Consider the following 211,712-nt stretch of genomic DNA (forward strand, 5'->3'; position numbering starts at 1 on the left):
CCAAGCGCGGCAAGCTCTTCGCGAAGCTGATCAAGAACATCGAGGTCGCGGCGCGTACCGGCGGCGCGGACCCCGAGGGCAACCCGACCCTCTTCGACGCCATCCAGAAGGCGAAGAAGTCCTCGGTCCCGAACAAGAACATCGACTCCGCGGTCAAGCGCGGCGGCGGCCTCGAGGCCGGCGGCGTGGACTACGAGACGATCATGTACGAAGGCTACGGCCCGAACGGTGTCGCGGTGCTCATCGAGTGCCTCACCGACAACCGCAACCGCGCCGCCTCCGACGTCCGCGTCGCCATGACCCGCAACGGCGGTTCCATGGCCGACCCGGGCTCGGTCTCGTACCTGTTCAACCGCAAGGGCGTCGTGGTCCTGCCCAAGGGCGAGCTGTCCGAGGACGACGTGCTCGGCGCCGTCCTGGACGCGGGCGCCGAGGAGGTCAACGACCTCGGCGAGAACTTCGAGGTGATCAGCGAGGCCACCGACCTGGTCGCGGTCCGCACCGCGCTCCAGGAGGCCGGCATCGACTACGACTCGGCCGACTCCAACTTCCTGCCGACCATGCAGGTCGAGCTGGACGAGGAGGGCGCGCGCAAGATCTTCAAGCTGATCGACGCGCTGGAGGACAGCGACGACGTGCAGAACGTCTTCGCCAACTTCGACGTCTCGGACGAGGTCATGGAGAAGGTCGACGCCTGAGCGACACGCCATCCGCGACGGGCCGACGGGGACACACCCCCCGCCGGCCCGTCGCGGTTTTGTCGGTGGCGGCGCGTAACCTGCCTCCCGGCACAAACAGGTGAACGAAGGAGGGGTGCGGTGCGCGTACTCGGGGTGGACCCCGGCCTGACCCGGTGCGGGGTCGGCGTGGTCGAGGGGGTGCCCGGGCGCCCGCTCACGATGCGCGGGGTCGGCGTCGTGCGCACCCCCGCCGAGGCCGAGATCGGCGACCGGCTGGTGGCCATCGAGGCCGGCCTGGAGCAGTGGCTGGACGAGCACCGCCCCGACCTGGTGGCCGTCGAGCGGGTCTTCGCCCAGCACAACGTGCGCACCGTCATGGGCACCGCCCAGGCCAGCGCCGTCGCCATGCTGTGCGCCGCCCGGCGCGGCCTGCCGGTGGCCCTGCACACCCCCAGCGAGGTCAAGGCCGCCGTCACCGGCTCCGGCCGGGCCGACAAGGCCCAGGTCGGCGCCATGGTCACCCGGCTGCTGCGGCTCGACGCGCCGCCCAAACCCGCCGACGCCGCCGACGCCCTCGCCCTGGCCATCTGCCACATCTGGCGCGCCCCCGCCCAGAACCGACTCCAGCAGGCCGTCGCCCTGCACACCGCGAAAGGCCGCGTCCGATGATCGCGTTCGTCAACGGGCCGGTGGCCGCCGTCACCGGTCAGGTCGCCGTCGTCGAGGTCGGGGGAGTGGGCATGGCCCTCCAGTGCGCCCCCCGCACCCTCGCCGCCCTCAGGGTGGGCGAGACCGCCCGCCTGTTCACCTCCCTCGTGGTCCGCGAGGACTCCCTGACCCTCTTCGGCTTCGCCGACGACGACGAGCGGCAGGTCTTCGAACTCCTCCAGGGCGCCAGCGGCGTCGGCCCCCGACTCGCCCAGGCCATGCTGGCCACCCACACCCCCGACGCCCTGCGCGCCGCGGTCGCCTCCGCCGACGAGAAGGCGCTCACCGCCGTCCCCGGCATCGGCAAGAAGGGCGCCCAGAAACTCCTGCTGGAACTCAAGGACAAGCTCGGCGCCCCGCTCGGCACCGGCGTCGTCGCCCCCCGCACCGCCCTCGCCCACGGCCCCGCCCCCTGGGCCGAACAGGTGGAATCCGCCCTCATCGGCCTGGGCTACCCGGCCCGCGAGGCCGAGGAGGCCGTGGCCGCCGTCGCCCCCCAGGCCGAGGCCGCCCTCGCCGAGACCGGCTCCGCCCCCGTGCCCCAGCTGCTGCGCGCGGCCCTTCAGACCCTCAACCGCGCCCGCTGACCCTCCGAACACAAGGACACCCACCCGTGAACCCCCTCCACGAGGAGAACGGCGAGGACCGGATCGTCGCCGCGGCGGCGGACGGCGAGGACACGGCCGTCGAGGCCGCGCTGCGCCCCAAGGACCTCGGCGAGTTCGTCGGCCAGGAGAAGGTCCGCCGACAGCTCGACCTCGTGCTCAAGGCGGCCCGCGCGCGCGGGGCCACCGCCGACCACGTGCTGCTCTCCGGCGCCCCCGGCCTCGGCAAGACCACCCTCTCCATGATCATCGCGGCCGAGATGGAAGCCCCCATCCGGATCACCTCCGGCCCCGCCATCCAGCACGCCGGGGACCTCGCCGCCATCCTGTCCTCGCTCCAGGAGGGCGAGGTGCTCTTCCTCGACGAGATCCACCGGATGTCCCGGCCGGCCGAGGAGATGCTCTACATGGCCATGGAGGACTTCCGCGTCGACGTGATCGTCGGCAAGGGCCCCGGGGCCACCGCGATCCCCCTCGAACTGCCGCCGTTCACCCTGGTCGGCGCCACCACCCGGGCCGGTCTGCTGCCGCCCCCGCTGCGCGACCGCTTCGGCTTCACCGGGCACATGGAGTTCTACACCCCCGAGGAACTCGGCCGGGTCGTGCACCGCTCCGCCCGCCTCCTCGACGTGGCCGTCGACACCGCCGGCGCCGCCGAGATCGCCGGCCGCTCCCGGGGCACCCCCCGGATCGCCAACCGGCTGCTGCGCCGGGTCCGCGACTACGCGCAGGTCAGGGCCGACGGGGCGATCACCCGCGAGATCGCCTGCGCCGCCCTGGAGGTCTACGAGGTCGACGCCCGGGGCCTGGACCGCCTGGACCGGGGGGTGCTGGAGGCCCTGCTGAAGCTCTTCGGCGGCGGCCCGGTGGGCCTGTCCACCCTCGCGGTCGCGGTGGGGGAGGAGCGCGAGACCGTCGAGGAGGTCGCCGAGCCCTTCCTCGTGCGCGAGGGACTCCTCGCCCGCACCCCGCGCGGCCGGATCGCCACCCCGGCCGCCTGGGCCCACCTCGGCCTGGTGCCCCCGCAGCAGGTCAGCGGCGGGGTTCGGGGGGTCGGAAGCGAATCCACGGGACAACAGGGGTTGTTCGGGGCGCCCGGTACCCCGCGGGAACCGTGATGACACGCCGGCCGTTGTTTCAACGGTGCGGACTCGCCTAGACTCCGCCGATGCTGACCATTGCACGGTCGGCAGCCCACCCCCGTAGAAGAAGGCCGCCCTCCCACGCGGTCGTGCGAAGGAACACCTTTCCGTGAACAGCATCGGTCTGTACCTCCCGTTCATCCTGATCATCGGTGTGATGTTCCTGATGACGCGGTCCGCGAAGAAGAAGCAGCAGCAGGCCGTGCAGATGCGCGACCAGATGACCCCCGGCACCGGCGTGCGCACCATCGGCGGCATGTACGCCACCGTCAAGGAGGTCGGTGACGACACCGTCACCCTCGAGATCGCGCCCGGCGTGCACGCCATCTACGCCAAGAACGCGATCGGCGCCGTGCTGGAGGACGACGAGTACAACCGCATCGTCCACGGCGCTCCCGCCGGCGACCTCGACATCGACACCCCCGTCGTCCCCGACGACGCCTCCTCGCTGATCGAGGCCGACGAGGCCCCCAAGCTCGACCTCGGCAAGAAGGACGCCCCGGCCGACACGACCAAGGCCGACGAGACCCCCGAGGCCAAGGACGCCAAGGACAAGGGCACCGACGGCGACACCGGCGCCAAGTAAGGCGCCGGCGGGGACCGCGCACGCGTCCGACCGACGCCCGCCGCGGTCCCCGCGCACACACTTCTGCGGGGGGCAGGGGTCCCCACACACATTTCGTGGCCGTCCGCGCGCCGACCGGGCGCGGGGCGGTTGGACAGGGAGTTACGACAGGTGGCAGCACCGAAGAAGGGCCGACGGCCCACGGGGGCTCAGGGGAGGCCGGGCCGCGCCCTGGCCTTCATCCTGATCGCACTGGTGGCGCTCACCGCCGGGATGTTCGCGTCCAAGCAGACCACACCACGGCTCGGCATCGACCTCGCCGGCGGTACGAGCATCACGCTCAAGGCGAAGAGCGAACCGGGCAAGCCCGACGCGATCAACGACACCAACATGGACACGGCGATCGGCATCATCGAGCGCCGCGTCAACGGTCTCGGCGTGTCCGAGGCCGAGGTCCAGCGTCAGGGCCGCGACCACATCATCGTGAACATCCCCAAGGGGACGAACGAGAAGCAGGCCCGGGACCAGGTCGGCACCACCGCCCAGCTGTACTTCCGCCCGGTCATCGCCTTCGCCCCCGCCGGTCCGGCCGTCCCCGAGCCGACCCCGAGCAGCTCCTCCTCCGGGTCCCCCTCGGCCAAGCCCTCCGCCTCCGGTTCGGGTGCCCCCAAGGCCGAGGGCTCGAACTCGCCCTCCGCCAAGCCGTCGTCCAGCGCCACTTCGCAGGGCCGTGCCGTCAGCGAGGCCCTCAAGGCCCCGTCGGCGTCCGGTTCCCCCTCGCCCCAGGCGAGCGAGTCGAAGAAGGCAGACGACCCCAAGGCCACCCCGAGCGCCTCGGCCCCCGCCCCGGACAAGGCCGCCGCCGACCTCCAGGCCCAGTTCGCGGCCCTGGACTGCTCCAAGGAGTCGGTCCGCGCCACCGCCGGCAAGTCGGCGAAGTCCAGCGAGCCCACCGTGGCCTGTGGCCCGAGCCAGGGCGGCTGGGGCAAGTGGCTGCTCGGCCCGGCCGCCGTGGACGGCCAGGACGTCTCCGACGCCAAGGGTCAGCTCGACCCGCAGCGCGGCGCCTGGATCGTGACCATGCAGTTCACCGACAAGGGCGCCGACAAGTTCGCCAAGATCACCGGTGAGCTGGCCGCCAAGCAGTCCCCGCAGAACCAGTTCGCGATCGTGCTCGACGGCGAGGTCGTCTCCGACCCGTACGTCACCTCCGCCCTGACCGGCGGCAACGCCGAGATCTCCGGCGGCTTCAACCAGCAGTCCGCCCAGGACCTCGGCAACATGCTGTCCTACGGCGCCCTGCCGCTCTCCTTCCAGGAGGACAGCGTCACGACCGTGACCGCCGCCCTCGGTGGCGAGCAGCTCAAGGCCGGTCTGATCGCGGGCGCCATCGGCCTCGTGCTCGTCGTGATCTACCTGCTGGTCTACTACCGGGGTCTGGCGATCATCGCGATCGTCTCCCTGCTGGTCTCGGCCGCGCTGACCTACACGATCATGGCGCTGCTCGGAAAGGGCATCGGCTTCGCCCTGAACCTGCCGGCCGTCTGCGGCGCGATCGTCGCGATCGGCATCACGGCGGACTCCTTCATCGTGTACTTCGAACGCATCCGCGACGAGGTCCGCGAGGGACGCACCCTGCTGCCGGCCGTGGAGCGCGCGTGGCCCCGGGCCCGCCGCACCATCCTCGTCTCGGACTTCGTCTCCTTCCTCGCCGCCGCGGTGCTCTTCATCGTCACCGTCGGCAAGGTGCAGGGCTTCGCCTTCACCCTGGGTCTGACCACCGTCCTCGACGTGGTCGTGGTCTGGTTCTTCACCAAGCCCGTCATGACCCTGCTGGCCCGCACGAAGTTCTTCGCGAGCGGTCACCCGTGGTCCGGCCTCGACCCCAAGCGCCTGGGCGCCAAGCCCCCGCTGCGCCGGTCCCGTCGCACCACCGCCCCCGTCGAAGCAAAGGAGGCGTGAGATGTCGAAGCTGGGAGATATCGGCGCCAAGCTCTACCGCGGCGAGGTCGGGTACGACTTCGTCGGCAAGCGATTCCTCTGGTACGGCGTCTCCGTACTGATCACGATCGTCGCCATCGCCGCCCTGGCCTTCAAGGGCCTCAACATGGGCATCGAGTTCAAGGGCGGCGCGGTCTTCACCACCCCGAGCGCCTCCGTCACGGTGGCCCAGGCCGAACGCGCCGCCGAGAAGGCATCCGGCCACCCGGCCATCGTGCAGGAGCTGGGCACCGGCTCGATGCGGATCCAGATCTCGGAGCTGGACACCAACGAGGCCGCGAACGTCAAGAAGGACCTGGCCCGCGACCTGAAGGTGGACGAGGGCCAGATCGGCGCCGACCTGGTCGGCCCGAGCTGGGGCTCGCAGATCGCCAACAAGGCGTGGACCGGCCTCGGGATCTTCATGATCCTCGTGGTGATCTACCTGGCCATCGCCTTCGAATGGCGGATGGCCGTCGCCGCCCTCATCGCCCTGATCCACGACCTCACCATCACCGTCGGCGTGTACGCGCTCGTCGGCTTCGAGGTCACCCCGGGCACCGTGATCGGTCTGCTGACCATCCTCGGCTACTCCCTCTACGACACCGTCGTCGTCTTCGACGGCCTCAAGGAGGCCACCAAGGACATCGGCAAGCAGACCCGCTTCACCTACAGCGAGCTGGCCAACCGTTCCATCAACGGCACCCTGGTCCGCTCCATCAACACCACCGTCGTGGCCCTCCTCCCGGTCGGCGCGCTGCTGTTCATCGGCGGCGGCTTCCTCGGCGCGGGCATGCTGAACGACATCTCGCTCTCCCTGTTCGTCGGCCTCGCCGCCGGTGCCTACTCCTCGATCTTCATCGCGACCCCGCTGGTCGTGGACCTCAAGGAGCGGGACCCGGCCATGAAGGCCCTGCGGCGCCGGGTGCTGGCCAAGCGCGCGAGCGGCGAGGAGACGGACGGCCTCGGCCCCGCCTCCGAGGTGCCCGCCCCCACCACCGGCCGCGCCGCCGGCAGGGCCTCGGGACGGCGCGGATGACCGACCTGCTGACCCCCGAGGCACGCGAACTGCTGGTCTCGCGGATCGTGGACGTCCCCGACTACCCCCAGCCGGGCGTGGTCTTCAAGGACATCACCCCGCTGCTCGCCGACCCGAAGGCGTTCACCGTCCTCACCGACGCCTTCGCCGACCTCGCCGCGCACCGCGGGATCACGAAGATCGTCGGGCTGGAGGCGCGCGGGTTCATCCTCGCCGCCCCCGTCGCGGTCCGCGCCGGCATCGGCTTCGTGCCCGTCCGCAAGGCCGGCAAGCTCCCCGGGGCCACCCTCTCCCAGTCCTACGACCTGGAGTACGGCAGCGCCGAGATCGAGATCCACGCCGAGGCCCTCACCCCCGAGGACCGCGTGCTGGTCATCGACGACGTGCTGGCCACCGGCGGCACCGCCGCGGCCTCCCTGGAGCTGATCCGTCGCGCCGGCGCCCGCCCGGCCGGCGTGGCCGTGCTCATGGAGCTGTCCTTCCTGCCCGGCCGCGAACGGCTCGCCCCGCTCCTGGCCGAGGCACCACTGGACGCCCTGCTCGTGGTCTGAGCCGGCACGCGCGTCGCACGCACGACCGAGGGCCCCGCGCTTCCCCCACCAGGAGGCACGGGGCCCTCGCCCGTTCCCCGAGGTCCCGCACGCCGGGGCCCGCGCCCGCGCACGCGCCGTGCGACGGCCGAAACCCGCCCTGTCGGGCCGCGCGCTCTCCTCGGGGAACGCGCCCGGCCCGACCTCGCTACCATGGTTTATCCGGACCTGACCGGGGCCCCGGATCCGCACGAGGAGCGCTCTTGCCAGACGAGGTCCAGCCACTGTCCGCCGCGCAGCCCGCGAACCCCGAGCCGGCCGGGTCCACGCCCGCCCCGCTCGCCCCGGTCGCCAAGGGCCCCGCGCCGGCCAAGCCCGCCCCGTCACGGACGGCGGGCTCCTCCAACCGCGTCCGGGCCCGTCTGGCCCGACTCGGCGGTCAGCGTTCCAACCCGTACAACCCGGTGCTGGAACCCCTGCTGCGGATAGTCCGGGGCAACGACCCCAAGACCGAGACCGGCACCCTGCGCCAGATCGAACAGGCGTACCAGGTCGCCGAACGCTGGCACCGGGGCCAGAAGCGCAAGAGCGGCGACCCGTACATCACCCACCCGCTCGCCGTCACCACCATCCTCGCCGAACTCGGCATGGACCCGGCCACCCTGATGGCCGGGCTGCTCCACGACACCGTCGAGGACACCGAGTACGGCCTGGAGGACCTGCGCCGCGACTTCGGCGACGCCGTCGCCCTCCTGGTGGACGGGGTCACCAAGCTCGACCGGGTCAAGTTCGGCGAGGCCGCCCAGGCCGAGACCGTGCGCAAGATGGTCGTGGCCATGGCCAAGGACCCCCGGGTGCTGGTCATCAAGCTCGCCGACCGCCTGCACAACATGCGCACCATGCGCTACCTCAAGCGGGAGAAGCAGGAGAAGAAGGCCCGCGAGACCCTGGAGATCTACGCCCCGCTCGCCCACCGGCTGGGCATGAACACCATCAAGTGGGAGCTGGAGGACCTCGCCTTCGCGATCCTCTACCCGAAGATGTACGACGAGATCGTCCGCCTCGTCGCCGAGCGCGCCCCCAAGCGGGACGAGTACCTGGCCATCGTCACCGACGAGGTCCAGACCGACCTGCGGGCCGCCCGCATCAAGGCCACCGTCACCGGTCGGCCCAAGCACTACTACAGCGTGTACCAGAAGATGATCGTGCGCGGTCGCGACTTCGCCGAGATCTACGACCTGGTCGGCATCCGGGTCCTGGTCGACACGGTCCGGGACTGCTACGCGGCCCTGGGCACCGTGCACGCGCGCTGGAACCCGGTCCCCGGCCGGTTCAAGGACTACATCGCGATGCCGAAGTTCAACATGTACCAGTCCTTGCACACGACGGTCATCGGACCCAACGGCAAGCCCGTCGAGCTCCAGATCCGCACCTTCGACATGCACCGCCGCGCCGAGTACGGCATCGCGGCGCACTGGAAGTACAAGCAGCAGACGGTCGCCGGGGCCTCCAAGGTCCGCACCGACGTGCCCCAGGCCGCCAAGGGCTCCGCCGGGCACGACACCGTCAACGACATGGCCTGGCTGCGCCAGCTGCTGGACTGGCAGAAGGAGACCGAGGACCCCGGCGAGTTCCTCGACTCGCTGCGCTTCGACCTCTCCCGCAACGAGGTCTTCGTCTTCACGCCCAAGGGCGACGTGATCGCCCTGCCCGCCGGCGCCACCCCGGTGGACTTCTCCTACGCCGTGCACACCGAGGTGGGCCACCGCACCATAGGGGCCCGGGTCAACGGCCGGCTGGTGCCGCTGGAGTCCACCCTCGACAACGGCGACCTGGTGGAGGTGTTCACCTCCAAGGCCGAGGGCGCGGGCCCGTCCCGCGACTGGCTGGGCTTCGTGAAGTCCCCGCGGGCCCGCAACAAGATCCGCGCCTGGTTCTCCAAGGAACGCCGCGACGAGGCCATCGAACAGGGCAAGGACGCGATCGCCCGCGCCATGCGCAAGCAGGGCCTGCCGATCCAGCGGATACTGACCGGCGACTCGCTGGTCACCCTCGCCCACGAGATGCGCTACCCCGACATCTCCTCCCTCTACGCCGCGATCGGCGAGGGGCACGTGGCCGCGCAGGGCGTCGTGCAGAAGCTCGTGCAGGCCCTCGGCGGGGAGGAGGCGGCCGGCGAGGACATCGAGGAGGTCGTGCCCCCGGCCCGGGGCCGCGCCAAGCGGCGCGGGAACAACGACCCCGGGGTCGTGGTCAAGGGCGTCGACGACGTGTGGGTCAAGCTGGCCCGCTGCTGCACCCCTGTGCCCGGGGACCCGATCATCGGCTTCGTCACGCGCGGCAGCGGGGTCTCGGTGCACCGGGCCGACTGCGTGAACGTGGACTCCCTCTCGCAGCAGCCGGAGCGGATCCTCGCCGTCGAATGGGCCCCCACCCAGTCCTCGGTGTTCCTCGTCGCCATCCAGGTGGAGGCGCTGGACCGGTCCCGACTGCTCTCGGACGTCACCCGGGTCCTGTCCGACCAGCACGTCAACATCCTGTCGGCGGCCGTGCAGACCTCCCGGGACCGGGTGGCCACCTCTCGGTTCACCTTCGAGATGGGCGACCCCAAGCACCTGGGACACGTGCTGAAGGCCGTACGGGGCGTGGAGGGCGTGTACGACGTGTACCGCGTGACCTCCGCCCGCCGCCCCTGACGGGCGGCCCGACGCGGCACATGTGAAAGGGCCCCGGCCCGGGAGGAGACTCCCGGGCCGGGGCCCTTTCACACGCGCTGGGCGGACGGCTCAGCCGCCGAACTCCTCCAGACCCTTCAGGGCCTGGTCGAGCAGGGCCTGGCGGCCCTCCAGCTCACGCGCCAGCTTGTCGGCCTTGGCGTTGTTGCCGGCCGCGCGCGCCACGTCGATCTGACCGCGCAGCTTGTCCACGGCGGCCTGGAGCTGACCGGTCAGACCGGCGGCGCGGGCCCGCGCCTCCGGGTTGGTCCGGCGCCACTCGGCCTCCTCCGACTCCTGGATGGCCCGCTCCACGGCGTGCATCCGGCCCTCGACCTTCGGCCGGGCGTCGCGCGGCACGTGGCCGATGGCCTCCCAGCGCTCGTTGAGCGAGCGGAACGCGGCCCGGGCCGCCTTCAGGTCGGTGACGGGAACGAGCTTCTCGGCCTCGTCCGCCAGCGCCTCCTTGAGCCCCAGGTTCTCCACCTGCTCGGCGTCGCGGACCGCGAACACCTCGGAGCGGGCCGCGAAGAACACGTCCTGGGCGCCCCGGAAGCGGTTCCACAGGTCGTCCTCGGACTCGCGCTGGGCGCGCCCGGCCGCCTTCCAGTCCGCCATCAGCTCGCGGTAGCGGGCCGCCGTCGGACCCCAGTCGGTGGACTTGGCCAGCGCCTCGGCCTCGGAGACCAGCTTCTCCTTGACCTTGCGGGCGTCCTCGCGCTGCGCGTCCAGGGACGCGAAGTGCGCCTTGCGACGCTTGGAGAACGCCGAGCGGGCGTGCGAGAAGCGGTGCCACAGCTCGTCGTCGGACTTGCGGTCCAGACGCGGCAGGCCCTTCCAGATGTCGACCAGGGCCCGCAGCCGCTCGCCGGCCGAACGCCACTGGTCGCTCTGCGCCAGCTGCTCGGCCTCGGCGACCAGGTCCTCCTTGGCCTTGCGGGACTCGTCGCTCTGCTTGGCCTTCTGCGCCTTGCGCTCCTCGCGCCGCGACTCGACCGTGCCCACCAGGGCGTCGAGCCGCTTGCGGAGCGCTTCGAGATCGCCCACGGCGTGGTGCTCGTCCACCTGCGTGCGCAGGTGGTCGATCGCGACCTGCGCGTCCTTCGAGGACAGGTCGGTGGTCCGCACCCGTCGTTCGAGGAGGCCGATCTCGACCACCAGGCCCTCGTACTTGCGCTCGAAGTAGGCCAGTGCCTCCTCGGGGGTCCCGGCCTGCCAGGAACCGACGACCTGCTCGCCCTCGGCCGTACGCACGTACACGGTGCCCGTCTCGTCGACGCGGCCCCACGGGTCGCTGCTCACAGCGCCTCCTCCACCTGATGCCTCCGTGGGGGATCACCCCCGGGCATCGTCCACAGTTTCCTGGGGCGGGCAGTGCCCGCCCTGCACAACGCCAACATAGGCGAACGCCGGCCCGGCTGTCCGCATCCGGCGGCACGCAATATCACCGACAGGACCCGGGCGGGACCTTCGGCCCTGATCGATCCCGGCCGCCGACGCGGGTCGGCGGCCGGGCCGGGGCCGGTCAGTTCTTGGCCACGGTCGCCTTCTCGATGGTCACGGGCTTCTTCGGCGCGGTGCCGTCGGCGGCGGTGCCGTCCTTGGCCACGTTCTCCACGACCTTCAGCCCGGCCGCGTCCAGGGTGCCGAACGGGGTGTAGGTCGGGGTCAGCGGGCTGTCCTTGTAGACCAGGAAGAACTGGCTGCCGCCGGAGTTCGGGGTGCTGGTGTTGGCCATCGCCACGGTGCCCGCCGGGTAGATCACCTGGCCGGACTTGTCGGCCTTGCCCAGGGCGCCGAGGTTCTCGTCCTTGATGGTGTAGCCGGGGCCGCCCATGCCGGTGCCCTGCGGGTCGCCGCACTGGAGCACGAAGATCCCGGCGGTGGTCAGCCGGTGGCACTTGGTCTTGTCGAAGTAGCCCTTGTCGGCCAACGCCTTGAAGGAGTTGACGGTCTCGGGGGTCTTCGACGCGTCCATCGTGATGCTCAGGTCGCCCTCGTTGGTCTTGAGGGTGAACGTGTACTTCGCGCCCTTGTCGATCGCCATCGCGGGCGAGGGGGACTTCTCCGGGGTGGGCTCGTTGCTGGGCGGGGTGGAGGACGAGGCCGATGCCTGCGGGTCCTTCTTCGTGTCGCCGCCGAAGACCCCGGACACGGCCAGGGCGATCACCCCGCCGACCACCACCACCGCGCCGGCCCCGATGGCCAGGTTGCGCCGTTTGGCCCGGCTCCGCGCCTGGGCCCGCCGCTGCTGCTGGCGCTCGAACTTCTCCCGGGCGAGCTGCCGCCGCCGCTGATCGCTGGTGACCACCGGATACTCCTTGCGTTCCTCGACTGCCTGTCCGAGTCGGTTAGCCACGTACCGTATATGGGTTCGCTGTGTGAGGAGAGGCGCCGGTAGGCTCTGACCTGCCGGGAACCCCTCCCGGCCCATCGCCCAGACGACGATCCGAGGACGAACGTGCTGATTGCCGGATTCCCCGCCGGGGCCTGGGGGACCAACTGCTACGTGGTCGCCCCCGCCGCCGGCGAGGAGTGCGTGATCATCGACCCCGGCCACCAGGCCGCCCAGGGCGTCGAGGAGACCCTCCGCAAGCACCGGCTCAAGCCCGTCGCGGTGGTCCTCACCCACGGCCACATCGACCACGTGGCCTCGGTGGTCCCGGTGTGCGGCGCGCACGACGTGCCCGCCTGGATCCACCCCGAGGACCGCTACATGATGAGCGATCCCGAGAAGGCCCTCGGCCGCTCCATCGGGATGCCGCTGATGGGCGAGCTGACCGTCGGCGAGCCCGACGACGTCCGCACCCTCTCCGACGGCGCCGCCCTGAAGCTGGCCGGTCTGGAGTTCTCCGTCGCGCACGCCCCCGGCCATACCAAGGGGTCGGTGACGTTCCGGCTGCCCGAGAACCCGGAGATCCCCCCGGTGCTGTTCTCCGGCGACCTGCTCTTCGCCGGCTCCATCGGCCGCACCGACCTGCCGGGGGGCTCCCACGCGGAGATCCTCCGCTCGCTGGGCCGGGTGTGCCTGCCGCTCGACGACTCGACCGTGGTCCTCTCCGGCCACGGCCCCCAGACCACCATCGGCCGTGAACGCGCGACCAACCCGTACCTGCGGGAAGTCGCCGCCGGCCTGGGGAACGGCACCGCCGCCCCCCGACGAGGAATGTGAAGAAAGACGACGTGAGCACCTTCCAGGCCCCCAAGGGCACGTACGACCTGCTCCCCCCGGACTCGGCCCGCTACCTCGCCGTCCGCGAGGCCATCGCCGCCCCGCTGCGGACCGCCGGCTACGGCTACGTGGAGACCCCCGGGTTCGAGGACGTGAACCTCTTCGCGCGCGGCGTCGGGGAGTCCACCGACATCGTCACCAAGGAGATGTACACCCTCACCACCAAGGGCGGCGACGAGCTGGCGCTGCGCCCCGAGGGCACCGCGTCGGTGCTCCGCGCCGCCCTGGAGGCCAACCTGCACAAGCGCGGCAACCTGCCCGTGAAGCTCTGGTACTCCGGCTCCTACTACCGCTACGAGCGCCCGCAGAAGGGCCGCTACCGGCACTTCTCCCAGGTCGGCGCCGAGGCCATCGGGGCCGAGGACCCGGCGCTGGACGCCGAGCTGATCATCCTCGCCGACCAGGCGTACCGCTCGCTGGGCCTGCGGAACTTCCGCATCCTGCTGAACTCGCTGGGCGACAAGGAGTGCCGCCCGGTCTACCGCGAGGCCCTCCAGACCTTCCTGCGCGGCCTCGACCTCGACGAGGAGACCGTCCGTCGGATCGAGATCAACCCGCTGCGCGTCCTGGACGACAAGCGCGACGCGGTCCAGAAGCAGCTCGTCGACGCCCCGCTGCTGCGCGACCACCTGTGCGAGGCGTGCCGGGCCTACCACGCTGAGGTCCGCGAGCTGATCACCGCCGCCGGCGTGGCCTTCGAGGACGACGACCGGCTCGTGCGCGGCCTGGACTACTACACCCGCACCACCTTCGAGTTCGTCCACGACGGCCTCGGCTCCCAGTCCGCGGTCGGCGGCGGCGGCCGCTACGACGGCCTGTCCGAGATGATCGGCGGCCCCGCGCTGCCCTCGGTGGGCTGGGCCCTGGGCGTGGACCGCACGGTGCTCGCGCTGGAGGCCGAGGGCGTGGTCCTCGACCTGCCCCGCGTCACCGACGTGTTCGCCGTGGCCCTCGGCGAGGAGGCCCGGCGCACCCTGTTCGGCCTGGTCACCGAGGCCCGCAAGGCCGGGATCGCCGCCGACTTCGGCTACGGCGGCAAGGGCCTCAAGGGCGCCATGAAGGACGCCAACCGCTCCGGCGCCCGGTTCGCCCTGATCGCCGGCGAACGCGACCTGGCCGAGGGCGTCGTGCAGCTCAAGGACCTGGAGAGCGGCGAGCAGGAGGCCCTGCCCGTGACCGAGGTCCTCGCCAAGCTGACCGCGCGCCTGGCCGGCTGAGACCGGCGGGAACGGCCGGGCCCCGGGGCCCGGTGAGGGCGGGCCGGGAGGAGACTCCCCGCCCGCCCTCGCGCACAGGCGGGTACGGCACAATGGCCCGAGCCGGAAGACCCCGGCGCGGCGAGAGGCCCCCCGCGGCCCGCCGAGAGAACGACGGAGCGGCGGTGCGGCCACGATGACCACGAGGACCCAGGGAGCCGGCCGGACCGGCGCCGAGCAGCCGCCCGCGGGCCGCGCCCTCGCCCCCGGACGCGGCCTGGCCTGGCTGTTCGTGATCACCGGGGCGGCCGGTCTGCTCGCCGCCTGGGTGATCACCCTCGACAAGTTCAAGCTGCTGGAGGACCCGAACTTCACCCCCGGGTGCAGCCTCAACCCGATCGTCTCCTGCGGCAACATCATGAAGAGCGAGCAGGCATCCGCGTTCGGCTTCCCCAACCCGATGCTGGGCCTGGTGGCCTACGGGATCGTGATCGGGGTCGGCGCGAGCGTGCTGGCCGGGGCCCGGGCCCGCCGCTGGTACTGGCTCACGTTCAACGCGGGCACCCTGTTCGGCGTGGTCTTCTGCGCCTGGCTGACCTACCAGTCGCTCTACAACATCAACTCGCTGTGCCTGTGGTGCTGCCTGGCCTGGGTCGCCACGATCACCCTGTTCTGGTACGTCACCGCCTTCAACGTCCGCGAGGGCCTGCTGCCCGCCCCGGCCTGGCTGCGGTCCTTCTTCGGCGAGTTCCCCTGGGTCGCCCCCGTGCTGCACATCGGGATCATCGGCATGCTGATCCTGACCCGCTGGTGGGAGTTCTGGACCTCCTGACCCGAGCCCGACCCGCGACCGGCTGTCGGACCCGGGCATTAGGCTGGCCGCGTGGAACCCGATCTCTTCACCGCAGCCGCCGAGGAACGCCAGGAGAAGGACCCGTCGAGCGCCCCGCTCGCGGTCCGGATGCGCCCGCGCACCCTGGACGAGGTGGTCGGCCAGCGGCACCTGCTGAAGACGGGCTCCCCGCTGCGCCGCCTCGTGGGCGAGGGCGCCGGCGGCCCCGCCGGGGCCTCCTCGGTGATCCTGTGGGGACCGCCCGGGATCGGCAAGACCACCCTGGCCCACGTGGTCAGCAAGGCCACCAACAAGCGCTTCGTGGAACTCTCGGCGATCACCGCGGGCGTCAAGGAGGTCCGGGCCGTCATCGAGGGCGCCCGCCGGGCGGTCGGCGGCTACGGCCGCGAGACCGTCCTCTTCCTCGACGAGATCCACCGCTTCAGCAAGGCCCAACAGGACTCCCTGCTGCCCGCCGTCGAGAACCGCTGGGTCACCCTGATCGCCGCGACCACCGAGAACCCCTACTTCTCGGTGATCTCCCCGCTGCTCTCCCGCTCCCTCCTGCTCACCCTGGAGGCCCTCACCGACGAGGACCTGCGCGGCCTGCTGCACCGCGCCCTCACCGAGGAGCGCGGCCTCGGCGGCGCCGTGACCCTGGACCGGGAGGCCGAGGAGCACCTGCTGCGGGTCGCCGGCGGCGACGCCCGGCGGGCCCTGACCGCGCTGGAGGCGGCGGCCGGCTCGGCCCTGGCCAAGCAGGAGGACACGATCACCCTGGCCACGGTCGAGGAGTCCGTGGACCGCGCCGCCGTCACCTACGACCGCGACGGCGACCAGCACTACGACGTGGCCAGCGCCCTGATCAAGTCCATCCGCGGCTCCGACGCGGACGCGGCCCTGCACTACCTGGCCCGCATGATCGACGCCGGCGAGGACCCCCGCTTCATCGCCCGCCGGCTGATGATCTCCGCCAGCGAGGACATCGGCCTCGCCGACCCCGGCGCGCTGCCGCTGGCCGTGGCCGCCGCCCAGGCCGTGGCCATGATCGGCTTTCCCGAGGCCGCCCTCACCCTCAGCCATGTGACCATCGCCCTGGCCCTGGCCCCCAAGTCCAACACCGCCACCACCGCCATCGGCGCGGCCCTGGCCGACGTGCGCGCCGGTCTGGCCGGCCCGGTCCCCGCGCACCTGCGCGACGGGCACTACAAGGGGGCCGAGAAACTCGGCCACGCCCAGGGCTACGTGTACCCGCACGACGTGCCCGGCGCGATCGCCGCCCAGCAGTACGCCCCCGACGCCCTGCACGGCAAGCGCTACTACCAACCCACCCGGTACGGGGCCGAGGCCCGCTACGCCGACGTGGTCGAGATGGTCCGCGAGCGCCTCGCCGGCTCCTGACGGCCGCGCCCCGGGTGCGGGCCGGCCGGCGTCGGGCCAGCATCGGGGCATGAGGCGAGGGACCGCGCGGGGGAGTGCGACCGCGATGGCGGGGGCGCTGCTCTGCGCCCTCGCGTTCGGCGGCTGCGCCCGCCCGGGACCGGAGCCCGGGGCCTCGGCGGCGCCCTTCGCGCGGGTGCCGCTCGCGAGCGAGGGCTTCCCGCCCGAGGCCGCGACGGCCCGCGCGTGGCTGGAGAAGCTGGTCGTGGGCTGGGGGCAGAACTGGCAGACCTACCGGCGCGCGGAGTTCGAGCCCCCCGGCGGGGCGCGCTGGTCGGACGAGACCGACGCGGTGGGCGGGCGCAACGGCTGCGACACCCGGGACGACGTGCTCCGGCGGGACCTGACCGGGGCGCGCGAGGGGGACCGCAACCCGTGCGTGGTCCTGTCGGGGGTGCTGCACGACCCCTACACCGGAACCGAGCTGCCGTACTCCTACCGCAGGGCCTCCGGGATCGAGACCGATCACGTGGTGGCCCTGGGCGCGGCCTGGCGGGGCGGGGCGTGGGCCTGGACCCCGGCCCGGCGCCTGGCCTACGCCAACGACCTGGACGGGCTGCTCGCGGTGGAGAAGCGGGCCAACCAGGAGAAGGGCAGCAAGACGGCGGACAAATGGCGCCCGCCGCGCCGCGCGTACTGGTGCGAGTACGGCCGCCGGTACGTGGGGGTCAAGCACAAGTACGCGCTGACCGTGACCCCGCCGGAGCGGGACGCGCTGCGCGAGCTGCTCACGACCTGTCGCTGACCGCCCCGCCGCCGACGGTCCGCCCGGCCGCGTGGTCGGCGGCCCCGAGCAGGCCGCGCAGGGCCCGCCGCAGGCAGCGCACGTCGGCCAGCGGGCGGGGGAAGTCGAAGCGGGCGTCGAAGGGGGCCGCGCCGTCCCGGGGCAGGAACCGGACCCGCAGCCCGTGCCGGTCCAGGGCCAGGGGGACCGGCCGCGGCCGGTCGGCGCCGCGCGGGCCGAGCAGCGCGGTCAGCCCGGCGAGCCGCTCGCCGTGGTCGGCGTACAGGTGCTGGAGGAGTTCGGCCTCGTGGTCCACGAGCGGGTCCGGCTCCGCGCCGGCGAGCAGGTCGGGGTCGACGCGTTCGACGCCCTCCGGCGTCTCCAGGGCGATCTCGCCGACCTCCAGCCGCAGCAGCACCCAGGCGGGGCGGCCGTACTGGCCGGGGGCGGGGTCGAGGGAGAGGGGTTCGGCCAGGCCGAGGAGTTCGGGGACGGGACGGCGTTCGGCGAGCAGCTCGGCGCAGGCGGCGCGGGCGGCCTCGCCGCGCACCGGGGTGAGCCAGCCCGACAGCCGGGCGCGGGCCCGGATACGATGGGGCACGGACACCGGCGCCACGTCCGTGATCTCGATCACGGCGGTGACGTCGTCGTCCTGGGCGTGAGCGGCCGCCCTGGCCGCCGAACTCTCCCCGGAGATCAGGAGAATCACGTCCCCGTCCGGGGTGACGGTCCGCGCGACCGGCATTCCCGTCCCGAAGGCTTCGGCGGGTGCCCGGTCACGAGCACCCGGCAGCGTGAGGGATACTGAGGCGTTGGAATCTACGAGGGTTCGTACGCGCTCGGCTCCGGTGAGCTGTCGAGCGCCTTCCCTGGGACGCGGCTGACCTTGCTTATCGTCGTCGTCAGCGGACGTGGATCGTTTCTCGTCCGTACTGCGATGCGCACTGGGCTTGGGGATCCCATGTGGTCGAGACATTACGTCCTCCTCGAATAAGGTAAGGCTCACCTAACTTACATGGAGGTAGGTTCCCCGTGAACCAGTCGCGACCCAAGGTCAAGAAGTCTCGTGCCCTCGGCATCGCCCTGACGCCGAAGGCCGTCAAGTACTTCGAGGCTCGCCCCTACCCGCCGGGTGAGCACGGCCGCGGCCGCAAGCAGACCTCGGACTACAAGGTCCGTCTGCTCGAGAAGCAGCGTCTGCGTGCCCAGTACGACATCAGCGAGAAGCAGCTGGCCCGCGCCTACGACCGCGCCAAGAAGGTCGAAGGCAAGACCGGCGAAGCCCTCGTGATCGAGCTCGAGCGCCGCCTCGACGCCCTGGTCCTGCGTTCGGGCATCGCCCGCACCATCTACCAGGCCCGTCAGATGGTCGTGCACGGCCACATCGAGGTCAACGGCGGCAAGGTCGACAAGCCGTCGTTCCGCGTGCGTCCCGACGACGTCGTGACCGTCCGCGAGCGCAGCCGCGAGAAGCACCCCTTCCAGGTCGCCCGTGAGGGTGGCTACGCGGGCGAGGGCGAGACCCCGCGCTACCTGCAGGTCAACCTGAAGGCCCTGGCGTTCCGCCTGGACCGCGACCCGCAGCGCAAGGAAGTCCCCGTGATCTGCGACGAGCAGCTCGTCGTCGAGTACTACGCCCGCTGACGCGGACGCGGTCTCTTCACGCTGTTCCACCGAGCCCGGTCCTCCCCCTTCGCGGGGGCGGCCGGGCTCGGCCCGTTCCCGGCCCCGATCCCGCCCGCGCGACCTGCCAATTCCGTTACGGCGGACGGGTCCCGGCGCGATAGGGTCGGGAGACGAGTTTTCCCTACGACGAGGAGCGGTGCGCGTGTCCGGTGGCGAGGTGGCGGGGATCCTGGTGGCCGTCTTCTGGGCGATCCTGGTCTCCTTCCTGGCCGTGGCACTGGCCCGGCTGGCGCAGACCCTCAAGGCGACCACCCGGCTGGTGGCCGAGGTCACCGACCAGGCCGTGCCGTTGCTGCGCGACGCCCAGGGCGCCGTCCGCGCCGCGCACACCCAGCTCGACCGCGTGGACGCCATCGCGGGCGACGTGCAGGAGGTCGCGGCCAACGCCTCCGCCCTCTCCTCCACCGTCGCCTCCACCTTCGGCGGTCCCCTCGTCAAGGTCGCGGCCTTCGGCTACGGCGTGCGCAAGGCCCTCGGCCGGGACCGCGAGGCCCCCGCGCCGGGCCCGGCGCCCGCGAAGGGCCGCCGCTCCACCGTGATCGTGGGCCGCACCGTGCCCGGCCGGCGCCGACAGCAGAAGGACTGAGCCCGTTGTTCCGTCGAGCCTTCTGGTTCACCGCCGGCGCCGCAGCCGGCGTGTGGGCCACCACCAAGGTCAATCGCAAGCTCCAGCAGCTCACCCCCGAGAGCCTGGCGGCCCGGGCCGCCGACAAGGCGGTCGACACCGGCCACCGGCTCAAGGGCTTCGCACTCGACGTCAAGGCGGGCATGACCCAGCGCGAGGGCGAACTGAACGACGCGTTGGGCCTGACCCAGGACCCCGACCGCCCGGACAACGTCCGCGTGCTCCCGGCCCCGCGCCGCCTGCACGCCATCGCCGGAGAGGCGGCCGACCGGCCCGCCGCCGGCACCACCCCGATCCACCGACCGAACACGTCGCACAACCGGAATGAGGACCACTGATGGAGTCGGCTGAAATTCGTCGCCGCTGGCTGAGCTTCTTCGAGGAGCGCGGTCACGCCGTTGTCCCTTCGGCGTCGCTCATCGCGGACGACCCGACTCTGCTGCTGGTCAACGCGGGCATGGTCCCGTTCAAGCCCTACTTCCTGGGTGAGACCAAGCCGCCGGCCCCGCGCGCCACCAGCGTCCAGAAGTGCGTGCGCACCCCGGACATCGAAGAGGTCGGCAAGACCACCCGCCACGGCACCTTCTTCCAGATGTGCGGCAACTTCTCCTTCGGCGACTACTTCAAGGAAGGCGCCATCAAGCTCGCCTGGGAGCTGCTCACCAGCCCCGTGGCGGACGGCGGCTTCGGCCTGGAGCCGGAGAAGCTCTGGATCACCGTCTACCTCGACGACGACGAGGCCGAGACGATCTGGCGCGACGTGGTGGGCGTGCCCGCCGAGCGGATCCAGCGCCTGGGCAAGAAGGACAACTTCTGGTCCATGGGCGTCCCCGGCCCCTGCGGCCCCTGCTCCGAGATCAACTACGACCGCGGCCCCGAGTTCGGCGTCGAGGGCGGCCCGGCCGTCAACGACGAGCGCTACGTCGAGATCTGGAACCTCGTCTTCATGCAGTTCGAGCGGGGCGCCGGCGACGGCAAGGAGGACTTCCCGATCCTGGGTGACCTCCCGTCCAAGAACATCGACACCGGTCTCGGCCTCGAACGCCTCGCGATGATCCTGCAGGGCGTGCAGAACATGTACGAGACCGACACCCTGCGCGTGGTCATGGACAAGGCCACCGAGCTGACCGGCGTCCGCTACGGCGCGGCCAAGGACTCCGACGTGTCCATGCGCGTCGTGGCCGACCACATGCGCACCTCCGTCATGCTCATCGGCGACGGGGTCACCCCCGGCAACGAGGGCCGCGGCTACGTGCTGCGCCGCATCATGCGCCGCGCCATCCGCAACATGCGCCTCATGGGCGCCACCGGCCCGGTGGTCCAGGACCTCATCGACGTGGTCATCGAGACGATGGGGCAGCAGTACCCCGAGCTGCTCACCGACCGCAAGCGCATCGAGACCGTGGCCCTCGCCGAGGAGGCCGCGTTCCTCAAGGCCCTCAAGGGCGGCACCAACATCCTCGACACCGCCGTCACCGAGACCAAGGCCGCCGGCGGCACCGTGCTCTCCGGCGACAAGGCGTTCCTGCTCCACGACACCTGGGGCTTCCCGATCGACCTCACCCTGGAGATGGCCTCCGAGCAGGGCCTCACCGTGGACGAGCCCGGCTTCCGCCGCCTGATGCAGGAGCAGCGCGACCGGGCCAAGGCCGACGCCAAGGCCAAGAAGACCGGCCACGCCGACCTCAGCTCCTACCGCGAGATCGCCGACGCGGCCGGCGCCACCGAGTTCACCGGCTACGCCACCACCCAGGGCGAGTCCACCGTGGTCGGCCTCCTGGTCAACGGCGTGCCCGCGCCCGCCGCCTCCGAGGGCGACGAGGTCGAGGTCGTCCTCGACCGCACCCCCTTCTACGCCGAGGGCGGCGGCCAGCTCGCCGACCAGGGCCGGATCAAGCTCGACACCGGTGCCGTCATCGAGGTCCGCGACGTGCAGCAGCCGGTCCCCGGCGTCTCCGTGCACAAGGGTTCGGTGCAGGTCGGCGAGGTCACCGTGGGCGCCGCCGCCTACGCCGCGATCGACGTCAAGCGCCGTCGGGCCATCGCCCGCGCGCACTCGGCCACCCACCTGACCCACCAGGCCCTGCGCGACGCGCTCGGCCCGACCGCCGCCCAGGCCGGTTCGGAGAACTCGCCCGGTCGCTTCCGCTTCGACTTCGGCTCGCCCAACGCCGTCCCCGGCTCGGTGCTGACCGACGTGGAGCAGAAGATCAACGACGTGCTCTCGCGCGAGCTGGACGTCACCGCCGAGATCATGAGCATCGACGAGGCGAAGAAGCAGGGCGCCATCGCCGAGTTCGGCGAGAAGTACGGCGAGCGGGTCCGCGTGGTCACCATCGGCGACTTCTCCAAGGAGCTGTGCGGCGGCACCCACGTGGGCAACACCGCACAGCTGGGTCTGGTCAAGCTGCTCGGCGAGTCCTCCATCGGCTCCGGCGTGCGCCGGGTCGAGGCCCTCGTGGGCGTGGACGCGTACAACTTCCTGGCCAAGGAGCACACGGTCGTCGCCCAGCTCCAGGAACTGGTCAAGGGCCGTCCCGAAGAGCTGCCCGAGAAGATCTCCTCGATGCTGTCCAAGCTGAAGGACGCGGAGAAGGAGATCGAGAAGTTCCGCGCGGAGAAGGTGCTCCAGGCCGCCGCCGGGCTGGTCGAGGGTGCCCGCGACGTGCGCGGCGTGGCCGTGGTGACCGGGCAGGTCCCGGACGGCACCGGCGCCGACGACCTGCGCAAGCTGGTCCTCGACGTGCGCGGCCGCATCCCCAGCGACCGGCCGGCCGTGGTGGCGCTGTTCGCCGTGGCAGGCGGCCGTCCGCTCACCGTGATCGCCACCAACGAGGCCGCCCGCGAGCGCGGCCTCAAGGCCGGTGACCTGGTGCGCACCGCCGCCAAGACCCTCGGCGGCGGTGGCGGCGGCAAGCCGGACGTGGCCCAGGGCGGTGGCCAGAACCCGGCCGCCGTCGGCGAGGCCATCGCCGCGGTCGAGCGCCTCGTCACCGAGACGGCCTGAGCATGACCGTGCGCCGCGGCCGACGCCTCGCGATCGACGTGGGCGACGCCCGGATCGGGGTCGCGTCCTGCGACCCCGATGGGATGTTGGCCACACCGGTCGAAACCGTACCGGGTCGGGACATCCCGGCCGCCCACCGGCGGCTGCGGAAGCTCGTCGAGGAGTACGAACCGCTCGAAGTGGTGGTCGGCCTCCCCCGTTCGCTCAGCGGGCGGGAGGGGCCGGCCGCGGCCAAGGTCCGGGTCTTCGCCCGGGAACTCGCCAAGGGCATCCAACCGGTGACGGTGCGTCTGGTGGACGAGCGGATGACCACGGTCACCGCCGCCCAGGGTCTGCGGGCCGCCGGCCGGAACGCGAAGAAGGGCCGATCGGTCATCGACCAGGCCGCCGCCGTGATCATCCTTCAGAACGCTCTTGAGACCGAACGGGTATCGGGTAATCCGCCCGGCGAGTGCGTCGAAGTGGTCATGTGATCGCGATACGGTAACGTTCCGCGCGACGTGGCGGCATTCGAACAGCCGTCGCCCGGCTTTCGTTTCGCGGCTTCAGGAGACCCGATGACCGACTATGGCCAGGGCCGTGGGCCTGCTCCGTGGCACCCCGAGGATCCGTACCAGGGGGTCCAGGGACAGCAGGCGGGGCAGGTGCCGTACGCCGTCGATCCGCAACAACAGGCCCAGGCGCACTACGGGCAGTACCCGCAGCAACCGGGCGGGTACCCCGGCACCGACGGGGCCGGTCAGGCATATCCGCAGGACGCCTACCAGCAGCAACTGGCCTACGAGGAGTACGCCCGGGCCCAGGCCGTGCAGGCGCACGCCCACGCGCAGGCCCAGGCCCAGGGCGGGCCCGGGTGGGAGCCGCAGCCCCAGGGCTGGGATCCCGGCACCGGGCAGGTCCCCGACTCCTACGGGCAGGTGCCACCCGCCGGTCCGCCCGGCGAGGGCCCCGACCTGTACGGCACCGAGGGCTCCTATCCGCCGCCGCAGGCCCCGGACCGCCGGCACCTCGTGCCCGAACAGGCGTCCGACGAGGACGGGGCCGCCGGCGCCGAGGGGATCCTGCCCCCGGCCGGCGGCGCCACCCCGCCCCCCGGCGGCCGGCGGGCCGGCCGGGACAAGGGCAAGGGCCGCGGCGGCAAGAGCAGCAAGGCCGGCTGTCTGGTCATCTCCCTGGTGCTCGCGGTGGGCGTCGGCGGGGCCGGGTGGTACGGCTACGACTGGCTCAAGGGCCGGTTCGGCACCGCCGAGGACTACAGCGGCAAGGGCGAGGGCGAGATCGAGATCGAGATCCCGCAGAACGCGACCCTGGCCGCGATGGGTCGGATCCTCAAGGAACACGGGGTCGTCGCCAGCGTCGAGGCATTCACCCGGGCCGCGAGCGTCGGCCGGGGCACCTCGATCCAACCCGGTGTCTACACGTTGCGCAAGAAGATGTCCGCGATCTCGGCCGTGGCCCTGATGACGGACCCCTCCGCGCTGAACACCATCATCGTCCGCGAGGGCGTGCGCAACGTCGAGGTCTACAAGGACATCGACAAACGGCTCAAACTCTCCGAGGGCACCACCGCCGGCGTGGCCAAGAAGGAGTCCAAGAACCTCGGACTGCCCTCGTGGGCCGGTCAGGACCCGCAGATCAAGGACCCGCTGGAGGGCTTCCTCTATCCCTCGCGCTACGACCTCTCCAAGACCTCGACCCCCGAGTCCGTGCTCAAGAGCATGGTCGCGCGGGCGAAGGAGAAGTACGACGCGGCCGGGATCGTGACCAAGGCCAAGGAGCTCAAGCTCGACAACCCGCTCCAGGTCGTCTCCATCGCCAGCCTCGTGCAGGCGGAGGGCATGAGCCACGACGACTTCCGCAAGATGGCGGAGGTGGTCTACAACCGCCTCAAGCCCGACAACCAGGTCACCTTCCGTCTGCTCCAGATGGACTCCACCATCAACTACATCAAGGGCACCAGCGACATCAACGTCAGCGTCGCCGAGACCCGGAAGATCGACGACCCGTACAACACCTACAATCGGCGTGGCCTGATGCCGGGACCGATCGGCAACCCGGGTGACGAGGCGCTGAGCGCGACCCTCAACCCGGACGGCGGCGGGTGGATGTTCTTCGTCTCCGTCGACGGGAAGAAGACGGTCTTCACCAAGACCCTCTCCGAGCACGACGAGCTCGTGCGCGAGTTCAACGCCCGGCAGGCCGAGAAGAAGCAGAACTCCGGCGGATAGGCCGGACCGGACGAACGAACGGGCGGCAAGGCAGTGGCCATACGACGTGCGGCGGTGCTCGGATCACCCATCGAGCACTCCCTCTCCCCGGTCCTGCACCGGGCCGCCCACCGGGAGCTCGGCCTCGTCGACTGGTCCTACGACCGGTTCGAGGTGGACGAGGCCGCGCTCGCGGGGTTCGTCGGCGGACTCGGCCCCGAGTGGGCCGGGCTCTCGCTCACCATGCCGCTCAAGCGGGCGATCCTGCCGATGCTCGACGAGATCGGCGCGGCCGCCCGCTCGGTGGAGGCCGTCAACACGGTGGTGTTCACCGGGGACGGCCGCCGGATCGGCGAGAACACCGACATCCCCGGCATGGTCGCCGCCCTCGCCGAACGCGGGGTGACGAAGGTGTCCCACGCCGCCGTGCTCGGCGCCGGGGCCACCGCCTCCTCGGCCCTGGCGGCGCTGGCCGGGATCTGCGCCGGCGAGGTCACCGTCCACGTGCGCTCCGAGGCCCGGGCCGCCGAGATGCGCGGCTGGGGCGAACGCCTCGGGGTGCCCGTGCGCATCGCCGACTGGGCCCGGGCCGCCGAGGCCCTGAACGCCCCGCTGGTCGTCGCCACCACCCCCGCCGGCTCCCTCGACGCCCTCGCGGGCGCCGTTCCCGAGGCCCCCGGCACCCTCTTCGACGTGCTCTACGACCCCTGGCCCACCCCCCTCGCCGCCGCCTGGGCGGCCCGGGGCGGGGCCGTGGTGGGCGGGCTGGACCTGCTCGTGCACCAGGCCGTGCTCCAGGTGGAGCTCATGACCGGCCGACCCGGACCGCTCGCCGTGATGCGCGAGGCGGGGGAACGGGCGCTGGCCGCCCGCTGAGCCCCCGGGCCCCGCCGGGGTCCACCTTCTGGACCGCGCGACGGCCGAACCCCCCGGGCATGGGAGGATCGGAGGCGGCGGGAGCGGTCCGCGCAACCGACTCGCGCCGGCAGCACCAGGCGCGAGCATGAGGAGCATCGTTGAGCAGGTTGCGTTGGCTGACGGCCGGGGAATCCCACGGACCGGCACTGGTCGCGACGCTGGAGGGCCTTCCCGCCGGCGTCCCGGTCACCACCGAGCTGGTGGCCGATCACCTGGCCCGCCGGCGGCTCGGCTACGGGCGCGGTGCCCGGATGAAGTTCGAGCAGGACGAGGTCACCTTCCTCGGCGGCGTCCGGCACGGCCTCTCGCAGGGCTCCCCGGTGGCCGTCATGGTCGGCAACACCGAATGGCCCAAGTGGGAGAAGGTCATGTCGGCCGACCCGGTCGACCCCTCGGAGCTGAAGGAGACCGGCCGCAACGCGCCGCTCACACGGCCCCGACCCGGCCACGCCGACCTCGCCGGCATGCAGAAGTACGGCTTCGACGAGGCCCGCCCGATCCTGGAGCGCGCCTCCGCCCGCGAGACCGCGGCCCGCGTGGCCCTCGGCGCCGTCGCCCGCTCCTTCCTCAAGGAGGCCGCCGGCATCGAGATCGTCTCCCACGTGGTGGAGCTGGCCTCGGCCAAGGCCCCCTACGGGGTCTACCCGACCCCCGCCGACGTGGAGAGGCTCGACGCCGACCCGGTGCGCTGCCTCGACGCCGACGCGAGCAAGGCCATGGTCGCCGAGATCGACCAGGCCCACAAGGACGGCGACACCCTCGGCGGGGTCGTCGAGGTGCTCGCCTACGGGGTCCCCGTGGGCCTCGGCTCCCACGTGCACTGGGACCGCCGGCTCGACGCGCGCCTGGCCGCCGCCCTGATGGGCATCCAGGCCATCAAGGGCGTCGAGGTCGGCGACGGCTTCGACCTCGCCCGGGTGCCCGGCTCCAAGGCGCACGACGAGATCGTCACCACCCCCGAGGGCATCAAGCGGACCTCCGGCCGCGCCGGCGGCACCGAGGGCGGCCTGACCACCGGCGAGCTGCTGCGGGTGCGCGCCGCGATGAAGCCCATCGCCACCGTGCCGCGCGCCCTGGCCACCGTGGACGTGGCCACCGGCGAAGCGGCCGTCGCCCACCACCAGCGCTCCGACGTGTGCGCCGTCCCGGCCGCCGGCATCGTCGCCGAGGCCATGGTCGCGCTCGTCCTCGCCGACGCGGTGCTGGAGAAGTTCGGCGGGGACTCGGTCCCCGAGACCCGTCGCAACGTGCGCGGCTACCTCGACAACCTGCAGATCCGGTGAGCGCGGCCACCGCACCCGCCGTCGTCCTGGTCGGCCCCATGGGCGCCGGCAAGTCCACGGTGGGCGCCCTCCTCGCCGACCGCCTCGGGGTCTCCTACCGGGACACCGACGAGGACATCGTGCGCGCCGAGGGCCGCCCGATCTCCGACCTCTTCGTGGACGAGGGCGAACCGTACTTCCGCGAGCTGGAGCGGGCCGCCGTGGCCCGCGCGGTCGCCGAGCACGCGGGGGTCCTCGCGCTCGGCGGCGGCGCCGTCCTCGACGCCGACACCCGCGCCCTGCTGGCCGGCCTGCCCGTGGTCTACCTGTCGATGGACGTGGACGAGGCGGTGCGCCGGGTCGGCCTCGGCGCGGCCCGTCCGCTGCTCGCCGTCAACCCGCGCCGGCAGTGGCGCGAGCTGATGGAGGCCCGCCGGCACCTGTACACCGAGGTGGCCCGGGTGGTCGTGGCCACCGACGACCGCACCCCCGACGAGGTGGCCGAGGCCGTCCTCGACGCACTGGAGCTGAAGCACTCATGACCGACCCGCACGCCGCCGACGGCGCCGTCACCCGGATCCACGTGCCCGGCAGCGCCGGCACGGACCCGTACGAGGTGCTCGTCGGCCGGCACCTGCTCGGCGAACTCGGCGGCCTGATCGGCACCGCCGCCCGCCGCGTGGCCGTGATCCACCCCGAGGCCCTGGCCGAGACCGGCGAGGCGCTGCGCGACGACCTCGCCGGACAGGGCTACGAGGCCGTCGCCATCCAGGTCCCCAACGCCGAGGAGGCCAAGACCGTCGAGGTCGCGGCCTACTGCTGGAAGGCGCTGGGCCAGTCCGGCTTCACCCGCACCGACGTGATCGTCGGCGTGGGCGGCGGCGCCACCACCGACCTCGCCGGGTTCGTCGCGGCGAGCTGGCTGCGCGGGGTCCGCTGGATCGCCGTGCCCACCACCGTGCTGGCCATGGTGGACGCGGCGGTCGGCGGCAAGACCGGCATCAACACCGCCGAGGGCAAGAACCTCGTCGGCGCCTTCCACCCGCCCGCCGGGGTGCTCTGCGACCTGGTGGCCCTCGAATCCCTCGGGGTCCACGACTACGTCAGCGGACTGGCCGAGATCATCAAGGCCGGTTTCATCGTGGACCCGGTGATCCTCGACCTGATCGAGGCCGACCCGGAGGCCGCCCGCACCCCCGCCGGCCCGCACACCGCCGAGCTGATCACGCGCTCCATCCGGGTCAAGGCCGACGTGGTCGGCAGCGACCTCAAGGAGTCGGGGCTGCGCGAGATCCTCAACTACGGGCACACCCTCGCGCACGCCATCGAGAAGAACGAGCGCTACAAGTGGCGCCACGGCGCCGCCGTCTCCGTCGGCATGGTCTTCGCCGCCGAACTGGGCCGGCTGGCCGGCCGGCTCGACGACGCCACCGCCGACCGGCACCGCGCCGTCCTGGCCTCCGTGGGCCTGCCGCTCACCTACCGCGGCGACCAGTGGCCCAAGTTGCTGGAGACCATGAAGGTGGACAAGAAGTCCCGCGGCGACCGACTGCGCTTCATCGTGCTCGACGCCCTCGGCAAGCCGACCGTGCTGGAGGGCCCCGACCCGGCCCTGCTGGTCGCCGCCTACGGCGAGGTGTCCGCGTGAGCCGCCCGGTCTGGGTCCTCAACGGGCCCAACCTGGGCCGGCTCGGCTCCCGCGAACCCGATGTGTACGGGGCCACCAGCTACGCCGGCCTGGTCGAGGCGTGCGGCAAGCTGGGCGCCGAACTCGGCTTCGCCGTGGAGGTCCGCGAGACCAACGACGAGGGCGAACTCGTCCGCTGGCTGCACACCGCGGCCGACGAGCGGATCCCCGTGGTCATCAACCCGGGCGCCTTCACGCACTACTCGTACGCGATGCGGGACGCGGCGGCCCAGCGCACCGCCCCGCTGATCGAGGTGCACATCTCCAACCCGTACGCCCGCGAGGCGTTCCGGCACACCTCGGTGATCGCCGCCGTGGCCACCGGCACGGTCGCCGGCTTCGGCATCGGCTCCTACCGGCTGGCCCTGCGCGCCCTGGCCGAGGAGATCGCGGCCGAGGACTGAGCCGCGGGGCGGGGCCCGGGGAGCACGCGCTCCCCGGGCCCCGGACCCCGTCGGTGCGCCGGCCGGGCCGCGCGGCGTATAACGTTCTCGCATCGGTCCGCAGGGCCGCGGGAGCGAACGGAAACGGAGACGCGGGACATGCACCAGGCAGCGGGCGGCGGGCGCGGCCCCCTCTCACACCCGGGCGCGCCGATCGGGGCCCGGACGCCCCACGCGCACCCCGGTCCCGGCCGGGGCGAGACGGATCCGCAGACCCTGCCACTGGCCCCCGTGCCGCCCGGCCCGCCCAGCGGAACCGTCACCGGGCAGGTGCCGCTGCCCGCGCCGGTGCCCGCCGGTTTCGCCACCGGGGCCACCACCCTGGCCGTGCTGCTGATCGGCCCGGCCGGCGCCGGCAAGACCACCGTGGCGCGGCACTGGGCCGAACGCCGGCCGGTGGCCACCGCCCACGTCAGCCTCGACGACGTGCGCGAATGGGTGCGCAGCGGGTTCGCCGACCCGCAGGCGGGCTGGAACGACCACTCCGAGGCCCAGTACCGGCTGGCCCGGCGCACCTGCGGGTTCGCGGCCCGCAACTACCTCGCCAACGGCATCTCCTGCATCCTCGACGACGCCGTCTTCCCCGACCGCCCGGTGATCGGGCTCGGCGGTTGGAAGCGACACGTGGGACCGGCCCTGCTGCCCGTGGTGCTGCTGCCCGGCCTCGACGTGGTGCTGGAGCGCAACGCGGCCCGCAAGGGCAACCGGCGGCTCTCCGACGAGGAGGTGGCCCGGATCCACGGCCGGATGGCCGGCTGGTACGGATCGGGGCTGCCGATCATCGACAACTCCCGCCTGACCGTGCCGGAGACGGCGCGGGCCCTGGACGAGGCCCTGGCCCGGTCCCTGGCGGCCGGCCCGTCGGCCTTCTGACCGGGCCCCCGCGCACCCCGCACGGACCCGCCCGACGCGCCGGACCGGCGCCCCGCTCGTAGGCTCGGTCACATGTCAGACGTGTACGCGGCCCGTCGGGCCCTGCTCCGTGACCGCTGCGCCGCCGCGGGCTCCTCGGCCGCGTTGATCACGCGTCCGGCCAACGTCCGCTACCTCGCGGGCGCCGCGCCGGCCCACGCCGTCCTGCTGCTCGGCCCGGACACCGACGACGTGCTGTTCCGCACGCCCGGCCGGCCCGTGACCCCCGAACCCGACCAGGCCCGGCCCGACGAGCGGCTCCGGATCGTCGAGGCCGGCGGACCGGCCGCGGACCCGGCGGTGGCCGCCGTCGCCGAACTCGCCGGCCGCTCGGGCACCGACTGCCTGGCCGTGGAGGAACACCACCTGACCGTGGCCCGGCACCGGGCGCTGCGCTCGGTGGCCCCGGGGCTGCGCCTGGCCGACCTCGCGTCGGCCGTGGAACAACAGCGGCTGATCAAGGACGAGGAGGAGATCTCCTGCCTGCGGATCGCCGCCGAGATCGCCGACCAGGCCCTGGGCGAACTGCTGGAGTCGATCCTGGTCGGCCGCACCGAACGGCACCTGGCCCTGGAGCTGGAGCGACGGCTGGTGGACCACGGGGCCGACGGCCGGGCCTTCCCCACCTCGGTGGGCACCGGCCCGAACTCCGGTCGCTCCCGGCACCGGCCCTCGGACCGGCGGGTGGAGGAGGGGGACTTCCTCACGGTCTGCCTGGGCGCCGACTACCGGGGCTACCGGTGCGAGATCGGCCGGACCTTCGTCATCGGCACCACCCCGGCGGACTGGCAGATCGAGCTGTACGACCTGGTCTTCGCCGCCCAACGGGCGGGACGTCAGGCCCTGCTGCCCGGGACCCCGTACCGCGACGTGGACCACGCGGCCCGCTCCCTGCTGGACGCGGCGGGGTACGGGGAGGCCCTCGCACCGTGGACCGGGCACGGCGTCGGCCTCGAAATCGACGAGGACCCGCAGCTTGCACCCGCCGCCATGGGTAAACTGGACGCTTGCGTGCCGGTCACCGTCGAACCGGGGGTTCACCTCCCGGGCCGGGGAGGTGTCCGGATCGATGACACGCTCGTCGTGCGCCCCGAGGCGGACGGCGGTCCCGAGCTACTCACCATTACGACCAAGGAGCTGCTCGCGCTCTAGCCTCGCTGTGCGCGCGTGCCCGGCCCGTGGTCTTCGAAGTGCAGGAGAATCCGCAACCGTGGCTTCCACGAACGACCTCAAGAACGGCATGGTGCTCAAGCTCGACGGTGGCCAGCTCTGGTCCGTCGTCGAGTTCCAGCACGTCAAGCCCGGCAAGGGCCCGGCCTTCGTGCGCACCAAGCTGAAGAGCGTGATGTCCGGCAAGGTCGTCGACAAGACCTTCAACGCCGGCACGAAGGTCGAGACGGCCACCATCGACCGCCGTGACATGCAGTTCTCGTACATGGACGGCGAGTACTTCGTCTTCATGGACATGCAGACCTTCGACCAGCTGATGGTCGACCGCAAGGCCGTCGGCGACGCCGCCAACTTCCTCATCGAGGGCTTCACCGCCTCCGTGGCCCAGCACGAGGGCGAGGTGCTCTACGTGGAGCTGCCGGCCGCCGTCGAGCTGGTCATCGAGCACACCGACCCGGGCGTCCAGGGCGACCGCTCCACCGGCGGCACCAAGCCGGCGAAGCTGGAGACCGGTCACGAGATCCAGGTCCCGCTCTTCGTCACCACCGGCGAGAAGGTCAAGGTCGACACCCGCACCAGCGACTACCTCGGCCGGGTGAACAGCTAACCGTGGCCGCCCGCAGCAAGGCGCGCAAGCGCGCTTTCCAGATCCTCTTCGAGGCCGACCAGCGCGGGGTCCCCGTGCGCGAGGTCCTCGCGGACTGGGTCCGCCACTCCCGGTCGGACGAGCGGCAGCCGCCGGTCAACGCCTTCACGATGGACCTCGTCGAGGGGTACGCCGACAAGGTGCACCGCATCGACGACCTGATCGCGACCTACGCCGTGGACTGGGACCTCGACCGGATGCCGGTCGCGGACCGGAACATCGTGCGGATCGCGGCCTACGAGCTGATCTGGGTCGACGAGACCCCGGACGCCGTGGCGATCGACGAGGCCGTCGAGATGGCCAAGGAGTTCTCCACCGACGACTCCCCGTCCTTCGTGAACGGCCTGCTCGGCCGTTTCAAGGACCTCAAGCCGAGCCTGCGGCGCGGTGAGGGCGAGGACGAGCGGGGCTGAGGCTCCCTTCCGCGCCCCCGGCCGCGGGGTACGGCGAGACACGTGTGAGGGGCCCGTGACGCACACCGCGTCACGGGCCCTTCGCGTGCCCGCGTGCGGGCCGGGCGGGACGGGAGCGGTGGAGGGGGGCCCGGAAACGCCGAAGGGCGGCGGAACACAGGGTTCCACCGCCCGACGGGACGTTTCTGCTCCACCGGGGACCGCGCCGCGGCCCCCGGTGACGGATCAGAGCTCCTCGTGCGCCACCGCGCGACGCGCGTCCGCGTCGAGCACGCCCCAGCTGATCAGCTGCTCGGTGAGGACCGAGGGGGACTGGTCGTAGATCACGGCGAGGGTGCGCAGGTCGTCCTGACGGATCGAGAGCACCTTGCCGTTGTAGTCGCCGCGCTGGCTCTGGATGGTGGCGGCGTAACGCTGCAGGGGACCGGCCTTCTCGGCGGGCACGTGGGCCAGCCGCTCCAGGTCCAGACGCAGCTTCGGCGGCGGCTCGGCGGCCCCGCCCGGGGTGGTGCCCGGCAGGAGCTCCTGCACCGGCACCCCGTAGAAGTCCGCCAGTTCGGCGAGGCGCTGCACGGTCACGGCGCGGTCGCCGCGCTCGTACGAGCCCACCACCACGGCCTTCCACCGGCCCTGGGACTTCTCCTCGACACCATGAAGGGAAAGGCCCTGCTGGGTGCGGATGGCGCGGAGCTTGGCCCCGAGCTGTTTGGCGTATTCGCTGGACATAACGCTCCCGGACGCTGTGACGACATGCGGCTCCGCCGCGCGGCTGGTAACTCACTGTGAGGTTACGCAGAGTCACGTGACCGCGTCAAGCCGAATGGCCCTCGCACAGCGCCCCGCGCGCCCCGCGCGCACGCCCCCGGCGCCGCCCGCCCGACCCGATTCCGGAGCCGCCCGAACCCCCTGGTACCGTTGCAGTCGCACAACCAACCGGTCTTCGGGGCCGGCCGTACAGACGTCCTTTAAGGTCCGTCCCGTGAGGCGGAGAAGGAGGTCCTTTTCATGGACACGCAGCACACCACCGATGCGTCTCGCTCCGTTCTGGAGTCGCAGGACATCGCGCGGGTACTCACCCGCATCGCCCACGAGATCGTCGAACGCGCCAAGGGCGCCGACGACGTGGTGCTCCTCGGCATCCCGACCCGCGGCGTCTTCCTCGCCCGGCGGCTGGCCGACAAGCTCGAAGAGATCACCGGCGGCAAGATCCCGGTCGGCTCGCTGGACATCACCATGTACCGCGACGACCTGCGGATGAAGCCCGCCCGCGCCATCGGCCGCACCGAGATCCCCGGCGACGACATCGACGGACGCCTCGTCGTCCTCGTCGACGACGTCCTCTTCTCCGGCCGCACCATCCGCGCCGCCCTCGACGCCCTCGGCGACCTCGGCCGCCCGCGCGCCGTGCAGCTCGCCGTCCTCGTCGACCGGGGCCACCGCGAACTGCCGATCCGCGCCGACTACGTCGGCAAGAACCTCCCCACCTCCCTGCGGGAGACCGTGAAGGTCCAGCTCCTGGAGGAGGACGGCCGCGACGCCGTACTGCTCGGCCAGCGGACCGACGCCGCCGCGTCCCGCTAGTCGCCCCCGGCCGCCCCACGGCGCCGCAGCCCCCGCCCAGAGCCCACCGCGGACCCACCGTGCCCGCAGCACGGCGGTGCCCGCCCACCGGCCTGCCCTCTCCCAGCGCCCACGACTTCCCACGGAGCACCAGATGAAGCGCCACCTCATCTCGGCCGCCGACCTCACGCGCGACGACGCCGTCCTCATCCTCGACACCGCCGAGGAGATGGCCCGGATCGCCGACCGGCCGATCAAGAAGCTGCCGACGCTGCGCGGCCGGACCGTCTGCAACCTCTTCTTCGAGGACTCCACCCGCACCCGGATCTCCTTCGAGGCCGCCGAGAAGCGCCTCTCCGCCGACGTCATCAACTTCGCGGCCAAGGGCTCCAGCGTCTCCAAGGGCGAATCCCTCAAGGACACCGCCCAGACCCTGGAGGCCATGGGCGTCGACGCGGTCGTCATCCGCCACGGCGCCTCCGGGGCCCCCTACCGGCTCGCGAACTCCGGCTGGATCGACGCCCCCGTCATCAACGCGGGCGACGGCACCCACCAGCACCCCACCCAGGCCCTCCTCGACGCCTTCACCATGCGCCGCCGCCTGATCGGCAAGGACGCCCTCGGCGAGGACCTCGGCGGCAAGCGCATCACCGTCGTCGGCGACGTGCTGCACAGCCGCGTGGCCCGCTCCAACGTGGACCTGCTCACCACCCTCGGCGCCGAGGTCACCCTCGTGGCCCCGCCGACCCTGGTGCCCGTCGGCGTGGAGACCTGGCCCTGCGAGGTCTCCTACAGCCTCGACGCCGTCCTCCCCAAGTCCGACGCCGTCATGATGCTCCGCGTCCAGCGCGAGCGCATGAACGCCGCGTTCTTCCCCACCGAGCGCGAGTACTCCCGCCGCTACGGCCTCGACGGCGCCCGGATGGCCGCGATGCCCGAGCACGCGATCGTCATGCACCCCGGCCCGATGGTCCGCGGCATGGAGATCACCGCCGAGGTCGCCGACTCCCCGCGCTGCACCGTCATCGAACAGGTCACCAACGGCGTGTCCATCCGCATGGCCGTCCTCTACCTCCTGCTCGGCGGCTCCGAATCCGCCCTGAGCACCCCCGCCGAGACCCCCGCCACCGCCGAGGAGACCAAGTGAGCACCACCAAGACCCTGATCCGCGGCGCCCGCGTCCTCGGCGGCGAGCCGCAGGACGTCCTCATCGAGGGCGAGACCATCACCGCCGTCGGCACCGACCTCGACCCGGCCGCCACCGCCGGCGCCACCGTGATCGAGGCCGCCGGCCAGGTCCTCCTCCCCGGCCTCGTCGACCTCCACACCCACCTGCGCGAGCCCGGCCGCGAGGACTCCGAGACCGTCCTCACCGGCACCCGGGCCGCCGCCTCCGGCGGCTACACCGCCGTCTTCGCCATGGCGAACACCTTCCCCGTCGCCGACACCGCCGGCGTGGTCGAGCAGGTCTGGCGCCTGGGCCGCGAGTCCGGCTACTGCGACGTACAGCCCATCGGCGCCGTCACCGTCGGCCTGGAGGGCAAGAAGCTCGCCGAACTCGGCGCCATGCACGAATCCGCCGCCGCCGTCACCGTCTTCTCCGACGACGGCAAGTGCGTGGACGACGCCGTGATCATGCGCCGCGCCCTGGAGTACGTGAAGGCGTTCGGCGGCGTCGTCGCCCAGCACGCCCAGGAGCCCCGCCTCACCGAGGGCGCCCAGATGAACGAGGGCATCGTCTCCGCCGAGCTCGGCCTCGGCGGCTGGCCCGCCGTCGCCGAGGAGTCGATCATCGCCCGCGACGTGCTCCTCGCCGAGCACGTCGGCTCCCGCGTGCACATCTGCCACCTCTCCACCGCCGGCTCCGTCGAGATCGTCCGCTGGGCCAAGTCCCGCGGCATCGACGTGACCGCCGAGGTCACCCCGCACCACCTCCTCCTCACCGACGAGCTGGTCCGGTCCTACAACCCGGTCTACAAGGTCAACCCGCCGCTGCGCACCGAGAAGGACGTGCTCGCGCTGCGCGAGGCGCTCGCCGATGGCACGATCGACATCGTGGCCACCGACCACGCCCCGCACCCCCACGAGGACAAGGACTGCGAGTGGGCCGCCGCCGCCATGGGCATGGTGGGGCTCGAAACCGCGCTGTCCGTGGTCCAGCAGACCATGGTCGAGACCGGCCTGCTGGACTGGGCCGGCGTGGCCGAGCGCATGTCCGCGGCCCCGGCCCGCATCGGCGGCGTCGCCGACCGCCACGGCCGACCCGTCTCGGCAGGTGAACCCGCCAACCTCGTCCTCGTCGACACCTCGTACCGTGGAGCCGTGGACCCCGCATCCTTCGCCTCCCGCAGCCGCAACACGCCTTACGAGGGCCGCGAGCTGCCGGGGCGCGTCACCCACACGTTCCTGCGGGGCCGCACGACGGTCTTGGACGGGAAACTCGCGTGACACCAGCATTGATCCACCTTGCCGCGTCGGCGACGCAGGAGGCCGAACGCAAATCGGCCGAGGTGACCGACTGGGGCCCGCGCATCGCGTGGGTGATCGGTCTGCTCGTCCTCATCGCCTTCGTCTACTGGCTGATGCGGCAAGGCTGGAAGTGGCGGGGAACCCTGCAGAGCGATCTGCCGGAGCTCCCCGCCGCGCCCGACGGACTGCCCGAGCACCGGCTCGCCCTCGCGGGCCGGTACCACGGGTCCACGACCGCCGGGAACTGGCTCGACCGGATCGTCGCGCACGGACTGGGTGTGCGCAGCCGCGTCGAGCTGACCCTCACGGACACCGGCCTCGACGTGGTCCGACCGGGGGCGACGGACTTCTTCGTCCCCGCCGCGAACCTGCGCGGCGCCCGCCTCGACAAGGGGATCGCGGGCAAGGTACTGACCGAGGGCGGTCTGCTCGTCGTCACCTGGGCGCACGGCGACAAGCTGATCGACTCGGGCTTCCGGTCCGACCGAGCCGCCGAACACCCCGCGTGGGTCGAGGCCATCAACGCGATGAGCGCGGAGAACCCGAACACCATGAACGTGAACACCACCGACACCATCAGCACGGAAGGCGCCGCACGATGACGACCTCCACCAGGGGAGCCGCAGCCGCTCCCGCCGTACTCGTCCTGGAGGACGGGCGCGTGTTCCGCGGCCGCGCCTACGGCGCCGTGGGGGAGACCTTCGGCGAGGCCGTGTTCTCCACCGGCATGACCGGCTACCAGGAGACACTGACCGACCCCTCGTACCACCGCCAGGTCGTCGTGATGACGGCCCCGCACGTGGGCAACACCGGCGTCAACGACGAGGACCCCGAGTCCTCGCGCATCTGGGTCTCCGGCTACGTGGTCCGCGACCCCGCCCGCAAGCCCTCCAACTGGCGCTCCCGGCGCTCGCTGGACGAGGAGCTGGAGCGGCAGGGCGTCGTGGGCATCAGCGGGATCGACACCCGCGCCCTCACCCGCCACCTGCGCGAGCGCGGCGCCATGCGCGTCGGCATCTTCTCCGGCTCGGCCCTCGCCGAGGACGCCGCCCTGCTGGCCCGCGTCCACCAGGCCCCGCAGATGAAGGGCGCCGACCTGTCCGCCGAGGTCGCCACCAAGGAGACCTACGTGGTCCCCGCGATCGGTGAGAAGCGGTTCACCGTGGCCGCGATCGACCTCGGCATCAAGGGCATGACCCCGCACCGGATGGCCGAGCGCGGCATCGAGGTGCACGTGCTGCCCGCCACGTCCACCGTGGAGGACGTGTACGCGGTAGCCCCCGACGGCGTGTTCTTCTCCAACGGCCCCGGCGACCCGGCCACCGCCGACCACGCCGTCTCCGTGATGCGCGGGGTGCTGGAGCGCAAGACCCCGCTGTTCGGCATCTGCTTCGGCAACCAGATCCTCGGCCGCGCCCTCGGCTTCGGCACCTACAAGCTGAAGTACGGCCACCGCGGCATCAACCAGCCGGTGCAGGACCGCACCACCGGCAAGGTCGAGGTCACCGCCCACAACCACGGCTTCGCCGTGGACGCGCCGCTGGACAAGGTCTCCGAGACCCCCTTCGGCCGCGCCGAGGTCTCCCACGTCTGCCTCAACGACGACGTGGTCGAGGGCCTGCACCTGCTCGACCAGCCCGCGTTCAGTGTCCAGTACCACCCCGAGGCCGCCGCCGGCCCGCACGACGCCGCGTACCTCTTCGACCGTTTCGTCAGCCTGATGGAGGCCGAGCGTGCCTAAGCGCACCGATATCCAGTCCGTCCTGGTCATCGGCTCCGGCCCGATCGTCATCGGCCAGGCCGCGGAGTTCGACTACTCCGGCACCCAGGCGTGCCGCATCCTCAAGGCCGAGGGCCTGCGGGTGATCCTGGTCAACTCCAACCCCGCGACGATCATGACCGACCCGGAGATCGCCGACGCCACCTACGTCGAGCCGATCACCCCCGAGTTCGTCGAGAAGATCATCGCCAAGGAGCGCCCCGACGCCCTCCTGCCCACCCTCGGCGGTCAGACGGCCCTCAACACGGCCATCTCGATGCACGAGCAGGGCGTCCTGGAGAAGTACGACGTCGAGCTGATCGGCGCGAACGTCGAGGCCATCAACAAGGGCGAGGACCGCGAACTCTTCAAGGAGGTCGTGGAGCGCGTCCGCGAGAAGATCGGGCACGGCGAGTCCGCCCGCTCGGTCATCTGCCACTCCATGGAGGACGTCCTCGCCGGCGTCGACACCCTCGGCGGCTACCCCGTCGTCGTGCGCCCCTCCTTCACCATGGGCGGCGCCGGCTCCGGCTTCGCCCACGACGAGGACGAACTGCGCCGCATCGCCGGCCAGGGCCTCACGCTCTCCCCGACCACCGAGGTGCTCCTGGAGGAGTCCATCCTCGGCTGGAAGGAGTACGAGCTGGAGCTGATGCGCGACAAGGCCGACAACGTCGTGGTCGTCTGCTCCATCGAGAACTTCGACCCGATGGGCGTCCACACCGGCGACTCCATCACCGTCGCCCCCTCGATGACCCTCACCGACCGCGAGTACCAGCGGCTGCGCGACATCGGCATCGCGATCATCCGCGAGGTCGGCGTCGACACCGGCGGCTGCAACATCCAGTTCGCGATCAACCCCGACGACGGCCGCGTCATCGTCATCGAGATGAACCCCCGGGTCTCGCGCTCCTCCGCCCTCGCCTCCAAGGCCACCGGCTTCCCGATCGCCAAGATCGCCGCGAAGCTCGCGATCGGCTACACCCTGGACGAGGTGCCCAACGACATCACCGAGAAGACCCCGGCCTCCTTCGAGCCGACCCTCGACTACGTGGTCGTCAAGGCCCCCCGGTTCGCCTTCGAGAAGTTCCCGGCCGCCGACAACACCCTCACCACCACCATGAAGTCGGTGGGCGAGGCCATGGCGATCGGCCGCAACTTCACCGAGGCCCTCCAGAAGGCCCTGCGCTCCCTGGAGAAGAAGGGCTCGCAGTTCTCCTTCACCGGCCCGGTCGGCGACAAGGCCGAACTCCTGGCCGCCTCCGCGCGCCCCACCGACGGCCGGATCAACACCGTCATGGAGTCCATCCGCGCCGGCGCCACCCAGGAGGAGGTGTTCGAGGCCACGAAGATCGACCCGTGGTTCGTCGACCAGCTCTTCCTGATCAAGGAGATCGCCGACGAGCTGGCCGCCGCCGACAAGCTCCACCCCGAGCTGCTCGCCGAGGCCAAGCGGCACGGCTTCTCCGACGCCCAGATCGCCGAGATCCGCGGCCTGCGCGAGGACGTGGTCCGCGAGGTGCGGCACGCCCTCGGCGTCCGCCCCGTCTACAAGACGGTCGACACCTGCGCCGCCGAGTTCGCCGCCAAGACCCCGTACTTCTACTCCTCCTACGACGAGGAGTCCGAGGTCGCCCCGCGCGAGAAGCCGGCCGTCATCATCCTGGGCTCCGGCCCGAACCGGATCGGCCAGGGCATCGAGTTCGACTACTCCTGCGTCCACGCCTCCTTCGCGCTCAGCGAGGCCGGCTACGAGACCGTGATGGTCAACTGCAACCCCGAGACCGTCTCCACCGACTACGACACCTCCGACCGGCTCTACTTCGAGCCGCTCACCCTGGAGGACGTGCTGGAGATCGTGCACGCCGAGTCCCTCGCGGGCCCGATCGCCGGCGTGGTCGTCCAGCTCGGCGGCCAGACCCCGCTCGGCCTCGCGCAGGCCCTCAAGGACAACGGCGTGCCCGTGGTCGGCACCTCCCCGGAGGCCATCCACGCCGCCGAGGACCGCGGCGCCTTCGGCCGCGTCCTGGCCGAGGCCGGCCTGCCCGCCCCCAAGCACGGCACCGCCACCACCTTCGCCGAGGCCAAGGCCATCGCCGACGAGATCGGCTACCCGGTCCTGGTGCGCCCGTCCTACGTGCTCGGCGGCCGCGGCATGGAGATCGTGTACGAGGAGGCCCGCCTGCGGTCCTACATCGCCGAATCCACCGAGATCTCCCCGACCCGCCCCGTCCTCGTCGACCGCTTCCTCGACGACGCCATCGAGATCGACGTGGACGCCCTCTACGACGGCACCGAGCTCTACCTCGGCGGCGTCATGGAGCACATCGAGGAAGCCGGCATCCACTCCGGCGACTCCGCCTGCGCGCTGCCCCCGATCACCCTCGGCGGGCACGACATCAAGCGCCTGCGCGCCTCCACCGAGGCCATCGCCAAGGGCGTCGGCGTGCGCGGCCTGATCAACATCCAGTTCGCCATGGCCGGGGACATCCTGTACGTACTGGAGGCCAACCCGCGCGCCTCCCGCACGGTCCCCTTCACCTCCAAGGCCACCGCCGTGCCGCTGGCCAAGGCCGCCGCGCGCATCTCGCTCGGCGCGACCGTCGCCGAACTGCGCGCCGAGGGCCTGCTGCCGAAGACCGGCGACGGCGGCACCCTGCCGCTGGACGCGCCGATCTCCGTCAAGGAGGCCGTGATGCCCTGGAGCCGCTTCCGCGACATCCACGGCCGCGGCGTCGACACCGTCCTCGGCCCGGAGATGCGCTCCACCGGCGAGGTCATGGGCATCGACTCGGTCTTCGGCACCGCCTACGCCAAGTCCCAGGCCGGCGCCTACGGCCCGCTGCCCACCAGCGGCACCGCGTTCATCTCGGTCGCCAACCGCGACAAGCGCTCGCTGATCTTCCCGGCCCGCGAGCTGGTCAGCCACGGCTTCGAGCTGCTGGCCACCTCCGGCACCGCCGAGGTCCTCAAGCGCAACGGCATCAACGCCACCGTCGTGCGCAAGCTGTCCGAGGGCGAGGGCCCGAACGGCGAGAAGACGATCGTCCAGCTCATCCACGACGGCCAGGTCGACCTCATCGTCAACACCCCGTTCGGCACCGGCGGGCGCCTGGACGGCTACGAGATCCGCACCGCCGCCGTGGCCCGCGGCGTCCCGTGCCTGACCACGGTCCAGGCCCTGGCCGCCGCCGTGCAGGGCATCGACGCCCTCAACGCGGGCGGGGTGGGCGTCCGCTCGCTCCAGGAACACGCCGAGCGACTGACCGCAGCGCGCGACTGACCCGTCCGCGAAGCATCGTCATCAGGGGAGGGGGACACCGGCCGGCCGGTGTCCCCCTCGCCATGACCGGCGCCCGCCCCCGCGCCGCCCGCCCCGCCGTCCGCCCCCGGCCCCAAGGACCGCCCGCGATGTACAAACTCTTCTTCGACCTGGTCTTCAAGCGCATGGACCCCGAGAAGGCGCATTACATGGCCTTCCGCTGGATCCGCCTCGCCGCCCGGATCCCCGTCCTGCGCACCTTCGTGGCCGCCTGCCTCGCGCCCCGCCACGCCTCCCTGCGCACCGAGGCCCTCGGCCTGCGCTTCCACAGCCCCTTCGGCCTCGCCGCCGGCTTCGACAAGAACGCCGTCGCCGTGGACGGCATGGCCATGCTCGGCTTCGACCACGTCGAGATCGGCACCGTCACCGCCGAGGCCCAGCCCGGCAACCCGAAGAAGCGCCTGTTCCGGCTCGTCCCGGACCGCGCCCTGATCAACCGCATGGGCTTCAACAACGAGGGCTCCGCCGCCGTCGCCGAACGCCTCGCCGCCCGCCGCCCCGTCTTCAAGACGGTGCTCGGCGTCAACATCGGCAAGACCAAGGTGGTCCCCGAGGCCGAGGCCACCGGCGACTACGTCGCCTCCACCGAGCGTCTGGCCCGGCACGCCGACTACCTCGTGGTCAACGTCTCCTCGCCCAACACCCCCGGCCTGCGCAACCTCCAGGCCACCGAGTCGCTGCGCCCGCTGCTGACCGCCGTCCGCGAGGCCGCCGACCGCACCGCCGGCGACCGCCGGGTCCCGCTCCTGGTCAAGATCGCCCCCGACCTCGCCGACGAGGACGTGGACGCCGTCGCCGACCTCGCCCTCGAACTCGGCCTCGACGGGATCATCGCCACCAACACCACCATCGCCCGCGAGGGCCTCGGGCTCACCTCCGACCCGGCCCTGGTCAAGGAGACCGGCGGACTGTCCGGCGCGCCCGTCAAGGACCGCTCCCTGGCCGTGCTGCGCCGCCTGTACGCCCGTGTGGGCGACCGGATCACGCTGGTGGGCGTCGGGGGCATCGAGAACGCCGAGGACGCCTGGCAGCGGATCCTCGCCGGCGCCACCCTGATCCAGGGCTACAGCGCCTTCATCTACGAGGGCCCCTGCTACGCCCGCGCCATCCACAAGGGGCTCGCCGCGCGCCTCGCGACCAGTCCGTACGCCACCCTCGCCGAGGCCGTCGGCGCCGAGACCCGGAAGGCCACCGCATGACCACCGCCCCCACCCCCTTCGGCACCCGCCTGCGCGCCGCGATGGACGCGCGCGGACCGCTGTGCGTCGGCATCGACCCGCACGCCGAACTGCTCGCCTCCTGGGGACTGAACGACGACATCGCGGGCCTGGAGACCTTCTCGCGGACCGTGGTCGAGGCCCTCGCCGACGAGGTCGCCGTGTTCAAGCCGCAGGCCGCGTTCTTCGAGCGCTTCGGCTCCCGGGGCGTGGCCGTGCTGGAGCGGACCGTGGCCGACGCCCGCGCCGCCGGCACCCTGGTGGTCATGGACGCCAAGCGCGGGGACATCGGCTCCACCATGGCCGCCTACGCCGCCGCCTTCCTCGACCCGGCCTCCCCGCTGTTCTCCGACGCCCTGACCGTCTCGCCCTACCTCGGCTACGGCTCACTGCGCCCGGCCGTGGACCTGGCCCGGGCCTCCGGCGCCGGCCTGTTCGTGCTCGCCCTCACCTCCAACCCCGAGGGCGCCGAGGTGCAGCGCGCGGTGCGCGCTGACGGGCGCGGGGTCGGCGCGACCATGCTGGCCCACCTGGCGGAGGAGAACGCGGGCGCCGAGCCGCTCGGCTCCTTCGGCGCGGTGGTCGGCGCCACCCTGGGCGACCTGTCCGCCTTCGACCTCGACATCAACGGCCCCCTGCTGGCCCCCGGCATCGGGGCCCAGGGCGCCACCGCCGCCGACCTGCCGGCCGTGTTCGGCAAGGCCGTGCGCAACGTGGTCCCGAACGTCTCGCGCGGCGTGCTCAAGCACGGTCCGGACCGGGCCGCGCTGCGGGCCTCGGCCGCCGCGTTCGCCGAGGAGATCCGCACGGCCGTCGCGGGCTGAACCGCCCCGCACCGCGTGACCCGCGCCCGTTCCCGTCCCCCGGGAGCGGGCGCGGCCGCGTTCCGGGACCGGGGCCCGGTTGTCCACAGGGGGGCCGGTCGGCGGGGGCCTTCGGCCCGGCGGGGCGGGACCTCGGCCGGGGCCGTCGGCGGGCCCGGCGCGCGAGCATGGGGGAGGGGGGAAGCGCCGGTCCGGCGCGCCCGGCCCGCCGCGCCGCGGGCGGGCCCGACGGCCGCCGGCCACTGCCGCCGTCCCCGAACGAAAGCGCCGCGTCGTGTCAGCCTCCCCGCCCACCAGCCCGTCCGTCGAGACCGAAGGGCCGGTGCAGGCCACGGCCGTGATCACCCGGCTGGAGCCGGTCGGCGCCTACCACCGGCTCACCCTGCTGGCCCCCGGTCCGGCCCGCGCGGGCCTGCGTCCCGGGCACTTCGCGGCCCTGGGCATCGGGGGCCGGGACACCGCGACCCCGCTGCGCCGGGCCTTCTCCGTGCACCGGGCCGATCCGGCCGCCGGCACCCTCGACCTCGTGTTCGCCGAGGCCGGGCGCGGCACGAGGGCGCTGGCCCGGCACCGTCCCGGGGACACCGTGGACCTGATCGCGCCCCTGGGCCGCCCCTTCCCGCAGCCGGCCGGCGAGCGCGGCGGGGCGGTGCTGGTGGCCGGGGGCTACGGCAGCGCGCCGATGTTCGCGCTGGCCGAGGAGCTGCTCGCGGCGGGTCGTGCGGTGGCCTTCGTGCTGGGCGCGGCCACCGCCGACCGGCTGTTCGGCACGGACCTGGCCCGGGAGCTGACCCCGTACGCGCACGTGCTCACCGACGACGGCTCGGCCGGGTCGCGGGGCCGGGTCACCGACGCGCTGCCGGCCGCGGTGGCCGAGGTCGGGGCGCGGGACGTGTACTCCTGCGGGCCGATGCCCATGCTGAAGGCCGTCACCGAGGTGGCGGTCGCGGCCGGGGCGCGCAGCCACACGGCCGTGGAGGAGGCCATGGCCTGCGGGATCGGGATCTGCATGAGCTGCGTGCTGCCGGTGGTGGACGCCGACGGCACCTCCCGGTTCCTGCGCTCGTGCGTCTCCGGGCCGGTGTTCGACGGGACCCGGGTGCGCTGGGACGAGGTCGGCACCCTGCCGGCCGATCTGGAGGGCGCCGACGCCATGACCCCCAAGGAGCACCGCCCGTGAACGCGATCGATCCCGCCGCCGTGGACCTGTCCGCCCCCCTGGGTGCCCGGGGCCGGCTGCCCAACCCGCTCTCCACCGCCTCCGGCTGCGCCGGGTACGGCCGGGAGCTGCACCGGTTCACCCCGCTGGACCGGCTCGGGACCCTCACCACCAAGACCGTCATGCCGTACCCGCGCTCCGGGCGGGCCACGCCCCGGATGGCCGAGACCCCCTCGGGGATGCTGAACTCCATCGGCCTCCAGGGCTCGGGGGTGGCCCACCTGGTGGAGCGGGAGCTGCCGTGGCTGGCCGAACGCGGGGCCCGGGTGCTGGTCTCGGTGGCCGGCGAGCGGACCGAGGAGTTCGCGGAGGTCGCGGCCCGGGTCGCGGGGGCGCCGGGGGTGGTGGGGATCGAGGTGAACATCTCCTGCCCCAACGTCGCGAACCGGGGCCTGGTCTTCGGCTGCGACCCGGGGGCCTCGCATGAGGTGGTGGCGGCCGTGCGCGCGGCGGTGGACCCGGCGCTGCCGGTCTACGCCAAGCTCACCCCGGACGTCACGCGGATCACGGACATCGCGGCGGCCTGCGTGGAGGCGGGGGCCGACGGCCTGTCGATGATCAACACGGTGCTCGGCATGAGCATCGACCCGGTGACCCTGCGCCCGGCCCTGGCCGGGGTGACGGGCGGGCTGTCCGGCCCGGCCGTGCGGCCGATCGCGCTGCGCTGTGTGTACCAGGTGTACGCGGCGATGACGGCCGGCTCGGTGGGGCGGGTGCCGATCCTGGGCATGGGCGGGGTGGGCTCGGGCGCGGACGCCTTCGCGCTGACCCTGGCCGGGGCCTCGGGGGTGGCGGTGGGCACGGCCCTGTTCGGGGACCCGGGCGCGCCGATCCGGATCCTGGCCGAACTGCGGGAGCTGCTGGCCGGGGCCGGATTCGCGTCGTACGAGGAAGCCGTGGGCCGGGCGCATCGCACGATCTGACGAATTCGCTCGAGGCGCGGTCGGGATCCGGGGGGCTTCTCCGGACAAAACCCGGGTACTTTGTCCGTGATGTACGGTTCAGTAGAGGCTGACCAGGACTTTTCGTCCGTTCTCGCTGACTGGAGCGGCCCAGGCCGCTAGTCTCCGACCAGAGCGAACGCACGGGATCGTGGTTCGTCCGCTCGCCTGGTGGGGTGCCCTTCGTGTGCCCCGCCGGTCCGTATCCGACAGTTCGACATCCGAGGTGACGTAGGCGTGGCTCTTCCGCCCCTTACCCCTGAACAGCGCGCAGCCGCGCTCGAAAAGGCCGCCGCGGCTCGCCGGGAGCGGGCCGAGGTGAAGAATCGACTCAAGAATTCCGGCTTGTCCCTGCACGACGTGATCGAGCACGGCCAGAAGAACGAGGTCATCGGCAAGATGAAGGTCTCGGCCCTTCTGGAGTCCCTGCCCGGAGTGGGCAAGGTCCGCGCGAAGCAGATCATGGAACGCCTGGGCATCTCCGAGTCCCGGCGTGTCCGAGGTCTCGGATCCAACCAGATCGCGTCCCTGGAGCGCGAGTTCGGCGGCAAGGCCGCCTGAGTCCTCGGTCGACTCGGCCCGGCGCGCCCGAGGGCGTCACCGGGCAGTCTCCGGAACCTGGATAATCGGTCCATGGCAGCAGAGGTTCGTCCGCGGCTGACCGTGCTCTCCGGCCCCTCGGGGGTCGGCAAGAGCACGGTCGTCGCGCATATGCGCAAGGTCCACCCCGAGGTCTGGCTCTCGGTGTCGGCCACCACCCGTAAGCCCCGTCCCGGAGAGAAGCACGGCGTCCAGTACTTCTTCGTCAGCGACGACGAGTTCGACAAGCTCGTCGCCAACGGCGATCTGCTGGAATGGGCCGAGTTCGCGGGCAACCGCTACGGCACCCCGCGTGGCGCGGTGCTGGAGCGGCTGGAGAACGGCGAGCCCGTGCTGCTGGAGATCGACCTCCAGGGCGCGCGTCTGGTCAAGGACTCCATGTCCGACGCCCAGCTGGTCTTCCTGGCCCCGCCGAGCTGGGAGGAGCTGGTCCGCCGGCTCACCGGCCGGGGCACGGAGTCGGCCGAGGTCATCGCCCGCCGGCTGGACGCGGCCAAGATCGAACTGGCCGCCGAGGCCGAGTTCGACACCACCCTGGTCAACACCTCCGTCGAGGACGTGGCGCGTGAGCTGCTAACGTTGATGGAAGTTGTCTGATCTTTATCCCCCTTTCGGAAGGTAGAGCGTGTCCTCTTCCATCACCGCGCCCGAGGGCATCATCAACCCGCCGATCGACGAGTTGCTTGAGGCCACCGACTCGAAGTACAGCCTCGTGATCTACGCGGCCAAGCGCGCGCGTCAGATCAACGCGTACTACTCGCAGCTCGGTGAGGGCCTGCTGGAGTACGTCGGCCCCCTGGTGGACACCCACGTCCACGAGAAGCCGCTCTCGATCGCCCTGCGCGAGATCAACGCGGGTCTGCTGACCTCCGAGGCCATCGAGGCCCCGGCGCAGTAAGCGACCGTTCGTCATTCCCTCCTCGGGCCCGGCAGTCTTCCTGCCGGGCCCGAGGTGTGTCCGGAGTTCGAAGTGAGGAGTCCAAGCGTGTCGAAGCCGAAGGTCGTGCTGGGGGTCAGCGGGGGGATCGCCGCCTACAAGGCGTGCGAACTGTTGCGCCGACTGACGGAATCCGGCCACGACGTCCGCGTGGTGCCCACCGCCGCCGCCCTGAACTTCGTGGGCGAGGCCACCTGGGCCGCGCTCTCGGGCCACCCGGCCGGCTCGGAGGTCTGGGAGGGGGTGCACGAGGTGCCGCACGTGCGCATCGGACAGGCCGCCGACCTGGTCGTGGTGGCCCCCGCCACCGCCGACACGCTGGCCCGGGCCGCGCACGGACTGGCCGACGACCTGTTGACGAACACCCTGCTCACGGCCCGCTGCCCGGTGGTCTTCGCGCCCGCGATGCACACCGAGATGTGGGAGAACCCGGCCACCCGCGAGAACGTGGCCACGCTCCGCCGGCGCGGCGCGATCGTGATCGAGCCCGCCGTGGGCCGGCTGACCGGCAAGGACACCGGCAAGGGCCGGCTGCCCGACCCGGGCGAGATCTTCGAGGTCTGCCGCCGGGTGCTGGCCCGGGGCGCCGAGGCCGGCGCCCGCACCGACCTGGCCGGCCGGCACGTGGTGATCAGCGCCGGCGGCACCCGTGAGCCGCTGGACCCGGTCCGCTTCCTCGGCAACCGCTCCTCGGGCAAGCAGGGCTACGCGCTGGCCCGCACGGCCGTGGCGCGCGGGGCCCGGGTCACGCTGATCGCCGCGAACACCGCCCTGCCCGACCCGGCGGGCGCGGACGTGGTGCGGGTGGGCACCGCCGTGCAGCTGCGCGAGGCCGTCCTGAAGGCCGCGGCCGAGGCCGACGTGGTGGTCATGGCCGCCGCCGTGGCCGATTTCCGGCCGGCCGTCTACGTGGACGGGAAGATCAAGAAGACCGAGGACGGCGGCGCCCCCACCGTGGAACTGGTCCGCAACCCGGACATCCTGGCCGAGATCTCGGCGGACCGCGCCCGACCTGATCAACTCGTGGTCGGATTCGCGGCGGAGACCGACGAGGTTCTGGCCAACGGGCGCGCGAAACTGCGCCGCAAGGGATGTGATCTTCTCGTCCTGAACGAGGTGGGAGCCGAAAAGACCTTCGGATCGGAGGAGAACGAGGCGGTGATCCTTGGCTCCGATGGCGAGGAAACCCCCGTGCCCCACGGCCCCAAGGAAGCCTTGTCGGACGCGGTATGGGATCGTGTCGTGAGCCGGTTCGCGCTCCGACGCGCCTGATCGTCGCCCCTTGTTGGGCCCCGATCGGTGCGCTTAGATGGAGTGTCGCAGGTCACAAGCCTCCCGCAGGGTGAGACAAGTGGACCCGCGACCACCGGCGACCGATAAACTGACCCCGGAACGTGACCGGGCGCAGCCTCCGGTCAGTACCGCCAAACAATTTCAGCCAGCAGCCGCTGCAACCCCAGGGAGCGATGTGTCCCGCCGCCTGTTCACCTCGGAGTCCGTGACCGAGGGTCACCCCGACAAGATCGCTGACCAGATCAGCGACACGATCCTCGACGCCCTGCTGCGCGAGGACCCCACGTCCCGCGTCGCCGTGGAGACCCTCATCACCACGGGTCTGGTCCACATCGCGGGTGAGGTCACCACCAAGGCATACGCCCCGATCGCCCAGCTCGTGCGCGAGAAGATCCTGGAGATCGGCTACGACTCCTCGAAGAAGGGCTTCGACGGCGCCTCCTGCGGCGTCTCGGTGTCCATCGGCGCGCAGTCCCCGGACATCGCCCAGGGCGTCGACACCGCTTACGAGACCCGCGTCGAGGGCGATGAGGACGAGCTGGACAAGCAGGGCGCGGGCGATCAGGGCCTGATGTTCGGCTACGCCTGCGACGAGACCCCGAACCTGATGCCGCTCCCGATCGAGCTGGCCCACCGCCTCTCGCGTCGGCTGACCGAGGTCCGCAAGAACGGGACCATCCCGTACCTGCGCCCCGACGGCAAGACCCAGGTCACCATCGAGTACGACGGCGACAAGGCCGTCCGCCTCGACACCGTGGTGGTCTCCTCGCAGCACGCCTCCGACATCGACCTGGAGTCGCTGCTCGCGCCCGACATCCGCGAGTTCGTCGTCGAGCAGGTGCTCGCCGGTCTCGTCGAGGACGGCATCAAGCTGGAGACCGAGGGCTACCGCCTGCTGGTCAACCCGACCGGCCGCTTCGAGATCGGCGGCCCGATGGGCGACGCCGGCCTCACCGGCCGCAAGATCATCATCGACACCTACGGCGGCTACGCCCGGCACGGCGGCGGCGCCTTCTCGGGCAAGGACCCGTCCAAGGTCGACCGCTCGGCCGCGTACGCGATGCGCTGGGTCGCCAAGAACGTCGTCGCCGCGGGCCTCGCCTCCCGCTGCGAGGTCCAGGTCGCGTACGCGATCGGCAAGGCCGAGCCCGTGGGCCTCTTCGTCGAGACCTTCGGCACCGCGACCACCGAGGTCGCCAAGATCGAGCAGGCCATCTCCGAGGTCTTCGACCTCCGTCCGGCCGCGATCATCCGCGACCTCGACCTGCTCCGCCCGATCTACGCCCAGACCGCCGCCTACGGCCACTTCGGCCGCGAGCTGCCGGACTTCACCTGGGAGCGCACCGACCGCGTCGACGCCCTGCGCGCCGCCGCCGGTCTGTAACCACCCCGCCCGCCAGGGCGCGTCCGCGTGGCCCCGACCCCACCTCGCGTGGGGCCGGGGCCACGCGGCGTTTCCCGCGCTGTCCGACCGCTTTGGCAGGATGGACCCGTGACCGCCGCGCCCCCACCCCCCGAACCCCCGGCGGACCCCGCCGCCGGCGGACCCGAACAGCTCGCCCTGCTCCGCGAGTTGGTCGCCGAGGGCAAGGCCGACGCGCCCAAGGCCCGCCCCCGCACCTGGCGCGGGGTGCCCGCCGCCGCCGTGAACCCCGTGGCCCGGGTCCTGGTCAACAAGGGCGCCCTGCACCTGGACCAGACCTTCGACTACGAGGTCCCCGCCCACCTCGACGAGGAGGCCCGCCCCGGGGTCCGGGTCCGGGTCCGCTTCGGCGCGGGCGCGCACCGGGTCCGCGAGGGCCGGCGCGAGGGCGGCGGCCTCATCGACGGCTGGCTGCTCGAACGGGTCGCGGAATCCGACTACCACGGGCCGCTGGCCGCCCTGGCCCAGGTGGTCTCGCCCGAGCCCGTGCTCGCCCCCGACACCCTCGCCCTGGCCCGCGCCGTCGCCGACCGCTACGCCGGCAGCCTCGCCGACGTGCTCCAGCTCGCCGTCCCACCCCGCAACGCCCGCGCCGAGGGCCGCGCCTCGCCCGCGCCCGCCCCGCTCCCGCCCGCCCCCGAACCCGGCCCCTGGCAGCGCTACCCGCAGGGCCCCGGCTTCCTCGCCGACCTCGCCGCCGGCCGCGCCCCGCGCCGGGTCTGGACCGCCCTGCCCGGGCCGCACTGGCCCGAGGAGCTGGCCCGGGCCCTGGCCGCGTGCCTGGCCGGCGGGCGCGGCGCCCTCGCCGTGCTGCCCGACGGGCGCAGTGCCGAACGCCTGGACCGGGCCCTGATCGAACTCCTCGGCAAGGACCGGCACGTGCTGCTGACCGCCGAGGCCGGACCCGAGCGCCGCTACGCCCGCTGGCTGGCCGTGCACCGCGGCGCGGTCCGCTGCGTGATCGGCACCCGCGCCGCCATGTTCGCGCCCGTCCACGACCTCGGGCTCGTGGCGCTCTGGGACGACGGGGACACCTCGCACAGCGAGGACCGGGCCCCCTTCCCGCACGTGCGGGAGGTGCTGGAACTGCGGGCCGTCACCTCCGGGTGCGCCTTCCTGCTCGGCTCCACGAGCTGCACCGTCGAGGCCGCGCAACTCGTCGAGTCCGGGTGGGCCGGGCCGCTGGTCGCCGACCGCGAGACCGTGCGCCGCGCGGCCCCCGTCATCCGGACCGTCGACGAACACCTGCTGGCCCGCGACGAGGCCGCCCGCGTCGCCCGCCTGCCCAGCCTGGCCTGGGAGACCGCCCGGGACGCGCTGGCGACCGGTCCGGTGCTCGTGCAGGTGCCCCGGCGCGGCTACGCGCCCCGACTGGCCTGCGCCCGCTGCCGGGAACCCGCCCGCTGCCGGGCCTGCCACGGGCCGCTGGAGGCCCTGGACGCCGTGGCCCTGGCCTGCGCCTGGTGCGGCCGGCCCGAGACGGGCTGGCACTGCGAGGAGTGCGGCGGGGTGCGGCTGCGGGCCAACGTGGTCGGCGCCAAGCGGACCGCCGAGGAACTGGGCCGGGCCTTCCCGGCCGTGCCCGTGCGCACCTCGGGCCGCGACCACGTGCTGGACCGGGTGCCCGGGGCCCCCGCCCTGGTGGTCTCCACCCCCGGCGCCGAACCCGTGGCCGAGGGCGCCGGCTACAGCGCCGCCCTGCTGCTCGACGGCTGGGCCATGGTCGGCCGCCCCGACCTGCGCTCCGACGAGGAGGCGCTGCGCCGGTGGCTGGCGGCGGCCACCCTGGTGCGCCCGGAGGGACGGGTGGTGATCGTGGCCGAACCCACCCTGCGGCCGGTGCAGGCCCTCGTGCGCTGGGACCCGGTCGGGCACGCGCTGCGCGAACTCGCCGACCGGGCCGAGCTGCGCTTCCCGCCGGTGGCGCGGATGGCCTCGGCCACGGGCCGGCCCGAGGCCCTGGCCGAATTCCTCGCCGCCGTCGAACTGCCGCCGGAGGCCGAGGTGTTGGGGCCGGTGCCGGTCCGGGCCCGACGCGGGTCGCCGGCCGACGAGGAACGCGCCCTGGTGCGGGTGCCCCCGGGCCGGGGCGCGGCCCTGGCGCGGGCCCTGAAGCAGGCGAGCGCCGCGCGCACGGCCCGGGGCATCGGCGGTCGCGCCGGGATCGGGGCCGAGGGCCAGGTCCGCATCCGCGTGGACCCGCCCGACCTGGGCTGACCCGTGACCGGCCCCGGACATGCGACCGCCCGGCCCCCTCGTGCGGGACCGGGCGGATCGGGTGGGTCGGGGAGCGGGCCGGTCGGCGGCGGCACGCTCCGGGGCGTCAGCCGCCGCGCGGGGCCGGGAAGGCCGGCGGGCGGACCTGGGCGGCGGTGGGGGCCGCCGGGACGGCCTCCTCGCGCTGCGGCTGGCTGGGGACCCCGCGCGCGGCTGGCACGCTCGGCAGCGCGCCGCCCATCGGCCGGGCGGCGCCGTCGACGACGGGCCGCTCCGCCTCGGGGGCCGCGAGCTCGCCGGCCGGGGTGCGCCGGGCCCCGTAACGCCGGTGCACGGCCTGCTTGGTGACCCCGAGCGCGGACCCCACCGCGTCCCACGAGAACCCGAGGGAACGGTCGAAGTCCACGGCGGCGGTGACCAGGGTCTCGACGCTGTCGCGCAGTTCCTGCGCGAGCCGCACGGTGGGCGCGGGGGCCCGGCCGTAGACGACGAAACCGGTGGAGGGGCCGGACCGGCGGGGGCGGTACACGTTGCCGAGCTGTGCGGTCAGCGTGCGCAGGGCGTCCACCTGCCGGCGTACCCGCTCGATGTCCCGCACCAACAGGTGCAGGCTGGCCCGCGCTTGGGCGTCATGGGTGGCGTGGTCGGCCATGAAGAAGCCTCTCGAACCGGTGCTGAGGAGCGGATCGGGCCGCGAACACCGTTCACACGCGGCCCGTTTCGGTCAATCTGTCTTGACAACGCGCAGGCGGGCGGGGAGGTCACGCACCGGGGGCGTGTCGGCATATGCGACGGGGCGCGCGACGGCCCGCACGCCCCGCCTTCCGGGGCGGCCCCCCGCGCGGCTCCGACATAGACTGGGACGCTGCTGACCGTCGAGACAACAGGCAGGACCCATCACGTGAAGCTCGTCTTCGCCGGCACCCCCGAGGTCGCCGTCCCCGCCCTGGACGCCCTGATCGCCTCCGGGCGACACGAGGTCGCCGCCGTGGTGACCCGCCCCGACGCCCCCGCCGGGCGCGGGCGCCGGCTCGTGGCGAGCCCGGTGGCGGAACGGGCCGCCGAGGCGGGCATCGAGGTCCTCAAGCCCGTCCGTCCCCGGGACCCCGAGTTCCAGGAGCGGCTGCGCGAGATCGCCCCGGACTGCTGCCCCGTCGTCGCCTACGGCGCGCTGCTCCCGCCGAGCGCCCTGGAGATCCCCCGGCACGGCTGGGTCAACCTGCACTTCTCGCTGCTGCCCGCCTGGCGCGGGGCGGCGCCCGTGCAGCACTCGCTGATGGCCGGGGACGAGGTGACCGGCGCGTCGACCTTCCGGATCGAGCAGGGCCTGGACACCGGACCGGTGTTCGGCGTGATCACCGAGGACGTGCGCCCCACGGACACCAGCGGTGACCTGCTGACCCGGCTCGCGTTCGCGGGCGCCGGACTGCTGAGCGCCACCATGGACGGCATCGAGGACGGCAGCCTGCAGGCCGTGCCCCAGCCCGGCGAGGGCGTCTCGCTGGCCCCGAAGATCACGGTGGAGGACGCCCGGGTGGACTGGCGGGCGCCCGCGCTGCGCGTGGACCGGATCGTGCGCGGCTGCACCCCGGCCCCCGGCGCGTGGACCGAGTTCCGCGGCGAGCGGCTCAAGCTGATCTCGGTGACCGGGGCCGGCGACCTCGCGGACCTCGCGGGCCTGACCCCGGGGCTGCTCGTGGCCGGCAAGAACAACGTGTACGTCGGCACCGGCTCGCACCCGGTGGAGCTGCTGTGGGTGCAGCCCCAGGGCAAGAAGCCGATGAAGGCCGCCGACTGGGCCCGCGGCGTGCGCATCACCGCCGGTGAGCGCCTGGGCGGCCCCGCCGCCTGACCACCGGCCGGGCGGCCGCCCGCCCGCGCGCGCCGTAGGCTGGGCGCGGGGCCCGCCGGTCCGCCCGGCCCGGCCGGTCCCCGCCCGGCCCGCGCGCCCCCGCGCGCGAAGTCCCCCGGGGCGCGCCCCCACGCGCCTCGCACCCCGTACCCCCCGGAGCACCTTTCCCGTGAGCGAACAGCCCCGTCGTCAGAACAAGCCCGCCAAGCAGGGCCGCCCCTACCGGCGGCCGCAGAAGGACCCCGTGCGGTTCCTGGCCTTCGAGGCCCTGCGGGCGGTGGACGAACGGGACGCGTACGCCAACCTCGTGCTCCCGCCGCTGCTGCGCAAGGCCCGCCAGAACCCCGAGTTCGACGGGCGGGACGCGGCGCTGGCCACCGAGCTGGTCTACGGCACCCTGCGTCGCCAGGGCACCTACGACGCGATCATCGCGGCCTGCGTGGACCGCCCGCTGCGCGAGGTCGATCCGCCGGTCCTCGACGTGCTCTCGCTGGGCGCGCACCAGCTGCTCGGCACCCGGATCCCGCCGCACGCGGCGGTCTCGGCCAGCGTGGAGCTGGCCCGGGTGGTGCTCGGCGACGGCCGGGCCAAGTTCGTGAACGCCGTGCTCCGCAAGATCACCGCGCACGATCTGGACGGCTGGCTGGAGAAGGTCGCGCCGCCCTACGAGAAGGACGCCGAGGAGCACCTGGCCGTCGTGCACTCGCACCCGCGCTGGGTGGTCTCGGCCCTGTGGGACTCGCTGGGCGGCGGGCGCGCCGGCATCGAGGACCTGCTGGAGGCCGACAACGAGCGGCCCGAGGTCACCCTGGTGGCCCGGCCGGGCCGGATCGGCACCGAGGAGCTGACGGCGGAGGTCGGCGCCGATTCGAGCCTGCCGGGCCGCTGGTCCCCGTACGCGGTGCGGCTCTCCGAGGGCGGCGAGCCCGGCGCCCTGGAGTCGGTGCGCGACGGGCGCGCCGGTGTGCAGGACGAGGGCAGCCAGCTGGTGGCCGTGGCCCTGGCCAACGCCCCGCTGGAGGGCCCCGACGCACGGTGGCTGGACGGCTGCGCGGGCCCCGGCGGCAAGGCGGCACTGCTGGCGGCGCTGGCCGCCGAGCGCGGCGCGAGCCTGCTGGCCTCGGAGAAGCAGCCGCACCGGGCCGCGCTGGTGGCCCGCTCGCTGGCCGGCAACCCCGGCCCCTACCAGGTGATCACCGCCGACGGCACCCGCCCGGCCTGGCGGCCCGGCAGCTTCGACCGCGTGCTGATGGACGTGCCCTGCACCGGCCTGGGCGCGCTGCGGCGCCGGCCCGAGGCCCGCTGGCGCCGGCGCCCCGAGGACCTCGACGGCTTCGCCCCGCTCCAGCGGGCCCTGCTGCGCGAGGCCCTGTCGGCGGTCCGGGTGGGCGGCGTGGTCGGCTACGCGACCTGCTCCCCGCACCTGGCCGAGACCCGGGTGGTCGTGGACGACGTGCTGCGCGGCCGGGGCGGACAGACCCCGGCGCAGGCCGAACTCATCGACGCCCGCCCGCTGTTCCCGGGGGTCCCGGCCCTCGGCGACGGCCCCGACGTCCAGCTGTGGCCGCACCTGCACGGCACCGACGCCATGTACCTGGCCCTGCTCCGCCGCACCGCCTGATCCCGCGGGCCCTCCCGCCCGGGCGGGAGGGCTTCGGGGGCATGGCAGGCTTGGGGGCATGGCCCTTCAGATCGCCCCCAGCATCCTCTCCGCCGACTTCGCGCGCCTCGCCGACGAGGCCAAGGCGGTGGACGGCGCCGACTGGCTGCACGTCGACGTCATGGACAACCACTTCGTGCCCAACCTGACCCTGGGCGTGCCCGTGGTGGAGTCCCTCGCGCGCGCCACCGACATCCCCCTCGACCTGCACCTGATGATCGAGGACCCGGACCGGTGGGCCCCCGGGTACGTGGAGGCCGGGGCCTCCTCGGTGACCTTCCACGCCGAGGCCGCCGCCGCCCCTGTGCGGCTGGCGCGCGAGATCCGGGCCAAGGGGGCGCGGGCCTCGATGGCGCTCAAGCCGGGCACCCCGATCGAGCAGTACGAGGACCTGCTGCCCGAACTCGACATGGTGCTGATCATGACGGTGGAGCCCGGCTTCGGCGGGCAGGCGTTCCTCGACATCATGCTGCCCAAGATCCGCCGCACCCGGGCCCTGATCGCCAAGCACGGGCTCGACGTGTGGCTCCAGGTCGACGGCGGTGTGTCGGACTCCACGATCGAGCGCTGCGCCGAGGCCGGCGCCGACGTGTTCGTGGCCGGCAGCGCCGTCTACGGGGCCCAGGACCCGGCCGCCGCCGTGCGGGGGCTGCGGGACAAGGCCGCCGGGGCCTGCGCGCACTGAACGAGGAGGGCCCGGGGGCGGGGTTCGGGCGGGGTCCCGCCCGGCTCCCGGGCGAAGCCTGGGTGAACAGCTCGGTGCGGGCACGTCGTCCGGGCCGAACGCCGGCCGTCGGATCTGACAGGATGAACGACGAGTCGAGAGTGTGAACAGCAGTGAGGAGAACGCGGTGTCGGCTATGTCGGCGGGACGGTCAGCCCTGCGGATGGGACCCGCGGAGCTGGTGCAGGCGGCGGCGATGGCCCGCCGCTTCTACCTGGAGGGCAAGTCCAAGATCCAGATCGCCGAGGAGTTCGGCGTGAGCCGCTTCAAGGTGGCCCGGGTCCTGGAGACGGCCCTGGAACGCGACCTGGTCCGGATCGAGATCCGGGTCCCGGCCGAACTCGACGCGGAACGCTCCGACGCGCTGCGCGCCCGCTACGGGCTGCGGCACGCGGTGGTCGTGGAGTCCCCGGCGGACGCCTCCGAGGACGCGGCCGACCCCGAGAACCTCGGTTCGGTCGCCGCCGACCTGCTCGGCGAGCTGGTCGACGAGGGCGACGTGCTCGGCCTGGCCTGGGGCCGCTCCACCATCCACATGGCCGCCGCCCTGCACCGGCTGCCCCCGTGCACGGTGGTGCAGCTCACGGGCGTGTACGACGCCGGCACCGCCGAACGCGGCTCGGTGGAGGCCGTGCGCCGGGCCGCCCAGGTCTCCGGCGGCGACGCCCACCCCATCTACGCGCCGATGCTGCTGCCCGACCCGGCCACCGCGCGCGCCCTGCGCAACCAGACCGGGATCGCGCGGGCCTTCGAGTACTTCGACAAGGTCACCGTCGCGGCCGTGTCCATCGGCTCCTGGGAGCCGGGCATCTCCACCGTGCACGACATGCTCACCGACGAGGAGCGCGGCCACTACGCCTCCCTCGGCGTGGCCGCCGAGATGTCCGCGCACCTCTTCGACGCCGAGGGCCGCCGGGTCGGCCGGGACCTGGGCGAACGCTGCATCACGGTGGAGGCCGACCGGCTGCGCCGGATCCCCGAGGTGGTCGCCATCGCCGGCGGCGCCCGCAAGGCCGCCGCGATCGGCGCCGTGCTCCGCTCGGGCCTGGTCACCAGCCTGGTCACCGACACGGCCGCCGCCGACCACCTGCTCACCGAGTCCGAGCCGGGCCTGCGCCCCGCCCTGGAGCGGGCGGACCCGGACGAGCGGCCCGAGGAGGACTGACCTCCCGGAGACGGGACGGGGCTCGCGGGCGCGGGCGATTCGCGGATGAACGTCGGGTTTGACACGATTCCGGCATGATCCACCAGTCATTCGCCCGCACCCTGCCGCGCGTCCTCGGAGCGCTGTTCCTCTGCGTGGCCCTCGCCCTCGGCCTCGCCGGCTGTGGGGGAAAACAGGACGAACCCGGGAAGTCCCCGGCCACCTCCGCGGGCTCCGCCGGCACGCCGAGCGCCCGGCCCCCGTCCGCCGCCGCCACCCCCGGCTGGGCCCGGGGCATGAAGACCGTCCGCGCCGCCGACCTGCCGCGCGAGGCCCGCGACACCCTCGCCCTGATCGACAAGGGCGGGCCGTACCCGCACCGCCAGGACGGCACCGTCTTCGGCAACTTCGAACGCCTCCTGCCGAAGAAGCAGCGCGGCTACTACCACGAGTTCACCGTCCGCACCCCCGGCAGCCGCGACCGCGGCGCCCGCCGCATCGTGACCGGCGGCGGCGGGGAGTTCTACTGGACGGCCGACCACTACAAGAGCTTCGAGGCGGTACTGCGATGACCCTGCGCCGACGCCCCCTGGGCCCCGCCCTCACCGAGGCGGCCGCGCACGGCCGCACCGTCCTGCGCCTCGACCTCGACGGGGTCCACGACCGCGCCGGGCTCTTCGAACGCTGCGCCGGCGCCCTCACCCTCCCGGCCTGGTTCGGCGCCAACTGGGACGCCCTCGCCGACGCCCTCCACGACCTGTCCTGGCTGCCGGCCGCCCCCGGCCGGCTGCTCGCCGTCGAGTCCTGGCGCCCCTTCGCGCAGGACCGGCCGCAGGAGTGGGAGGTGTTCACCGAGATCCTCGCCGAGGCCGAGGAATTCTGGCGGGACGGCGACCAGGGCCCCCTCGACGTCCTCCTCGTCGACCCCGCCCCGCGCCCCGGACCGCCGCCCTCGGCCCGCCGCTGAGCCGGTTACCGGCAGGTTCGCGGGGGAGGCCGAAAACCACGGGCGCGCACGGGAGGCACCCCGCGCGCGGGGGTAGCGTGCGGGCAGGACGCGCCGGCGCCCGATCCGGCCCGTGCGGGGGTCCGGCGCGGGCCCGGGACACGAGAGCGTGCCGTGCGGCGACCGCCGACCGGCCCGCGCGCCCGGGCCGCTCGGCCGGTCGCGCGCGGGCCCGGCCCGGGCGACGCCGGCCTGAGGAAGGACCGCAGTGGTGACCGAGATCCCCCCGTCCCGGGTGTTCGCCTCCTTACCCCGCCGGGACCAACGCCACTGGGCCGAGGTCTACCTCGCGGGCCTGGCCCGCGCCGAGGGCCGCAAGAGCGTCCGCACCATCGCCGGGGCCGCCACCCCGCGCGGAGCGGGCTCGGTGGAGCAGAGCCTGCACCAGTTCATCGGCAACTCCCCGTGGGACTGGGGCCCCGTGCGCCGGGCCCTGGCCCGCCGCCTGCACGCCGTCCTCAGCCCGCCGCCCGCCGCCTGGGTGGTGCGCCCGCTGGTCATCGAGAAGACCGGGGACCGCTCGGTGGGCGTGGGCCGGCAGTTCGTGCCGGGCCTGGGCCGCACCCTCAACTGTCAGCAGGCGAACACGGTGTGGCTGGCGGCCCCGCAGGGCGCGTTCCCCGTCGAGTGGAGCCTCGTGCTGCCGCCGGCCTGGACCGAGGAGGCCGCCCGGCGCAGCGTCGGGCTCCCCGACACGGCCCGCGCCCTGACCCCCACCGCCGACGCGCTGCGCGTGGTGCGCCGGATGGCGCTGGGCTGGGGGCTGCCGCCGCTGCCGGTGCTGTGGGAACCGGCGGCGGCCGAACTCGCCGGGGCCGTGAGCACCCTGCTGCGCCACGGGCCGCGGTTCGTGCTGCGGATCGCCCCCGGCACCGCCCTGCTGCCGGAACCCCCGGACCGGGGCCGGGACCGCGACCGGGGCCCCGCCGACGCGGCCGCGCTGCTGGCCGCCGCCCGGGTCCGCCGGGGCTCGGACGGCACTCATCCGGTGGTCAGCGTGCGGGTCCGGGGTCCGTTCGGGGAACGGGACGGGTCGCGGGGGCCCGTGCTCACCCTGTTCGGGCCGGCGGACGCGGCGGGCGGTCACTGGCTGACAGACCTGCACCGGGCCGGGCCCGGGGAACTGGCCCGGCTCACGGCGCTGGAGGACCGGGCCGCGCGGGACGCGGCGGAGGTCTGCGAGGGACTCGGACTGCGGGACTACGAGGGCCGCTCCCACCGGGGCTGGCACCACCACCTCACCCTCGTCGGGGTGGCCCACGCCAACGCGCTGCTGGCCCGAATCGGCCCCGACGGGCCAGCGAGCGGACGCCCGTCCGGCCCGGTCGAGGAGACGCGCGGGGAACAGCGCGAGCGGGCCCGGACCGGACCCACCGGACCGCCGGGCCGCGCCCCGCGCGGCACCCGGCCGCCGGCCCGCACGGAGGGCGGCGCGGCGCCCGCGAGCGGCGCCCGCACCGGCCCCTGCGTGCCGGGCACGCCCTGCGGGGGAGACCCGGGGGAGCGGTGAACCGGCCGTCAGCCGACCGTCTCCGGGACCGGCAGACGGTCGGTGGCCTCCAGGGCCGGGGGACGGACCACGCGCCAGCCGGCAGCGACCCAGCGCGCCCCGTCCAGGGCGCCGCCCGGGTCCACGACCACCCGCTCGCGCACCCACCCGGCCAGCGCCGCGGGATCGGCCCGTCGGGCCTCGGCGCAGCCCGCGACCAGGACCGTCAGATCGCACTGGGTCAGCGCGGACCACAGGCTGTCGGCGAACCCGAGCTCGGGATAGCGGTGGTGGTCCGCGACCAGCGGCGCGTGCACGGTGACCTCCGCGCCCATCCGGGCCAGGCTGGCGGCGATGGCCAGGGCGGTGCCCCGGTCCCGGTCGGGACCGGCGTCGTCGGGCGTGTCGGGCGTGTCGGGCGCGTCGGATGCGGGGGCGGGCGGAGGGTGGACGCCGAGGACGCCGACGCGGCGGCCGTGCAGCCGGCCGCCGGAGGCGGCGGCCACCAAGGCGAGGACCCGGGAAGCGGAATCGAGGCTCATCTGGGGGAATGGCGCCCATCTGCTACGAGGTGTCGGATTGTCCTCTCACGATGCCCGAAACCCACCGGTCCCGTCCGCTCGCCGGTCCCTCCTGCACGATTCCGACCCCCCGGCACGGTGGAGTGCGGGATTCCGCCGGGTCGAAGGTCCCGGTCTCAGTCCGCGTGATTCACCGATCCCCACGCGTTCAGCGGGACCGCGCCCACCGCCCGTCCGCCCGGCCCCAGCAGCCGGCCCATCCGCTTGATCTGCCGCATCGCGATGGCCCGGTCCACCAGCACCACCTCCGGCAGCCGCTCCGCGAGCTGCGTCTCCAGCCGCTGCACGTCCGCGACCGACCGCAGCCAGACGCTGATCAGCAGGTTGCTCGTGCCGGTCACCGCCACGCACATGCGCACCTCCGGCAGCGACAGCAGCCCGCGCGCCGTCGCCTCCAGCCGGGCCGCGGGCACCCGCGCCCACAGGGTGGCCGACACCGGCCACTCGGTCAGCTCCCGGGCCACGTCGCAGCGGAGCATCACCGGGCACTCGGTCAGCAGCCGGTTGACCCGGCGGCGCGTCGCGTCCGTGCCCAGGCCCGTGATCGGCCGCAGGTCCGAGGCCGACTGGCGGCCGTCCACGGACAGCGCCCCGAGCAGCCGCTGCTCGGTGAGGTCCGGGACCCGGGCGCCCTCGCCCGAGACCCTGGCCGGCTCGGCCCGCGCCAGCTGCCGCTCCTGCGCCGGGCTCAGCCGCCGCATCCGCCACCGGCTGCCGTCCCCGTACACCCGGGTCACCAGCCGGGTGCGGGTGTCGGTCACCCCCGGCAGCCGGGCGATCCGCTCCAGCACCAGCTCCGACAGCGACTCCATGTCGGCGGCGAACGTGGTCACCAGCAGGTCGCAGCCGCCCGCCAGGTGCTCCACCGAGGCCACCTGCGGCAGCTCGGCCAGGGCGCGGGCGGCGGCCGGACCGGCGCTCGCGTCGCAGTCGATCTCCAGGAACGCGATCTCGAAGTGCGACTGGGTCCACGGGTTCGGGTACGCCGTCACCCAGGCCCGGCCCGAGGACCGCAGCCGCTCCCAGCGGCGCGAGACCGTCGCCGGGTCCACCGCCAGCACCTCCCCGAGCAACTGCCAGGAGGCGCGCGGCGCGATCTGAAGGGCGTGGATCAGTCCGCTGTCCAGGGGGTCGAGCCGCACGCGGGCACTCCTTCGGATCGGATCGGGGCGGATGGGTCGCGGCGGGGATCGGGATCCCGCGAGACCGCACCATTTTCGCGCAGATCGGGCGAATGGTGGTCTTTCGGGACGGGATGTCGGATCGCGCGGGTGCGTCGCGCCCGCGCGGGGGCGGGGGAGCGGGCCAGGATGGGCCCGCGGGCGGCGGCCACGAGCGGGACGGAGGGGCGGGTGCCACGGGAGTCACGGACGGGACGGGCGGGGCGGCGCGAACTCCTCGCGGCCGGGGCCGGGGGAGTGGTCGAGTCCTTCGACTGGACGGTGTACGCCGTCCTCGCCCCCTACTTCGCCGCCCGGATCTTCCCCGCCGAGAACGCGGACCTGGCCCTGATCGGGGCCTACGCGGGCTTCGCCGTCGGCTTCGCGGCCCGACCCCTGGGCGGCTGGGCGCTGGGCCGGATCGCCGACCGGGCGGGCCGTCGGCACGCCCTGGTGGTCGCCGTGCTGATCGCCTCCGCCGCCTCCCTCGCGCTCGCGCTCTGCCCCACCCACGCGGCCGCCGGCCTCCTCGCGCCGGCCGTCGCCGTGACCGCGCGGGCCGCGCAAGGCTTCTCGCTGGGCGGGGAGACGCCGAGCGCCGCCGCGTACCTGGTCGAGACCGCCCCGCCCGACCGGCGCTACCGGTACGGGGCCCTGGGCTACGCGGGGGTGGTGCTCGGCACCCTGCTGTCCTTCGGGGTGCTCGCCGCCCTGCTGGCCGTGCTGGGCCGGGCCGGGGTGGAGGCGGGGGGCTGGCGCCTCGGCTTCGCGGCCGCCGCGCTGCTGGGGCTCGCGGCCCTGTGGATCCGACGGGGCGCGCCCGAGGCCCCGGGCTTCGAGGCGCCGGGCTTCGACGGGCGCGTGCCGGTGGCGGCGAGGTCCGGGGCGCGGGGCGCGCTGCGGCCGGCCGTGCCCCGGATGGGCGTCGTGCTCCTGCTCGTCCTCGGCGTCACCGTGGGCTACTACCTCGGGGCCCTCTACCTGCCCCGGCACGCGGCGGCCGGGGGCGGGGCCGATCCCGGGGACCCGCGCACCGCCCTGGTGATGCTGCCCGCCCTGCTCGCGCTGGCGGCGACGATGGTCGGGGCCGGGTGGGCGGCCGACCGGTGGGGGCCGGTGCCGGTGCTGCGGATCGGGCTCGGGGCGCTCGCCCTGGTGACCGTGCCGGTCGCCCTCGGGGCCGCCGACGGACGGCTGCCGCTGGGCCCGGCCGCCGCCCTCCACCTGGCCGTGCTCGGACTCTCCTTCGGGCCGATCACCGTGTACTGCGCCCGGCTGTTCCCGCCGGCGATCCGGGGCGTCGCCGTCGGCGTGCCCTTCGCGGTGGCCACCGGGGCCTTCGGCGGCACCTTCCCGCTGCTCGCCGAGGCGCTGCGTGCGGCGGGCGCGGCCGGCGCGGTGCCCTGGGCGGCGGCCGGGGCGGCCCTGCTCTCGCTGGCCGCGACCGCGCTGCCGGGCGCGGTCCCCGACGACGGCGCCGGCATCATCGAGCGGGTCGAGCGGCCCGGGACCTCCGGCCCGGTCGCGGGCGGGACGGAAGTCTCGTAGAAAGAGACCAGGCCGCCCGATATGTCCTGGACGATCTGCCCGGCCCGGGTGTGTGCCCGGTCGTGGGAGAATGAAGTACGTGCGTTTCCTCGGCTGCCCTGCCGGGGCATACGGGATTCTCCGATTTGACTTGGATGTTCAGCACGTGCGTTTCCTCAATGACCTGAAGCCGCCGTACGACCTCACGTACGACGACGTGTTCATGGTGCCGAGCCGCTCCGCGGTCGGTTCCCGCCAGGGCGTCGACCTGTCCGCGCCCGACGGCACCGGCACCACCATCCCGCTCGTGGTCGCCAACATGACCGCCATCGCCGGTCGGCGCATGGCCGAGACGGTCGCCCGTCGCGGCGGCATCGTCGTGATCCCCCAGGACATCCCGATCGACGTCATCACCGACGTCATCTCCTGGGTCAAGACCCGCCACCACGTGCTCGACACCCCGATCACCCTGGCCCCGACGCAGACGGTCGCCGACGCCCTGTCGCTGCTGCCCAAGCGCGCCCACGGCGCCGGCGTGGTCGTCGACGCGGACAACCGTCCGATCGGCGTCGTCACCGAGCACGACCTGAGCGGCGTGGACCGGTTCACCCAGCTCTCCGAGGTCATGTCGAAGGAGCTGCTGCTCCTCGACGCCGACATCGACCCGCGCGAAGCCTTCAACAAGCTCGACGCCGGGCACCGCAAGCTCGCCCCCGCCGTGGACGAGGACGGCCGCCTCGTCGGCATCCTGACCCGCAAGGGCGCCCTGCGCGCGACCCTCTACACCCCCGCCCTCGACGCCCAGGGCCGGCTGCGCATCGCCGCCGCCGTCGGCATCAACGGCGACGTCGCCGGCAAGGCCAAGCAGCTCCTCGACGCCGGGGTCGACACCCTGGTCATCGACACCGCGCACGGCCACCAGGAATCCATGATCAACGCGGTCAAGGTCGTGCGCGCCCTCGACCCGCAGGTCCCGATCGTGGCCGGCAACATCGTCGCCGCCGAGGGCGTCAGGGACCTCATCGAGGCCGGCGCCGACATCATCAAGGTCGGCGTGGGCCCCGGCGCCATGTGCACCACCCGCATGATGACCGGCGTCGGCCGGCCGCAGTTCTCCGCCGTCCTCGAATGCGCCGCCGAGGCCAAGAAGCACGGCAAGCACGTGTGGGCCGACGGTGGCGTCCGCCACCCGCGCGACGTGGCGATGGCGCTGGCCGCCGGCGCCTCCAACGTCATGATCGGCTCCTGGTTCGCGGGCACCTACGAGTCGCCCGGCGACCTCCAGCAGTCCGCCGACGGCCGCCTGTACAAGGAGTCCTTCGGCATGGCCTCGGCCCGCGCCGTCCGCAACCGCACCTCCGAGGAGTCCGCCTACGACCGTGCCCGCAAGGCGCTGTTCGAAGAGGGCATCTCCACCTCGCGGATGTTCCTCGACCCGACCCGTCCGGGCGTCGAGGACCTGATCGACTCGATCATCGCGGGCGTCCGCTCCTCCTGCACCTACGCCGGTGCCGGCTCGCTCGCCGAGTTCGAGGAGAAGGCCGTCGTGGGCATCCAGTCCGCCGCCGGCTACGCCGAGGGCAAGCCGCTGCACGCCAGCTGGAGCTGACCCCTCCCCGCACCACCCCGAGGGCCCCGGCCGCCCGTCCCCCGCGAGGAGGACGGCGCCGGGGCCCTCGGCGTAGCGGACCCTCCCGTGGCGCGGGCCCGGGTTCAGGCGCGGACGTCCGGGTGGTACTTCGGGACCCGCACCGTGACCTTCGTGCCCGCCCCCGGGCCGGTCTCGATCACCAGCCCGTGCTCGTCCCCGAAGGTCTGCCGCAGCCGCTCGTCCACGTTCGGCAGGCCCACCCCCGAGCCCGAGCCCCGCTCCTCGCCCGCCAGGATCCGCCGCAACCGGGCCGGGTCCATGCCCACCCCGTCGTCCTCGATCGTGAACACCGCCTCCGTGCCCGCGTCCCGCGCCTCGATCACGATCCGACAGCCGCCCGCAGAGTCCTCCAACCCGTGCTTCACCGCGTTCTCCACCAACGGTTGCAGGCACAGGAACGGCACCGCCACCGGCAACACCTCCGGAGCCACCCGCAGGGTCACCGTCAACCGGTCCCCGAACCGGGCCCCCGCCAGCGCCAGGTACTGCTCGATGGCCCGCAACTCCTCGGCCAGCGTGGCGAACTCGCCCCGCCGCCGGAACGAGTAGCGGGTGAAGTCCGCGAACTCCAACAACAGCTCCCGCGCGTGCTCCGGATCGGTCCGGGTGAACGAGGCGATCGCGGCCAGCGAGTTGAAGATGAAGTGCGGCGAGATCTGCGCCCGCAACGCCCGTATCTCCGCCTCCATCAACCGGGTCCGCGACCGGTCCAGCTCCGACAGCTCCAACTGCACCGACACCCAGCGCGCCACCTCCACCGCCGCCCGCGCCAACACCGCCGACTCCCGCGACCCGAACGCCACCAGCGCCCCCGCCGGCCCGTCCTCCCCCGTCAACGGCGCCCACACCGCCCACCGCAACGGACACCCGGGCCGCTCGCACACCACCCGCGCGCCCCGCCCGCGCCCCGAGGCCACCGACTCCGCCACCCCCGCCAGGGCCTGCGCCCCGTGGTGGTCCGCGCCCGGCCCGTCCCAGGCCAGCAGCTCCGTGCGGTCCGCCAGCGCCAGGGCCTCCGTGCCGAGCAGCCCGCGCAGCCCCCGCACCGCGCGCCGCGCCGCGTCCCGGGTCAGCCCCGCGCGCAGCGGCGGCGCCGCCAACGAGGCCGCGTGCAGGGTCTCGAACGTGGCCAGCTCCACCGGGGTCCCCAGCCCCGACCCGGCCCCCGCACCGGCCCCGCCCGGCCGGCGCGGACGCGACCGGGTTACCCGCAGCCCCAGCCCGAAACCCGCCGCCCCGCAGGCGCCCAGGGCCCCCAGCACCGGCACCAGCGCCCACCCGTCCCCGCTCACCGGACCGCCCCCGGGGCCCCCGGCTCGCGCCGGGACGCCTCCTCCCGCGCGTACGCCGTCACCGACCGCACCTCCATCCCCTCCGGCAGGTGCAGCCGCGCCAACAGCGCCGGAGTGCCCTCCGGCACCCGGCCCCGGGTCGCCCACGACACCGCCGCCATCGTCACGAAACCCAAGGGCACCGACCACACCGCCGGCCACGCCGCCAAGGTGTGCGCCCACCCGCCCGGCACCACCCCCGCCCGGGTCGCCAACACCGCGCCCAGCGCCGCCCCGCCCCCCGTCAACAACCCGGCCACCGCCCCCGGCGCCGTCAACCCCCGCCACCAGATGCCCAACACCAGCAGCGGACAGAACGAGGAGGCCGACACCGCGAACGCCAGGCCCACCGCGTCGGCCACCGGCACGTCCCGGGTGCCCAGCGCCGCCGCCAACGGCACCACCATCGCCGCCGGCGCCGCCCACCGGAAACCGCCCACCCCGCGCCGCCGCCGGGGCAGCACGTCCTGGTGCAGCACCCCGGCCACCGCCATCGTCAGCCCCGAGGCCGTGGACAGGAACGCCGCGAACGCGCCCCCCGCCAGCAGCGCCCCCAACAACTCGCCCGCCAGGCCCCCCACCACCCGCGCCGGCAGCACCAGCACCGCCGCGTCCGCGTTCCCGGTGAGCGCCAGCTCCGGCGCGTAGATCCGCCCCAGCGCCCCGTACACGGGCGGCAGCAGGTAGAACACGCCGATCAACCCCAGCACCACGAGGGTGGTGCGGCGGGCCGCCCGCCCGTCCGGACTGGTGTAGAAGCGGACCGCCACGTGCGGCAGCCCCATCGTGCCCAGGAACGTCGCCAGGATCAGCCCGTACACCGCGTACAGGCGCCGGGCCCGGTGCCCCGGGTCCTCGGCCGCCGCCGGCGCCGGACCGCCCAGACCCGCCCCCGGCGACCCCTCCCCGGCCGCGGCCGGCTCCGCCGTCCGGGGCACCCGGGCGCCCGCCGGGAAGGCCAACTCGGTGCCGGAACCGATCCGGTGGGTGCCGGCCGGCAGGGTCAGGGGCGTCCCCGGATGCGATCGGCCGTCCACCCGCCCGGAGACCGTCAGCGTCAACGGCTCGTCCAGCACGATCCGGGTCTCCTGCGCCATCCGCACCACCCGGTGCTCACGGAACACCGCCGGCGCGTCGAACCGGGCCCGCGGCGCCCCGTCCCCCGCCCAGGCCGCCAGCAGGAAGAACACCGGCACCAGCAGGGCCGTCAACTTCAGCCAGTACTGGAATGCCTGCACGAGGGTCACGGACTTCATGCCGCCCGCCGCCACCGCCCCCGTCACCACGAGGGCCACCACCACCGCGCCCACCCAGTGCGGGGCCCCCGTCAACACCTCCAGGGTCAGCCCCGCGCCCTGCAACTGCGGGATCAGGTACAGCCATCCCACCCCCAGCACGAAGAGCACCGAGATCCGGCGCACCGCCCGCGAACGCAACCGTCCCTCGGCGAAGTCCGGCAGGGTGTACGCCCCCGACCGCCGCAGCGGCGCGGCCACCAGCACGAGCAGCACCAGATACCCGGCCGTGTAGCCCACCGGATACCAGAGCATCTCCGGCCCCTGGAGCATCACCAGCCCCGCGATGCCGAGGAAGGAGGCCGCCGACAGGTACTCCCCGCTGATCGCCGCCGCGTTCAGCCCCGGCCCCACCGTCCGCGAGGCCACGTAGAAGTCCGAGGTGGTCCGCGAGAGCCGCAGTCCCCAGCCCCCGATCAACACCGTGGCCAGCACGACCACCGTGACGGCGACGAGCGCGTGGGTCTGGTTCACCGGGTCGGTCCTCGGACGGCGGGTCGGGGCGGGCGGACCGGAAGTCTACGCAGCGCCCGCCGGGCCTCAGGGACGGGGCCGGCCCGCCGGCCCGCGCGCCACGTGACGGGTCAACAGCTCGCGCAACTCCCGCGTGTGCCGCCGACTCACCGGCAGGTCCACCGCGCCGACCCGGACCGTGGTCGCCCCCGAGTCCATCCGCAACTCCTCGATCCGCGACAGCGCCACCAGGTGCCGCCGGTGGATCCGCACGAACCCGCGCGCCGCCCACCGCTCCTCCAACGTGGACACCGGGATCCGCACCAGATGGCTGCCCTCGTCGGTGAACAGCCGCGCGTAGTCCCCCTGCGCCTCCACGTAGGCGATGTCGGAGACGGCCACGAACCGGGTGACCCCCGCGAGTTCCACCGCGATCTGCTCCGGTCCCCGCTCCGGCCGCCGTTCCGAGAGGCCCGCGGGGCCCGCGGGTTCCGGCGGGCGCGGGGCCGCGGGCCGACCGGCCGGGAGCGCGGGGCGGGGCCCGTGCAGCAGATCGCAGACCCGGCGCACCGCCTCCGCCAACCGCTCCGGACGCACCGGCTTCAGCAGGTAGTCCACGGCCCGCAGATCGAACGCGGTCAGCGCGAAACCCTCGTCGGCGGTGACGAACACGATCAGCGGCGGGCGCGCGAACCCCGCCAACAACCGGGCGATGTCCAGCCCGGTCAGCCCGGCCATGTGGATGTCGAGGAAGACCACGTCCAGGGCCTGCGCCCCGTCCGGCCCCGCCTCCACCGCCCGGGTGATCCGCCGCAGGGCCTCGGTGGCGTCCGCGGCCCCCTCCGCCGTCGAGACCCGCGGGTCCCGGTGCAGGAGGTGCAGCAACTCGTCCAGGAGCGGCCGTTCGTCGTCCACCGCCAGTACGCGCAACATGCCTCCCAACCTAGTGCGTGACCCTCCCGTCCCGATCGGCCGGCCGGGAGACGGGGACGGGGTCGGGGGCCGGGTCGGGGGCGAAGCCCGCTCGGCGCAGGGCCCCGACCACCGCGCCGCCCAGCCTGAGGTGCCCGGCGTCGTCCGGGTGCAGCCCGTCGGGGAGGTGCCCGACCCCGAGCAGGCCCCGCCCCGGCAGCAGGGCCAGCCGGTCGTCCCCGGCCGCGATCCGCGCCAGCACCGCCCGTTCCATCGCCTCCCGCAGCGCCCCCAGGGTGGCCCCGACCCGGTTCGGGGTGCGCTCGGCCTCCGGGCGCAGCACGGGGGAGACCATCAGCAGGGGGGTGCGCGGATGGCCTTGGCGGACCAGCTCCAGGAAGGTCCGGGCCGTCGCCTCCAACAGCGGCGCGGTGTGCGGGACGGCGTGCCAGCAGTTCGTGCCGAAGGCCAGGGTCAGCACGTCGGCCGGGAGCGCGGCCAACTGCTCGGCCACCGCGAGCTCCCCGCGCGCCCCGCCCGCGTACCCCAGGTTCACGGTGTCCCAGCCCAGGGCCCGGCCGGCGACCGCCGCCCAGCCGTGCGCGGGCCGGGTCGCGGACCAGCCCTCGGTGATGGAGTCCCCGTGCACCACCCAGCGCGGGCCGGCGGGCGCGGGCAGCAGGGGCCCGCCGATCCCGCGCACGGCCACGTGACGCGGGGCCCGGCCCTCGGGCGGGTACAGCAGCAGGGTGCCCGTGGGCGCGCGGGCCGGCAGCTCCAGGCGGACCACCCCCTCGGGGGCCGGGGGCGCGAAGACCTCGGCCAGCGGCCCGGTCCGGTCCCAGAGCGCGAAGCCGTGCGCGAACTCCCACAGCGGGGTGCCGGCGGGCGGCACCTCGGCCCGGTAGCGCAGTTCGACCGCGCGGGCCGGCCGCTCCGCGTCGAGCCGGAACTCCAGGCGGACCCCGATCGGCAGCGTCGCCCGCTCGCCCATGTCCCAGGGCAGCCGGCCGGTGTCCTCGGGGCGGGCGCGCACGGGTCGGTCGGCGCGCGGGTCCCACCAGGCCACCCCGCGCAGCAGCGGCCGCGGGTCCTGCCACGGGTCGGCCCCGACCGGGCCCGGATCGGGCGTGCGCGCGGCCGCTCGCGCTGGCTCGGACTTCGACACGGTCCCTCCCCGGGGGTCGGGCGGCGGGCGCCGCCGGAGGGCGACCTACCCCCGGAGAACCCCCGCGCACCGTCGGCGGCGGGTTCCCGCCCGTTCACCATGACACGCAGTGATCGATCGTCCGCGCGCAACAAAGACCCATTCGGGACAGATCCGCGCAACGATCGTTCGCCATTGTGCAAGGAAGGTGCATTACGGGCGGTAGCCCTCAGCTCATAGGCTCACCCCCTGTACGTGGAGTGGCGCGCACCGCCCTGCTCGGCGGTCCCCCCTGCCCCAAGCGCCCGGCCCCCTGCCGGCCCGCGCCCTCCCGGCCCCGGACCGTCGCGGTCGCCCGTTCCCCTCCCGGACCTCCCGACCCGCAGTCCGCAGTGCCGCAAAAGGAGTCCCCTCGTGCTCGACCACGGCCCGGCGTCCCCGCCGCTCGCCCCCGCACGCCCCGCCCACCCCCTGCTCCGCCGCAAGCCCGTCGAACGGCTCGTCGCCGAGGCCGGGCAGGGCGAGGGCGGCGCCCTGCGGCGCTCCCTGTCCATGTGGCAACTGACCATGATCAGCATCGGCGCCACCCTGGGCACCGGCATCTTCGTGGTCCTCGGCGAGGCCACCCCGCTCGCCGGGCCCGCCGTCTGGATCGCGTTCGTGGTCGCGGGCCTGACCGCCCTGTTCTCCGCCCTCTCCTACGCGGAGCTGGCCGGCACCATCCCCGTCTCGGGCTCCTCGTACTCCTACGCCTACGCCACCATGGGCGAGCTGGTCGCGTGGGTCTGCGGCTGGTGCCTGGTGCTGGAGTACGGGGTCTCCGTGGCGGCCGTGGCCGTCGGCTGGGGCCAGTACCTCAACGAACTGCTCGACGGCCTGTTCGGCGTCACCATCCCGCAGTCGGTGTCCGCGCCGCTGGGCGAGGGCGGGTTCGTCAACCTGCCGGCCCTCGTGGTCGTCCTCCTCGCCATGGTCTTCCTGCTGCGCGGCGCCAAGGAGAGCGCCCGGGTCAACTCGATCATGGTCGCGGTGAAGATCGTCACCCTCGTGCTCTTCTGTGCCATCGGCTTCCTCGGCATCAAGTCCGGCAACTACGCCCCGCTCGCCCCGCTCGGCGTCGCGGGCATCACCACCGCCGCCTCCATGCTCTTCTTCTCCTACATCGGCTTCGACGCCGCCTCCACCGCCGGCGAGGAGGCCAAGGACCCCAAGCGGGACCTGCCGCGCGCCATCATGCTCTCGCTGCTGATCGTCACCGTGCTCTACTGCCTGGTCGCCGTGGTGGCCGTGGGCGCGATGCCCTGGCAGGAGTTCGAGGGCAGCGAGGCGGCCCTCGCCAAGATCATGGAGGACGTCACCGGGCACCCCTTCTGGAGCGTGGTGCTGGCCGCCGGCGCCGTCGTCGCCATCGCCTCGGTGGTCTTCGCCGTGCTCTACGGCCAGACCCGCGTGCTCTTCGCGATGGCCCGCGACGGCCTGATCCCCAAGACCTTCGCCACCGTCGACCCGAAGACCGGCACCCCGCGCGCCAACACGATCATCGTCTGCCTGTTCTGCGGGCTGCTGGCCGCGACCATCCCGCTCGGCGAACTGGCCAACGCCACCAGCATCGGCACCCTCTTCGCGTTCGCGCTGGTCAACGTGGCCGTCGTGATCCTGCGCTACACCCGCCCCACCATGAACCGCACCTTCCGCGTGGGCCTCTTCCCGGTCACCCCGATCCTGGGCTTCGGCTTCTGCGCCTACCTCATGTTCGAGCTGCCCGGCGTGACCTGGGCGGTCTTCGGTGCCTGGATGGCGGTCGGACTCGTGATCTACTTCCTGTACGGCATGCGCCGGTCCGGCCTCTCGGTCGACGCGGCCACCGCAGACCCCGCCATCCCAGAGAAGTGATTCACCCCCCGTGCGACTGAACGATCTCGACGAACGCATCGTGCACGCCCTCGCCGAGGACGCCCGGCGCTCCTACGCGGACATCGGCTCCGAGGTGGGCCTGTCCGCCCCCGCCGTCAAACGGCGGGTGGACCGGCTCCGGGCCGAGGGAGCCATCACCGGCTTCACCGTCCGCGTGGACCCCGCCGCCATGGGCTGGGAGACCGAGGGCTTCATCGAGATCTACTGTCGCCACAACACCTCGCCGGACGACATCCGGCGGGGCCTGGAGCGCTACCCCGAGGTGGTGTCCGCGTCCACCGTCACCGGGGACGCGGACGCCCTCGTGCAGGTCTTCGCCTCCGACATGCGCCACTTCGAACGGGTGCTGGAACGGATCGCCGGCGAGCCCTTCGTGGAGCGCACCAAGTCCGTCCTCGTGCTCTCCCCGCTGCTGCGCCGGTTCACCTCCGGCGCCCCCGCCGGGGCCTGAGACCGGGGCCGGGGAACGGGCCCGAGGCCGGGCCCCGGGAACGGGCTCGGCGGGGCTTCGGACCGCCCCCTCCCGCGTCCGCGCAACGAATCGCCGTGCGGGGCGTCGAACACGCAACGAACCGACGCTCCGCGCGCAATGTTCGCGCCTTGTCCGGGTCGAACGTCCGAACGTACCGTTGCCGAAGGCCCCCTCCCACCAGCCCCAGAGGTCCCCATGCCCGCGTTGCGCACCGCACTCCTCCAGAGCTCCGGACGGCTCGGCTCCCCCGCCGAGAACCTCAAGGCGCTCGACGAGGCCGCCGCGCGCGCCGCCGCCGGCGGGGCCGGCCTGCTGGTGACCACCGAGCTGTTCCTCACCGGCTACGCCCTCGACCCCGCCGAGATGCGCGCCCTGGCCCAGCCCGCCGACGGCCCCGCCGCCGAGGCCGTGGCCGAGATCGCCCGCCGGCACGGGATCGCCGTCCTCTACGGCCACCCCGAGGCCGCCGACGGCGTCCTGTACAACGCCGCCCAGCTCGTCGACCACGAGGGCCGCAGGCTCGCGAACTACCGCAAGACCCACCTCTTCGGCGAGTTCGAACAGGACCTGTTCACCCCCGGGGACCGGGCGGTGGTCCAGGTCGAGCTCGCGGGACTCACCCTCGGCCTGCTGATCTGCTACGACGTCGAGTTCCCCGAGGCCGTCCGGGCCCACGCGCTGGCCGGCACCGACCTGCTCCTCGTGCCGACCGCGCTCATGCACCCCGCGCAGTTCGTGGCCGAGCAGCTCGTCCCGGTCCGCGCCTTCGAGAACCAGATGTACATCGCGTACGTCAACCGCGTCGGCCCCGAGGGAGCGTTCGAGTTCGTCGGCGCCAGCTGCCTCGCGAGCCCCGACGGCGCCACCCGCGCCCGCGCCGGCCGCACCGAGGAACTGATCCTCGCCGAGGTGGACCCGGCCCTCCTCGCGGCCTCCCGGGAGAACAACCCCTACCTGCGCGACCGCCGCCCCGGCCTGTACGCCTCCCTGGTCTGACCCCCGGGCCCCGGCCCCCCTCCCGCACCACCCGACCGCCGCACCGGACCGGCGCGGCCCGCCCCGTCCGGCGGGCCCCGCCCCGGCGCGCCCGGCACCGCGCCGCCCCAGCCCCGCCCCGCAGCCCCCCCGTACCACCCCGCAAGGAGTCCGTCCCATGACCTCCACGGTGCCCACCACCGCCGTCCCGCACAGCGAGGGTCAGCCCCCGATCACCATGTTCGGGCCGGACTTCCCGTACGCCTACGACGACTTCCTGGCCCACCCCGCCGGCCTCGGCCAGATACCGGCCGGCGAGCACGGCACCGAGGTCGCCGTGATCGGCGGCGGGCTCTCCGGGATCATCGCCGCCTACGAGCTGATGAAGATGGGCCTGCGCCCCGTGGTCTACGAGGCCGACCGGATCGGCGGCCGGCTGCGGACCGCGACCTTCGACGGGCCCAACACCGAGGGCCTCACCGCCGAGATGGGCGCCATGCGGTTCCCGCCCTCCTCCACCGCCCTCCAGCACTACATCGACCTCGTGGGCCTGGAGACCCGGCCCTTCCCCAACCCGCTCTCCGAGGCCACTCCCTCCACCGTCGTGGACCTCAAGGGCGAGAGCCACTACGCGGAGACCATCGCCGACCTCCCGCAGGTCTACCGCGACGTGGCCGCCGCCTGGAACGCCTGCCTGGAGGAGGGCGCCGACTTCTCCGACATGAACCAGGCCATGCGCGAACGCGACGTGCCCCGGATCCGCGAGATCTGGGCCCGCCTGGTGGAGAAGCTCGACAACCAGACCTTCTACGGCTTCCTCTGCGAGTCCGAGTCCTTCAAGTCCTTCCGACACCGCGAGATCTTCGGCCAGGTCGGCTTCGGCACCGGCGGCTGGGACACCGACTTCCCCAACTCCATCCTGGAGATCCTGCGGGTGGTCTACACCGAGGCCGACGACCACCACCGCGGCATCGTCGGCGGCTCCGAGCAGCTGCCGCTGCGGCTGTGGGAGCGCGAGCCCGGCAAGCTCGTGCACTGGGCCCAGGGCACCTCCCTGTCCTCCCTGCACGAGGGCGCCCCCCGCCCCGCCGTCACCCGCCTGCACCGCACCGCCGGCAACCGCATCACCGTCACCGACGCCACCGGGGACATCCGCACCTACCGGGCCGCGATCTTCACCGCCCAGTCCTGGATGCTGCTCTCCAAGATCGACTGCGACGACTCGCTGTTCCCGATCGACCACTGGACGGCGATCGAGCGCACCCACTACATGGAGTCCAGCAAGCTCTTCGTCCCCGTGGACCGGCCGTTCTGGCTGGACAAGGACGAGGAGACCGGGCGCGACGTCATGTCGATGACCCTCACCGACCGCATGACCCGCGGCACCTACCTCCTCGACGACGGCCCCGACAAGCCCGCCGTCATCTGCCTCTCGTACACCTGGTGCGACGACAGCCTCAAGTGGCTGCCGCTCTCGGCCAACGAGCGGATGGAGGTCATGCTGAAGTCCCTCGGCGAGATCTACCCCAAGGTCGACATCCGCCGGCACGTCATCGGCAACCCGGTCACCGTCTCCTGGGAGAACGAGCCCTACTTCATGGGCGCGTTCAAGGCCAACCTGCCCGGCCACTACCGCTACCAGCGGCGCCTGTTCACCCACTTCATGCAGGAGGAACTGCCCGCCGACAAGCGCGGCATCTTCCTCGCCGGCGACGACATCTCCTGGACCGCCGGCTGGGCGGAGGGCGCCGTGCAGACCGCCCTGAACGCGGTCTGGGGCGTCATGCACCAGTTCGGCGGCGCCACCGACCCGACCAACCCGGGCCCCGGCGACCGCTACGAGGAGATCGCCCCGGTCGAGCTGCCGGAGGACTGACCTCCCGGGGCCCGCTGCGGCGGCGCCCCCACCGAACCCGCGGTCCGGCGTGCGACCTGTCGCGCGCGCCGGACCGCGCACCAACGCGGCTCACGCGTGCGCCCGGGCCCCCGGGCGTTCGAGACGCGTCGAGGGCTGGACCGGCACCTGCTCGGGCCCGGAGTCGAACAGCGGCGGCCGGGCCGCCCCCGGGCCGGGCTGCCGGGCGCGGCGCGGGTCCGTCGAGCTTCGGGGCGCGCCGACGGGGACCAGCAGGCAGCGTCCGACCAGACCCACCCCCGAGTCCAGGGCCTCCGTGAACTCCGCCGCCGAGCCCGGGCTGCGCCGCAGCGCCCACAGCAGCCGTGCGGCGCCCCAGGCGGCGTCCCGGGCCCGTTGCAGACTCCACGAACCCACCAGGTGGGTCAGCGGATCGGCCACCTCCAGCAGGTCCGGCCCCGGCATCAGCTCCTCCCGGATCGCCTCCTCCAGGGCCACCAGGGTTTCCCCGACCCGGTCGAAATCCCCCTCCAGCGCCTTCGGCTCGCAGCCCAGCTCGCGGCACGCGGCCACCACCGCCAGCGGCAGGTCGTGCCCGACGTGCGCGTTGATCCCGGCCAGCGCGAACTGCAGGGGCCGGATCCCCGGATGGTGCCGGGACCGGAACAGGGGGCGCCAGCAGGCCGGGCCGCCCCCCGTGGCGGCCTCCTCGGCCACCGCGTCCAGCCAGAACCCGGCGAACCGCGCGCTCAGCGTCGCGGCCCGGTGCGGCACGGGGAACGAACCGTCGTCGACGCGGGCGTGCAGGGTTTCGGTCACCCGCAGGTAGACCCGGTTGAAGAGGGCGACGCCGTCCTGCGGGGGCAGTCGTCGATCGAGGGCGCGCATGTGCGCGAGCACCGCTTCCATGGGACGCAGGGTCCCAGGGCGCGGTGCTCGCGGGGGAGTGGTTTCGCCGATGCTTCGCCGGTTCGGACGAACGGGCCGGGAAGCGGGTGCGCGACGGCGCCCGGTGGGGCCGGTCGCCGTCGCGCGTGCGGGATCAGGCGCCGGGGCGCCCCTGCGCGCCGGTCGCGTCCGCCCCGTCGGCCTTCCCCTCGGCCTTCTCGTCGTAGGCGGAGGTGCCGGAGTCCAGCAGCGGCTCCTGCTCCTTCAGGTGCGCCGGGGCGAAGTACCGCAGCGCGTGGTAGCCGGTGATCACCACGATGGTGCCGAGCGCGATGCCGCCCAGCTCGAAGGAGTCGGTGATCTGCAGCTTGACCCCGCCGACACCGATGATGATGCCCGCGGCGGCCGGCACCAGGTTCAGCGGATTGCGCAGGTCCACCCGGCCGTTGATCCAGATCTGGGCGCCGAGCAGGCCGATCATGCCGTACAGGATCACCGTGATCCCGCCCAGCACCCCGCCCGGGATGGCCGCGACGACCGCGCCGAACTTGGGGCACAGGCCGAACAGCAGGGCGAAGCCGGCGGCGGCCCAGTAGGCGGCGGTGGAGTACACCCGGGTCGCCGCCATCACGCCGATGTTCTCGGAGTAGGTGGTGTTCGGCGGGCCGCCCACGGCGGTGGAGAGCATGGACGCGGCGCCGTCGGCGGCGATCGCGGTGCCCAGCTTGTCGTCCAGCGGGTCGCCGGTCATCTCGCCGACCGCCTTCACGTGCCCGGCGTTCTCCGCGATCAGCGCGATGACCACCGGCAGCGCGATCAGGATCGCCGACCACTCGAAGGCGGGGGCGTGGAACGACGGCAGCCCGATCCAGTCGGCCTTCGCCACCCCGGACAGGTCCAGCCGCCAGTGGTCCACGGCCTCGGGCCCGCCCATCGGCGAGTGGATCATGCCGAAGATCCGGTCGAACAGCCAGGAGATCCCGTACCCGAAGATCAGGCCGAGGAAGATCGCGATCCGCGACCAGAACCCGCGCAGGCAGACCACGGCCAGACCGGTGAACAGCATCACCAGCAGCGCCGTCCACTGGTCCTGCGGCCAGTAGGTGGAGGCGGTGACCGGGGCCAGGTTGAAGCCGATCAGCATCACCACCGCGCCCGTCACCACCGGCGGCATCGCCGCGTGGATGATCCGCGCGCCGAACCGCTGCACCGCGAGGCCCGAGAGGAACAGGGCCGCGCCGACCACGAAGACCGCGCCCGTCACCACCGCGCTGTCCCCGCCGCTCGCCCGGATGGCGGCGGCCACGCCCACGAAGGACAGCGAACAGCCCAGGTAGGAGGGGATCCGGCCGCGGGTGGCCAGCAGGAAGATGACGGTGGCGACACCGGACATCATGATCGCGAGGTTGGGGTCCAGACCCATGAGGACCGGAGCGACGAATGTGGCTCAGACTGTACATCACCACCTTCCAGAAGCGGCCTGGCAACCCACTCACCTGCGGAAACATCCCCGACACGCTCTTGCGAGGCGTCAGCGAGGGCATCCAGGATCTCCACGGAACGTCGCGAGCCGTCCTCGGCGAGTAGCCGGGCTATGTGCTCGAACTCGCGGGGGGTCAGACGGACAGCGACCTCTTCCGAGGCGTCCGGAGCGGCCTTCGAGGCTCCCTCGGACGCCCTCCAGACCGCGATGTTGGCCAAGGTGTTGTGCAGGAAGATGTCAGCGGCCGTGGGCCGCTCCGGAGGGGGCTCGGGGGGCTTCCTGCGGCCTCCCCCGACCGTTCTGACCGTGCCAATTTCCATGATCGAAGAGTACGGAACCCGCCGTTCCAGGGGAATACCCGTCTCAGAGGCGTAAGACCCCGCCAAAGGGCCCCTCCGACATCATCAGGACAGTTAGTTCATTCGATGCACAGTTGCGCCGGTTTGGTCCCTGGCCTCCCATCGACTTTCATTGCCGAGGCCCCGCGATTCGCTGGGCGGAGCACAACTGGATGGTGAGCATGACGACCGGCTTCGGATGGAAGCTGCACGGCGACGGTAAGCACCTGGCACCCGGGGAGATCGTCAAACCCGACGAGCGCCTGAGCTGGGGCCGCACGGCGGGCCTCGGTGCTCAGCACGTCGTTTCCATGATCGGCGCGTGCTTTGTAGCGCCGGTCCTTATGGGCCTCGACCCCAATTTGGCCCTGATGGCGTCCGGTGTGGCGACCATGCTCTTCCTGGTCCTGACGAAGGGCCGCATTCCGAGCTACCTCGGGTCCTCGCTTTCCTTCGTCGGCGTCGCCGCCGTCATCGCGGGACAAGGCGGAGATGCCGGAACGTTGACCGGCGCGCTCCTGGTTGTCGGCGCCGCCCTGGCGGCCTGCGGCATCCTGATTCAGATCATCGGCGGGAAGGTCATCCACGCGGTTCTTCCGCCGGCCGTGACCGGCGCTGTGGTCATGCTGATCGGCTTCAACCTGGCCCCCGTCACCGCCGGAACCTACTGGCCGCAGGACCAGTGGGTTGCCCTGGCGACCATGGCCTTCACCGGCCTCGCCCTGGTCGTCCTCCGAGGCTTCTGGGGACGCATCGCCATCTTCCTGGGCCTCCTCTTCGGGTACGTCCTCTCCTGGGTCCTCGACGTGACCATGGGGAAGATCCACTCCGCTGACGGCTCCGGCAAGATCGTGGACCACTGGCGCATCGACTTCACCCCCGTCAAGAACGCCGACTGGATCGGCCTGCCCACCTTCCACTCGCCCTCCTTCAGCGCATCCGCGATCCTCGTGGCCCTCCCCGTCCTGGTGGCGCTCATCGCCGAGAACGCCGGCCACGTGAAGGCCGTCGGCGAGATGACCGGAGACCCCCTGGACGACCAGATGGGCAAGGCCATCGCCGCTGACGGCGCCGCGACGATGCTCTCCACGGCCGTGGGCGGCCCGGCCACCACCACCTACGCCGAGAACATCGGCGTCATGGCCGCGACCCGCGTCTACTCGACCGCGGCCTACTGGGCTGCGGCCTGCTTCGCGCTCCTCTTCGGCTTCTGCCCGAAGATCGGTGCCCTCGTCGCCGCGATCCCCGGCGGCGTCCTGGGCGGCATCACCGTGATCTTGTACGGCATGATCGGGCTCCTCGGTGCCCAAATCTGGGTCCGCAACAAGGTGGACTTCACGCAGCCCCTCAACCTGGTCCCGGCTGCGGCCGGCGTCATTATCGGAATCGGGGGTGTCTCGCTCAAGTTTTCCGAGAACTTCGAGTTGTCCGGCATCGCCCTCGGTACGCTGATCTGCCTGACCGGGTACCACGCGCTTCGCTGGCTCTCCAAGGCAGCCGGGACCCCCCAACCCCAGCTCCTCGACGGCGGAACCACGAAGTACGACGACGCGCACTGAGCGCACGTCACCAGGGAGCCCCGGCCACACGGCCGGGGCTCTTTTGTACCATCTGATGTACCACGGTTAGTTCATTCATTCGCGCCCAAGGGGGAAACCCCACTTCCGAAGGAGCAGCATGGCCTACACCGGGACACCGAAAATGCAGTCGTTCATCCTCGACCTCTTGAACGCGGCCGAGAAGAGCGGCTGGAACCCGGAGTTGGAACCCGGGCTGGTCGACGCGCTGACCGGGTTCGCCATCCGCATCCAGGAGCAGGCCCACGTCGTCACCGACGCCGAGTTCGAGCACGTTGCAGACCGCCTCGACCTGAGCGTGGAAGACCTCCTCGCGCTGTGCAGCACCGTCGTGGACGAGACCCGGGCGCACCAGATCGAGGCATTCGACTACGTGAACTCCTACGCGAACTGGTCCACCGTGGACTACCGGGGAGAGAACAGTCTGAAGCACGCGCGGACCCTGTAGAAGGCTCCGCGGTCTTACCCGAACCACCAGAAGGGCCCCCTTGGAGGGGCCCTTCTGGCTGTGCCGGCCAGTTCATCCATGAGTGAGGGAGAGGCATGTACGACTTCGACGCCGAGGCGGGCAGCCGCCAGGGCATCCACACGTTCAGCGTCAAGTACACGGTGGAAGGAGAAGAGGAGCACGGCCACGATCAGCTCACCGCGGCCTTCCGGAAGTCCTTCCCGTACCGCCAGGACCTCATCCTGTTCGTGGACGGGGCCCTGGCCGTCTACGAGCTGGTGACGCTGGTCGCTCCGCCGAAGTGGTCAGCTCCTCTGCGGGGGTCGAAGAGCCTCTGGGCTGTCGAGCTGTTCGCCAAGCACAAGCAGGGCAGCGAAATCACCTCGCGGGACCTGATCATGACCCTTTACGCGGACGAGACGTGGCACGCGAGGCCGCTGGAAGGCGTTCCCGGGGCCGTAGCCCACGAATCCCGGCACGCAGGACTACTGAACGAGACCCTGGACGACGAGGACCCCTCCGACCCGCTCAAGGAGGACGCGGGACAGGTCAGCGAATCATGCCGGGGCCTGTACCGATGTGCCCCGTGCACCTACCAGGCCCAGTACGACGAGAAGCCTGACTTCTCGCACCGGCGACACCCTTGAGTCGCCGGCCTGCACACAGTTAGTTCCTTCAATCTCGACACTGCCCGCACCCCACCTTTGGGGGTGGGCTGCCAACACCTGAAGAAGGTCTGGCCTGGCCTCCTGTTCGGGGGTCTATAAACCCCCTCACAAAGTAAATGTCGATGTCCTAGCACTGGCAGGTGGACGTTTCCGCGGAAAGAGTGGCCCAGATCACTTGAGCAGGACACCCCGCGGAAGGCGAAGAACCGCACGTCAAGTACGCTGGAACAGCCCTGAACGGCCCGCAGTGCACGGGCAGAGCGCTCAACCCCCTCCTGGACTCCAAGAGGGGGTTTTTGCGTTCCCGCGGCCTCTACGGCTCATCTGAGCGGCGGTTAGTTCATACGCGTACACGCTCGAAGGAAGGCATCCTGATGGGTCTGCTTGAATGATTGAACAGGTATTACCCCCGTGTGCGTATGTATTAGGCGTTGTAGCAGGGTTAGTTCATTCGAGGGTGCGCTATTGCGATAACCCATTCCGGGGATACCTTTCGGGGTGTCCGGGTTCCTGCCTTAGGGGCTGATTGAATGAACTGACTACGGGGAATGAGAGACCCGTTACGGGTGAATGCGGAATATCTATTCCGGGCGAATTCGGGTGCCTTATTCCGGCACTCCCAGGTGTGTGATCTCCACCACTTCTAACTGCGCGTCAGGCCCGACATTCACGTTACTCGGTAACGAATTGCAGGGGTGTGTACTCATGGGTGCGACCCTATTTCGTGTGATCCATGCCACGCCATCTGCGCACTGTGGGGCTATTGACAAATCGGGGTGCGTATGCAGGGCGGGCCTATTTAGCACCTTAGGATGAGACACAGGTCACGCATATGCCTATTGACGTGGTGATCATGGTGTGTCATCACGCGCGCTTCCTTTGATATCAGGGGTGCGTGTATGGGTAGTGGTACATATCGTGGTACATAGTGGGTGGGTGTGGGGACTTGAGGATGAGACACATCTGTGAGAGTGTTTGGGCATCGGAAAGCACGGCCCGCAGAACAGCGGGAACGGGATCCGATAAGGGTCCGGAAGCGCCCCTAAAGGGCGTCCAAGGAAGCCTAGGAACATTGACAACAGAACAGGGCCAGCACTGAGCCCAAGGACGTAAAAAGGGTGCACAGAGACCTTCACACCACCATGGGGGCTGTACCCATGGACCATGACCCTCAAGCCAGCATCGGGGCATCCGGTGCACACCATGAGCGCGTATAGCGGATTACCTACGGGGTCCGTGTCCCTAAGCTAGTAGGTGGGGTAAGAGCCCACCTAGGCCACGAAGGGTGTCCCACACGGAATAGACCGTGTCCCTCAGTAATGGGGACTGCTAGAGATAGCGGGACCGGCGCACATCTTGCCCACGTGGAAGCGACCACAACCCCGGCAAACCAGGGTGGCCAAACAGGCGGGCAAGGCACTTTCTCCCAAGCATCTTCACTCGATGCGTGGCAAGCGCGTAGGCCACTGCGGAACTGATACTTCCTGCGGGCCTGACAGCGTCTCTAAGCGCACAACCGAAGGTGCTTGGGGGTGAGTGTCGGAATGAGTTCGACACGCACTCAGAAAGGCCCACGACATGTGGTGCACCATCTGTGAAATGTGGGGCCTGAAGCGCCCGGCCGTTTGGTCCGGGCCTTGGTCGGATACCGGCAAACTGCACACCCGATGCAATGGGTGCATGGTCGGCATCAATGCGGAGCGCCACGGCTTCAAGCGCATAAGCGAGATTGGTCGTGCGTAGCTTTGGCTACGTGCTCACCCTCGTAATCGGCATGGCGCTCCTGGTGAGTTCCTGCCAACCCGTATCACCTCAACCGCACGCACAACGCGTGTCGGTCCACCTGTACAAGCCTTAGGAGGCACAGTGAGTACGATCACCCGCATGATGCTGGTGTTGGGCATCGTGGCTGCAATTGCGGCCGGATTCGTCGGGGGCATGGTCTACAGCGAGCACGGGGCGGAGTCTGAGCGTGACCGTGTGTCTGTTAGTTCATTCAATGACGGCTTCAAGGACGGGCAGTGCGCCCCGTTCAAGGAAGAAGACGGGAGCGTTAGCTACATCGATGGCGCGGGCATGGTCTGCATCAAGCACTAGCGCCTTTTGCCGGTCCTCACTTTAGGATGAGACATTCCGAGTGGGGGCGGGCATGAGGTTCTAGCGCAAGAGCTAGGCCACAAGTGAAAGGCGCACACCATGAGCGTCATTATCGACATCAAGTTCAGCGAGTTCGCCCGGGAATACGCGGAACGTCAGCGCTGGTCTGACGACATCCTTGAGGACTTCGCTCAAGCGGCCCGGGAAGCGTGCTTCGGAGGGTTCGGCATCGTGTCCGGGGACGGTATGGGCACGCCCCTTGAGGCGTACAACTGCCGTGGCTACTACGGGTGTGACTGCACGGAAAATCTGGCCAAGGTCAACGCGGAGGAGACGCTGGCCGCGTTCAAGCGGGCGGGTGTGGACACGTACGAATATGACGGCTGGATCATGTGGGACGCGTCCAATGCGAAGGGTCACGCTATCGCTGAGAGCATCGGCAACACGCTTTCGGACTACCCGGTCCTGAATGACGAGATGCTGTCCGACCTCGAATGGGAGAACGCGTGCAAGGTGGTGGAAGACCTCTACACCCTGCCCGATGGCGTGGAAGTCGGGGACGTAATCAACGCCATGCCGGAAGTGCCCTTCTGCTCGAACTGCGCTAGCTGTGACGTGCCCGATGCGCTCGAATCCCTGGGCTACGTCCAGTGCAGCGGGGACAACTGTGAAGAGTGGTTCAAGGCGGACGACAACACGACCGAACGTCTCTGCTACGAATGCGCGGACTATGAGCAGGAGGGTGAATGCGAATGCGTGCCGGTCTACGTCGACACGCTTAAGCACATGAGCCTGTACCCGACCCCCGCCGACATTCGGGAAATCAAGCGCGGTTGCGAAACCTGCTACCCGGTCCTTTGGATCGGCGTGTCCCTCATCTCCTCCTAATCAACCCCAAAGGAAAGGTCTAAGGAAATGGCAAGCTACGACTACGCGGACGTGTCGAAGGCCGTGAACGCGGGTGCTGACCTTGTGTTGGATGAGCTGGACGGAAGCGAGCACAACGACGATCTTGTGAGTCTAGTCGTCAACGCGATCATGGCCCGGTTGGACAACCCCGAAATCTCCTTTGACGAGATGATCCGACAGAACTACGGGGAGGAGCCCGAAGAGGTTCGCGGTTGGTGGGGCTGGTGACGGTAGAGGTAGTGACGCTGCACTGATCATCTTTGGTCGGCCCTCACTTGAGAATGAGACACAAGTGGGGGCCGGTCATGGGTTCTCAGAACGGCTGAGAGCGCGCGAGAAGGGCGTGAACGTGCTTACTGACCTGTCCGCTGAAGAGCAGAACGAAACGCGCGCCTACTGGGCTGCGCAAGCGTGCGAGGCAATGGGGGAACTCACCGGGCAGACCGGCTATTTCGACGGGCCCACACTCATTCACGCAGAGCTGTTGACCGAATTGGCGGGGGACCTTATCGGCAACCTGTTCCACCTTGCCCGCATGAACGGGGTTGAGCCTGAAACGCTCATTGACTTCGGCATGGACCACTTCAAGGCGGAAGTCCGGGAGGAGGAAGAGGAGGCAGAGAGCGGCGAGTAGCGGATAGGCGCGCTGAGCGGCTTTAGTCATGCGCACGGCGTAGGCCGTGTGGGTGGCTATGGGTTCTCAGACCAGACGAGAACGCGAGAGTAAGGCACCACCATGATTCAGATTTACGTAGCTGACCTGTCCGCCTACAACGCGGGCATCCTGCACGGCGAATGGATTGACGCCACGGAAGACCCGGACAGCATCCGTGACGCCATCACGGTCATGCTTGAAGAGTCCCCGATTCCGGGCGCCGAGGAATACGCGATCCACGACACGGACGGTTTCGGCGGGGTGCGCGTCGGAGAGTACGACGACATTGACGACGTGCACGAGATTGCCCGCACGCTCGATGACTTCCCGGCCGCCGTGGTCGCACACATCTACATCGACAACCCGGACGTGAGCACGCTCTACGACCTGTGCGAAGAGATGTTCATGGGCACGGTCACGGAAGAACTCGACGGGGAACAGGCGTTGGCCGCTTTCATCGTGGAAGAGGAACCCGACTTCTTTGACGGGCTCCCTAAGCACCTTGAGACGCACGGCGGTGCGATCGCCCGGAGCGAAGCGCGTGACCGTATCTGCGGGGGCGCAGTGCACCCGGTTTACGAGGGTGCTGGCGTGTGGCACATGGTGCGCTCCGTCTGATTCCAGCGATTGAGTATCGGGCCCCTTCGGGGGTCCGGTGCCGAGTCTCTGGGAATGGCCTAGGACGCGACGAAAGGTGAGGGCATGAGCCTCACGAAGGAATACGCAGAGCTGGAAGAGTTGGTCATCGAGACGGCGGAAGATCACGCGCACTACCCGGACACGTCGGAGCGCATGACCGCAATGACGCATCTGTTCCGTGAGATCGGTTGGACGGTCGGACGGTCGCGCTTTCACGACCGCCCGATGGTGACGCGCCAGCTCGTTCAGGTGGCCAGCGAAACGTACGTGGCGACGCGCCGCGCGATTGCGGCTGAGCGTCGGGCGGTTGCGGCATGACGTTCGAAGAGCTGAGTGACCGGGTGTCCGCAACGGCCCGTAGTGCGGCCCATGGGCCTGACAAGCGACTCCGCCTTACGGCTATGGGGATGCTGCAACGCGTGATCCTCCTGGAGGTTCGAGAATCGGATTTCCGAAACAAGAACGAGGCCCGGGAAGAGTTGCTGTTCCTGGCAACCAACGAATTTGCCGACGAACGGCGTCGGCTCATCAATGAAGGAAAGGCGTAGGCGTGATTGATCACCCGCCCAAGAAGTGTGGGGTGTGCGGAATCCCGCTCAACCCGAAGGAAGACGTGTTCACCGGTCACGTGACATACGTGCACCCGGAACGAGCCGAAGGAGAGTACGACCATGCTGCGGTTGCTGTGCACCGTGATCCGACTGAGCTTGTGGGCGTGTGCGACTTTTGCTCGCACCCTGTTCCGGTTGCTCGTTTCGCTACTCGGAAAGCGATAGTGATGATCGACCCGGACGGGTATACCCGGATATTCTCGGAACCGTGGTTGGCGTGCTCCAGGTGCGCCGTCATGGTCCGCAACCGGACGCCTCATCTCCTCCTTGACCGGGCCGCGTTCGTGCTGCCCGGTGAGGTGACCAACCGGGAACGTTCGGCCCGTCGGAGCGCGCTCAAGCAGGTGCACATGAAGTTCTTCGCGGCTGAGCCGTACGAAATCTGACCCGTGAGTTTTGGTGGCACCCCCGTAAGCTCGGGGGTGTTGCCATGGCCTACCGGTCAACTGGTAACGCAAGCAATAGGAGAGTTCGGAATGGCGCAAAAGGTGAAGATCGTCTACGTGGACGACTTCGACGGGTCGACCACTGACGACGCGGCAAAGGTCGAGCTGGTCTCGTTCGGCATCGACGGTAAGGAGTATGAAGCCGACTTGATGGACACCAACGCGGCTGTGCTCCGCGAGCTTCTGGCGCCGTACATCAAGGCCGGCCGGAAGGTCGGCGGCCGGGCGGTTCGCCGCGCATCGGCGGTCGCAGAGTTCGACGCTCGGGTAGTTCGCAAGTGGGCGAACGAGAACGGCTATGAGCTGTCCGGATATGGCCGTCTCCCGTACGAGGTGACGGAGGCTTACCGAGTCGCAACTCAGCGATAACCCATGCGCTTTGGTCGGTGCCACGGGGTGACTCCCGTGGCACTGGCCATGGTTCATCGGTTGAAAGGGAAACCTGATGGCTCGAAAGATGATCGAACACGTGACCTGTGACGCATGTAACGCGAAAGGCCAAGAAGGTTTGGGCGTAACCACTTTGGAGATCGCTGGCACCCGCTATGATCTGTGCGATACGCACGGCGCGCGGTTTGCCGACTACTTCGCCGACCTGTTCGACACCACCACCACAACGACCGCCAATGCGGCTTAGGGGAATGCTCGTGACCACCTTCAGGGAAATGCAGTACGGCCCGCTTGGTAAGGCCGTGGCGGACGCGATGCCGCACAGCGAGGCCGACCCGATCGGCGTGTACGCCGCAACGCTCACGCTTTGGTCGTCCGCCATCAACGGGCGCATCCTTCAGCCCAACGGGCGCCCCACCGTGTTTTGGTCCGGTCTCGTCGGTCGGTCGAAGATCGGCCGGAAGGGCTTCGCGCTGGCCACGGCCCGCGCCATTCTCGACCCGAGCATTGGCAACTTCCTGAATGCCCGCAGGCGCAAGGGTCTTACCAGTGGCGCGGCCCTGGTGAACGCGCTCTTTGAGGTCGAGCAGGAATCCGGTAGCTCGGAAGACGGAGGTGACGGGCGCCTGATCATCATGGAAGACGAGTGGGCATCGACGCTCCAGCGCGCCAACCGTGATGTCTCGTACCACGACGTTCTCATTGGCGCGTGGGACGGTTCCCCGGTTGCCAACACGACGAAGGGTAAGGCGGGCAAGCGCGAAGAACAGTTCATCGAAGAGCCGTTGCTCGGTTACCACGCTCACATTCAGCCCGGCCGTTGGGCCCCGCTCGTGAAGCCTGACGTGGCGTTGGGCGGTGTGTTCAACCGTATTCCCCTTTTCCTGGTGGAGAAGTCGAAGAACATTTCCTCTGTGACGCGTCGACCGCTCGACAGTGTCAGCGAGTCCAAGGCTCTGACCTCGGCTTACCAGTGGACGGCTCAGAAGACGCGGGAAATGGAGCTGTCGCCGGAAGCGGCGCACGCTCACGACCTGTACCGGATTGCGTTCGATGACCGGATGGCCTCCCTGCCCGAAGAATTCTCATGCTTCATCGAGCGCGGTGACGAGAACATCTTGCGCGTGGCCTGTCTCCTGACTGCCGCTAGCAAGAAGACGGTTGTGCCGCTCAAAGCGTGGGAGGCGGCTAAGGCGCTTATTGAGTACTCGATGGAATGCACCGAGAAGCTTGTGAACGAGGCCCGTACGGGCGGCGGTCGGCAGATGAAGACGAACGAACAGGTCGTGCGGGAAGTCCTGGTGCGGTACGCGGGGGAGTGCACGCGATCCGTGATGCTCCGTGCCATGGGCACCCGCACCAACGCTGACGGCCTGGCCGCGCTGATCGAGAAGATGCCCGACGTGGTGATGGAGACACGTCCGGGGAGCGCCAAGGGCGGACCTAAGCCGACGATCATCAAGTTCGCCGACGTGGACCAGGAGCCGGAGGAGAAGGCCCCGGAGCCCGCCCCCAAGCCGGTCAAGAAGGTGGCCTCGAAGAAGGCGGCGGCGCCGGCCGGGAAGCCGACACTGACGGTCGTCCCTGCCCAGGGTGGGGAGAAGAAGCCGCCCGCCAAGAAGACCCCCGCCAAGCGCGCGGCCAAGAAGGAGGCCCCCGCTCGGACGGATGAGGCGGTCACGAAGCAAGAGGTCGTGGCCGACCAGGACCAGCCGGTCAACCCGATGGCTGGCCTTCTGTGAGCCCGGGGCAGATGCCGCTCCAGAAGCCCGTCAGGGCGATTCAGGGGCGGTACTCCGAGCTGGCTCGCAAGTGGATTGATGGCACATGGAAAGAGGAACGGTGACCAGCGTCGAAGAAGTCCGGGCCATGCTGGAGGAGGCCGGACCGGGCGGCCTGTCGGTCGGTCAGATCATGGCGTTGAACCTGGGCAACAGGAAGGCCCGGAACATGACGGTCGCGGAGATCACCGCGGCTCTTCGATCGATCGGAGCCGAAGAGTTCCACATCAAGGAGAACGGTCGGGTGCGCTGGGAATTCCCGGTGTTCCGACTTCAGGAACAGGAGTACGTGTAATGGCTGCTACGGCACGAGAGACGATGGCGAACACAATGGCGGAGCTGAAGAAGATCACCGACAAGGCTGAGATCATCGACCGGCACTCGGGGCTGATCCTCGAAGCCTTGGGGCGCCTGGTGGAGCGCTTCGAGGAGAACGCGGCGGAGTTCGACCGGATCGCCCACGACGGAGAGCACGGGCTGATCACCCCGGACGCTGCCGAGGGAATGGCGCTCAATCAGCGCCAGCGGGCCGCCGAAGTGCGGCGCGTGATCACTGCGATTGGTTCGGTAGCTGACGATCAGTAGTCGAATGGATCATGACCAGGACGAAGGGCCCCCCGAAAGTGGGGCCCTTCGTCGTGTCCCGGCGGGTCAATCGACGTTCGGGTGTACCGAAAACATAAGTAAGAGTAGGCATCGGCCGACCGGCCGATCTGAAAGGAAACGAGAATGCGCAAGATAGCTAAGGCTGGCCTCATCTCGGGAATGGCTGCGGCCATGCTCGCATTCAGCCCGGCCGCGTTCGCCGACGACACCGCGCCGGCAAGCCTCGGGCAGGGTGACGCACCGCAGACGAAGGGCAAGAGCGGGGCCACGGCCCACGAGAAGACCCCCGTCCGGCCGGAAGTGTTCAAGCTCCCCGAAGGGAAGACCCGCAAGGCTGCCGAGGCCGACCGGCACCACAACACCACGCCGGTGATCCGGCCCGGCATCGATGACGTGGCGCGGGACGCCCCGGTCATACCCATGGCCGTCATCTCCGACAGCACGGTCACCACCACGACCACCACGACGGTCGTGCAGGAGCCGCAGGCCCCGACGAAGGTCCAGGGGGAGCCGGTGACGGTCGCCCACCACGTCATCCCCCGGCAGGTCGACCGCGGGGCGGCGGTCGAGACGATCACCACCACGACGACGACGAAGCACGTGGAGCCCACGAAGGGGAAGCCGCCGACAACTCCGGTCAAGATCAGCGTGGTTGCCAGCCACGCCAGTCACCCGGGGCAGACTCAGCCGGTCGCCACCGTGGCCGACGCTCAGCCTGTCCCCGTCAAGGTCAACGCGAACCAGCTCGCTGAAACCGGCCTCGATGTCCCCTTGACGGCCGGAGCGGCCGGCGGGTTCGCCCTGGTCGCCGGAGTCGCCTGCATGATCACCGGCGGTCGACGCCGGACGTGGGGGAACGGCAAGCTGTAGTACCCCCTGGACACGACGAAAGCCGGGCACCCTTTGCGGGGTGCCCGGCTTTTTTGTTGCCCACTTTGTGCCAACCATTGTTCAGCGGTTAGTTCATTCATTCACGGGTCAAGGCGCAAACCCTGGCCCCGAGTTGTGGGCCTCTCTACCCCTCCACGGTCCCCACCGTGGGAGTCTGAACGGTGTCCCCGTCCCGGGGCTCACCAGCGGCTACCTTGGCCGCTTCCTTCTGGGCAAGCTGGTTCTGTGCCAGCGCGGCAGCCTCCCAGGAAGAGGGCTCTTCGAGGGCCGCGCGCGTCTTCCCGTTCTCGACGCGCTGTGCGTACTCGGCTCCGCCGAGAAGGGCGATGGAGGCGGACGTGACGGCCTCCCACGGCACGTGGGGGAACTGCCCCACCAGCCACGGGGTCAGCGCCGCCAAGGCGCCGAGGATACGGACGATGTGGTTACGCATGGGCTTCCCCCTGGATGGTCTTGAGCTGGTCGGAGATGTGGGAGAGCTGCGTCTTGATCTCCTTCAGCTCCTCGTGCACCTGCCCCTGCTCCTGGTCCCGCTTCTCCTCGTACTTGTGCTTGATCGGCCGCTCGGGCTTCGAGTGGCGGCCCGGCCGCACCTTCACCGGCACGTGACCGTGCTCCTGGTGCTCGTGGTCGGCCAGGCCCGGGTTCCAGTGCGCGATCTGGCAAGGGCAGTGATCGGTCTGCCCGGCCACGTCGTGGATCGTGTCGCCCGGCTTCACCGGCACGACGACCGTGGACGGCTCCTGCTTCGGGGGGTCGACGCTCACCTGCTTCACGGGCTTCACCGAATCCGCGGGCGCCTTGACGTGGGTCACCGCGGGCACCTTCGACGGTCGGACGGTCGGGTGCTCCGGTTCGACGCTCGCGGGCTTCACGGGGGCCTTCGGCGTGGTCGAGGCCGGGGGCTTCGGAGGAGTCGACGGCTTCACGCTCGGGGCCTGCGTGGGCGGCTTCGAGGGCACGTTGATCTGCTGCCCGGGATGGATCAGGTCCGGGTTGCCGATCTGGCTGTTCACCGCCAGGAGGGCGGCCAGGGAGACGCCCAGGAGGGCCGCGATCCCGGAGAGGGTCTGGCCCGACTTCACGGTGTACTTCGAGGCCGTGCCTGCCGCGCCGGCGCCGGCCGCGGAGACGGCCCCCGCCGGCCCGTCCTTGTACTTGGGGCGGCAGTAGCCGTAGATGCGGGTCGAGGAGCGGTTGACGTACTTCACGTACACGCCGTTCCCGTTGGCGCTCCCGTCGTTGTTGGTGTTCCCGCCCACGGTCTTGATGCGCGAGGACTCGACGGCCACGACGAGTTCGACATGGGAGCCGCCGCCCGGCCCGTACATCACCAGGTCGCCCGGCTTGGGGGTCTGGTAGAGCTGGCCGCGCGACTCGAACCAGTCGGTACAGGTTGAGCACGAAGCGGTGAGCGGGATGATGTCCCGGTTGCCGGACTTGACGGCACCCCACGAGATGAAGACCTGGCACCATGCCTCGTTCTGAGCCCATTCCAGACCGGGCACCTGCGGCGCGTACTTCGTGTAGTTGTTGGCGCCCTCGCGATAACCGTTCTCGGCAACGAGGACGTTGATCATTGCTGCTGCGGTATTGGCCATAAGGCCCCCCTTTTCAGTTGGAGTTACAGACCCCGCTTCATCGCGAAAAGCTTCTGCGGGTCAAGATTTGAGAGGAGTTCCACCAACCTGGTGTTCTCCTCCTCGATGCGCTTCAGGCGCTCCTTGATCTCGGTAAGGTCGCCTTGGAGGCGGTCAGCGCGGGCCTTCTGTGCCTCCGCCTCCGCCTTCCAGACCTCCGCCGTCTTGGCCTCGCGGGAAGCCTTGATGACGACGAGGCCGCCCATGATGGTGGCGAGAATGCCGACCATGCCGAAGATGTCGAGAATCAGAGTTGTGTCACCCATAGGCGTTCTCCCTAAAAGACAGTGATGTCGGGGTAGATGAGTACCGCGGAAAGGTAGGAGAGGGCGTCCGTAGGGTTTCCGGTAACGGCCTTGACCCACGGGTCGCCGGCCGACATGCAGGAGGCCCACAGGCTGTACCCCTTCTTCAGGGGCATGAGGGAAGATGCCGTGCAGGTGTAATAGCTGCCCATGACACGCGAACCCACCTGGCACTTCATATAGTTCTCGTCACCGTTCTTTCCCCCGATTCCGTTGAAGCTCCGGCCCAGCATGAGGTAGAGGCCGCAATCGGAAGTGGCGGTCATCGAGGACGGGGTGTTGAGCGTGATAGCTGCCGTGACCCAATACAGCCCATCGGCGGGTGCGACGAATTCACTCGTCCCCTTCCGCGTGAAGGACTTGCTGTCGAAGTTCCCCCAGGAGACCGGAGCTTCACTGCCGAAGCTGGTGCCGGTTGCGGTCGAGGCCCGCATGTAGGGCGGGTTCTGAAGACGCGTCAGACTGTCCGTCATGGCGGTTAGTTCATTCTTCGAGACCTTCTGGCGGCTCGTCCAGGTCTGCTTACTGAGCGGCATCGTTGCCCCTACCCATGTAGTGAACGGTGATTGTCCAAAGACGCCCGTCGGCGGGGCCCATGGATTGCCAGGACGCGTCCTTGGAGTTGCCCCAGAAGCGAGCGTTCAGCACGTCACCGGCCTGTAGGCGGATCACGTCCTGTGAGAGGGCTCCAGAGTCCATACCGGTCCGCGGAGTTCCCGACTGGTTCAGGATGATCGGCGTGTTGCCCGAGTTCTTGTGAAGGAGTACCTGGAACGTCAACTGCTTGATCCCATTGGGAATGGTCGCGTTGGAGAGTTGCCCGTGACCTTGGAGGCTGACCAGGTAGACCCCATCCCACGGAATCTGGATACCGGTGTCGACCTTCGAACTCGGCGTCACCTTCACCGACTTGAACCACCCGTTGTGGTAAATCCCGTACCAGTCAAGGATGTTGGTTCCGTCAGCCGGGGCTCCGCCCATTGTCCAGTTCGGGCCACGGGCCTGAGCGCGGGCAGGGTCCGCCTTGCAGGCCAATGAACGAACCGTCTGGTCGTTGAGCTGATCCGCGGTGACCACCTGGCCGTCAGTCCACGTGGCCGGTGCGGCAGCCTGACCAGGCCCGGCCACATCCGACCAGCTACCGGCCGGGGCCACCATGAAGATGAACATGGACGTGTCGATCTGCCCGTCAGCGACAGCCCAAGCACCAGTCGCACCCTGGTCCAGGTAGACCTTCGCGGAGAGCCTGGTGCCCTTCCTGAAGAAGTCCGACCCCGAGGTCTGCAAGGTCTGGTACCACCCGTTCTTGACGAACTGGGAGCACTCGATCGCGATATCCTCTTCGGTCTCGCCACTGCCCGGAGCCGGAATCTTGTGCACGTACCCGTTGATGTTGTCGAGGTTCCGGGTGCCGGTCGCATAGATGGACGCCTGGAAATTGAAGTAGTAGATGCCGTCCTCGGGGATCACGAAGTCGGTGTACCCCGAGCTGTCCGTGGTGCCCTTGAAGCCGCCGCTGAGCGTGACACCGGAGGTCTTCCAGTTCATCCACGTCACGGTGCCCCGGTACATGGCCAGGCCCGTGCGAGGGCTCGTCGTGTTGCTGGTGAGACCCCGGGCAATCAGGTACGGCATGTTCGCCAAGTAGCCCTGGGGAGCGTTGATTCGGGCATTCATCAGGGCCGGGCTGGGAACGTCGCGATCTTGCCATTCGGCCGGCGTCGGGTAGGGCATGGTCACCTCACTGAAGGTAGGTAGTCGTCCCCAGCACCGAGCCGGTCTTGTCGCCCAGGACCCACACCGGCTTGCCGTCGTCGGCGCCGGGAATCTTGATGGTGATCAGGGCCGCGGAAGGGACAAGTGTGTCGAAGAGAATGTCGCCGAAGGAATCCCCGCCAGTACCGGGAGTGTCCCCGGCGTGAACCAGGATCTTGCTCTGACCGAACTGCCCGTTGAGAGCCTTCCGGAAATGGACTCCGGTCGGGAACTTGATGTCGGTCAAATTCTGGGCTTCGGTCATCACCAGGTAGAGCGTGGTATTACCGGCCGGGCTCGTCGCCGGAATCTGCCGGACGCTCGTGAACTCGGTGATCGTGTTGAAGGGGGTGATCGGGATGTCGCGGGTCTCGGCGAACCGGTAGACGTAGTTCGCCACGGTCGCCGTACCGCCGCCAGGGACGGCCCAGCGGACGGCGTTGACGCCCCCGAGGGGGCCTGGGCCGTCGTAGCGCCAGCACACCGCCGACAGCCACGTGCCCGAGCCCAGGCGCTTCGTCGCCGTGAGCTTCCCGGCTGGGGTCACCAGGGCGGGCATGGTGCCCTTCGAGGCACACACCGACACCACGAAGTCCCCGAGCCGGAGGCCGGCCGGCAGGGGGGACAGACGGTCCGTCCCGGAGTCGATCAGGCCGGAGCCGTCCACGTAGCCGGGGTAGAGCACTGGATCGGGGAAGTGGGTCATCCACTGGACGCCGTCCCAGAGCTTGATGGCGGGGTCGGGGACCCATCGCGTCCCGTCCCAGTGGTAGGTCGAGCCGTCCGCCCAGCCGTGGTCGGTCCACACCTTCGTCTTGATGGCGGTCGAGTTAGGCGCCATAGCTCACCCACACGTCCCCCACGTTGGGGGTGATTCCGGTCGTGGTCGGGTCCGCGGTGCCCGAGAAGACTCGGTTGGTGCCGATGTTCCCGGCGATGACCTGGCCCTGCACGTTCAAGTCTCCCTTGATCGTGGCCTTGCCCGACGTGTTGATGTCGCCGTTCTTGTAGATGCGGAGCGCCGGGTTACTGGCGTCGGCGCTGGACGGGTCGACGGTGAGCACCGGCTTGTCGTCGGCCAGGTTGGTCCCGTACACGACAAGGGGAGTGCTGTTGGTGAACGGGTCGAGGTACAAGGCGCCGTTCGACTTGAGCGAACTGCCCACGGCGCTAGACCGGTTGAGCCGGATCACGTCGTTGGTGCCGCTCGGGGACTCGACGTTCAGGAGCGCGTCCGTGGGCACGGTGTGCATGTCGTTGGAAGCCGTCTTCGACACGGCCTGGGAGAAGAGGTCGTGCGCGTAGGACCGGTCCCCGTGCGGGTCCAGGTTGGGCTTCAAGTGATTGGCGAACCGGGGCCCGACATCGTTGGCGAGGAGCATGACCCTGCCGTCGTTGAAGTCGAGCCACAGTTGCTCAGCCCCGTCAGGACCCTGGAACTGGGGGATCATGCCGCGGCTGTCGGAGAGGATGCCGCCGACGATCGGCTTGTTCGCCTCGTCCAGGAGGTCAGTCACCTCGTCGGGGGAGTCCTCGGAGGCGTACACGCGGCCCTTCATGTTCGGGAGCCGGCCACCCGCCGCATTCTCGGCAGCCGCATCAGTCGTCCCGCCAAAGAAGTTTCGTGCCATGAATCCTCCTACTTGAGATCCTGAGTTTCATAAACCCCGGAAAAGATGATGTACGACGAGCGGGGGAAGACGCGGGCATAGTCGTAGCCTTCGGCCAGGTACTTCGGGTTCTGATAGAGTATCCGGACGTAGTTCCCGGAAAAGCCCTTCCAGGTGTAGCCCTTCAAGTCCACAAAATTAGGCAGCTCCGCGGAGTACCCCCCGTTCACCATCAGGCCCGAGAAGGTTTGGCCGGTCTCGCCGTTGAGGGGGATTCCGTCCGGCAGGGTGAAGGCAAGGCAGTTGTCGTCGGCGTCGTTCCAGTAGTCGGTATTGGTCGGGTTCGAGATGTCGACGGAGAACCAAACCATGTTCGGAGCGATCCTGCGGTACCTGCCCTTGCACTGGAGACCCGGAGGATTGTCCTGACGGGTGTACAGGAGCTTCGGGGTATAGGTGCGGGTCAGGCCCAAGTCTCTGGTCACCACGTAGCCGTCAGCGCCGTTGTACGCCTCGTACTGGTCCTTGGGGGACACGCAGCGCATGAAGGTGCCCTCGGGCTGGAAAGGGCCCAGGTCGCGGCCGGAGGCGATCGAGGTCACGTCGGCCGGGGACGCGAAAGGCACCACACGCTGAAGAGTCGGAGCACCCTGGTTCTTCGGCACGGTGATGACGTACAGCGGCAGTTCCCAGCGGCCGGCGCGCTGACGAGAAGGCTGGGGTGCCTGCGGTGCCGAATTCGCCGCACCCTGCGAAATGGCGATCTTCGTGTACCCCTTGGAAAGGTCCGTCTGAATGACCAAAATGTCCTTGCGGTCGTTCGTCGTGTTCAGGTTCTTGTCGACCTGTACGGTGAGGGCCGCGTCGAGCTTGTAGTAGAAGCCACCCACTACGGCCTCGCCCGGCTGAATGGTAAGGGCCCCATCGGTGCCCACGCGCGTGTAGAACGGCATGGCGCTTTCCGTCATCGCGTTCTTCGTCGGCGTGTAGTTGATGCGGTCGGCAGACCACATGGTTGCCATGCTTTGCCAGTCGGCCTCGGTGACGGCCTGGCGGCCTCCGCCGTTGTTGGCGTCGGTGCCGATATTGGTGTCCTTCTCGTACGGAAAGCTGATCTCTGCCATTACATCCTCGCTTCCAGCTTGCGCAACTTCTCTCGCATCTCGGAGACCTGCTTGTACAAATTGAGCGGCTGTCCTGTTCCCTGGTCGCCGATCTTCGGAGTAACGGTGTCTGTGGTCCCGCCGTCGTCCACGGCAATGGTGACCTCGTGCACGGCATCGGTGATGGTCTGGTCGTCGGCCTGCACGGTCACCACGTCGCCCACGTAGTAGTCACGACCGAATTGGCACTGGGGAGTATTGATCGGATAGACCTGGAAATGCCCAGTCTTCTCGCCCTCTTTGAGAGCGGCCGTGGCCGCGTCTTGGACCACCTTCAGGTAGTAGTCCCGGGCCGCATCCTTCTGGGCCTGCGTGACCGTTTTCGGGTTCGCCGCATCGCCACCAGGCCACGGCTTCCCGTCCGGGCCCTGGCCGATCTCCTCGGTGCCGTCTGCCTGCTTCTTGACGACGATCACCGGCTTGCCCTGGGCGTCCGTGGTCAGTGGGATATCGCGACGGTCCACGAATACTTCCGTGATCGTGTGCCACAGCGCTTCGGCCTCGGTGTCCACCTTCTGAAAGATGTACCGCTCGGAGCCCTCGCCTTGGCAGGCCACTACGGCCCGTGTCACCGAGGGGCCGTGAAGCTGCCAGGTATATTCCCGAATGTTCCCCAACTCGGGGGAGAAGCGGATCGTCTTCCCCAAGTCCTTGCAGGTGTAGAGAGTTAGTTCAATCTTTCGGCTCTTCGGGGACCACAGGAATCGGAAGCCGTACTGCTTGTTCTCAAGCCACGACTGGAACTTCGTACCCAAGTTGTCGTAGCGCAACGAGTCGTTGATGTCCGGTCCGGTCGCCGGGTTGGCGCCGACGACGACACCCTTCAGCTTGCGGTCGGCGAGGGCACGGGCACCGAAGGCCATGTCCATCTCGACCCACATGGCCTGGCCCACGGAGTTGTAGGCGGGCCTGATCGAGGAGCCCTTCCACTGCTCGGTGATGGGACTGACCGTCATCACGTCCTTGCCGGTGCCGGTCGTCCCCGGGAACGCCAGGAAGCCGAAGGGAATCTGGTTGTCGCACGGGCCGCCGACGAACACGCTGCCGGGGCCGGTGTGCTGGTCGACGGTCCAGTACTTCTCGTACGAGTTGATGGGGCCCGAGAAGATCGGGTCCTTGATGTTGTCCTGGTAGACGACGATGCCCCGTCCGTTCTGGAGAAGCCTCTCCTGCGGGGTGCCAACCTTGATGAGCATCTGCCAGGACCCTGCCGCGTTGAAGCGGATCGTCAGGTTGAGTTGCATCCACGTGTCGACCTCACCGAGTAGCGGCATGGTGCCATCGGTTTGCGGCTTGTCCCGCACGAATACGCGGTATCCCATAGGGCCTCCTAATAGGACTCGTATCGGGGGGAGAAGGTCAGTTGAAGGTCGGCCTGGTCGGCGCCGGCGTCGATCACCACATCGAGCTTGGAAGGCCCCGAGGGAAGATCGAACAGGGCCGGACTGTCATCGAGTTGGGGCCACAGGTTCTTGCCGTCCGAGTCGGTCACGGTCTTGAAGCCGGGCCTGGTGTCGATGGTCAGCGTCTTGCCCGCGGCCACGACCGGCGTGGTCTTGTCGGCGGGGTTGATACCGAAGCTTCGGCCGTCCTGGGAGGTGATCGTGAACGAACTAACCGGGCCGGCGAGTTTCCAAATCGGCCAGGCTTCCACGTCGCCGGGATTGACCACGGTGACACCGATCGAGGAGATGATCCCCGAGTTCACGTCGAGGGGGATGAAGGGCTTCCCGGCCCCCTTCAGGAACGCCTTGCCGGCGCCGGTCTTCCACTCCGCGAAGGTGTCCGCGGTGCCGTAGAACCAGGGGTCGAAGCACGTGAGTTGGATGCCGTACCGGCACCAGGTGAACCCTGCCGAGTCAGTTCCTTCATTGCCTTCCATGCCGCCCTTGTAGTAGCCGGTCAGGTAGCGGCTCGTACCATCGCCCTCGGTGAAGACCAACCGGCACCAGCCGTTCTTCGGGTTCAAGGTCTTGGCCAGGCGCCGCTTCAGGTCGAGGATCGAGCGGCGGTCGATGCCGTACAGGTAGAGCGGAAGCAGGATTTCCCGCTGTGCGGCGCGGGTTGATCGGAACGAGCCCCCGTCGAGGTTCGGCGACACGTCGCTGTGGTTCTCCATCGGGGGCATGTCCAGTCCGGTAGCCCCGTCCTGAAGGAACATGGCGGGCCACTTTCGGCCCGCAAAGTCCGTGAGCGGGATTACCTCGCCGAGCCCATTCGAACCGGCGATGGTGACCTTCGTGTGCCCCCACACGTCGGGGGAAGGGGGATGCCCGACGATGGGAGCGTTGTCCTCCCATTCGGGCAGCCGGTATCCGGGAATCGGCATGGTGTCTCCTTCTTCCGGGCGTGACAAAGGGGCCCCAGCTCAATGCCAGGGCCCCTAAGTCGACTCCTACAGGCCGTACATGGTTTCGGTGTACTTGAGTGCGCGAATCACGGCCTGAGTCGTGTCCTCGCTCTTGGCCTCGTGGATGTGGATCTCGTACCGAGGGCCGAACATGCCCTGAGTCTCAGCGTTGTTGAACACGCGCTCACCGCCCCGGAAGTTGACCAGCTCGGGCCCACGCTCACCCACCAGGGCGAGGCCCTGGGAAGCGGAACGAGTACCTGTCCAGTAGCCCTTGGAGGGCCTATTCGGGTCGGCCTGCTGCACTCGGCTGATGTCTCCGTACCGGGCGCGAATGTAGTTGATCGCCGCAGCGATATTCGCAACCGGGTCGAAGATGTCCCACGACGTGCCGGCTTGGTGATAGGCGCTGAAGGTCGTCGGAACCACCTGCATGAGACCGCGCGAGGCGTTGCCGGCAGCCGCGTTGGAGTCCCAGTTGTTCACCGCGGACGCGTTACCGCCCGACTCCCGTCGGATGATCGTCGCGATTCCATCAGCCCAGCTCTGCCCCGAAACTCCGCTGAGACCCATGGCCTTGGCGATAGCCGTCCCGATAGCCGAGTCGACACCGCCGCCGAGGGTGCCGGTGAACTTCGGGATCGAGCCCGGCCACGCGTTCAGGATCAGATCCGAAAGCGACTCGCCGCCCGTGGGCCGGAGGGCCGCCGTAGCAGTCCTCCAATACCCTCGGGAGTGCTTCAACTGGTTGGACTCGTTACCGCCAACGGTGTCGTCGGGCCCGGTCTTGATGTTGATATGCCCGTCGCCCCGGTAGGTGAGAAGGTCACCAGGTCGAGACGAGGAAACGGGGACGTGCTGCATTGCACCGTTCCACGTGGCCACAGCGGGCCAACGATTACCGGGTGCACCGTGCGGGGAGTTCCCGTACTGGGCATTGGCCCCGGCCTTGTCCACGATGTAGCTGACGAAGTCCGCACACCAACTTTCGCCATTGCCCTGGTTGTACTTGGCACCGCCCACGCTCGGGGCGAACTTGGCGTACTCGTCCAGGGCGGCCTTCACGACCGCGCCGCCACCACCCACGTGCGAGTCGACCCACGAGGACCAGGCGGAGGCCCACGGCAGGGCCTTCGAGAAGCCCCCCGAGGCCAGCGAGCCCGCCAGGCCGTACACCTGCCGGACCGTCGACAGCATCGGGTCCACCACGGCCTTCCACCCGGCCTTCAGGGCGGACGTGTAGCCGTCGTAGTCGTCGTCCTGGTGCTTGTTCACCCAGTCCCCGCCGGCCTGCCCGGACCAGGACTGAGCACCCACCACACCACCGTTGGCGAAGACGTTCCCGCCCCGCCGTGCTGCGGCGTTCCAGGCGTGGATGGTCGAGGCCCCGAGGGCACGGACAACCTCCGGGCGGAGGACGCCTTCACCCTTCGAGAGCATCGCGGGGACCGTGTCGATCCCCGGCTGATACCCGGGCACGACGCCGCCCGTCGAGAAGCCCACCGTGGAGAGGGGAGCCCCTGTACCGGCCAGCTTCGCCATGTTCGCCATCATCGAGACGGCACCACGGTTGTACGGCCCTGAGACCGTGCTCCTGGTCGAGCTGTCCACGAAGGACATGGCCGACTGCCAGACCTGGCGGATTCGGTCTGCGGCAGCTCCGAAGAAGTCCCGCAGGCCCCCGAGGTTCGAGCGAAGCCGGTCGAAGGACGAAGTCACGTCCGTGACGGACGTGTTGACCTCCCCGCGGACGCCGGCCCACACCGAGGAATTCGCGGACTGGAAACCCTTCTCCGCCTGCGTCAGAGGGCCGGCAAGGTACTGCACCCACCTGGTCTGAGCAGGGGTGATCTCCCCATCGACGGAGGCCCTGACGGCCTCCCCGATCGCGGCCCAGTCGGACTGCGTGGTCGAGGTCAGATCGGCCAGCGCTGCCTTGATGGCGGCCACGGCCGCCTCGTACGCGTCGGCATCCGGCAGGGTCATCCCCGGAGCCTGGGCGTCGGCCTCGCCCTTGTTCAGCTTGGCCACGGTCGACAGGCCCAAGGCCCTCGCCGCCTCCGGTCGAAGCACGGCTTCACCAGGGGAGAGCATGGCGTGTACGGAGTCGACGCCGGGCCGGTAGCCGGGCACCACACCGCCGTTGGCGAAGTGGAACAAGCCCTCCGTGTTGGGCAGGTTCTCCTTCACCTGGTCCCAGACCGCCGAGCCGATCTCCTTCGCATACCCGAGCGGATCGGTGAAGATCGTCTTGAAGGTTTCGAACATGGACTTGAACTGGTCGATCAGATCCGTGATGGACTTCTTGAAGTAGGAGACAAGTCCCTTAATCGCACCAATGGGGTCCTTGATCGCTTCGACGGCACCCTTCGCCGTCGACTTCACCATTTCCCAGATGCCCTTGGCGGACTCCTTGTACGCCTGCAAGATGTTAGCCGGGCTAAACATGTCCTGCGAGAATTGGGCTCCTCGCTGGAGTATGTTTCCCTGCCCCTTCCACACGTCATCCCAGAAGAACTTTCCGGCGTTAGCAACCAGCGGGCCTGCCGCAACCGAAGCGATCTGACCGATGCCGGAAGGGATCTCCTTGAAGATGTCCGGCAGCTTGTTGAACACCCACTCCTTGGCCTGACCGATCCGGGTGTTGATACCCCGACCCATCATGTCGCCAGTAGCGGAGCCACCAAAGCGGCGCGTTCCCCCGCCGAGTGGATCTCCAATCTGATCGGAAGCCCCCATGAACCCGATGCCGGAATTGAAAGCGCGGGTCACGTCGATGAAATTCAAGGCTTCCCGAAGGTCGTCCAGAATCCGCATCGGGCCTATTCGGCCTACACCACCTGCGCTTGCGGTGCCGGAGGCGAAGCGGGATAGGCGCCCGCGGGCCGCCATCGCGTTCCAGTAGTTGATCCTGTCGGCCCCCAAGTGGTGGGCGACCTCCGGACGAAGGACAGCTTCACCCGGGCTCAGGATTGCCGGAATGTTGTCGACCCCAGGGGCATACCCCGGGAGGACGCCGCCCGTTGCGAGCTTCTTGCCCCCACGGCCCTTACCGATTCCGACCCATTCGGCGATCGAGGAGATGTGGCCCTTCAGGCCACCTGCCTTGTCGCCGGCATGAGAGAAGGCGTCCTTCAGTCGGCCTACGGCACCGGTCAGGATGTCCAGGCTGATCTTGCCGAGAGAACGGACCTTGTCGCCGACGCCCGAGGCCATGTCGCGGGCACCGGAGGCCCGCTCACGCAGACCGGCGAACTGACCTTTGATCGCCTCCAGGGAAGCAGAGCCGACTTCGCGGACCCGAGAGCCCACGTTGGCGGCTTCGTCGCGGGCGTTCGCCGCGTACGCGCGGAGCTGGTTGAAGCCTCCCGAGACCGCGTCCATGTTGAGCTGGGCGACTGCGGAGACCTTCGCCCTGACGCCCTCCGTCGCATCCCAGGCGTTGAGCGCTTCGGCCTTCAAGGTCCCCATGCCCTCGCGGACACCGGTGAGCGCCTGGGCGCCGAGATCCTTGGCCTTCGAGGCCATGTCGGCCAGCTTGGGCCCGGCCTCGCCGGCGCGATCCCGAAGCGACGACAGTCCGCCCTTCACGGCCTCAAGGGAGGTCGAGGCCGCCTCGCGCAGCCGGTCACGAACCGAGGAGACGGCGGAGGCCGCAGCGACCGCCTTGTCCCGTACCGCGTCCGTGGCCGCCGTCGCCTTGTCGGAGAGGAAGTCGCCCGTCATCGACCCGGCGACCCGGGCCCGGGTGCCCAGACTGGAGACGCCCTCACGGATCGTCGTACCCGCCCGTCGACCTGCACCAGGTCGTTCCCCCGGCAAGTCCGAGTCGGAGTCACCCTTACGGAAGAGACGTTTCGTCCCAGCCGCGAGGCCCTTGCCCGTGGCCTTCAGGACCTTGTCCAGACCAAGCTTCCCGAGCACCTTAGAGAGGGTGCCGAAGGCTGCGCTGATGCCGAGAATGTACGCCAGCGCCTTACCGCCGTCCGCCGCGTCGCCGCCGAATAGACGGGCCACGAAGGTGAACACCTTCTCAAGACCCTGGAACACCTTCTGGAAGATCGCCCAAGACGCCTTGTAAGAGCCCAGGAAAGTCTTCACGTACATCAACTTCGACGGGTCGCCAGCGGACTGAACGAACTGGTCGAGAAGCTTGATGATGATGGGTGCCTGCTTCTCCAAGATGGGCTGAACCCGGAACTGGAAGAGGTCGGCAACGTCCTTGATCAGAGCGTGAAGCTTCTTGCCGGTAGCGGTGAGTTGCGGCAATCCGTTCTTGTCGAGGATCGGTGTTCCGTCATTCCTCTGCTTCGTGAAGATGCCGCGAAGCCCAACTTCGGCCTTCTCCTTGCGGCCTTGGATGTCACCGGCGAAAGTTGCTTGCTGCAATTCCTTGGCACGACCAACGACGTTCGGGTCCTTGCCGTGCTTGATGATCTGATTGATCAGCTCCATGCCCGGAGGGGCCTTGCCGAGCTTCGTGTCCGCCAGGAGATATCCCGAGGCGTCCATCATCTTGCCGGTCTTCGGGTTCTTCTTGTCCTCGTATCCGAGCCACTTGGCAAGCTGTTCAGCCGAAACGCCGGTCGCCTTTTCGAACGGCTTGATATTCTGCTGCGTGATCTTGCCCGTGTCCATGACGTACGTGAGCTGCGTCATAGCCGTCTTCAGCTTCGTCGGATCGGTAATACCACCCTTGGCCGCAAGGTCAGTTACACCCTGAAGCAGGTCCGCTGCTGAAGTCGTAGCCTGATTCGAGTTCTTGCCGTGCGCCATGAAGACGTTCGACACCTGGGGCGCGAACTCCTGCATGTCCTTCAGTGAGAAGGTCGAGTTGATCGCAAGGTTCTGCACCTTACCCAAGAGCGTCGCGGAGTCCTTCGCAGTGACACCGATGCCGTGCAGGGCTGAAGCGGCCTGGGAGAAGCTGTCAGATGCCTTGGCGCCGAAACCGATGGCGGCTGCCGTCGCCAAGGCGAGTGGGGCGATGACATTCGAATGCAGCGACTTGCCGACACCGACGAACGCGGCAGTGCTGCTCTTGGCGGCACCAACCCACGCGGCGCGAGCCCTGGCGGCAGCCGCCTCCGCGGCCTTGGCCTGGGCTGCCGCTGCACTCTCCGCGGCCTTAGTCTTCTCCGCCTGCTCAGCCCGGTACGCCTCAAGGTCCGCCGTGTACAGGCGGATCATCTCGCGGGCCCGCTCCTTCGCGGCTGCCACGGCCTGACGCTCCTGGCGCTCCTGCTCCTGGGCCTTCTTCCGGGCCAGGGCGATGGCCTCCTGCGTGGCCATCTGGTTCGCCCGGAGCGTGTCCCTGATCGCGGCCCGGGTGACGGCCGACGTGCCCTCCTCCAGCTTCTCCCGCTGGAGGGCCAGGTCCCGGTACGTCATGAACTGCTTACCGGCCTGTTCGCCGTGGTACTTCGTCAGCGAGGCTTCGATCTCGCGGAGCTTGGCCGCCGAGTCCACGGCTTCCTTCTGTACGGCGGCCTGGGCCTTCTTCGCCTCCGCAGCCGCAGCCTGGGAAGCACCCTTCATGCCCGTGGCCATCGACCGCGAGAAGCCCTTGCCGGCCTCGTCGCCGGCCGCCTTCATCTCCGAAGTCAGAACCGACTTGATCTTCGTGAGGGCCGTCTTGTCGAGCTGCGGGTAAATATCCAGATAGCCTGCGCCGACCTTTACGGGCGCCGCATCAAGAGTTGCCATCTGACCTCCTAAAGGTCACCTATGGTCATAAACCAATCGGCCACCTCATCTCCCGAAGCGAACAGCTCCTCGGTGTGCTCCTCTTCGACCGGTTCACCCGGGCGAGGCAAAGCCATCGGAGGCGGCTCGTCGTAGTCTTCGGAATTAGCGCGGAGGAACAGGTAATTGCCCATCTCCATGGAGTCCGACAAGCGGGCCAGGAGATAGTCACCCTGCGACCAGAGAGCGGACTCGTCCACGGCCGCGAGGAATGCGGACCGCCCCATCTTCGTCCGGAGGGCCTTGATCAACACGCAAACGCGGCGGAGCGACAGTCGTCCACGCCACAAGTCCAAGAGGTCGACACCGAAGTGTGTGAGGAAATCCGCTTCCAGTTCCTCCGAGAATTCTTGGACGGCGTGGATCGTCGCGATTAGTTTCCCGCGTCACCCTGGCCGGAAGCCTCAGTCACCTTGTCGGCAAACTCGGAGAAGTCCCGGATCGTGGCACCGGACTTCTTGAACGCTTCCCACTGCTCAACACCCACCATGATCTTGATGGCCTGAATCTCGTCCTCGACCTCAAGAAGCTCAATCGGCATGTCAAGAGCACCCGGAACGGTGTACTCGACACCCCGAAACTCGAAGGTGTTCGGCTTCTCCAGGGCCTCGTTCTTGGCGGCCTTGGCAGCGGGCTTGTTCTTGGCGTGGTTGGACATGGCGACTCCAGGGGAAAGGGGAATGGGTGAGAGAGGGGTGGCGGGGATACGAGCCCTCCCCGCCACGGGGCTTACGGCTTAGGTCGTCGGGGTCGTAATGTCGACCACATCCGACTTCGGGGAGTCCTCGTAGTCGGCGGCCTTGGCGACAACCGTGAACTTGTAGTCCGTGCCGGCGGTCAAGCCAGTGAAGTCGGCCTGAACGGTGGGCTTCTGGACGGTCTTCGGCTGAACCTTCGCGTCCTTCTCGGTGACCACGTAGGACTCGGCGTGAGTCACGGAAGTCCACTTCACGGTGGCCGAGGTCTTCGTGACAGCGTCCTTGTCGGCACCGGTCGGCTTGGCCAGAACACCCTTCAGGGTGTGAGCCGCAACAGGGGCAGACTCGTCGGAGTCTGCGTAACCGGAGCCCTGAGCCTTCACCGTGAAGCTGTAGGCGGTGTCGACGGTGAGGCCGGTAACATCCGCGGAATTCGTGGTCACGTTCTTGTCCGTGGTGCCATCGGAGACGACGTAGGTGTCCGCGTTCGGGACGGCAGGCCAAGTCAGGTCGACCTCATCCGACTTGATGACGGGCGTCTTGTCGATGACCGGCTTCGCCAGCTTCGTCAGGGTCGAGGACTTCGCCGTGACGGTGAGCTTGTCGACCGCCGCAATCGGCGCGTCCGAGCCCTGAGTGACCGACACCGTGTAGGTGTCAACCGGGATAGTCGGGTCGGAGTCCACGTTGATGGTGAACTGCCCGTCCTTGTCGACCACAGAGGACGCCCGAGTGAACTTCGCGTCGTCCTTGTCGAAGGACGCCTTAACCTGCTCGCCGGTCTTGAAGCCAGCACCCGCAATGACGAAGTGCCCGCCCTGCACAATCGAAGCAGGCTGAAGCGTGACGGTCGCCGAGTTCGGGTTCGGGTTGTCCTTGATGGAGTCGTCGGTGAGGACGTAACCGAGCGAGCCCGAATTGTCGAGGGCGTCAATCGTCAGCTCGAACTTGCCGGACTCGGCGCGCTGAAGCTGAATGGCGCCACGGTCCGAAATCATGGCCCGACCCACGACACACCGGTAATGAATCTCCTTGCCGTTGGAGGTCTGCGACCAGTCCACGACAATCGCAATCTCGGTGAGATCCGGGGTCGACTTCAGGTCGAGACGCCACACGCCGTCGATGACCTGATCCTGATCGTCCTTGGCCTCAACCCACTTGGCGCCGAAGAACAGCTGAGTCGTAAGCTCGCTGGTCTCCATCAGGGTCGCCTTGATCTGGAAACTCGCCGACTTCACGTTGTAGAGAACCGGCACGGCGCTCTGCCACACGTTCACCGGGTCGGTCTGGATCGAGGGGGTGATGGTTACGCCGCCCTCGTCCACATAGCCCAGGGCCTTGAATTCGGAGTTCAGGGCGAGAGGCTGGCAGTCACGGGGGAGGGCGGAAACCGCGGAAGCATCAGCCACGTAAATCTGACCCTGGGGGGCGAAACGAATCTTCTTGGCGTTGCCGGTGTGGCCCTGCGTCGCCGAAGGAGTCGAGGGGGAAGAAGCCATAGGTGGGACCTCCAGTAAAAGGGCATGAAAAAAGGCCCCACCAGGGGGCCTAATGCGTTTGTCGCATCCTCAAATGAAGAGCAAAAAAAGGGGGCTATGCCTCCGTGATGAAGAGCGTCACTTCACCGAGATAGCTGTGTTCTCGGGACACGGGGTCGGGGTAGTAGCGGGGGCTGTACCCCTCCGCCACGTCGAGGACCAGGGCGTCACCGACCACCCGGCCGGGTAGCTGCTCAAGCAGGGCTTCCCGAACCTCATAGGCCAGGTCCGCGGCCTGGCCGCGCTCCTCGGCGTACACCTGGTAGGTCACGTCGGCACGGTCCATGCAGTCGCGGACGGCCCGGAAGCCCCCGGCGTGCTCCACGTACACGGCGGCCTCGCCGGCGCTGCGGCCGACAAGGTCACCGACCACGGGGACAGTTAGTTCGTTCAAGAAGTCGAAGGCGACTTCCACGGGGTCCAGCCTCATCGCATCCTCGCCTTCATCAGGGAGTTCTTCAGCGTGTGCCAGCCGGGGTGACGGCGGCCTGCCTTGTCCTTCCACCCGAACTCCACGAGGAGCGGGTGACGGTCGGCCTGGACGGCGGAGTGCACGACCCCGTTTTCCTCCCACGCGATCACGGAGAGGGAGAGGGCGTACATGTTCCAGGAGCCCTTCCGGTTCTTCGGGGCGTCCTCGCGCGCAATGGCCGCGATCTCGGCGGCCTTCTTGGCGCACATCTCGGCGACGACCGGCGATGAGACGGCCTTGTTGATCAGCGCGTCGTCCCACTTGATCTCGAACGAGGAGGCGGCCATCAGTGCTCCACTCGCCAGGCGCGAACCCTCACGTGCTGCTGCGACGTGTAGTTCCAGCGCATCGGAATCCCGTCGACCTCGTAGACGCGGACGGTCGAGGCCGCGGTGACCTCCTGGACCTCGATCCGGTCCGCCGAGTCCACGTCCGTGCCCGCCGGCAGGAAGACCAGAACCCGTTCCTGTGAGGTCTCACGCTCGGGGGACTGGACCTCGAAGGCCCGGTCGGGCTGCACGTTGGCGGCCAGCCAAGGACCCCTCGCCGCCGTCCCCCAGTCGCGCGATTTCGTGTACGGGCCGGACTGCACCACGGGGGCCTTGAGCACCCGAACCTTGTCCTTGGCCAGGATCACCACCAGTCACCCCGATTCCTCGGGTTGGGCGGCTGCTCCATCCCGTCGAAGCGGAGCAGGCTTACGGACGCGAACCGGCGCCGGTACCGCTTCAGGGCGGTGCGGGCGATCGGGGAAAGGGCCTGCGTCGAGGCCGACGAACCGAACGCGACCTCAACCTCCCCAACCCGCTCGCTCACGACGCCAGGAGCAACAGCGAGCCAGCGGATCACCTCCGCGCAGATCACGGCCTGGAGGCCCGGCGCGTCCTCGTCGTAGCCGCTGCCGCAGTAGTCGGCCACCAGCGCGGAGGCGTCCGTGATGAACGCCTCCACGCGGGGCTTCTCGGTGTCCTCGATCGGCCGCCCCAGCCGGACAGCTATGTCATCAACAGTGACAGCCATATCTCATCCTCAAATCAAGGGCGAATGAATGAACTAACCGACTTACGAGGTCTTCGGGTTGGTGGATGCAGCCGGGAGGTTCGGGCACACGACGAGCTGTTCGGGACGGATCAGCTTGGCGTCGTAGAACACGCGGCTCTTGATGGCGGAGGTGAACGACAGCTCCGGCTCGTACTGCTTCATCTCCGCGTACGGCACCAGGAGCGAAACCGCGTTGGTGGCGCCCATGATCATCTCAATGCCCTGGGCCTGATCGTGGGAGTCCTTGACCAGCCGCTTGTTCGGGCCGGTACCCTTCAGCGTCAGCGGCTTCTTCGGGTCCGGGTCGGACACGGCCATCTCGCCCTTGCGCACACCGTTGCCGAGGACGTTGGAGACGTACACCGGCACGCCGAGTACGGAGCCGATCTGGCCCGTGGGCATGACCGGAGTGCCACCCCAGCCGGCGGCGTTCATGAAGTTGTGGTCGTTGAGCATCGCCGCACGCATCTGCGGGCTGATCATCAGGAACCGGTCCTCGGGCGCGTGGTTCAGGTCCAGGGTCATGATCATCTCAACGACGGCCCGGTACACGCTGAAGCCCTCCGCCTGGTCCACGGTCAGCTTCTCGACCTGGCCGTGCAGCGGGGGAAGTGCGTTGATCTTCGCTTCCGTCGCAAGATCGGCGTCGGTGTGGAAGCCGTTGTAATCGCGGCCGTAGGTAGCCGCGGTGATGGTCTGTGCAACCAGACGGTCAATCGCAATCGCCGACCGGCGGGCGCGCTGCTGAATCAGGTTCTCCATCAGCGACAGGCCGTCCTTCGTCTGCCACTGGTGAACACCATCGATCTCGATGTTGAAGCTGGAGCCCTTGCCAACTCGGACATCCATGTACTCAAGCGTCGCGTGGTCCGGGCTCTCGATCTTCTCGTAAGCGTCGACACGGCCCTGATCCCGAACAGTGTCAACGAAGTGCGGGACGTGCAGCACGTCACCCTCACGCCGGAACTCGCCCTCATAGTCGCGATTCACGAAGAGGCTCGAACCGAGCACCAGATTCTCTTCGAGATTCTGAAGGTACTTTGCGGTGTACAGCTCGGGAATGAATACATCGCCGGAATGATCCTGAAAGCCGGACCCGGCAACCGAATTCATGGAACCGACAGGAGAGGAAGGTGTAACAAGTGCCATAAATACCTCACAGAGGGCATAAAAAAGGCCCCCATGAGAGGGGGCCGGTTAACGGAAGGCTCTTAGAGCGCGCCGGACTTAAGGGCGTCCAGTTGACCGGCCTTATCGGCCGCAAGGATCTGAGCGGGAGACATCGTCTTTACCTGTTCGTGCGTGAACTGGAGCACGCCGTTTCCGCCCTGGCGGCCGAGGCCGATATTCTGGGCGAACTCGGGCTTCACCGAGGGCTTCGGAAGAGACGAGATAAACGCCTCGATGCGGGCAGAATCCGGACCCCCGTCATCGCCCACAAACGAGGACAGGTTCAGGAACTCAGCACCGGGAAGGGTCACGCCGGCCGCAGAGGAAGCGGCGCGCAGTTCAGCGCTCACCAGCTTGTTGCCGACTTCGGCAAGAGCTGCATTCCGTGCCTCCACCTTGGCGGCCTCGATCGCCTTCTCCGTGTCAGTCATCTGAGACTGTCGGAAGCCGTCCAGCTCGGCGGACGCGGCCTTGTACTTGGCCTCGTTCTCGCGGCTGAAGTGCCGCCACTTGTCGATCTCCGCCTTAAGCGCGGTGATGTCCTCCTGGCCTTCGTTCACAGGGGCCTCGGAGGCGACAGTCTCGTTCTGAATCTCGTCCATGCTTCACATCCATTTCGGAAAGGGAGCCCGTTTCGGGCGGTACTACTTCGCGTTGGCCGGAGGCTTGGACTTCCGGGCCGCGTTCCCCGCATTGCCCTGCGGGGCCTTGGAGGCGGCCTTAGCCGCAGGATCGTTTCTGCCGGGCTTCTGGGCCTGGCCAGGAGCCGCAGGTGCCGTCATGAGCGCCTTCTCCTGGTTCGTCATGTACTTGTTGGCCATGTCCATTTCGGTCTTGGCCTGCTTCTCCAAAAGCCCCTGGAAGTTGGCGATCTGCGCCGACGTGTACCCGGCGTCAAGCCAGAGCTGTTGCTTGGGAACGTCGATCATCTTCAGCTTGAGCAAGGCGTCAATATGTTGGGCCTCGGTGCGGTTTTCCGGATCGCGCCACATCACTTCGGCGTCGAAGGCTTCCGCCTTCTCGGCATTCCCCTCGACCTGGAAGCAGAGCCGCATTACGCGCTCCCACGCTTCCCCGAAGTGCACCATGCGCTCACGCGTCTTCGAAATCAGGCCGGCCTCCGCAGATGTGATGGCCTCGCCGGAAGGAGCCTGACCACCGTTCAAAAGGAAGTAGTGGAACGGAATTCGGGAGACCGTGGCGAGATGCTGGACCAGCATGTTCACCAGGTCGCAGTAGTTGCTCAGGTCGGCGGCCTCGAACTGGCCGAAGCTGGCCTGTGGGTCTTCGGCCTGGAGGAGCTTGTCCACGGCCACCTTGAAGGGCTCGACCGGATTTCCCTGGTCGTCCTCCTGGATCTCCAGACCCGTCACGTAGCGCTGTGGCCAGGCCGCGTACTCGGACGCAATCAGCGCGTCGGCGACGGTCTTGTTGATGGCGTCGGCGATCGGAATCACGGTGTGCAGATCCGACAGCGGCTCACCAACGAGCCGTGCCCGGTTGTGGATCGGCACCACGGGCACGACGCCCAGTGGGTTCTCCTCGGCGCTGTCGAGCTGGTAGCCGCCCAGCTTGGGACTGCCCGTGTAGACGCCGTCCTCAAGCCACAAGGTCACCCAGCTCCGGCCCCAGTCGTCCAGGTAGAACTTGGCGGCGGCCTCGATGTCCCTGCGGCTACCAGGCTTGTACTGGACGACGACGCGTTCCGCGGACTCCACGGTGATGGTCGCCTTGCCCTTGTCGTCGGCCCAGACGATGGCGTACGACGAGCCGTTGATCATCGAGTCCAAGTGCGCGCTGTTCGCCTCGGAGTCCATGAAGTTCCGCTGCCATATCTCCTGGGCCTCGGTGTCGGCCACGGCCTCATCACCGAAACGGAAACCCTCGATGCTCAGGCGCTCGTTCACCGAGTCCACGATCAGCCCGCAGAAGTTGTCATTCCACGTCTTGAACAACTCGGCATAAGCAGACCTGTACTTGTCCTGAGCGAAAGCCATGTTCTTGTGCGAGCCGTCGTAGTAGTCGCCATACCTCTTGTACGTGAGGAGACGCGAACCGAGCTTCCCGTAAAGGAAGTCCATCCACTCGACGGGCGAGGCCGGCGGGGACCCGATGTTGTCGGTAGGTCCGGCACTCATGAGAGTGGCCTTGGAGAGTGCAGCCATATGGGCCCCTTTCAGCGGGGCCTAGAAGCCGACAACCCTCCTCCGTTTGATCTGGAGGCGTCCATCGGCAATAGCGTCCGCCCTCGCTTCAAGAGCGAGTACGGCAGCCACCGCGAGGTCAATTTTGCGTTTCGATCGTGGAGAGTCCTTCGTAATGAGTTCGCCTTGCGGCACTTCCCGCACCACGGCCTGAAGCACGTGACGGGTCAACTCGTAGTCGCCGACATGGGCGATATCCCCGACCAGCACCGCCGTCCGGAAACGCTCAACGGCCTGGCACATTCGGGTTGGCTTGTTGGTCCAGAATTCGAAGACATAGTCGTCTCCCCATTCGACAGCCCAACGGCCGATGTTCTCTTGCCACCACGGGGGGTCTGCGTACATCCACTCCACCCGGTACGTGTCGAAGGCGCGCTTCACCGCGGCCTCGACGGACAGCACATCGACTTCCCAGTCGTCCTTGGCGTTCTCAGGACGCAACCAGGCGCCGAGCGGGAACAGCCTGGCGTCACGCAGGCGAATTCCGATGAGACCTGTTCCGTCTCCTCGGACACTCCCATCGAAGCCAATGGCGATCTGGTCGCCGGCCTTGATCGGGTCAACGTCCGGGTTGGTCTCGCACTCGTCCCACTCCGCCTTGTTCATCCAACCGTCGCTGCTTTCGGCGATTTGATTGAAGAAGAAGCGACAGTACGTGCTATCCGGCGTCGTGCGGTCGTAGAGGATGGTGCGGGTCAAGCCCTCGATGTCGGCCCAGTGCGCGTCGCCGTACGCCTCGATGAGGGCCTTGCGGACTTCCGCCTCAACTCTGATGTCCTCGACGGCAATTGAGCCCTCAAGGCAGTCGTACAGCCAGTGCCCAAGCGGGATCATCTCCGACTCGAAGATGATCTGAGCCACGCTGTCCTCGTTGGGGTTGAAGGCGTTCGTGGTGGTCACCCAACGGGAGCCCATCTTCGTCGTCTTCTCCACATTGCGCTTCAACACCTGGAAGAAGTCGGGGCCGCCATTGCTGGACACCCAGTGGTGGACCTCGTCCATGACTACGAAGGTGGGCCTGTTGCCCTCGTTGGTGCGACCGCTGGTCGCCTTCGGTGAAATCGAGCCCGGCTTACCGGACTTGAATTGAACCTTGGCCTTGCTGATCTCCAGCCCGTATTCCTTCTCGGCAGGAGATTCCGAGAGCATTCCTCGAATCATGTCGAGCGTCTGTTGCGTCTGGTCGAGCGCCGTGGCGCCGAGCTGCACGACAGGCAGCGGAACGCGCTTACCGACCGGCAGGCCGGACTCATCGAAGTGCGAGAAGCGGGCCGGGCCGATGAACTCCACGATCGCCAACGTGGCGAGGAGAGGGGTCTAACTTGCCCCAGCCTTTTGCACGCCGAAGAGTGCCAGCCGAGTAACGCCACCCCCCGTCAGGGTTGATGGCGTAGAACCAGAGGACGAAACGAAGCTGTTCGCGGGTGAACTTCCAAGGCTCACCAGCGGTGTCGCCGTCCGGCTGCACGATGTACCGCGTGCACCAGCGGATGACCTCGTACCCGAGGGTTTCGTGAGGGGCTGGAACGCCGGAGGGGAGATTGCCGGTCTGTGCCACCCGGCATCACCTCTAACCCTCTGAGAGAAGCTTGTACAGCTCCTTGTCCATGGCCTCCGCGGAAAGCTCCTGTGTGCCTTCCGGGCCCTTCTTCTCGTCCTCGACAGCCTTGTCGAAGGACATGCGCAACCGAGCCCTGTCCTCCGTGGTCGCACCCCACTTGCCGACCCGCTGACGGATCTCCCCGGCGTGCTTCATCTCGCCCAAGAAGAAGGCGTCCACGAGCTTGCAGACGATCTCCAACTCAGCCCAGTCGGTTTCCATCCAGTCGTGCGTCTGGGGAGCCGTGGCCCACGTCTTCCAGAAGCGCTTCGCACCGCCAGTGGTGATGCCCAGGGCCTTCGGGAGTTCGCGGCCGGCGCCGGCCGCGCCGGAGAGCTGCTTCGAGCCCAGGGCGTGATCCTTGTTGCGCCGGACAGCACCCGGCTTCGGGGCCGGGCCTCGACGTGCGGGCATCAGATCACCCCCCGCAGCGCGGCCGGGTTGACCCCGTACAGGTCGGCCAGGTCATCCAGCTCCAGCACGGCCGACTTGTGCCAGCCGCGCTTCAGGGCGGCCTTCGAGGGCCGCTGTTCCTTGAGCCGGGCCTGCTCCTGGTCGTAGTCGTCAGCCCAGGTGTCCCAGGCGTCCGCGGGTGTCATCGCATCATCACTCCATGAATGAACTAACTGGGCCGTCGGTCTTCGTGATAGGTCTTCAGCGCGTGGCACTTCCCGCAGAGCACCCACAGGTTCTCCAGCCCCCAAGAGCCGCCCTTGGAGACGGGCTTGATGTGGTCGACCTGGAGGTTTTCCCGGATGCCGCAGCGCTGGCATGTGAACCGGTCCCGGGCCAGAACCCGGCCTCTGAGCGAGGACCAGTTCGACGGGCGGGACTTGTTGCGGGCGGACAGCTTCCAGCCCCCCTTGGGGGCGTGCTGCTCGCACCGCTCGGAACGAACGGACACCGAGGTACACCCTGCGATCCGGCATATCTGTTTGGCTCGGGGCATTGGTCCTCCTCGGTGTTCGTGGTGTGGTCCCCGGAATCGAACCGAGTTCAGGGCCCGGGAAGAGCCCCTACGTCCAACGTCAACCACCAGCGGGTAGCGACCCCGCCTTGACCTGCCTCCGGGGATCAGCCGTGACAGGGCGAATGGGATGGCCCGTTATCGGGCCGCAGTTGCGTCAGCGCACTGCTTGAAGAACCGGAAGATGTCGCCAGCGATCTTCCGGGCGGTGACTCGGGTGTCCGTGCCGGTTCCAGCGGGAGTTCCGGAAATCACCAGCTCCGTCGCAAGGGTCCCGGAGCCTTCGGTGTACGACACCGAGTACTTGGCCCCCGGGCGGGCGTCAGCGTCGACCTTCGCGGTAGCCGTGTACGTCGGGGAGGTCAGGGTGACGGTGGGGAATACGCCACTGTTTACCGTGACCGGGCCAGTGGCGCCGTGCGCGGTGAGGGTCACGTCCTGACCCGGAGATACCGGGTTAGGGCTGATGTCGAGGCGGAACGTAGGTGCTTCGGCCAAGGCGGCCTCCTAAGTGCTAGCAGGTCTGATGGCCCCGGCTGGTTTCTGATCTGGCAGCCGGGGCCAACTTCCCTTCTGGAACTCGAACTGGATTTGATCAACAGGAGTTCTAGACAGAAGGAAACTCAAAAGGAAGTCAGGAGAAGCTAGCCAGAAGAGCTTCTAGGTAGAAGCTTCTAGCTAGTAGTTTCTTTTTTCTCCTGCTTCTTCTACTATAAATGACGGTGTCCTGGGTCTGGCGAGTGGACACTCAAGTTAGGTGATCTGCATCACAGGGGTAGGGCTTAGGTTGAGGCACGCCGTCACCTTTGGATGTGCTAACAACCCCTTCACAAGATCAAGTGCTACCGTGGGACACGTCACCCCACCAGCACCACACAGGAAGGTCCGCCATGGAGAAGCGCCTGCCCGACTTCAACCATCTCGTCCGTCTCGCCGAGCAAGGTCTCTCGTACGAGGTCATCGGCGACCGATTCGGGGTCACCGCCACGGCCGTGAACATGGCCCTGACGGCAGGCGGCTACTACCGGCGGGCCGGGTCGCGCAAGGCCATCGAGGAGTACATCCCGTGGACCGTGAAGCGCGTGGTGGGCGCTGAGAGCCATCACCGCTCGTACCTGGCCCAGTCCTTGATGGGCTTCCTGCACGTGTCCATGGGGGACGAGAAGGCCACGAAGGCCCACTTCGACCGGCACCGGCGCCTGGCGGCCCGCCTGCGGCGTGAGGGTCTGGTCCTGGACTACGACACGGAGGCCGGCTTCGTCCTGGTGGCCAGGGAGCCCCGTGACGGGAACCTGGTGCTGCGCTGGCCCGAGGACGTTGACGGACCGTCCGACGAGGTTCGCGCGGTGCTGGAGCTGCCGGAGGAGTAGAACTTGATCAGTGCGGGACTTTGGTCCCGGTCAGAAAGGCCCTTGGGTGATCCAGGGGCCTTCTCCTTTATGTCAGGCTTACGTCTGTCCGGAGGGGGCAAGGCCCATACGTGACGAGCAGCACACTTAGAATGAGATAAACGCGGTCGAGTGTCCGATAAGCTGAGCGAAGCGGACAAAGGGACGAAAGGCTAAGAAGTGCTCGAAGTTTGCCAGAACCTTACGGTCAGCTCCGAAGCGGACAACATTCTTGCGGCGATCTCCCGTACGAAGACGAAGATTGTGAGCCGGGTCAAAACCGGGGCCTCCAGCATCGTCACCATGAGCGCGTACGGCCTCGGGCTTCTCACCTGCGTGACCATCGGCGACAACGCCGGTCTTATGGAAGTCGTGGTCATCCGGGAACTCGAAGACCGGATGGAGACCACCATCCAGGAAGCGACCGTGGTCTACGCCGAGCAGATCAACAACCCGCACCCCGGACTTCCGGGCTCCCGGAGCTTCTTCCAGTTCGAGATTTTCAAGGAGGACAAGTGACAGAGGTCAACGAGGCTGAGCAGTACGCGCGATGGGTCGAGATGCCCCGCAGCGTCAGCCAGATCACCGAGTTCGAGGAATGCCCGTACAAGAGCTTCATGAAGCGCGTGCAGCGGGTAGAGCCCCGGCCCGCAGCGTGGAGCACCCACGGCACGGCCTTCCACACGGCCGCTGAACGCTACGAGAAGTCGGGGCGGGAGATGACGGCCGACGAGGCCGTTGAGGTCTTCAGGGACGAGTACACGGCCGGCGTGAACCGCGACCTCGGGAAGGTCAACGACATCGACCTGTGGATGCGGGCCAACCGCGGGTCTGCCGCTGACGACCTGGAGGACCGGTTCGAGGCCGGGGCGGAGCAGGCCCGGCGCTACGTGGAGTACGTCCAGGACCAGGCCCCCGTCCTCTGGCACATCGAGGACAAGCCCGCCGTCGAGCTGTACTTCAAGGCCGACTTCGGCGGCGTCAAGGTGCGTGGGTATATCGACCAGGTGACCTTGAACAAGGACTACTCGAAGCGGGTCAGGGATCTGAAGACCGGCAGCACGAAGAGCAAGTTCCAGCTCTGGGTGTACGGCCTGGCGGTGAACCAGCTCTTCCCCGACGAGGAGCCCGTCAAGAACGGGGACTGGTACCTGGCCAAGAAGCACGGCCTCTCGCGGCCGGTCAAGTTGTCCGACGCTGACCCCGACGAGATCACCGAGCGCATCGTGACGATGGATCAGGGCGTCAAGGCCGGGGACTTTCCGGCGAAGCCGGGATTCGGATGCCGCTTCTGTGATGTGGGCTACGCCTGCTCTTTCAAGGGTCGAACTTGAGGATGAGACACCAATCCGCTAGCCTTTGACCATGCCCGCTGAGCGGGCCTCTTTTAACCATCAACTTTAGGATGAGATACGTGATCAACAAGATCTTCAAGCGGAACGACGGCAACGACTTCGCGGTTCGAGTGGTGGAGCAGGGTGGGGAGCCCTGGTTCGTTGCGGCGGACGTGGCGACCATCCTCGGGTACTCGCGCACTAACGATGCGGTGCGCAAGCACGTGGACGAGGAGGATCGAGGTACTACGTCGATTCGGCGTAGTACCTCCGGAGGCAACCCGAACGTGGCCACGGTGAACGAGTCGGGCCTGTACGCGCTGATCTTCGGGAGCAAGCTCCCCGCTGCGAAGGACTTCAAGCGCTGGGTTACCGGAGAGGTTCTTCCCAGTATCCGGAAGACCGGCGGCTATCAGGGCGGTGACGCCATTCAGGCCGCGATGGCTCAGCTCGTGGCCGATCCGGCCGGGGGCCTCCTCCGCATGGCGGAGCTGACGAAGCGGGCCGAAACCGCGGAGGCCGCCGTCGAGGAGCTGACCCCGCTGGCCGACGCCTTCCACCAGTTCACCGACACCGACGACACCGCCTCGCTCCGCGACGTGGCCCGCCTGGTCGACATGAAGGAGCGGGTGTTCGGCACCACCCTCCGCGAGTGGGGCTGGGTCGAGAAGTGGGGCACGGCCGCCACGTCCAAGGCCCGCGACAAGGGGTGGATGGTCAACAAGGTCATCCAGGCCCCGTACGGTCGTCGGCCCGTTCAGGGTCGGGTCACCGGCAAGGGCTTCGGGGCCATCGTGAAGAAGCTGGCCGCCTAGCCAGAGCAGTTCGTTACGGGGGCCGCCACCAGGGCGGCCCCCAGCGAAAGGAGACAGGTGTACTCGCTCACTCAGTCAGCCCTTGTCCGGGGCGCTGCCGGAGAGCCAATCCCAAACCCCTTCAAGGGATTGAAGGCCCTCGATGTCGAATTCCGGCGTGGTGACTTCAGCGTCTGGTGCGCCGGAGGAGGTACCGGCAAGAGCCTCCTGGCGCTGTGGCTTGCCGTCAGCTCCAACGTGCCCACGCTGTACTTCAGTGCTGACAGCACGGCGGCCACGCAGCTCAGTCGGGCCACGGCCATGGTCACGGGCGACCCCGTCAAGGAGGTCAAGCGTGCCCTGATCGCCGGCGATGGGTCCTTCGACAAGTACGAATCCGCCCTGGCGAAGCGCTGGTGGCTCCGGTTCTGCTACTCGGCGCGACCCACGCCGAAGGACATGGAAATGCACCTGGAGACGTACAAGGAGGTCTTCGGCTGCTACCCGCATCTCGTGGTGGTCGACAACATCACCAACGTGGACGGCGGGGGAGGGGGCACCGCGGAGGAGTACACCTTCGGCCTCGAAGGGCTCTGTGACTATTTCAACGAAATGGCCAGGCAGACCTACGCTCATGTGATGGCCATGCATCACGTGGTCGGCGAATTCTCGTCAGGTGATAAGCCCACGCCGCTTTCCGGGATGAAGGGGAAGATCGGGCGTGTGCCGTCGTTGGTTGGCACCCTCTTTGCTCAGGTCGACGGAATGGGCGGACGCACGCTCAATGTCTCCCCGGTAAAGAACCGTGAGGGTTTCGCCGACCCCTCGGGCGACACGTTCGCGTCCTTTGACGTGGACACTCAGAATTTGCGCATTACCGACGTGGGTGCAGAGGACGACGAATTCTCTGTGATGTAGTTCACGGCCTCTCAATTTGGCACCCAATTGAGGATGAGATACAGTGGAGACATCGAAAGGCGGGGACGGCAAACCTCCCCGCAAGGGCTTCCGGAAGTGCGCCACCTGCTCAAGAAACAGGGCAGAACGCTTCTTCACTAAGCAGGGCAAGACCTGCTCGACATGCCGGAAGCGCACCCGATCAGCCTCGACCCACGAAGCCCGAGTCCAAGCAACCTACGGACTCGAACCCGGTGAGTACGCACTCTTGGTCGACCGGCAAGGCGGGGTCTGCGCGATCTGCGAGCAGCCCCGCAGCTACCGACTCAACGTCGACCACTGCCACAAATCCGGATTGATTCGCGGGGCCCTGTGCCGCATGTGCAATGGGCGACTCCTCACCGCAGCGCGAGACAACGCACAGATTCTTCGACGCGCGGCTGACTACCTCGAAAACCCCCCGGCCCCCCGATTCCTCGGGGAGCGCTACCACGCTAAGGACGGCAAGAAGTGATCACCTACCCCGGCGGACAGCTGACCGTGACCCTCAACCGACGAACCGGTCTGACGCAGCTCGCCCGCCAGGTCCAGGCCGAAGCCAAGCTCGGGTTCCACGAGACCGCGACCGTCGTCTACAAGGGGCGGGGCGGGCTCCTGGTCAAGACCATGCCGACCGCGCAGCTTGCCCAACTCGCCCTCGCCGAGGCCGACTCCGCCGCGCAGCTCCGCGTGGAGCGGCGCATCGCCGGCGGCTCGTGATGGCAGTTAGTTCATTCAATCAAGGGCAGGGCTGGAAGCCCGACATCGGCGAAGTGCTCCAGCACTACCACCCCGAGTGGTCGGAGCCTCCCCGGCGTGGTGGGCACGTCAAGTGCCTCTGCCCCTTCCACGTCGAAGGCAACCCCAGCGCCAGCGTCAACTACGAGAAGAACCGCGTCAGTTGCTTCGCCTGCGACATCAGCGAAGACAGCCTTGACGTGATCCAGCGGGAAGAAGGAATCGGGTACCGTGCAGCCCTTGAATTCGCAGCACAGCATTTCAATGGTGGAAGCGGCGCAGGTGTACAGCCTGAGCTTCCAGGGAAGTCCGGCAGCCGAGTACATCGAGCACCGCGGTTTGGCGAGTCAGGCCGCAGTGCTGGGAATCGGGTATGTGGCATACCCCGTTACGGGGCATGAAAAGCACCTGGGCCGCCTCGCCATCCCGTACGTACGTCCCGCCGGCGGAGAGCACGCCGTAGCGACGATCCGCTTCCGGTGCATCAACGAGACCTGCACGAAGCACCCCGACGGCTCCTGGCGCGACGACGAGTGGCACGAGGGCCACGGGAAGTACCAGAGTCTTCCCGGCTCCAAGCCGCTGCTCTACAACACCCGTGCGCTCATCAAGCCGTCCCGGTACATCGGAATCAGCGAGGGGGAATTTGACGCTGGCTCCGTTGAGACGGCTGACATTCCCTGCGCGGGAGTTCCCGGAGTTTCCTCCTGGCGAGACCACTTCGACCCTGCCTTCCTGGGGTACGAGACCGTTTTCGCTTTCATGGATGGAGACGAGCCCGGAGAGAAGTTCGTCAACATGCTGGCTGAGAGGCTGCACAACGTAGTTCCGATCTTCCTTGGCAAGAAGTGCGACCCCAACAAATTCGTCAACGAATTCGGGCCCTTGGCCCTCCGGCAGAAATGCGGTCTTGAGTGAGCGACATCGTGAACCACCCCGAGCACTACACGACGCACCCGAGCGGCGTCGAGTGCATCCAGATCACCGAGCACATGAACTTCAACCTTGGCAATTGCCTCAAGTACGTGTGGCGGGCCGGCCTCAAGGACGGGGCCTTCGTCCAGGACCTCATGAAGGCCCGCTGGTACATCGACCGCGAGCTGAAGCGCATCGAGGCCGGGAAGGGTGACGCGCGGTGATTCAGCACTTCAAGGTCGAACGCGGCTTCGGCGGCGAGAGCTGGGACGTAACCCGCATCAACCGGAGCGGACAGGGCTGGCAGGTTCACACGTACAAGAAGTTCGAAACAGCAACGCTCGTCGCCTACTTCCTGAACACCGTCGAGCACAGCAACGAGGAGACCGAATGAAGACGCTGACGATCGATATCGAGACTTCTCCGAATCTGGCTCATGTCTGGGGCCTGTTCAATCAGAACGTCGGGCTCGCTCAGCTCCGCGAAACCAGTGAGCTGATGTGCTTCGCCGCCAAGTGGTACGACTCGCCCGAGGTCATCTTCCGAAGCACCCACCACGACGGCAAGGCCGCCATGGTGGAGAAGGCACACGAACTCCTCGAAGAGGCCGACGCGGTAGTCCACTACAACGGACAGCGCTTCGACATCCCGCATCTCAACCGCGAGTTCCTGGAAGCCGGGCTCACGCCGCCGGCCCCCTTCGCCCAGGTCGACCTTCTCAAGGTCGTCAAGCGCCAGTTCCGCTTCACCTCCAACAAGCTCGATCACGTGGTTCAGCGACTCGGGATCGGGGCCAAGACGGCCCACACCGGTCACCAGCTCTGGGCCGACTGTCTTGCCGGGGACCAGAAGGCGTGGGACCTGATGCGGAAATACAACTGCCAGGACGTACGCGTGACGGAAGACCTCTACGACTACCTGTTGCCGTGGATTCCCTCCCACCCCCACCACGGGCTCTACAGCGAGGCCGCCGAGGACGTGTGCCCCAACTGCGGCTCCGCGGAGCTGAAGAAGGAAGGCCGGGCATACACGTCGGTGTCCGTCTTCCAGCGCTACCGCTGCTCTGGCTGCGGGAAGTGGTCCCGAGGAAACAAGCGGCTCGACCTCGTACAGATCACCTCCGTCAAGTAAGGAAGTCATGGAAGAGAAGCAGATCGACTGGGCCGCACTGTCAGACCTGGCCTCGAAGGTTGCGGCGTTTCTGGTAGAGCGCTGGCACATTGTTGAAGCAGACGATGTGAAGCAGGCCATGTTGGAGCACGCCTACCGTGAGCGGAAGCACTTGGTCGACTTCGCCGACAACGAACGCTTCATGCGGAAGGTGTTCTACACCGCCGGACAGCGGTACGCGGCGCGGGAACGGCTCTATCTCGACGCGAACGACAGCCAGTACTTCTACACGGCCGACGAAGCCCGAGACGCCTTGCGGCTCCTCATTCACACCGATGACGAGTTCGCCAACGTGCTCGGCAAGCACGACGATCTGACCAACTGCACCATCACCGACAACCTGTTCACGGCCCGAATGGAGGCCAAGGCCGGTCTGGACAAGCTGACCGACCGATACCGGGAACTCCTTCTCCGGCATTGCGTCTTGGGTCTTCCCATCACCAACCCAGCCGACCGCAAGGCCACTTCCCGGGCCGCAATCGCCCTCTCGTACGAGATGAACCGCTCCCTTCGCCGGAAGGCGGCACGGCTGTGATCGAGACCAGCCAGAAGTACCAGCGAGACAAGACTCGAATTCACGTCATCCACGACGACGGGGCTATCTCCCGCGTGTACCTGGGGATCGAGACCCCCGAATATGCGGCGGAAGTCAACCTCGACCAGCGCGACATACCCAAGCTCATCGCCATGCTTTCCGTCACCCTCACCAACCGATAGGAGCACCCCTTGAACCACTTCGACACCGAGACCGCCGAGACGGTCTACCGCCGGACCTACAGCCGCATCAAGGCCGATGGCTCCTCGGAGACCTGGCCCGAGACCGTTGAGCGGGTCGTGGACGGAAACCTGTCCCTCGTGCCCGAGCGCTACCACGAGGAGGGTGAGCGCCAGGCCCTCATTGACCTCATCCAGGGATTCAAGTTCCTGCCCGCCGGACGGCAGATCAAGAACAGCGGCGCCAACCAGTTCGCGCTGAACAACTGCTGGGCGCCGGGATGGGTTCCCGAGGCCCCCGAGGAGCACTTCACGTTCACGTTGCTTCGCCTGGCCGAAGGTGGTGGCGTCGGCGCCAACTACTCCAGCCGCTTCCTGCGCGAGTTCCCCGAGGTCGAGAACGCCGTCACCGTGCACATCGTGTGCGACCCCAGCCACCCCGACTACGCCTCCATGAAGGAGGCCGGGCTGATCAGCACCCAGTACGACCACCAGTGGACCGGCGCCTTCAGCGTCGAGGACAGCCGAGAAGGGTGGGCTGGAGCCCTGGCCGAACTGATCCAGGCCGCACACGACCCGTGGCTCAAGCACGAGGCCCGCGTCTTCGACGTGTCCCGGGTGCGAGGCCGCGGAGCCGTCCTCAAGAACTTCGGCGGCACAGCGAGCGGGCCTGACCCCCTGGCCCGGATGCTGATCGAGGTCGGGAAGATCCTCACCAACGCGGCCGGCTGGCCGCTCAACGGCATGGACGCCATGGCCATCGATCACCAGATCGCCATGGCCATCGTTGCCGGAGGCGTTCGCCGCTCCGCGCGCATGTCCATCATGGTCTGGGACGACCCGCTGATCGGCGCGTTCCTTCGCTGCAAGGAAGGTGACCTGGCGCAGTGGACCACCAACATTTCCGTGGAGATCGATGACCGGTTCTCCGACGCCCTTGAGCAGGGCAACCGGAAGGCGCAGAAGGTCTGGCGAGAGCTGTGCCAGGGTGCCCTTCTGAACGGTGAGCCGGGCTGGTGGAACTCCTCGATCACCGAGGCCGGCGAGGTCGACGGGGTGTACGCCGTCAACCCGTGCGGCGAGGCCACGTTGAACCAGTGGGAGCCCTGCAACCTGGGCTCCATCAATTTGGCCCGCTTCGTGGAGAACGGCGCGGTCGACGGCTGGGGCCTCACCGCGGCCCACCGTTACGCGGCCCGCTACCTGATCCGGACTACCTTCGCCAAGGTCTCCGACCCCAAGTCGCAGGAGGCCATCAGCAAGTACCGGCGCATCGGTGTCGGGCACCTGGGCTTCGCTGACTTCCTGGTCAAGCAGGGCATCAAGTACAGCACTTCCCCCTACCACGCCGGCGTGCGTGACACCCTTCGCCGCCTGGCGGACGACGTGGACCAGGCCGCCGCCGCGTACGCCAACGAGCTGCGCATCCCCGTCCCGATCAAGAAGCGCGTCATCGCGCCGACCGGCACCATTTCGAAGCTGGCCAGTGCGAGCGGTGAGGGCATCCATGCCCCCTTCGCCGCGTACTTCCTGCGGCGCATCCGGTTCTCCGATCTTGAGCCCACGGAGGTCGCCCAGGTCGAGGAGTACAAGCGGAAGGGCTACCACACCGAGCCGTGCGTGTACGGGGCCAATACGACCGTGGTCGAGATCCCGACCGTTGACCCGCTCCTTCCGGCCTACCCGGAGTGCGCCGACGCCTTCGAGCACGCAGGCCAGTTGACCCTTGAGCAGATGCTTGGGGTGCAGGAGATGTACCAGCTTCACTGGGCGGACCAGGCCGTCTCCTACACGGCCTCCGTCGACCCCGAGAAGTACACCGTGGACGACGTGAGCGAGGCCCTGGGCATCTACCTCCCGACGCTGAAGGGTTCGACCATCTTCCCGGAGATGTCCCGCCCCCAGGCGCCGTACGAGCGGATCTCCGAAGAGGAGTACTGGAAGCGCGTTGCCGAAATCGAAGACGGCGTGGTTGCCGACACCGGCTACGACGAAGAGTGCGCTTCCGGAGCCTGCCCTGTGTGACCCGGTTCACTCATTCCTGATTTGAGGATGAGATACATTTCTGAGAGGATTAACCCCATGAGCGAGAACCCCTTCGGCCAGTCCCCCTGGGACGAGCCCGCGAACGACAACACCCCCACCAGCAACCAGGAGTCGCCCGTGACCGTCACCACTGCCACCCCCGCCCACGAGGGCGTCACCCTCTCCTTCAAGGGCGGCTCCGGGTACGACGCCAGCCTCCTGGTCCTCCGCGCCAGCACCATCACCGAAATGGGCCAGATGCTCGACAGTGAGCGCGAGGCCCTGATGGCGCTCATGAAGCGCATGGCGAAGGTGCAGACCTTCAACAACGGGCTGAACGCGCCGGCCAAGACCGTGCAGGCCGGGAAGAACACCTTCTCCGGGGGCAAGGTCCAGAACTCCGGCGGTGACGGCGGGCACAAGGGCGTCACCGACTGCGAGCACGGCCGCACCCACGTCGCGAAGGGCACCTGGGAGGCGTACTTCTGCAACGCCGACGAGCGGAAGGGCGAGGACAAGTGCCCGCCCGCGTTCCTGAATAACAAGTCGGGCAAGTTCGAAGTCAAGGGCTAGGCCCTTCCTTAGCTCCACACTTTAGGATGAGATAGAGGGGGCCGGGTTTCGGTCCGGCCCCCCTCAACCCCCGAGGGACCCATGAAGATCAAGCACCACTCCGACGTAGACCTGATCCAGACCGCCGCCAGCGACGGCATGGTGTGCAAGGCGGCCCGCGTCTCCACCCTCGGAGCCGGAGAGGCAGACACCGACCCCATCAAGGACCGGGGCCTGATCAACTTCCTGATGCGGGACCGGCACGGCAGCCCCTTCGAGCACGGCTCCATGACCTTCCGCATCTGCGCCCCCATCTTCGTGGCCCGCGAGTTCATGCGACACCGCGCCGGAATGAGCTTCAACGAGGAGTCGGCGCGGTACCGGGAGCTGGACACCGTGTTCTTCGTGCCGGACCAGGGTCGCCCCCTGGTGCAGAAGGGGAAGCCCGGCGCCTACCACTTCGAGCCCGGCACCTTTGCCCAGTGGTGGGGAGTCGAAGAATCGCTGCACACCGCGTACGCCGAGGCCGAGTTCCAGTACAAGCGGATGCTGGAAGACGGCGTCGCCCGCGAGATCGCCCGCAGCGTCCTCCCCGTGGGCACCTTCACCACCTTCTTCGTGACGTGCAACCCGCGCTCCCTGATGCACTTCCTGAGCCTCCGCACGAAGCACGCCGAGGCGACGTTCCCCAGCTTCCCCCAGCTAGAAATTCAGGAGGTCGCGGAGAAGATGGAGGCCCACTGGACTCGGCTGATGCCCGTCACTGCGCAGCTTTTCACCGAGCACGGGCGGGTGAGCCCGTGACTTCCGACCAGTGGTTCCACCTCACTTTGACCATCCAACTCTGGCTCATTTTCTGGGTGTTGGTCGAAATCAAGAAGGCCGTGCGGGGGCGTAAGCATCGTGGCTGACCTCCAATCGACGCTGGCCACCTATGAATGTGATTGCGGAAATCTCTTCATCGAAGAGTTCGCCAGCTACGAATACATCAAATACCGGGTCGAATGCCCGGCCTGCGAAACACCCGGAGTGAACGAATGACCTTCCCGTTTGAGCGCCGCGTAATCGACCTGAAGGGCCTCGTCGCCGACCAGGTCACCATCAACTACGAAGAGAACCCGGAGACGGAACGGCTGCTCAAGGCGGCCCGAGCCGAACTGGTGCTGGTCAAGGATGAGCTGGCCCGTGTGAATCGGGACCTGGTGGCCGCCAAGGAGGCACGTGCCTACTGGACGAACAAGGCGGACGGCAAGTGGCAGGAGGTACGCGACCTCACGCAGGCCAACAAGGCGCTCATGGCCGATCTGAAGCATGAGCGGGGGCTCGTGAAGCACTACCAGGGCAAGTTCGGGGAGGAAGTCTCCAAGCGCATCGAGGCGGAGAAGCGTCGGACTGTCGAAGGTGCTGGTCGCCGGTACGTCGAGCTGGTCAAGCACCTGGGGGAGCGGAAGAAGTTCCTGGCCGGCGAGGCGGCCCGCTACGGGAGTCTCGGTGAGTACGCCGACGCCGAGGAGTGCAAGAACCGCGCCGACGAGATCATTCACGTTATCCGTTACGGGGTGGGTACCAATGCCGACTGAAGACCTGATCGAGATCGAGATGACGATCTCAACTCCCTTTGTCGGAGGCGAAATTGTCCGCTCCACCTTCTTCTCGCGAAAGGACTGGGAAGCGATGGACGAGCGTGACAGGAACGAGTCGATGGAAGTGGAGCTGGCCCACTTCTTGGACGAAGAGATCGGGATGCGATGGGAGGAGAGGGAGTGATCGACATCTTCCGAAACCGCAGGCGCGAGAAGACCCGAGAGCTTTACATGGCGCTCGATCTCAGCCGACAGACCGTCAGGGTGCTGCTCGACTACAAGTCGGAGCTGGAAGACGAACTGGACATCGCGGCGATCGAGTACGCGGAGCTGGAACGCAAGCTCGTCCAGGCCGTGACCGAACGCGAGGCCAAGCAGGCGGTAGAGCCGCCCTTCTAGCGGGCCATCACTTGAGGATGAGATAGACGGGGGCCGGGGAATCCCGGCCCCCTTGGGGTGGTAGACATGAAGATTCTCGAATACGACATAAATGGGTCCACGGTTCGAATCAACGTCGTCCAGGACGAAGACGATCTCCCCGAGTTCCGGCGCTTCATCGTGGACAACCGAGATGTGATCGGTTTCGACACTGAGACCGATGGACTCTCCTGGTGGGAAGACGGATTTCGTATCCGCCTCGCTCAATTCGGCAACGAGCACGAGTCTTTTGTCCTCCCCGTTGAGCGGGGCGGCCTGTTCAAAGAGGACACGATCAAAGCCCTCCAGTGGGTCAAGAAGCTCGTCCTTCAGAACGGTACGTACGACTTCCTGTGCCTCGATCGGGTCTGGGGCCTCCCCCTCGAAGAGCTTTTCCCGAAGCTGATCGACAGCAAGATCATTGCTCACCTGGTCGACTCCCGAGGCCGGAAAGACGGGGGAGTCGGACACTCCCTGGAAGACCTCACCCGGCACTACATCTCCGTCAAAGTGGCTGACGAGGTCAAAGGCAGCATGACGGCCATCGCGAAAGAGCTGGGCGTCAAAAAGGCTGACGTGTGGCCAGTCATTCCGCTCGATCATGAGGGCTACAACCTGTACGCCGGCTGCGACCCGATCCTGTGCTTCCGCCTAGCCAAGATGCTCAAGCCGAAGATTCCCCAGACGGCCCGCAAGCTCCTGGCCTACGAACACCGGCTCGCGGAATCGTGCGCCGGCATGGTCCGTAAGGGCATCAAGGCCGACGTGCCCTACCTCGAAGCCCAGTCGGAGGCCCTGGGCGACATCGAGGAGCACTACAAGGACGTAGCGGTCAGCCTGGGGCTGGAGAACATCAACAGCCCCAAGCAGGTCGGCGAGGCCGTCATGGCGCGAGGCGTCAAGCCGACCGACAAGACCCCCACGGGCCAACCGCGCGTCGATGACAAGCTCCTCAAGTCCCACATGGGCGACCCGTTGTGCGAGGCCATCTACCTGGGCAAGAAGGCCGCCAAGGCGAAGGCCACCTGGTTCGAGAACGCGTTGACCAACCGCGGACCTGATGACCGCCTGCACGCCTCGATCAACGCTTTGCAGGCCAGGACAGCTCGGATGTCCATCTCGGGAGCGATCCCGGCCCAGACGTTCCCCTCGAAAGACTCTTTGGTGCGCCGCGGTTTCATTGCCGATCCCGGAATGGTGATTTGCGCCGTCGATTACAAGGCGCAGGAACTTCGGGTGCTGGCAGCACTCTCCGGCGACAGGGCCATGAAGCGGGCCTTCGCCGAGGGAGCCGACCTCCACCAGATCACCGCAGATTCGGCACAAGTGGACCGGGATACCGGAAAGATGGCCGGATTTTTGACAGTGTACGGGGGAGGTTGGGAAGCGCTAGTTGCCCAGGCCGGAGTCACTGAAGAAGTAGCAAAGCAGGCAATTGCGGGCTTCTTTAAAGCCTTCCCGAGAGTCAAGGCGTATTCGGAGGAACTTCAGAAGGAAGCCCGCAGGGTCGGGTTCATCACCACCAACACGGGTCGACGCCTCTACGTCGACAAGCGACGCCCGTACGCCGCCCTGAACTACGCCGTCCAGTCCGCGAGCCGCGACGTGACCGGTAGGGCGATTCTCCGGCTCTTCGAGGCAGGGTTCGGGCCCTACTGCCTTTTGCCCGTGCACGACGAGGTCATTTTCCAATTCCCTGCCGAGCACGCCGAGCGTGCCGTCAAGCGGGCCGCCGAAATCATGAGGGAAACCATGAACGGCGTGCTGATCGACACAGACGTGGCCGTTTACGGCAAGTCCTGGGGCTGCGGCTACATGAAGCCGGGCCAGTACTGCGACATCTGCGACACCATCCACTTCACCGAGGAGTAACCCATGTTCCGATACCTGCTTTTCACGTCCCCGACCTGTGTCCCTTGCAAGCGGATGAAACCGCTCATCTACCAGGAAGCCATCACCGCGGACGTGGTTGTGAACGACGTGGACGTGACACAGGAGCCCGACTATGCGGCGGCCTGGAAGGTCTCCTCCGTCCCCACCCTGATCGCGGCAGAAGCCGGATTCGAGCTGGGGCGCCTTACCGGCCTCAAGTCCCAGGCCGATCTTGTGGCCTTCTTCGAGGAGACGAAGTGAGCAAGGACACCTATGCCGGATTCTGGTACGCCGTCTACCACTGCGAGGAATGTGACAGCTCCTTTCGGGTCTACGACTTCGCCGGCGTCACGAATCTGAAGCTGTGCGACTGCTCCGACTACGGGGACGAGGACGATGAGTGAGCGTCCTTCGTGGGATCGGTACTTCACGAGCATTGCTGTTGCAGTGGCGGGGCGAGGCGATTGCCTTCGCTGCCGGGTCGGAGCTGTGGTCGTCGGAACCGATCGGAGAATCGTCTCGACGGGCTACAACGGCTCGTATCCGGGCGGCCCGTCTTGCGGTGCTGGAGAATGCCCGCGCTGCCTCTCGGATACCCCGTCAGGGTCCTCGTACGACGATTGCGTTGAAACTCATGCCGAAGCGAACTCGCTCCTGTACGCCGACTGGTCGCGGTGCCAAGGCGCCACGATCTACATAACCCGGGCAGCCTGCAAGAACTGCGAGAAGCTGATCAGGTCCGCCGGCCTGGCGCGCGTCGTCTACCTCGAACGAGGATGGATCATGGGGCTCGACCTGAAGAGCGGCCTGGTGACGACTCTGGAGTAACGACGAAGGCCCCCACCGTTGGCGGGGGCCTTCGCGGTTGGTTCATTCAACCGAGATACGTGCTACCTACACGGGCGGGGTCCCCGTGGGCGACGGAGTGGGCGGGGGGTTGGGGAGCGGGGGCCCCGGGTTCGGGGGCGGTTCCGGGTAGCCCGGGTCTCGGTGCTTCATGTCGGTGCTCACTTGGTGCCCACCTTTCGGCTCGGCAGTCCGAAGATCCCCAGCGGGGGGAACAGGTCCACCCTGATCGGGGCGTTGGACTGAGCGCAGGGGCAGCACAGAAGCTCGCGCTGCCTCCCGTCTGGATACGTACGGATGGTGGTGACCTGGGCCCGCCAACAGGCTTCGCACCAGATCACATCCGTGGGGCTGAAGAGGTGATCGTCGTCCTCATCCACCACAACAATCGGCATGAGCTTCCCCTTTCGGGCAGACCGTATGACGTCCTCGTGTACTCACGTCCGGGGACGAGATCAGGTCACCCGATCGGGGGTACCGTGCAGGAGTGGGGTACCGGCTAGTCATCACCTAGCCGGTGCCTCACTTCCTGTTGCTCGGGGAGCCCTGCGGGTCCGGGCCCGGGGGCGACTTCGGGCCCTGATCGGGCGTCGGCATCGTCACGCCATTCACCTCCTTCGTCCTCTTGAGGGTGCCCGCGCGCGGGTTCGGGCGCGGAAGCTCGTGCGTGCTCCTGGTCCTCGACGGCGTAGCCGACAGCCATGCCGAGCATCCAGCCGAGGTAGTTGCGCCAGGTGTTGGGCTCCGTCACAGCTCCTCGTCGTCGTCCTCGTCATCGAGGACGACACCGACGAACAGATCCGTGGTGGCCCTGTGGGGGTGCTGGCCGTAGACCTCGCGCGCGGCCCGGAGGGACAAGCGGCTTCCGGTCCGCTTGGCCTGCTCCTCCAGCTTCAGCGCGGCGTCGCACCGGTCGCAGCCGGACACGGGTATCGGGAAGAGGACGGGCAGGGCGACCAGAGCACCGATCATCAGGCCCCCATCCCGAAGTCCTCGTGGAAGCGGGTCTGCATCTTCGTCAACAGGCCGCGCGCTTCCGTGAGTTCCTTCTCGCTGGGGTCTCGCAGGTCATGCGCCGCGTAGTACACCGACACGGCGTCGCCGCCGGCGACCGTGACCCAGCACCCTCCGCGGTCTCCCGTGATCGAGTTGACGGGAGGCGGCACCGCGACGACGAGCCGGTACCGCTCGGGCCCCTCGCCCTTCGTGTCCACCAGGATTCTTCCGACCTTCATGGTCACCCCTTTCACTTGCTGGGGTCGACCTTCCTCCCACCTGCAACCCCGCGACAATGGGTAGTTGCGGGGTCACAGATCCGGAAGACGCATTTACGCAGGTAGGCCAACCACCTCGGCGAGAGACCGCAGTTCAGGCGTCAGGGTGCGTCGCTTCTCCACCACCGTGCTGACAATGTCCCTGGCAAATGACTGGTTCGGGAGCCACTGCGGGGAGGCCCGGTACACGCGGCCAAGAAGTTCGATGGCTTCCCCGTAGTGCCGGGTCTGGGCGTAGGCGTTGGCACGGTCCAGGCGGTGACGGTTCATGTTGTTCGACGTGGGTCTCAAGCCGGCCTTCGGCACGGTTTCGGCGATCTTGAGCACGTCATCGAAGTGCCCGAGGATCGACGCGTTCTCGCCCTTCTTGATGGCCACCGTGACCGGGCCGAAGGTGCGCAAGAAGTCGCCCTGCGGCTGAACCTCGGTGCCGAGGGCCGTGGCCGCGACACCCGCGTACTTGAGCGCGTCTTCGGCCTCGCCGAGCCGGTGATCACGGACGGCCGCCGCGCTGAGCCGGAGCAGTGCCCAACCCCAGGCCGCAAGCTGGTCCTCAGAGGCCCTGGTGATGCGCCTGGGCTCCAGGTCGTCACTCCACTTGATGGCCAGCTCGCGGGCCTCCGACAGCTTCCCTTGGCGCAGCAACAGCCACGAGCGCGTGTTGAAGGTCGAGGCGTTGGCGATGGGGTCCGTTGCGTCGTCGTCCGCCCGGTCGAGGGCGACTTCCGCCACGTCGAAGTTGCGGGTCTGGACCATGAGCCACCCGGCGAGTTGCAAGGCCCTGGTGCGGACGGCCCGGCCTTCCGTGCCGAGCGCTTCGGCGTCCCGCAGGAGCGGCGGAAGCGACACGGCAAGGCTGTCGAACTTGTCCCCGGCGAACACCGGCTCCAAGCGCTTGAGTGCCCCTCTGACGCCCTCAAGAGTGGGGGGCGGCATGTCAGGTGCCTGGGGCGGCGCGAGGATGGCAGAGCGCACGTCAGCCCAGATGTGACGGGTCCCCTGGACCGGCCCGTGCCCCGGTTCCTGCTCCGACCCCAAGAGGTAGCTGGTCGTGGTCCGCAAGGCCGCGGCGAGCTTGTGAAGGGTCTCCAGCCGGGGCACCTGGCCGGCGTCCTGCTCAAGGTTCTGAATCGTGCGCAGCGACACGCCCGAAGCGCGTCGCAGGTCTTGTTGCGTCTGGCCCGCGAGCTTGCGGCGCTTGCGGACCCGATCCCCGATCGTCTCCATGGTGGGAGCGTAGACCCAGGTCACAAGCCACGCGGGGGGTTTCGAATGAACCGTCCCGGGATGTGCGGTTAGTTCATTCGAGCATTTGAGGATGAGATAGAGTGTGGGGGTAGGCCCCCCCGTCTGGGGAGGGATTAGTTCATGCACCCCATTTGAGGATGAGACATGCAGATCGTCATGACCGAAGAGGAGTGCTGGGACCGGTTCGCGGAGCTGCTGGCCCGCATGGCGATCAAGTACGCGGGCCAGCTCTCCGAGGACTAGGCGACCTTCGCCGGCGGCGGCACCCACAAGGGCCAGACCTCGCACTTCGTCCTCGGGTTGCGCCCCCTGTTCACCCGGATCTCGCGCACCAGGCCCTTGACGATCTCGCGTTGGTCCAGTGGCTCGGCGATGTCGAACATCTTGAGCACGTCGACCAGGTGTCCCGACTCGGGTCGGGCGATCATGACGGGCTGCTCCTTCAGCTCCTTCTCCAGCTTCCGCTTCTCGTCCTTCAGGTTGGCCCGCTCCGTCTCGTACTCGGCTCGACGCCGGCGCGCGGCCTCCTTGGAGATCGTCTCGTCTATCACGGCGTCCGTCAGTCGGTCCTCAAGGGCATCAAGCTCCTTCAGCCGGCCACGGATCACCCCAAGGCGCAGTGCGATGTCAGAGGGGCCTTCCGGGGCTTCCTGGGCCTGGATCTCGACCATGCGGGCCGGTACCGACTCAAGCTCGGTGACGTGCCCCTGGGCCTGCTTCTCCAACCACCTGCGGTACGAGGCGACAGCCGTTTCCAGGGTGACGTACACCCCGCCCCCCGGGCAGTCTTGGAACTTGGCCTGCCTGGTGCACCGGAACAGCACGTCGAACGGGTCGGGGTAGCCGTTCGTCCACGGCCTCTGGACCTTCTTGGCCCGAAGGATGGCGTGCATCGAGCCCCCGCAGCCACAGCACGTCAGGTTCCCCGACATCGAGTACTTGGCCTTGTGGTCGTGGCCCTTGTCGTCCTCGGAGCGGCCCTTCAGGCGTCGGGCGACATAGGCGTCCCAGACGCGCTCGCATTCAACCGGGTCGTCAAAGACGGCCTTGTGCTTGCCCTTGATGTAGAGGTACGACGTGATGTCGCGGTGAATGCTCTTCCGCTTCTTCTTCGTGGTGCCGTCGTCACGAGTGATGACCTCGTGGAGTTCTTCCGGAATGGTGTAGCGCACGTAGCCCAGACCGAACCCGGAATCCAGCATCGAGTACAGGTCGCCGGCGTCTATCTCGCGGCCCGTCCAGTTGACGATTCCCTTGGCTCGGAGCCAGAGCACCAGGGAGCGGGCGGAAACGCCTTTCGCCATGTCCAGGTACAGCTTGGCGAGGATCGGGTTCGTGATCTTCTCGCGCTTGAGCACGCCTTCCTTGCACTTGTGGCACTTCTCCATCGGCTTGCCGGGTACCGGGGCCGGGCAGTAGTCGCACCTGTAGTAGCCGAATTTTCCCCGGCCTGCGGACCCGTGGGGGAGGCCGTTGTCCATCCGGCGCTTGATGGCGTCTTTCCACATGTCCGACTTCTGGTTGGACTCCAGTTCGGCAATGTTTAGCATCTGGGCAATCGCGAATTTGCCGATGGTGGTCTTGCCATCGAAGTCTTCCTTGGCGGCCCGGACCTCAATTCCGTAGGCCATCAGGTCGTCAAGGTGTTGAAGGGATTCCTTCAGGTTCCGGCCGAAGCGGGACCAGATCCAGAGAATCAGAACGTCAAACTCGCCTCTGCGGGCCTTCTCCTTGATTTCGGAGATTTTTCGGTCCTCGAACTCTCGACCCGACTCGCCCAAGTCCATGAACGGCTCGGCGATTATGTCGATGTCGTTGTGGCCGGCCAGGGTTTCGCAGTGCCCCACCTGAAGCTCGGGACTGATCATGTCCTCGCGGGCCTGGGAAACGCGGACGTAGATGAGGCCGCGCCGCCGGCGCTTGAAGGTGTCGGGTACGCCGTCATCGGCGGGGGGACGGAGCCTGATGGGTGCGGGTGCGGGGGGAGCCATGGGGGTCACGCCTTCCGACGCTAGGAGACAGGACCACCCGTCGCCCCGGGCCGAAGGACCCACAGCTGTTCCACTTAAGCCCCGTGATGCATCCTCGGAGCGACGAAACTCGCGCCGAACATCGCCACCACGTGCTGGGCGCCCAGCCCGGCGGTACGCGGCCACGACAGCCGCTCGTCGGGCCGCACCACCGCTCCGGGAGCGGGGGTTCGCCCGTCTCCGTGCAGGGTCCAGCGCACGCCGAGGCCCATGTTCATTCCCTTTCGCAGGCCGGATGAGGAGATTCCCGACCGTCCGGGAGGGACCGTCGGGAACCGGGATCGAGGGGCCCCGTTCGGTGGGCCCCTCGGATCGGCCGCGTCAGGGCCAGCGTCATATTACGGCCGCGCCGTGGCCGGTTCCTCACGTTCCGCGCTCTCTCGCGGCGCGCCGTGCGAGGTCGAGGGCTTTCGCCCCAGGACCTGGGCCCCGAGGATCAGGGCGAAGGCCAGCGCCGTCACCAGGCCGAAGGACACCACCAGCGAGGTCGCGTCGGCCACCGCGCCGATCGCCGAGGGGGCGATCAGCCCCGAGGTGTACGTGATGGTCGCGACACCCGCGATGGCCTGCGCGGGAGCGGGCCCGCTGCGGGCGGCGGCGGCGAACGCGAGCGGGACCACCACGGCCACGCCCATGCCGATCAGGCCGAAGCCCGCCAGCGCCGCGTACGGCTGGTGAACCGTCACGACCAGCAGCCCGCCCAGGGTGGCGGCGGCGCCGCCGACCCGCACCGTGCGCACCGCGCCGAACCGGTCCACGACCTTGTCGCCCACGAGCCGGGCCACCGCCATGGTCAGCGCGAACGCGGTGGTGGACGCGGCGGCCAGGCCCGGTTCCGTGTTCAGCACGTCGCGCAGGTACACCCCCGACCAGTCCAGGCTCGCGCCCTCCGCGAAGACGGCGGCGAAGCCGATCAGGCCGATCCACAGGGCCGAGCGGGGCGGCAGCGCGAAGTGCGGGGGCGCCTCCTCGCCCTCGGCGCTGCGCAGGTCCAGCACCCCGGACACGGCGACCAGGCCGATAGCGGTCAGGGCGAGGGCGGCGAAGAGGTGGTGCACCCGGGCGTCGAGGTCGACGGTGGCGGCGAGGGTGCCGACGGCCGAGCCGATCAGCGCGCCCACGCTCCACATCCCGTGCAACGAGGACATGATCGAGCGCCGCAGCCGGTTCTCCGTCTCCACCCCGAGCGCGTTCATGGCCACGTCCGACATGCCGGCGCAGGCGCCGTAGACGAACAGGGCCAGGCACAGGGTCGCGAGGTTCGGGGCCAGGCTCGGGAGGATCAGGGCCAGGGTCCACAGGGCGAGCAGGCCGCGCAGGGCGGCCCGGGCCCCGAAACGGTGGTTGATCCGTCCGGCCAGCGGCATGGTCAGTGCGGCGCCGATGGCGGGAAAGGCGAGGGCGAGGCCGAGGGTTCCGGCGGTGAGGTGGGCGTGGTCCGAGATCCACGGGATCCGGCTGGCGAAGCTGCCGGTGACGGCGCCGTGGGCGCAGAAGACGGCGGCGATGGCGAAGCGGGCGCGGCGCAGGCGCGGCGCGGAGAGGGGTTCCCCGGTCATGCGATAAAACTATCAGGAAGGCTCCCTGAAAATTAACCCCTCGTGCCGACCTAGGATGGGACCCGTGACCCCTGCCCTCTCGTCGCCGCCCGCCGGCCCCGCCCGCACCCGGCCCCGCCCGATGCCGGCCGCGGCCTCCCCGAGCACGGCCCGCGCCATCAACGACCGGCGCGCCCTCACCCTCCTCCAGGAACACGGCCCGCAGACCGCCGGCGCCCTCAAGACCCTCACCGGCCTGTCCAGACCCTCCGTCGCCGACCTCCTCGAACGCCTCGCGGTCGCCGGCCTCGTCGAGGTGGTGGGGGAGGTGGGCGCCGAACGCCGGGGCCCCAACGCCAAGCTCTACGGGATCGTCGCCGACCGCGCCCACCTCGCCGCCCTCGACGTGCGCACCGACTCCCTCACCGCCGTCGTCACCGACCTGCTCGGCGCCGAAATCGCCCGCGCCGCCCTCCCCGTCGGCGACGCCGCCGACGCCGTCGAGGCCCTGCGCGCCCTGGCCCGCGAGGCCGGCGCCGGGGAACTGCACACCGTCGGCATCGGCGCGCCCGGCCTCGTCGACCCCGTCACCGGTGAGCTCCGCGACACCAGCGGCCTGCCCTCCTGGCACCGCGACCTCGTGCGCCTGCTGCGCGAACGCCTGCCGGCCGAGGTGGTGGTGGAGAACGAGACCAACCTGGCGGCCCTCGCCGAACAACGCCGGGGCGCGGCGCGCGACCTCGACTCCTTCGTCTTCCTCTGGCTCGGCGCGGGCGTCGGCGCGGCCGTCATCCTCGACGGCCGCCTGCGCCGGGGCGCCTCGGGCGGCGCCGGCGAGATCGGCTTCCTGCCCGTCCCCGGCACCGGCCGGCTGCCCTCGGCGGTCGACTGCGACGGCGGCTTCCACGCCCTGGTCGGCCGTGACGCGGTCACCGCCCTGGCCGCCGCGCACGGCTGGACCGGCCCCCTGGACGAGGCCCTCACGGGAGCCGCCGGCGAGGGCTTCCTCGCCGAGCTCACCGACCGGGTGGCGATCGGCGCGGCGGCCGTCGCGGCCCTGCTGGACCCGGGCTGCGTGGTCCTCGGCGGCGAACTCGGCCGCGCCGCCGGCCCCGCCCTGGCCGCCCGCGTCCAGGCCCGCATCACGACCCTCACCCCGGTCCCGCTGGCCGTCCGCGCCACGGTCCTGGGCGACGGCGCGGTCCTGGAAGGCGCCCGCCTGGCCGCCCGCGACACCGCCCAGAACACCCTCTTCGGCCCGGGGTGAACTCTGCGACGTGACGGGGCGCGACGAGCACCCCGTCACGGCCCGAGCCGATTCGCCCTCAGCCGCCGAACCGGCGCCTCTTCGACGCCTTGCTCCAGCCCTGTCGAGGCGTGTCGCCAGGGACGGACGGCTTCGCGGCCCGGTTCGGGCGACGCAAGAGGGTCAGCCCCTCGTGATCCACGGGGTGCCAAGAGTGCGAGTGGGTCTCGAAGGCGAAGCCCTGCTCGTTGTCGGTCTGGTATGCCAGCAGTGCCCGGCCTTCCGCCTTGTAGGTGAGCACCTCTTTCCACAGGACGGCCCGGATCCTGGCGGAGACCGCGCCGAGGAACACCCCAGGAGAGAGTTCCATCAGCCAGCGGTTGAGGAATCCGCGAAGGCCCTGGGGGCAGTTGGTCAGCACGATGACGATCACCAGAGGGGCCCTTCCTCAGTGGCGTGATTGATTCCTCCCGTGACGGTCGTGTCCCCGTCGGACAGCAGTCTTACTTCGTCCCGGTCGGTGTCCTCTCGCCCGTAGGAGAGCAGCAACGCCTTCAGATCCTTGACGCACCGGTCCAACAGTCTCTCCTTGTTGATCCGGTCGCGCAGGGCCCGACGCGTGCGCGAACCGATGTCTTGGGGGCCTTCGGCCGCCGCATCGAAGGCGGCTGGTACTCCGATGTCGTACTTGTACAGATCGGCCACGTCCATGACGAAGGACCGGTCACTGCCCGAGTGGACGAACCCGAGCGCCGGCGAGCAACCCAGGGCGGCGATCATGGCGTGCGCGACCCCGTACATGGCCTGCGCGGCGGCCGTGACGGCCTGGTTAGGAGGGTCGGCGGCGAGGAAGTCGGTGCGGTCGTACTCCCGGCGGGTCCAGAGGACCCCCGTGCGCGCAGCCTCCCGCCGGTAGCAGTCCCGCATCCGGTGACCCTCCATGCTCAGGAGCTGAGACCGGCTCTTGCCGGCCGGGTCGTCGTCGGGGAACCGTAACCCGTACATGGCCCGCGCCACACTCAGCCGGCTCCGCTGGTTGGCCCAGGCGGCCGCCTGGGCCTCCACGAGCCCCGATCCCCGGGTCAGGGGCCGTCCGGAGGCGTAGAAGCGAACCCCCTGCTCACCGACCCACACCACCGATGCCCCGCACTCTCCGAGTACGGCCATCGCCTGATGGGTGACCTGCGTTCCGGGCCCCAACAGCAGCACCCCGATGTCGGCCGAGGGAATGTAGGTCACGCCCTCTTGGTCGGTGGCCGTGATGGCGTTCTCGTCGCGGTGTACACGGCACCGCTCCAGGTACAGAAACGAGGAACGGTCGGCCACGCGCTTGAGCTCGAACGGTGTCGCGGCAGCCCGCTGCGAGGGCCCCACAGGATCGCGGCGCGACGCATCGGGGCCCTCGAGCACGGCACCGTTGACGATGGGCTCGTTCACGACGCGCCCTCCAATCGGATCCCGGTGGGGGCCGCCAGGGTCATCAGACCGCAGCCGTAGGCCCGGCCCTTCCCGAGCCCTTGGGTCAGCGTCCTGCGCAGGCGGTTCACGTCCGTCGCACGCAGCACGCCCTCATAGGAGACCTGGTTGACCCGGACGTCCGCCCTGCGCTCGGTGTTGCCCCGCCTGAACCGCAAGGGCAACCGCCGCTCCACGGACACCATGTGGTCGTCCCCGCCGGGCAACATTCGCTGCTCGGCCGGGGTCGGCAGGACCTCGAAGCCCGCCGCCTCCTGACGCCTGAGCAACCACTCGATCTGCCGCGACGGCGTCCGGTGACCGGCCCGGCGGGTGGGCGCGTGAGGCGTGTCGTCGCGACGGATGTAGTGCACGGGATTCGCCGTCAGCCGGAACCGCCAGACGCTGTCCGAGGCGAGGGAGTCGAGGAACTCGCCGTACGCGAAACTCGTCCAGCCCGGTTCGGGCAGCGTCGGCCAACCCGCCTGTTCGACCAGGTGAGTGAGGTCGGGGCGACGCGGGCTGGTGATCAGCAGGTCGACGCCGCCGGTCGGCCGGTGGTCCAGACGCCACAACACCCGGGGACCCTTCCCGTCCGGCGGTGCGGCACCGAGGTCGGGGAATGCCGCGTTGACGGCCCCGTGCATGAGGTGAGGGGAGCTCAGCAGGGCACGGGAGTGGCTCCGTGCCGCGTTGACGGGGAATCGGGTGAGGTACACGGCTCACTCCCCTTCGGTCGGGTCGGACGGGTTGGTGACGCCCGCGGGATCGAGTGCGCGCAGGCCGCCGGTCGGGTCGTGGCGGGTCGGCTCGGGTACCGCGCCGGAGGGGCCGTGGTCTGGTTCGGGCCGCTCCGCATGGGCCACGTGGATGCCGCGGAGGCCGTAGCGGCGGTGCCGGGGATCGAAGGAGAGCGGCGTGTCCCGGATCTCCGTGTAAGCCGGGGCGCCGGGGGGCGCGTCCAAGCGCAGCTCCAACAGGTCCTGTGGAGCGGCACTCCGGTTCCGTTCCACACGCCGCTCCCGAAGGAGGCGCTCCTTGTACCAGTCGGCGGCCTCCCACGGGGCGGCACGCAGAACCTCCTCCAGCGTTCGTCCGTCCGACACGGGCTCCCCAAGGGTGACGGGAAGCGAGGGAGGGCACGAACGGCGGCCGAGGTAGGGCAGGTACACGGGTGCGAGCAGCGAGACGTACAGCTCGCGCAGCAGGGTGGCGTCGCCCTCGACCCCGGCGACGAACACGGCGTCCGTCAGGTAGTACCGCTCCGACAGGGGCATGGGTTTGTCGGAATCCGCGTGGTGGGCGGTCTGGAAGTCCCTCAAGCGCAGGCCCGGCTGGTCGATGCGCACTCCGAACGAGAGCGCGGCCAGATCGCCCATCGGCGCGGTGCGCGGGCGTCCCTGGGCCGCGGCCAAGAGCCCCAGGACCCCGCTCTTGGTGGGCGAGTCCTCGGTGCTGCGCCGTGCGAAGCGGGCCGAGGACCCCCACGACTGGAGCGGGCCGGCGAGTCGCATCAACAGCACGGTCACGTCGAGGACCCCAGGCGTCGGGAGAGGGCCGACTCGACGGCCTCCAACAGCTCGGGGAGCTTCAGCCGGTCTCCCAATTCCTCGAGGGAGTCGGTGTCCTCACCGATACGGAAGATCCAACTCGTGGGCTCGAGGGTAGGCTCGTCCTCGGACGCGGATTCCTTGCTGCGTGGAGGCGTGTCCCGGGTGAGCCCGTATTGGGACTCGATGTCGGGAACGAACTGCGCCAGCGCCTCGCATCCCGCCTTGAGGAAACCGCCGTTGACGGCCTGCGTGACCGGCCTCTCGAAGGCGCCGACGAAGCTGATGGGCCGCCGATCGCGGATCTTCACGAGCACGGCGGACGGCAGTGTGTGGTTGCCGAAGGTGTTGATCTTGCCGGTGGGCAGTGAATGGACGAACGCGTCCAGGAACGCGCGGGCGGCCTGGGCGGCGGGGATCGCACGGTCCTGCTTATTCGCGTCCTCTTTGGCGGGGAAACCAACGCCGAGGTTGCGGTGGAGGGCGTCCACGTCCACGGCCGCGTAACGGTAGAGCGTGGCCGAGTTGAAGTCGACGACGCCGATCATACCGGCACCGGACTCCTCGTCCTCGTTCCTGTCGTCCACCGCCGTGAAATAGTCGGATTCGATGTCCGATCGGTGGATTCCCAGAGCATGGGCGACTTGCACCGAGGCGTCCACGTTCAGATCCGCCGCGTCCGCGACCATCCGGCCGAACAATGCGATGTCCACGGAATGCCTGGTGTTGATGGCGGCTTTGGCGGCGTCCTTGTTCTTCTTTTCCTTGAAGTGTGTCTTCAACGCCTTCACATCGCCCCCGGGCTCCCCGGACAAGGCGATCCGGGCGAGGGCCTCGATCTGACGCGCGCTGAGGAACAGCAGGTACGCCGATTCCGGTACCTCGGACCGCGGTTCCTGATCCTTGTTCTTTCGCTTGGGTGTCTCCAGCTTTTTCCCCAAGGCGTGTTGGAACACCTCGGCGGCCAATTCAACGGCCGTTCCCTTGGCTGATTCGTCCAGTTCCGCGATGCGGTCGGCAACGGCCTGGACGACCCGCTTGGTGCGAACCCCGAGGTCCATGTCGGGAACGAGTCCCTCGAACTCCTTCCGGGTAGCGCGCTTCCATGCCTGACTGGACACCCGTGCCCGCCGCACGCCGCCGAAGTTCGCCGTCTTCGGAGTTCCGGTGTCATCGCGATTGATGTTGCTGGGCGGTACGACCTGGAGGATGTGGATGTCGAGAATGGTGCGGGACATGATCGACCTTTCGCGTGTCGCATGATCAGGAAGAAAGAGTGGCCTTGCGCAGACGACTAATTCGCCGGGGGGTTCTCGGGCTCGTGCGCCGGGCGACGGGCACTGTGGAATTCCCGTGCCCATTTGCGTCGCACCTGGTCACGGCGGGTGAGGTCCGACCAGTCGTAGACGGCGAGAGCGAGGTCTTCGTAGTCCACCGGCACTCGCACGCCGCGCAACAGCGTCACCAGTTCCCGTAGGCGGACGGTGAGGATCGCGACGTCCTCCGATCCCCTGATCCGGTTGAAGCGGCCCCGGATGACAGTGGGCAGCTCCTCGATCGGCGGGCCGTAGGAATTCGACTCGATGGCATCCTTCTCTTCCGCGTTCGTGCTTCGGGAAGCCGAAGGGGCGCGGGTGGTACCCATGGCCAGCGCACGCACGGAGTGCCCCAATGACCACCCTCGCCGGTGCATCCGTTCGTCTCGAATCGACTGCTGGTGCAAGGCCCACAAGGTCACCGCCGTGTGGACGGCCTCGTCCTCGCGGTCGGCCTGAGCGTCGAGGAGAGACGCCGGCGTCTCCGTGTTTCCGGTGCGGGTCTGTTCCCTGTCCAGGTCGAGGCGTCGGGCGAGGTGCAGCTCCTCCATGTGGGCCAGGCCCAGTTCGCCTTGGTGTACGGGTTGTCCGACCAGTCGCCGGAGCCGTGCGACAGTCGCGACACCGGACGCCTCGTTGTTCTGGTACCTGCTCTGCAGAGATCCGATGCTGCGTTTGGTGGCTTCCTTGACGCGGTCGCGTCCGGCGGCGGAGGAACGCCAGGAGACGTGCGCGGTGTCCTTCGTGTCTGCTCGGGTGCGGCGCGGCGGAGCGGTGGGAGTCGGTTCTGAGGTCTCGTCGATGGCGGTCATGCCGGCTTGTCCTTTCTGCGCATGGCGAAGTCGGTGAGGGGATGTGGGAGGCTCCTGATCACCGCTCCAGCGGGCCCGGCTCCGACACCGCCGCCGCTCCGTCGATCTTGAGCACCGTGCGGAGTCGGGCGCGGAACCAGAGTTCGGCCCGCCCTGCGTCCAGCCATTGGGCGGTGCTCCGACCCGGTACCTGGGCCATGCGTCCTTCGTGCGCCGCGTACGGCGTGTCCGCGAGGAGATCGCCCGCGTGGGACCGGACGACGCGCCCGAGCGTGGTCCGCCAGTCCTGGCGCGCCGCTTCGATGTCGGTGAAGTCGAGGAGGTGGGCGAGCCAGTGTCGGTAGGGGCCGTCCAGGGCTCCGAAGGCCCGGTCGCGCACCGCCTCGGATCGGGGCTCGGGTTCGACGCCCGCGGCCCTGGCCAGGTTCGCGGCCAGCTGGCCGAGGGCCTTCACCGCGTCCTCGGCATCGTGCACCGCGTCGACGGCCGCCGCTCCGTACCGTCGGTCCTCGGTGTGGAGCGTGACGACGGGAAGGACCACCTGGTCGTCCACGACCTCGTCGATCACGGACTGTTGTGTTCCGTACGCGACACCCACCACACGCATCCGGACCAGGGTCGTCGGTGGAATCTCGGTCTCGGTGGCGACCTGGGCGAACCAACGGGTGACCCCGGACGCCAGTCTCAGGGGTGGTTCACCCCGCTCCGCCCCGTCGGGGGCGCGGGCGGGCAGCAGCGCCTCCAGACCACGCCAGGCCGACCGCTGAGGATCGTGCCGACGGGGCGTGTAGTACGGGACGCGTCCGCGTTTCTTCTCCTGGACCTCGCTGCGCCGCCAGCCCGACATGGGCTCCAGCGTCCACGGGGTCTCCGAGACCGGTGGGTCGCCGTATCCGACGACTACCCCGGTGACCGAACCGTCCTCGCCGCGGTGCAGGCGCACTCGTCGGGATTGCCAGGTGTACAGGTCGCGCGGCCCCCGCGGGTATTCCCCGCCCTGCTCGGGCAGTCGGGGTCCGGGGCCGAGCGGGACCCGGCGCCACACGGGCAGATCCTCCGGGCCGAGTGAACGTTCCGTGGTGTCGAACGGAATGAGATTGAGCAATAGGGTCTCGCGCAGGTCAGCGCCCTCCGCGAACAGGACACCGAGATTGCCCAGCGTCCCGACGCCCAACGGGTAGACCTTGCCGGCCCGTGCCCGACCGGAGTCCCCGTCCATGGCCGGTTTGATGCCGGAGGTGTCGAAGGCGTGGACATGGACCAGCCAGCGGGCGGCCTCCGCAAGGCCGAGGGAGACGGCCCCGGGCCGGCGCATCGAGAAGAACGGGGCACCGGCCGGGACGTCGGCCACCAGCCGGTTCAACGAGGCCACCTCGTTCTTCCCGGTCCGGAGACCGGCCACCTGGAAGAAGGGGTGCTCGGGGTGGAACAGCGCGAACCGGTCGCGGTGTTCGCGGAGGTAGTCGGGCACGCCGGCGAACGGGTCGGGGGAGTTCCACAGGTCCTCCCAGTCGTCGGCGTCCTCCGGGCCGTCGAGCGCGTCGTGCACGATCGCCAGCAGTAGCCGCAGCAGAGCGGGTTCCTGCGTCGGCAAGTCCCCGACCAGCCGTCGCCAGGTGCCGGGAGCGGCGAAGAAGCCGAGCAGGGAGACCTCCTCGACCCTGCCGTCGTCCCCGCGCCGTACAGGGATCCACGGCTGTTCCAGTAGGTTGAACGGGTCGTCCGAGGCGAGAACCGGATGGTCGGTGGCCGGGGCGCCACCCGCATCGGCGGAGGTGGTCCTGGCGAGGTCGGGCACGGGCGGGGTCGACTCTCGATCGAGGGCTTCGGGGGACGTGGTCGAGGCCGGGGAACGGGTGGCGGTCGGCCGGGTGTCGGCGGGCCCGAGTCTCAGGCCGTCCGCGCGGTCATAGGCCAGCTCGTGCGTGCCGATCCAGGCGTGTCCGTCCGGGGTGAGGGGGAGGATCAACTGCCCTTCGAGCCAAGGACACTCCTTGGCCTGCCACGCTGGGAGCATGAAGCCCTCGAGCAGCGCGATGGTGTGGTCGATGACCCCCGGGTGAGTGAGTCCCCGGGGCAGTGTCAGCGCGCACGCCGTGACCGCCTTGGCGAGGTGGACCGGGGGAGGGAAGTCGGTGGGGAGGACCCGGCCACCCCGTGGCGAGCGGCGGGTCGGGGTGTGGCCGTCGCGTTCGAGGTCGAGCCAGGGCACGGTGCGCAGGGTGCCGTCGGAGTCCTGCTGGACGACCAGCACTTCGAGGCTCTCCTCTCCGTCACGCACCTGGGCCCGGCCAATCCTGTTGTCCTCCACGTCACCCACGTCTGCGGCCAGCCACCCGTACACCGGTCGTCCCGGGCGTCGCATGGCTCCGAGCAGGTGCGCGGTGGCCTTGTGGCGTTGCCGTTCCACCTTCTTCGCGTGATCGGCTGCGGCCTCGGCCATGGCGGAGGACCAAGAATCGGGGCCGGCCGAGAGGCCGTCGTCGTAGGCCTGCTGGACCAAGCGCCCGATGTCCTCGGGGAGGAACAGCGGGCGCCCGTCGAAATGGGGTCCGAGCACGGCGAGGGACCGCAGCAAGGGATGCCGGTGGTAGACGGCCTCCGCGCCCTTCTCCTGTGTGGGCGGGTCCTCGTGCCAGGCCGGCCCGGTGATGAGGCAACGCGGGCGCCGGAGCCGTGCCGGGCGCCGGCGGGTGTGTCGGTGCAAGCGTCCGATTCGCTGGAGCACGAGGTCCACGGGGGCGGCGTCCGTGACGAGCAGGTCGAAGTCGACGTCCAGGGACTGCTCGACGACCTGGCTGGCCACGACCACGTGCAGAGAGGGACGTGGCGAAGGCGAACGATCGGAGGGCGGCGGCCCGAACCGACGGAGCAGATCGCTGTCGTTGACCGCCCGGTCGGACGCGAGGAAGCGGGAGTGAGTGACGGTCACGTTCTCTGGCCCCAGGTGCTCCCGCAGTACGGCGGCGGTGTCCAGGACCCGGCCCACGGTGTTTCGCACGACGAGTGCGCAGCCACCGCCTGCCAACTCGGCCTTCAGAAGCTCCGCGAGCACGGTGAAGTCGTCCTCCAGCCGCTCGACCGACACCCCGAGACCGCGTTCCGGCGCGGCCTCGGGGAACGACAGTAGGGGCGGGTGACCGGGCGACACGCCGCTCAGGATCGGATAGGGAGCCGATGCCACCTCGGGAGAGGCGGTCACGGGCATCGGGGATCCGCCGTAGGCGGCGATCAACTCGGCCCTGCGGGCAGCCGGCAGTGTGGCCGACAGGAGGATCACGGGGACGCGATAGCCCGAGAGCCAGTGCAGCACGCGGTCGAGGTAGCAGTTCATATAGGCGTCGTACGCGTGTACTTCGTCGATGATCACCACCTTTCCGGCCACGGCGAGGTGCCGGAGGGCCAAGTGCCGACTCTTGAGGCCGGCGAAGAGGACTTGGTCGACCGTGCCTACGGCGAAGGAGGCGAGCAACTGCTTCTTCCTGCCCCGCAGCCATTGGTGCGCCTGGAACTCCGCGGGCCCCTGGGTACGACGTTCGCCCTCTGCCGAAGCGGTCGGATCGATGGCCGCGAGCAGTCGACTGCCCTGCTTGAGGATCGAGCCCCATTCGTCGTTCAGAGCCGCCTTGGCGTGGGCGAGGGCGAGGGAGCGAACGGTCGAACCGTCGGTGGGAAGCGCGTCGAGCCAGGCCCTCAGACGGGTGAACATCGCATCGCTGGTGGCACGTGTCGGGAGCGCGAAGAGGAGGCCCCCGGCCCCGGAGCGGGAGGCGAGGATCTCGGCCGCCATCAGTGCGGCCTCGGTCTTGCCCTCGCCCATGGGCGCCTCGACGATCAGCATGCCGGGCTCGGGCATCTCGTGTGCCAACCGGACGGCCTCCGCCTGCACCGCGCGGATCGGACGGCCGGCAAACGCGGGGAACCGGCTCGCGAAGAGGGCCGCAGGCTTCTCGTCGGGAATCGAGGGGGTCCACGGGGGCGGCAGGTCCAGCCCGGCCCAAGCTGCGCCGATGCGGCGCTTCTCGCCCAGTAGGCCCAGAGGCTGCCAGGACGAGGGGTCATAGGGGAACAGCTCGGGTGAGCTGGCGACCCAGTCGGCCACGATCACCACGGCGGTGAGGACCACTTGTGCCGGTTGCGAGAGTCGGACGGCTGCCCAGCCGGCCAACCGTTCGTCGGCGCCGGTAATGCGGGCGCAGAAGTCCATCAGCTCGAACTGCGAAGCCCGCCAGGTATCCCCGGTCGATCCTTGGTCCCGAAGGAGGTGAGGGCGCATCTGGGCGTCGAGGATCTGCTGGTGCTCGGGCGGTTGCCCGTGATGCCCTCCCGCGATGACGGCGAACTGACCGGCAGTCCTGGCCCCGAGCCCGTACCGGTCGGCCATCCACTCCTGGAGCAGAAGCTGCCCCGCGAGCCCGTGCGGCGCCATCCGATGCTCGTCTCCGAGCTGTGCCCGCGTCGGCATGGCGAAACCTGCGGCCCGCATCCGGTCGGCGAGCGGATCGACCTGACTCGCAAAAGCGGGCGACAGTTTCCCGATGTCGTGGGACGCCCCCAAGAAACCGACGAGGACGGCACTGTCGGACTCGTCACCCGGCAGTTCGTCCGCGACTAGCCGCCGCAACGAGCGAGGCACCCACTCGCGCCACAGCAACCCGGCGATGGCACCGGCGTCGGCCATGTGGCGCCACAAGGGCATCCACTCACCGGAGTCACGGTCGTGCTTGGCCCAAGCGGTCCGCGTGATGGGCGCCAACCCGGAGAGCCACGTGCCGTCCCCCGGCACCTTGATCGTCATGTCGTCAGTGAACATGCCTACGCCCAGCGTGGATGTGGGTTGACAGGAACTCTCCGCGTGAGACGGGCATATCTGGTATGGGCAATCACGCAGGAGATGAGAAGCGCCGTCGAGCGAGACTCGACGGCGCACATTGAGTACAGAAGGAGCTCAGATCTCTCGCGTGCCGAGGAAGCTCGTGATCAAGTGGATCAGCGCAGCCGCAGCCCAACAGGACAGTGCGACGGATGGCGGCACGCTCGCAACAATGGCGGCAGTCTCAAGTTTCCCTGCGACGTTAGCGTGTTTCCGCCGACCGTTTTCGATGTCGGACAAGGTAAGCTCCCGTTGTCGTATCTAGCGACTGAGCCGAGTCCCCGCACTCCGCGGCAACGGAGTGCGTAATGGGGACTCGGCTCTTTGTGTTGCCCGAGACGCTAGTGGCCTCGCGAGTCGTGAGGCCAGTCGCAGAGGAGAAGCTTCATCCGGGTGGCCCAGGTGTTGTTTTTAACAGACAAATTAAGGCGAACAACCAACAGTTTGTTTGTGCTCGCACCCTAAAGCAAGACAACACCAGTTGTGAACGCTGATGGCGCGGCAGAAGCAGAAAAGCCAACCCCGCGTACGCGGGGACGTGGGCCAAGGCCAACCACCACCAAGGGTCATCCCTGCGTGCGCGGGGAGAGGCTCGGTATGGTCCCAATCTAGCGTGGGGACTCATGCGAATGCGGCGCATTACCGAAACGCGCCGGGACCCGGAGGCCAGTGGCCGTCCGGGTCCCGGGGTTCAGAGCTCAGAGCGTCGCTGTTCGGTCAGGGGGTCAGCAGGCGCCCTGGTCCTGCCAGACGCCCCAGTCGCCCGTGGTGCCGGGCTCCTCGTTCTGGGTCCACCACTTGGCCTTCCAGTTGCGGCCCTTGTGGGAGACCACGGTGCCGCTGTTGTAGACCGAGCCCGCTGCGTAGGCCGGGTTGGTGCAGGTGCCGCCCGGCGGGGTGGTCGGGGGCGTGGTGGGCGGGGTGGTGGGGGGAGTGGTCGGCGGGGTCGTGGGCGGGGTGGAGCCGCCGCCCGGCTGGACCGTCGTGGTGCCGCGGGCCAGGTCGCCGGCCAGGGCGTAGGTGGTGCCCGAGATGTTCACCGTCCAGTTCGACGGGGTCGAGACCGGGAGGTAGTAGTTGAAGGCCAGGTCGACGGTGGCGCCCGGGGCGAGGGTCTGCCAGGCCGGGAGCTTCAGGGAGACGCGGTTGAAGTCGCCCTTCAGGCCGCCGACGTTGCTGCCGGTGTGGCCGCTGCTGATCACCTTGGTGTTGAAGCCGGACTGGTCCGAGGCGTTGTTCGGGGCCGAGGTCGAGTAGTCGAACTGGAACTCGGTGCCGCCGGGCAGCGTCGCGGTGGTGTTGTTGGTGATCTTGACCTTCGGGGTCAGCGGGTAGTTGGAGTCGCCGAGCTTGAACTCGGTGACGTCCACCTTGATGTCCACGGCCTGGGTCGGCAGGGTGGAGCCGGCCTTCTTCGCGCCGTACGGGGTCGCCGCCTTGAACTTGTCGTACATGACCGAGGTGAGCGTGTCGCCCATCTCGTACTGGCCCTTGGTCGCGTTCCAGGCGTAGTCGCCGGCCAGCTCCCAGACCATCGTGCCGCCGATGCCGCGGTCGACCACGTAGTCGGCCTTGGCGGCCACGGACTGCTCGTCCTCGGTGGAGAGGAAGACCTTCTTCTGCGCGTTCCACAGCCACGGCGCGACCAGGGTCGAGTCGTACTTGCGGGCGTAGGTGCCGGTCAGGGTGGTGTTCGCCGGGAAGCCGTACTTGGCGAGGTAGTCGCCGACGACGCCCTTCTCCAGGTTCTTCGCGTGCCACATCGGGTTCGAGCCGGCGGGGGCCTCGTTGCCGGCGTCGTCCTTGTCGTGCCACAGGTTGTCGATGCCGACCGCGCCGTCACCGCACTTGGTCAGGCCCGCGCCGACCGGGCAGGTGGTGGCGCTCGCCTTGCCCCAGAGGCCGTCGGTGCCGCCCTGCACGTTCTTGTGGCCGCGGGTGTAGTACGGCAGGCCGATGTTGATCCGGCCGGCCGGCATCGAGCCGCGGAAGTAGTGGTAGGCCCAGTCGGTGTTGAGGTAGCCGATGCCGCCGTACTGCGCGCTGCCGTAGACGCCGGCGGCCGCGAGTTCCGCGTCCTTGCCGTCGTCGAAGAGGGAGGCGTTGGGGCCGACGTACTCGTTCCAGGCGCCGTGCAGGTCGTAGGACATGATGTTGACGTAGTCCAGGTACTTCTGCATCTGGTACGTCTCCATGCCGCGCAGCAGGTACCCGGAGGACGGGGCGGCCACGGTCAGCATGTAGTGCTTGCCGTCGGCGGCGCCGGCCGCGTCGAGCTTCTCGCGCAGGGTCTTCATCAGGGCGTCGTAGCCCTTGACCAGGCCGGCGCGGCGCGGGTTGGCGAGGGACCAGTCGAGCGGGTTGCCCGCGTCCTTCATGGAGGTCGCGTACTCGTAGTCGATGTCGACGCCGTTGAACCCGTACTTCTTGACGAAGGCGACGGTGGAGTCGGCGAAGGTGTTGATGCCCGCCTGGTTGACGCTGTTGTCGGCGTTGGTGGCCAGCGAGTAGAAGCCGCCGGAGTTCACGCGCTTGCCGTCGTCGCCGAAGTAGCCGCCGGTCTCGGCCCAACCGCCCACGGAGACGAGGGTCTTGACGTTCGGGTGCTGCTTCTTGAACTTCGTCAGCAGGTTGAAGTGGCCCTTGTACGGCAGGGCCGGGTCCATCTCGGCGCCGGCCACGCCGGGCCAGGTCATGCCGGTGGCGGCGTTGTTCGGGCCGTCGGAGCCGACCGAGATCTTGTTGTCCCCGCCGATGTGGGCGAAGGCGTAGTTGATGTGGGTGACCTTGTCCCACGGGATGTTGTTGGCCAGGTAGGCGGGGGTGCCGTCCTTGCCGGTGCGCCACCCGGTGAAGTAGCCGATGACGCGGCGCTGGTGGTCGGCGCCCATCTTCTCGCGGCCCTCGGTGTCGTAGACCGAGCAGTAGGGGACGTCGACGCCGGGCGTCTTGTACATGCCGTCGGGGCGACAGGACTCGTTGTCGGCGGCGTGCGAGACGCCGGCGGTGAGGCCGCCCACGAGGAGTGAGGCGACGGCGGCGCCGGACGCGAGCAGCATGGCTCTGGTCCGGGTCGTGGTGCGCGTGGGGGACGACATTCTGCCTCCTGGGGAGGGGAGGAAAGGGCAGGAACACGGCGTGCTGAAAAGAGGGACACAACAGGTGTGCGGTGACGCGTGTGGCGCTGTTCGGCCCGTGACGTGCACGTCGGCGGGACCGGCTCCCTGGGGAATGTGAAGGGAACATTAAGAGGACTAGACCAACCCGTCAATAGGTCTGGACCAAAGGCGTCACGGGGTCGAGCGAGGCTTCGGGCGAGCCGCGAGGGAGGGGTCGGACCCGTCCGGTTTCGGGCATGTTCGTGACAGGGCGCAGGCCGGCCGAAACGTGCCGGTCCGGGCCCCGCCCGCATCCCGATCCCGTCGCGAACCGGGGCATTGGGGGGTGATTCGTGCGCGATTTCGAGGTTCGGGCGGTCGCGCGGCGGGTTTCCGGCTTGAACGCGGCTTGAATCACCCTTGCGTGTGACCCAGGCCACATGTGGTCACTCGCATGGCCGCTGATCGACCGTGGCACACTGGCGATGTACCAGCAGCAGCGCACTCCGGGGTCGGTGTAATTCCGAACCGGCGGTAAAGTCCGCGACCCGGCCACCTCCAGTGGTCGGTTGATCAGGTGAAATTCCTGGACCGACGGTGAAAGTCCGGATGGGAGGCAGTGCGCGGCGGGCCGGTGCGCGGACTGCCGCCCCTTTCGGTCGGAAGGCCCGTGTACCCGCGAGTCGCAAAGACCGCGGGCACCCGTGTCGATCCACCGTCTTCCCGGGCGAACGACCCCGCGCATCCGCGTCCGCTTCCTCTCTGTCGCGTCCCGACAGACCCCCGGAGTCCGTGCCCGACGAGGCAGGAGGACCTCCGTGGCCGGCTCCACCGACGCGACCGCACCCCGCGACCCGCGCACCCCGTACGACGACGAGAGCGCCATGCGCCGCGCCGTCGCCCTCGCGGCCCGCGCCCTCGGCCACACCAGCCCCAACCCCGTCGTCGGCTGCGTCCTGATCGCCCCCGACGGCACCCTCGTCGGCGAGGGCCTGCACGAGCGCGCCGGCGGCCCGCACGCCGAGGTCAACGCCCTGCGCGCCGCGGGCGAGGCCGCCCGGGGCGCCACCGCCTACGTCACCCTGGAGCCCTGCGACCACACCGGTCGCACCGGCCCCTGCTCCCGCGCCCTGATCGAGGCCGGCGTGGCCCGCGTCGTGTACGCCGTGCCCGACCCGAACGAGCAGGCCGCGGGCGGCGCCGCCACCCTGCGCGCCGCCGGGATCGAGACCCGCGCCGGCCTGCTGCGGGACGAGGCCGAGGCCGGGAACGCCGCCTGGCTGACCGCCGTCCGCCGCGGGCGTCCCCACGTCACCTGGAAGTACGCCGCCACCCTCGACGGGCGCAGCGCCGCCGCCGACGGCAGCAGCCGCTGGATCAGCTCCGCCGACTCCCGCGCCGACGTGCACCGGCTGCGCGCCGAGGCCGACGCCGTCCTCGTCGGCTCCGGCACCCTGCGCGCCGACGACCCGCACCTCGCCGTCCGCGACCTGCCCGGCGCCCGCCAGCCCCTGCGCGTGGTCCTCGACACCCACGCGGGCGTCAAGCCCGGCGCCCGGGTCCTGGACACCGCGGCCCCCACCCTGATCGCGGTCGGCCCCGACGCCGACACCGACCACCTGACCGGGCCCGACACCGGGCACGTCGAGGTGCTGCGCCTGCCGCTCGGCCCCGACGGACGCCCCGACCCGGCCCGACTGCTCGCCGAGCTGTACGCCCGCGACGTGCGCTCCGTCCTCCTGGAGGGCGGCCCCACCCTCGCGGGCGCCCTCCTCGCCGCCGGCCTCGTCGACCGCGTGATCGGCTACCTCGCCCCCGCCCTCCTCGGCGCGGGCCCCGCCGCCCTCGGCCCGGCCGGCGTCACCACCGTCGCCGACACCCTCCGCCTCGACCTCACCGAGGTCACCCGAATCGGCCCCGACCTGCGCGTCACCGCGACGCCCCGCACGGTCGCGGCCCGCACCACCCCCGTCGTCCCCACCACCACCGCCCCCAAGGAGCACTGAGTGTTCACCGGAATCGTCGAAGAACTGGGCGAGGTCACCGCCGTCGAGCAGCTCGCGGACGCCGCCCGCTTCCGCCTGCGCGGCCCCGTGGTCACGCAGGACGCCAAGCACGGCGACTCGATCGCCGTCAACGGCGTCTGTCTGACCGTGGTGGAGACCGGGAACGACGAGTTCACCGCCGACGTCATGCACGAGACCCTGCGCCGCAGCAGCCTCGGCGACCTGGCCCCCGGCTCCCGCGTCAACCTGGAGCGCCCCATGGCGCTCGGCGGCCGGCTCGGCGGACACCTCGTGCAGGGGCACGTGGACGGCACCGGCGAGATCCTCTCGCGCACCCCCTCCGAGCACTGGGAGCTGGTCCGGGTGGGCCTGCCCGCCCACCTGGCCCGCTACGTGGTCGAGAAGGGCTCCATCACGGTGGACGGCGTCAGCCTCACCGTGGTCGAGGCCGCCGCCGACTCCTTCACCATCAGCCTCATCCCCACCACCCTGGCCCTGACCACGCTCGGCATCAAGCAGCCCGGCGACCCGGTCAACCTGGAGGTCGACGTGCTCGCGAAGTACGTCGAACGCCTCCTCGCCGCCGGCGTGGACCCCCTCACCCCCGCCCCCACCGAGACCCCCGAGGAGAGCGCCCGATGAACGCCCTGGGCTGGCTGAACGCCGAGGCGTTCACCGTCTTCCACCAGAAGGTCATCTGGTCCGACATGATCGGCAACCTGATGGGCCTGGCCGCCCTCGCCCTCGGCTGGCGCCGCTCGATATGGACCTGGCCCGCGCAGCTCGCCTCCGGCGCCATCCTCGTCACCGCCTACGCCTCCGCCCACCTCGCCGGCGGCGTCGGCAAGCAGCTCCTCGTCATCGGCGTCGCCGCCTGGGGCTGGGCCATGTGGCGCCGGGGCCGGCAGCAGGCCCAGGACGGCTCCATCGCGGTGCGCACCGCGACCTGGAAGGAACGCGGCCTGCTGATCGGCGGCGCGGCCGCGGGCACCCTCGCCGTCGGCGGCCTGTTCTCCCTCTACCCCTCGCTGTCCTGGTCCCCCTGGGCCGACGCCTACATCTTCGTCGGCACCCTCGCCGCGATGGTGGCCCAGGCCCGCGGCCTGGTCGAGTTCTGGTTCGCCTGGCTGCTCGTCGACCTCGTCGGCGTCCCGCTCGCCTTCACCTCGGGCCTGGCCTTCTCCGGCCTGGTCTACGTCGTCTACTTCGCCCTGGTCCTGTGGGGCGCCCACGACTGGTACCAGCGTTCGCGCACCGCCCCCGCCCCCGCCCAGACCCTGGAAGGAGCCACGGCATGACCACCGCGCACCGTTCCCCCCGCCCGGCGACCGAGACCGACCTGCGCCTGGACCCGGTCGAACAGGCCATCCGCGACATCGCCGCCGGCCGCCCCGTGGTCGTCGTGGACGACGAGAACCGCGAGAACGAGGGCGACCTCGTCATCGCCGCCGAGAAGGCCACCCCCGAGATCATCGCCTTCATGATGAGCGAGTGCCGCGGCCTGATCTGCGCCCCGCTCGAAGGCGAGGAGCTCGACCGCCTCGACCTCCCGCAGATGGTGCGCGCCAACACCGAGTCCATGCAGACGGCCTTCACCGTCTCGGTGGACGCGAGCGCCGCCCACGGCGTCAGCACCGGCATCTCCGCCGCCGACCGCGCGACCACCCTGCGCCTGCTGGCCTCCGGCGACGCCGAGCCCGGCGACTTCGTCCGCCCCGGCCACGTCTTCCCGCTGCGCGCCCGCCCCGGCGGCGTCCTGGTCCGCCCCGGCCACACCGAGGCGGCCGTGGACCTCGCCCGCCTCGCGGGCCTGCGCCCGGCCGGCGTGATCGTGGAGATCGCCGGCGAGGACGGGGTCATGCTGCGGCTGCCCGAACTGGTGCCCTTCGCCCGCAAGCACGGCCTGACGATCATCTCCATCGAGGACCTGATCGACTACCGGCGGGCCGCCGAACCCACCGTGCGCCGCGAGGCCACCGTCCACCTGCCCACCGCCCACGGCGAGTTCACCGCCCACGGCTACCGCTCCACGGTGGACGGCGTCGAGCACGTGGCCCTCGTCCACGGCGAGGTCGGCGACGGCGACGACGTGCTGGTCCGGATGCACTCCGAATGCCTGACCGGCGACATCTTCCACTCCCTGCGCTGCGACTGCGGCCCCCAGCTCCAGGCCGCCATGGAACGCGTCCGGGAGGCCGGCCGGGGCGTCATCGTCTACCTGCGCGGGCACGAGGGCCGGGGCATCGGCCTGCTGTCCAAACTGCGCGCCTACGAGCTCCAGGAACGCGGACGCGACACCCTGGACGCCAACCTCGAACTCGGCCTGCCCGCCGACGCCCGCGACTACGGCGCCGGCGCCCAGATCCTCGCCGACCTCGGCGTCCGCTCGGCGCGCCTGATGACCAACAACCCCGACAAGACCGAGGCCCTGGTCCGGCACGGGATCGTGGTCACCGGCCGCGAGCCGATGCCCGTGCAGGCCGGCGAGCACAACGCCCGCTACCTGCGCACCAAGCGCGACCGGATGGGCCACGACCTGCCCTGGCTGGACGCCCCGGTGGCCGGCTCCACCTGCGCCAACCAATAGCCACATCCGCACCACCGCAGCACCCCGCACCACCCCGAACCACCCGAACCCGGAACGACGAGAAGCACCGAGGAGAACTGTGAGCGGCAAGGGCGCACCCGTACTGAGCGTGAAGAACTGCGGCGACCTGCGCGTCGCGGTCATCGCGGCCCAGTGGCACGAGAAGGTCATGGACGGGCTGGTGGACGGCGCCCTGCGCGCCCTGCACGAGCTCGGCATCGACGAGCCCACCCTGCTGCGCGTCCCCGGCAGCTTCGAACTGCCGGTGGTGGCGAAGGTCCTCGCCGGACGGGGTTACGATGCCATCGTCGCCCTCGGCGTGGTCGTCCGAGGCGGCACCCCGCACTTCGACTACGTCTGCCAGGGCGTCACCCAGGGCCTGGTACAGGTGTCCGTCGACACCGGAGTCCCCGTCGGCTTCGGCGTACTGACCTGCGACAACGACGAGCAGGCACTGGACCGCGCGGGCCTTGAGGGCTCCAGCGAGGACAAGGGGCACGAAGCGGTCACCGCCGCCGTCTCCACGGCCATGACCCTGCGCACCGTCGCCGAACCCTGGCGCTGATCGACGCCCCGGGACCCCGTATTCTGAGGACCATCATGGCGAACAAAACCTTCGAAGAGCTCTTCGCGGAACTCCAGCTCAAGGCAGCGAGCGGCGACGCCGCGACCTCCCGCACCGCCGAACTCGTCGGCAAGGGGGTCCATGCCATCGGCAAGAAGGTCGTCGAAGAGGCCGCCGAGGTCTGGATGGCCGCCGAACACGAGGGCAAGGACGCGGCCGCCGAGGAGATCTCCCAGCTCCTCTACCACGTCCAGGTGATGATGATCGCCCGGGGCATCAGCCTCGACGACGTCTACGCCCACCTCTAGAGCGGGTCCCACCGCACCGCACCCACGCGTCACCGGGCGGGCCCGGCCCCCGGGCCGCGCGCCCGCCCGCGCACTTCCCGTTCCCGTCACCACGCACCGAAGGAAGACCTCATGCTGCGCATCGCCGTCCCCAACAAGGGTTCACTCTCCGGACCTGCGTCGGCGATGCTCCATGAGGCCGGCTACCGGCAGCGCAAGGAGTCCAAGGAACTCGTCACCGTCGACCCCGACAACGACGTGGAGTTCTTCTACCTGCGCCCCAAGGACATCGCGATCTACGTGGCCTCGGGCAAGCTCGACATCGGCATCACCGGCCGCGACCTGCTGCTGGACTCCGGCGCCGACGCCGAGGAGATCCTGCCGCTGAACTTCGGCCGCTCCACCTTCCGCTACGCCACCAAGCCCGGCACCGCCAACGGCCCCGAGGACTTCGGCGGCATGACGATCGCCACCTCCTACGAGGGCATCGTCGCCAAGCACCTCGCCGACCAGGGCATCGACGCCGCCGTGGTCCACCTCGACGGCGCCGTCGAGACCGCCATCGAGCTCGGCGTGGCCCAGATCATCGCCGACGTGGTCGAGACCGGCACCTCCCTGCGCAACGCCGGCCTGGAGGTGATCGGCGAGCCCATCCTGAAGTCCGAGGCCACCGTGATCCGACGGCGCGGCGCCGACACCGAGGACCCCAAGGTCGGCCAGTTCCTGCGCCGCCTCCAGGGCGTCCTGGTGGCCCGCAGCTACGTGATGATGGACTACGACTGCCGCGCCGAACACCTGGAGAAGGCCGTCGCCCTCACCCCGGGCCTGGAGTCCCCGACGGTCTCCCCGCTGCACAACGAGGGCTGGGTCGCCGTGCGCGCCATGGTCCCCGCCCGCGACGCCCAGCGGATCATGGACGACCTCTACGAGCTCGGCGCCCGCGCCATCCTCACCACCTCCATCCACGCCTGCCGGCTCTGACCCACCCCGCGCCCGCCGACCCGCCCCGGCCACCCCGGGGGCGGCCCGGCGGGCGCGGCGGCGTACCGTACGAGACGACAGCCAGGCCCGTCCGACCCCCGCGGTCGGCCCGGGCCCCGGCACCCGGCGTCCGCGACCCGGCACGCCCGGCACGCCCCGCACGTCCGACAGAAGGCACCACGATGGCCGAGACCACCACCCAGCCCGCCGGCCCCACCGTCCTCCCGGTCACCTTCCGACCGACCCGGACCCGGGTGATCCTGCTGAGCGTGGGCGCCGTCATGTTCGCGACCATCGCCTTCATCGCCCTCGGCCTGGACCGGCTCGACCCCGGCGAGCGGATCAGCTTCCTCTTCGTCGGCGCCCTGCTGACCTCCGTGCTCGTGCTGCTCTCCCGCCCGAAGGTGACCGCCGACGCCGACGGGGTGACGATCGTCAACCTGACGACCACCCGTCGCCTCCAGTGGGCGCAGATCCTGCGCGTCAACCTGCGTCCCGGCGACCCCTGGGTCTTCCTCGACCTCAGCGACGGCACCAGCCTCCCCGTCCTCGGCATCCAGCCCGGCGTGGACCGCGCCCGGGCCATCGCCGACGCCCGCGCCCTGCGCGCCCTCGCCGACGGACACGGCACCGGCCCCGCCGACCGCTGACCCGCCACCCGTCCGGCCCCCTCCCGCCCCCGCCGCGCACCCCCCGGCGGGGCCCCCGCGACGCGCCGCGACACGCCGCGCCCCGCCGCCGGCCCCCCGCCACCCCGCGCGGCGTGTCGGCCCACCGGCCACTCGACCGTGCCATTGCGACACGGACCCCAGTGACTACCCTGGTGCCCGGGACGGCCCCCGGGCCGCGCCCCCGCACCACAGCCCCGGCTCCTGCCGGCCGAGGGTTCCGACGACCAGAGGAGTGACTCCCTCCAGCAATGGACGGATCGTCCGGTAGTACCCGCGCCGCCCTCTTCCCGGAGGCGGCGGCATGACCATCCCGCTACTCCTGCTCCTGGCGGCGTTCGCCCTGATCCTCGCCAACGGCTTCTTCGTGGCCGCCGAATTCGGCCTCGTCACGGTGGAACGCCCCGAGGCCGAACGCGCCGCCGCCGAAGGCGACCGCCGCGCCCGCACCGTGGTCGCGGCCCTGCGGGAGCTGTCCTTCCAGCTCTCCGGCACCCAACTCGGCATCACCCTGACCTCGCTGGTCGTCGGCATGCTCGCCGAACCGGCGCTCGCCGCCCTGCTCGCCGGCCCGCTCACGGCCACCGGCCTGCCCCCCGGCGCGGTCTCCGGCGTCTCCGTGGTCGTCGGCATGCTCGCGGCCTCCGCCGTGCAGATGGTGATCGGCGAACTGGTCCCCAAGAACTGGGCGGTCTCCCGCCCGCTCCAGGTGGCCCGGTTCGTCGCCGGCCCGCAGCACGCCTTCTCCCGACTCTTCCGCCCCCTGATCGCCGGCCTCAACGCGGTCGCCAACCGGCTGGTGCGCGCCCTGGGCGTGGAACCCACCGAGGAACTGGCCTCCGCCCGCACCCCCGGCGAACTGGTCTCCCTGGCCCGCCACTCGGCGCAGGCCGGCACCCTGGAGCAGGACACCGCCGACCTGTTCGTGCGGACCCTCTCGCTCGCCGAACTGACCGCGCAACACGTCATGACCCCCCGGGTCAAGGTCAGCTCCCTGCACGCCTCGGCCACCGCCGCCGACGTCCTCAACCTCACCCGCGCCACCGGCCTGTCCCGGTTCCCCGTGCACACCGGCCGGATCGACGAGATCACCGGCGTGGTCCACCTCAAGGACGCCCTCGCGGTGCCCGAGGCGGACCGGGCCCGGGTCGGCGTGGCCGCCCTGTGCGTGCCCGCCCTGCTGGTCCCCGAGACCCTGCCGGTCCAGCCGCTGCTGGAACGGCTGCGCAGCGAACAGCCGATGGCCGTGGTCGTCGACGAGTACGGCGGCACCGCGGGCGTGGTGACGCTGGAGGACATCGTCGAGGAACTGGTCGGCGAGGTCCGTGACGAACACGACCTGGCCGACTCCGCCGGCCCCGAACTCGCCGCCGGACCCGCCGAGGACGGCCGCCCCTCCTGGGAGGCCGACGGCAGCGTCCGCGTGCACACCCTGCGCCGGATAGGACTGGAGGTCCCCGAGGGCCCGTACGAGACCGTCGCCGGTCTCGTCGCCGACCTCCTCGGTCGGATCCCCGCCCCCGGCGACCGCGCCGAACTCCCCGGCTGGCGGCTCTCCGTGCGCCAGGTGCGCCGCTACCGGGCCGAACGGGTCCGGCTGGTTCGCACCGTCCCGGCGCCCGCCCCGCACCCCGCGCGGTCCGGGCCCCGCCCCGAGCCGGCCGGCGCCCCCCGGCCCGAGGCCGCGGCCGGTCCCCGGACCGGGTCCGTGCCCGAGGCCCCGCGCCGCGTCACGGCGGGAGCCGCCCGATGAGCGCCGCCCAACTCCTCTTCGCCCTCCTGCTCGTCCTCGGCAACGGCTTCTTCGTGGCCGCCGAGTTCGCCCTGGTCTCGGTCCGCCGCAGCCAGATCGAACCCCTCGCCGCGGACTCGGCCCGGGCCCGCCGCGTCCTGTACGGGTTGGAGAACCTGCCCCGGATGATGGCCGCCGCCCAGTTCGGCATCACCGTCTGCTCCCTCACCCTGGGCGCCGTCGCCGAACCCACCGTGGCCCGGCTCCTGGAACCCGTCTTCCACGCCGCCCACGTGCCCGAGCCCCTGATCCACCCCCTGGGGTACGCGGCGGCCCTGGCCGCCGTGGTCTTCCTGCACCTGGTCATCGGCGAGATGGTCCCGAAGAACCTGGCCATGGCCGCCCCGGAGCGGGCCGCGCTCTGGTTCAGCCCCGGCCTGGTGGCCTTCGCCCGGGTCTGCGGACCCGTCACGAAGGCCCTCGGGGCCTGCGCGGCCCTCGTGCTGCGCCTGTTCAAGGTGGAGCCCAAGGACGAGGTCGAGGCCGTCTACACCCGGGCCCAGCTCGGCCGGCTGGTCCAGGACTCCCGCCAGGCCGGGCTGCTGGCCCCGGCGGAGCAGGAACGGCTGGAGGACGCCCTCGAACTCGGCAGCCGCTCCGTGCGCGAGGTGCTGCTGCCCCGGGACCGGCTGGTCACCGTCGGGCCCTCCGTCACCCCGCGGGCGGTGGAGGAACTCACCGTCCGCACCGGATACTCCCGCTTCCCGGTCCGCTCCGAGACCGGCGCCTTCATGGGCTACCTGCACGTGAAGGACGTGCTGGACCTGGAGGACCGGGACCGGGCCGTGCCCCAGCGGGTGTGGCGGCGGATGCCCACCCTGTGCGCGACCCTGCCGCTCGACGACGCCCTCGGCGTCATGCGGCGCGACGCCACCCACCTGGCGCAGGTCACCGAGGTCACCGGCGGCCGGGTCCTCGGACTGGTGGCGATGGAGGACGTGCTGGAGATGCTCGTGGGCGAGGTCCGCGACCCCGCCCACCGCGTCCCCACCCCGTGACCCGACCCGTCCCGACCCGACCCGCTCCGTGACCCGACCGGCCCCGGACCCCGCCCCGACAGGGGGGGCCGGGGCCGGTCGCGTGCCGCGCGGACGGGTCAGAACGCGGGCGGGTCCGTGCGGCCGGGGTCGCGGTCGCCGGGGCCGCGACCCGACAGCACCTCGCCGTACGCCTGCATCAGGTCCGGCAGCCGCAGCGTCGCGAGGTCCTCGCGGCTCGGGTCCCCGCCGCTGCCCGCGAGCCGCAGGTCGCGGTAGGCGCAGGACTTCTCGTACAGGGTGCGCAGGAAGCGGCCGTTGCCCAGTTCGTCGATCCAGCCCTGCTCGACCACGTGCCCGCTGATGCTGCGCAGCTCCTCCAGGGCCTCCTCGTCCCAGCCGTCCCCGTTCGCCCCGGCCACCACCCCGCCGATCGAGGTCAGCTCGACGGGCCGGTAGCTGGGGAAGTCCACGCGGGTGGTGAACCGCGAGGACAGCCCCGGGTTCGCGGCGAGCAGCCGGTCCATGCCGGCCGGGTAGCCCGCCAGGATCACCACGAGGTGGTCCCGGTTGTCCTCGGCGCGCTTCAGCAGCACCTGGAGGGCCTCGTCCCCGTACGCGTCGCCCTTGCTGTAGCCCGAGTTGGACAGGCTGTACGCCTCGTCCACGAAGAGCACCCCGCCGAGGGCCGAGTCGATCAGGTCGTTGGCCTTCACCGCCGTCTGGCCCAGGAACTCGCCCACCAGATCGGAGCGTTGGGCCTCCACGAGATGGTCCCCGCCGAGCAGCCCGAGGGCGTAGAACACCCGCCCCAGGATCCGGGCCACCGTGGTCTTGCCGGTGCCGGAGGGCCCCGAGAACACGAAGTGACGTTTGGGCGGCTGCACCGGCAGGCCCTGCTCGGCCCGCAACCGCGCCATGTGCAACTGCGCCGACAACGCCCGCACCTGCCGCTTCACCGGCTCCAGCCCCACCATCCCCTCCAGCTCGGCCAGCGCCTGCGCCAACAACTCCGGATCGGCCGGCCCCGCGGGCAGCCCCGGGGCCGCGCCGCGCGGACCCGGCACGCCGCCCCGGGAGCGGGCGTCCGGGGCGCTCGGGGCCGGCCGCGGGCCGTGCGGGGGAGCGCCCCAGCCGCCGGGTCCCTCGGCCTCCACCTCCTGCGGGTCGGGCACGGGCGCCCGACCGCCCGGGGGCCCCGCCTGTCCGGGCACCAGCGGGCCCGGCCGCTCGGGCGCCCCGCCGGCCGGCCCCGGGTCCGTGCCCGGCCCACCGGCCGGCCCCGCGCCGCCGCCCGTGCCCGCGCCGCCCGTGCCCGTGCCCGCGCCGCCCGGGGTCCCGCCGCCCGCCACCAGCGCCGGATGGGCCCCGCCCGGGGCCCCCGCGTACCCGCCCGGACCGCCCGGCCCCACCAGCCCGGCCAGACCCGCCAGGCCCGCCATCCCGTCGAGGTCGTCGCTCTCGGCGATCGCCGTCAGCCGCGCCGCCGTGTCCATGAACGCCGGGTCCACCCGGTGCACGGCCCGGTACAGGGGCAAGGCGGCGGCGCTGCGCCCCGTGCCCTCGTACGCCCGCGCCAGCCAGTACCGCAGCTCCTTGCGCTGCGGCTGCTCGCTGCGGCAGCGCATCAGGGCCGTCGCCAGCATCGGCTCGGCCTGCCCGAACATCTCCAGCCGCACCCGTGCCATCCCGCCGAACAGCCCGGACTCGATGCCCAACAACGGGTCGTCCACGAGCGGTTCGGTGTGCCGCACCAACTGCTCCCAGTCCTTGACCAGGTACGCCCGGCAGGCGTGCAGGAACCGCACCTGCGGATCGGTGTCCACCGGCGGCAGCGCGGCCAGCGCCCGGTCCAGCTCCGGCACGTGCCGGCCGTCGAGCCAGTGCGAGGCGTGCGCCAGCAGCAGGTCCCGGCCGCTCTCCAGCACCGGCTGCACCCACCAGCCCAGCCAGTACCAGGAGTTGAGCGTCCGCCGGTGCCGGGCCCGCTGCTCGCCGAACCGGTCCCGGTGCGCGTGCATCCGCAACAGCGCCGTGGTGGTGTCCACGCGCAGCGCGTGCAATCCCAACCAGGCGTCGGCCATGCCCGGATCCAGCCGCACGGCCGTGCGGAACTCCTCCTCGGCCTGCGGATAGGCGCCCATCGTGCAGGCGTCCACCCCGCGCAGCCAGGCGAGTTCGGCGGGGGCGGTCGAGCCGCCCGGTGAGCCGAAGTCCATCACGTCCCCCACAAGCCTGCCCCCGTGGAAATCAGGCTCGCATCGTACCCGCGGTGACCGCGCATACCCAGGGTGTGTCCGCCGCGTGCGGCGCGCGCCGGGACCGAACACGGTGACGGAGTGTCACGCGCGGGGGTGTCGGGGCGCGGGGGCCGCACCGCGCGGCCCGGGGAAGGGGTACGACGAAGCCCCCGGTCACGGGGGAACAACCGGGGGCTTCGTGCCCGTCGCGACCGAAAAGACCGCGCATGGAGAACGTACGGCGGGCCCGACGGGCGGTCAAGCGGCTCCCGAGGGCCGCGCCGGCCGCCCGAGCCGACGCCCCGTCAGGCGTCCCGGAGCCCTTCACTCCGCGTCACCGAACGGCCCTCGACGGGGCTCCCGTCGGCCACGCGAGTCCACTCGTACCCCGCCCCGCCCTGCCGCACCACGAGATCGGCGAAGGGGCGTGAAGGATCGTCGGCGAAGTGCGCGCGCTCGGCGCGCTCCCACCCGTCCCAGAAGGCGGACAACGCGCTCCCGTCCCGCTCCCGCCCGCGCCCCCAGGACAGCTCCCGCGCGGTCTCCATCCACACCAGGCCCGCCAGCGCCGGCCGCAGCTCCCGCCGACCCGCGCCCACCCCCTCCAACAGCACCACCGACGCGGCCGGCAGCACCCGGGCCGGACCCCGGGCCCCGGCGTGCCAGTCGTACGGGCGCCAGAGCGCGTCCCGGGCCTCGGCCAGCGGCTCCAGCACCTCGGCCCGCAGCCGCCCGGCCCAGCCGAACAGCTCGGCGTGCGAGGAGATCTCGTCCACGTGGAAGACCTCGACCCCGTGCGCCGGCGGTTCGGGCAGCGCGGCCAGGGCCCGTGCCAGGTGCCCCGCGAAGGTGGACTTCCCCGAACCGGCGTGCCCGTCCACCCCGATCAACCGGGTGCGTCCCAGCGAGGGCGGCAGCGCGGCCAGCTCCCGGGCCATGGGCAGCAGCCCCGAGACGAGGGGGGCGAGGGGCTCGGGCGAAGCGGGGGAGGGGGGTCGCGGGTGCACCCGGCCAGCGTAGGGGGTGGCGACACGCGAGCGCGCAGCGTGGTTCGAGGGCGGCGGAGCTGGGAGTCTGGGCGGGACCGACCACAGATGGGGGTACCGCCGATGACCGCAGCCACTCCGCGCCGCGCCGTCCTCGCCGCCGCGCTCGCCGCCGCCACCGCCGCCGGGGTGCCGGCCTCCGCCGCCGGGGAGCCCGCGCCCCCGCCGCCCGTGGGCGCGGGCGGTGCGCCGGGCGGGCCCCGGCCCACCGGCGTGGACCACCGGTTCTGGTACGACCGGGCCCGGCTCGCCGCCGGCGAACACCGGGGCACCCGGGTCGCGACCGTCGCGGGCCGGCCCGGGATCGTGATCGACCGGGCCGTCGGCCGCGCCCCGTACACCGATCCGCACACCGGCCGTGCGGAGACCTGGGAACACGCCGTGTGGACCTCGCCCGCGCACCGCACGGACGTGGCCGCCACCGAGCTGGTGGCCTCGTGGAACGCCGAGGTCCCGGCCGGGAGTTGGCTGACCGTGGAGCTGCGGCCCACCTACCGGGACGGCGTGGAGGGCCCCTGGTGGACCCTGGGCCACTGGGCCGAGGAGGACGCGGACATCCGCCGCACCTCGGTGGACGGGCAGGGCGACGACCGCGCGGCCGTCTCCACCGACACCCTCGCCGTCAAGGACCCGGCCGGCCCGCACCGGATCACCCACTGGCGCTTCCGCCTCACCCTGCGCCGCCGCCCCGGCAGCGCCGTCACCCCCGTGGTGCGCCTGGTCGGCGCGATGGCCTCCGCCGTCCCCAACCGCTTCGAGGTGCCCGCGAGCAGCCCCGGCAAGGCCCGCGAGCTGGCCGTGCCCCGCCACTCCCAGGAGGTGCACCGGGGCCGCTACCCCGAGTACGACAACGGCGGCGAGGCATGGTGCAGCCCCACCTCGTGCACGATGGTCCTGGAGTACTGGGGCCGCCGCCCGGACCCGGCCCGGCTGGCCTGGGTGCGCCCCGAGTACGACGACCCGCAGGTCTGCGACGCCGCCCGCCGCACCTACGACCTCGCCTACGGGGGCTGCGGGAACTGGTCCTTCAACGCCGCCTACCTCGCCTCCCACCGGGGCCTGGCCGCCGTCGTCGCCCGCTTCGACTCCCTGGCCGCCGCCGAGACCCTGATCGCCGCCGGCATCCCGCTGATCACCTCGCAGTCCTTCCTCGCCGAGGAGCTCACCGGGGCCGGCTACGGCACCGCCGGGCACCTGATGGCCCTGGTGGGCTTCACGGCGGACGGCGATCCGGTCCTCAACGACCCGCACGCGCCGACCAACCCGGCCGTGCGCCGGGTGTACCGGCGCCACGAGTGGGAGACCGTGTGGCTGCGCACCAAGCGTCGCAACGCCGCCGGCAAGACGGTGTCGGGCGGCGGCGGCATCGCCTACGTGTGCGTCCCGGACCGCCCGGCCCCGAGCCAGCTGCGGGCGCTGCGGGCGGTCGGGCTGCTCTGACCGGCAGGGGCTTTCGGCGGGCCGGACCGGGTCGCGCGCGGCGGGGACGGTGACGAAGGTCTCCCCCCGCGAACCGGTTCCGGCCGGCACATTGAGAGGGTTACCGGCGGACCTCGGGGGGACGTCCGACACCACCCGAACCCGTGATGCGAGCCCCCATGAGCACCGAGAGCGCCACCCCGCCCGCCCCGTCCGTCGCCGCCCTCCTGCCGGGTGCCCGCCGCCGCGCCGCCGCGCGCACCGGCGGCCCCGAGGACGAGGGCTCCTCCTGGCTGGAGCACGTGCTCGGCTGGACCCTCGTGGTGGTCGTGGCGATGTTCGTCACCCAGGTCGGCTGGTTCTGAGCCTTCCGAGCCTTCCGAGGCGGACCCGCGCGGCTCAGGCCGCGTCCAGGCGCAGGCCCTCGGTGCGGATGGTGTCCGCCGTCACCAGGGCCTGTTCCGCGCTCACCTTGGTCATGAACACGAACGGCGGGATCACCGGCGGCGCGGGCAGCCCGTCCGGGCTGAAGGTCACGCACACCAGTCCCTCGATGCAGCCGCTGAACCGGGTCAGGTAGAGGGTCACCTCCCCGGTCAGCTCCAGCGAGTCCGCGGCCAGCCCGTAGCGCCCCGGATCGGCGTCCCGCGTGCCGAGCCGGTAGTCCCGCAGCGAGGCCGCCCGCATCCGCAGCACGAGCACCCGCAGCGGCCCGTCCGCCGTCTCCACCTCCGTCACCCCGGCCAGCGCGAAGCCCCGGGGGGCGAACAGGGAGGTGGTGACGGTGGGCGGGACCCGCGGCGCCCGCGGGGTCCCGGGGGCCGGCGCGGCGTGCGCGGGCCGCGGGCCGAGCACGGAGGCCAGCAGGGCCAGCGCCGGCGGCAGGACCAGCAGGGCCGGACCGGGCCGCCGTCGACGCCGTCCGCGCGCGGGACCCGGGCCCGGCGCGGAGTCGAGGTCGGGGTCGGGGTCCGGGGTCCAGCCGAAGGCCAGCGAGCCGCCCGCGATGCCGAGCAGGGTGCCGATCACGAACCCGCCGAGGTTGGTCACCACGAACGCGACCACCGACAGCAGCACGGCGTGCACCGCCACGTACGCGCGGGCCTGCGGCAGCAGCCACAGGAACAGCCCCGCCAGCAGCAGCGCCGCCCCGATGCCCAGCGCCGCGATCCCCCCGAGCCCCAGGCTGATCAGGATCGGCAGCGGGGAGAGCGGCACGAGCAGCAGCTCCGCCCCGGCCAGCAGCACCAGCAGCCCGCCCCAGAACGGCCGGGTCCGCCGCCACGCCCGCAGCCGGGCCCGGGGGCCCGGCCACGGCAGGACGGCCTCGACCCGGGCCCCGAGGGCCGCGCGCAGGGCCCGCCCCCCGCCGGCCGGGGCCGCCGCGACCGGGCCCACGACCGGCTCGGGCGGCACGGGCACCGGCTCGGCCTCGGGGCGGGGCGCGGTGTCCCGGTTCGGGGCTACGAGGTCCGGGGCGAGGTCCGGGGCGGGGTCCGCCGGCCCGGCCCGCCGCGCGGGCCGGGGGAGCGACGGGCGCGGGCGGCGTTCGCGACGGTAGCCGCGCCCGTGCGCCCCCGGCCCGCTGTCGCGGGTGCCGCCGTCCCCGCCGGAACGGCTCAGAAACACGTCTTGCCGCGCAGGTCGACGCTCAGCTTCAGGCCCTTGAGCTTGAAGTCGCCGCCGGTCGCGGCCCACGCGTTCGACTTGACGCCGTTGACCGTGATGTTCCCGGCCTGGAGCCCGAACTTGCCCGCCGGGCCCCGGATCCCCTCCACCGCGTCCAGGGTGGAGGCGTCGCGGCCGATCTGCGCGGTGCCGAACTCCGCGTCGCCGCTGAGGTCCTCGCCGTCGATGACGAGGTTGCTCGCCGTGACCTTCCCGGCCTCGCCGCCCGCCGTCAGCCGGAACACCACCGGACCCAGCGGGGTGCCGACGGTGGCGGACTGGCAGATGTCGTCCAGGGTGGCCTTGCCGATCCCGAGCAGGGCCACGGGATGGCCCGTGCCGTCCACGGCCTTGTCCACCTCCACGTAGGAGGAGAGGCCCGAGGCGGCCAGTTTGGACGAGGAGACCTGGAAGGAGGTGCCGGAGACGGCGAAGGTCGCGGCCAGGGCGCCCTGGGCCATCGCCGTGCCGAGCACGCCCACGGCCAGGACGGCGGGCAGCGCGATCAGGGCGGAGCGGCGCAGGCGGACCCGGCCGGTGGTGGCTGTCATGTGTGGTGCCTCCCGTACGTCGTGTGGTGCGCGGGGGAGTGCCGGTGCGGAAGTGACGAACCCGGGGCGGGTGCCGAGACCCCGTCCGGTGCCGATCGAGGATCACTCGCGGGGGTGGTGGGGCGCGGGACGGGCCCGCTCCGTCCCGTCGAGGCTAGGGCGCTATTTGAATTTGCGTCAACAGTGCTGCACGGCCGTGGTTCCGGCGGTCCGGGGCCCTTCCGCGCGTCGATCATGAGGGCGGAGCCGAGGGGAGCGGATCGCGGAGAGTGATCGGCGACCAGTGACAGGAGCCCCCCGATCGGCCATACTCGTGCCGCCGCAGCCCTGATCGCGCCCGCCTCCGTGACCCGGACGGGCAGCATCGGCTGTGAGAGCACCGTGACCGGCGGCGTGCCCCACCCCGCGCGCCGTCGCCGTGCCCGATCAGGGAGGAGAGCGAGGCCATGACCGACCGCGCCGCGCAGCAAGTGGACCGGGAACTGCCCACGGAGGAGGCCCGCGACCTGCTCGCGCTCGTCCGGGAGATCGCGGACCGCGAGATCCGCCCCCGGGCCGCCGAGGAAGAGGAGGCCGGCCGCTTCCCGCGCGAGCTGTTCACCCTCCTGTCCGACTCCGGACTGCTCGGGCTGCCCTACGCCGGCGAGCACGGCGGCGGCGATCAGCCCTACGCCGTGTACCTCCAGGTGCTGGAGGAGCTGGCGGCGGCCCGGCTGACCGTCGGCCTCGGCGTCAGCGTCCACTCCCTGGCCTGCCACGGCCTCGCCGGGTTCGGCACGAAGGAACAGCGGGCCGAGCACCTGCCCGCGATGCTCGGCGGCGGCCTGCTGGGCGCCTACTGCCTCTCCGAGCCCGCCGCCGGCTCCGACGCCGCCTCGCTGACCACCAAGGCGGTCCGCGACGGCGAGGACTGGGTGCTCACCGGCACCAAGGCATGGATCACCCACGGCGGGGTCGCCGACTTCTACACCGTCCTCGCCCGCAGCGGCGGCCCCGGCCCCAAGGGCATCACGGCCTTCCTCGTGCCCGGCGACGCCCCCGGCCTGTCCGCCGCCGCCCCCGAGCGCAAGATGGGCATGAAGGGCTCGCCCACCGCCCAGGTCCACTTCGACGGGGTCCGGGTGCCGGACTCCCGCCGACTGGGGGAGGAGGGCCAGGGGCTGACCCTGGCGCTGGCCGCCCTCGACTCGGGCCGGCTCGGCATCGCCGCGTGCGCCGTCGGCCTCGCCCAGGCCGCCCTGACCGAGGCCCGCGCCTGGATGACCGACCGGCGCCAGTTCGGCCGCCCGATCGGCGACTTCCAGGGCCTGCGCTTCCTGCTGGCCGACATGGCCACCAAGGTCGAGGCCGGTCGCGCCCTCTACCTCGCGGCGGCCCGGCTGCGGGACGCCGGCCGGCCCTTCTCCCGCCAGGCCGCGATGGCCAAGCTGTTCTGCACGGACGCGGCCATGGCCGTCACCACCGACGCCGTGCAGATCCTGGGCGGCTACGGCTACACCCAGGACTTCCCGGCCGAACGCCTCATGCGCGAGGCCAAGGTGCTCCAGATCGTCGAGGGCACCAACCAGATCCAGCGCATGGTCATCGCCCGCCACCTGCTGGGCCCCGAGAGCGCCTGAACCACCCCCGGCGCCCGCCGGTCGCAGCCGCCGCCCGTCCCCGCTCCCGGGGGCGGGCGGCGGCGCGTGCGGGGCGGCCGGACGTGCCGAACTGGCAGGGACTGACACGACTCTGGTCCGCGCGGGGAGATCTGACGTACCGTCATCTCTCCCGCGCCCACGCGGCGCCACCCGCCCCGCCCCGGAGGTGTGCACCATGCCCGCGGACCGCCCCATAGCCCTCGACGAGTACCCGATCCACCAGGCCCCGCTCTCGATGAAGCACGTGGTCACCGGCGACCGCAACGCCTACGACCGGTGCATCTTCCACGTCGTCGACCACGCCGGCCGCGCCGTCCTCATCCTCGGCCTCGGCGTCTACCCCAACACCGGGGTCGTCGACGCCTACGCCACCCTGCGCCTGGGCGACGAGCTGATCGCCGTCCGCGCCTCCGACGCCCTCGGCGACGACCGCACGAACCTCACCGTCGGCCCCCTGAGCATCCACGTCGACGAACCCCTGCGCCGCTTCACCCTGCGCTGCGACCCCGACCCCGCCGACCCCGAGGGCCTGAGCTACGAACTCGTCTGGACCGCCGAGTTCCCCGCCCTGTGGGAACCCCACCACACCCAGCACAAGGGCGACCGCCTCACCCTCGAAGGCCGCCGCTTCGTCCAGGCCGGCAACGTCACCGGCCGACTGCGCGCCCGGGGACGGGAGTTCACCCTCACCGCCGAGGAGTGGACCGGCACCCGCGACCGCAGTTGGGGGGTGCGCCCCATCCCCGGCGAGGAACCCGGCCGACTGGAGGCCGAACACCGCACCGAGGGCTTCCACTGGCTCTGGATCCCCGTCCGCTTCCCCGACCGCTTCCTCATGGTCATCGCCCAGGAGGACGCCGACGGGCACCGCACCCTCAGCGGCGCCACCCAGGTCCTCCCCGAGGCCGCCGGCCGCCCCGACACCCAACTCGGCTGGCCCTACACCGAGATCCGCTACGCCCCCGGCACCCGACACCCCCGCTCCGCCGTCGTCCACCTCACCGACCCCGCCCGCAAACCCCTCGAACTCGGCGTCGAGATCCTCGCCTCCTCCCCCCTCGCCGTCGGCGCCGGCTACCCGCCCTCGGCCGACTGGCAACACGGCACCTGGCAGGGCCGGAACTGGGTCGACCGCCGCGTGTACGACCTCTCCGACCCCGCCGCCCACCCCATGGCCGCCTACGGGGTCACCGACCACGCCGCCCGCTTCACCCTCGACGGGCGGATCGGACACGGGATCTTCGAGCACGGCAGCTTCGGCCGGCACGACCCCAGCGGCTTCGCCGACCACACCTCCGTCGCCCCCTGAGCCCCGCCCCCGCCCCCGCCCACGGACAGGAGCACCCATGGCCACGGCCCCCCGCCCCCGCACCACCACCCGGGACCCCGAGGAACTCGCCCGCCGTCTCACCCGCTGGCTCGACACCGGCCCCCTCCCCGGCGCCCGGGTCGAGAACGCGACCGTCCCCGCCTCCAACGGCATGTCCAGCGAGACCGTCCTCTTCGACCTCGCGCACCCCGAGGCCCCCGTCACCGGCTGCGCCCTGCGTCTGGCCGCCGACCCGGCCGCCTACACCGTCTTCCCCCGCTACGACATGGCCCGGCAACACCGCGTGCTGAGCCTGGTCGCCGCCCACACCGACCTGCCCGTGCCGCGCGTGCTGTGGCTGGAGGAGGACCCCGCCCCGCTCGGCGCGCCCTTCTTCGTCATGGCCCGCGCCGAGGGCCGGGTCCCGCCCGACGTCATGCCCTACACGTACGAGGGCAACTGGCTGCACGCCGCCACCGACGCCGAACGCGCCGCCCTCCAGGACGCCAGCGTCGACCTCATCGCCCGCCTGCACCGGCAATTCCCCGCCAAGGAGGCCGAGTTCCTGCTCCCCGAGGGCGCCGGCGACCCGCTGCGCCGGCACGTGGACGCCCAGCGCGCCTACTACGCCTGGGTCGTGGCCGGACTGGCCCCCTCGCCGCTGATCGAGCGGGCCTTCGCCCGCCTGGAGGAACTCTGGCCCACCGACCCCGGCGAGCCCGTCCTGAACTGGGGCGACGCCCGGATCGGCAACGTGGTCTACGACGGGTTCACCCCCGTCGCCGTCCTCGACTGGGAGATGGCGGCCCTGGCCCCGGCCGAGGTCGACCTCGGCTGGACCGTCTACCTGCACCGCTTCTTCCAGGACCTCACGGTCTCCTTCGGCCAGCCCGGCCTGCCCGAGTTCCTGCGCCGCGAGGACATCGAACGGCGCTACGCCGAACTCACCGGCCACACCCCCCGCGACATGGAGTTCCACACCCTCTACGCGGCCCTGCGGCACGCCGTGGTCATGCTCCGCATCGCCTACCGGCAGGTCCACTTCGGCGAGACCGAGGTCCCCGCCGACCCCGATCGGCTGATCCTCCACCACGCGAGCCTGGCCGCCATGATCGAGGGCACCTACTGGTGAGCGGATGACCGCCCGGCCCCGCACGCGGACCGGGCCGCCGGACGGGTCGGTCGACCCCGCCCGGCGGCCCCGGCCTCGGCGTACGGGCCCGCGGCCCCGGGCGCCCCCCTCAGGCGGCCTGACGCAGCTGCGGGAAGAGCGGGGCCGCGGCCCGCACCGGCCGCGAGCCCGGCCCGCCCACGTGCGAGAACGGCTGCGTCCGCCAGTCCAGGCCCTGCGGCAGCGCCAGCAGCACCACCGGCTGCTCGACCGCGCCCGAGGGCGCCGGGGCATCCTCGACGAGCGGCTCCGGCGCGCTCTCGTCCACCGGGCGTCCCGTGCCCGCGCACACGGTCAGGCCGAACGGGTTCCACGGGCTCAGGCAGAGGGCGTGCTGCGGCAGGAACTCCTCGTCGGCGACCAGCGCGATCGCCTGCCCGCAGTCGGGGCAGAGCGCGTGGTGGGTAACGAAGGACTCGGCGTCGTCCCCGAACCCCTCCTCGTCCTCGAACGGATCGAGAGGCTCCGAATCGGCCGTGCCGAAACGCTTGGTGTGCGACATGGGTGTACTCCCCCTTGGGTGGGCCGGGCATACGGTTTCGGCCTCGGCCACAGCAAGCACTTCCCGAAGGGCGCCACGAGTAACCGCGTCAGGCCGGCGTACGCCTGCATACCCCTGTGGCCTTCGTCACATGCCCGCCGCAGGTGCCACTTCCGGCGGACCGGCACTGTGCCGGGGGCGCCCGGGGGCAATAGGTTGTGCGGCTATGAGTGCAATGGAGGAACTGGACCGCCAGATCGTGGATCTGCTCGTACGGGACGGGCGGATGAGCTACACGGATCTCGGCAAGGCCACCGGCCTGTCGACCTCGGCGGTCCACCAGCGAGTACGCCGGCTGGAACAGCGCGGTGTGATCCGGGGCTACGCGGCCGTCGTCGACCCGGAGGCGGTCGGGCTCCCGCTCACCGCGTTCATCTCGGTCAAGCCCTTCGACCCGAGCGCCCCCGACGACATCGCCGAGCGCCTGGCCGGGGTCCCCGAGATCGAGGCGTGCCACAGCGTCGCCGGGGACGAGAACTACATCCTGAAGGTCCGGGTGGCGACCCCGCTCGAACTGGAGGACCTGCTCGGCCGACTGAGGGCCCTGGCCGGGGTCTCGACCCGCACCACCGTGGTCCTCTCCACCCCCTACGAGGCCCGCCCGCCCCGCGTCTGACCCCCCGGTCACCCGCGAACCGTCCCCCGGGGCGCCGACGCCGCCGCCCCACCCCGCCCGCCGCACCGGGCACCTTCCCCGCGCCCCCGCGCGCCGGGCCGACGGACCCGCGTACCGACCCGGCCCGCCGACCCGCCAGACTGTCCCCCATGACCGACAGCGCCACCCCCCACACCCCGCCCGCGGACACCACCGTGCTGCTGCGCGGCGGCGAGGTCCACAGCCCCGCCGACCCCTTCGCCACCGCGATGGTCGTCGAACGCGGGCACATCGCCTGGGTCGGCTCGGAGGGGGCCGCCGACGCCTTCGCCGGCGGCGTGGACCGGATCGTGGACCTCGACGGAGCCCTCGTCACCCCCGCGTTCGTGGACGCCCACACCCACGTCACCAGCACCGGCCTGGCCCTCACCGGCCTCGACCTGTCCGCCGCCGGCTCCCTGGCCGAGGCCCTCGCCGCCGTCGCCGCCCACGCCGCCGCCCGCCCCGCCGACCGGATCCTGCTCGGCCACGGCTGGGACGCCGCCCGCTGGCCCGAACGCCGCGCCCCGCACCGGGCCGAACTCGACGCCGCGACCGCCGGCCGGCCCCTGTACCTGAGCCGGATCGACGTGCACTCCGCCGTCGTCACCACGGCCCTCCTCGACCTCGTGCCCGGGGTCGCCGACCGCGCCGGCTTCGACCCCGTCGCCCCGCTGACCGGGGACGCCCACCACGCCGTCCGCGCCGCCGCCCTGGCCGCCGTCACCCCCGCCATGCGCGCCGAGGCCCAGCGGGCCGCCCGGGCCCGCGCCGCGAGCCTGGGCATCGGCTCCCTGCACGAGTGCGGCGGCCCCGAGATCTCCTCGCCCGAGGACTTCGCGGGCCTGCTCGCCCTGGCCGCGGCCGAACCCGGACCCCGGGTCTTCGGCTACTGGGCCGACACCGACCTCGACCTGGTCCGCGAACTCGGTGCGATCGGCGCCGCCGGCGACCTCTTCGCCGACGGCTCCCTCGGCTCGCACACGGCCTGCCTGCACGGGGAGTACGCCGACGCCGCCCACACCGGCGCCGCCCACCTCGACGCCGACGCCGTCGCCCGGCACGTCGCCGGCTGCACCGAGGCCGGGCTCCAGGCGGGCTTCCACGCCATCGGGGACGCCGCGATCGACGCCGTGGTCGCCGGGATCCGGGCCGCCGCCGACAAGGTCGGCCTGGGCCGCGTGCGGGCCGCCCGGCACCGCGTGGAACACGCCGAGATGATCTCCCCGGAGGCCGTGGCCGCCTTCGCCGAGCTGGGGCTCACCGCCTCCGTGCAGCCCGCGTTCGACGCCCTGTGGGGCGGCCCCGAGGGCATGTACGCCGACCGGCTGGGTCCCGAGCGGGCCGCCCGCCTCAACCCCTTCGCCGCGATGCTCAAGGCCGGGGTGCCGCTCGCGTTCGGCTCCGACGCCCCGGTCACCCCGCTGGACCCCTGGGGCACCGTCCGGGCCGCCGCCTTCCACCGCACCCCCGAACACCGGATCTCGGTCCGGGCGGCCTTCACCGCCCACACCCGGGGCGGCTGGCGGGCCCTGGGACGCGACGACGCCGGCGTGCTGGTGCCCGGCGCCCCCGCCGACTACGCGATCTGGCAGACCGCCGACCTCGTGGTGCAGGCCCCCGACGACCGGGTGGCCCGCTGGTCCACCGACCCGCGCTCGGGCACCCCGGGCCTGCCGGAACTGCTGCCGGGCGCGCCGACCCCGCTGTGCCTGGCCACGGTGGTGGCCGGCCGCGAGGTCTTCGTCCGCGACGCCGGCTGAGCGCGGGGGCCGCGCGCACGGGGTCCGCGGGCGTTCGGGGGACACACGTCCGCCCCCGTGCGTCACGTGCGCCCCGCGGACACGCTCTAGAGTGGTGCGTCCGACGCGGCGGCGACGCCCGGCGGAGACGACCGGCAGAGACGACCTGCAGAGACGAATCGGCAGAGACGAAGGGGACTCAGTGAGCGACGGCGGTGAGCGGCGCTACGGACCGCTCGGCACGGCCCTGGTGATCATTCCGACCTACAACGAGGCGGAGAACATCGGGCCGATCGTCTCCCGGGTGCGCGCGGCGGTGCCGCAGGCCCACGTGCTGGTCGCGGACGACAACAGCCCGGACGGCACGGGCAAGATCGCCGACGAACTGGCGGCGGAGGACGAGCAGGTGCACGTGCTGCACCGCCAGGGCAAGGAGGGCCTGGGCGCCGCCTACCTGGCCGGTTTCCGCTGGGGCCTGGAGCGCGAGTACGGGGTCCTCGTGGAGATGGACGCCGACGGCTCCCACCAGCCCGAGGAACTGCCGCGGCTGCTCACCGCGCTCAAGGGCGCCGACCTCGTGCTCGGCTCCCGCTGGGTGCCCGGCGGGCGGGTCGTGAACTGGCCCAAGAGCCGGGAGTTCCTCTCCCGGGGCGGCTCCACCTACTCGCGGTTCATGCTGGACGTGCCGCTGCGCGACATCACCGGCGGCTACCGGGCCTTCCGCCGTGAGACCCTGGAGGGCCTCGGGCTGGAGGACGTGGCCTCGGCCGGGTACTGCTTCCAGGTCGACCTCGCCCGCCGCGCGGTCGGCGCCGGCTACCACGTGGTCGAGGTGCCCATCACCTTCGTCGAGCGCGAGTTCGGCGACAGCAAGATGAGCCGCGACATCGTGGTCGAGGCGCTGTGGCGGGTCACCGGCTGGGGCGTCTCCACCCGCGCCGCCAAACTCGGCATCCCGGGCGCCGGCGGCCCCGCCAAGGGCTGACCCCGCCCGCTCCGGACCCCGGCCGTCCCCTAGGGGACGGCCGGTACCTGCGGCTGAGGCGGTTTTTACGCTCTCTTGGGCACACTGGGGGCATGACGACCGGCTTTCCCACCCCGACGGCCCCCCGACGACGCACCCGTACCCGCACGTTCATCCCGCTGACCCTCGCCGCCTGGCTGGTCCTGGAGGTCTGGTTGCTGGGCCTGGTGGCCCAGTGGGCGGGCGGTCTCGCGGTCTTCGCGCTGTTGCTGGCCGGCACCGCCCTCGGCGTGGTGACGATCAAGAAGGCCGGCCGCCGGGCGTTCCGGAACCTCAACGAGACCTTCCGCAAGGCCCAGGAGGGCACCCTGCCCGAGGGCCCGCAGGCGAGCACCGGCAACGGCATGCTGATGCTCGCCGGCGTGCTGCTGGTGATCCCGGGCCTGCTCTCGGACGTGCTGGGCCTGGTCCTGCTGGTGCCCGGGGTGCGCAAGCTGGTCGCGGACCGGCTCGGCCGCTCGCTGGAGAAGAGGATGACGGCGGCCGCGCAGCGCCCCGGCGGCCTCGGCGACGCCTACACCCAGGCCCGGATCCACTTCCCCGACGGCAAGGTCGTCCCCGGCGAGGTCCTCCGCGAGGACGGCGCCCCGGCCCGCCCGGCCGACCCGGACCTGCCCCGTCTGACCTCCTGACCCCGCCGACCCGGGCCCCGCGCCCGGGTCCCCCGGCGCTGTGTCCCCCGTGGCCCGTCACCGCGTTCTCGCGGTGACGGGCCACGGTCGGTTACGGGGCCCGCGCGGGGAGCCGGGGGAGCGGGCCCGGCAGGACGAACCGGCGGGCGCGCGCGAAAAGCCCGAGGGGCCCCGACACACGTACTGTGTCGGGGCCCCTCGGGCTGTGCTCGGGCGTCCGGCCCGGTCGACGCGTGAACGCGCCCCCGGATTCGGAGGTCCGTGATCCGTCCGCCGGCTCAGGCGGACTTGCGGCTGTCTCGCGGGTGCACCGCGATGTTCATGGCACCGGATCGAAGAACCGCCAGCCGTTCGGCCAGCACCTCTTCGAGTTCCTCGCGGGTCCGGCGCTCCATGAGCATGTCCCAGTGCGTTCGCGCGGGCTTGCCCTTCTTCTCCTCGGGGCCGTCGCCGTCCACCAGGAGTGCCTGGGCGCCGCACGCCTTGCACTCCCACTCCGGCGGAATCTCCGCCTCAACGGAGAACGGCATCTCAAAACGATGTCCGTTCTGACATGCGTACTCCACCGCCTGGCGCGGGGCCAGATCGATGCCGCGGTCGGTCTCGTAGCTGGTAACCACGAGCCGCGTACCGCGGAGAGCTCGCTCACTCATGAATCGTGCCTCCCGGGCTTGTCGCCCACAGGACAGGTGTCGCTGTCGTCGTCATCCGGTCAACGTCCGGTCGGCGGTATAGATTCCCGATCCGGGTCAATGCGTCGCCCGTCGTGCCGCCCTTGTTGTACCCACCAATGCCCGTTTTGTCACATCTGGCAGCAGATGTCACCCAACGTCTTCACTTCTTCGACACGCAGTAACGGTCCGCCTGGCAGGCCAAAGGCGTACACTACCGGCCCGTTGCTTCAACGTCTAAATCAGGTCCTAAATACGTTCGGGTACGGGATTCCCGGCCGCCCGGATCGCCTCGCGCACCGGCACCCGCGCCAGCAGCGCGAAACCGAGCACGAAGAAGAGCACGAGCGAGAGGATCGCCGTCCGATAGCTCCCACTCATCTGGTAGGCGAGCCCGAACACCAACGGTCCGACCCAACTGAGCCCCCGATCGCTCATCTCGTACGCCGAGAAGTACTCGGCCTCCTTCCCCGCCGGCACCATGTGCGAGAACAACGAGCGCGACAGCGCCTGGCTCCCGCCCAGTACCAGCCCGATCATCGCCGCGAGCGCGAAGAACCACACGGGCGTCCGCGCCGGCAGGAAGTACCCGGCCGACAGCGTCACCGTCCAGGCGACCAACGAGCCCATGACGGTGCGCTTGGCACCGTACCGCGCCGCCAGCCGCCCCATCCCCAGGGCGCCGAACACGGCGAGCACCTGGACCAACAGCACCGCCACGATCAGCGTGGACTGCCCCAGCCCCAGCTCCTCCGAGCCGTACAGCGATGCCTGGGAGATCACCGTCTGCACCCCGTCGTTGTAGACCAGGTAGGCCAGCAGGAAGGACAGGGTCAGCGGATGCCGCCGCATGTCCTTCAGGGTGGCCGCCAACTGCCGCCACCCGTTCGCCGCCGGCGCTCCCGCCACCCGCCGGTCCGGGGCCCGGTCCCGCAGCCGGGAGAGCGGGATCAGCGCGAACGCCCCCCACCACACCCCGGCCGAGGCCAGGCAGATCCGCACCGCCGCGCCCTCGGAGAGCCCGAAGGACTCGTGCCCCTGGTACAGCACCAGGTTCAACACGAGCACCAGCGCCCCCGAGGTGTAGCCGAAGGCCCAGCCCCGCGAGGACACCCGGTCCCGCTCCGCCGGCCCCGCGATCTGCGGCAGGAACGCGTTGTACAACACCATGGACACCGCCAGCGAGGCGTTCGCGACCACCAGCAGCAGCCCGCCCAGCAGGTACCGGTCCCCGGCCAGCCAGAACATGCCCGCCGTGGCCGCCGCCCCCGTGTACGCGGAGACCGCCAGCAGCGGCTTCTTGCGGCCGGTCCGGTCCGCCAGCGCCCCCGCCAGGGGCATCACCAGCACGGCCACGATCACCGACAGCGACACCGAGTACGCGAAGAAGGAACCGGCCGCCACCGGGATCCCCAGCGGGTGCACCAGCCCGTCCGCGTCCGCCGCCGCCCGCGCCACCGAGGTCAGGTAGGGGCCCAGGAACACCGTCAGCACGCTCGTGGAGTACACCGAGCACGCGAAGTCGTAGAAGTACCAGCCGTGCTGCTCCCGCCGGCGCGCCGCGACCGCCCCCGGATCCTCCGGCGGCTCCCCGGCCCCCTCCGCACCGCCCATGGCAGGTCCCCCCTCAGGCCCAGAGCCCGCGCTTCTCCAACACCGCGCGCAGCACGTCGATCCGGTCGGTCATGATGCCATCCACACCCAGGTCCAGCAGCCGTTCCATCGGTTCCGCCTCGTTCACGGTCCACACGTGCACCGCGAGCCCCCGCGCGTGCGCCGTGCGCACGAAGCGCTCGTCCACCACCGGCACCCGCCCCTGCCGCTCCGGGACCTGCGCCGCCACCGCCCCCACCCGCAGCGGCGCCGGCAGCCCGAACGAACGCGCCCGCAGCGCCGCCACCCCCCGCACCCCGTACGAGGTGGCCAGGCGGGGCCCGGCCAGCCGCCACGCCCGGGTCACGCGGGCCTCGGAGAACGAGCCCACGCAGACCCGGTCCCACAGGCCGGCCCGCGCGATCAGGTCCACCAGCGGGCCCACCGAGCCCGCCGCCTTCACGTCCACGTTCCAGCGCGCGTCCGGGAACTCCTCCACCAGCTCCTCGAAGAGCGGCAAGGGCTCGGTTCCGGCCACCCGCGCCTCGCGCACCCGCGCCCACGGCAGCTCCGCGATCCGGCCGCCCGCGTCCGTGACCCGGTCCAGGGTCGCGTCGTGGAAGGCGACGAGCCGGCCGTCGGCGGTGGTGTGCACGTCCGTCTCGAACCAGCGGTAGCCGGCCTCCCGGGCCCGCCGGAAGGCCGCCACCGTGTTCTCCAGCCCGTCCGCCGCCCCGCCCCGGTGCGCGAACGGGATCGGACCGGGGTGGTCCAGGTACGGGTGCCGGGCCCGACGGCGCGGACGGGCGGGGCCACCGGGGCGGGCGGGCTCGGAGGGAAGGGCGTGGCGGTTCACGCGCGCAGTATGGCGGATCGGCGTCCCCCGGACGGCCCCTCGTGGCGGCCGGGGACGAGCCCGTGGCAAAGTGGCCCCCACGGGCCGAGGAGACCAGGCCAATCACGGCCCGCACCCCGTTCGGGGAGGGCCAATCAGGGAAGAGTGGACCGCTCATGCCGCAATGGACCTCCGCCGTGGGCGCCCCCCGCCTCGCCCGTCTGATCGGCTCCCAACAGGCCAAGCCCGTCACCCCCGGCGCCCGCAAGGCCCCCGCCTACCGCGCCCTGGCCGACGGCATCCGCACCCTCGTCCTCGAAGGCCGGGTGCCGGCCGGTTCCCGACTGCCCGCCGAACGCGAACTGGCCGCCGCCCTCGAACTCAGCCGGACCACGGTGGCCGCGGCCTACGAGGCCCTGCGCGGCGAGGGCTTCCTCGAATCCCGGCGCGGCTCCGGCAGCTGGACCTCCGTCCCCGCCGGCAACCCGCTGCCCGCGCGCGGCCTCGAACCGCTGCCCCCCGAATCCCTCGGCTCCCTCATCGACCTCGGCTGCGCGGCCCTGCCCGCCCCCGAACCCTGGCTCACCCGGGCCGTGCGCGGGGCCCTGGAGGAGCTGCCCCCGTACGCGCACACCCACGGCGACTACCCCGCCGGCCTGCCCGCCCTGCGCCGCACCCTCGCCGAGCGCTACACCGAACGCGGCATCCCCACCATGCCCGAACAGATCATGGTGACCACCGGTGCCATGGGGGCCATGGACGCCATCTGCGGGCTCTTCGCCGGGCGCGGCGAACGCATCGCCGTGGAATCCCCCTCCTACGCCAACATCCTCCAGCTCATGCGGGTCGCCGGGGTGCGACTGGTGCCGGTGGCCATGGGGGAGGGGCTGAGCGGCTGGGACCTGACGGCCTGGCGGCAGGTGCTGCGCGACGCCGCGCCCCGGCTCGCCTACGTCGTCGCCGACTTCCACAACCCCACCGGCGCCCTCGCCGGGGCCGAACAGCGCCGGGCCATGGTCGAGGCAGCCCGCTCCGCCGGCACCGTCCTCGTGGTGGACGAGACGATGATCGAGCTGCGGCTCGACGAGGACCTCGACATGCCCGCCCCGGTCTGCGCCCACGACCCGGCCGGCTCCACCGTCATCACCGTGGGCTCGGCCAGCAAGGCGTTCTGGGCCGGCATGCGGATCGGCTGGGTGCGGGCCGCCCCCGACGTGATCCGCAGCCTGGTGGCCGCCCGCGCCTACGCCGACCTCGGCACCCCGGTGGTGGAGCAGCTCGCGGTGACCTGGCTGATGCGCACCGGGGGCTGGGCGGAGGCGGTCGAACTCCGTCGGGCCCAGGCCCGGGAGAACCGCGACGCCCTGGTGAGCGCCGTCCGCCGGGAACTGCCCGACTGGGAGTTCACCGTGCCCGGCGGGGGCCTGACCCTGTGGGCCCGCGCGGGCGGCCTGTCCGGCTCGCGGCTCGCGGAGGTGGGCGAACGGGTCGGGGTGCGGGTGCCCTCCGGCCCCCGGTTCGGGGTCGACGGCGCCTTCGAGGGGTACGTGCGGCTGCCGTTCACCGTGGCCGGGCCGGTGGCAGACGAGGCGGCGACCCGGCTCCGGGCCGCCGCGCACCTGCTGACCACCGGCCCCGCCCCCACCGGCGGCCCGGCCCCCCTCGGCCCCATCCACCCCCTCGGCACCGACCACCCCCGCCCCTTCAGCACCTGAGGATCGCGGTCCCGGGGATCTCAGGACCGGCGCGGCTCGGCCGGGACCTCCCCGGCCCCGCCCGCGTCGCCGGCCGGGGCCGGGGCGAGCAGGCGCAGGGCCTTCGAGAGCGCCACCCGGTCCGGGCCCGCGAGCGCCGAGGGACCCGGCGCGGGGACCGGTGCCTCCGCCGGTGCCTCCACCGGCGTCTCCACCGGGCTCACCGGCGCGAGCGGCACCGGGCGCACGGCCGGTGCCCGGTGCTCGACCGGCGCCCCGTGCGCCGCCGGTGTCGCGTCTTCGGCCTGGGGCACGGGGTCGAGCGTCAGCACCTCGCGGGCGAGGGTGTCCTCCACCGGATCAGTCCCGGCCTCCCCGTCCCGCCGGCCCGGCAGCAGCCCCGCCACCGCCTCGCGCTCGCCGCGTCCGGCCGCCTCGTCGTAGGGGTCGGGGGTGTGGGGCACCTGCACCCGGTGCACCGGCCCGGTGCCCAGCCGCGCGTAGCCGCGCCCCGGGGGCACCAGGGCGGGGGGCGTGGTGCTCGGCGGCAGCCCCAGCACCGCCGCCACCTGCTCGATCGAGGAGGCCCCGAGCACGATCCGGGCCCGGGTGTGCGCCCACACCGCGTCCCCGACCTCCTCCAGCTGGTCGTACTGCTCGCCCACCACCACCGTGACCCGCGCGGCCCGGCCGTGCCGCAGCGGCACCTGGAGCGCGGCCAGCGGGTCCGGCCGGCCCTCGGCCGCCGCCAGGTGCCCCAGCACGCTCGGCCGGTCCACCAGGACCCACAGGGGTCGGGCCACGTCCCGGGGCAGCGGCAGTCCGGCCGCCCGGGCGCGCTGCGCGGCCGACAGCCGGCGTTCGGTCTCGGCCGCCGCCCACGACAGCGTCGCCGCCGCGCCCGCCGGTCCGCCCTCCACCGCGACCACCCCGGTCCGACCGGTCAGGCACACGTACTCCCCGGCTCCGCCGCCCTCCACCACGAGCACGTCCCCGCCCTGTCGGAGCGCCTGGAGCGCGAGCGACCGCAGCAGCGAGGAGGTGCCGGCCCCGGGCTGGCCCGTCACCAGCAGGTGCGGCTCGGCGCTGCGCGGTCCGGTGCGCCAGATCACCGGCGCCAGGTCCCGCTCCTCGCCCGCCACCCGCACCGGCAGGGTGCGGTCCACCTCGCTCGGGTCGGTGAAGCCCAGCACCAGTTCCCCGGGGGAGGTGACGAAGGGCTGCGCCCACACGTGCGGGTCGAGGGGTTCGAGCACGCTCAGGTCGAGGGTGTTGGCCTCCTCGTCCCAGTGGAAGCGGTACTCCCGGCCCCGGCCCGACTTCGCGTGCAGCACCGCCTCGATCCGGGCCCGGGCGGCCGGTTCCCCGTCGGTGAAGTACGCGGGGTAGCGGATCCGCAGCCGGGTGGGGCGGCCGGTGGCGTCGAAGGCGTGCCCGGAGAGGGCCTTGTCCCAGGGCCCGCCGTGCGAGAACAGCGGCGCCGGGTCCTCGGGCACGGAGAAGTAGGGCACCAGCGCCTCGTACAGGGCCGTCAGTCGTTCCGTCTCGGCCTCGCCCGGCCCGGTGGGCTCGGGGGTGCGGTCGCGGCCGTACCAGGCGGCGGCGGCCATCAGCGACACCAGGGCGATCATCGGGCCGTAGGGGACCAGCGCCCCGGCCAGCACGGCCGCGAGCACCCCGAACAGGGCCGGACCGCGCTTGTCCTTCGGGGTCTCGGCCCAGCGCCGGCGGCCGGTCAGGGCCAGCACGCGCAGCCCGCGGCCGATGACGACCAGTGGCTGGAACACGTCGGCGGCGTTGTCGGCGGCCCGACGGGCCAGTTCGCGGGCCCGGGGCGGGGCGGCCGGGCCGTCCTGCGCGCCGGTCGCGCCGGTCGCGCCGCGCGAGAGGATGCGGGGGAGTGGGCGCCGGGGCACGGGCGTCTCCTGGTCGGGGTGCGAGAGGTGGGGGTGCGCGCCCGCCGCACCCCGGGGCGGGGGCGCGGGCGCGCGGGCGGATCAGAGCTTGATGCCGCCGAGGAGCCCGGCGAGGCTCGCGGTGCTCGCGGTGATGCTGGGCGCGATGGCCGATCCGGCGAGGAAGAAGCCGAACAGCGCGCACACGAAGGCGTGCGTGAGTTTCATGCCGTCCTTCTTGAAGAAGAGGAAGGCGATGATGCCGAGCAGAACGACGCCTGAGATGGACAGGACCATGGGGGTTTCTCCTGCGGGGATGGGGACGGTCACCTTCGGTTGATCCCAGCTCACAACAAGTATCAATGTGATAAAAGGTGCGTAAGGGTGAAACGGTGTGCTTTTCACTTGATCGGTCGTACCGGGACAGGGCGGCGACGTGTGGGGATACTTGCCGGCGACCCGCCCTCTCATGTGCGGTTACGGCCAGTAAGCTGGCGATTCACCCGTACGGCAGACCGGCCGGCGGGCCGGAGCACGGCGACACGAGAGGCGGACCACACGTGAGCGAGACCCAGGGCACCGACGGCCCCCGGAGCCAGGGGCCGCAGCCGGACGCCGACGTCGTCGAGCTCGCCGGCCGCGTCTTCGATTTCGCCCGGCGCGGACAGACCGCGGAACTCATCGGCTACGTGGACGCGGGCGTCCCCGCGAACCTCACCAACGACCGCGGCGACACCCTCGTGATGCTCGCCGCCTACCACGGCCACGCCGAGGCGGTCGCGGCCCTCGTGGCCCGCGGCGCCGAGGTCGACCGGGCCAACGACCGGGGCCAGACCCCGCTGGCCGGGGCCGTCTTCAAGGGCGAGGACGCCGTCATCCGCGCCCTCCTCGCCGGCGGCGCGGACCCCCACGCGGGCACCCCGTCCGCCGTGGACACCGCCCGCATGTTCGGCAAGACCGAATTGCTGGCCCTGTTCGAAGCGAACTGACCGCCCGAACGGTCGCGGCCCGATCACACCGCGATCACGGAGACCGTAAATGTGGTCGCGGTGGCCGAAGTGCCTGGTCCATCATGGCGTCGGATCCGGAGAGAGCCCCGAAGCGGGGTACGGCCCCGAAGGTCGGGGTACGGGGGGAACTCCGGTCCACGACGAAAGAGAGAAGGCCATGGACTTCATCGAGCGCATCGAGCGCGACCTGACGGCGACCACCCTCACGTGCTGTCACGCGGCTGTGTGAACCCCGATTCCGGTTGCGTCCCCAGCTTGATGTGAGGCCCATGTCATGTTCGAACCATTCATAGCGCCGAGCGGCACCCTGCTCGGCCTCCTGCAACGAGGTCGCGGCGACGGCACCCTGCACGCCCTCGCCGCCCCCCGTGCCGAGGCCCTCGCGGCCCTGAACGAGTGCGTCACGCACGATCCGCGCGGCGACTGGCAGGTCGAGAACCGCTCCCTGTACTACGCCCGACTCCACCTGGACCTCGACGGTCCGCTCGGAGAGATCGAGGCGCACCTGTTCGCCCCCGAGGACCTCGTGGACGACGACGAGAACCGCACCGGTCTCGCCCTGTCCGTCCTCGGCCACCTCGCGTCCTACGGCCGCGACGACGCCCTGATGCTGCTGCGCCGCTACGCGGCCGTCGGCGGCAACTGGAACTGGGCCCTGGACGAACTCGCCACCCGCGACGACGACGCCGGCCTGCGCGGCCTCGCCGACGCCGTCCTGGCCCGCTTCCCGCGGACCGAGGAAGGCGAGCGCGAGCTCACCGAGGCCGTCCGCGACGCCTACGAGCCCCGCCCCTGGGCCCTGTGGGAGGAACTGCCCGCGCACGCCGAACGGCTCCGCGCCGCCCGCGAACGCGGCTCCTTCCAACGCTGGCAACGCCAGCTCGGCGGCTCCGGACCCCGCCCCGAGTGGGGCGTGGACGCGGTCTTCGAGTGGGCCGAGGACGGCCTGCGCCGGGGCACCCCGCTGCACGTGCCGGCCGCCCGCTGTCTGGCCGCCGTGGCCGGACCCGAGGACCGGTCCGCCGTGCTCGCCGCCGCCGCCGGACACCGGGGCGAGGCCGCCCGCGCCACCGCCCTGCACCACCTCGTCCTCGCCGAACCGGAGAACCCGGCCGTCCTGGACCTGATCGAGGCCGCCGGCGACGAACCCGCCGTGGCCGCCTACGCCCGCATGACCGGCCCCGGCGCCCTCGCCCGGGCCCGCGCCTGGGCCCTCCGCGACGACGCCCTCGGACACGCCGCCGCCGCCCTCCTCGCCGGGCACGGCGCCGCCGCCGACGCCCCGGCCGTCCTCGGCGCCCTGCGCGCCGCCGTACGCGCCGAGGGACCCGACTCACCGCGCCTGTACGCGCTCGTGGACGGAGTGGGCCGGCTCGCCGTGCACTGCGCCGCCCCGGTCCTGCGCCACCTCTACCGCGAGACCGCCTCCTCCCGATTGCGCGGCCGCGCCGCCCGCGCCCTGGCGACCACGGACCCGCGCTTCGCGTCCGGCCTCGCCGTCGAATGCCTCTGGGACTGCGAGGACGACACCCGCGAGATCGCCGCCCACCACGCGGAGACCGCCGACAGCCGCGTCACCGACCGCCTCCGCAGGCTCGCCGCGGACCCGGCGGAGGACGAGCCGGTGCAGTCCGCGGTCCGCAACCGGATACTCGCCGACTGAGGCGGACCGCAGCGGATCCGTCGCCGAGGCCCGCGCGCGTGCGCACACCGCGCGCGGGCCCCCGCGTCCGGCGTGCTCAGCGCGCCGGCACGAACCGCAGCCGAGCCCCCGGCCGGGCCTGCGCGGCCCGGTCCAGCGCCGCCGCCGGCACCACCCCGAGCACCGGGTAGCCGCCCGTGACCGGATGGTCGGCGAGGAACACCAGCGGCCGGCCGTCCGGCGGCACCTGCACCGCGCCCAGCACCACCCCCTCGCTCGGCAGGTCCCCCTCCCGCGCCCGCACCAACGGCGACTCGGGCTCGGTCCGCAACCCGATCCGGTTCGACGTGGCCGAAACCCGATGGGTGCCCGCCCACAGGGCCCGCACCGACGCGGCCGTGAACCAGTCCGCGCGCGGCCCCGGATGCACGGGCAGCACCAGCTCGACCGGCGGCGCGGGCAGCGCCGGGGGAGTGCGGTCGGGCGGCGCGAGCGGCGCCGGCCCCACCGGCAGTTCGTCCCCCACCGCCAACGGCGCCGGCCCCAGACCCGACAACAGGTCCGTCGAGCGGCTCCCCAGGGTCTCCGGCACCGCGAACCCGCCCCGCACCGCCACATAGGCCCGCACCCCGGCCACCGCCGGCCCCACCTCCACCACCGTGCGCGCGGGCACCCGGAACGGCGCCCCCCACGGAGCCGGCCGACCGCCCGCCCGCACCGCGCACGGGGCCCCGACCACCGCCAGCACCACCGGCTCGGCCCCGGTCCGCAGCCCCACCCCGTCCAGCGTCGTCTCCAGCCCCGCCGCGTCCGCCGGATTGCCCACCAACCGGTTCGCGCAGGCGTGCGCCCCCCGGTCCAGGGCGCCCGACCGGGGCACGCCCAGGCGCGCCCACCCGGCCCGCCCCGCGTCCTGCACGGTGGTCAGCGCCCCGGCCCGCACCACCGTGATCACCGCTCCACCGCCGTGAAGCGCACGGTGTCCCCGGGGGCGAACAACGCGGCCGGCTCCCGCCCCGGATCCCACACCGCGACCTCGGCGGTCCCGATCAGCCGCCAGCCCCCCGGCGAGGACCGCGGGTAGATCCCCGCGTACTCCCCGGCCAGACCCAGCGAACCGGCCGGCACCGAGGGCCGCGGACTGGCCCGCCGCGCCGGCCACAGCGCCTCCGGCAGCCCCGTCAGGTACCCGAAGCCCGGCGCGAACCCGCAGAAGGCCACCCGGAACGGGGTCCCGCCCACGATCTCCGCGACCCGCCCCGGCGCCACCCCCCACAATCGCGCGACCTCCGCCAGGTCCGGACCGTCGAAGCGGACCGGCACCACGACCTCCGCGCCCGCCGCCGGCACGTGCTTCGGCACCTCCCAGCCCGGCAGCTCGGCCGCCAGCCGGGCCCGGAACCCCGGATCGGCGAACCCGTCCAGCAGCACCGTGCGCGCCGCCGGCACCACGTCGCGCACCGCGCCGACCGGCAGCCGCCGCACCAGCTCGGCGTGCAGGGCCGCGCACCGCTCGCCCGAGTCCGTCTCCACCAGCAGCGCGTCCGGCCCGTACGGCAGCACCCTCACGCGAAGGCCCCCACCCGCAGGCCCGCCCCGTCCAGCCCGGCCCGGATCCGGGCCGCCAGCCCCGCCGCCCCCGGGGTGTCCCCGTGCACGCACAACGAGCGCACCGACCCGCCCCGCGCCAACCGCAGGGCCTGCGCCAGCACGGCGTCCGGCGCGTGCAGCACCGCGCCCGGCTCGGTGCGCGGCACCAGGGTGCCCGCCGGGGTGTAGGCCCGGTCGGAGAAACCCTCCGGCACCGGCGCGAGCCCGGCCTCCCCGGCCGCCGCCAACAGCCGCGAACCCGGCAGCCCCAGCACCGGCAGCCCGCCCGGCACCGCGAGCCGGACCCCCTCGACCACGGCGCCGGCCTGCTCGGCGTCGGCCACCGTGCGGTTGTACAGCGCCCCGTGCGGCTTCACGTACGACACCCGGGACCCGGCGGCCCGCGCGAACACCTCCAGCGCCCCGATCTGGTAGGCCACCTCGTCGGCGAGCTCCCGCGCGGGCACGTCCATCGCCCGGCGCCCGAAGCCCGCGAGGTCGCGGTAGGAGACCTGCGCCCCGATCCGCACCCCCCGGGCGGCGGCGCCCTCGCACACCCGTCGCATGATCGAGGGATCGCCCGCGTGGAAGCCGCAGGCCACGTTCGCGCTGGTCACGACGGACAACAACGCCTCGTCGTCGGTCAGCGTCCAGCGGCCGAAGCCCTCGCCGAGGTCCGCGTTGAGATCGATCAAGGAAACCATGACGCGAGGGTAGGCGGTGCGGCGGCCGATTTGGGAGGTTGTCCCCGCCACCCCCTAATCTTTCCGACGTGACTGCTCCAGCCCCGGCGAAACCCCACCCCTCCCCGGCGCCCGGCCCGGCCGCCGACGAGGGCCTGGCCCGGCGGCTGCGCGCCCTCGCCTGCACCGCGCCCCTGCACGACCTCGACGTGCGCAAGGCCAACCTCGCCGGCGAGTACGGCGGCTACGCGATGGCCGAGGTCGCGCTCGCCGCGATCGACCTCGTCACCCTGAACATGGACTTCGACACCGGGGCCGACCACGAACAGGTCGTCGCCCGACTGCTGCCCCGCGTGGCCGCCCAGGACCCGGCCCGCCCGGCCGCCGAGCACGAGCGGGTCGCCCGCTGGGTGCTGGAGAACCTGATCAACGTCGGCAGCGTCGACCGCGGCTTCCGCGCCGTCTACGGCACCTTCGGCCCCGACGGCGCCTACGTCCGCCGCGACTACGACTTCAAACTCGTCGAGGAGGTCCCCGGCCCCGGCGGGGCGGTCTACCTGCGCACCACCGACGAGGCCGTCAACGTGCTCGTCGGCGCCCTCGACACCGACGTCACCAGCGCCCAGATCGCCGCCGAGGTCAAACTGGAGGTGCTGATCAGCCGGGGCCGGCTCGCCGACGCCCAGCTCGCCGCCGAACAGGCCCGCTACCGCACCGTCCAGTACGCCGAGACCCTGCGCCGCACCCTGGAGGCCACCCGGCGCAACGTGCGGGCCGTGGACTGGCTGGAGACGGTGCCCGACATGATCGCCGAGGCCCTCGACCACGTCGCCGACCGCTACCGGCACGAGAACGCCATCCTCACCAACATCCGCCGCGCCCGCGACGAGACCGAGGACGCCGAACACAAGCGCCGCGCCGCCGAACTCGTCGACATCGTCAAGGACTGCATCCGCCGGCACACCCAGCTCCAGTCCCGGCTGCTGGAGGCCGGCCCCCTCTTCCGGGCCGAACAGGACCGACAGTCCTTCGCCGCCCCCACCGGCCACTCCGGCATCGACCTCTACGGCCAGCTGCTGGCCCCGCTGCTGCCGCTGCCCCGCGAGTCCGCGCACCGGGTCACCGACGCCTTCTTCGCGCACGGCACCGGCCTTCGGGCCCCCGTCTCGGTCCGGCTCGGCGACCTCGTCGACATCCTGCTGACCCCGCCGCCCGAACGCGACCACCTCGGCGCCGAGATGCCCGAACCGGACCTCATCGCCACCCCCGACGACAGCCGGTTCAGCGAGGAACAGCTCGCCTCGGCCCGCGAGTTGCTGGCCCTGCCGCCGGACGCGCCGCGCCGACTGTCCGGACTGCTGGCCGAGGCCCGCCGACGCGACCCCGACCTGCCCTACCTGGTCGCGCTGCTCGCCGTGCACGCGGCGAGCCCGGCCGTGGGCACCGCCTACCGGCAGGGCGAGGAGCGGCTGCTGTTCGCCGTGGACGACGGCACCGCACTCGACGACGCGGAGTTCGGCGGCGCCGACCTGATCGTGGGCACCGCCCTGCTCGACGCCGCGGCCATGGCCGCGGACCGCACGGAGACCCCGTGACCCCGAACACCCCGACCCACCCGCACCACCAGCCCCACCCGTACCGCACCGAGGAGCCCCGGCCGTGACCGACCACCACGTCGACCACCCCACGTGGAGCGGGTCCGGCACCCCCGCCGCCGGACCCGAGGGCCCCGCGCCCGGCGGCCTCACCCCCGCCGACGCCGCCGACGCCGCCCGCCTCGTCGCCTTCGGCCTCCAGCCCCGGCTGACCCCCGCCCGTGACGCCGACTACGCCGAACTCCTGCGCCGGCACCGCGAGGACAACGCCTTCGCCCGCGTCACCGACGCCGTCGCCGCCGGCCTCGGCCTGATCGTGCTGGAGGTCTCCGCCGGCGCCGGCATGGTCGTCACCGCCGCCGAGGACTCCGTCTTCGCCGTCCGCATGGGGGACTACGCGCGTCGCACCTCCGCCGACGGCACCGACCGCTTCCTGCACGGCCTGGCCCACCTCGCCGTCGCCGCCCTCGCCTTCCCCCGCCCCGAGGACCTCGCCGACGAGGGCTACATCGGCCGGATCAGCGTCCACGGCGTCGACGCATTCGTCCGCCAGGCATGCCGCCGGCTGGAGGAGCGCGCCGCCGAACGCGGCGAGAACACCGACCCCGCCAGCGACACCCCCGGCCTGGAGGCCGCCTGGCGGGTCTGGGCCCGCCGCAGCGCCGCCGGCGCCGGCAAGGACGCCCGTCGCCTGGCCGGCTCCACCCTCGGCATCGTCGGCAAGGCCGTCGCCTTCCTCACCGACTCCGGCTTCCTCCAGCGCACCGGCGACGAACACGGCGGCACCTACCGCACCACCGCCCGCTACCGCCTCCAGGTCCGCGACATGGCCGGCGCCGCCGCCCTGACCGAACTCCTCGACCTCGGCGTGGTCACCGTCGGCGCCGGCGCCCCCACCCTGCTGCCGCCCCCCGACGGCGAGGACCTCGACCTCGCCGCCGACGCGGGCCTGCCCTTCCACGCCTGAGCCCCGAGCCGCCCGGCGCGCCGCGCCACCGAACCGTTTCGGCGACCCGCCGACCGACCCCAGAGAGCAACGAGAGCCCGCCGCCATGTACGAGCTGTCCCGGATCCGCCTCTACTCCATCGGGCCCGCCGGCGCGCGCTACGCCGACACCGTCCTCGACCTGCGCGGGGTCGGTGCCCCGGTCCCCGAACCGGCACCCGCCCAGGGGGACTTCTTCGCCGAGGAACCGGTCGGCCCGCCCCGCCGGCCCGCCCCCGCCGGCGTGCTCTTCCTGGAGAACGGCGGCGGCAAGTCCGTCCTGCTCAAACTGATCTTCTCGGTGATGTTGCCCGGCCACCGCAACACCCTGGGCGGCGCCAGCTCCGGCGTGCTGCGCAAATTCCTCCTCGCCGACGACTGCGGCCACGTGGCCCTCGAATGGCAGCACACCCGCACCGGCGAACTCGTCGTCGTCGGCAAGGTCAGCGAATGGCGCGGCCGCCAGGTCTCCAACGACCCCCGCAAATTCGCCGAGGCGTGGTACTCCTTCCGCCCCGGACCGGGCCTCGGCCTGGACAACCTCCCGGTCGCCGAGTCCACCGCCGTCCGCCCGCCCGTCGAGGGCGCCTCCGGCGCCCGGGGCCGCCGCCGCACCATGAAGGGCTTCCGCGACGCCCTCGTCGAGGCCGGCAAACACGGCCCGCACCTGGAGGTCTGCTGGGAGGAGATCCACGACCGCTGGAACGAACACCTCGGCGAACTCGGACTCGACCCCGAACTCTTCCGCTACCAGCGCGAGATGAACGCCGACGAGGGCGAGGCCGCCGGCCTGTTCGCCGTCAAGAAGGACTCCGACTTCACCGACCTGCTGCTGCGGGCCGTCACCGACACCCGCGACACCGACGGCCTCGCCGACCTCGTCCACGGCTTCGGCAACAAACTCGGCCGCCGCTCCGAACTCATGGCGGAACGCGAGTTCACCGCCGGCTCCGTCGACCTCCTCGGCCGCATCGTCGAGACCGCCGACACCCGCGCCCGCGCCCGCGACACCCACGCCGCCGGCGAACGCCGCACCCGCGCCCTCGCCCGCCGACTCGCCGCCCGCGCCGCCGAGGAACGGGCCCGCGCCCGCGACCTCGCCGACCGCGTCACCGACGCCGGCCAGGAGGTCACCACCGGCGAGGCCGCCCGCGACCGAAGCGCCGCCGTCGCCGCCGAACTCGCCTGGCGCCACGCCTCCCTCGCCCTCGCCGACGCCGAACGCACCGCCGCCGCCGGCCGCCGCGAACTCCTCGAAGGCCGCACCCTGCACGCCGCCTGGCAGGCCGCCGAGGTCGTGCTCCGCCACCGCGCCGCCGCCGACCGCGTCACCCGCGTCGACGCCGCCATCCGCGAGGCCGAACGCGACGCCGCGCCCGCCCTGGCCGCCCGCGCCGACGCCGCCGCCGCCCTCGTCCGCGCCCTGCACCGGGCCGCCGAGGACGGCGAACGCCGCGCCGCCGAGGAGGAGGAACGCGCCGCCGGCCTCCAGGACCTCGGCGAGAGCTCCCACCGGGACGCCACCGCCGCCGCCACCGCCGCCCAACGGGCCCGCAGCGAATCCGAGCACCTGCGCACCCGCCTCGCCGAGGTGGAACAGGAGACCGCCGACGCCGTCAAGGCCGGCTGGCTCGACGACAGCGCCGGCGCCGACCCGGCCCGCGCCGCCCTCGACGCCGGCGACGCCGAACAGAGCGCCGTCGCCGCCTGGGACGAGGCCCGCGAGATCGCCCGCGCCGCCCAGGACACCGCCCGCGCCGCCGCCACCGCCGAATCCCGCGCCGAACTCACCGCCGCCCGCGCCGCCGACGCGGCCGACGCCGCCGAGGCCGGACACCGCGCCGAACGCCTCGCCGCCGAGTCCCTGGCCGCCGCCCCCCGCCTGCGCGCCCTCCTCGGCCTGCCCGAACCCGCCGACCCCCGCTCCCCGAGCACCTCCCTGCCCGCCCCCCGTCCCGGCGGCCCCGCCGACGAGACCACCGGCGACCCCGAGGCCGACCCCAGCGCCGACCCCACGCCCGAGCCCGGTCTCACCGCCGAGGACCTCGACCGCTCCGCCGACGACCTGCGCACCCTCCTCGACACCCACGTCGCCGACGCCGAACGCCGCCTCTTCGACCTGCGCACCGCCGCCGCCGACGACTCCCGCATCCTCGGCGCCCTCGGCGAGGGCGGCCTGCTGCCCCCCGGCCCCGACGTCCTGGCCACCGTCGAACACCTCGGCGAACACGGCATCCCGGCCCTGCCCGGCTGGCGCTACCTCGCCCAGGCCGTCGACCCCGCCGACCACGCCGGCGTGCTCGCCGCCCGACCCGAACTCGTCGACGGCGTGGTCATCACCGACCCCGACGCCCACGCCCGCGCCCGCGAGGTCCTCTCCGGCGCCGCCCTGCTGCCCCGCTCCACCGTCGCCGTCGGCACCGCCGCCGCCCTGCTGGCCCCCCTGCCCAGCACCGACACGGACACCGACACCGGCGTCTTCCTCGTCCCGCCGAACCCGGCCATGCACGACGAGAACGCCGCCGACACCGAACGCCACGCCCTGCGCGCCCGCGCCGCCGCCCGCGACACCGAGATCCGCGAACTCGCCGCCCGCCTCGCCGGCGACCGCGAACTCGCCGCCCGCCTCGGCTCCTGGCGCACCGGCTGCCCCACCGGCCGGCTCGCCGAACTCGCCGAGACCGCCCGCGCCGCCCGAGCCTTCGCCGCCGAGACCGAGACCGAACTCGCCGAGGCCCGCACCGCCCGCGCCGAGGCCGAGGAGGACGCCGCCGAGGCCGCCCGGATCCGCGACGAACGCCAGGAGACCGCCCAGCGCGCCCGCCGCGCCGCCGACGCCCTCGCCGGACTCGCCCACCGACTGCGCGAACGCTCCGGCAGCCGGATGCGCCTGCGGGAACTCGCCGACGAGGCCGCCGAGGCCGAGGCCCGCGCCGAAACCTGCCTGGACCGGGCCCGCGCCGCCGACGAGGACCGCCGCGCCGCCCAACGCGCCGCCGACGACGCCCACCGCACCGCCCGCGCCCTGCGCGCCGAACGCGCCGAGGTCGCCGGCGTCCCCGACACCCTCGACCCGACCGGCGAACCCGCCACCGACACCCCCCGCCGCCCCCTGCCCGACCTGCGCGAGGCATACCGGGTCGCCTCCCGCCTCTACGAGAAGGTCGGCGTCGGCGCCGACCTGCGCGCCGAACAGGCCCGCGCCGAATCCGAGGAGAGCTCGGCCCTCGCCGAACTCGACCGGCTCACCAACAAGGTCCGCACCCGCGCCGCCGGCCTCCTCGAAGGCACCGACGGCGCCGACGGCCCCTCCCGCCAGGCCGCCGCCGCCCGCGCCGAGGCCCACGTGCAGATGCTGGAGACCCGCGCCGACTCCGCCGCCGAACAACTCGGCCGACTGCGCGGCGAGGCCGAACGCCACGCCCCCGCCGACGGCGAGAGCCACGCCGACCTCCCCGAGGAACTCGTCCCCCGGGACGTCACGGCCGCCCAGGCCCACCTGCGCACCGCCGCCGCCCGCCTCGCCGCCCACACCGGCGCCGTCGAGACCGCCCGCGCCGCCCACGCCGACCTCGCGCACGCCCACCGCGCCGCCGAGGACGCCACCGGCGGCTTCGAGGAGACCGCCGCCCTCCTGCGCGACCTGCTCCGCGACCCCGCCGGCGCCCCCCGCACCGAGGACGAGCCCCCGGCCCCCGACGGCACCGGCCCCTACTCCGGCAGCCTCGCCGAGGCCCGGCAGGCCGCCGCCGACTCCCGCCGCGCCCTGCGCGCCGCCGCCGCCGAGCTCTCCGCCGCCGAGACCGCCCTGCGCGAGACGAGCGACGTGCTCGTCCGGCACGCCAACTCCGCCCACTACGAACAGGTCCGCACCCCGGCCCGGCAGCAGATCCGCGAACTGCCCGCCGCCGCCCTCCCCGAGCACGCCGCCGCCTGGGCCGCCGCCTTCGCCCCCCGCCTGCGCGTCCTCACCGACGAACTCGCCCAGCTCGAACGCAACCGCGACAGCATCGTCGACCGGCTGCGCGGCCTCGTCGAATCCGCCCTGGCCACCCTGCGCTCCGCCCAGCGCCTGTCCCGGCTCCCCGAGGGCCTCGGCGAATGGTCGGGCCAGGAGTTCCTGCGGATCCGCTTCGAGGAACCCGACCAGGCCACCCTCACCGAACGCCTCGGCGAGGTCATCGACGAGGCCACCCGCGCCGCCGTCCGCAAGAACGGCGCCGGAGCCTTCACCGACGGCCGCCGCGACGGCATCGGCCTGCTGCTGCGCGGGGTCCACGCCGCCGTCCACCCGCGCGGCATCGCCGTCGAGATCCTCAAGCCCGACGCCGTGCTGCGCGCCGAACGCGTCCCCGTCGGGCAGATGGGCGACGTGTTCTCCGGCGGCCAGCTCCTCACCGCCGCCATCGCCCTCTACTGCACCATGGCCGCCCTGCGCAGCAACGACCGCGGCCGTGACCGGCACCGGCACGCCGGCACCCTCTTCCTCGACAACCCCATCGGCCGCGCCAACGCCACCTACCTGCTCGAACTCCAGCGGGCCGTCTCCGACGCCCTCGGCGTGCAGCTCCTCTACACCACCGGGCTCTTCGACACCACGGCCCTGGCCGAGTTCCCGCTCGTCATCCGGCTGCGCAACGACGCCGACCTGCGCGCGGGCCTGAAGTACATCAGCGTCGAGGAACACCTGCGGCCCGGCCTGCCCCAGCCCGACCCCGAGGGCGAACCGGTGCACGGCGAGATCACCGCCACCCGCGTCTTCCGCCGGACCTGACGGATTCGCGCCGGCCGCCGGCGCGGTCTCACACCTCCCGCAGCAGCGCCCCGCCCGAGCGCTCCGACCCCGGACCCCCGGGGGCCTGGGGCGCGGGCGGGGCCGGCGGCAGCGTCACGTGCCGGGCCGCCTCCCGGGCCGCGCGCCGCTCGGCCCGCCGCGCCCCCCGGTCCTCCCGGGCCGCGCTGCTCGGCACCGAGTGCACCCCGTGCCGCTGCCGCCAGCCCTGCCGCGTGATCCACACGTCCAACACGCCCCACGTGGACAGGATCGTGCCCACTATGGCCGCGATCACCACCGGGAACGCCGACCAGGCCCCGCTCACCGCCAACAGGAAGGCCACGCTCGCCAGGATCAGGGTCACGCTCACGATCAACACCGCCCGCACCGCCGCCCGGCGCACCGGATCGGGCATGCGGGGCACCCCCTCGGGCTGCTCCACCCACAGGGGACGCCGACCGCCCCCGGCGGCACCCGTCACGTCACGCCCCGTCGCGTTCCGTCCGCTCATCCGTCTCACACTCCCCGCACACCGCGCCCGCGCGCGTCGATCCTCGCCCCGACGACGCGACCCTCGTCCGAGAAGACGCGTGGACGCCGCCGGGGATTCCCGATCCGTCCCCTCGTTCCCAACTCGCAACCAAACCCTTCCCCGCGCCGGAAGTCCGGGTCTTTCGGAACGCAGACTTCCGGCCATCCGCGGATCGGACGCCTCCAGGGGACCACGCAGTGTCATGTGCCACATATCGGGTCGCCCATCCCCGGAAGTTTCGGACAACTCGCGAGTCGCCCCGCCGGCACCGGCCGAAAACGTCCGGACACCCGATCGAGAGGTGTTCCCCGCAGTAGTAGGCTCACGCCGTTCGAACGAGGGAACACCGGCCGTGGCAGGCGGGGTTGAGCCGGGGAGGCTGAGGAGGCCGTGCGCTTTCGCGGGAAGTCCATCCGCCGGAAGATCGTGGCGCTGCTGCTGGTGCCGCTCGTCTCGCTCACCGCCATGTGGGGCTTCACCACGGTGTTGACCGGCCGTCAGGCACTGGACCTCCTCGACGTGGACCCCATCATCCACCGGGTCGGCTACCCCATGGAGTTCGCCGTGGGCGCCCTCCAGACCGAACGCCGACAGACCCTGGTCTACCTCGGCGACCCCCGAGACATCGCCGCCACCGAGGCCCTCAAGGAGAGCCGGGCGGCCGCCGACGAGAAGATGCGGGCCATCGGCGCGGCCGCCGCCGACCCGGAACTGCGCGAGGACCTCGACCCCTCCTCGGTCACCCGTCTCGACGCCATCGCCCACGCCTTCGCCGCCATCGCCGACCTGCGCGGAGAGGTGGACCGGGGCCGACTGAAGTCCGCCGCCGCCCTCGACCGCTACAACCGCCTCGTCGACCCCGGCCACGACTTCCTCTCCAACCTGCACACCCTCCAGGACGTGGAGATGGACAAGGAGGGCCGGGCCCTGGTCGGCGTCACCCGCGCCCGCGAGATGTTCTCCCGCCAGGACGCCGTCGTCGCCGGGGCCCTGGCCGCCGGCCGGATCACCGCCGCCGAACTGCGCTCCGTCACCGAGCTGACGGCCACCCGCCGGCTGCTCTACGACGTGAACCTCGCCGTCCTCCCCGAGACCGACCGCACCCTGTTCACCGGGTACTGGACCGGCCCGCAGAGCGCCGCCGTCCGCGAGGCCGAGGCCCTCCTCGCCGGCGCCTCCGCCGGCCGGACCCCCCTCGGCCTCACCGCCGACGACTGGAACGCCGCCGCCGACCGGGTCATGACGGACACCGCCGACATGGGCCTGAAGGCCGGGGACCGCTACAAGGACCGGGTCATGCCCGTGGCCCGGCGGGTGCTCCTCACCGCCGGGGTCGCCGGGGTCCTGGGCCTGGGCGCCCTGCTGCTGTCGGTGGCCCTGTCGGTGCGGATCGGCCGCTCCCTCGTGCGCGACCTGTCCCGGCTGCGCAAGGAGGCGCACGAGGCGTCCGGCGTGCGCCTGCCCGCCGTCATGCGCCGGCTGGCCGCCGGCGAGCCCGTGGACATCGAGACCGAGGCCCCGCGCCTGGAGTACGAGCGGGACGAGGTCGGCCAGGTCGGCCAGGCCCTCAACACCCTCCAGCGCGCTGCCGTCGAGGCCGCCGTCAAGCAGGCCGAACTCCGCCGCGGCATCTCCGAGGTCTTCGTCAACCTCGCCCGCCGCAACCAGGTCCTCCTGCACCGCCAGCTCACCCTCCTCGACGCGATGGAACGCCGCACCGAGGACACCGACGAACTCGCCGACCTGTTCCGCCTCGACCACATGACCACCCGGATGCGCCGGCACGCCGAGGGCCTGGTCATCCTCTCCGGCGCCGCCCCCTCCCGACAGTGGCGCCGCCCGGTGCCCCTGATGGACGTGGTCCGCGCCGCCGTCGCCGAGGTCGAGGACTACGCCCGCGTCGAGGTCCGACGACTGCCCCGGATCGGGATCGACGGCCCGGCCGTCGGCGACGTCACCCACCTGATCGCCGAACTCCTGGAGAACGCCACCGTCTTCTCGCCCCCGCACACCACCGTCGAGGTGCACGGCGAGGAGGTCGCCAACGGCTTCACCCTCACCATCCACGACCGGGGCCTGGGCATGACCCCCGAGGCCCTCCTCGACGCCAACCTGCGCCTGGGCGAGACCACCGAGTTCGCCCTCTCCGACACCGACCGGCTCGGCCTGTTCGTCGCCGGCCGGCTGGCCTCCCGCCGCCGGGTCCGGGTCTCCCTCCAGACCAGCCCCTACGGCGGCACCACCGCCGTGGTGCTGCTGCCCGCGGCCCTCCTCACCGAGGTCCCCGAGGGCCAGTCCGGCACCCGCGCCGAGGGCGACCGCGCCGACCGGCCCGCGCGCCTGGAACGCCTGGACCGCGAGAGCCGCGCCCGGGCCGGCTCCCGCCCCGGCGGCCGACCCCCCGCCGGCCTCGGCCGACGCCCCGCCGCACCCCTGCGCGGAAACGGTTCGCCCGGCCGGCACCGCGCCGGCGCCCTCCTCGACGAGGGACCCGGCCCCCTCGGCTACCTCGGCCTCGAACCCGCCGGCTTCGAACCGCTGCCCGCCATGGCCAGCCTCGACGACGAGACCCCGCCCGGCGGCACCCCCCGCAGCGTCCTGCTGGGCCCCCTCACCTCCCCGCCGAACCGCGTCCCGCGCCCCGAACCCCGCACCCCGGCCCGCCCCGAACCCGCCGACGAGGCCCCCGGGGACACCCCGGCCCCGGCCCGGCCCACCGGCCCGGTCCGCCCCGCGCGGCCCCCGCACGCCGACCACGACGCCCCCCGCCCCGCCTCCGGCGCCGTCCCGCTGCCCCGCCGCCGCCCGGCCGCCGAATCCCTGCCCGCGCCCACGGCAGGTCCCACCGCGAGCCCCACCGCGAGCCCGGCACCACCGCACGCGCAGGCCCGGCCGGCCCCCGGCACGCCCGCACCGCTGCCCCGCCGGGTGCGCCAGACCCACCTGGCCCCCCAACTCCGCGTCGACCCGGACGCCCCCGAGCGCACCGACCCCGCCGGCCGCTCCGGCCAGGCCCCCGTCGCCGACCTCGACGCCGAGGAGGTGCGCGCCCGGATGTCCGCCCTGCAACGCGGCTGGACCGCCGGCCGCGCGGCCCACGCCCTGGAGCACCAGGACCCGCGCCACCCGTACCAGCCGCACCACCGCCACCCGCACGACGACGCGCACGAGGACAAGGGGAACGGTCGATGACCGCTTCGCACACGGCAGGACACGATTTCCGGGGCCGCTCCGCAGACCCGCTCGACTGGCTCCTCGACGAGCTCGTCGACCGCGTCGGCAGCATCCGCAAAGCGGTCGTCCTCTCCGGCGACGGCCTGGCCACCGGCACCTCCGCCGGCCTCACCCGCGAGGACGGCGAACACCTCGCCGCCGTGGCCTCCGGCTTCCACAGCCTCGCCAAGGGCGTCGGCCGCCACTTCGACTCGGGCCGGGTCCGCCAGACCGTGGTCGAACTGGAGGAGGCGTTCCTCTTCGTGATGGCGGCCGGCGACGGCAGCTGCCTGGCCGTCCTCGCCGACGCCGACTCCGACGTGGGCCAGGTCGCCTACGAGATGACCCTCATGGTCAAGAAGGTCGGAGCCCACCTCGGGACCGCCCCACGCGGCGCCGGACTGTCCGCCGGAGGATGACCCGACCACACCCCGAATCCCCGCAGGGCCCCGCCGACGGCCACCCCCACTGGTTCGACGACGAGGCCGGCCCCGTCGTCCGCCCGTACGCGATGACCCGGGGCCGCACCCGGCACACCGGCCGCGACCCGATGGACCTGATCGCCCTCGTGGTCGCGGAACCGGCCGCCGTCGACCTCGACCCGCGACTGGAGGCCGCCCTGGCCCCCGAGCACGTGGACATCCTCGACCTGTGCCTGGCGGCCCCGCTCTCCGTGGCGGAACTGGCCGCCGACCTCGACCTGCCGGTCGGGGTCATCCGCGTCCTCGTCGGCGACCTCGTCGACGAGGCCCTCGTGCACGTGACCCGGCCGGTCCCCCCGGCCGAACTACCCGACGAATCCGTACTCCGTGAGGTGATCGATGGCCTTCGGGCGCTCTAGCCGCCGCGGCGGCGGCATCCACGCCGTGTCGCCGATCGAGCCCCTGACCCTGAAGATCCTGGTCGCGGGCGGCTTCGGCGTGGGCAAGACCACGATGGTGGGCGCGGTCAGCGAGATCCGCCCGCTGCGCACGGAGGAACGCCTCTCCGAGCCCGGCGCCCGCGTCGACGACATCGGGGGAGTGGAGTCCAAGAGCACGACCACCGTCGCGATGGACTTCGGCCGCATCACCCTGCGCGACGACCTCGTGCTGTACCTCTTCGGCACCCCCGGCCAGGACCGCTTCTGGTTCCTGTGGGACGAACTGGCCCAGGGCGCGCTCGGCGCCGTCGTCCTCGTGGACACCCGCCGGCTCGCCGACTGCTTCGCCGCCGTGGACTACTTCGAACGCCGCCGGATCCCGTTCCTGGTGGCCGTCAACTGCTTCGAGGGGGCCGAACGCCACCCGGTGGTCGCCGTCCGCGAGGCCCTGGACCTCGACCCCGAGGTCCCGATCCTGCTGTGCGACGCGCGGGACCGCGAGTCCGTCAAGGACGTCCTCGTCGGGGTCGTCGAACACGCCATGTCCCTGGCCCGGGCCCGCCGGCGCGCCGCGCACCCCTGAGGCCGACCGGCACGACGAGACGGCCCGTACCCCCGCCGACTGGGGTACGGGCCGTCGCTCTCGTGGGGGAGCACGGTCGCCCGCCGCCGAGAGGGGAGCGCGCCACCGTGCAGGGAAGTCTGAACCCGTCCCGGTGGGCCGTCAAGGACCCTGACGGCACCACCTGCGCACGACCCCCCGCCGACCGCCGGCCTCAGCGCACCGCCACCACCGCCGAACCGTGCCCGAACAGGCCCTGGTTCGCGGTGATGCCCACCCGCGCCCCCGGCACCTGCCGGGCCCCGGCCGTGCCCCGCAACTGCCAGGTCAGCTCGCAGACCTGCGCGATGGCCTGCGCCGGCACCGCCTCCCCGAACGAGGCCAGGCCGCCGCTGGGGTTCACCGGCGTCCGACCGCCCAGGGCCGTCGCCCCCTCTCGCAGCAACCCGGCCCCGTCCCCCGGCGCGCACAGCCCGAGGTCCTCGTACCACTCCAGCTCCAGGGCCGTGGACAGGTCGTAGACCTCCGCCAGCGACAGGTCCGCCGGCCCGATCCCGGCCTCCTCGTAGGCGGCGCGCGCGATCGAGGACCGGAAGGACTCCGCCGGCGCCGGGGTCACCGCCGCCGAGTCCGTGGCGATGTCCGGCAGGTCGAGCACGGTGCGCGGGTGCGTCGGGGTGACGGTGGACACCGCCCGGATCCGCACCGGGTCCGTGATCCCCCGTGCCCGGGCCCATGCCTCGGAGCACAGCACCAGTGCCGCGCCCCCGTCGGAGGTCGCGCACACGTCGAGCAGCCGCAGCGGGTCGGCCAGCAGCGGGGAGGCGGCCACCTCCTCGGCGGTGACGGCCTTGCGGTAACGGGCGTTCGGGTTGAGCAGCCCGGCCGCCGCGTTCTTCACCTTCACCCGGGCGAAGTCCTCGGGGGTGTCCCCGTGCAGCGCCATCCGGCGGCGGGCGTAGAGCCCGAAGTACGTCGGATTGGTGGCGCCCAGCACCCGGAACCGCAGCCAGTCCGGGTCGTCGGGCCGGTCCCCGCCGGCCGGGGTGAAGAAGCCCTTGGGCGCGGCGTCAGCGCCCACCACCAGGACCACGTCGGCCAGCCCGGCCAGGATCCGGGCCCGGGCCGTGTCGATGGCCTGGGCGCCCGAGGCGCAGGCCGCGTACACGCTGGTCACGCGCGCGCCCTGCCAGCCGAGGGCGCGGGCGAAGGTGGCCCCTGCCACGTAGCCGGGGTAGCCGCCGCGCACGGTGTCGGCGCCGACGACGGCGTCGACCTCGGTCCAGTCCACGCCCGCGTCGGCGAGGGCGGCGCGGGCGGCGAAGCGCCCGTACTCCACGAAGCTCCGGCCCCATTTGCCCCAGGGGTGCATGCCGGCCCCGGCCACCACCACGTCGCCGCTCACGCCGTCACCCCCGGGCCCCCGGCGTCGCCCTCGGCTGGCACGGGCCGGAACCACCAGGTGGTCCAGGTGGTGCCGTGTTCCTTGTCCTCGTCGAGGATCCCGGGCACCACCTCGACCTCCATGCCCACCGCGAGGTCGGCGGGCCGCACCCCGGGCGGGGTCTGGCCCAGGACCACGAGGGCCTCGGCCGCGAGCTCCACCGCCACCAGGGTGCGCGGCTCCCAGGGCGTGTCGGGGTCGGAGACGTAGGGGGCGGGCGGGCGGTAGCGCCCGTCGGTGTAGGACCAGATCCGGCCGCGCGGCGAGAGCGGCACGGATTCGCGCTCGCCCTCCCCGGCGCAGGCCGGATTGCGGCAGAAGGCGGGCTCCGGGGGGAAGGAGACGGTGGCGCAGGCCGTGCACCGGCTGCCGATCAACCGGAACCCGCCGCTCCCGCCGGCACCGTCGCCGGCCTCGGGGGGCACCTCCCCGAACCATCCGGCCACCACAGGCGTCCGTTCCACGAGCACCCCTCCCACCGCACCTGCCGCCACACTCCTGACGGATCGTCAGAAGTGTGGCACGGTCACGGGTTCTCGGCGAGCCACTTGGAGGCGATCTCCGACAACTCCGCGTCCCGACCGGCCAGCATCATCCGGATCATCTGCGCGTCCCCGCGCAGCGACCAGGCCGGATGCCCGAAGGTCGCCGGATTGTTCCGCTCCAACAGGAAATGGGCCGGCCACGCCGTGCCGTACCCCACCAACGGCAGCGCGACCAGCCATCTCGGCCGCCCCCGCCCCACCCCGTACACCGTCAGCGCCAACCCGCCCAGGGTGCCCACCAGATGCACCCACCGGGTCGCGGCACGGGAGTGCATGGCCACGTAGTAGGGCCAGAATTCTTCGTACGAGCCGAATGTCGGCCTGCTCTCGCTCATGCCGGGAACGTACTCGCCACACCCCCCGCCGAAACGCCCCGAGCCCCCCGAACCCCACCCCCACGGAGGCCCGTTCGCCTACCATCACGCCATGCCGACACCGGTCAAGGACTCCCACTGCTCCGCCTGCGGGGCCCGCCACCACGACGCGACCTGGCCCCGCACCTGCCCCGACTGCGGCACCGTCGCCCACCGCAACCCCCTGCCCGTCGCGGTCGCCCTGCTCCCGGTCACCGACCACGAGGGCACCGGTCTTCTCGTCATCACCCGCGCCATCGAACCCGCCCTCGGCGGCACCGCCCTGCCCGGCGGCTTCGTCGACTTCGGCGAGGACTGGCGGCACGCGGTGGTCCGCGAACTCGCCGAGGAGACCGGCATCGAGGCCGGCGCCGCCGAGGTCACCCTCTTCGACGCCCTCAGCTCCCCGGCCGGCCACCTGCTCCTCTTCGGCCTCCTCCCGGACCGCCCCGCCCACACCCTGCCCCCGGACCGGCCCACCCCCGAGACCTCGGGCCGGGCGATCCTGCGTGCCCCCGCCCCGCTGGCCTTCCCGCTGCACACCGAAGCCGCCGCCACCTGGTTCGCGACCCGCTGACCCGCCCCGCCGGCCCCCGCAACCCGGCTCAGACCTCGCCGCCCCGCAGCCGCACCTCCCCGGGCCAGGCCCGCCCCTCGGCGTCCTCGACCACCACCCGACCCCCCTCCCACCGGGTCACCACCCGCCGGGGCTCCGGCGGCTCGAAACCCACCCCGCCCGGCTCCGTCACCACCCCGCCCCCGGTCCGCCCCGGCGCCGGCGGCCACACCTCCCACACCACACCCGACCCCCGCACCCCGTCCGCCCCACGCACCGGCAGCACCGACCCCGCCCGCACGAACACCGGCACCCGGTCCCACGGCGCGTCCACCAACACCTGCCCCGGCCCCTCGAAGGCCCGACCCGTGGCCCGCTCCCACCACAGCCCGCGCGGCAACCGCACCGCCCGCCGATCCGCCCCCGGCACCAACACCGGGGCCACCAACAACGCGTCCCCCAACAGGAACGCGTCCCCGCAGTCCCGCAACACCCGATCCTCCGGCCACTCCCACCACACCGGCCGCACGTACGGCGCCCCGGTCCGCGCCGCCGCCCACGCCACCTGCTCCAGATACGGCCGCAAGACCTCCCGCTCCCGCCACAGCGCCCCCGCCGCCGCCTCCACCTCCGCCCCGAACTCCCACGGCTCCCGCCGCCCCGCCCAGTGCGCCGCGTGCGTCCGGAACAACGGCAGATACGCCCCCAGCCCCCACCACCGCGCGAACAGCTCCGGCCCCGGACTCCCGTCGAACCCGCCCACGTCCGGACCCGAGTACGGGATCCCGCACAAGCCCAGCCCCAACACCAGCGCCAACGAGGCCCGCAACCCCTCCCAGGTCGAGGCCACGTCCCCCGACCACGTCCCCCCGTACCGCTGCGACCCGGCCCACCCCGACCGCGAGAACAGGAACGGCCGCACCCCCGGCCGCAGCTCCGTCAACCCCTCCCACGCCGCCCGCGCCATCCCCAGCGCGTACACGTTGTGCGCCGCCCGGTGATCCCCGCCCGCCCCCTCCAGCGCGTGCCGCGCCGACAACGGCAGCGTCCGCTCCCCGAACGGCGCGAAGGACACCGGCTCGTTCATGTCGTGCCAGAAACCCTCGAACCCGCGCCCCAGCCGCTCCGCGTACCACCCGCCCCACCAGCGCCGCACCACCGGATCGGTGAAGTCCGGGAACGCGCACGCCCCCGGCCACACCTCACCGCGCACCACCCGCCCCGCCCCGTCCCGCACGAACGCCCCCGCCGACCCCACCGCCAGCCCCGAGGCGTACACCGACCCCGGCACCGGACCCGAGCCCTCGAGCCCCTCCTCCACCTTCACCGCCGGATCCACGATCGACACCAACCGCGTCCCGTCCGCCGCCCGCAGCTCCGCCGCGAGCCCCGCCAGGTCCGGGAACCGCCCCTCGTCCACCGTGAACACCCGATGCCCGTCGTAGTGGTCGATGTCCAGGTGCAGGGCCGCCGGCGACATCCCGCGCGCCCGGTACCCGGCCGCCACCCGCCGCACCTCCGCCGCGTCCCCGAACCCCCACCGCGCGTGCTGGTACCCAAACGCCCACTCCGGCGGCACCGCCGGCGTCCCCGTCAACGCCGCCCACCCGGCCGCGATCCGCGCCGGCGGCCCGGTCAGCACCCAACACCGCAGCGGCCCGCCCTCGAACCGCACCTCGCACACCCCGGGCCGGTCCGGACCCGACCCGGCCCCCTCCTCGCCCTCGCGCAGGGTGACCCGCCCGTCCCACGGGTTGTCGTGGAACACCAGGTGCGTCCCCGCGTCCGCGACCACCACCTGCACCGGCATCGTCAGGTACAGCGGATCGTCCCCGTACGTGAACCCGCCCTTCGGGTCGGTGTTCCACAACCGGTACGAGCCGTCCCCGAGCCGCGGCCCGCTCGCCCGCCCCCCGAGCCCGAAGAACCGCGCGTCGGCCGGCACCTCGGCCCGCGTCCGCCGCCGACCCGCCCCGTCCGCCGGCTCCGCCGGCCGCTCCCCGTCCGCCCCCACCGGCTCCCACCAACGCGGCGGGGCCTCCCGCCGCAACACCGCCCCGCCCGGCGTGCGCACCTCCACCGCGCCCACCCGCGACACCGCCACCGTCACCCGCTCCGAGACCACCCGCCACCCGCCGTCGGTGTCCGGCTCGAACACCGCCCGCGGATCCGGCTCCGGCCCCGAGCCCACCACCGCGTGCGAGGGCCCCGGCTCCGCCCCGTCCCACCCCCAGAACACGGCCCCGCCCACCGCCACCCGCACCAACAGCTCCGAGCGCGCGAACCGCACCACCCCACCGCCCGGCCGCGGCTCCACCCCCGTCAACGCCCCCGGCACCCGGGCCCGCTCCGCCCGCCGCGCCGGCAGGCCCGCCGCGTCCGCCCGACGCCGCCGCCACGCCGTCCGCCACCCCCGACGCCCCGCCGCCGAGCCCCACTCCGACACCGTCCGCACCAGCTCACGACCGTCCATGGCCCTCACCCTGCCGGCCACGCACCCCCCGGCGGGCCGCGTTCAACCGCCGTTCACCCGCACCCCGCCCGGAAACCGACGCGAACCGATCGGACCCGACCGCTCTGGCGCCGGAGTCGATCACCTGGCATGGTCCCTGTGTGCCGGCCCGCGCCCACCCCGCGCGCCGTCGACACCACCCGCACACCACACGCGCCCCGCGAACACCGCGCCCACCACGCGCCACGCGCGGCGCCGCAGACCCCGGGAGCCTGCCATGACCCCGCCCGCCGCGCCCGAACCGACCGGCGCCACGGACCCCTCCGCCCCCCTGTGGACCCCCACCCCGGAGCGGATCGCCGCCGCCCGCGTCACCGCCTTCCAGGCATGGGCCGCCGAACACCACGGCGCCCCCGCCGCCGGCGGCTACCCGGCCCTGCACGCGTGGTCCGTCGCCGAACTGCCCGCCTTCTGGCAGGCCCTCGTCACCTGGTTCGACGTCCGCTTCACCACCCCGCCCACCGAGGTCCTCGCCGACCGGTCCATGCCCGGCGCCCGCTGGTTCCCCGGCGCCCGCCTCAACTACGCCGAGCACGCCCTGCGCGCCGGCGAGGACCCCGCCCGCGCCGACGAACCCGCCCTCCTCGCCGTGGACGAGACCCACGACCCGACCCCCGTCACCTGGCGCGAACTGCGCCGACAGGTCGGCTCCCTCGCCGCCCACCTGCGCGCGCTCGGCGTCACCCCCGGCGACCGCGTCGGCGGCTACCTGCCCAACGTCCCCGAGGCCGTCGTCGCCCTCCTCGCCACCGCCGCCGTCGGCGGCGTCTGGACCTCCTGCGCCCCCGACTTCGGCGCCCGCAGCGTCCTCGACCGCTTCCAGCAGGTCGAACCCGTGGTCCTGATCACCGTCGACGGCTACCGCTACGGCGGCAAGGAACACGACCGCCGCGAGACCGTCGCGGAACTGCGCGCCGAACTGCCCTCCCTGCGCGCCGTCGTCCACATCCCGCTGCTCGGCACCCCCGCCCCCGACGGCGCCCGCGAATGGGCCGAACTGACCGGCGACCCCGTCGAGCCCACCTTCGACGCCGTCCCCTTCGACCACCCCCTGTGGGTGCTCTACTCCTCCGGCACCACCGGCCTGCCCAAGGCCATCGTCCAGTCCCAGGGCGGCATCCTGATCGAGCACCTCAAACAGATCGGCCTGCACTGCGACCTCGGCCCCGGCGACCGCTTCTTCTGGTACACCTCCACCGGCTGGATGATGTGGAACTTCCTCGTCTCCGGCCTCCTCACCGGCACCACCGTGGTCCTCTACGACGGCAGCCCCGGCCACCCCGACATCGCCGCCCAGTGGCGGATCGCCGAACGCACCCGCGCCACCCTCTTCGGCACCTCCGCCGCCTACGTCATGGCCTGCCGCAAGGCGGGGATCCACCCGGCCCGCGATTTCGACCTGTCCTCCGTGCAGTGCGTGGCCACCACCGGCTCCCCCCTGCCCCCCGACGGCTTCCGCTGGCTCGGCGAGGAGGTCGCCGGCGAGCGCGACCTGTGGATCGCCTCCGTCAGCGGCGGCACCGACGTGTGCAGCTGCTTCGCCGGCGCCGTCCCCACCCTCCCCGTCCACATCGGCGAACTCCAGGCCGCCTGCCTCGGCACCGACCTCCAGTCCTGGGACCCGGCCGGCAAACCCCTGATCGACGAGGTCGGCGAACTCGTCGTCACCAACCCCATGCCCTCCATGCCGAGCCGCTTCTGGAACGACCCCGACGGCAGCCGCTACCACGACAGCTACTTCGACACCTACCCCGGCGTCTGGCGCCACGGGGACTGGATCACCCTGACCGACCGGGGCTCCGTCGTCATCCACGGCCGCTCCGACTCCACCCTCAACCGCCAGGGCGTGCGGATGGGCTCCGCCGACATCTACGAGACCGTCGAACGCCTCCCCGAGATCCGCGAATCCCTCGTCATCGGCCTGGAGGAACCCGACGGCGGCTACTGGATGCCGCTCTTCGTGCACCTCGCCCCCGGCGCCGCGCTCGACGACGCCCTGCGCGCCCGCATCACCGCGGCCCTGCGCGCCGAACTCTCCCCCCGCCACGTGCCCGACGAGATCATCGCCGTCCCCGGCATCCCGCACACCCTCACCGGCAAGCGGATCGAGGTCCCCGTCAAACGGCTCCTCGGCGGCACCCCCCTGGAGAAGGCCGTCAACCCGGGCTCCGTCGACGACCTCGACCTGCTCCGCTTCTACGCCGACCTCGGCGCCGCCCGCGCCCGGAACTGACGGGGCGGACCCAGGGCAGACCGTCACTGTCAGTGGTCGTGATTACCGTGAGTGAGCAACGTGTTCGGGGGCGGCACCCCCGCCCCCGAACACGCGCGACACATCCGCACGCTCACCCCCGGGGGGAACCACCATGACCGAGACCACCCGCCGCGCCCTGCGCCGCGAGATCCACCACACCATCGGCATCCTCGCCGACCCCACCGCCTTCGCCACGATGCGCGACACCCACCCCGGCTTCCCCTTCACCGACCACCACGACTACCTCCACGAGACCGAGGCCCTCCTGCGCACCCTGCGGGCCCGCGGCGCCCGCGTCGGCCTCGCCCTCTTCGACCCGCACGAATACGCCCACCACTGCCTCGACCGCGCCCTCGACCCCGACACCCGACGGGCCCGCGTCCACTACACCGCCGAACTCGCCGCCACCGCGATCCCCTACGAGGGCCAACCCCTCGCCGAACTCCTGCCCCACCTCGCCCGCCACGCCGAACACCGGGCCCACGGCCGCCACGCCGAACTCCTCCTCGCCGAGCACGGGGACTTCGGCGCCACCGCCGGCGCCCTCGCCCGCGCCGACCACATCGCCGAACACCTCCTCGACGCCGCCGGACCCGGCCGACACCACCTCGTGTGCAGCGTCGCCGGCCCCGACGGGGTCCTCTCCGCCGCCCTGCACGCCCGACACCCCGACCCGGACCACGCGGACCACCCGGGCCACGGCCCGACCGGGGACGGACCCCTCCCGTGGGACCCGCACGAGCGCGCCGCGTTCACCACCGTCCTCGCCGTGGGCGTCCTCACCGGCGGCCCCGGAGGACTCGTCCTGCGCACGGCCCGCACGGGCCGACCCGACCGGGTCCACGGATGGCGACTCACCGAGGGCGGCCTGGTGCCGCTCAGCGCCGGCGCCGTCTTCGACGCCTACTGCACCGACCCCGCCACCGGAGACCCGATCGGACCCGAGCCCGGGGTGGACCACTGCGCCGGCTACCCCATCCCCGAACCCGACCGGGACCTGCCCTGACCCCGCGACCCGACTACACGGCGGGCCAACCGCCGTAGGGCACCGTCAAGATCTCCAGGTAGTGACCGGCGGGGTCCGTGAAGTACACGCCCCGACCGCCGTCCTGACGGTTGATCTCCCCGGCCCGCTCGCGCCGGGGATCGGCCCAGTGCGGCACCCCGCCGGCCACGATCCGCGCGTACACGGCCGTGAACTCCTCCTCCGACACGAGAAAGGCGTAGTGCTGCGGCGTGAGCGGCACGCCCTCGGGCAGGGACGCGAAGTCCAACGTGACACCGTTCGCGAGCTCCACGGCCACGAACGGACCCCACTCGGAGGTGATCTCCAACCCCATCAACGCCGAGAAGAACTCGGCGGACTCCCGGTTGTCCCGGGCATGGACGATCGTGTGGTTCAAAGCGACTGACAAGGAATGCCTCCACGGGCATCTCCCGGAGCCTCCATGCCTCACCCGACCGGTGACCGACACGCGACTCGACCCCGGACCCTACCCCCGCACACCCCGATCCCACCAGGCCCCGCACACGCCGAGAGGGCCCCCGCCGGAGCGGGGGCCCTCTCGGATGAACGCGACGGTCAGGCGATCACTCGCCCGACAGCACCGCCTGGGCGGCCACACGGGCCTCCTCGGCGCTGTCCGCGGCGCGCGCGGCGGCCGCCGCACGCTCGCACTGGGCCAGCGTGTACTTCGCGAGCGTGGCCCGCACGTACGGAATGGACGCGGCACCCATGGACAGGGAGGTCACACCCAGACCGGTCAGCACGCACGCCAGCAGCGGGTCCGAGGCGGCCTCGCCACAGACACCACAGCTCTTGCCCTCGGCCTTCGCGGCGTCCGCGGACATCGCGATCAGGTCGAGCAGCGCCGGCTGCCACGGGTCCTGCAGCCGCGACACCGCACCGACCTGACGGTCGGCGGCGAACGCGTACTGCGCCAGGTCGTTCGTGCCCAGCGACAGGAACTCGACCTCCTGCAGGATCGAGCGCGCCCGGAGCGCGGCGGAGGGGATCTCCACCATCGCGCCGAACTTCGCCTTCAGCCCCGCCTCACGGCAGGCGTCGGCGAAGGCCCTGGCGTCGGCCCGGTCGGCCACCATCGGGGCCATGACCTCCAGGTACACCGGCAGGCCCTCGGCGGCCTTGGCCAGCGCGGTGAGCTGCGTGCGCATCACCTCCGGGTGGTCGAGCAGGGTCCGCAGACCACGCACGCCCAGCGCCGGGTTCGGCTCGTCGGCCGGGGTCAGGAAGTCGAGCGGCTTGTCGGCGCCCGCGTCCAGGACGCGCACGACGACGCGACCCTCCGGGAACGCCTCCAGAACCGCGCGGTACGCCTCGACCTGCTTCTCCTCGGACGGCGCCTTCTTGCTGTCGTCCAGGAACAGGAACTCGGTGCGGAACAGGCCCACACCCTCGGCACCCGCCTCGACGGCCGCCGGCACGTCGGCGGGACCGCCGACGTTCGCCAGCAGCGGCACCTTGTGACCGTCGGAGGTCGCGCCCGGACCGGAGGACGCGGACAGCGCGGCCTTCCGCTCGGCGGCGGCGGCCTCCAGCTCGGCCCGCTTCTCCGGGGTCGGGTCCACGAAGATGTCACCGGTCGAACCGTCGACCGCGATGATCGTGCCCTCGGGCAGCTCGCCCGCACCGGGCAGCGCCACGACGGCCGGCACACCCAGGGCACGCGCGAGGATCGCGCTGTGGCTGGTCGGGCCGCCTTCCTCGGTCACGAAACCGAGCACCAGCGCCGGGTCGAGCAGCGCGGTGTCCGCGGGAGCGAGGTCCCGCGCGATGAGCACGTACGGCTCGTCGCTGTCCGGCACACCCGGCATCGGCACGCCCAGCAGGCGGGCCACGATGCGGTTGCGGACGTCGTCCAGGTCGGCCACGCGGCCGGCCATGTACTCGCCGGCGCCCGCGAGCAGGTCGCGGTAGGCGGCGAACGCGTCGTACACCGCGCGCTCGGCGGTGCTGCCGACGGCCACGCGCCGGTCGACATCGGCCATCAGCTCAGGGTCCTGAGCGATCATGGCCTGGGCTTCCAGCACGTGCTGAGCCTCGCCACCGGCCAACTGGCCGCGCGCGATCAGATCGGCCGCCACAGCGTCCACGGCCTGACGGGCGCGCCCCTGTTCGCGCTCCGCCTCGTCCGCGGTGATCTGCTTGGCCGGCGGTTCCAGGACCGCCGTGCCCATGTGCCGAACCTCGCCGATCGCCACACCGTGGCTCACGCCGACGCCTCGCAGCGTTGTCTCCATTTCACCCGTCTCCGATAGAGCGGCGGGCCCAGCCGCCGCGGTGGTTGTCCGACCCGTCAGTTCCGACGGTCGTGTCACTGCCAGCCGAAGATGACGTCGCCGGCCTTGACGTCGTCGGCCTCCTTGACGTCGGACAGGGAGTCCGCGGTGGCCTCCAGGGCCACGATCGGGCAGATGGGGGACTTGCCGGCGGCCTCGACGGCGGCCGGGTTCCACCGGATCACGGCCTGGCCGCGGGTCACGGTGTCGCCCTTGTTGACGAGCAGCTCGAAGCCCTCACCGTTGAGCTGAACGGTGTCGATGCCGAGGTGGGTGAGGACACCGTGGCCCTCGCCGTCGACGACGACGTACGCGTGCGGGTGCAGAGAAACGACCACACCGTCCACGGGGGCCACGGCCTCCGAGGGCTCGCGCACGGGATCAATAGCGGTGCCCGGTCCCACCATCGCGCCGGAGAACACCGGATCGGGCACAGCCGCGAGTCCGATGGCACGCCCGGCAAGTGGGGACGTCACGCTGGTCATGGGGGGCCTCCCAGGGGTGGGGCTTCATCGTGTCGCCGTCACTACCTGTCCAGGACGGCGTACTTTGAGAAGGGTAAGTCATGAGTCGTCCGGGTTCCGCACGAAGTGCATCCCCATGCCCCTGTATGCCCTGACTGTGTCAAGGCCCACGGGAAGGGGAACGCGAGGTTCCCGGCGTCCTCATAGTGGACTAGACCATACGCCCGAAACGATTTGCCTCGTCACCGGCGGCCCTGTACTGTCGTGACTCCCGCCGCGACGCGCTTCGTGAACTTCTCGCGAACATCGCCGGAGCGGGAACCCAAACTCTGCACGAGCAGCCGATCCTCGGATCCGGCCCTCTTTTCGTGTGCGTCCGTCGTGACGACATTCGGAAGTGGTCGGGAGGACCGAAAAGCACTGATAGAGTTCGGGGGCCAGAAAGGAAATCGCGAAAGCGAGGAACTGGAAAGCACCGAGGAAATCGGGCCGGAAACGGTGTGATAGAGTCGGAAACGCAAGAACGAAAAACAAGAGCAAGAACGAAGGAAGCGCCCGGAGGGCCCGGAAACGGGAACGAAGGAAGCGTCCGCACCTTGAGAACTCAACAGCGTGCCAAAAATCAACGCCAGATATGTTGATACCCCGTCTCTTCGGAGACGAGGTTCCTTTGAAAAGTCCTCGGACGATCCCTTGTGGATCGTGTGAGGCAACCACACAGCGAGGACGCTGTGAACAGACGGCCACATTCCGGCCTATGTCTGTTCCGCTCAACGCGAGTGGGCACCGGATTACCGGTAAACATTCACGGAGAGTTTGATCCTGGCTCAGGACGAACGCTGGCGGCGTGCTTAACACATGCAAGTCGAACGATGAAGCCCTTCGGGGTGGATTAGTGGCGAACGGGTGAGTAACACGTGGGCAATCTGCCCTTCACTCTGGGACAAGCCCTGGAAACGGGGTCTAA

The 211,712-nt window shown here is 71.1% G+C and carries 203 protein-coding genes, 1 rRNA gene, 5 pseudogenes and 1 riboswitch (2 of these 210 only partly in view); of the genes and pseudogenes, 134 read left to right on the forward strand and 75 right to left on the reverse strand.

What is annotated here, in order from left to right; translation table 11 throughout:
- The 9 genes from ACN20G_RS22945 to ACN20G_RS22985 all read left to right on the forward strand — a co-directional run.
- On the forward strand, positions 1–698 hold the 3' portion of the coding sequence (locus ACN20G_RS22945; protein WP_424214690.1) for a YebC/PmpR family DNA-binding transcriptional regulator. Its footprint begins 55 nt before the window's first position; the window shows 698 of its 753 coding nt (coding positions 56–753); the start codon falls outside the window, past its left edge; the stop codon is at positions 696–698.
- A 120-nt stretch (positions 699–818) separates the two neighbouring features.
- Positions 819–1,349, forward strand: a complete 531-nt coding sequence (gene ruvC, locus ACN20G_RS22950; RefSeq protein ID WP_424214691.1) for a crossover junction endodeoxyribonuclease RuvC — start codon at positions 819–821, stop codon at positions 1,347–1,349.
- Entirely contained in the window at positions 1,346–1,975 is a 630-nt protein-coding gene (gene ruvA / locus ACN20G_RS22955; protein ID WP_424214692.1) for a Holliday junction branch migration protein RuvA, read from the forward strand. The genes ruvC and ruvA overlap by 4 nt, the downstream gene beginning before the upstream one ends.
- Positions 1,976–2,001: 26 nt before the next feature.
- Positions 2,002–3,111: a Holliday junction branch migration DNA helicase RuvB gene (gene ruvB, locus ACN20G_RS22960; RefSeq protein WP_424214693.1), complete on the forward strand. Its 1,110-nt coding sequence runs from the start codon at positions 2,002–2,004 to the stop codon at positions 3,109–3,111.
- Positions 3,112–3,244: 133 nt separating this feature from the next.
- Positions 3,245–3,721 (forward strand): preprotein translocase subunit YajC, encoded by a 477-nt coding sequence (gene yajC, locus ACN20G_RS22965; protein WP_424214694.1) that lies wholly within the window; start codon positions 3,245–3,247, stop codon positions 3,719–3,721.
- A 150-nt stretch (positions 3,722–3,871) separates the two neighbouring features.
- Positions 3,872–5,662, forward strand: a complete 1,791-nt coding sequence (gene secD / locus ACN20G_RS22970) for a protein translocase subunit SecD (protein WP_424214695.1) — start codon at positions 3,872–3,874, stop codon at positions 5,660–5,662.
- 1 nt (position 5,663) lies between these two features.
- Entirely contained in the window at positions 5,664–6,719 is a 1,056-nt protein-coding gene (secF, locus tag ACN20G_RS22975) for a protein translocase subunit SecF (RefSeq protein WP_424214696.1), read from the forward strand.
- Complete coding sequence (locus ACN20G_RS22980; RefSeq protein WP_424214697.1) at positions 6,716–7,270, forward strand: adenine phosphoribosyltransferase; 555 nt, start codon at positions 6,716–6,718, stop codon at positions 7,268–7,270. Before secF ends, ACN20G_RS22980 begins: the two co-directional genes overlap by 4 nt.
- Positions 7,271–7,512: 242 nt before the next feature.
- The gene (locus ACN20G_RS22985; RefSeq protein WP_424214698.1) at positions 7,513–9,945 is read left to right on the forward strand and encodes a RelA/SpoT family protein; all 2,433 of its coding nucleotides are present in this window, start codon (positions 7,513–7,515) and stop codon (positions 9,943–9,945) included.
- 90 nt (positions 9,946–10,035) lie between these two features.
- Here the strand turns inward: ACN20G_RS22985 and ACN20G_RS22990 are convergent, their stop codons facing one another.
- Together ACN20G_RS22990 and ACN20G_RS22995 are read right to left on the reverse strand one after the other, a co-directional pair.
- Positions 10,036–11,265: a DUF349 domain-containing protein gene (locus ACN20G_RS22990; RefSeq protein ID WP_424214699.1), complete on the reverse strand. Its 1,230-nt coding sequence runs from the start codon at positions 11,263–11,265 to the stop codon at positions 10,036–10,038.
- A 223-nt stretch (positions 11,266–11,488) separates the two neighbouring features.
- Entirely contained in the window at positions 11,489–12,274 is a 786-nt protein-coding gene (locus tag ACN20G_RS22995; RefSeq protein ID WP_424215644.1) for a peptidylprolyl isomerase, read from the reverse strand.
- A gap of 150 nt (positions 12,275–12,424) precedes the next feature.
- Here ACN20G_RS22995 and ACN20G_RS23000 point away from each other — a divergent pair, with 150 nt between their 5' ends.
- The 5 genes from ACN20G_RS23000 (at position 12,425) to ACN20G_RS23020 (ending at position 17,408) form a co-directional block, all read left to right on the forward strand.
- Positions 12,425–13,135 carry an MBL fold metallo-hydrolase gene (locus ACN20G_RS23000; RefSeq protein ID WP_424214700.1) on the forward strand — a complete coding sequence of 237 codons (711 nt, stop codon included), beginning with the start codon at positions 12,425–12,427 and terminating at the stop codon, positions 13,133–13,135.
- 11 nt (positions 13,136–13,146) lie between these two features.
- The gene (gene hisS / locus ACN20G_RS23005; RefSeq protein WP_424214701.1) at positions 13,147–14,412 is read left to right on the forward strand and encodes a histidine--tRNA ligase; all 1,266 of its coding nucleotides are present in this window, start codon (positions 13,147–13,149) and stop codon (positions 14,410–14,412) included.
- 175 nt (positions 14,413–14,587) lie between these two features.
- Positions 14,588–15,223 (forward strand): vitamin K epoxide reductase family protein, encoded by a 636-nt coding sequence (locus ACN20G_RS23010; protein WP_424214702.1) that lies wholly within the window; start codon positions 14,588–14,590, stop codon positions 15,221–15,223.
- Positions 15,224–15,274: 51 nt separating this feature from the next.
- Positions 15,275–16,624 carry a replication-associated recombination protein A gene (locus ACN20G_RS23015; protein ID WP_424214703.1) on the forward strand — a complete coding sequence of 450 codons (1,350 nt, stop codon included), beginning with the start codon at positions 15,275–15,277 and terminating at the stop codon, positions 16,622–16,624.
- A gap of 49 nt (positions 16,625–16,673) precedes the next feature.
- Positions 16,674–17,408 (forward strand): HNH endonuclease family protein, encoded by a 735-nt coding sequence (locus ACN20G_RS23020; protein ID WP_424214704.1) that lies wholly within the window; start codon positions 16,674–16,676, stop codon positions 17,406–17,408.
- On the opposite strand, the gene ACN20G_RS23025 is transcribed toward ACN20G_RS23020, so the two are convergent.
- The gene (locus tag ACN20G_RS23025; protein ID WP_424214705.1) at positions 17,392–18,132 is read right to left on the reverse strand and encodes a DUF2470 domain-containing protein; all 741 of its coding nucleotides are present in this window, start codon (positions 18,130–18,132) and stop codon (positions 17,392–17,394) included. The genes ACN20G_RS23020 and ACN20G_RS23025 overlap by 17 nt on opposite strands.
- 287 nt (positions 18,133–18,419) lie before the next feature.
- On the opposite strand from ACN20G_RS23025, the gene rpsD reads away from it, so the two are divergent.
- The 15 genes from rpsD to nusB all read left to right on the forward strand — a co-directional run bounded on the left by rpsD (position 18,420) and on the right by nusB (position 32,363).
- Positions 18,420–19,031: a 30S ribosomal protein S4 gene (gene rpsD / locus ACN20G_RS23030; RefSeq protein ID WP_424214706.1), complete on the forward strand. Its 612-nt coding sequence runs from the start codon at positions 18,420–18,422 to the stop codon at positions 19,029–19,031.
- 184 nt (positions 19,032–19,215) lie between these two features.
- Entirely contained in the window at positions 19,216–19,659 is a 444-nt protein-coding gene (locus ACN20G_RS23035; RefSeq protein WP_424214707.1) for a DUF948 domain-containing protein, read from the forward strand.
- Positions 19,660–19,664: 5 nt separating this feature from the next.
- Positions 19,665–20,036, forward strand: a complete 372-nt coding sequence (locus ACN20G_RS23040; RefSeq protein ID WP_424214708.1) for a DUF6167 family protein — start codon at positions 19,665–19,667, stop codon at positions 20,034–20,036.
- A complete protein-coding gene (gene alaS, locus ACN20G_RS23045; protein WP_424214709.1) occupies positions 20,036–22,705 on the forward strand; it encodes an alanine--tRNA ligase in 2,670 nt (889 codons plus the stop codon). The genes ACN20G_RS23040 and alaS overlap by 1 nt, the downstream gene beginning before the upstream one ends.
- A 2-nt stretch (positions 22,706–22,707) precedes the next feature.
- Positions 22,708–23,178: a Holliday junction resolvase RuvX gene (gene ruvX / locus ACN20G_RS23050; protein ID WP_424214710.1), complete on the forward strand. Its 471-nt coding sequence runs from the start codon at positions 22,708–22,710 to the stop codon at positions 23,176–23,178.
- Positions 23,179–23,262: 84 nt separating this feature from the next.
- Positions 23,263–24,933 (forward strand): endolytic transglycosylase MltG, encoded by a 1,671-nt coding sequence (gene mltG / locus ACN20G_RS23055; protein WP_424214711.1) that lies wholly within the window; start codon positions 23,263–23,265, stop codon positions 24,931–24,933.
- A 33-nt stretch (positions 24,934–24,966) separates the two neighbouring features.
- Positions 24,967–25,788 (forward strand): shikimate dehydrogenase, encoded by an 822-nt coding sequence (locus tag ACN20G_RS23060; protein WP_424214712.1) that lies wholly within the window; start codon positions 24,967–24,969, stop codon positions 25,786–25,788.
- Positions 25,789–25,928: 140 nt separating this feature from the next.
- Entirely contained in the window at positions 25,929–27,113 is a 1,185-nt protein-coding gene (gene aroC / locus ACN20G_RS23065; RefSeq protein ID WP_424214713.1) for a chorismate synthase, read from the forward strand.
- A 38-nt stretch (positions 27,114–27,151) separates the two neighbouring features.
- Complete coding sequence (locus ACN20G_RS23070) at positions 27,152–27,634, forward strand: shikimate kinase (protein WP_424215645.1); 483 nt, start codon at positions 27,152–27,154, stop codon at positions 27,632–27,634.
- Positions 27,631–28,740 carry a 3-dehydroquinate synthase gene (gene aroB / locus ACN20G_RS23075; protein WP_424214714.1) on the forward strand — a complete coding sequence of 370 codons (1,110 nt, stop codon included), beginning with the start codon at positions 27,631–27,633 and terminating at the stop codon, positions 28,738–28,740. Before ACN20G_RS23070 ends, aroB begins: the two co-directional genes overlap by 4 nt.
- A complete protein-coding gene (locus ACN20G_RS23080; RefSeq protein WP_424214715.1) occupies positions 28,737–29,183 on the forward strand; it encodes a type II 3-dehydroquinate dehydratase in 447 nt (148 codons plus the stop codon). Before aroB ends, ACN20G_RS23080 begins: the two co-directional genes overlap by 4 nt.
- Before the next feature lie 138 nt (positions 29,184–29,321).
- Positions 29,322–30,095, forward strand: a complete 774-nt coding sequence (locus ACN20G_RS23085) for an AAA family ATPase (protein WP_424214716.1) — start codon at positions 29,322–29,324, stop codon at positions 30,093–30,095.
- A 72-nt stretch (positions 30,096–30,167) separates the two neighbouring features.
- Positions 30,168–31,286: an aminopeptidase P family protein gene (locus tag ACN20G_RS23090; RefSeq protein WP_424214717.1), complete on the forward strand. Its 1,119-nt coding sequence runs from the start codon at positions 30,168–30,170 to the stop codon at positions 31,284–31,286.
- A gap of 58 nt (positions 31,287–31,344) precedes the next feature.
- Positions 31,345–31,911, forward strand: coding sequence for an elongation factor P (gene efp, locus ACN20G_RS23095; protein WP_424214718.1), 567 nt, complete (start codon positions 31,345–31,347; stop codon positions 31,909–31,911).
- A gap of 2 nt (positions 31,912–31,913) precedes the next feature.
- Positions 31,914–32,363, forward strand: coding sequence for a transcription antitermination factor NusB (gene nusB / locus ACN20G_RS23100; protein ID WP_424214719.1), 450 nt, complete (start codon positions 31,914–31,916; stop codon positions 32,361–32,363).
- A 225-nt stretch (positions 32,364–32,588) separates the two neighbouring features.
- Here the strand turns inward: nusB and bldD are convergent, their stop codons facing one another.
- A complete protein-coding gene (bldD, locus tag ACN20G_RS23105; RefSeq protein WP_424214720.1) occupies positions 32,589–33,089 on the reverse strand; it encodes a transcriptional regulator BldD in 501 nt (166 codons plus the stop codon).
- Positions 33,090–33,368: 279 nt separating this feature from the next.
- Here bldD and pyrR point away from each other — a divergent pair, with 279 nt between their 5' ends.
- The 16 genes from pyrR (at position 33,369) to ACN20G_RS23185 (ending at position 52,144) form a co-directional block, all read left to right on the forward strand.
- On the forward strand, positions 33,369–33,944 hold the full coding sequence (gene pyrR, locus ACN20G_RS23110; RefSeq protein WP_424214721.1) for a bifunctional pyr operon transcriptional regulator/uracil phosphoribosyltransferase PyrR: 576 nt from the start codon (positions 33,369–33,371) through the stop codon (positions 33,942–33,944).
- Between the two features lie 133 nt (positions 33,945–34,077).
- A complete protein-coding gene (locus ACN20G_RS23115) occupies positions 34,078–35,070 on the forward strand; it encodes an aspartate carbamoyltransferase catalytic subunit (protein WP_424214722.1) in 993 nt (330 codons plus the stop codon).
- A complete protein-coding gene (locus ACN20G_RS23120; RefSeq protein WP_424214723.1) occupies positions 35,067–36,371 on the forward strand; it encodes a dihydroorotase in 1,305 nt (434 codons plus the stop codon). The genes ACN20G_RS23115 and ACN20G_RS23120 overlap by 4 nt, the downstream gene beginning before the upstream one ends.
- The gene (locus ACN20G_RS23125; RefSeq protein ID WP_424214724.1) at positions 36,368–36,994 is read left to right on the forward strand and encodes a hypothetical protein; all 627 of its coding nucleotides are present in this window, start codon (positions 36,368–36,370) and stop codon (positions 36,992–36,994) included. Before ACN20G_RS23120 ends, ACN20G_RS23125 begins: the two co-directional genes overlap by 4 nt.
- The gene (gene carA, locus ACN20G_RS23130; protein WP_424214725.1) at positions 36,991–38,133 is read left to right on the forward strand and encodes a glutamine-hydrolyzing carbamoyl-phosphate synthase small subunit; all 1,143 of its coding nucleotides are present in this window, start codon (positions 36,991–36,993) and stop codon (positions 38,131–38,133) included. The genes ACN20G_RS23125 and carA overlap by 4 nt, the downstream gene beginning before the upstream one ends.
- Entirely contained in the window at positions 38,126–41,434 is a 3,309-nt protein-coding gene (carB, locus tag ACN20G_RS23135) for a carbamoyl-phosphate synthase large subunit (RefSeq protein ID WP_424214726.1), read from the forward strand. Before carA ends, carB begins: the two co-directional genes overlap by 8 nt.
- A 128-nt stretch (positions 41,435–41,562) precedes the next feature.
- Positions 41,563–42,672, forward strand: coding sequence for a quinone-dependent dihydroorotate dehydrogenase (locus tag ACN20G_RS23140; RefSeq protein WP_424214727.1), 1,110 nt, complete (start codon positions 41,563–41,565; stop codon positions 42,670–42,672).
- Entirely contained in the window at positions 42,669–43,514 is an 846-nt protein-coding gene (pyrF, locus tag ACN20G_RS23145) for an orotidine-5'-phosphate decarboxylase (protein WP_424214728.1), read from the forward strand. Before ACN20G_RS23140 ends, pyrF begins: the two co-directional genes overlap by 4 nt.
- A gap of 274 nt (positions 43,515–43,788) precedes the next feature.
- Positions 43,789–44,694 (forward strand): dihydroorotate dehydrogenase electron transfer subunit, encoded by a 906-nt coding sequence (locus ACN20G_RS23150; protein WP_424214729.1) that lies wholly within the window; start codon positions 43,789–43,791, stop codon positions 44,692–44,694.
- Complete coding sequence (locus tag ACN20G_RS23155; protein WP_424214730.1) at positions 44,691–45,656, forward strand: dihydroorotate dehydrogenase; 966 nt, start codon at positions 44,691–44,693, stop codon at positions 45,654–45,656. The genes ACN20G_RS23150 and ACN20G_RS23155 overlap by 4 nt, the downstream gene beginning before the upstream one ends.
- A gap of 255 nt (positions 45,657–45,911) precedes the next feature.
- Positions 45,912–46,235 (forward strand): integration host factor, actinobacterial type, encoded by a 324-nt coding sequence (mihF, locus tag ACN20G_RS23160; protein WP_424214731.1) that lies wholly within the window; start codon positions 45,912–45,914, stop codon positions 46,233–46,235.
- A gap of 72 nt (positions 46,236–46,307) precedes the next feature.
- Complete coding sequence (gmk, locus tag ACN20G_RS23165) at positions 46,308–46,871, forward strand: guanylate kinase (protein ID WP_424214732.1); 564 nt, start codon at positions 46,308–46,310, stop codon at positions 46,869–46,871.
- A gap of 28 nt (positions 46,872–46,899) precedes the next feature.
- Positions 46,900–47,172, forward strand: a complete 273-nt coding sequence (gene rpoZ / locus ACN20G_RS23170) for a DNA-directed RNA polymerase subunit omega (RefSeq protein ID WP_004948662.1) — start codon at positions 46,900–46,902, stop codon at positions 47,170–47,172.
- An 87-nt stretch (positions 47,173–47,259) separates the two neighbouring features.
- Positions 47,260–48,483 (forward strand): bifunctional phosphopantothenoylcysteine decarboxylase/phosphopantothenate--cysteine ligase CoaBC, encoded by a 1,224-nt coding sequence (gene coaBC / locus ACN20G_RS23175; protein ID WP_424214733.1) that lies wholly within the window; start codon positions 47,260–47,262, stop codon positions 48,481–48,483.
- A gap of 196 nt (positions 48,484–48,679) precedes the next feature.
- Positions 48,680–49,888, forward strand: a complete 1,209-nt coding sequence (metK, locus tag ACN20G_RS23180; protein ID WP_424214734.1) for a methionine adenosyltransferase — start codon at positions 48,680–48,682, stop codon at positions 49,886–49,888.
- Positions 49,889–49,996: 108 nt separating this feature from the next.
- Positions 49,997–52,144, forward strand: coding sequence for a primosomal protein N' (locus tag ACN20G_RS23185; protein WP_424214735.1), 2,148 nt, complete (start codon positions 49,997–49,999; stop codon positions 52,142–52,144).
- A 106-nt stretch (positions 52,145–52,250) separates the two neighbouring features.
- On the opposite strand, the gene ACN20G_RS23190 is transcribed toward ACN20G_RS23185, so the two are convergent.
- Positions 52,251–52,796, reverse strand: coding sequence for a hypothetical protein (locus ACN20G_RS23190; RefSeq protein ID WP_424214736.1), 546 nt, complete (start codon positions 52,794–52,796; stop codon positions 52,251–52,253).
- 249 nt (positions 52,797–53,045) lie between these two features.
- Here ACN20G_RS23190 and fmt point away from each other — a divergent pair, with 249 nt between their 5' ends.
- The 7 genes from fmt to ACN20G_RS23225 all read left to right on the forward strand — a co-directional run bounded on the left by fmt (position 53,046) and on the right by ACN20G_RS23225 (position 60,040).
- Positions 53,046–53,996, forward strand: coding sequence for a methionyl-tRNA formyltransferase (gene fmt / locus ACN20G_RS23195; protein WP_424214737.1), 951 nt, complete (start codon positions 53,046–53,048; stop codon positions 53,994–53,996).
- Between the two features lie 169 nt (positions 53,997–54,165).
- A complete protein-coding gene (locus tag ACN20G_RS23200; RefSeq protein ID WP_424214738.1) occupies positions 54,166–55,617 on the forward strand; it encodes an RsmB/NOP family class I SAM-dependent RNA methyltransferase in 1,452 nt (483 codons plus the stop codon).
- A gap of 58 nt (positions 55,618–55,675) precedes the next feature.
- Complete coding sequence (gene rpe / locus ACN20G_RS23205; RefSeq protein ID WP_424214739.1) at positions 55,676–56,341, forward strand: ribulose-phosphate 3-epimerase; 666 nt, start codon at positions 55,676–55,678, stop codon at positions 56,339–56,341.
- A 175-nt stretch (positions 56,342–56,516) separates the two neighbouring features.
- Positions 56,517–57,545, forward strand: a complete 1,029-nt coding sequence (locus tag ACN20G_RS23210; RefSeq protein ID WP_424215646.1) for a sugar-binding transcriptional regulator — start codon at positions 56,517–56,519, stop codon at positions 57,543–57,545.
- Between the two features lie 74 nt (positions 57,546–57,619).
- A complete protein-coding gene (locus ACN20G_RS23215) occupies positions 57,620–58,096 on the forward strand; it encodes a ribonuclease domain-containing protein (RefSeq protein ID WP_424214740.1) in 477 nt (158 codons plus the stop codon).
- A complete protein-coding gene (locus ACN20G_RS23220; RefSeq protein ID WP_424214741.1) occupies positions 58,093–58,491 on the forward strand; it encodes a barstar family protein in 399 nt (132 codons plus the stop codon). Before ACN20G_RS23215 ends, ACN20G_RS23220 begins: the two co-directional genes overlap by 4 nt.
- A gap of 250 nt (positions 58,492–58,741) precedes the next feature.
- Positions 58,742–60,040: an IS701 family transposase gene (locus ACN20G_RS23225; RefSeq protein WP_424214742.1), complete on the forward strand. Its 1,299-nt coding sequence runs from the start codon at positions 58,742–58,744 to the stop codon at positions 60,038–60,040.
- Between the two features lie 8 nt (positions 60,041–60,048).
- On the opposite strand, the gene ACN20G_RS23230 is transcribed toward ACN20G_RS23225, so the two are convergent.
- A complete protein-coding gene (locus ACN20G_RS23230) occupies positions 60,049–60,561 on the reverse strand; it encodes a UDP binding domain-containing protein (RefSeq protein WP_424214743.1) in 513 nt (170 codons plus the stop codon).
- 155 nt (positions 60,562–60,716) lie between these two features.
- Positions 60,717–61,742: an Lrp/AsnC family transcriptional regulator gene (locus ACN20G_RS23235; protein WP_424214744.1), complete on the reverse strand. Its 1,026-nt coding sequence runs from the start codon at positions 61,740–61,742 to the stop codon at positions 60,717–60,719.
- 210 nt (positions 61,743–61,952) lie between these two features.
- On the opposite strand from ACN20G_RS23235, the gene ACN20G_RS23240 reads away from it, so the two are divergent.
- Positions 61,953–63,308 carry an MFS transporter gene (locus tag ACN20G_RS23240; protein ID WP_424214745.1) on the forward strand — a complete coding sequence of 452 codons (1,356 nt, stop codon included), beginning with the start codon at positions 61,953–61,955 and terminating at the stop codon, positions 63,306–63,308.
- Between the two features lie 130 nt (positions 63,309–63,438).
- The gene (locus ACN20G_RS23245) at positions 63,439–64,896 is read left to right on the forward strand and encodes a GuaB1 family IMP dehydrogenase-related protein (RefSeq protein ID WP_424214746.1); all 1,458 of its coding nucleotides are present in this window, start codon (positions 63,439–63,441) and stop codon (positions 64,894–64,896) included.
- A gap of 104 nt (positions 64,897–65,000) precedes the next feature.
- On the opposite strand, the gene ACN20G_RS23250 is transcribed toward ACN20G_RS23245, so the two are convergent.
- The 4 genes from ACN20G_RS23250 to ACN20G_RS23265 form a co-directional block, all read right to left on the reverse strand.
- Positions 65,001–66,230: a sensor histidine kinase gene (locus tag ACN20G_RS23250; protein ID WP_424214747.1), complete on the reverse strand. Its 1,230-nt coding sequence runs from the start codon at positions 66,228–66,230 to the stop codon at positions 65,001–65,003.
- Positions 66,227–68,038 carry a cation acetate symporter gene (locus ACN20G_RS23255; protein ID WP_424214748.1) on the reverse strand — a complete coding sequence of 604 codons (1,812 nt, stop codon included), beginning with the start codon at positions 68,036–68,038 and terminating at the stop codon, positions 66,227–66,229. The genes ACN20G_RS23250 and ACN20G_RS23255 overlap by 4 nt, the downstream gene beginning before the upstream one ends.
- 66 nt (positions 68,039–68,104) lie before the next feature.
- Positions 68,105–68,950 carry a LytR/AlgR family response regulator transcription factor gene (locus ACN20G_RS23260; RefSeq protein WP_424214749.1) on the reverse strand — a complete coding sequence of 282 codons (846 nt, stop codon included), beginning with the start codon at positions 68,948–68,950 and terminating at the stop codon, positions 68,105–68,107.
- 10 nt (positions 68,951–68,960) lie between these two features.
- The gene (locus ACN20G_RS23265; RefSeq protein WP_424214750.1) at positions 68,961–70,097 is read right to left on the reverse strand and encodes a GDSL-type esterase/lipase family protein; all 1,137 of its coding nucleotides are present in this window, start codon (positions 70,095–70,097) and stop codon (positions 68,961–68,963) included.
- A gap of 393 nt (positions 70,098–70,490) precedes the next feature.
- Here ACN20G_RS23265 and ACN20G_RS23270 point away from each other — a divergent pair, with 393 nt between their 5' ends.
- The 4 genes from ACN20G_RS23270 (at position 70,491) to ACN20G_RS23285 (ending at position 75,313) form a co-directional block, all read left to right on the forward strand.
- Positions 70,491–71,969, forward strand: coding sequence for an amino acid permease (locus ACN20G_RS23270; protein WP_424214751.1), 1,479 nt, complete (start codon positions 70,491–70,493; stop codon positions 71,967–71,969).
- Positions 71,970–71,979: 10 nt separating this feature from the next.
- Positions 71,980–72,441, forward strand: coding sequence for an Lrp/AsnC family transcriptional regulator (locus tag ACN20G_RS23275; RefSeq protein ID WP_424214752.1), 462 nt, complete (start codon positions 71,980–71,982; stop codon positions 72,439–72,441).
- A gap of 216 nt (positions 72,442–72,657) precedes the next feature.
- A complete protein-coding gene (locus ACN20G_RS23280) occupies positions 72,658–73,458 on the forward strand; it encodes a carbon-nitrogen hydrolase family protein (RefSeq protein WP_424214753.1) in 801 nt (266 codons plus the stop codon).
- Positions 73,459–73,615: 157 nt separating this feature from the next.
- The gene (locus ACN20G_RS23285) at positions 73,616–75,313 is read left to right on the forward strand and encodes a flavin monoamine oxidase family protein (RefSeq protein WP_424214754.1); all 1,698 of its coding nucleotides are present in this window, start codon (positions 73,616–73,618) and stop codon (positions 75,311–75,313) included.
- Positions 75,314–75,553: 240 nt separating this feature from the next.
- Here ACN20G_RS23285 and ACN20G_RS23290 read toward each other — a convergent pair.
- Both ACN20G_RS23290 and ACN20G_RS23295 read right to left on the reverse strand, forming a co-directional pair.
- A pseudogene (locus ACN20G_RS23290) lies at positions 75,554–76,201 on the reverse strand (DUF5995 family protein); the annotation flags it as partial.
- A gap of 133 nt (positions 76,202–76,334) precedes the next feature.
- Positions 76,335–77,627: pseudogene (locus tag ACN20G_RS23295) on the reverse strand (uracil-xanthine permease family protein); the annotation flags it as partial.
- Between the two features lie 556 nt (positions 77,628–78,183).
- Here ACN20G_RS23295 and ACN20G_RS23300 point away from each other — a divergent pair.
- From ACN20G_RS23300 to ACN20G_RS23380, 17 genes are all read left to right on the forward strand, one after another.
- Entirely contained in the window at positions 78,184–79,560 is a 1,377-nt protein-coding gene (locus ACN20G_RS23300) for a uracil-xanthine permease family protein (RefSeq protein ID WP_424215647.1), read from the forward strand.
- Between the two features lie 142 nt (positions 79,561–79,702).
- Positions 79,703–80,026, forward strand: coding sequence for a hypothetical protein (locus ACN20G_RS23305; RefSeq protein WP_424214755.1), 324 nt, complete (start codon positions 79,703–79,705; stop codon positions 80,024–80,026).
- A 95-nt stretch (positions 80,027–80,121) separates the two neighbouring features.
- Positions 80,122–80,673, forward strand: coding sequence for a hypothetical protein (locus ACN20G_RS23310; protein WP_424214756.1), 552 nt, complete (start codon positions 80,122–80,124; stop codon positions 80,671–80,673).
- 1,887 nt (positions 80,674–82,560) lie between these two features.
- Positions 82,561–82,791, forward strand: coding sequence for a hypothetical protein (locus tag ACN20G_RS23315; protein ID WP_424214757.1), 231 nt, complete (start codon positions 82,561–82,563; stop codon positions 82,789–82,791).
- 99 nt (positions 82,792–82,890) lie between these two features.
- Entirely contained in the window at positions 82,891–83,679 is a 789-nt protein-coding gene (locus ACN20G_RS23320) for a hypothetical protein (RefSeq protein ID WP_424214758.1), read from the forward strand.
- Positions 83,680–83,706: 27 nt separating this feature from the next.
- Positions 83,707–83,928, forward strand: a complete 222-nt coding sequence (locus tag ACN20G_RS23325) for a hypothetical protein (RefSeq protein WP_424214759.1) — start codon at positions 83,707–83,709, stop codon at positions 83,926–83,928.
- A 121-nt stretch (positions 83,929–84,049) separates the two neighbouring features.
- Entirely contained in the window at positions 84,050–84,334 is a 285-nt protein-coding gene (locus ACN20G_RS23330; RefSeq protein ID WP_424214760.1) for a hypothetical protein, read from the forward strand.
- A gap of 102 nt (positions 84,335–84,436) precedes the next feature.
- Positions 84,437–84,973, forward strand: coding sequence for an antirestriction protein ArdA (locus ACN20G_RS23335; protein ID WP_424214761.1), 537 nt, complete (start codon positions 84,437–84,439; stop codon positions 84,971–84,973).
- Between the two features lie 84 nt (positions 84,974–85,057).
- Positions 85,058–85,312 (forward strand): hypothetical protein, encoded by a 255-nt coding sequence (locus ACN20G_RS23340; protein WP_424214762.1) that lies wholly within the window; start codon positions 85,058–85,060, stop codon positions 85,310–85,312.
- Positions 85,309–85,542, forward strand: a complete 234-nt coding sequence (locus ACN20G_RS23345; protein ID WP_424214763.1) for a hypothetical protein — start codon at positions 85,309–85,311, stop codon at positions 85,540–85,542. Before ACN20G_RS23340 ends, ACN20G_RS23345 begins: the two co-directional genes overlap by 4 nt.
- A gap of 2 nt (positions 85,543–85,544) precedes the next feature.
- The gene (locus ACN20G_RS23350) at positions 85,545–85,991 is read left to right on the forward strand and encodes a hypothetical protein (protein ID WP_424214764.1); all 447 of its coding nucleotides are present in this window, start codon (positions 85,545–85,547) and stop codon (positions 85,989–85,991) included.
- Between the two features lie 102 nt (positions 85,992–86,093).
- Complete coding sequence (locus tag ACN20G_RS23355) at positions 86,094–86,420, forward strand: histone-like nucleoid-structuring protein Lsr2 (RefSeq protein WP_424214765.1); 327 nt, start codon at positions 86,094–86,096, stop codon at positions 86,418–86,420.
- Positions 86,421–86,496: 76 nt separating this feature from the next.
- The gene (locus tag ACN20G_RS23360) at positions 86,497–86,688 is read left to right on the forward strand and encodes a hypothetical protein (RefSeq protein ID WP_424214766.1); all 192 of its coding nucleotides are present in this window, start codon (positions 86,497–86,499) and stop codon (positions 86,686–86,688) included.
- Positions 86,689–86,698: 10 nt separating this feature from the next.
- Positions 86,699–88,183, forward strand: a complete 1,485-nt coding sequence (locus tag ACN20G_RS23365) for a DUF3987 domain-containing protein (protein ID WP_424214767.1) — start codon at positions 86,699–86,701, stop codon at positions 88,181–88,183.
- A 100-nt stretch (positions 88,184–88,283) separates the two neighbouring features.
- Positions 88,284–88,517 carry a hypothetical protein gene (locus tag ACN20G_RS23370; protein WP_424214768.1) on the forward strand — a complete coding sequence of 78 codons (234 nt, stop codon included), beginning with the start codon at positions 88,284–88,286 and terminating at the stop codon, positions 88,515–88,517.
- 35 nt (positions 88,518–88,552) lie between these two features.
- Positions 88,553–88,807 carry a hypothetical protein gene (locus ACN20G_RS23375; RefSeq protein WP_424214769.1) on the forward strand — a complete coding sequence of 85 codons (255 nt, stop codon included), beginning with the start codon at positions 88,553–88,555 and terminating at the stop codon, positions 88,805–88,807.
- Between the two features lie 144 nt (positions 88,808–88,951).
- Positions 88,952–89,698 (forward strand): hypothetical protein, encoded by a 747-nt coding sequence (locus ACN20G_RS23380; protein ID WP_424214770.1) that lies wholly within the window; start codon positions 88,952–88,954, stop codon positions 89,696–89,698.
- A 145-nt stretch (positions 89,699–89,843) separates the two neighbouring features.
- Here ACN20G_RS23380 and ACN20G_RS23385 read toward each other — a convergent pair whose 3' ends face one another.
- The 26 genes from ACN20G_RS23385 to ACN20G_RS23510 form a co-directional block, all read right to left on the reverse strand.
- Positions 89,844–90,152, reverse strand: a complete 309-nt coding sequence (locus ACN20G_RS23385) for a hypothetical protein (RefSeq protein WP_424214771.1) — start codon at positions 90,150–90,152, stop codon at positions 89,844–89,846.
- A complete protein-coding gene (locus tag ACN20G_RS23390) occupies positions 90,145–91,320 on the reverse strand; it encodes a LysM peptidoglycan-binding domain-containing protein (protein WP_424214772.1) in 1,176 nt (391 codons plus the stop codon). The genes ACN20G_RS23385 and ACN20G_RS23390 overlap by 8 nt, the downstream gene beginning before the upstream one ends.
- Positions 91,321–91,343: 23 nt before the next feature.
- Complete coding sequence (locus ACN20G_RS23395) at positions 91,344–91,625, reverse strand: hypothetical protein (protein WP_424214773.1); 282 nt, start codon at positions 91,623–91,625, stop codon at positions 91,344–91,346.
- An 11-nt stretch (positions 91,626–91,636) separates the two neighbouring features.
- The gene (locus ACN20G_RS23400; protein ID WP_424214774.1) at positions 91,637–92,200 is read right to left on the reverse strand and encodes a hypothetical protein; all 564 of its coding nucleotides are present in this window, start codon (positions 92,198–92,200) and stop codon (positions 91,637–91,639) included.
- Entirely contained in the window at positions 92,187–93,404 is a 1,218-nt protein-coding gene (locus ACN20G_RS23405; protein WP_424214775.1) for a hypothetical protein, read from the reverse strand. Before ACN20G_RS23405 ends, ACN20G_RS23400 begins: the two co-directional genes overlap by 14 nt.
- Position 93,405: 1 nt before the next feature.
- Positions 93,406–94,260 carry a hypothetical protein gene (locus tag ACN20G_RS23410; protein WP_424214776.1) on the reverse strand — a complete coding sequence of 285 codons (855 nt, stop codon included), beginning with the start codon at positions 94,258–94,260 and terminating at the stop codon, positions 93,406–93,408.
- Positions 94,250–94,978 (reverse strand): hypothetical protein, encoded by a 729-nt coding sequence (locus ACN20G_RS23415; protein WP_424214777.1) that lies wholly within the window; start codon positions 94,976–94,978, stop codon positions 94,250–94,252. Before ACN20G_RS23415 ends, ACN20G_RS23410 begins: the two co-directional genes overlap by 11 nt.
- Before the next feature lie 80 nt (positions 94,979–95,058).
- Complete coding sequence (locus ACN20G_RS23420; RefSeq protein WP_424214778.1) at positions 95,059–96,153, reverse strand: hypothetical protein; 1,095 nt, start codon at positions 96,151–96,153, stop codon at positions 95,059–95,061.
- Entirely contained in the window at positions 96,153–97,514 is a 1,362-nt protein-coding gene (locus ACN20G_RS23425; RefSeq protein ID WP_424214779.1) for a siphovirus ReqiPepy6 Gp37-like family protein, read from the reverse strand. The genes ACN20G_RS23420 and ACN20G_RS23425 overlap by 1 nt, the downstream gene beginning before the upstream one ends.
- A gap of 8 nt (positions 97,515–97,522) precedes the next feature.
- Positions 97,523–98,521, reverse strand: coding sequence for a phage tail domain-containing protein (locus ACN20G_RS23430; RefSeq protein ID WP_424214780.1), 999 nt, complete (start codon positions 98,519–98,521; stop codon positions 97,523–97,525).
- 66 nt (positions 98,522–98,587) lie between these two features.
- Positions 98,588–104,248 (reverse strand): transglycosylase SLT domain-containing protein, encoded by a 5,661-nt coding sequence (locus ACN20G_RS23435; RefSeq protein WP_424214781.1) that lies wholly within the window; start codon positions 104,246–104,248, stop codon positions 98,588–98,590.
- Positions 104,249–104,256: 8 nt separating this feature from the next.
- The gene (locus ACN20G_RS23440; RefSeq protein WP_424214782.1) at positions 104,257–104,487 is read right to left on the reverse strand and encodes a hypothetical protein; all 231 of its coding nucleotides are present in this window, start codon (positions 104,485–104,487) and stop codon (positions 104,257–104,259) included.
- Positions 104,488–104,660: 173 nt separating this feature from the next.
- Complete coding sequence (locus tag ACN20G_RS23445) at positions 104,661–104,945, reverse strand: hypothetical protein (RefSeq protein WP_424214783.1); 285 nt, start codon at positions 104,943–104,945, stop codon at positions 104,661–104,663.
- Between the two features lie 78 nt (positions 104,946–105,023).
- Positions 105,024–106,484, reverse strand: coding sequence for a fibronectin type III domain-containing protein (locus ACN20G_RS23450; protein WP_424214784.1), 1,461 nt, complete (start codon positions 106,482–106,484; stop codon positions 105,024–105,026).
- Positions 106,485–106,578: 94 nt separating this feature from the next.
- On the reverse strand, positions 106,579–106,953 hold the full coding sequence (locus ACN20G_RS23455; RefSeq protein ID WP_424214785.1) for a hypothetical protein: 375 nt from the start codon (positions 106,951–106,953) through the stop codon (positions 106,579–106,581).
- Complete coding sequence (locus tag ACN20G_RS23460) at positions 106,950–107,282, reverse strand: hypothetical protein (protein ID WP_424214786.1); 333 nt, start codon at positions 107,280–107,282, stop codon at positions 106,950–106,952. The genes ACN20G_RS23455 and ACN20G_RS23460 overlap by 4 nt, the downstream gene beginning before the upstream one ends.
- Positions 107,282–107,635 (reverse strand): hypothetical protein, encoded by a 354-nt coding sequence (locus ACN20G_RS23465; RefSeq protein ID WP_424214787.1) that lies wholly within the window; start codon positions 107,633–107,635, stop codon positions 107,282–107,284. The genes ACN20G_RS23460 and ACN20G_RS23465 overlap by 1 nt, the downstream gene beginning before the upstream one ends.
- Positions 107,629–108,015, reverse strand: coding sequence for a hypothetical protein (locus tag ACN20G_RS23470; protein WP_424214788.1), 387 nt, complete (start codon positions 108,013–108,015; stop codon positions 107,629–107,631). The genes ACN20G_RS23465 and ACN20G_RS23470 overlap by 7 nt, the downstream gene beginning before the upstream one ends.
- 42 nt (positions 108,016–108,057) lie before the next feature.
- The gene (locus ACN20G_RS23475; RefSeq protein ID WP_424214789.1) at positions 108,058–109,149 is read right to left on the reverse strand and encodes a hypothetical protein; all 1,092 of its coding nucleotides are present in this window, start codon (positions 109,147–109,149) and stop codon (positions 108,058–108,060) included.
- Between the two features lie 98 nt (positions 109,150–109,247).
- The gene (locus ACN20G_RS23480; RefSeq protein WP_424214790.1) at positions 109,248–109,808 is read right to left on the reverse strand and encodes a hypothetical protein; all 561 of its coding nucleotides are present in this window, start codon (positions 109,806–109,808) and stop codon (positions 109,248–109,250) included.
- 42 nt (positions 109,809–109,850) lie between these two features.
- A complete protein-coding gene (locus ACN20G_RS23485; RefSeq protein ID WP_424214791.1) occupies positions 109,851–111,371 on the reverse strand; it encodes a phage portal protein in 1,521 nt (506 codons plus the stop codon).
- Positions 111,372–111,392: 21 nt separating this feature from the next.
- Positions 111,393–112,700: a hypothetical protein gene (locus ACN20G_RS23490; protein ID WP_424214792.1), complete on the reverse strand. Its 1,308-nt coding sequence runs from the start codon at positions 112,698–112,700 to the stop codon at positions 111,393–111,395.
- 280 nt (positions 112,701–112,980) lie between these two features.
- Positions 112,981–113,424: a hypothetical protein gene (locus ACN20G_RS23495; protein ID WP_424214793.1), complete on the reverse strand. Its 444-nt coding sequence runs from the start codon at positions 113,422–113,424 to the stop codon at positions 112,981–112,983.
- Positions 113,424–113,609, reverse strand: a complete 186-nt coding sequence (locus tag ACN20G_RS23500; RefSeq protein WP_424214794.1) for a hypothetical protein — start codon at positions 113,607–113,609, stop codon at positions 113,424–113,426. The genes ACN20G_RS23495 and ACN20G_RS23500 overlap by 1 nt, the downstream gene beginning before the upstream one ends.
- A 23-nt stretch (positions 113,610–113,632) precedes the next feature.
- Positions 113,633–113,914 (reverse strand): HNH endonuclease, encoded by a 282-nt coding sequence (locus ACN20G_RS23505; protein ID WP_424214795.1) that lies wholly within the window; start codon positions 113,912–113,914, stop codon positions 113,633–113,635.
- A 201-nt stretch (positions 113,915–114,115) separates the two neighbouring features.
- Positions 114,116–114,475 carry a hypothetical protein gene (locus ACN20G_RS23510; protein ID WP_424214796.1) on the reverse strand — a complete coding sequence of 120 codons (360 nt, stop codon included), beginning with the start codon at positions 114,473–114,475 and terminating at the stop codon, positions 114,116–114,118.
- A gap of 392 nt (positions 114,476–114,867) precedes the next feature.
- On the opposite strand from ACN20G_RS23510, the gene ACN20G_RS23515 reads away from it, so the two are divergent.
- The 25 genes and pseudogenes from ACN20G_RS23515 to ACN20G_RS23635 all read left to right on the forward strand — a co-directional run bounded on the left by ACN20G_RS23515 (position 114,868) and on the right by ACN20G_RS23635 (position 129,243).
- Positions 114,868–115,347: a hypothetical protein gene (locus tag ACN20G_RS23515; RefSeq protein ID WP_424214797.1), complete on the forward strand. Its 480-nt coding sequence runs from the start codon at positions 114,868–114,870 to the stop codon at positions 115,345–115,347.
- 282 nt (positions 115,348–115,629) lie between these two features.
- Positions 115,630–115,884 (forward strand): hypothetical protein, encoded by a 255-nt coding sequence (locus tag ACN20G_RS23520; protein ID WP_424214798.1) that lies wholly within the window; start codon positions 115,630–115,632, stop codon positions 115,882–115,884.
- The gene (locus tag ACN20G_RS23525; protein ID WP_424214799.1) at positions 115,881–116,699 is read left to right on the forward strand and encodes a RecB family exonuclease; all 819 of its coding nucleotides are present in this window, start codon (positions 115,881–115,883) and stop codon (positions 116,697–116,699) included. The genes ACN20G_RS23520 and ACN20G_RS23525 overlap by 4 nt, the downstream gene beginning before the upstream one ends.
- Before the next feature lie 80 nt (positions 116,700–116,779).
- Positions 116,780–117,514 (forward strand): BRO family protein, encoded by a 735-nt coding sequence (locus ACN20G_RS23530; protein ID WP_424214800.1) that lies wholly within the window; start codon positions 116,780–116,782, stop codon positions 117,512–117,514.
- Between the two features lie 57 nt (positions 117,515–117,571).
- Positions 117,572–118,411 (forward strand): AAA family ATPase, encoded by an 840-nt coding sequence (locus ACN20G_RS23535; RefSeq protein WP_424214801.1) that lies wholly within the window; start codon positions 117,572–117,574, stop codon positions 118,409–118,411.
- Between the two features lie 43 nt (positions 118,412–118,454).
- A complete protein-coding gene (locus ACN20G_RS23540) occupies positions 118,455–118,904 on the forward strand; it encodes an endonuclease VII domain-containing protein (RefSeq protein ID WP_424214802.1) in 450 nt (149 codons plus the stop codon).
- Positions 118,901–119,149 carry a hypothetical protein gene (locus ACN20G_RS23545; protein WP_424214803.1) on the forward strand — a complete coding sequence of 83 codons (249 nt, stop codon included), beginning with the start codon at positions 118,901–118,903 and terminating at the stop codon, positions 119,147–119,149. Before ACN20G_RS23540 ends, ACN20G_RS23545 begins: the two co-directional genes overlap by 4 nt.
- A pseudogene (locus tag ACN20G_RS23550) lies at positions 119,149–119,373 on the forward strand (CHC2 zinc finger domain-containing protein); the annotation flags it as partial. The gene ACN20G_RS23545 and the pseudogene ACN20G_RS23550, both read left to right, overlap by 1 nt.
- Positions 119,374–119,407: 34 nt before the next feature.
- Positions 119,408–120,085: a toprim domain-containing protein gene (locus ACN20G_RS23555; protein ID WP_424215698.1), complete on the forward strand. Its 678-nt coding sequence runs from the start codon at positions 119,408–119,410 to the stop codon at positions 120,083–120,085.
- Positions 120,082–120,306: a DUF3310 domain-containing protein gene (locus ACN20G_RS23560; protein ID WP_424214804.1), complete on the forward strand. Its 225-nt coding sequence runs from the start codon at positions 120,082–120,084 to the stop codon at positions 120,304–120,306. Before ACN20G_RS23555 ends, ACN20G_RS23560 begins: the two co-directional genes overlap by 4 nt.
- A complete protein-coding gene (locus ACN20G_RS23565; RefSeq protein ID WP_424214805.1) occupies positions 120,303–120,476 on the forward strand; it encodes a hypothetical protein in 174 nt (57 codons plus the stop codon). Before ACN20G_RS23560 ends, ACN20G_RS23565 begins: the two co-directional genes overlap by 4 nt.
- On the forward strand, positions 120,473–121,213 hold the full coding sequence (locus ACN20G_RS23570) for a ribonuclease H-like domain-containing protein (protein ID WP_424214806.1): 741 nt from the start codon (positions 120,473–120,475) through the stop codon (positions 121,211–121,213). Before ACN20G_RS23565 ends, ACN20G_RS23570 begins: the two co-directional genes overlap by 4 nt.
- Before the next feature lie 7 nt (positions 121,214–121,220).
- Positions 121,221–121,787 (forward strand): hypothetical protein, encoded by a 567-nt coding sequence (locus tag ACN20G_RS23575; protein ID WP_424214807.1) that lies wholly within the window; start codon positions 121,221–121,223, stop codon positions 121,785–121,787.
- Positions 121,784–121,969, forward strand: a complete 186-nt coding sequence (locus ACN20G_RS23580) for a hypothetical protein (RefSeq protein ID WP_424214808.1) — start codon at positions 121,784–121,786, stop codon at positions 121,967–121,969. Before ACN20G_RS23575 ends, ACN20G_RS23580 begins: the two co-directional genes overlap by 4 nt.
- A gap of 9 nt (positions 121,970–121,978) precedes the next feature.
- Positions 121,979–123,991 (forward strand): ribonucleoside-triphosphate reductase, adenosylcobalamin-dependent, encoded by a 2,013-nt coding sequence (gene nrdJ, locus ACN20G_RS23585; RefSeq protein ID WP_424214809.1) that lies wholly within the window; start codon positions 121,979–121,981, stop codon positions 123,989–123,991.
- A 57-nt stretch (positions 123,992–124,048) separates the two neighbouring features.
- Entirely contained in the window at positions 124,049–124,564 is a 516-nt protein-coding gene (locus ACN20G_RS23590; RefSeq protein ID WP_424214810.1) for a hypothetical protein, read from the forward strand.
- Positions 124,565–124,645: 81 nt separating this feature from the next.
- Positions 124,646–125,347, forward strand: coding sequence for an FAD-dependent thymidylate synthase (thyX, locus tag ACN20G_RS23595; RefSeq protein ID WP_424214811.1), 702 nt, complete (start codon positions 124,646–124,648; stop codon positions 125,345–125,347).
- Positions 125,348–125,446: 99 nt separating this feature from the next.
- Positions 125,447–125,584: a hypothetical protein gene (locus tag ACN20G_RS23600; protein ID WP_424214812.1), complete on the forward strand. Its 138-nt coding sequence runs from the start codon at positions 125,447–125,449 to the stop codon at positions 125,582–125,584.
- The gene (locus ACN20G_RS23605; RefSeq protein ID WP_424214813.1) at positions 125,581–126,123 is read left to right on the forward strand and encodes a hypothetical protein; all 543 of its coding nucleotides are present in this window, start codon (positions 125,581–125,583) and stop codon (positions 126,121–126,123) included. The genes ACN20G_RS23600 and ACN20G_RS23605 overlap by 4 nt, the downstream gene beginning before the upstream one ends.
- Complete coding sequence (locus ACN20G_RS23610; protein WP_424214814.1) at positions 126,113–126,310, forward strand: DUF7167 family protein; 198 nt, start codon at positions 126,113–126,115, stop codon at positions 126,308–126,310. The genes ACN20G_RS23605 and ACN20G_RS23610 overlap by 11 nt, the downstream gene beginning before the upstream one ends.
- A complete protein-coding gene (locus ACN20G_RS23615; RefSeq protein WP_424214815.1) occupies positions 126,307–126,525 on the forward strand; it encodes a hypothetical protein in 219 nt (72 codons plus the stop codon). Before ACN20G_RS23610 ends, ACN20G_RS23615 begins: the two co-directional genes overlap by 4 nt.
- 66 nt (positions 126,526–126,591) lie before the next feature.
- Positions 126,592–128,415, forward strand: a complete 1,824-nt coding sequence (locus ACN20G_RS23620) for a DNA polymerase (protein ID WP_424214816.1) — start codon at positions 126,592–126,594, stop codon at positions 128,413–128,415.
- Between the two features lie 3 nt (positions 128,416–128,418).
- Complete coding sequence (locus tag ACN20G_RS23625) at positions 128,419–128,676, forward strand: thioredoxin family protein (RefSeq protein ID WP_424214817.1); 258 nt, start codon at positions 128,419–128,421, stop codon at positions 128,674–128,676.
- The gene (locus ACN20G_RS23630) at positions 128,673–128,819 is read left to right on the forward strand and encodes a hypothetical protein (RefSeq protein ID WP_424214818.1); all 147 of its coding nucleotides are present in this window, start codon (positions 128,673–128,675) and stop codon (positions 128,817–128,819) included. Before ACN20G_RS23625 ends, ACN20G_RS23630 begins: the two co-directional genes overlap by 4 nt.
- Positions 128,812–129,243 carry a deoxycytidylate deaminase gene (locus tag ACN20G_RS23635; protein WP_424214819.1) on the forward strand — a complete coding sequence of 144 codons (432 nt, stop codon included), beginning with the start codon at positions 128,812–128,814 and terminating at the stop codon, positions 129,241–129,243. Before ACN20G_RS23630 ends, ACN20G_RS23635 begins: the two co-directional genes overlap by 8 nt.
- Before the next feature lie 66 nt (positions 129,244–129,309).
- Here the strand turns inward: ACN20G_RS23635 and ACN20G_RS23640 are convergent.
- From ACN20G_RS23640 to ACN20G_RS23670, 7 genes and pseudogenes are all read right to left on the reverse strand, one after another.
- Positions 129,310–129,656, reverse strand: a pseudogene (locus tag ACN20G_RS23640) (hypothetical protein).
- A 352-nt stretch (positions 129,657–130,008) separates the two neighbouring features.
- Positions 130,009–130,233 (reverse strand): hypothetical protein, encoded by a 225-nt coding sequence (locus ACN20G_RS23645; protein WP_424214820.1) that lies wholly within the window; start codon positions 130,231–130,233, stop codon positions 130,009–130,011.
- Complete coding sequence (locus tag ACN20G_RS23650; protein ID WP_424214821.1) at positions 130,233–130,496, reverse strand: hypothetical protein; 264 nt, start codon at positions 130,494–130,496, stop codon at positions 130,233–130,235. The genes ACN20G_RS23645 and ACN20G_RS23650 overlap by 1 nt, the downstream gene beginning before the upstream one ends.
- Before the next feature lie 93 nt (positions 130,497–130,589).
- On the reverse strand, positions 130,590–131,762 hold the full coding sequence (locus tag ACN20G_RS23655; protein WP_424214822.1) for a helix-turn-helix domain-containing protein: 1,173 nt from the start codon (positions 131,760–131,762) through the stop codon (positions 130,590–130,592).
- Positions 131,763–132,022: 260 nt separating this feature from the next.
- Positions 132,023–133,774 (reverse strand): recombinase family protein, encoded by a 1,752-nt coding sequence (locus tag ACN20G_RS23660; RefSeq protein WP_424215648.1) that lies wholly within the window; start codon positions 133,772–133,774, stop codon positions 132,023–132,025.
- A gap of 95 nt (positions 133,775–133,869) precedes the next feature.
- Positions 133,870–134,025 (reverse strand): annotated as a pseudogene (locus ACN20G_RS23665) (nitrate reductase); the annotation flags it as partial.
- 126 nt (positions 134,026–134,151) lie between these two features.
- Positions 134,152–135,372, reverse strand: coding sequence for an MFS transporter (locus ACN20G_RS23670; protein WP_424214823.1), 1,221 nt, complete (start codon positions 135,370–135,372; stop codon positions 134,152–134,154).
- Between the two features lie 121 nt (positions 135,373–135,493).
- On the opposite strand from ACN20G_RS23670, the gene ACN20G_RS23675 reads away from it, so the two are divergent.
- The gene (locus tag ACN20G_RS23675; RefSeq protein ID WP_424215649.1) at positions 135,494–136,618 is read left to right on the forward strand and encodes an ROK family protein; all 1,125 of its coding nucleotides are present in this window, start codon (positions 135,494–135,496) and stop codon (positions 136,616–136,618) included.
- Between the two features lie 58 nt (positions 136,619–136,676).
- On the opposite strand, the gene cas2e is transcribed toward ACN20G_RS23675, so the two are convergent.
- The 8 genes from cas2e to ACN20G_RS23715 form a co-directional block, all read right to left on the reverse strand.
- A complete protein-coding gene (gene cas2e, locus ACN20G_RS23680; protein WP_424214824.1) occupies positions 136,677–137,030 on the reverse strand; it encodes a type I-E CRISPR-associated endoribonuclease Cas2e in 354 nt (117 codons plus the stop codon).
- Positions 137,027–137,923: a type I-E CRISPR-associated endonuclease Cas1e gene (gene cas1e, locus ACN20G_RS23685; protein WP_424214825.1), complete on the reverse strand. Its 897-nt coding sequence runs from the start codon at positions 137,921–137,923 to the stop codon at positions 137,027–137,029. Before cas1e ends, cas2e begins: the two co-directional genes overlap by 4 nt.
- 107 nt (positions 137,924–138,030) lie before the next feature.
- Positions 138,031–138,771: a type I-E CRISPR-associated protein Cas6/Cse3/CasE gene (cas6e, locus tag ACN20G_RS23690; RefSeq protein WP_424214826.1), complete on the reverse strand. Its 741-nt coding sequence runs from the start codon at positions 138,769–138,771 to the stop codon at positions 138,031–138,033.
- Positions 138,772–138,774: 3 nt separating this feature from the next.
- A complete protein-coding gene (cas5e, locus tag ACN20G_RS23695; RefSeq protein WP_424214827.1) occupies positions 138,775–139,581 on the reverse strand; it encodes a type I-E CRISPR-associated protein Cas5/CasD in 807 nt (268 codons plus the stop codon).
- Positions 139,578–140,840: a type I-E CRISPR-associated protein Cas7/Cse4/CasC gene (gene cas7e, locus ACN20G_RS23700; RefSeq protein ID WP_424214828.1), complete on the reverse strand. Its 1,263-nt coding sequence runs from the start codon at positions 140,838–140,840 to the stop codon at positions 139,578–139,580. Before cas7e ends, cas5e begins: the two co-directional genes overlap by 4 nt.
- 56 nt (positions 140,841–140,896) lie before the next feature.
- Entirely contained in the window at positions 140,897–141,730 is an 834-nt protein-coding gene (casB, locus tag ACN20G_RS23705) for a type I-E CRISPR-associated protein Cse2/CasB (RefSeq protein WP_424214829.1), read from the reverse strand.
- 58 nt (positions 141,731–141,788) lie between these two features.
- Positions 141,789–146,528 (reverse strand): type I-E CRISPR-associated protein Cse1/CasA, encoded by a 4,740-nt coding sequence (casA, locus tag ACN20G_RS23710; RefSeq protein ID WP_424214830.1) that lies wholly within the window; start codon positions 146,526–146,528, stop codon positions 141,789–141,791.
- An 800-nt stretch (positions 146,529–147,328) separates the two neighbouring features.
- Positions 147,329–149,701 (reverse strand): chitinase C-terminal domain-containing protein, encoded by a 2,373-nt coding sequence (locus ACN20G_RS23715; RefSeq protein WP_424214831.1) that lies wholly within the window; start codon positions 149,699–149,701, stop codon positions 147,329–147,331.
- A 497-nt stretch (positions 149,702–150,198) separates the two neighbouring features.
- A riboswitch (FMN riboswitch) is annotated at positions 150,199–150,328 on the forward strand.
- Positions 150,329–150,585: 257 nt separating this feature from the next.
- Here ACN20G_RS23715 and ribD point away from each other — a divergent pair.
- The 10 genes from ribD (at position 150,586) to ACN20G_RS23765 (ending at position 159,585) form a co-directional block, all read left to right on the forward strand.
- Complete coding sequence (gene ribD, locus ACN20G_RS23720; protein WP_424215650.1) at positions 150,586–151,707, forward strand: bifunctional diaminohydroxyphosphoribosylaminopyrimidine deaminase/5-amino-6-(5-phosphoribosylamino)uracil reductase RibD; 1,122 nt, start codon at positions 150,586–150,588, stop codon at positions 151,705–151,707.
- Positions 151,708–152,349 carry a riboflavin synthase gene (locus ACN20G_RS23725; protein ID WP_424214832.1) on the forward strand — a complete coding sequence of 214 codons (642 nt, stop codon included), beginning with the start codon at positions 151,708–151,710 and terminating at the stop codon, positions 152,347–152,349.
- The gene (locus ACN20G_RS23730) at positions 152,346–153,005 is read left to right on the forward strand and encodes a nicotinamide mononucleotide transporter family protein (protein WP_424214833.1); all 660 of its coding nucleotides are present in this window, start codon (positions 152,346–152,348) and stop codon (positions 153,003–153,005) included. The genes ACN20G_RS23725 and ACN20G_RS23730 overlap by 4 nt, the downstream gene beginning before the upstream one ends.
- Positions 153,002–154,294 (forward strand): bifunctional 3,4-dihydroxy-2-butanone-4-phosphate synthase/GTP cyclohydrolase II, encoded by a 1,293-nt coding sequence (locus ACN20G_RS23735; protein WP_424214834.1) that lies wholly within the window; start codon positions 153,002–153,004, stop codon positions 154,292–154,294. The genes ACN20G_RS23730 and ACN20G_RS23735 overlap by 4 nt, the downstream gene beginning before the upstream one ends.
- Before the next feature lie 79 nt (positions 154,295–154,373).
- Positions 154,374–154,859: a 6,7-dimethyl-8-ribityllumazine synthase gene (gene ribH / locus ACN20G_RS23740; RefSeq protein ID WP_424214835.1), complete on the forward strand. Its 486-nt coding sequence runs from the start codon at positions 154,374–154,376 to the stop codon at positions 154,857–154,859.
- A gap of 35 nt (positions 154,860–154,894) precedes the next feature.
- Positions 154,895–155,167 carry a phosphoribosyl-ATP diphosphatase gene (locus tag ACN20G_RS23745; protein WP_424214836.1) on the forward strand — a complete coding sequence of 91 codons (273 nt, stop codon included), beginning with the start codon at positions 154,895–154,897 and terminating at the stop codon, positions 155,165–155,167.
- Between the two features lie 111 nt (positions 155,168–155,278).
- Positions 155,279–156,127, forward strand: a complete 849-nt coding sequence (gene hisG, locus ACN20G_RS23750; protein WP_424214837.1) for an ATP phosphoribosyltransferase — start codon at positions 155,279–155,281, stop codon at positions 156,125–156,127.
- 182 nt (positions 156,128–156,309) lie between these two features.
- Positions 156,310–156,777 carry a PH domain-containing protein gene (locus ACN20G_RS23755; protein ID WP_424214838.1) on the forward strand — a complete coding sequence of 156 codons (468 nt, stop codon included), beginning with the start codon at positions 156,310–156,312 and terminating at the stop codon, positions 156,775–156,777.
- 322 nt (positions 156,778–157,099) lie between these two features.
- Positions 157,100–158,548: a hemolysin family protein gene (locus tag ACN20G_RS23760; protein ID WP_424214839.1), complete on the forward strand. Its 1,449-nt coding sequence runs from the start codon at positions 157,100–157,102 to the stop codon at positions 158,546–158,548.
- Complete coding sequence (locus ACN20G_RS23765) at positions 158,545–159,585, forward strand: hemolysin family protein (protein WP_424214840.1); 1,041 nt, start codon at positions 158,545–158,547, stop codon at positions 159,583–159,585. The genes ACN20G_RS23760 and ACN20G_RS23765 overlap by 4 nt, the downstream gene beginning before the upstream one ends.
- Positions 159,586–159,683: 98 nt before the next feature.
- Here the strand turns inward: ACN20G_RS23765 and ACN20G_RS23770 are convergent, their stop codons facing one another.
- Positions 159,684–161,783, reverse strand: a complete 2,100-nt coding sequence (locus ACN20G_RS23770) for an AAA family ATPase (protein WP_424214841.1) — start codon at positions 161,781–161,783, stop codon at positions 159,684–159,686.
- A 326-nt stretch (positions 161,784–162,109) separates the two neighbouring features.
- On the reverse strand, positions 162,110–162,742 hold the full coding sequence (locus ACN20G_RS23775; protein ID WP_424215651.1) for a uridine kinase family protein: 633 nt from the start codon (positions 162,740–162,742) through the stop codon (positions 162,110–162,112).
- A 171-nt stretch (positions 162,743–162,913) separates the two neighbouring features.
- Between ACN20G_RS23775 and ACN20G_RS23780 the strand changes: the two genes are divergently transcribed.
- Both ACN20G_RS23780 and ACN20G_RS23785 read left to right on the forward strand, forming a co-directional pair.
- A complete protein-coding gene (locus ACN20G_RS23780; RefSeq protein WP_424214842.1) occupies positions 162,914–164,290 on the forward strand; it encodes a peptidase C39 family protein in 1,377 nt (458 codons plus the stop codon).
- A gap of 158 nt (positions 164,291–164,448) precedes the next feature.
- Positions 164,449–164,634 carry an SCO1431 family membrane protein gene (locus ACN20G_RS23785; RefSeq protein ID WP_424214843.1) on the forward strand — a complete coding sequence of 62 codons (186 nt, stop codon included), beginning with the start codon at positions 164,449–164,451 and terminating at the stop codon, positions 164,632–164,634.
- A 34-nt stretch (positions 164,635–164,668) separates the two neighbouring features.
- Here ACN20G_RS23785 and ACN20G_RS23790 read toward each other — a convergent pair whose 3' ends face one another.
- Positions 164,669–165,898, reverse strand: coding sequence for a DUF6114 domain-containing protein (locus tag ACN20G_RS23790; protein ID WP_424214844.1), 1,230 nt, complete (start codon positions 165,896–165,898; stop codon positions 164,669–164,671).
- A complete protein-coding gene (locus ACN20G_RS23795; protein ID WP_424214845.1) occupies positions 165,889–166,488 on the reverse strand; it encodes a DUF6230 family protein in 600 nt (199 codons plus the stop codon). The genes ACN20G_RS23790 and ACN20G_RS23795 overlap by 10 nt, the downstream gene beginning before the upstream one ends.
- Before the next feature lie 446 nt (positions 166,489–166,934).
- On the opposite strand from ACN20G_RS23795, the gene ACN20G_RS23800 reads away from it, so the two are divergent.
- From ACN20G_RS23800 to ACN20G_RS23810, 3 genes are all read left to right on the forward strand, one after another.
- A complete protein-coding gene (locus ACN20G_RS23800) occupies positions 166,935–168,107 on the forward strand; it encodes an acyl-CoA dehydrogenase family protein (protein WP_424214846.1) in 1,173 nt (390 codons plus the stop codon).
- Positions 168,108–168,303: 196 nt separating this feature from the next.
- Positions 168,304–169,437: a hypothetical protein gene (locus ACN20G_RS23805; protein WP_424214847.1), complete on the forward strand. Its 1,134-nt coding sequence runs from the start codon at positions 168,304–168,306 to the stop codon at positions 169,435–169,437.
- Between the two features lie 37 nt (positions 169,438–169,474).
- Positions 169,475–170,569: a phosphotransferase family protein gene (locus ACN20G_RS23810; RefSeq protein WP_424214848.1), complete on the forward strand. Its 1,095-nt coding sequence runs from the start codon at positions 169,475–169,477 to the stop codon at positions 170,567–170,569.
- Positions 170,570–170,678: 109 nt separating this feature from the next.
- Here the strand turns inward: ACN20G_RS23810 and ACN20G_RS23815 are convergent, their stop codons facing one another.
- Positions 170,679–171,110 (reverse strand): hypothetical protein, encoded by a 432-nt coding sequence (locus tag ACN20G_RS23815; protein ID WP_424214849.1) that lies wholly within the window; start codon positions 171,108–171,110, stop codon positions 170,679–170,681.
- Positions 171,111–171,324: 214 nt separating this feature from the next.
- Between ACN20G_RS23815 and ACN20G_RS23820 the strand changes: the two genes are divergently transcribed.
- From ACN20G_RS23820 to fxsA, 4 genes are all read left to right on the forward strand, one after another.
- Positions 171,325–171,765: an Lrp/AsnC family transcriptional regulator gene (locus ACN20G_RS23820; RefSeq protein WP_424215652.1), complete on the forward strand. Its 441-nt coding sequence runs from the start codon at positions 171,325–171,327 to the stop codon at positions 171,763–171,765.
- Between the two features lie 149 nt (positions 171,766–171,914).
- The gene (locus ACN20G_RS23825; RefSeq protein WP_424214850.1) at positions 171,915–173,546 is read left to right on the forward strand and encodes an amidohydrolase; all 1,632 of its coding nucleotides are present in this window, start codon (positions 171,915–171,917) and stop codon (positions 173,544–173,546) included.
- A gap of 181 nt (positions 173,547–173,727) precedes the next feature.
- Positions 173,728–174,510 (forward strand): polyprenol monophosphomannose synthase, encoded by a 783-nt coding sequence (locus tag ACN20G_RS23830; RefSeq protein ID WP_424214851.1) that lies wholly within the window; start codon positions 173,728–173,730, stop codon positions 174,508–174,510.
- 92 nt (positions 174,511–174,602) lie between these two features.
- Complete coding sequence (gene fxsA / locus ACN20G_RS23835; RefSeq protein WP_424214852.1) at positions 174,603–175,181, forward strand: FxsA family membrane protein; 579 nt, start codon at positions 174,603–174,605, stop codon at positions 175,179–175,181.
- Between the two features lie 278 nt (positions 175,182–175,459).
- On the opposite strand, the gene ACN20G_RS23840 is transcribed toward fxsA, so the two are convergent.
- The 3 genes from ACN20G_RS23840 to ACN20G_RS23850 all read right to left on the reverse strand — a co-directional run bounded on the left by ACN20G_RS23840 (position 175,460) and on the right by ACN20G_RS23850 (position 178,220).
- A complete protein-coding gene (locus tag ACN20G_RS23840; RefSeq protein WP_003959706.1) occupies positions 175,460–175,834 on the reverse strand; it encodes an RNA polymerase-binding protein RbpA in 375 nt (124 codons plus the stop codon).
- A gap of 267 nt (positions 175,835–176,101) precedes the next feature.
- Positions 176,102–177,466, reverse strand: coding sequence for an MFS transporter (locus tag ACN20G_RS23845; protein WP_424214853.1), 1,365 nt, complete (start codon positions 177,464–177,466; stop codon positions 176,102–176,104).
- A gap of 13 nt (positions 177,467–177,479) precedes the next feature.
- Positions 177,480–178,220, reverse strand: a complete 741-nt coding sequence (locus ACN20G_RS23850) for a glycerophosphodiester phosphodiesterase (protein ID WP_424215653.1) — start codon at positions 178,218–178,220, stop codon at positions 177,480–177,482.
- Positions 178,221–178,456: 236 nt separating this feature from the next.
- On the opposite strand from ACN20G_RS23850, the gene ACN20G_RS23855 reads away from it, so the two are divergent.
- Complete coding sequence (locus ACN20G_RS23855) at positions 178,457–179,995, forward strand: PLP-dependent aminotransferase family protein (RefSeq protein WP_424214854.1); 1,539 nt, start codon at positions 178,457–178,459, stop codon at positions 179,993–179,995.
- 20 nt (positions 179,996–180,015) lie between these two features.
- Here the strand turns inward: ACN20G_RS23855 and ACN20G_RS23860 are convergent, their stop codons facing one another.
- Both ACN20G_RS23860 and ACN20G_RS23865 read right to left on the reverse strand, forming a co-directional pair.
- Complete coding sequence (locus ACN20G_RS23860; protein WP_424214855.1) at positions 180,016–181,890, reverse strand: hypothetical protein; 1,875 nt, start codon at positions 181,888–181,890, stop codon at positions 180,016–180,018.
- A gap of 81 nt (positions 181,891–181,971) precedes the next feature.
- A complete protein-coding gene (locus ACN20G_RS23865) occupies positions 181,972–182,166 on the reverse strand; it encodes a hypothetical protein (protein WP_219665506.1) in 195 nt (64 codons plus the stop codon).
- Positions 182,167–182,429: 263 nt separating this feature from the next.
- Here ACN20G_RS23865 and ACN20G_RS23870 point away from each other — a divergent pair, with 263 nt between their 5' ends.
- Positions 182,430–182,858 carry an ankyrin repeat domain-containing protein gene (locus tag ACN20G_RS23870; protein WP_424214856.1) on the forward strand — a complete coding sequence of 143 codons (429 nt, stop codon included), beginning with the start codon at positions 182,430–182,432 and terminating at the stop codon, positions 182,856–182,858.
- Between the two features lie 295 nt (positions 182,859–183,153).
- Positions 183,154–184,542 (forward strand): HEAT repeat domain-containing protein, encoded by a 1,389-nt coding sequence (locus ACN20G_RS23875; RefSeq protein WP_424214857.1) that lies wholly within the window; start codon positions 183,154–183,156, stop codon positions 184,540–184,542.
- 76 nt (positions 184,543–184,618) lie between these two features.
- Here ACN20G_RS23875 and ACN20G_RS23880 read toward each other — a convergent pair whose 3' ends face one another.
- Genes ACN20G_RS23880 through ACN20G_RS23890 form a run of 3 tightly spaced genes read right to left on the reverse strand, consistent with a single transcriptional unit; the run spans position 184,619 to position 186,815 of the window.
- Positions 184,619–185,473, reverse strand: coding sequence for a biotin-dependent carboxyltransferase family protein (locus ACN20G_RS23880; RefSeq protein WP_424215654.1), 855 nt, complete (start codon positions 185,471–185,473; stop codon positions 184,619–184,621).
- Positions 185,473–186,090: a 5-oxoprolinase subunit B family protein gene (locus ACN20G_RS23885; protein ID WP_424214858.1), complete on the reverse strand. Its 618-nt coding sequence runs from the start codon at positions 186,088–186,090 to the stop codon at positions 185,473–185,475. Before ACN20G_RS23885 ends, ACN20G_RS23880 begins: the two co-directional genes overlap by 1 nt.
- Positions 186,087–186,815, reverse strand: a complete 729-nt coding sequence (locus tag ACN20G_RS23890; RefSeq protein WP_424214859.1) for a LamB/YcsF family protein — start codon at positions 186,813–186,815, stop codon at positions 186,087–186,089. The genes ACN20G_RS23885 and ACN20G_RS23890 overlap by 4 nt, the downstream gene beginning before the upstream one ends.
- A 68-nt stretch (positions 186,816–186,883) precedes the next feature.
- On the opposite strand from ACN20G_RS23890, the gene ACN20G_RS23895 reads away from it, so the two are divergent.
- The 3 genes from ACN20G_RS23895 (at position 186,884) to ACN20G_RS23905 (ending at position 194,148) form a co-directional block, all read left to right on the forward strand.
- Entirely contained in the window at positions 186,884–188,389 is a 1,506-nt protein-coding gene (locus ACN20G_RS23895; RefSeq protein ID WP_424214860.1) for a hypothetical protein, read from the forward strand.
- A 64-nt stretch (positions 188,390–188,453) separates the two neighbouring features.
- Positions 188,454–189,356, forward strand: coding sequence for a hypothetical protein (locus tag ACN20G_RS23900; protein WP_424214861.1), 903 nt, complete (start codon positions 188,454–188,456; stop codon positions 189,354–189,356).
- 85 nt (positions 189,357–189,441) lie between these two features.
- A complete protein-coding gene (locus ACN20G_RS23905; protein WP_424214862.1) occupies positions 189,442–194,148 on the forward strand; it encodes a hypothetical protein in 4,707 nt (1,568 codons plus the stop codon).
- Positions 194,149–194,176: 28 nt separating this feature from the next.
- On the opposite strand, the gene ACN20G_RS23910 is transcribed toward ACN20G_RS23905, so the two are convergent.
- Positions 194,177–194,659, reverse strand: a complete 483-nt coding sequence (locus ACN20G_RS23910; protein WP_424214863.1) for a hypothetical protein — start codon at positions 194,657–194,659, stop codon at positions 194,177–194,179.
- A 411-nt stretch (positions 194,660–195,070) separates the two neighbouring features.
- Between ACN20G_RS23910 and ACN20G_RS23915 the strand changes: the two genes are divergently transcribed.
- The 4 genes from ACN20G_RS23915 to ACN20G_RS23930 are packed head-to-tail and all read left to right on the forward strand — an operon-like array spanning position 195,071 to position 199,338.
- The gene (locus tag ACN20G_RS23915) at positions 195,071–197,872 is read left to right on the forward strand and encodes a nitrate- and nitrite sensing domain-containing protein (protein WP_424214864.1); all 2,802 of its coding nucleotides are present in this window, start codon (positions 195,071–195,073) and stop codon (positions 197,870–197,872) included.
- On the forward strand, positions 197,869–198,312 hold the full coding sequence (locus tag ACN20G_RS23920; protein WP_424214865.1) for a roadblock/LC7 domain-containing protein: 444 nt from the start codon (positions 197,869–197,871) through the stop codon (positions 198,310–198,312). Before ACN20G_RS23915 ends, ACN20G_RS23920 begins: the two co-directional genes overlap by 4 nt.
- Positions 198,309–198,734: a DUF742 domain-containing protein gene (locus ACN20G_RS23925; protein WP_424214866.1), complete on the forward strand. Its 426-nt coding sequence runs from the start codon at positions 198,309–198,311 to the stop codon at positions 198,732–198,734. Before ACN20G_RS23920 ends, ACN20G_RS23925 begins: the two co-directional genes overlap by 4 nt.
- Positions 198,715–199,338, forward strand: coding sequence for a GTP-binding protein (locus tag ACN20G_RS23930; protein ID WP_424214867.1), 624 nt, complete (start codon positions 198,715–198,717; stop codon positions 199,336–199,338). The genes ACN20G_RS23925 and ACN20G_RS23930 overlap by 20 nt, the downstream gene beginning before the upstream one ends.
- Before the next feature lie 193 nt (positions 199,339–199,531).
- Here ACN20G_RS23930 and ACN20G_RS23935 read toward each other — a convergent pair whose 3' ends face one another.
- The 3 genes from ACN20G_RS23935 to ACN20G_RS23945 form a co-directional block, all read right to left on the reverse strand.
- A complete protein-coding gene (locus tag ACN20G_RS23935; RefSeq protein WP_424214868.1) occupies positions 199,532–200,722 on the reverse strand; it encodes a lipid-transfer protein in 1,191 nt (396 codons plus the stop codon).
- Positions 200,719–201,210: a Zn-ribbon domain-containing OB-fold protein gene (locus tag ACN20G_RS23940; RefSeq protein WP_424215655.1), complete on the reverse strand. Its 492-nt coding sequence runs from the start codon at positions 201,208–201,210 to the stop codon at positions 200,719–200,721. The genes ACN20G_RS23935 and ACN20G_RS23940 overlap by 4 nt, the downstream gene beginning before the upstream one ends.
- A gap of 77 nt (positions 201,211–201,287) precedes the next feature.
- Positions 201,288–201,641 (reverse strand): Mpo1-like protein, encoded by a 354-nt coding sequence (locus tag ACN20G_RS23945; protein WP_424214869.1) that lies wholly within the window; start codon positions 201,639–201,641, stop codon positions 201,288–201,290.
- Positions 201,642–201,732: 91 nt separating this feature from the next.
- On the opposite strand from ACN20G_RS23945, the gene ACN20G_RS23950 reads away from it, so the two are divergent.
- Positions 201,733–202,236, forward strand: a complete 504-nt coding sequence (locus ACN20G_RS23950) for an NUDIX domain-containing protein (RefSeq protein WP_424214870.1) — start codon at positions 201,733–201,735, stop codon at positions 202,234–202,236.
- Positions 202,237–202,264: 28 nt separating this feature from the next.
- On the opposite strand, the gene ACN20G_RS23955 is transcribed toward ACN20G_RS23950, so the two are convergent.
- Positions 202,265–204,688 carry a glycoside hydrolase family 31 protein gene (locus tag ACN20G_RS23955; RefSeq protein ID WP_424214871.1) on the reverse strand — a complete coding sequence of 808 codons (2,424 nt, stop codon included), beginning with the start codon at positions 204,686–204,688 and terminating at the stop codon, positions 202,265–202,267.
- Between the two features lie 256 nt (positions 204,689–204,944).
- Here ACN20G_RS23955 and ACN20G_RS23960 point away from each other — a divergent pair, with 256 nt between their 5' ends.
- Entirely contained in the window at positions 204,945–206,960 is a 2,016-nt protein-coding gene (locus tag ACN20G_RS23960) for an acetoacetate--CoA ligase (protein ID WP_424214872.1), read from the forward strand.
- 133 nt (positions 206,961–207,093) lie between these two features.
- Positions 207,094–207,987, forward strand: coding sequence for a hypothetical protein (locus tag ACN20G_RS23965; protein ID WP_424214873.1), 894 nt, complete (start codon positions 207,094–207,096; stop codon positions 207,985–207,987).
- Positions 207,988–208,000: 13 nt separating this feature from the next.
- On the opposite strand, the gene ACN20G_RS23970 is transcribed toward ACN20G_RS23965, so the two are convergent.
- The 3 genes from ACN20G_RS23970 to ACN20G_RS23980 all read right to left on the reverse strand — a co-directional run bounded on the left by ACN20G_RS23970 (position 208,001) and on the right by ACN20G_RS23980 (position 210,766).
- Positions 208,001–208,396, reverse strand: a complete 396-nt coding sequence (locus tag ACN20G_RS23970) for a VOC family protein (RefSeq protein ID WP_424214874.1) — start codon at positions 208,394–208,396, stop codon at positions 208,001–208,003.
- A 175-nt stretch (positions 208,397–208,571) separates the two neighbouring features.
- Positions 208,572–210,242, reverse strand: coding sequence for a phosphoenolpyruvate--protein phosphotransferase (gene ptsP, locus ACN20G_RS23975; RefSeq protein ID WP_424214875.1), 1,671 nt, complete (start codon positions 210,240–210,242; stop codon positions 208,572–208,574).
- A 74-nt stretch (positions 210,243–210,316) separates the two neighbouring features.
- A complete protein-coding gene (locus ACN20G_RS23980; RefSeq protein ID WP_424214876.1) occupies positions 210,317–210,766 on the reverse strand; it encodes a PTS sugar transporter subunit IIA in 450 nt (149 codons plus the stop codon).
- A 783-nt stretch (positions 210,767–211,549) separates the two neighbouring features.
- Between ACN20G_RS23980 and ACN20G_RS23985 the strand changes: the two genes are divergently transcribed.
- Positions 211,550–211,712, forward strand: a 16S ribosomal RNA gene (locus ACN20G_RS23985); it runs 1,361 nt beyond the window's last position.

The organism is Streptomyces dryopteridis (genome assembly GCF_049606955.1).
Taxonomy (GTDB): domain Bacteria; phylum Actinomycetota; class Actinomycetes; order Streptomycetales; family Streptomycetaceae; genus Streptomyces.

Excerpts from the sequence above, each read along its gene's own strand:
- ACN20G_RS23730 (WP_424214833.1), top strand. The coding sequence starts at position 152,346 with ATGAACGCCCTGGGCTGGCTGAACGCCGAGGCGTTCACCGTCTTCCAC.
- ACN20G_RS23760 (WP_424214839.1), top strand. The coding sequence starts at position 157,100 with ATGACCATCCCGCTACTCCTGCTCCTGGCGGCGTTCGCCCTGATCCTC.
- ACN20G_RS23220 (WP_424214741.1), top strand. The coding sequence starts at position 58,093 with ATGACCCTGCGCCGACGCCCCCTGGGCCCCGCCCTCACCGAGGCGGCC.
- ACN20G_RS23280 (WP_424214753.1), top strand. The coding sequence starts at position 72,658 with ATGCCCGCGTTGCGCACCGCACTCCTCCAGAGCTCCGGACGGCTCGGC.
- ACN20G_RS23820 (WP_424215652.1), top strand. The coding sequence starts at position 171,325 with ATGGAGGAACTGGACCGCCAGATCGTGGATCTGCTCGTACGGGACGGG.
- ACN20G_RS23345 (WP_424214763.1), top strand. The coding sequence starts at position 85,309 with ATGACGTTCGAAGAGCTGAGTGACCGGGTGTCCGCAACGGCCCGTAGT.
- ACN20G_RS23890 (WP_424214859.1), bottom strand. The coding sequence starts at position 186,815 with ATGGTTTCCTTGATCGATCTCAACGCGGACCTCGGCGAGGGCTTCGGC.
- ACN20G_RS23115 (WP_424214722.1), top strand. The coding sequence starts at position 34,078 with ATGAAGCGCCACCTCATCTCGGCCGCCGACCTCACGCGCGACGACGCC.
- ACN20G_RS23650 (WP_424214821.1), bottom strand. The coding sequence starts at position 130,496 with ATGAAGGTCGGAAGAATCCTGGTGGACACGAAGGGCGAGGGGCCCGAG.
- alaS (WP_424214709.1), top strand. The coding sequence starts at position 20,036 with ATGGAGTCGGCTGAAATTCGTCGCCGCTGGCTGAGCTTCTTCGAGGAG.
- ribD (WP_424215650.1), top strand. The coding sequence starts at position 150,586 with ATGCGCCGCGCCGTCGCCCTCGCGGCCCGCGCCCTCGGCCACACCAGC.
- ACN20G_RS23910 (WP_424214863.1), bottom strand. The coding sequence starts at position 194,659 with ATGAGCGGACGGAACGCGACGGGGCGTGACGTGACGGGTGCCGCCGGG.
- ACN20G_RS23515 (WP_424214797.1), top strand. The coding sequence starts at position 114,868 with ATGGAGAAGCGCCTGCCCGACTTCAACCATCTCGTCCGTCTCGCCGAG.
- ACN20G_RS23210 (WP_424215646.1), top strand. The coding sequence starts at position 56,517 with ATGTCGGCGGGACGGTCAGCCCTGCGGATGGGACCCGCGGAGCTGGTG.
- ACN20G_RS23215 (WP_424214740.1), top strand. The coding sequence starts at position 57,620 with ATGATCCACCAGTCATTCGCCCGCACCCTGCCGCGCGTCCTCGGAGCG.
- rpe (WP_424214739.1), top strand. The coding sequence starts at position 55,676 with ATGGCCCTTCAGATCGCCCCCAGCATCCTCTCCGCCGACTTCGCGCGC.
- ACN20G_RS23670 (WP_424214823.1), bottom strand. The coding sequence starts at position 135,372 with ATGACCGGGGAACCCCTCTCCGCGCCGCGCCTGCGCCGCGCCCGCTTC.
- ACN20G_RS23795 (WP_424214845.1), bottom strand. The coding sequence starts at position 166,488 with ATGACAGCCACCACCGGCCGGGTCCGCCTGCGCCGCTCCGCCCTGATC.
- ACN20G_RS23325 (WP_424214759.1), top strand. The coding sequence starts at position 83,707 with ATGGCAAGCTACGACTACGCGGACGTGTCGAAGGCCGTGAACGCGGGT.
- ACN20G_RS23645 (WP_424214820.1), bottom strand. The coding sequence starts at position 130,233 with ATGATCGGTGCTCTGGTCGCCCTGCCCGTCCTCTTCCCGATACCCGTG.
- ACN20G_RS23390 (WP_424214772.1), bottom strand. The coding sequence starts at position 91,320 with ATGGCCAATACCGCAGCAGCAATGATCAACGTCCTCGTTGCCGAGAAC.
- ACN20G_RS23875 (WP_424214857.1), top strand. The coding sequence starts at position 183,154 with ATGTTCGAACCATTCATAGCGCCGAGCGGCACCCTGCTCGGCCTCCTG.
- ACN20G_RS23445 (WP_424214783.1), bottom strand. The coding sequence starts at position 104,945 with ATGTCCAACCACGCCAAGAACAAGCCCGCTGCCAAGGCCGCCAAGAAC.
- thyX (WP_424214811.1), top strand. The coding sequence starts at position 124,646 with ATGAAGATCAAGCACCACTCCGACGTAGACCTGATCCAGACCGCCGCC.
- ACN20G_RS23090 (WP_424214717.1), top strand. The coding sequence starts at position 30,168 with ATGTCAGACGTGTACGCGGCCCGTCGGGCCCTGCTCCGTGACCGCTGC.
- ACN20G_RS23950 (WP_424214870.1), top strand. The coding sequence starts at position 201,733 with ATGCCGACACCGGTCAAGGACTCCCACTGCTCCGCCTGCGGGGCCCGC.
- ACN20G_RS23020 (WP_424214704.1), top strand. The coding sequence starts at position 16,674 with ATGAGGCGAGGGACCGCGCGGGGGAGTGCGACCGCGATGGCGGGGGCG.
- ptsP (WP_424214875.1), bottom strand. The coding sequence starts at position 210,242 with ATGGAGACAACGCTGCGAGGCGTCGGCGTGAGCCACGGTGTGGCGATC.
- ACN20G_RS23070 (WP_424215645.1), top strand. The coding sequence starts at position 27,152 with ATGGGCGCCGGCAAGTCCACGGTGGGCGCCCTCCTCGCCGACCGCCTC.
- ACN20G_RS23745 (WP_424214836.1), top strand. The coding sequence starts at position 154,895 with ATGGCGAACAAAACCTTCGAAGAGCTCTTCGCGGAACTCCAGCTCAAG.
- casB (WP_424214829.1), bottom strand. The coding sequence starts at position 141,730 with ATGACCGCCATCGACGAGACCTCAGAACCGACTCCCACCGCTCCGCCG.
- ACN20G_RS23715 (WP_424214831.1), bottom strand. The coding sequence starts at position 149,701 with ATGTCGTCCCCCACGCGCACCACGACCCGGACCAGAGCCATGCTGCTC.
- ACN20G_RS23140 (WP_424214727.1), top strand. The coding sequence starts at position 41,563 with ATGTACAAACTCTTCTTCGACCTGGTCTTCAAGCGCATGGACCCCGAG.
- hisG (WP_424214837.1), top strand. The coding sequence starts at position 155,279 with ATGCTGCGCATCGCCGTCCCCAACAAGGGTTCACTCTCCGGACCTGCG.
- ACN20G_RS23285 (WP_424214754.1), top strand. The coding sequence starts at position 73,616 with ATGACCTCCACGGTGCCCACCACCGCCGTCCCGCACAGCGAGGGTCAG.
- secF (WP_424214696.1), top strand. The coding sequence starts at position 5,664 with ATGTCGAAGCTGGGAGATATCGGCGCCAAGCTCTACCGCGGCGAGGTC.
- ACN20G_RS23570 (WP_424214806.1), top strand. The coding sequence starts at position 120,473 with ATGAAGACGCTGACGATCGATATCGAGACTTCTCCGAATCTGGCTCAT.
- ACN20G_RS23785 (WP_424214843.1), top strand. The coding sequence starts at position 164,449 with ATGAGCACCGAGAGCGCCACCCCGCCCGCCCCGTCCGTCGCCGCCCTC.
- ACN20G_RS23845 (WP_424214853.1), bottom strand. The coding sequence starts at position 177,466 with ATGGGCGGTGCGGAGGGGGCCGGGGAGCCGCCGGAGGATCCGGGGGCG.
- ACN20G_RS23980 (WP_424214876.1), bottom strand. The coding sequence starts at position 210,766 with ATGACCAGCGTGACGTCCCCACTTGCCGGGCGTGCCATCGGACTCGCG.
- carA (WP_424214725.1), top strand. The coding sequence starts at position 36,991 with ATGACGACCTCCACCAGGGGAGCCGCAGCCGCTCCCGCCGTACTCGTC.
- aroB (WP_424214714.1), top strand. The coding sequence starts at position 27,631 with ATGACCGACCCGCACGCCGCCGACGGCGCCGTCACCCGGATCCACGTG.
- ACN20G_RS23800 (WP_424214846.1), top strand. The coding sequence starts at position 166,935 with ATGACCGACCGCGCCGCGCAGCAAGTGGACCGGGAACTGCCCACGGAG.
- ACN20G_RS23945 (WP_424214869.1), bottom strand. The coding sequence starts at position 201,641 with ATGAGCGAGAGCAGGCCGACATTCGGCTCGTACGAAGAATTCTGGCCC.
- ACN20G_RS23965 (WP_424214873.1), top strand. The coding sequence starts at position 207,094 with ATGACCGAGACCACCCGCCGCGCCCTGCGCCGCGAGATCCACCACACC.
- ACN20G_RS23620 (WP_424214816.1), top strand. The coding sequence starts at position 126,592 with ATGAAGATTCTCGAATACGACATAAATGGGTCCACGGTTCGAATCAAC.
- ACN20G_RS23770 (WP_424214841.1), bottom strand. The coding sequence starts at position 161,783 with ATGGACTTCGGCTCACCGGGCGGCTCGACCGCCCCCGCCGAACTCGCC.
- ruvA (WP_424214692.1), top strand. The coding sequence starts at position 1,346 with ATGATCGCGTTCGTCAACGGGCCGGTGGCCGCCGTCACCGGTCAGGTC.
- ACN20G_RS23755 (WP_424214838.1), top strand. The coding sequence starts at position 156,310 with ATGGCCGAGACCACCACCCAGCCCGCCGGCCCCACCGTCCTCCCGGTC.
- ACN20G_RS23655 (WP_424214822.1), bottom strand. The coding sequence starts at position 131,762 with ATGGAGACGATCGGGGATCGGGTCCGCAAGCGCCGCAAGCTCGCGGGC.
- ACN20G_RS23435 (WP_424214781.1), bottom strand. The coding sequence starts at position 104,248 with ATGGCAACTCTTGATGCGGCGCCCGTAAAGGTCGGCGCAGGCTATCTG.
- ACN20G_RS23025 (WP_424214705.1), bottom strand. The coding sequence starts at position 18,132 with ATGCCGGTCGCGCGGACCGTCACCCCGGACGGGGACGTGATTCTCCTG.
- ACN20G_RS23230 (WP_424214743.1), bottom strand. The coding sequence starts at position 60,561 with ATGAGCCTCGATTCCGCTTCCCGGGTCCTCGCCTTGGTGGCCGCCGCC.
- ACN20G_RS23455 (WP_424214785.1), bottom strand. The coding sequence starts at position 106,953 with ATGAGGCTGGACCCCGTGGAAGTCGCCTTCGACTTCTTGAACGAACTA.
- ACN20G_RS22980 (WP_424214697.1), top strand. The coding sequence starts at position 6,716 with ATGACCGACCTGCTGACCCCCGAGGCACGCGAACTGCTGGTCTCGCGG.
- ACN20G_RS23260 (WP_424214749.1), bottom strand. The coding sequence starts at position 68,950 with ATGTTGCGCGTACTGGCGGTGGACGACGAACGGCCGCTCCTGGACGAG.
- ACN20G_RS23310 (WP_424214756.1), top strand. The coding sequence starts at position 80,122 with ATGTACGACTTCGACGCCGAGGCGGGCAGCCGCCAGGGCATCCACACG.
- ACN20G_RS23605 (WP_424214813.1), top strand. The coding sequence starts at position 125,581 with ATGACCTTCCCGTTTGAGCGCCGCGTAATCGACCTGAAGGGCCTCGTC.
- pyrR (WP_424214721.1), top strand. The coding sequence starts at position 33,369 with ATGGACACGCAGCACACCACCGATGCGTCTCGCTCCGTTCTGGAGTCG.
- ACN20G_RS23395 (WP_424214773.1), bottom strand. The coding sequence starts at position 91,625 with ATGGGTGACACAACTCTGATTCTCGACATCTTCGGCATGGTCGGCATT.
- ACN20G_RS23475 (WP_424214789.1), bottom strand. The coding sequence starts at position 109,149 with ATGAATTCGGTTGCCGGGTCCGGCTTTCAGGATCATTCCGGCGATGTA.
- ACN20G_RS23420 (WP_424214778.1), bottom strand. The coding sequence starts at position 96,153 with ATGGCAGAGATCAGCTTTCCGTACGAGAAGGACACCAATATCGGCACC.
- ACN20G_RS23865 (WP_219665506.1), bottom strand. The coding sequence starts at position 182,166 with ATGGTCCTGTCCATCTCAGGCGTCGTTCTGCTCGGCATCATCGCCTTC.
- ACN20G_RS23810 (WP_424214848.1), top strand. The coding sequence starts at position 169,475 with ATGGCCACGGCCCCCCGCCCCCGCACCACCACCCGGGACCCCGAGGAA.
- ACN20G_RS23735 (WP_424214834.1), top strand. The coding sequence starts at position 153,002 with ATGACCACCGCGCACCGTTCCCCCCGCCCGGCGACCGAGACCGACCTG.
- ACN20G_RS23660 (WP_424215648.1), bottom strand. The coding sequence starts at position 133,774 with ATGGCTCCCCCCGCACCCGCACCCATCAGGCTCCGTCCCCCCGCCGAT.
- ACN20G_RS23460 (WP_424214786.1), bottom strand. The coding sequence starts at position 107,282 with ATGGCCGCCTCCTCGTTCGAGATCAAGTGGGACGACGCGCTGATCAAC.
- ACN20G_RS23340 (WP_424214762.1), top strand. The coding sequence starts at position 85,058 with ATGAGCCTCACGAAGGAATACGCAGAGCTGGAAGAGTTGGTCATCGAG.
- ACN20G_RS23495 (WP_424214793.1), bottom strand. The coding sequence starts at position 113,424 with ATGCCCGCACGTCGAGGCCCGGCCCCGAAGCCGGGTGCTGTCCGGCGC.
- ACN20G_RS23930 (WP_424214867.1), top strand. The coding sequence starts at position 198,715 with ATGGCCTTCGGGCGCTCTAGCCGCCGCGGCGGCGGCATCCACGCCGTG.
- ACN20G_RS23375 (WP_424214769.1), top strand. The coding sequence starts at position 88,553 with ATGGCGGAGCTGAAGAAGATCACCGACAAGGCTGAGATCATCGACCGG.
- ACN20G_RS23010 (WP_424214702.1), top strand. The coding sequence starts at position 14,588 with ATGACCACGAGGACCCAGGGAGCCGGCCGGACCGGCGCCGAGCAGCCG.
- ACN20G_RS23590 (WP_424214810.1), top strand. The coding sequence starts at position 124,049 with ATGAGCGAGAACCCCTTCGGCCAGTCCCCCTGGGACGAGCCCGCGAAC.
- ACN20G_RS23675 (WP_424215649.1), top strand. The coding sequence starts at position 135,494 with ATGCCGGCCGCGGCCTCCCCGAGCACGGCCCGCGCCATCAACGACCGG.
- ACN20G_RS23085 (WP_424214716.1), top strand. The coding sequence starts at position 29,322 with ATGCACCAGGCAGCGGGCGGCGGGCGCGGCCCCCTCTCACACCCGGGC.
- mltG (WP_424214711.1), top strand. The coding sequence starts at position 23,263 with ATGACCGACTATGGCCAGGGCCGTGGGCCTGCTCCGTGGCACCCCGAG.
- ACN20G_RS23960 (WP_424214872.1), top strand. The coding sequence starts at position 204,945 with ATGACCCCGCCCGCCGCGCCCGAACCGACCGGCGCCACGGACCCCTCC.
- ACN20G_RS23840 (WP_003959706.1), bottom strand. The coding sequence starts at position 175,834 with ATGAGTGAGCGAGCTCTCCGCGGTACGCGGCTCGTGGTTACCAGCTAC.
- ACN20G_RS23425 (WP_424214779.1), bottom strand. The coding sequence starts at position 97,514 with ATGGGATACCGCGTATTCGTGCGGGACAAGCCGCAAACCGATGGCACC.
- bldD (WP_424214720.1), bottom strand. The coding sequence starts at position 33,089 with ATGTCCAGCGAATACGCCAAACAGCTCGGGGCCAAGCTCCGCGCCATC.
- ACN20G_RS23625 (WP_424214817.1), top strand. The coding sequence starts at position 128,419 with ATGTTCCGATACCTGCTTTTCACGTCCCCGACCTGTGTCCCTTGCAAG.
- gmk (WP_424214732.1), top strand. The coding sequence starts at position 46,308 with ATGGCAGCAGAGGTTCGTCCGCGGCTGACCGTGCTCTCCGGCCCCTCG.
- casA (WP_424214830.1), bottom strand. The coding sequence starts at position 146,528 with ATGACGATCAAGGTGCCGGGGGACGGCACGTGGCTCTCCGGGTTGGCG.
- ACN20G_RS23430 (WP_424214780.1), bottom strand. The coding sequence starts at position 98,521 with ATGCCGATTCCCGGATACCGGCTGCCCGAATGGGAGGACAACGCTCCC.
- ACN20G_RS23385 (WP_424214771.1), bottom strand. The coding sequence starts at position 90,152 with ATGCGTAACCACATCGTCCGTATCCTCGGCGCCTTGGCGGCGCTGACC.
- ACN20G_RS23925 (WP_424214866.1), top strand. The coding sequence starts at position 198,309 with ATGACCCGACCACACCCCGAATCCCCGCAGGGCCCCGCCGACGGCCAC.
- fxsA (WP_424214852.1), top strand. The coding sequence starts at position 174,603 with ATGACGACCGGCTTTCCCACCCCGACGGCCCCCCGACGACGCACCCGT.
- ACN20G_RS23190 (WP_424214736.1), bottom strand. The coding sequence starts at position 52,796 with ATGGCCGACCACGCCACCCATGACGCCCAAGCGCGGGCCAGCCTGCAC.
- ACN20G_RS23805 (WP_424214847.1), top strand. The coding sequence starts at position 168,304 with ATGCCCGCGGACCGCCCCATAGCCCTCGACGAGTACCCGATCCACCAG.
- ACN20G_RS23470 (WP_424214788.1), bottom strand. The coding sequence starts at position 108,015 with ATGGCTGTCACTGTTGATGACATAGCTGTCCGGCTGGGGCGGCCGATC.
- ACN20G_RS23905 (WP_424214862.1), top strand. The coding sequence starts at position 189,442 with ATGTACGAGCTGTCCCGGATCCGCCTCTACTCCATCGGGCCCGCCGGC.
- ACN20G_RS23320 (WP_424214758.1), top strand. The coding sequence starts at position 82,891 with ATGAGCGTCATTATCGACATCAAGTTCAGCGAGTTCGCCCGGGAATAC.
- ACN20G_RS23855 (WP_424214854.1), top strand. The coding sequence starts at position 178,457 with ATGCCGCAATGGACCTCCGCCGTGGGCGCCCCCCGCCTCGCCCGTCTG.
- ACN20G_RS23450 (WP_424214784.1), bottom strand. The coding sequence starts at position 106,484 with ATGGCTTCTTCCCCCTCGACTCCTTCGGCGACGCAGGGCCACACCGGC.
- ACN20G_RS23635 (WP_424214819.1), top strand. The coding sequence starts at position 128,812 with ATGAGTGAGCGTCCTTCGTGGGATCGGTACTTCACGAGCATTGCTGTT.
- ACN20G_RS23305 (WP_424214755.1), top strand. The coding sequence starts at position 79,703 with ATGCAGTCGTTCATCCTCGACCTCTTGAACGCGGCCGAGAAGAGCGGC.
- ACN20G_RS23825 (WP_424214850.1), top strand. The coding sequence starts at position 171,915 with ATGACCGACAGCGCCACCCCCCACACCCCGCCCGCGGACACCACCGTG.
- ACN20G_RS23480 (WP_424214790.1), bottom strand. The coding sequence starts at position 109,808 with ATGGACGAGATTCAGAACGAGACTGTCGCCTCCGAGGCCCCTGTGAAC.
- ACN20G_RS23360 (WP_424214766.1), top strand. The coding sequence starts at position 86,497 with ATGGCTCGAAAGATGATCGAACACGTGACCTGTGACGCATGTAACGCG.
- ACN20G_RS23415 (WP_424214777.1), bottom strand. The coding sequence starts at position 94,978 with ATGAAGGGCCGCGTGTACGCCTCCGAGGACTCCCCCGACGAGGTGACT.
- ACN20G_RS23400 (WP_424214774.1), bottom strand. The coding sequence starts at position 92,200 with ATGCCGCTCAGTAAGCAGACCTGGACGAGCCGCCAGAAGGTCTCGAAG.
- ACN20G_RS23410 (WP_424214776.1), bottom strand. The coding sequence starts at position 94,260 with ATGGCGCCTAACTCGACCGCCATCAAGACGAAGGTGTGGACCGACCAC.
- ACN20G_RS23780 (WP_424214842.1), top strand. The coding sequence starts at position 162,914 with ATGACCGCAGCCACTCCGCGCCGCGCCGTCCTCGCCGCCGCGCTCGCC.
- ACN20G_RS23575 (WP_424214807.1), top strand. The coding sequence starts at position 121,221 with ATGGAAGAGAAGCAGATCGACTGGGCCGCACTGTCAGACCTGGCCTCG.
- ACN20G_RS23300 (WP_424215647.1), top strand. The coding sequence starts at position 78,184 with ATGACGACCGGCTTCGGATGGAAGCTGCACGGCGACGGTAAGCACCTG.
- ACN20G_RS23610 (WP_424214814.1), top strand. The coding sequence starts at position 126,113 with ATGCCGACTGAAGACCTGATCGAGATCGAGATGACGATCTCAACTCCC.
- ACN20G_RS23380 (WP_424214770.1), top strand. The coding sequence starts at position 88,952 with ATGCGCAAGATAGCTAAGGCTGGCCTCATCTCGGGAATGGCTGCGGCC.
- ACN20G_RS23500 (WP_424214794.1), bottom strand. The coding sequence starts at position 113,609 with ATGACACCCGCGGACGCCTGGGACACCTGGGCTGACGACTACGACCAG.
- ACN20G_RS23335 (WP_424214761.1), top strand. The coding sequence starts at position 84,437 with ATGATTCAGATTTACGTAGCTGACCTGTCCGCCTACAACGCGGGCATC.
- ACN20G_RS23955 (WP_424214871.1), bottom strand. The coding sequence starts at position 204,688 with ATGGACGGTCGTGAGCTGGTGCGGACGGTGTCGGAGTGGGGCTCGGCG.
- cas7e (WP_424214828.1), bottom strand. The coding sequence starts at position 140,840 with ATGTCCCGCACCATTCTCGACATCCACATCCTCCAGGTCGTACCGCCC.
- ACN20G_RS23815 (WP_424214849.1), bottom strand. The coding sequence starts at position 171,110 with ATGTCGCACACCAAGCGTTTCGGCACGGCCGATTCGGAGCCTCTCGAT.
- ACN20G_RS23765 (WP_424214840.1), top strand. The coding sequence starts at position 158,545 with ATGAGCGCCGCCCAACTCCTCTTCGCCCTCCTGCTCGTCCTCGGCAAC.
- ACN20G_RS23775 (WP_424215651.1), bottom strand. The coding sequence starts at position 162,742 with ATGGCCCGGGAGCTGGCCGCGCTGCCGCCCTCGCTGGGACGCACCCGG.
- ACN20G_RS23920 (WP_424214865.1), top strand. The coding sequence starts at position 197,869 with ATGACCGCTTCGCACACGGCAGGACACGATTTCCGGGGCCGCTCCGCA.
- ruvX (WP_424214710.1), top strand. The coding sequence starts at position 22,708 with ATGACCGTGCGCCGCGGCCGACGCCTCGCGATCGACGTGGGCGACGCC.
- pyrF (WP_424214728.1), top strand. The coding sequence starts at position 42,669 with ATGACCACCGCCCCCACCCCCTTCGGCACCCGCCTGCGCGCCGCGATG.
- ACN20G_RS23485 (WP_424214791.1), bottom strand. The coding sequence starts at position 111,371 with ATGGCTGCACTCTCCAAGGCCACTCTCATGAGTGCCGGACCTACCGAC.